We start from the raw sequence: 230,686 nt of genomic DNA on the forward strand, positions 1-230,686 counted from the left end.
ACAGGATGCAGTCTTGCGAGAGACCTGAGGGTCACTGCGACAACCCTTCTTCGGTGGCCTGGCCATGTTGTGTTTTGTCCCAATAGAACGGGTCGAGAGCCAGCTCCCACAGGGCTTTGTAGGCGGCCAGAACACCCAGCGGAAAATACAGTGGCATCATCAGTATCCACGGCAAGAGAAACCGTCTTTCACGCGCGAAAACTGCGATAGCACCGACCGTGGCGTTGGTAAGTTCAGCGAACAGGAATAAGCTGAAAAGCGCTGCCATGCCGCGGCTTGACAGGACATGATCCAGTGGGCTGGATGCGCCAAAAGCAGACAACCAGAACAGCCACAGGATCGGAGCCAACAGAAATTGCCCGATGGTTCCCAGAAAGAATGCCTGAACGCCAAGAAATTTGAGCAGGCCGAGCTCTTGGAACAGCCGTTTTGGCGCGCGCATATGCACGAGGTAAGTTACCATGAACCCCTTGAGCCAGCGCGACCGCTGCCGTACCCAGGGCCATGCCCGGAAATTGGCTTCTTCAAAGGTCGCGGTTTCGACCATTTCAGTGCGATACCCGGCCCGGCTGAGGCGCACCCCCAAATCGGCATCCTCGGTGACGTTATGAGCATCCCAGCCGCCCAGCTCCAGCAGCTTGTCGCGGCGAAAAAAGAAGGTTGTTCCACCCAGAGGAACGACCAGCCTCATGCGCGCGATGCCCTGAAGGATGATGCGAAACCAGCTATTGTATTCAATCGAAAAACATCGTGATCGCCAATTGCTGCGGGGGTTGTAGTAGTCCAGTACGCCTTGCAGGCAGACTACGTCTTCGGCGGCCCGATCAAAGTGTTGGACAACTCGTTCGATCTGATCGGGTTGGGGTGCGTCTTCGGCGTCCCAAACACCCAGAATCTCACCTCGGCAGAAATCAAGCGCATAGTTCATAGCGCGGGGTTTTGTGGTCAGGCCGTTGAGGGCAGGTACTTCAACGGTTCTGATCCAGCTTGGCAAATCCACCTGTGCAAGTGTCGACCGTGTCACATCGTCGGATTCTTCAAGCACCAGAATGATATCCAGTAACGCCTTTGGGTAGGTTAGCCGTTGTAACCGCTGAATCAGAGCGCCCGCGATTTCCCGCTCCTTGTAGAGAGGCACCATAACAGACACACGAGGCAAGGCGAACGGTTTGCCGGAGGTTTCTACCTCGGGCCGGGGCTTTGCGGAATGCCAGACATAGGCAAACAAACCAGCCAGACGCAGCGACAGGAACAATGCCAGGCTGACGACTGCCGCCGCAACCAGAACACTAAACCCGAGTAAAGGAAAAGTGGCGAACAGAGCCATCAGACCGACAAGACCAACCATTGATCTGGCTCGGGATAGCGGTGTCCACGAGCGGCAGCTCTGATCAGCCGTGACTCGAGTTTCAGCCGCTTCGGCAAGATGCTCGGAAAAAACACTGGTGATCGCCGTATCGATCTGATCTGCGGCGGCCAAGACAGGCACGATCGTGTATTCGACGTCTGCCAGAGCGTTGCGCACTTCGGGAAACTGGTCAGGCCGCGCAGTTGCCACGAGCAATATTGGACCCACGCGGCTCCAGGGGATCACGTTATGGGCAAGCCAGAAATCGACGGGTTTGATCTGGCATAAATCGTGGGATGGTGGGGTTTCTCCAAGGTCGGCAATTTGCAGGCCGGTTTGTTCTGACAGGGCGTTCAGAACGTCCTGTCTGTCGACACGGCCCTGGGCCACCAGAATTTCGCCCAACGGAGCCTGCTGCCAGGTTTGAAGGAACAATGCCTCATCTAACTGTGACTTGGTGATCAGGCCGCGGTCAACCAGGCAAGTGCCCAACGGCTTGCGCCCCCGTGCAGGTATCGGCGCGGCGCGCACGAAATGCTGCAGGTTCAGTTCGACCATAAAGAAACAACCCTGATGCGAAATTCCGACGTCAGGGTTGCAATAGTAAGGTTAACAGCGGGTTAACTTTGATCTAACGGCTGTTTAGGCCTGCACTTTCCGGTTTTTCATAGCATCGGCAAAGCGTTCGAACAGATAGAAACTGTCCTGCGGACCTGGTGACGCCTCGGGGTGGTGCTGTACGGAATAAACCGGACGGCCAGTCATGCGGATACCGCAGTTTGACCCGTCGAACAACGAACGATGCGTTTCCACAACGCCTTCGGGCAAGGATTGCGCATCCACCGCAAAGCCGTGGTTCATAGAAGTGATTTCGACCTTGCCGGTTTCCATATCCTTGACCGGGTGGTTGGCGCCGTGGTGTCCGTGGTTCATTTTGACGGTCTGACCTCCAAGGGCCAGCGCTAGCATCTGATGTCCAAGGCAGATACCAAAGACGGGCAAGTCTGTGGTGTCCAGAACCTCTTTGATCATGGGAACGGCATATTCACCTGTGGCTGCCGGGTCACCGGGGCCGTTGGACAGGAAAACACCGTCTGGATTGTGGGCTAAAACTTCGGCCGCTGTGGCCGTCGCAGGCAGAACCGTCACATCACAACCGGCCGAAGCCAGGCAGCGTAGGATATTGCGCTTGGCGCCAAAATCGACGGCGACGACCTTATGCGCCGGAGCTTCCTGACGGGTGTATCCGTCAGGCCAGGCCCACCGCATCTCGTCCCAGCGATAGCTTTGAGCGCATGTAACTTCTTTCGCCAAATCCATGCCTTCAAGACCCGCAAAGGCCCTTGCCTCGGCAACCAGTGCTTCAATGTCGAAGTTGCCATCTGGATCGTGCGCAAGGGCCACATGCGGCGCGCCCTGTTGGCGAATAGCACGGGTCAGGCGGCGGGTATCCACTCCGCCAATCGCGATACGTCCGCGACGGGCAAGCCATGTCTTCAACTCTTCAGTGGAACGCCAGTTGGATGGCTCGGTCGGGTCCCATTTGACGACCATTCCCGCGGCCACCGGTTCACCGGTTTCATCATCTTCGGGGTTCACGCCAACGTTGCCAATATGCGGGAAGGTGAAGGTGACGATCTGCCCGGCATAAGAGGGATCGGTCATGATCTCTTGATATCCGGTCATGGCGGTGTTGAAACACAGCTCGGCCACGGTTTGGCCGGTCGCTCCGAAGCCGACCCCGTAGAACAATGTTCCGTCGGCCAATGCCAGACATGCGGTGGGCTTGGACGGGGCGTTCTGGGCCATGGCGCGACTCTCTTGCTGGGTAAATCGGCGCATAACTAAGGGGGTTGGCGCGCCGGGTCAAGTCTGTTCAATTTTTTGGCTCTTCAATAAAATCAATAGCTTAGATGAATATACCCCCTGTTGTATCACGCTTTTTGTTTCGATATGGTCAGGGTTCCTTTTCCATGGGGATGGACAGATCATATGGATATGCGATCAAGGGTGAACTCAGCCCTGAAGCAAGCAATGAAAGACAAGGATGCCGAGCGTCTGTCGACGCTGAGGTTGATCAACGCGGCCATCAAGGACCGCGATATCGCCACACGGGCGTCCGGCAACGAAGAGGTCAAGGGCTGCGGCGACGCCGAGGTTCTTGAAATCCTTGGTAAAATGACCAAGCAACGCAAGGAAAGCGCACGCGCCTATGAAGAGGGCGGGCGACTGGACTTGGCAGAACGGGAACTGCGGGAAGTCGATGTCATCGAGGAATTCCTGCCCAAGCAGCTAGATGATGACGAGGTCGCACAGGCGATTCAGACGGCGATCACGGCCACTGGCGCCGGTTCGATCCGCGATATGGGTAAGGTCATGGGCGAGCTGAAAACCCGCTATACCGGCCAAATGGATTTTGGCAAGGTCGGCCCGATGGTCAAAGACCACCTATGCGCCAGTACGAACGGCTGCTGACGTTACCACTTTGAAAAGTGAGTTACTGCGCGACTGGGTCGCGCAGTTTTTGTATCAGCTCACCATAGAGCGCGATGCGTTCGTCTTCGGACAGAAAAGCCCCAATCTCCACTTCGCGCCCGTCGCCGCACAGCGTGACATAGTTGGGAACCGGGCCACCGTGTTTGTGTATCTCTGGCCGCGTCCAATAGCGATTGCAACTCCATTCCTGTTGGCCTTTGTGCGGATGGTGGTGGACCAATCGCGCCCGTGTTCCTGACAGAGTCAGAACCTCGAACATGCTGCGGGCGCGATAGTTGGTCTGTATGGCCAACCACAACCCCAAAACTGTCAAAAGAAGGAAGGGTAGCAAGCCCCAGAGGATAACGGATCCCAACATCGCAAACAGAGGGATCAGGCCAAACAGGAACACCGATAGGATCACAATCATCGCCCCCCGCCGCGGCAGCGAGTTATGCGGCCAAAGGCGCAATTCTTGTTCCGATTCAGATTTTTGGGTCCATCTGTAGGGCATACCCTGAAATTAGCGTAAAGCCCCAGACTGTCGATGGGGAAATATTACGAGACGTGGCCAACGCGTGCCCATGACAGCGCATCGTCCAGCCGGTCATCGCCCCAGAAAACCTCGCCACGCACAACAAGGCTCGGGGCACCGAATACACCCAGTTTTATGGCCCGTTCGGTTTCCGCCTCAAGAGCCGCGATTGTGTCGGGGCTGCGCGCGCGGGCCAGAACCAGGCGCGGGTCCTGCTGGCACCTGTGCAGCGCTTCGCTGATCGCGGTTTCGCTGCCAGCCTCGATATGATCTTCGAACCAGATGCGGTACAGGGCCGTAGTGAAATCCTTGCCCCAGCCGTCTCCCATGCCAAGTAGGGCAACCTGGTTAGCCAGCGCCAGATCCGAAATAGGATAGGGGACGGGCAGGCGGGCGTGTATGTGATACTTGGCGGCGCGGCGCTCGATATCGCGCCACATATAGGCGAACTTCACAGGTTTTCCCGCGAACGGAATGTTGTTCTGTTCCGACATAACGCTGCGCACATTGAACGGTCGCCACGTCACTGTGGCGTCATTTTCGTCGCACCATTCCTCCAACCTCATGATCGTGAGAAAGCTGTAGGTGCTGCCAATTGAATACCAAAAATCAATTTCGGGCATGTGATTACTCCGATTTCAGAGTTTCAACATCCATCATACCTGAAAATCGTCGATTTTTCGATCCTGGCCTGAATCTCATGGCTTGCCGGGGTGTTCGCGCGCGATTCAAAACAGAGCTTTTTCGAGCGGTTGCGCTGGCTGGGGCGCGACTCCGCAACCAGTCATCTGACGCATGTCGATTTCTATCGTCCGGCACAGCGCCGAGATCGGGACGTCGGTGACGTCGCCCTCGAAAGGGTCCTCCATCGAGGCGCTGACGCGTTCGGTTACGAAAAAGATCCAGCAGACTAAAGCGCCGACCGGTGCGAAAGTGAGCCAATCAACAAGGACCGTTTCTACCAATGATGCGTCGGTGTTTGTCATGACCGAACGTTCATCGTTGAATGCTAGGGGCAAAAGGAAAATGAATATCCAGCTGAACATCCGGCCAACTTCGGCAACCTGACGCGGGAAAGGGGTGTTTTTCAGGCGCTCGCACTGACCTTGTGCTGCTGTGAAACGGGCCAACCGGTCCATCAGTGCCACGTGCCAGAAAGGATCAATTTTTCCCTGCTGTGCCATTTTTGATAATTGCCGGGCTTGCAGATTAAGAAGGTATGCCGCGCGATTTGCCTTGCCTTCCAGATGAGGCAAATCCACCTCCAATTGCCTATTGCGCCAGCTTTCGGGCTTTTGGTGCAGGTCTTCTCGGTCGGATACCGGCGTGTGACCGAACATCCATGGTCTGCGATTACGACCGTTGGCAGAGGGCTGGCGCAGTTGGTACGCAAGCATGTTCAGCCATGCGATGTGCCGTTCAATCAATTCACTCCGCAGTTCGGCATCGATCAAAGATCCATCCGGTTGAACCAGAGTGCTGATTGTATTGCCCCAGTCCCGGCTTGTGTTGGCGATTTCGCCCCAAACCCTGCGCGCTTCGGTCCAACGACCATAGGTTGAAGTGTTTTTGAAACCTAAGAAAAACGCGACCGCTAAACCAAGCATTGCAACTGGCGGGCTGGGATTTGAAATCAGGTCTATGGGGGTGAGTTCGTCTACCACCTGAACCAGCAGTATCCAGGCCAAAACGATACAGATAAAACCAACCGATCCCTTGAGCAGTTTACGAACCGAAATGCCGTCGTGAAGTATCATGGCTTGCGATTTTTCCGTCGGTGCACCGTGAATTCCAAGTTTTACATAGTATTCGAATGTAGTCGGATGAGTCTACGCAAGCCCGGAACACGAAGAAATTGGCCTGCACAAAAAAGCCCCGCACTGGGCGGGGCATTCAAGGATCAATAGGGATCGGGGATCAGTGCGCGTGGCCTTTGTCCCAGTCTTCCTGCTTTGGCAGCTGCTCGAACGTGTGCTCGGGCGGCGGCGAGGGAAGGGTCCATTCCAGCGTGTCCGCGTATTCGTTCCACGGGTTCGGACGCGTCTCTTTGGCGCCACGCAGCAGGGCGTAGATCACGATTCCGAAGAACAGCAGGAACGAAGCAAAGGAAATGAACGCGCCGATCGACGAAACAAAGTTCCACTGGGCGAACGCCTCAGGATAGTCGATGTAACGGCGGGGCATGCCCTGACGACCCAGGAAGTGCTGTGGGAAGAAGGTCAGGTTCGCGCCGATGAAGAACATCCAGAAGTGAACCTTGCCCCAGAATTCCGAGTACTGACGGCCCGTCATCTTCGAGAAGTAGAAGTACACTCCCGCAAAGATCGCGAAGACGGCACCCAGGCTCATCACGTAGTGGAAGTGCGCAACCACGTAGTAAGTGTCGTGATAGGCACGGTCGATGCCCGCCTGCGACAGCACAACGCCAGTCACACCGCCAACGGTGAACAGGAACAGAAAGCCAAAGGCGAACAGCATCGGCGTCTTGAATTCAATAGAGCCGCCCCACATGGTCGCGATCCACGAAAAGACCTTAACACCTGTGGGAACCGCGATGACCATCGTGGCCAGCATGAAGTAGGCCTGCTGACGCAGCGACATGCCAACTGTGTACATGTGGTGCGCCCACACGACAAAGCCCAGAACACCAATTGCAATGATCGCCCAGACCATCGGCAAGTAACCGAAGATCGGCTTGCGCGAGAAGGTGGCGATCACATGGCTGATGATACCAAAACCAGGCAGGATCACGATGTACACTTCCGGGTGGCCGAAGAACCACAGGATGTGCTGATACAGGATCGGGTCACCGCCACCGGCCGGATCGAAGAAGGTGAACCCAAAGTTGCGGTCCATCAGCAGCATAGTGATTGCGCCCGCCAGAACCGGCAGCGACAGCAGAATCAGCCAAGAGGTGACAAAGATAGACCAGCTGAACAGCGGCACCTTGAACAGGGTCATGCCCGGGGCACGCATGTTCAGGAAGGTGGTGATCATGTTGATCGCGCCGAGGATCGAGGAGGCGCCCGATACGTGCACGGCAAAGATTGCAAGGTCCATGGACATGCCGCCCTCGGTCGTGGACAGCGGCGGGTACAATACCCAGCCCACACCAGAACCAAGCTGGTCGTTACCGCCGGGGCTCAGCAGCGAAGCCACGCCCAGAGAGGTGCCAGCGACGTACAGCCAGAACGACAAGTTGTTCATCCGCGGGAACGCCATGTCCGGCGCGCCGATCTGCAACGGCATGAAATAGTTGCCAAATCCGCCGAACAGGGCGGGGATGACCACGAAGAACATCATCAGAACACCATGGTAGGTGATCATCACGTTCCACAGGTGTCCGTTCGGGGTACATGGGTCGGCCATAAAGCCTTCCAGGCACATATACTGAACACCTGGGTGCATCAGCTCGAGCCGCATGTAAACGGTCATCAGAACCGAGATCAGACCGGCGATTGCCGAGAAGATCAGGTATAGAATCCCGATGTCCTTGTGGTTGGTCGACATGAACCAGCGGGTAAAGAAACCGCGATTGTCTTCATGCTCGTGACCATGAATGGCTGCGTCTGCCATTTAGGTGCCTCCTGTTGCAACTGCACCGCGCAGCCGGACCTCTCCAGCGCGCGGGATTCCTGCTGGTTTTAGAATGCACAGAGGGTACCTTCAATGGTCGAGTTTGATCTGGATCAAGAATAATTGTCGCGGGCAGGAGGGCAGCACGCGTTTTTTCGACCTTGAACCGGACATATCTGGAGATTGCGACCCGGATTTCAAGAGCCCGCCCGCGCTACTTGACGCAACGCAGCAGAGTTCCGCCTTGACCCACAGTGACGAGGGCCGCAGAACTGGCGCCACGACCCGAGATCGGAGAAACATCATGGCCGCCTACGACCCCGAAAACATCTTTGCAAAGATTCTGCGCGGGGAAATCCCCGCGACCCGCGTGCACGAGGATGAAGAGACGCTGGCCTTCATGGACATCATGCCGCGCTCGGACGGGCACTTGTTGGTGATCCCTAAAACGCCATGCCGGAACTTGCTGGATGCTTCGCCGGAACAGTTGGCTGCGGTAATGGCTACGGTTCAGAAGCTAGCCAAAGCAGTTACCCAAGCGTTCGACGCTGATGGTGTCACGATTCAACAATTCAACGAAGCGGCTGGCGGGCAGGAGGTTTTTCACCTGCATTTCCATATCTTGCCCCGTCAGGAAGGCGTCGCGCTGCGTCCCCCCGGCAAGATGGGCGATTTCGACCTGATCGCCGAACACGCCGAAAAGATCAAAGCAGCCTTGGGCTGATCAATCACTGTCGGCGAAATGTGCGCCCTGACATGCGCTGTGATCACCAAACGCGTGGAGCACGGCGCAAACATGATCGTGCCCGCCGTCACAGGCTGTGGCGATGCGGGACAATTCGGCCTCGAGCCTGCGTAAACTGGTGATGCGGTTTCGCAAATCGGCAAGTTGCCGTTCGGCGATCTCGTGCGCCCGGTCCAGATCAGCCCCGCTTGCGCCTTCCAGTGATAACAAGGCCTGAACATCGGCCAATGGCAGGCCGAGGTCCCGGCCATGACGAATGAACTGGAGCCGGGTCAAAGAGGCTTCGTCATACCGGCGCTGATTTCCTGCAGTACGCTCTGGCCGAGGCAACAGCCCCTTTTCTTCGTAGAAGCGGATTGTGGGGACTTTGACGCCGGTCTGGCGGGATAACTCTCCGATTGAGTACATATTATTCATCTCGCCCCTTGAACCTCTAGTGACTAGAGGAATTACATAGGGTGTGCGGCCAAAACAAGGAACAAGGCATCATGGCACATCATCACGGTCACGAGGGGCACAACCATCATCACATCGACCCTGATGCGGGCGATTTGCGGGTTGCGGGGGCGATAGGGGTGAACCTGTTGCTGACACTGGCGCAGGTCGTTGGCGGCATTCTTTCGGGGTCACTCGCGCTGATCGCGGATGCGCTACACAATTTCTCGGACGCCATCGCGCTGATCATCGCGTTCTTCGCCCGCAAGATTGCAAGGCGACCCGCCGATCCACGCATGAGCTTTGGCTTTGGAAGGGCCGAGGTGGTCGCCGCGCTCGTCAACTATACCACATTGATCGTGTTGTCGGTTTATCTGCTGTACGAGGGCGTGATGCGATTTTTCGAACCGGAACCGGTGAACGGATGGATGGTTGTCTGGATTGCTGTCTTGGCGTTGATTGTCGATCTCATAACGGCTGCGCTGACTTATACGATGTCAAAGGACAGCATGAACATTCGCGCGGCCTTCATTCACAATGTGGCCGACGCGCTGGGTTCAGTTGCAGTCATTGTCGCCGGGACGGCAGTTATCCTGTTCGGCTGGACCTGGGTGGACCCCGCCGTCACGATCCTGATTTCTGTTTACATCCTGTGGCACGTCAAATCCGAAATCGGTGAAACGATCCGCGTTTTGATGCTTGGCGCTCCGCCTGATCTAAATCCTGAAGAGGTTGCGACGGCCATCGAAGAAACACTTGGTGTCACCGGGGTCCATCACATTCACCTCTGGAGCATGCAGGAGCGCGAACCGGCACTGACTGCACATCTTCTCATTGATGCTGCAAACTGGGGAAAGGCTGAGACAATACGTGAAAACGTGAGGGAGACTCTGAATACCACTTTCGGAATTGGGCATGTAACATTGGAACTGGAGCAAGCGGACCGTCCGAGAGAAGTGTTGCCTCGGTTTGGGCATGTCGGGTGTCAAAAAGGCTGAAAAGTAATTGCCGCTCCGATTTGGGGTCGGAACGGCAGACTCGTAAACAAAAACTTGTCCGAATTCCCAAGGCAGCTCGGGATCACCGGTTTAACACACCACTCACTCTAGAACGGTAAGGATAAGGTACCCTTTCGAGTCTGGTTTGTATTCATCAGAATGTGTTTTCTGCTAATTAAACCCAATATTAACGGGCTTAAAGCCAATTTGCGCTCGTGCTTGGAAACAAAGGGATTTCTGCTGAGGGATTGTTAATCTAATTTGAGGTGGAAAGCGATTCGCCGGGGCTCAGGCGTCGACCGGCCGGAAACACTCAGAGAAGGTTTTCTGCAAAGCCACATCGACATCCGCCATTGTCACCGGCAATCCCAGATCGACCAAAGATGTCACACCATGGTCCGTGATGCCGCAGGGAACAATGCCTGAAAAATGCTCAAGATCCGGTTCGACGTTGATCGAGATGCCATGAAAGCTCACCCATTTTCGTAAGCGTAACCCGATTGCAGCGATCTTATCCTCTGCGGGTTGGCCCGTGGCCGTCAGCGGCTTGTCGTCTCTGCGCACCCAGACACCAACGCGCCCATCCCGGATTTCGCCGTGTACGTTGAATTCTGCGAGCGCAGCGATCACCCACTCTTCCAGCTGTTTGACAAAACCACGAACGTCTTTGCCGCGCTTGTTCAAGTCCAGCATCACATAAGCGACGCGTTGGCCAGGGCCGTGATAGGTGTATTCGCCGCCGCGCTTGGCCTCAAAAACCGGAAACCGGTCGGGATCCTTCAGATCTTCGATACGAGCCGAAGTGCCAGCCGTGTAAAGCGGTGGATGTTCCAGCAGCCAGACGCACTCATCAGCCTCACCCGCTGCAATTGCGGCTACGCGCGCCTCCATAAAGGCGACGGCATCGGCATAGTCGGTCAATCCGTCTGTAGACTTCCATTCCATAGCGGCTCCATAACGCCCCGGCGCGGCAAGGGAAAGAGGTTAGGCGGCCTCGGTCAAACAGCGTTGAATGATCTGGGAGTAGGTTTCGGTTCCCTGCGCTCCGGTCACCAGATACTTGCCGACAAACACCATCGAGGGAACGCCAGATACACCCAATTGGGTCCAGTATTCCTGTTTCTTCCGCACCGAACTTGCGTGCGCGCCGGTCTCAAGGGCCTCGCGCGCCACATCACGATCCAGCCCGGCAGCCTCGACTGCATCAATCAAAACAACGGTATCGGAAACGTCTTTCTGATCGGTGAAGTACGTTTTGAACAATTGCAGTTTCAACGGATGCTGGCGGCCATGCGAATCTGCCCAGTCCAGCAATTGATGCGCCTTGAATGTGTTCACCATTCTGCTGTCTTCAGAGAAGTTGAAGGTAAAGCCCAGCTCGGCCCCGATATTCGTCAGTTGCACTCGCGCTTGTTGGCTTTGTTCCCGGGTCGAACCGTATTTCTCCATGATATGCTCGCGAAGGTTCTGGCCTTCGGGTGGCATGGATGGGTTCAATTCGAACGGATGCCACCTGAGGCGGGCCAGCACGTTTTCCCTTTGCAGCGCCAGATCCAACTGACGAAAGCCAACGATGCACCAGGGGCAGACAACGTCCGAAACAATGTCGACCTGGATAACGGAGCGAGGATCGGCGGTTGCCATGTGCTATGCCCTGAAGTGGTTTGATCTGATTAGGAGGCTTTAGATATGAGTGATCCGAGCGAATTCAAACCGTCGCGTTTTTTTGCCTCTTCACATCCTGATCTTCAACGTCTATACGCCGCCTACCAAGTCATTGGCAGTGCGGTCGTGGCGGAATTGGTAGACGCGCAGCGTTGAGGTCGCTGTGGGGTAACACCCGTGGAAGTTCGAGTCTTCTCGACCGCACCAACAAAATAAAAATTACCATTAAAAAACAGTCACATAAATACTACGTCGGCAATTCAACCCACCTTTTCATCCACCCTAACGATTACATGGTTAGTCTTGGGTTCTCATTCGTAACAGTTTGCGAAGCATCATCGAAGTCTGCCGAGTCAATAAGTGCTTCTGACCAGTTTCATAAGCTAAGCCGCGAGATAACGGGTGCGTCCTCGGTGTGGTGACACCGCACATATCTACGATGTTGAGGGTGGATCAGGGGCTTAGCGCAGCCCCTTGAAATTCGCTGTTGTCGGCGCTTAAACGTGCTTGAGCATGTCTTCAACCGAAGTTGATTTGACGTATCGAGCAGGGGCGTCGCCTTCGGCCAGCACGGCAAAATGCCTTTCGCCGCACTTGATCTTCGCCCCTTCTTTGTGGCGAAGATCATCCCACCATCCGCTGCCCTTTGTTTCTACAACAAAGTACAGCTTTTCTTGCCCATCATCTTCAATTAACACCGCCCAGTCCGGGTTATAAGTCCCGAGCGGCGTAGGAATTTTGAACCAGGGCGGGAGCTTCGCATAAACCTTTACTGCTTCGTTGGCTTCAAGGTCTTCCGCAAACCTCTTTTCGACACCCGCCGAGTCATAGACGACATGCTGATAGACCGATTTCTGCGTCTCCAGCGTGTTTTTTAGATAGCCTGTCAGCTCCTCTTGTTTGAACAGCTTTTGAGCATAGAAATGATCAGCGCCGATACGCTGATAACGAATGCCGTCCACTAGTGCGAGGCGCTTCGCGCGGTTGATTGCTTCTTCGGCAATGTCGATGAACTCCTGCGGGTTCTTTTTGAAGTCGTGCAAGCGCCGACTATTCGTCAGGATTTCGACCAAACTTTTGCGCGTGAGGTGCGTCTTGTCCTGAAGGTCCGTAAGCAGATCGGGCAGCTCGATATCGCTCTCATTGATCGTCGTAAATATCGATGTGTCGCCCTCGTTTGCCTGCACCCCACCTTTTCCGATGGCAATGTCCGCCTTTCGGAAGCGAGCCCGTGTCTTCGTGATGGGTGGAGCGTCCCGAATTGCCGTCGCGCAATCCTCGATAAGTTTTGGATTGTCAAAGTCCACACGGTACGTGGTCTTGTGCTTTATCCGATCCCAAAGCTGCTTGAATTCGTCACTCTCCAAAACCGCCTCGCGGGTACGGATGGTCACGCGCTCATCGGCGTTCTTGATATCCAGCTTGCCCGCGAGTTTACGCAGAATGTCCTTGATATCCGCCTCTTGTTCTTCGAATTCATCGGGAAGCGCTAGCGCGTCCTCCTTTAACGCCGTTCGCAGGGTGTCCAGCACCTTGCCACGACTATCCAAGTATCCTTCGCCCTCCAGGAAGTCCCATATCGCCTCCGACTTTTCCACGCCGAGCGGCGCAGTCGTTCCATCATCGGAAGTCACGGCGATGTTGGCGAACTGGTGTTTTTCCACCACGCCAAAGCGGATGCCCGTGTCAGCTTCGATCTCCTTCTGAAGGTTTTCTGCGAACTGCTCATAGCTTTCCGTTGCGATGACGGTCAGAGTGTTCACATCGAAGCCGCGCAGGCGGTTGCCTTCCTGGTTAACGCAGAGACGCAACCCTCGGCCGAGCGTTTGCCGCCGCTCGCGCTCCGAACCCATGTCGCGCAGGGCGCAAATCTGAAAAACGTTCGGGTTGTCCCAACCTTCCTTCAAAGCGGAGTGGGAGAAGATAAACTTGAGCTTCGAGTCAAAGCTCAGCAGCTTCTCCTTATCCTTCATAATCAGGTTATAAGCACGTTCGGCGTTGTCACGGTTCGTCTGGTTGTTCTCAGCCGTTTCCGTCCAGCCGCCCTTCTTGTCGATGGAGAAGTAGCCGTCGTGGACTTCATCCGCCTCGATATCGAGATCGACCTTCTCGAAGAGCGTCTGGTACGTTTCGCTCTTGGCGAGTTTGCAGTACTCCTCCTCGAATATCAGAGCGTACTTGCCCTTCACTATGTTCCCGTCGTCATCGTACTGGCGGTAGAATTCCACGCTGTCGATGAAGAACAAGCTCAGCACCTTAACATCGCGCTTTTGCGCGGCGAAGCGCATCTCCTTGTCCAGATGCTCTTTGATGGTGCGGCGTATCATCAGTCGCTTGAGGTCATCAGGATTCACGCCGCCGACTTCTTCGCCTCGATGAAGGGTGACTTCACCGCCTGGCATGTTCAGCTCCATCGACTCGTTGCCCTTACCGCAATTGATCGTGCCAATCCGGAAGTTGTCGTAGATCGCGCGACCTGTCTCTTGCTCCAGATCATCGCCATCTTCGACAGTCAGGACGTCCCGCCGCACGTTGCCGCCGCGCATGAAGTCCGCTTCGATCTTTGCGCTGATTGAGCCGCCTCGGTTGTGGGTCGAGAGTAGCTTCACGAAGGGCTTGTTGTGCCCTCCCTCAACTTCGAGCGAAGCAACTTCAATCTGCTTGACCAGTTCCCGCTCATATGCATCCACAGCGTCCAGGCGGTATACCATGTGGTGCTTGTCCACATGGGTTGCAGAGTATCGCAACGTACAGAGCGGGTTCATGTCATTCAGGGCTTCTTTGCCTTTGCCCTTTAAGCCGCCGTCCACACTTTGCGGCTCATCCACGATGATGATCGGATGAGTTGCGCGAACAAGGTCGATGGGTTTTTCGCCCCCCGTCTTCTCGCTGTCCTTGTAGAGGTTGTTCACATCCTTTTTGTTTATCGCTCCGACCGTGGCGACCATGATCTGGATGTTAGGACTCGTCGCAAAGTTGCGGACCTGGCCGAGCTTGGTCGAGTCATAAAGAAAGTACTCGTACCCTTTGGCGATGGGGTACAAGTTCTCGAAGTGGTCACGGGTGATCTGGAGCGTTTTGTAAACGCCTTCTTTGATTGCGACGGACGGCACGACAATCACAAATTTCGTGAAGCCATAGGACTTGTTCAGTTCGAAGATAGTGCGGAGATAGACATAGGTTTTCCCCGTGCCTGTCTCCATTTCAACCGTGAAGTCGCCGCTCGTCAGAGACTCTGACGGGCGCAGACCATTGCGAAGCTGAATGGTGCGCAGGTTCTCAAGGATTTCGTCATCTAGCAGCTGAAGCCGGTTGCCGATGCCGAGTTCGCTTTCTGTGATACCGAACGAGCCTTGCGCAGTGTCATCGGGGCGATAGGTGACGGTAAATTCCGTGCGATTGATGTCCTGTCCTTGGAACAAGTCCACGACCGAGCCAATCGCCGCGTGCTGATAGTCCAGATTGTCTTCAAAACGTAGTTTCATGTGCCGCTTCCGATCTTACAGGCTGCGCACATGAGCGATGCCGTTCTGTTCCAGAATGGCCGTCATGTTGGTCTTGGCAATGTCATCGGCAAAAGCACTGTCGCGGAAGACAACCTGTGTGTCTGAGGCAGGCTCAAGTTCCTTGTGCCAAGCACAGATGCCCTGTGCCAAAGATTCAATTTCGTCCTTGCCGATACCGGTATCTAGGCAAGCGAAGAGGACACCGAAGCCGATGCTATAGACTGTCTTTCCCGCGATCTCTTTCTCTTCAATCGGAACTGTAAGATCGACACCGCGCTTGAGCAGAAGTTCGTACAGCACGTCTTGCTCGCTTCGGCCTTCGACAAGGTGCTCGGCATGATCTAGGAGACTTTTTTCAAGATCAGAGGCGTCGGGGTTCCAGGCACGAATGTTGCTACTATCAAGCTTGAAAACTTTGAAGCCAAGGTCTCCTGTATACTCAGGGAAATTGTCTTTTATCCTCTTGGCAGCTCGACGTATGCGCTCCTTCCCAACATCTGCAATATTCTCAAAACCAAGTTTAGCTGCATCATGTTTCTCATCAATTTCTTCTGGAAGTTGAACCATAATGTAGCGAATTGGGATTGCACTTTCTTGGCTTCTTTCCATCACAGCCTGCGCCATTGATGCCGAACCAGCAAAAAAATCCAATACAATCTCGTTTGGATTGGACACGGCTAGTTCAACTATTCGTTTCAAAAGTTGGGGAGGCTTGGGTGTGTCAAATACTTTCTTCCCATCGAAAAGCTGCGCAAGGTCCGTTGCTGCCATTTGAGTGTTGCCTGTGTCGCTACCACTCCAAAGAGACCGAGGAACAACGCCCTCCATCTCCGACAGAAACAACTTTACCCTAGGAAATTTTGCGTTTCCGTCCGCACCCCAGTAAAGCCTTCTATCTTTTTCAAGATCGCTCGTTACGTCCGGCCCGTATTTCCAAACCGCTGTCTCTTTCGGCCATATCTCTTCGCCCGTATTTGGGTTCACGATAGGATAGTAAAGGTTAGGCCTCTCCTGCCGCGATTTATTGCAAGTGTATGTCGCCGAATTCCAGTTTCCGCGTTCATCATCATCCGGATTTTTATAGTACTTTAGTTGTGATCCTGTTCGCGCCAATTTGTTCGGGCGCCAAAGCTCTTTATTTTTGGCATAGACCACAATTGAATCGCAGTCAGTGCTAAAGTACTTGGCGTCATTAGCTGGTGATACACGCTTATGCCAAGATATCGTTGAGACAAAATTCTCCTCTCCGAAAATTTCATTCATTATCGTGACTACATTTGAAAGCTCAGAGTCATCGATTGTGATAAAGATGGAACCTAGCTCTGAGAGGAGATTTCGCGCCACTTTAAGCCTCGGGTACATCATATTTAACCAGTTTGTGTGGTAGCGCCCGGAGCTTTCGGTATTGGAACTGATCTTTAACCCCTCTTTGTCACGTTGACCCGTCAACCTGAGGTACGTGTCGAGTGTGTCCTGGTATTTATCTGGATAAATGAATTCGTTACCCGTGTTGTAAGGTGGGTCAATACAAATAGCGCGGATCTTCCCTGCGTAGCTTTTTTGCAAGAGCTTTAGAACTTCCAGGTTGTCGCCTTCAATGAAAAGGTTCTGTGTACTGCCCCAGTTTACACTTTCTTTTGGAGAAGGACGCAGCGTGCCTGTTGATGGGGCGAGGGCGATCTGTCGCGCTTTCCTCTTGCCGTGCCAATTAAGGCCGAATTTTTCTTCCTGTTCCGCGATCTGATCACCCAGTAGCTGGCGGAGTGTTTCGAAATTGATTCCGTCCTCCGTAAACGCATCTGGGAAAATGGCCCTAAGAGACTCGATGTTTTCTGCGACAATATTCAGACTCTCGCCATCTTCTCGCTTCAGTGCGTCCATTGCTCCGTTCCTCACAATTCGTTTCTTGCCGCTTCAATGCGGTCACTCAGTTGCTTGATCCTCGTGTTCAGACTTACCTGATTGCCAAGGTTTTTCTCTTTCTTAAGCTTGTTCCGAAGTTCGCTCTGCTCCTGATGAAACTTCTCGATCTGGCGCAGCGCCTCCGTGCGTTCTGTTTTGCTCCTCGGCGTCTTGCCCGCTTCGGCTTGAAGCGCGTAGCGTCCAGTATGTACAGCACAGTTCAGAGCAATCACCCGCGCGACGGCATCTTGATAAAAGTCATATAAGTTGCGGTAGCTGAAATTCGTGACACGGAAATCAGATAGGAACGCATCTTGCGCCGCGTTGGGTGCGGTAAGATCTATCCAGCCCGTGTCATAGCTGGCTTCCGTCACGATCTTGTTCGCATCGGCTCGGTTGATCCGTTTATCGGCGGCAGTGATCGCCAGCCGCGAACCGCAGGCGAAAACGATCAGCAGTGGATAGGGGATGGCCTTTTGGATCACCGAGGCAATCCGAGTGTGGCGATCTGCGGCAGTGAGCATCACCTGCAAGATCGCGACCTCAAGATACTCATGAGCGTTGTCTTCAAGCTTTGGGATGTTGATTGTTGAAGGCTTGATCGTGTAGCTCCATTCGATGCTGTCGATGTCTTCGACAAAAGCCTTCTTGTCGGTCGCTCCAAGCTGTCCGTGCTCATAAAACTGCTTCTTGAACAGGCGCTTGCCGAGGTGGCAAGCCTCTGGCACAGCCAGGTTTTCGTGGAACTGATCGATGGAGTGAATTTCCGTCATGGTGTGTTCACTACCATGTAGCTGACCACCTCGAAGTCCTCCATGCCCTGGAAGCTATCTTTGGTGAGGTTCGTACCGCCACGCGAGAACAGACTTTCGACGCCTTTTTCTTCAGCCTTGCCGATCACGCTCGCGACAGCGGCCTCAAGCAAGGCGCGGTAGTGGCTCATGTCGCGCCCGTTCTTCGTCGAGGCGTTCATGCGGGCGACGGCATCTGGATCCACAAAGCGCTTACCGAGGCCGTGCTTCTTCAAGACATCGAGCACCTTCTTCGATTGCGTAAAGGTGAGGCTCACCTTCCCGTCATCGCTCACATAGGTGAGGTAGTAGGGTGCAAGTGCGTAGCCATCATCGTTGCTGACAGGCTTGCCCACATTCTTCAGGCAGAAGATCACGCCCGCAGGCAGGCCTTCCAGCCTGAGCGCATGGTCAAGTGTCGCGGCCGCGTAGAGACCTGTCGGGGCGCTTTCCAGCAAGTCCAGGTTCTCTTTCATGAAGGCCGACAAATCCATGCGGAAGTCGTTGAGCGTCAGATCGGCAATCGATACGCCGCCCGACATATCTTCAAGGTCAACTACCGTCTTTTGGAGTTGTTCGAGTTGCTTGCGCCGATACTCCAAGTCTTTCATCTGGCCTGCGCTATCCTGCTCGATGACGTTCTCTTCACCCGTGGCTGAGATATCGAGCAGCACCATACGACCGCTCACTCGCGCTTCCAGGTTGATGTACTCATCCAGCTCCATATTCGGCCAGAAGTTGGCGAGCTGAATGACATCGTTCTTCGAGCCTAGACGGTCGATACGACCGAAGCGCTGGATAATCCGCACGGGGTTCCAGTGGATGTCATAGTTGATGAGATAGTCGCAGTCCTGAAGGTTCTGGCCTTCAGAGATACAGTCCGTAGCGATAAGTAAGTCGATCTCTTCCCTCGCTCCTTTATCAATCTTCGAACGCTCTTTCGAGACGGGCGAGAAGGACGCAAGCAGACTGTCGAAGTTATTGCTTTGCCCTGGCATGTTCGTCTTGTTCGTGCCGCTGCCCGTGATCTGCGCGGCGTTGATGCCGAGCGTATCCCTCGCCCATCCCGCGATGTTTTCGTAAAGGTAGTTTGCCGTATCGCTGAAGGCTGTGAAAACAATGATTTTGCGGTTGCCTGCGTTGATCGGGTTCTTGCACTTTTCGGCGATCAAGTCGCGCAATCCGTGGAGTTTTGCGTCACGGTTCGCGTCGATCTTGCGGGCTTCGTCCAGCAACTCGGTGAGCTTGGCGCGGTCTTCCTGCAAATCCTGACGCCAGCGATGCTCGTCCATATCTTTGATGAGCACCTTCACCTTGCGCCCGATCAGGTAGGCATCGAAATCTGGATCATCGGTTTCTACATCCTCGATTCCAAGTTCTTCGATGTCCTCAGAACTGTGGCGCTCCAGCTTGTCGAGCAGGCTTTCGACCTCGCCGAGCAGTTTCTCCAACGTCAGGCCGAAGGAGTTTATCGAACTTTCCATGCGCTTGAGTAAGTTTACGCGCATCAGGTGGATAAGGCTCTGTTCACGGTCGATCTGGCGGAACACCGACTGACCGCCTTTGACCCTCACATCGTATTTGCGGCTGTACTCTGCCCGCTTGTCTGCCCGCACATATTTTAGCGGCGAGTAGGCGCTTAGGTTTAGCCTTCGGATAGTGCGGTTAATCTCACGCAGCGGCGGGAACTGCCCCTGAGTATCGATGTCAGCCTTAATGTTGATCGGCTGGAGCCGTTCAGGAAACGAGCCGATTTCCGTTACATCGTAGTACTTCTCGATATGCTTTCGCGACCGAGCAATGGTCAGCAGGTCGAGCAGCTTGAAATAGTCAAAGTTCATACCGTCGAGCAGGGCTTCGACCGTTCTTTCATTCTCCTCCTGGCGCAGCCAGTTGTTGAAGCGCGTCTGCGCCTTTCGCAGTGTTTCCTCAATGCTGCCGATGCCTTGCTCACTATAGGCGCTATCGATGCCTTCTGTGATGAAGGCAACCTGATTCTTCAGGTCATTCATGCGGTTGTTCACGGGCGTTGCCGAGAGCATCAGCACTTTCGTCTTGACGCCTGAGCGGATGATCTCATCCATCAGTCGCGAATAGCGGGTAAGGCCTTCCTTAGCCGAGCTGGAGTTCCGGAAGTTGTGGGATTCATCGATCACCACCAGGTCATAGTTTCCCCAATTTAGCGTTTCGAGATTGATCTCTCCTGACCGGCCTTGCAGGCGGGTCAGATCGGTATGGTTCAAAACATCATAGCTGAAGCGATCTGCCGCGAGCAGGTTGCGCGTGTCGTTGACTGTGTAGACCGTCCAGTTGTCCCGCAGCTTCTTCGGACACAGGACAAGAACGCGGTCATTGCGCAACTCGTAATATTTGATGACCGCAAGCGCTTCGAACGTCTTACCAAGGCCGACGCTGTCCGCGATTATGCAGCCGTTGTATTTTTCGAGCTTGTCGATTGCGCCAAGAACACCATCGCGCTGGAATTTGTAGAGCTTGTTCCAAACGATGGTATCCTTGAAACCAGTCTTCGACTTGATGATGTTCTCTTCATCGATATCTTCGAGGAAGTCCTTGAAGATATTGTAGAGGGTCAGGAAGTAGATGAACTCTGGCGTCTGATCTGTGACGAGCCGTTCCAGCCGCTCCAGTAGCAGGGACTTGGCGTCTTCGACGGCATCAGGGTCATTCCAGATCGCCTCGAACCACTCCAGCATTGCTTGAGTGCTTGGTGCGTCTTTCGCGCACATGTTCATGTGGAAACGATTGGATTCCGAGTAACCGAAACCTGTTGAGGTAAACCCCGAACTTCCTTGAATGCCGATGGCATCGCCATCTTTGCTTTGTGCAAGCAAGAGGTTCTGCCCGAATGCGCGAGGGTTCTTCGCAACCTTGATGTCCGCTTTCTCGGAGAGCCATTTGGCGCACTCTTTGGCTATGCGGTTCTGGTCAAGGCGGTTCCGAAACCGTAGTTCGAATTCATCGCCCGCCAGCGTAGCGGTCTTTCCGTCAGCCATATCGTTTGACGGCTCTTGAGCCAGGATAAGGCGAAACACGTCGAGCCCCTTCAACTCACTTCTTAGGGATTCAAAGCCGTAGATCGAGAATAGGCCCGAGATCACTGAAAGTCGCGAGCCCGCGTTCAAGTGCTCGCGCAGGGCATCTCCGACCTTGCCGTTCTTTTTGTTGTCCAGAATCATTAATTGTTCGCCCCGCCGTCCTTCATTCGTTCGACAATCCAAGCATCAATCTCTTGCTTTCTAAATCGCCACGCACCCCCAACCTTGAAGCCTGGGATCTTCCCTTCCGCTGTGAGCCGATAGGCGGTCTTTTCCGTTATCTTCAGATAGGCCGAGACTTCCTTGATCGTCATTATGTCGGTCTGCATGCCTCGCCTCTGAAAATTGGTCGCATTATGAGAAAATACGGAAAGAAACGGTAAGCACAACACTCAGATGAATCCCTTGCTCACCCTTTTGCGGAGGACGCCCGCGCGGAAGCGCCTACTGTGCGACCGCTTCCGTGACAACTAACGCCTTTGCTCCATCATCGTTGGCTGCGACGGGAAGCGCGACATAATCATCACCCATCATCATCCTGAAGTGCCCGCCGTGGTCGGAATCTTCGAAAATTCTTTGGAAAACGTTGAGATAGCGATCAACCTGGCCGGGATCACAAGCCATATAGAGGTCATCAGTGGCGAAGTGCGATCCGTCATTCACCCACGAGAGCAAAGTGCTACAGATCATTTTGTCCTTGCCGTTGAATTTTTCGATAATGTCTTCAGGTGTTATGCCGCCATAAAATTTGAAGTAGTGTTCAAGGATTCTGCGCATGACGTTCTGTATGGCCGTATCCGAAGGTGGCTTCTGCCTGACTTCTCGCCAGAGCAGTTCGTAGCTCGACTTGATCGGGTTCTCGTCAAATGGCATGAGTTCTGAACGCTGCGATGTTTTGCGCACAACCCAGAATGTCTCATCACTTTTGGCTTTAGCGGCGCTACGTTTCTTGTCGAACGTAACTTCCTTGTGGAAATAGATATTGTGCGTGAGCACAAACACCTGTTTGATTGAACTTGTGCCCGTGCGCATTTCGGCAACGATGCTCTTTATCAGATTGCAGACAATGAAAAGTATGTCTGCATCGAGGCTCGAAACTGGATCATCGAACACAACGACCTTGTCATTTGTGCCACCGCTCGAACTAAACGATCCTCCAGCCAGATAATAGAAATACAGAAAGGTGATAAAAGATTTCTCGCCTTCACTCAATGTTCGCTTTGCATCGCTACCGTCCACCCGCTTGACTTCATAGAAGCCGCTATCCGAGCTTTCGGCTAGATGGAAGTTGGTGAAGCCAAATGATTTCAGGAGTTTGTTGATTGCGTCAATCGTTGGCTTGATGCTGGTGATCTTTCGCTCATTCTCCTCTATCTCTTCTTGCTTGGCTTCAAGGTATTTTGTCTCAGTGTTTATCTGGCTCTCCAGCGAGGTGATCGCTTTGTCGAGCCCACCAGTTTCCGCCTTGAACTTATCGTAGATTGCCTTTGTGTCTTCGAGCAGCCTTTTCCAAACCTGTGACGTCAGTTCTTTCTTTCGCGCAGCGAGATTATCGATTGTATCGTTGTTTGCTATTACCTTCTTGTTGGCCGCGTTGATAAGGGCATCCACCGCTGAGATTAACGGGGCTGTGCTAGTAAGCGTGGCGACGGCACTTGGTTCTTTTCGCTTAGCCGTGATGTGCTCAATATTGCTATCCAGAGCGAGGCCAAGGGCTGCAACGTCCTTTTCGAAGGTCTCGCGGTCAAGGTAGGGCGACTCAACAATATCGGTGGCTCTGTATGCGTTCAGTAAGTCTTTTGCTGCATCAGCATAGCCGGCGAGCAGTTTGTCGATTGATACGAGGTCGGAGATGTAACTCTCGTCAAAATACGCTTCCAGGCTCTGCTTGAAGGCTGCATCCGTCTTTTGTTGGCAGAATGGGCACTGGTCCTCTAGTTGATCAAAGTATTGCCGTCCCTGCTGCACCCAATCGCTGTTGCCGAGCTTTTCGATTAGCGCCGCGATGTCCACGTCTTCTTTTCCGATGATCTTCTTCTTCAGGATCGCTGAGCCTTCCAGTATCGATATCTTCGAGCTATCCTGATTGGGCAAGACTGTTGCCTTGGTTAACGACCCCGAAAAGACCGTTGCCGCGTCTTCACGTAGTTCTGAAATATCCCTCACTGTAGCGATGTTGCTCGACGCTTCTTTGAGATAGCGGTCGCAGAAGCTTTTCTTGTTGTTGTTCAGTCCTGTGAAGGCTGCTTCCAGTTTATCAAACTTCTTTTTGGCGCTCCATACATCCTCCACGATCTGCGCGGTGAGCGCTTCACGTTCTTTCTTCTTTCCGCTTGCTCCATCTTCGCCGAAGAGATTCTTTCGGAGCCCACCAAGCTTTGTTTTGATTACATCAGCCTCGCCCTTGAGAGTCTTGATCTTCTCGGCGATCTCGACGTTCTCTCCGAATGTGTAGATACCCTTGATGCTACTTTCTGCATCGAAGTGCTTTTCGACAAAATCCTTATTGTAGACGCGGGTTTCCAGCGGACTGCCGCCCGCCCAGGTTATTTGGCAGTCAGGGAAAGTTCCCGAGCCTTCGATAACACGGGAAATCGTTGTCTTGCCTGATCCATTCGAGCCGAAGATAAAATTGAGCTTCTTCAATCCTTCGAGCTTGGTGCCCGTTGCATCGTACGCGCCTTGGTTTGCTAAATGGATAGCTTCAATCATTCGTGACTCGCTTGAAAATCTTAAAGTTGTGACAGCAACCTGCCACTCAACCCGATTTTCCTGCAAGGATTTTCTAGACTAACGTCATGCCGTCAGATCTATGGGTGGCCCGTTTGAGCGCGGCATTTGCTTTCTCTATTTGTTTTCGAAGTATTGCGGCCAGCTTGCGAAGCAAGTTCGGATCGCCGGGGTCTGGGATCGGTTCAATGCCAGTCGAAGTTACATCGTCTGAGCGGTTATCTGCAAACTGTGCCGCCAGTGGCCGCAAACTTATCGCTGCCAGTGTCAGTTCCTCACTCTCTTTCAGCTCCTGCTGATTGCCTGAAAGATTTTCAGAAGAGCGTTCATGCGAGCTATTATGGCCTGGTTGCTCTGGTGAATCTGCTCCTGCCCTTGGATGATCTGCGATAGCAGGTCCCGCAAAGTTTGGTCGGGAGCGGGCTTTGTTGGCTCTGAGTTCATGTAATATCTCCTGTGTTTTTGAAATGAATTTGGCTACGTCTTGGGCTTTGATTTTCAAAGTTCTGTTTGCGTTGTGATCGCGGATGCCTTCCGGGGTTTCGATCATAATCCGGCTTCGACCGCGTCCTTCGGGAATGGCGTCGGCCAGCTCTAGCCCTTCGCGCTCGATCAGCTCGGCCAGCTTGGCGGGCTGCTGGTCACGGGGCAGGGCGGCAATGGTTGTGAGCTGGTGGCGTAAAGCTGGCAGGTCAAAACCTGATCGCTTGGCCTGCTGGTGCTGATCGTTGGAAAAGGCAGCTCTGGGGCGCTCGTCGTCGCCCAGCTCAGCGGCCAGGCGGTCGGCCAGCTCGTCTTTGCCTTGTTCTCGCAATCTCATTTCAGCAAAAGCATTGTTCGCGCCGTTGGTGAGCTGGTGGCCGAATTGCAGTTCGCAAAGGCGGCTAACAGCTTCGTCTTTCGCCTTGCTCCTGAATAGCTTGTATGTGCGCCCGGTCTCGCTGTTCTGAGCTGGTCGGATCAGGTGATAATGCTTTTGGGTCGAACCATTTGCGCGCTTGCTTTCGTGCATCGCCAGCGTCTCAGGATCATCAGGATTGAACCCGAACTCGGTGCGGATCGCGGCGACGGTCGCGGCCAGCTCGTCGGGTGTCAGTTCTTCGCTCGGTGAAATGATGATGTGTAGAAGGCCGTTCTTTCGGCCTTTCAGCTCGGCAAACTGGTCGGCAATTAGGAGCTGGTCGTTATCATCTTTGATGATCTCGACTCGCTCGTTGTCGCCATCACTAACTGCATAGTTAGTGATGCGGGGGCCATCGCCCGAAGCTATGCCACCCGTCTTGATTATCATCCGGCGTCCAGCTCGTCGGATGTGTCAGCGGTGGGCTTCAGCTTCTTCAACTCGGTGCGTAACTCGGCCAGCGGTTCACCAAAGGCTCGGCGTCCTTGGTCCAGAACGCGGCCCATCGCCTCGAACTGGGCAGGGGACAAGGTGCCGTTTTGGTGGGCCTCGTTGATGCTCTTTTGCGCCTGATTGATGTTGGTCGCGATCCCGGTCAACTGGCGGGCCACAGCCTCCAACTTCGAGCTGTTGGGGGGCGCAAATGTGGTCCTGCCGAACGTCATAAAACGAACGTAGTCAGCTTGTGATAGCTCGTTTTGATGCGCCCATGTTTTCAATCGGGCGGCATCATCTTCGGTCAGCCGCATTTTGAACATGCGGTCCCGGCGGGGTCTGTGTCCCGGTAGGCCCTCCGGGGTCTGCGGGGTCGTGTGGGTCATAAAAAAATCCTCGTTTTTGTTGTGGCCCGCAGGGAGGGGTCAAGGGGAGGCGTAGCCTCCCTTTGCAAGTGTCTGGTGGCCCGCAGGGGTCATCCAGTCCCACTTGCTCTTTCCTAAACCCCCAAATGTTCAGGCGCTGATTTGTAAATTGCAGTGAAACATTAAAATGCAAATTCAGAGGGATAGCGGGCCACACGGGCCACATGAAAGGGTCACAAAGAGAACTGTGGACCGGCGGGAACGGAGGGTCACAAATTGGAAAAAGAAGAGATTCCCCAGCGTGAATCTGGCGAGATTATCACAGCAAAAGAAGCGTTTCGCCTGTGGCTGCTATGGGCAGTTTGTTCCCCGCATTTGCGGGGGGTTCAAAAGCCATGTTTTCGGACGTGGTTGCAGGGTGGGCCTCATGGCTCACCCTGAAATGTTTATAGAACATTAAAGCCAGCTTGCGTTCCGCCTGGATCTGCACACCTGCAAGGCAGGAGGATCAGGCAATGAAATTTGAAGAATTTGAGCTAAAAAGAGCAATGGATACGGCGTTGCGCGAACATTTTGAGCTGCAAAGAACGATCATTGACCATCTGGAAAGGAGCGAAAAGCGGGAACGTGCGCTGTTGGCTATTTTTGGTGAAGCGCTGCTACAAGAGACGGGTGGCAGGAAATGAATATTATCACGGTGATGTTCAACATGTTCTCCATCAATTCGAAGGAGCTGCGGCGGGCATTTGCTCGGGCGGTTGGCCGCCCTTCAGGAGTTGGGTTTCGGAAGAATAAGAAAACGGTGGCAACTGCGCGGATGTTGTTGCTGGCATATGCGGCAGCTCATCGAGCGCGCCGGGACATTGCCTTTTTCAGCGGTCTAAGGATGTGATCAGCGCGGGCCTAGTTCGCGGTTGATGATCCCGGCAATATCGACCGCGCCGGGGTCGTCTGGATGGTCGACCTCGTCGCCAATTTCTTCCAAAATCTCAGAAACTCTCAGCTTGGTTTTAGCCTGAATAGACTGCCACCATTCGCGGTTACGCTCGGGCAGATGCGCAAGCTGTTTCACGGCTTCTGCGACCGTCACAGCCTCTGTTTCGATCAGGGCGGGGCGTAGTCGTTCGATCTGGTCAGGTGTCATGAACTGGGGCCGGATACGGCCAGCCATTGCTGCGGCGTCCACCGCCGTGGAGTCGTCAAAGTTGCAGGGGTGTGTTTCAAGTTTTTTGGTCATTAGATGCATATGTGCCAGGCAATGAAAGAGACGTTTAGAAGTCCTCAATTTGCCGCCCCCGAGCGGCAAGGGCAGGTCTTGTATTTTGTGCTGTGACTGCAATTTGAGATTCAGCAACTGTAAGCATGGCGGGGGCAGGTCTCTGGGTCAGGGTAGAAGTGCCTCGGCCCTTTTTATTCGTCGTTGTCCTCAATCTCGATCTGGCCACAGCTCTGACACTCCCATTCGCGGCTTGTTTCCGTGAATGTGACGGTGTGTTCGGTCTGCTCGTCGCATACGTGGCACTTAAGGTTTGCTATTGAGAAATTTACACCGTGTTTTAAGCCGAAGAGGGCAACGATTGCTTGGTCGAACTCGTTGCCGACCCCGCCTTTTGAGCTTGCAAATCCGAAAACGTGGTTCATCGCGGGGCCATTCCCGTTAGAGGGGTGATCGTTTCTTCCAGCTCAGTTTGTGTTGCGCGAAGCCGCTTAATTACGCCAAGGATTCTATTGCGGACCTCTGGCGCAAGATCGCTAGTTAGCTCGCTTACCAGAGCCACGATGAAGCCGCTAATCACTCCGATCATTGCAACCGCCAAATCGCTGAACTCAGCGCCTTTTTCGTTGACTTTTGCGAGAACAAAGTGAGCTGACTTTAGCGTAGCTTCTGCTGCTTCGATTAATTCTGACATTCGATTACCTTCGGCAACTTGGTTATTTGTTTCTTGTTTTTTTCAAAGTTTTTGTCACTGACGGTTTCAATAAAACTTTGCAGGTGTGTGAGCGCTTCACGGTTTGATGTGTTGTCGCCGCCATAATTCAGGATGTGTTCTAGAACCGTAAGCCAAGCGCCAGATTTGATCCTCGTCCGAATATGTTCTCCGGGCTGCCGCTGAACGATTACATGCCAGATCGAGCCTCCTAGGTAGTGTACCTGTCCCCTCTTGCCCTCAATGTTCTCCGCAATAGGTCCAATAGCACTAATAGGTATATTCACTTCGCCTACCTCATCGTACCGCTGGTAATATTCCGCTACTAACACTTCGCTGAACTTCTTGAGATTCTGTGACGTTTCACGTGCGCAGTTACTTTCGGCTGCGGATATCATGTCTGTGTTTGGGCCTTTGGTAGTCATGCTCTGCCTCTTTCTTTATTGCGCTAAACTGCGGTAGCGCAGATGTAGCGACTGGTAGATGTCGCACAACTCGCGATGCAGCCTGTTGTAGCGCATGTCGATTTTTGTCAGGTTTAGGCAGTCCGGCGGCGAGATGTGATCGCACAGGATGTTCAGCGCTTCCTCAATCTCGAGGGCACGGACTTCCAACTCGGCGGTTTTTATTGCATCGCGGATGCAGTCAAGGGCTGTGATTTTGGTCATTCGGTTTTCCTCTTTGGAGAGTTCGTTCAGAATGTCTAGGGGAACGAATTGGACCGCTGTTTAGCAGCGCTCCCATGGCCGTATGTGAACGTTGCTTTCTTCGGTGAAGCGAGTGAAGAGATTTTCCTTGAACGGAAGAAACTCCAACAAAGCACTTAATAACATGTGCTTAGCCGTTGTGTTGGGTTTTGGCTTTCTCTGCTTCACCATCTTCACCATCTTCACCATCTTCACTCCGCCTTCATGGATTTGGCGTCGGGAACAAACCTCACAGCTCCCTTTCCTTCACCTGAAGTGATACGTCCGGCTCTTTTCCATCCCTGTGCCACCAATTCTTGTGCGACCCGCTTGGCTAAGAGCGGTGTCATGTCGGCGCGCTTAACACCCATCTTGCTCAACACCTGCTTGGCTGTCACTTCCGTGTAGCCGTGTACCGCCTTACAGATATCTTCACTCCAAGGATCGACGGGGCGGCGATTTGAAACTTCTTTGCGAGCAATTTTCTCCGCTTCACCTTCGAGCCACCAACGCTCACCTTGACGATACAACTCGACGGCCTCGGCCCAAATCTGGTCTCGGTCGCGAGCAATTGCATTGATGTCAATTTCCCCAACACGGACAGGCCAAAATCGGCGTCCACCGGTTTCGTCACGTTGCCAGTCTTCTTTGTTGGTTGTGCCAGCGAATACGCATCGACGGGGTTCGCTAACCTCCTCACGACCATAAGCCGGACGGAATGTTTCCACCTGCCTCGAAATGAATGCTTTAACGGCATCCACTTCTCTCCGCATCGCCTCTAGTTCGCCGACTTCGATTACCCACTTTCCACGCAAAAAACTTGAAGCATCCTTGGTCCCCATCGCTGGAAGAGCATCGCTGAACCAGGCTACGCCGGTCAGAGTTGCCAAGGCGGTAGATTTTTTTTGTCCTTGGGAGCCCTCTAAAACCAGCATATGATCAGCTTTGCACCCCGGTGAAAGACCGCGAGCAACTGCTGAAATGCACCAACGCTTGCCCGCCTCGGAAGAAAAAACACTTGGTTCTGCTCCGCAATAAGCGCTTAACCAAGTGTTTAAACGCTCCTCTCCGTCCCAAATTAGGTTGTTTAGATAATCTTGGAGGGGATCAAAGTGATTGTCGCGGCAGGTCTTTCGTACAGCTCCTTGAACAATATCCATGCTGGTTCGTGGAAAGCCATTTCGATTGAACCAGCATTGAACAGCTACGTAGTCATCATCTTCGAGAGGACGAGGAGAAATACCTGCTTTTTGTCCAGGAATTGGCCTCAACAAGTACTTTTGCGCGGTGAACCCATTATAAGCTAAAACACCTGACCATTCTGGGTGTTGGGAAAGCAGAGTAAGTGCATTTGCTGGGTTAAAGAACGGACGACCCTTGTCGTCCCGAACTAGGCTCAGTTCGCTATGGCGGAACTTTGGTTCCGTGTTTTCTTTTCTTTGTTTGGGGCCTCTGGGTTTCTCGATACCGGCCTTAAAACCACTATCGATGGTGCGCCAAGTTTCCAAAGAGTCGAGGCCAATGGCAGAAGCTGCTGCCTCCAGTCGCTCACGAACCAATGCTTCACCTAAGTGACCGCCAGAGACGACCTCAAACAGTGCGGACGCAGATTTGAACAACTGATGATTGCGACCGCCTACTGGTGTGGCGAGTAGCGCAGCTAGTTCAGATTGCAACGCCGCTTGCGCCCAACGGTTGTCGATGTCGGCATTCAAGCTTTGCCTGGGTTCAGCTTTTTCCTTTTCTGGCTTCAACACTAACTTCAGCAGCCAGTCTGGGCATTCGGCTAATTCGAATAATCCAGGTGGGTTCTTCCAGCGATATCGTTGGTCAAACCCAGGCCGGACGGAAGGCACTCCTAATACCATCCCTCCATCAGCGCGTACGTCCACACCTGGTGCTACTTGGCCTGCCGAGTTGCGAATATTAATGCCTTCCGGCCACTTGAAGTATAAATGCCAAGAGCCGGTGGGACTGAGGGCTTCCACCGTTTCAGGCAGAGTTCCGTTGGCATCGATGAGGGAGAACAAGTTGGAAACCCCATCTGTCTTGTGCCCTTGCGGTGTATCCGCCTCGATCACAAAAAATCCGGATTTTGGTCCCGTGACGATTCCAACATTAGCGGATGGCCATTTCTGCCAGTCCCTCGCAATTACACCTTGGTCCGTAGTAGCGCCCCATTTTTGACCGCCACAGTGTTTCTCGGATTTGTAAGACTTTTTCTCTCCGGGCGGCACGGGAAAAACATGCCACCCTCGAGCAGCGTACTCAGTCGCCGATTTAGCGATGCTGGTGTAATCAGTGCGCATGTTCATTGAAACTTTCCGGTCACTGGCGAGAAAACGGAGGCTGGCTCAGTTTTCTGAGGTGCAAGAAGTACTTTCTTCGCGGCTTCAGGCTCAAAGCGCCTGGATTTGGCGTCTTCGATGACCTCCACAATCTCCGAGCGAGGCCAGCGTGATAGGCATCCGATTTTGACAGCCGGTGGTACTGTGCCATCGGCAACCCTGCGCCAAAATGTTGGCACTGAGATTTGAAGATACTGTGCGCTCTCAGAGGCGGTAAGAAGTGGATCGATGTTGTCCATTGATCAGCCCTTTCATTTTGTGACTTGGGCTGATCCTGAACGATGAATTCGTTGCAACGAACTATTTAGCGTTGCGAATTATTTGAATGAATTATGAGCGGACTGTTTTTAATTTAGTTTTCAGTACGTTGAAGCTCAGCTTAGGTCCACCTTTCGGTCCAGGTTTGCCCAATTTGACATTTTCCCTAGTAGCATCAGCCCAAATTACATTCCACGAAGCGTCTTTCAAATTGGGAGCCAATTTTTGTTTGATTTCTTGCTTGTTCCACCTTCCCTCGATGCTCAAAGTAAGGATGTCGTGGACCAAGAGCGCATCGTAATCCATCGGAATATCTAGTTTTGCTTTCTTGAGATCTTCAAAAAACCTGCCGAAGTCCGACCCTGCGAATGTGATCGGTTGATAAAGCTGCGCTCCGTACAAGATCCGCAGATTAGAGTTCGCTCCATGCGATTCTTTGCCTAGAGAAGGCAGGTACTTCAAATGCCCTGATCCAACTGTTCCAATACGGACATCGATATGAGTGTTCGCAGGCCCAGTTTCGTTGTCTGGACGTCGGAATAGTTCGGCACTGACAGCTGCCGAACCGCCAGTAGGCATCAAAACTTCTGCCTTATGTTTATTCGAGCTTACGAAATCCCAAGTGAAATCTTGAGCAAGCGTCAAAAAATGGTTGTAGAAGTAGTCCCAAGCTTCATCGTCCTTGTGGAAACCACTTACGGCAGGAGCGTCAAGAAAAGTCGGCGCTGGGAAGCCACTCTGTTTTTCTCTAGGTTTCTCTTTCAATTCATAAACAGTTCTTTTTCGCCCACCAGGTAGCATCAATATCGCAGGATCATAGTCTTCTTCTTGCCCTACAATTTCTGAGGCGGTGTAGTAGTTAGGCTCGTCGTCCCGCACATCACCATCGGGATCCCACCTGAAGGTTGGCATTTTACTTTCGATCAAGGACAGCACTTTTGAGTGAATGTCGTAGAGCGACGTTCTGGTTCGGTCGTTTACAAACAATTGTTGGCCTTCATGTCTCGGTTGCGATGCTGGTTACGTGTTTCGCCCACTTCTCCATTAGAGGGCGACGTTTATCGAGAAACTGGGTTCGACGGTAAGCATCCATAACTTTGTTCCCGCTTGAGTGAGCCAAGGCAGCTTCTGAGATGTGCTCAGGAGTATTCGTGGCTTCTTCGCACCAATCGCGAAAGCTTGACCGAAAACCGTGAGGTCGGGCATCTAAACCCCTTCGTTCCATCAACCTTGCCATTGTGGCGTCGCTTAAAACGCCTTTTCGTTTGGCTGGAAACAAATAACCCTTTCGCGCAAATGGCTTCGCCAATTTGATTACGTGTTGGGCTTCTTTCGAAAGTGGGACACGGAAATCATCATCTTCGCCAACCTTGGATTTCATTTTCTCATGGGGAATGGTCCATAAATCTGATGAAAGTTCTTCCGTTCGCAAGAAGCGGATGGGCCCTGATCGCATTGCGGTAAGTATTAGCAGGCGTAAGGCAAGGTGTGTCGGTGTCGGCTCGACGAGACTAGCGTAGAAGTCAGGCACATCTTTCCAGTGCATCGCAGGGATGTGTTTTACTTTGTGGCGCTGTTTCCCAAGCAGGATTTTTGCCTTCGCAACCGCCTGAAGGTTAACGTCGATATCGTGTGCGGACGCATGGCGAATACAAATTCCCAATCGCTCAATTGCCTTTTGGGCTGTGGATGCTTTTTCGTGCCAAATAGGCTGGAGGGTGTTACGAATATCGTTTTGGTCGATTAGAGAGACTGGCATCGAACCCAACTTAGGAAGAACATGAAGCTCTAACGGACTAAACCAGCGCCCCGCTTCACCGTCGTTTTTTAGCTCGGCCTTTCGAGCTTCGAAGGCGTCTTGAGCTATATCGCGAAGCAGGTACAAATCTCGCGCAGCTTCCTTTTTTTGTTTCTCCCTCTCTTTGATCGGGTCCTTGCCTTCTCGTAGAACTTTTCTCCACTTTTCTGCTTCATTCCGTGCCTCCTTCAGCGAGACTTCTCGGGCAGAACCTAAGCCCATTTCTCGTCTGCGGCGGTACAATACGTACCGGAGAAACCATTGAGCCCCGCCGTCAGCGCGTTTGTACAACCAGAGGCCGCCGCCGTCGGAGTACTTTCCAGGTGGTGAATTCTTTACTTTAAGTGCGGTAAGTCTATGAAGCGCTCTCGTCATTTGTCCACCTTTGTGTCCACCTTTCGCCGCGAGGTTTGATGATGGCTATTGATAGACCTTGAGATTAAGGGAGGCAATTAACTACATAAAAATAAATAATAAAAATGGATTAATTCTGCTCATTGAGATCGACTGATTTCAGTTGATAAGTGATTTCGAGGCGTCTCGACCGCACCATAACTATCTTGATCGGTTGGTTACTATACTTATCCTGCCCATAACTTTGGGGTGGGACAGTAGGATTGAGCTGAGCTTTTTGCGTGGGCACGCACTTACAAGTCTTTCTAAAACGCAGTAACTGGTGAAGTACCAGTAGGTTTTGAGGTGATTGGAGATAGTTTAATGTCGGCAGGTACATTTTTGCTTGGGCTCGGTGGCCAAAAATGTGGAACAACCTGGTTGCATCGTTATCTGAGCACTAGTGTTCAAAGCGATTTTGGTATCGTCAAAGAATACCATGTGCTGGATAGCCATTTCTCGCAATCTGAACGCAATTTCTACTATGACCGCCTCGCCGAATTATCCGGAATTGTTGGCCAGGGAGAAATAAATAAGAAGAAGCGATTAGAAGCGCTCACTAAGTTGTCGGCTTTCACACAAGACCTGCGACTTTACTTTGATTACTTCGGGCATCTTCTGGACAGCGCTGAGGAGACATGTTTGACAGGCGATCTGACCCCCAGCAATAGCGTGCTGGCAAAAAATCAAATGGAAATCGTGCGCGACAACTTCGCTAAAATGGGGGTGGACGTTAAAGCCATTCAGCTTGTGCGGGATCCTGTCGAGCGGATAATTTCTTCGACCCGTCACAGGTTTAGGGATCAGAATGTGAATCCGACTCAATCGGAAGAAATCTACGGGATTCTTAATGACTTAGACAGCGTGTTTAACGAAGTTCGATCAAGATATGACCGTGTTGACAGTTCGGCCCGTGAGGTGTTTGGGGACAACTACAAGCTGGTCTTTTTTGAAGACTTGTTTCAGGAGTCGACGCTTCGAGATATCTGCGATTTTCTATCGATTGATTTTGTAGAGTTTGATGCAGGTAAAAAAGAAAATGTCTCCAGAACCGACAATACCATTCCTGATGAAGCCAGGAGGGCGGTCGCGTTAAAGTTTAAAGAAGTATATACCTACATTTCGGGTTTAATAGGGTCGGAACGCGCAACCGAACTTTGGAACAGCTATCGATTTTTTGACCACCCAACTGCCGAGAGGGATTTGCAAGACGAACGATTGTTGGTTGTTGGCGGTGTGCAGAAAATGGTCGCTATCAGAGATGCAGCTTTGGCAGAGCGCGATGCGGTAATTGCTGATCGCGATGCGGTAATTACCGAGCGTGATCAAGTTATTGCCGAACGAGACGAGGCTATTGCTGAGCGCAACAAGGCAGTTGACGAAATAGATCGGCTTCAAAGCGAACTACAGCACATCAAGAAATACCCGTGGAAACACGCAAAATCTTTCTTTGAGAGAAAGTGACCGCAACCTAGCTTACTGCCCGGCTTTAGGTATTCAGGATATCTGTCGTCCGATATAAATGAGCGTGACTGTAGGGAAGTGTGTACTGCTACACCAGTTTGCCGAGGATTACTGATATTGCCATTTCCTGTCTCGCCCGCGCAGGCGGGGTTGTGTATGACGATGGGCAACTTAGGTCAGGATGGTGTAGATGTCGCAAGCCATTACCGTATTCACCACGATGAAGAACGAAGGCCCTTATATGCTAGAGTGGGTCGCGTTCCATAAAACGTTGGGGGTCGATCACTTTGTGATTTTCACCAATGATTGTGACGACGGAACAGATGAAATTGCTGTCAGACTTCAGGAGCTTGGACTGGCGACCCACGTCTCGAACGAGGTGAAGGAAGGCGGCAATCCACAGCATCAGATGCTGAGGAGGGCACGACGTCAACCCAAGGTCAAAGAGGCCGACTGGTTACTTTGCCTGGATGTGGATGAATTCTGGAATATCCGACACGGAGACAATAGTTTTGGTGCCTTGATTGCCGAGGTTGAAAAGCGCGCGGGCCAGCCAGTTGATGCGATCTCATTTGCGTGGAAACTGTTCGGAAGTTCCGGAAACATCAGTTTCGAAGATCGTCCTGTGACTGAAGTTTTCTCGATGGGAGATCAGGAGTTTCCGTATCATTCGGGCCGGGCCTATGGTCTGAAAACTCTGTTTCGCAACAATGGCAAGTTCACGCGGTTTGGTCCTCATCGCCCGAAGGGCGTTGAAGAGGGCAGAGAGGGCGATATTGCCTGGTCTGATGCAGGGGGAAACTTGTTTCCGTCGGAAAAGGTGGGATGGCGGGCCTGGCGTGGGTTTGACCACTCGCTCGGGCGGCTGCATCATTATTCGGTGCGGTCTCTGGATGGTTTTCTGATCAAGCGGGACAGGGGACGGACCAACCACATCAAAGTGGATCAGGGACAATCTTACTGGCAGGACATGAATGCCAACAAGGAATCTGACCAGTCCATTCTTCCCATCGCGCGGCGTGCGGCGCCGCTGTTAGCGGACTTGAAGGCGGACACGAAGCTGGGGGCGCTGCACGTGCAGGCCTGCGATTGGCACCGCAGCAGGATTGCCGAGATCAAGATGCGCCCGGACTGGGTGGACTTTCGGGTGTGGCTGGCGGACAATCTTGTTTGAGGACCATGGCAGAAGACCTTTCGAAAGAGCAGCTAAAACCCGAGCACCCCGACCGTAAGACGGGGTATGAACGCATTCTGACCGATCCGGCGCCGCCTTGGTTTGTCGAGCTTTACCCAGGTGGCGATGGCACCGGCTTTTTTCAGAAACTGGAACGCCATTCGGTATTGTTTCATCAGCGTTCTGCATCGCAACTTGTGGTTAGCTTCGACAATATCGCAAACGCCAATGACCTGTCCTTTTCGCGCGAACCTTGGGGGTGGAAGTTTTTTCGCGATGAGGGATGGTCGCATATGGGGGTCTTTGCGCGCACGAAGGCGTGGTATCGCGACCCCGAGATCATCTCGTATTTCCAGAACCGTGCAGCCGAAGGGTTCTTCGACCAATATGAACAGGTCGTCTTTGCAGGTGCTTCGATGGGCGGGTTCGGGGCGCTGACTTTTTCTGAGCTGGTTCCGGGAGCTGTCGTGATTGCATTCAATCCGCAGACCTCGCTGGATGAACGCCTTGTGCCGTGGGAAACCAGATACCGTTTTGGGCAGGTGCAGGATTGGGATCTGCCGATGGGGGATGCAGCGCAAACCGTGGGTCAGGCTGGAAAGGCCTATGTATTCTATGATCCGTTTTTCGATCTCGACCGGAAGCAGGTAACGCGCTTACAGGGCGACAATGTGGTGTTGCTGAAAACGTGGTTTTCCAATCACTTTGCGGCACCGATGTTGCGCAAGCTCGATATTCTCAAACCGATCATGCAGCAGGCGATGAACGGGTCACTTGAGCCAGCGGAGTACTACAAGCTGATGCGAGCTCGTCGCAATTTGCCAATGGTCATGCGTGGGATCGAAGCGTTCGCTGGCGATCGCCACCCCGAGCTTGTGCAGCAGGCCCGCCGTCGGTTCCGGGTATTGCGCCGTGCCGCGCTGGAAAAGGCAAAGGAAGTCTCATGACGCCTGCGAAAGGGGTGTTCATCGGTCAGCGCAAAGACCGTATGGGTGCGCGCCTTCTGATGATGCTGACCTGCATTCGTCTGGCCGAGGATTTTGGCACAGACTACAAAGTAAATTGGTTCCCGCAGGGGGCTGACGCGCCTGAACTGGACCACCCGCAGGAGCTGTTCGCGCAAGATTGGATGGATGCGCATTTTCTTGCTTCCGAGGCGTTCGATGCGCTCAATAACAATGCTCTGCCGATCTGGGCCTTTCAGAGTGACAAAACGCCTGAACGACTGATTGCCCATCTTGAATCGGGACGCTCAGTTCTGGTCGAGGAGGGGTTCGAAGTACTGGCCTTCCCGTGGGAGGATATCGAGGCGATACGTCCAAGGTATCGCGAATTCGTCCGTCGGATCGGTTTTACGGATGAAATACGCGCTATCATGGACCGCGCTGATGAAAAGCTTTCGGGGCAGGGTGTGTCAGCCTATCACATCCGCCGCGGCGATATTCTGAACGGATTGCCTTGGAAGCACACCACATGGCCGGCCAAGATCGAACCTGAAGAATTTTATGAGGCGCATCTGGAGAAAAACGCCGACACCACGGCCATCATGTTTTCGGACCAACCGGAACTGATTGCCCGATTCCAGAAGCGGTTTCCGAAGCTGCTTAAAATGTCGGATATCGCAGACGTGTCGGGCATGACCCGTGCAAAGCGTGATTTTCTTGAGCTTTATACAATGTCCCGGGCCGATCAGGTGATTGCGCCTGTCATTTCGGCTTTTTCGATGGCCGCCGCGCGGATATCCGGTCAACAACGCAGGGTGTTTCGGGATGTATTGAGCGAGGCCGAGGTTGAAGTGGCCAACGAGGCCGCCTTAAACAGGCTCCATGAGCGGTTTAATGAGTTTCTGAGCGCGTCCGAGGCTGCGCATATCTACGCGAAGGTTCTTTTTCATTTAAACCGGTTGAATGCAGAGGATAGGTCGCAAGAGTCCTTTGAACTTGCCGAAAAGATACTGGACGCAGGCGCCGACAATGCGTTCTTGCCGTTACTTCAGTCCCTTAACCTTTTCTATTTGGACAGATGGGATGACGCCAGAGACATGGCTGAGACTGCTTTGCAGAGTCCCCATGTCTGGCCCGAAGATTACGCTGTGTTGTGCGCATTGAAATCTGCTGCATTGGGGGAACTTCGCAAACGCTGGCAGGCGGGTCTGGCGTTTAGCCAGGCCTTTTGGGCCAAGCCGATTAGGCCGGACGTATTGGTTTTTGGCTCGCGCGTTGTGTATCGTGATCAGATATCACTTCGGTTGTTTCCGCCAACCGATTGGTCTTTGCAGAAAGTTATCCGCAGGCCTTGGTTTAATTTCAATTCCCATGTTGCACAACGTAACGTGTTGGTACGCCTGCCGTGCAACTTCGATTTTCTATTATTGGACTGGTCTGATTTGGCATTGGATCAAAAGGCACGCAGACTTTTTGACAGCCAACCCCGCCTGAAGCAACTGCACGACGGGCTGGTGCGCATGACCGATATTCCCGACGCTGACCCCCGAGTCCAGAGTTTTTCTACGGTACTGAATGTTCACTTGGGGGAAATTCCGGCGACACGGGCCGTTGACATCATGCGCAGGGTTATTGCGAGCGTCCCGGAAAACCCCCTCTACCATAAACGCTTGGCTGAGCTTTATGAAAGCGAAGGAGATCAAGCCTCAGCTCGTTTGACGATGGCGAATGCGTTGGCCTGTGATCCGGATAATCCATTCTTGATATTTGCCATGGGCCGTTTCCTGGAGCGGAATGGTGCCGAAGAGCAAGGGCAGAACCAGATTCTGCAGGCCGCCGATCTGGATGAGGCGACTGCTTCAATTCAGGGTATGGCCGGGCAGATTCACCTACGACGGGGAAACAAAGGTAAGGCTAGGCCCTACCTTCAAAAAGCACATGATTTGTTTCCCCCTTATAAACGTTTTGCAAACCAATTGGCGCGTACGCGATCGTGATGGAGCAAGCTTTTTGTAACGCCAGAGGAATACCCTTGGTCGCGGCAGACAATAGGCTTAAGCTGTGTTCGGAGTGAAAGCCGCAGGATTTGAATTACAGTAATAAAAAGCGGCAGAACATGAGGCGAATAAGTGTCTGATCAGGCCCCCCGATATTTAAGCGTGACCCCCATGAAGAACGAAGGTCCCTTTGTTCTGGAATGGGTGGCGCATAACCGTGCGATCGGTGTTGACCAGATTGTCGTGATGACAAATGACTGCACCGACGGCACCGATGCGCTGCTGACACGTTTGCATGACCGGGGCATCGTGACTCATGTCGACAACAACTCTCGCCGCCAGACCAGCCCGCAAAAACGCGCCTATAAAAAATTCTTGAAAATGGAGGTCGCACGGCCGCAGGACTGGGTCGTTGTGATTGATGCGGATGAGCTCATCAATGTCAAAACCGGCGACAACACCCTGCGCGCCCTGACTGAGGCGATCCCAGACGCGAAAACGATCTCGATGACATGGCGGCTGTTCGGAAACTCTGGCGTCGTCAGATACGAGGACCGGTTCCTGTCGGATCAATTCCGTTGCGCCGCTGCCGAGCAGAAGCCTCGCCCTCCTCAGGCGTGGGGTTTCAAGACGATGTTCCAACGTGGGCTTTGGGATGCGCTGGGCGTTCACCGACCCAAACGCCCCACAGTCGAGACGATGGAGGAATGCCATTGGTACAACGGATCGGGGCAGTTAATGCCGGATCGCTATTACACAAACAGCTGGCGATCGGCGCGCGATTCCGTCGGGTATGATCTGGTGCAGGTCAATCACTATGCGTTGAAGTCGTGCGAAAGTTATCTGGTCAAGAAAATGCGCGGTCGTGCTCATCACCTGGGGGAAAGTCTCGGGATGGAATATTGGAACTTGATGAACCAGAACGCGGAAGAGGACGGTTCTATCGACGTTGTTCTGGACCGCAAGCGGGACATTTTCTACGATTTGATGTCTGACCCGGAAACGGCTCGGCTGCACCATATGTCCTGTGATTTGCACAGACAGCAGATTTCCCAGCTGCGCGAACAACCCGAGATGCAGGCGCTTATGCAGCAGATGACGGCGGACTTTGCCGACCATCACGCGGAATGAACGGGAACATCTCGGACACAGGAGGCAACTGATGCTGTGGCTGCATTTGGGCATGCCCAAGACCGGCACGACTGCGCTACAGGGGTTTGTGCGCAACAATGCGGCTATGCTGGCAGATGCGGGTTTGAGGTATATTGAGACCGGGCGGCGCAGGCTGGACGGTGGCAAACGCCTTGCGATCAGCCACAATATCATCGCCTTCCATATCAATCAAAGCAGCCATCCGGTCGACCCCTTTCGCGAGATGATGGCCGCTGAATACGATGCGCATCGGGATCAGACCTGCCTGGTTTCTTCGGAAATGCTATATTCATGTGACATGACGAAGCTGGCGCAGATTTTCGCTGAAATCCCATCGCGTGAGCTGAGGATTACGTTCTATTGCCGCCGGTATTCGGACTTTTTCGAAGCCGACTATAAACAGCGCGCCAAGAATGGGCGGTTGAGCAGCGGCGTGTCTGAATTTGTGCGGGACCGTCTGGAAAAGATCAGGGCCAACCCCGAGCTTTTCACATTCTCTGCAAAGGTTGATCAGATCCAGCAGGCCTTTCCGGGGGTGACGATTGTTCCATCACTCTATGAGCGCTCGGAAATGGTAAGGGGCCATGTGGTCGATGACTTTATGACGCGGATTGGTGTGCCCTTGCCCGATGGGGGCGCGGTTGGTCAGCCCTCGAACCCGTCGCAGTCACGTGCGGCGAGCGAAGCCTTTGGCATCATAACCCGGGCCATGGGGCGGCAAAAAAGCCGACGGTTGCGTCGGCGTGTCGTCGAGGATCCCGTTATGGTCCGCCGCAACGACGTGCTGGAGCCGGACGAGCGGATCTGGCTGGATGAATGCCTCGCCGAGCACGACGTCGCGTTTCAGCAGGAGTTTTTTCCCGACCGTCCGCAATTGTTCAGCCCAACTATTTTGAGCGACGAGGATCAAAGGTTTCGTCGGGACACACCCGAGGAGTATGATGCGCTCCGTCATGCGTCAGAGATCGTGTTCCGCATGGCGCTGGAAGATTGAGTGTCAGGGTTCGATCTTGATTTCCTGACGCTGGCGACCGGTTGTCTTGTCAAAGATCAAAATGCGGTTGTCGTCTGTCACCACCGCGTACCAGTTGTTGCCGATGGTCACGGCCTGCGCTTTTGCGCCATCGGGCAGTTCGACCTGATCGGGCAGGGTGGGGGTGCGGTCCGATAGCCGGATGACAATCAACGCGAATGTCACTAGAACCCCGCCAATCATCACCGCGGTCAGCAGCATGACCATTCTCCGCAGCAGGCGAAGCTGTGGCGTTTCCTGCGGTTCTTGGGGTTCGGAAGGGACAGTCATGAGCACCCGTCAGATTGAGTTTCAGATCGCGGCCGATCCGCCGCCACGCCTTGATAAGGCGCTTTCGCGGGATGTGCCAGTCGAGGAAAACCTGTCGCGCACACGGTTGGCTAAACTGATAGACGAAGGTGCCGTTCTAGTGAACGGCGCCGAAGTTCGCGATCCCAAGGCCAAAGTGGCCGAAGGGGCTTTGGTAGAGATTTCAGTGGCCGAGGCCGAAGACAGCCATATCGGCCCTGAAGATATCCCGTTGGAGGTGGTTTTCGAGGATACCGATCTGATCGTTATCAACAAACCGTCGGGTATGGTCGTGCACCCTGCGCCGGGTTCTCCGAACGGGACGCTGGTCAATGCGTTGTTGCATCATTGTGGTGAAGACCTGTCCGGCGTTGGCGGGGTAAAACGTCCTGGTATCGTGCACCGGATCGATAAAGAGACCAGCGGCCTGCTGGTGGTTGCGAAATCTGATGCGGCGCATCACGGGTTGGCAGCTCAGTTCGAAGCGCACAGTGTCGAGCGTTATTATCGCGCCGTGTGTTACGGTGTGCCCGACGCTAACGATCCACGTCTGCGCGGGGTGAAAGGGGTCAGTTTCGAGCCTGGAAACATCATGCGGCTGACCACGCAGTTGGCCCGCCATAAAACCGATCGGCAGAGACAGACGGTTCTGTTCCACGGCGGTCGTCATGCAGTGACGCGGGCGCGTGTGGTCGAGACATTTGGCAACCCGGTAGGGTTGGCTCTGGTAGAATGCTGGCTGGAAACCGGTCGCACGCATCAGATACGCGTGCATATGGCCCATGCAGGCCATGGGTTGGTGGGTGATCCGGTCTATGGCGGCAAGCGCAAACTGGCAGCAAAAGCGTTCAGCGCCATCACGTCTGAGGCGGTGCGCACGTTTCCCCGGCAGGCGTTACATGCGGCAGTTTTGGGGTTCGAACACCCTGTTACAAGTGAGAACCTGAGGTTTGAGGCCGCGCTGCCTGACGACATGCAGAAACTTATTGATCAGCTCCGCTCGCCACTGACATAATACGCAAAGTTGCGTGAATAAGAATTTCTTAGGTTTCCTTTATCCATCGTTAATTCCAAACTGTTAACGGTACCTCTTGAACGCGTGGGTATGGATTCCCATATCCCATGTTAACGACTTAAACATTTGTCGGAGGGACATGAAAAATGGCAAATTACGCAAATCTCCCCGCGCCGACGCCGGAAGGCGGACTGAACCGCTATATGCAGGAAATTCGCAAATTTCCGCTGCTTGAGCCGGAAGAAGAGTACATGCTCGCCAAGCGCTGGGTGGAAGAGCAAGACACTGAAGCTGCGCATAAAATGGTCACGTCGCACCTGCGACTGGCCGCCAAAATTGCTATGGGCTATCGCGGCTATGGCCTGCCACAGGCCGAGGTGATTTCCGAGGCCAATGTAGGCCTGATGCAGGCGGTCAAAAAGTTCGACCCCGAAAAGGGATTCCGTCTGGCGACCTACGCGATGTGGTGGATTCGTGCATCAATTCAGGAATACGTCCTGAGATCGTGGTCAATGGTCAAACTGGGTACTACTTCGGCCCAGAAAAAGCTGTTCTTTAATCTGCGCAAAGCCAAGGCGCGTATTGGTGCGCTGGAAGAAGGCGACCTGCGACCTGAAAACGTCAAGCAGATTGCTGAAGATCTGGGCGTGACCGAAGAAGAGGTCATCAGCATGAACCGCCGGATGTCGGGTGGCGACGCCTCGTTGAACGCGACTGTTGGGAGCGAAGGCGAAGGCTCCATGCAGTGGCAGGACTGGCTTGAGGACGAAGATGCCGATCAGGCCGGTGATTATGAGGCGCGCGACGAATTGGACGCACGGCGCGAGTTGCTGGCGGCCGCTTTGGATGTGCTGAACGACCGGGAAAAAGACATTCTGACGCAACGCCGTCTGATGGATCAGCCGGTCACGCTGGAAGAGCTGAGCACGCAGTACAACGTCAGCCGCGAGCGTATTCGCCAGATCGAAGTGCGTGCCTTTGAGAAGCTGCAGAAAAAGATGCGTGAACTGGCGCGTGAAAAAGGCATGCTTGGTACCGTCTGAAGTATTTAGATACGGAAAGGAAAACCCGCCGAAACCGGCGGGTTTTCTGGTTTAAGCGAAGATAAAATCTTCTTCCGACAAATTGCGGCCTCCGGGCCCTACCAGTTCAATGCTGTCGCCATCGCCGAGGTCGATTGTCGTTCGCAGGAAGCCACTCGAAATATCGTCTTCGATATCCTCGAAATTCTCGATCCCTTCATAACCGCTCAAGTCGATTTTGTCCCGACCAGCCTTGAAGCCCAGGATCGTGTCGTCACCGTCGCCATTCTCAAAGACAAAAGTGTCTTTGCCGCGTCCGCCGAACAGAAAATCATCCCCGGCGCCACCATCGATCAGGTCGGCTCCGCGTCCACCAAAGATCTGATCGTTGCCTTCGTCACCACGCAGGATATCTTTGCCCCGACCTCCGAATATGATGTCATTGCCGGTGCCACCAAGGGCCACATCGTTGCCGCGCCCGGCCTTGATCACATCATTACCACCACCGCCATGCACAAAGTCTTGACCGCGACCGGTAAAGTGGAATTCGTCCGAGTCATCCCCAATGATGAAATCGGTGTTCTTTTGCCCCAGAATGCTGGATACAGAAACCGGCAGCAAAACACCATCAAGCACATGGATAATCCCGTTCGAAGCCTCAACATCAAAGGCAACAAGCCCGGGGTCGGGGATTCCGGGGTCTGCATCTTCGAGGCTGGGGGGAGAACTTAGAAGGTTCAGCTCAAGGTTTGTACCCAACAGCGTTTCGATTTCGGCGCCATCGCCCAGGCTGACAACAGCGTCTTTTGTGAATGAGCCATCCACAACGTGATATTTAAGAATGTTGGTCAGCAAAGGCAGCGGATCACCTCCGCCCAGAAGCGTCAGCGCTTTTACTATGTGATTGAGCGATCCGGCCTCATCCGAACCTTCGTAACCCAACGCCTGCGCCAGGGATATGAACGCCGCGTCTGATGGTGCGAAAACGGTCAGGTCCACTTCGTCGCTGTCCAAAGTTCCGGCAAGTCCGGCCGCGATGACTGCTTCGCGCAGAATGTCGAAGTCACCTGAGTTGTCGTCGAAGGTCCCTGGATCACCGCTGATTTCGATGACTTTTCCAGTGATCGTTGGTACGTCTGGCATGTCTGGCATGTCGTGTCTCTCCCACCCTGGTTTTACGGCCAAAGGAAAGGCACCCGGCGGGGTAAATCTTTCCCTTGGCAATACTGCTGTTACGGCGGGAAGCAGAAACCGGATCACAAAATTTGGGTGTGGCAATCCGGTTCATGTCTGCGCTTTGGGCAAGGCGGTAGAGTTTTCAGGCGCAATTACATGATCTTATGGGTGTGCGAACTTCAGTTGAGTTGCTGCCGAAAAATCCGAACCATGTTTTCACCCATCACCTTGCGGATTTGCGTTTCGCTCAGCCCCTGATCCAACAGGGCAGAGGTCAGTGCGGCCAGCTCCGATGTGTCAAAGGCGGTTTCAACCGACCCGTCATAGTCCGATCCCAGCGACACGTGATCCTCTCCGACGGTTTCAATGGCTGATTTAATCATCTTGGCGATGCCGGTCGGAGTTATGTCCCCGCAGGTGACGTCAGCCCAGTAGCCCATGCCAATCACACCTCCGGTCGCGGCAATGTTCTGCATCAGATCGTCCGGGTAGTTCCGTTTGACCGGGCAAAAGCCATGTAAGCCGCTGTGGCTGACGATCAGGGGAACATCAGTCATCGCGATCACTTCGCGCGCGACTTGCGGGCTAGAATGGGCCAGATCAATAACGACAGGCCGCTGTGCCAATTCGGACACAACCTGACGACCGAAACTGGTCAGGCCCGGACTTCCCTGTCCATGCAGCGACCCACCCAATTCATTGTCGAAAAAGTGGTGCAGTCCAAAGACCCGATGTCCGGCTTCGTACAGAACGTCAAGATTGCTCAGATCTCCTTCCAGCGCGTGCGCACCCTCGATGCCAAGGATGCCGCCCACCATCGGTTCGCCTGCGGCGCGGGCATCCAAAACTGAATCCAGATCAGCGCGGGATTTGACGACTTTCAACTGGCCGTCCGAGGCCGCCTCGAATTGGTGCAGTTTTTCGGCTTGATATACCGCGCGCTCTTTCAGGCTGGTCCAAGTGCGCAGTGGCCACAACTGTCCGATGGCCAGAAGGGTAATATTGTCAAAGGCTTCGGATGAGTTTGCCTCATAGTTCTGGCCGGCAGGGGATTTGGTGACGGCGGTGAAAACCTGCAAGGCCACGTTGCCTTCAATCAGGCGAGGAATATCAACCTGACCACGTGTGCCGCGTTCAGTCAGATCACGGCTCCAAAGCAGAGGATCCGCGTGAAGATCGCCGACTATCAAGGTTTCGTGCAGAGCCCTCGCGTTATCTGACACATCAAAAGGGGCGTGGTCGATCACGTTGTTGCGCTGAGCCTCGATGTAAGGTGGCAGAAAGCCGAAAAACACCGCGGCACCAACGAGGATCGCCAACGTCAGCAAACCGCCCACCCATTTGAAAAATCCCCGCATATACGCCTCCTGCCAAAAACAGGTTCAGATTACGGAGGTCGGAGGCTGAGAAAAGCCTGACTTTACGTCGCTAGCTTGCTACAGAGGTCTCAAAATTGGTCCGTTAGCGATAACTGTCGGATTCAGTCGCGATTTACGTACGTCGGAGGAGAAGATGCACAAACCAGTTCAATGGGGGATATTGGGGGCGGCCAAGTTTGCCCGTCAGCACATGGCACCTGCGATTCATGCGGCCAATGGGGCGCAGCTCGCTGGGCTGGCCACATCGAGTGCGGCTAAGGCACAACCTTTTCAGTTCTATTGCCCCGATCTTACCGTCTACGACAGTTATGATGCACTGTTGGAGGACCCTCGGATTGAAGCTGTCTATATCCCTTTGCCCAACCACCTGCATGTGGAATGGAGCCTAAAGGCGCTGGATGCAGGCAAACATGTTCTGTGCGAAAAGCCGATGGCCATGACGGCTGAGGAGTTCACTCCGCTCATCCAAAAAAGGGATGAGACAGGGTTGCTTGCGGCCGAAGCCTACATGATTGTCCATCACCCACAGTGGCAATTGGTGCGAAAGCTCATCGCGGATGGGGCCATCGGCAAGCTGGCACATGTAACGGGCGCGTTCAGCTTCGACAATCGAGTGGACATCGGGAACATTCGTAACCGCGCGGAAACTGGCGGCGGTGGTCTGCGGGATATCGGAGTCTATGTGATCGGTGGCGCGCGTTTTGCGACAGGGCAGGAACCGGTGACAGTGCAGTCCGCGATCCGTTGGGAGGACGGGATAGATATCTTCACCGAGATTCGCGCACAATTCCCGGACTTTACCTATTCCAGCTATGTCTCGATCCGTATGCATCCGCATCAGGAGATGGTGTTTCATGGTGAGGGCGGCGTTATCCGCCTGACAGCGCCTTTCAACGCGCGGCTCTTTGGTGAGGCGCGGGTGGAACTGCATCGTCCCGGTCTTGAAATGCAGGTCACGCGCTTTCCTGGTGACGATCATTATAAGTTGCAGGTCGAGGCGTTTTGCAGATCGGTTCGGGATGGCGAGGAATACCCATGCCCGCTGGAATTTTCACGCGGTACGCAAGAGATGATTGATCGCGTTTTTGAGGGGGCTGTTTCGCTCTGACTTGCCACGTGGCTTGTGGCTCGGCTAATCTGGCGGGCACCTGATCGGGAGGGAGACCATGGCAGGCGGCTGGGCGCGCGACGGTGCGGTAAGCGAACAGATTGAGGCGTCCATTTCGGACGAATTGGCCCGGATGCAGGCGCAGAAGCGACCTGTGGGGGAAAGCCTGACCCATTGCGCGGAATGCGAAGAACCGATCCCGGAAAAGCGCCGTATTGCTCTGCCCGGTGTCAAGCTTTGCCTCGATTGTCAGCAGGAACGCGACGGGACCTTCAAGGCGCGTGCCGGGATCAACCGGCGCGGCTCCAAAGACAGTCAGCTGAAGTAAACGGGGCGGAAGAATGCCCGGCACCAAGCTACTGCAAAACGGGTTGGTTCTTGGCTTTCTGGCGGCATTTCTCTGGGGTACACACAGCGTCATTGTCCGGTATCTGACCAGCGATCTGGGAGGCCTGCAGATCGCGGTTACACGCCTGTTTATCGCAGCACTTGCCATCTATGTCATGCTGCGCATGATGCGGGTTTCGGTGTCAATCCGGCTAAGTGATTGGAACTTTCGGTTGGCTGTTCTGTCCACAGTGGTCAACTACATCCTATTCCACACCGGGCTAGAGCATACAGGCGCAGCCAACGCTATGGTTCTAGAGAACACCGCCCCGTTTTTTGTGTTGGTCTTCCTGTATTTCTTCGCTGACACGCCGGTTACACGGACGGATGTATTGGCCACGGCACTGGCAATTTTCGGTGTTTTTCTAACTGTTTACCGTGATTTTCAGGGGGGCGGAGAGCCCTTGTACGGCGACCTGTTAGAAATCGGAGCCGGTCTCAGCTGGGCGGTATTCCTGATCTCAAGCAGCAGGGCGATGCGGAGTTCGGAAACAACAGCGGAACGACTGAATTTCCTCTTCGGCATCTTCGTATGCGCAGGGGTGTTGCTGGTGCCCATAGCTGCATTTTCACTGCAAATCCCCACGGCCAACGATGTGGTATTTCTGATCTTGCTGGGGGTGTTGCCGACTGCCTTAGCCTACTACCTGTGGTATGAGGCTGCCGCCCGCGTCTCGACGCTGACGGCAACCCTGATGTTTGCCGCATCCGTGGTGTTCACGTTCATCAACTCAGCTTTGTTTCTGGGGGCCGCAATAACGCCGATTGCAGCCCTGGGTGCCGTATTGATTGTGGCAGCCGTGTTCCTGACGACCAAAAGCCAGAAGTAATCAGTCTTCCATCGCTTCCAGTTCGTCAATGAAACCAGAGATCATCGACAAGCCCTTATCCCAAAACTTCGGATCGCTGGCGTCCAGCCCAAACGGGGCCAGTAGTTCCTTGTGGTGTTTCGAGCCCCCGGCGCGAAGCATCTCGAAATACTTGTCCTCGAAACCCTCGGACCCGCTTTCGTAAACCGAATAGAGCGCGTTTACCAAACCGTCGCCAAACGCATAGGCGTAGACGTAGAAGGGCGAGTGGACGAAGTGCGGAATGTAAGCCCAGAAGGTCTCGTACCCTTCCATGAATTCGAAGGCTGGGCCAAGGCTTTCAGCCTGAACGCTCATCCACAGGGCGTTGATATCATCGGGGGTCAGCTCGCCTTCGCGGCGCGCAGCGTGCAGCTTGCATTCAAAGTCGTAGAACGCGATCTGGCGGACGACCGTGTTGATCATGTCTTCGACCTTGCCCGCCAGCAGCACTTTGCGCTGTTCGGGGGGTTCGGCCTGATCCAGCATCTTGCGGAAGGTCAGCATCTCACCAAAGACAGAGGCCGTTTCGGCCAGGGTTAGAGGGGTCGAGGACAGCATCTCACCCTGATCGGCAGCCAGTACCTGGTGCACGCCGTGGCCCAGCTCGTGCGCCAGGGTCATCACGTCGCGCGGTTTGCCCAGATAGTTGAGCATCACGTAGGGGTGAACCTCGGTCACAGTTGGATGCGCAAATGCGCCCGGCGCCTTGCCGGGTTTCACTGCCGCGTCGATCCAGCCCTTCGAGAAGAATGGAGCCGCGATTTCACCCATGCGAGGATCAAAGGCATTGTATGCCTCCATGACTGTTTTCTCGGCTTCGTCCCACCCAACGATACGGGTGTCTTCCATCGGCAGGGGCGCGTTGCGGTCCCAGACCTGCATGACGTCCAGCCCCAGCCACTTCCGCTTGAGCTCATAATAGCGGTGGCTCAGCTTGGGGTAGGCGGCAACCACCGCTTCGCGCAGGGCCTCGACCACCTCGGGTTCGACGTCGTTCGACAGGTGGCGACCGGTCTGTGCTGTTGGCATGTTGCGCCAGCGATCGACGATTTCCTTTTCCTTGGCTTGCGTATTGTGCACGCGGGCGAAGGTTTTGATGTTGTCTTGAAACACGCTTGCCAGCTCACGTGCGGCAGCTTCGCGTTTGCTGCGGTCCTGCTCCGTCAGCAGGTTCAGGGCGCCTTCGATGTTCAGCTCGTCGCCGTTCACGGTAAAGGTCAGACCGGCGATGGTTTCATCGAACAAACGCTCCCACGCGTCACCTACTACACCCAGATCGTGCAGGAACTTCTCAAGCTCGTCAGACAGCTGGTAAGGCTTCATCGCGCGGATGCGGCGGAACACGGGCTCGTACCGGGCCAGATCGGTATTCGCGTCGAAATTAGCTTTCAGAACGTCATCATCAATGCGGTTGATTTCCAGTGTGAAGAATACCAGAGGTGTAGTGAAGATGGTGATCTTTTCCTGCATGTCCGACAAGAACTTGGCGCGCTCGGCATCGGTAGTCAGCTGGTAATAGCGTAGACCAGCAAAGGACATGATGCGACCGGCGATGGCATTGATTTTCTCGTTCCGCTGCACACAGGTCAGTAGGCCCTGGGCATCCAGATCGGCCAACTTGCCTTCGTAGTCCGCCGCGAAAGAGGCGCATTCACCCTCCAGCCACTCAAGATCCCGGTCCAGCTCTGGCGCGTCTTCCGAACTGTACAGATCGGTCAGATCCCATTCCGGCAGATTGCCAAGATCGCCGGTACCTCCGGCTGCGTTTGCGTCACGGACGGGAAAGGGAAGGTCGCGCATGGATCACCTCGGAAAATCTGCTTTGGCAAACATCTAGGCGCGGTAGGTCAGGATCACAAGCCGCCTTTACGTTAGGGTTTCTTTAGCTCGACAGTGCAGGTTTCGGAGACGTGGCCTGCTGAGTGGCCAGAAAATGGGACGCCAGTTGTTCAAAAACCGGGCCGCGCACTTCGGGGGCCTCCATCAGAACTTCGTGTTCCCCGTCAGGAATTTCGACCAGAGTGCCGTTAGGCCAGTTTGCCATGCGTGTGCGGATGGCCTTGCGGTCCACGATTTGCTCGTGGCTGCCCAAAAATGTCAGGCAGGGCGTTGCAGGTGCCGGCTGATCCATCAGCCATTCGCATTCTTCCAGCGCTTCACGCAGCCAGATCGTGGAAGGCGCTCCAAGTGCCATTGCGGGATAGGCCGTCAGTTGATCCTGCATCATCTTGTACATCGCCGGATCACGGGTCAGCATATTACCCTCAAAAGGCTGCGAAGCCACATAGCTTGCAAGCGACGTGGTCGGAGGGATTTTCTCACCCAGCCCGATTCGCGGCCCCCAATAGGCGGTCAACCGGCTGAGCGGTTTCATGATCGGCGTGAAAAAGATGCCCCACATTGGCCCGGTAAAAGCGCAGGCGGTGAAACAATCGCGCTCCAGTATTGCGCGCAAGCCGATCGCTCCGCCCATCGAATGGCCAATCACGTACCACGGTTTTGGCAGTTCAAGCTCGTCGGCAAGGTCCAGGGTGGCCTGCACGTCTTTCTGATAATCGGTGAACCGGTCGACATGTCCGATACGGTGATCATCCAGCAGTCGATCCGCCAGGCCCTGGCCACGCCAGTCTACCGCAAGGGCGGCAAAGCCACGATCGATAAATTCACCAGCTGCGTTTCCGTATTTTTCGATATATTCCGTGCGGCCGGGGAATATCATGACCGTGCCGAGCGCATCCGTCTTTGGCCGCCAGTGGCCGACACGGATACGTTCATTGTCCGCGGTCGTCAGCCAATGGGCTGAACCTCCCGGTGGTCCGCCGGCCACGTCTTCATAAAGAGGGGCCGGCGAGAACAGCATCAGGCCAGTACCGACGACAGTTTCATTGCGACGCCCATGTCGCCGTCGACTGTCAGCTTACCGGACATGAATGCGCCGGTCGGATTCAGTTCACCGCTGAGGATCTGTTCAAAGGTATCTGCGTCCGCGCTTAGGGTGACGTCTGCGTCGTCGTCGCTGACGCGCGCGCCGTCCGAATCCAGAACGATGGCACCCAGATCGGCGATGGCAAATTTTGCCGACGAGTCAAAATCGCCACCCGCAAGTTTTTCGTTCAGTGCGGCAGCAGCCTTTTCAAGAATGTCGCTCATGATCTTCCTCATTTAGTTAGTGCGCCGTGAATGGACATCCCCGGTCGCAACGCTACACTGAACATTGTTATGGGCGTTGCAATAAACAAACTCAAAGATACCGTTGCGGCACTTTTTGTCACGGTCATGTTTTCCACCAGTTCACTGGCTCAACAGGCGGACTCGCGGGACGAGGCCGTGTTGCTGCTGCAATTGTCGCAGGCCACGCCGGAACAGGCAATTGGTTTGGACCGGCAGCTCAAGGCGTTATGGGCGCAATCTGGATCGGCTTCGGCGGATCTACTGCTGGAACGGGGGCGGGAAGCGTTGGATGACGGGGATATCCTGGCTGCCATCGAACATCTGACAGCCCTGACCGACCATGCACCGGGTTTCGCCGAAGGCTGGAGCCTGCGCGCCTCTGCGTTTTTTGGCATGGAGCGATACGGCATGGCAGCAGCCGATCTTGAGCATGCGCTGACACTAAACCCGAATAATTACGAGGCGATATTTGGGCTTGGTCTGATATTCGAGATCATCGGACAACCCGACAAGGCCCTGGTCGCTTATGAGCGCGCGTTGGCTATACATCCCCACCACGAAGAAGTAACCAATGCGGTGAATCGATTGAAGCCTCAGGTCGAGGGCTCGGCCCTCTAAGGAAACGGGGCAGGGGGCAAAGGTGAGCGGATCATCCCGAATCGTGGCCGTTCTGGGCCCGACAAACACAGGTAAAACCCACTACGCCATTGAACGCATGCTGGGGTACCGCACTGGCGTGATCGGTCTGCCGCTGCGTCTGCTGGCGCGCGAGGTCTATGACAAGATCGTCGCGATTCGCGGACCGTCTGTGGTGGCGCTGGTAACCGGTGAAGAGCGGATCGTGCCCCCGCGCACCCAATACTGGGTCTGCACGGTGGAAGCGATGCCCGAGAGCATGGGCGCTGATTTCGTGGCGATCGACGAAATCCAGCTGTGTGCCGATCCAGAGCGGGGCCATGTGTTTACCGACCGCCTGCTGCGTGCGCGGGGCACGAACGAGACGCTGTTTCTCGGGTCTGACACCATGCGCGGGTCCATTGCCGCGCTGGTCCCCGAGGCGCAATTCGTACGGCGCGAGCGGATGTCGCAACTGGTCTATTCCGGCTCAAAAAAAATCAGCCGCATGCCGCCACGCAGCGCCATTGTTGGGTTCTCGGTCGAAAACGTTTATGCCATCGCGGAACTGCTGCGCCGTCAAAAGGGCGGCGCTGCCGTGGTGATGGGGGCGCTCAGCCCGCGCACGCGAAACGCGCAGGTCGATTTGTATCAGAATGGCGAGGTCGACTATCTGGTCGCTACTGATGCTATCGGCATGGGGCTGAACCTGGACGTGAATCATGTGGCCTTCTCGTCCCTGACCAAATTCGACGGTCGGCGGATGCGCCCTCTGGCCCCCAATGAACTGGCTCAGATCGCGGGCCGAGCCGGGCGTGGCATGTCAGATGGCACTTTTGGCGTAACCGGAGAAGCCCCACCGCTGGACGAAGGCGTCGCGCAGGCCATCATGGACAGCCGCTTCACGCCGATGAAAAAACTGAACTGGCGGAATGCCGCCCTTCGGTTCGGCTCAATTGAAGCATTGATCGACACGCTCGAGGTCAGTCCGAATGACGAACATCTGATCAAAGCCCGCCCGGCTGACGACTTGAATGTGCTGAAATCGCTTTCGCAGCTGGCCGAGGTCGCGGCGCGGGCCAGTGACGGTCCGTCGATCCGTTTGCTGTGGGATGTATGCCGAATCCCAGATTTTCGGGGTATCAGCCACGCTGAACACGCCAGCCTGCTCGAAGTGATCTATGGCCACTTGCACGAACGTGGTTCGATCCCAGATGATTTCATGTCGCGGCAAATCCGCCGGATCGACAGAACGGACGGGGATATTGATGCGCTGTCCAAAAGGTTGGCATATATTCGCACCTGGACATATGTTGCGCAACGAAACGGTTGGGTGCGTGACGAATCACATTGGCGTGACGAAACGCGCACTGTAGAAGACAGGCTGTCGGACGCTCTGCATGATCGTCTGACTCAGAGATTTGTGGACCGGCGTACATCCGTATTGCTGCGCCGGCTCAAACAGAAGGAGGCCCTTTTGGCCGAAGTAAATGACAAGGGTGAAGTGACCGTCGAAGGCGAATTCGTCGGTCGTCTGGAAGGGTTCCGGTTTATCCCGGACAAAAGCGCGCAAGGAACCGAGGCGAAAGCTTTGAAAACGGCCTCCTTGCAAGCACTCGCGCCGCAATTCCATCTGCGTGCCGACCGCTTCTACAATGCGCCCGATACCGAAATTGATTTCACTGATCAGGGCGGCCTGATGTGGGGCGAATACGCCGTTGGCAAACTAGTTGCAGGTGCCGAACCCCTGAAACCCGTGGTCGAGGTGTTCGTAGACGAAGCCGCAGGCCCGGACGTCGAACAGAAAGTGCAGCGCCGGCTGCAGCATTTCATCGACCGCAAGGTGGCCGCGCTGTTTGAACCGCTGCTCAACCTGTCGCGCGATGAAGAACTATCGGGGCTGGCCAAGGGCTTTGCCTTCCGTATGGTCGAGGCGCTGGGCGTGCTGCCGCGCGCTGGTGTGGCGCAAGAGGTTAAGGATTTGGATCAGGACGCTCGTGGTGCGCTGCGCAAGCACGGCATCCGGTTCGGCCAGTTCACCATCTTCATGCCGCTTTTGCTGAAACCCGCGCCGACGCGCCTGCGTCTGGTGCTTTGGGCGCTGGCCGGTGGTTTGCAGGAATTCCCCGAAGCACCGCCTCCGGGTCTGGTCACCGTACCAGTCGCCAAGGACGCGCCCGAAGGGTACGACACCATGTGCGGCTACCGCGACGCGGGCGATCGTTCGATCCGCATCGATATGCTGGAACGTCTGGCCGATATGCTGCGCGCCGAAGACAGCCGGGGCGGGTTCGAAGCCAAGCCCGATATGCTGTCGATCACTGGCATGACGCTGGAGCAGTTCGCAGACCTGATGCAGGGTCTGGGCTACAAGGCTGAACGCGGTGAGCGTGAAAAAGTTAAACCTGCACCGGTCGAATCCGAACAGCCTGTGGCTGAAGCGGCTGAACAACTCGCTTCCGAAGAAATTCGGGCGGATGCAACAACTCCGGAAGAGGTTGCCACACCCGCCGAGGCGCTAGCCGAGGTCACCGAAAGCACCGAGGCGGCAGCCGAGGCCCCCGCAGCTGATGAAACACCGGACGAACCCGAGGTCGAGGTTTTCTACACGTTCACCTGGGGGCGCCAGCGTCAGACCAATCGTGGCCCGCGCCGGGAACAGCGTCAGGGGCAAGGCAAAGGCAAACCGCGCGGCAAGCCTCAGGACGGGCGCAAACCGCAAGGCAAGAAAGGTGGCAAACCGCAAGGGGCCAAGAGCTTCTCGTCGCGTCCACCCAAGAAAGAAAAGGCTATCGACCCGGATAACCCGTTTGCAGCAGCGCTTATGGGTTTGAAAGACGGTAACTAAACGCCGATGGCCGAGGCCAAGCTGCGGATTGACAAATGGTTGTGGCAGGCGCGGTTCTTCAAGACCCGTAGCCTGGCCGCCAAACAGGTCAGCGGCGGTCACGTTCGGGTGAATGGAAACCGTGTTCTAAAACCGGCGCAGCCTGTGGGGCCGGGGGACGTTCTGACCTTTCCGCAAGGCCGGGTGGTTCGGGTTATTCGCGTTGAAATGCTCGGCGAAAGACGCGGTCCAGCGCCTGAGGCGCAAAAGTTGTACTTCGATATGACGGTAAAGCAGGAAGCATCTCCGAAAAACCCGCGTTTCGAGGGAAAAGGTCGTCCGACCAAGAAAGATCGGCGCGCTATTGATCTTTCTCGCATGCCGGATGACTGATCTTGTCTTGAAGAGAAGCTCAGTCTGAATTAGCTAGACGCCCAAACCGCAAACGGGAATTCCAACCATGACCTACGTTGTCACCGAAAACTGCATCGCCTGCAAATACACGGATTGTGTCGAAGTATGCCCGGTGGACTGCTTCTATGAAGGTGAGAACACGCTGGTCATCCACCCTGACGAGTGCATCGACTGCGGCGTTTGCGAACCTGAATGTCCCGCCGACGCCATCCGCCCGGATACCGAGCCGGGAATGGATCAATGGGTCGAGTTCAACCGCAAATTTTCGGAACAGTGGCCCGTCATCGTGACCAAGAAAGACCCTCTGCCCGATGCCGAAGAACGTGATGGCGAAGAGGGTAAGATGGAGAAGTATTTCTCGGAAGCCCCGGGTGAAGGCGGTTAAGCGATTCGCCCTCTGAACTTGTTGGTTCAGGTGTAGAAGCGCCACGCAAGGCGCTGAGAAATATACTGTTTAGCGCCTGAAGGTGAGCGCAACCTTTCGGGTGTCGTAATTTTGTGATATAATCCTAAGCTGAAGGATGAATGAGTTGGGGATGTGCTCCGTAAGTATGATTGCTTTGGAGTTGTGATTTATTGACAAAAAAGCCGCCTGACGGGGCCAAAAATGGCTCCGCCTTGGTTGTTTTGTCGTCTCCGTCTCGCACCGTAACCAAGGATGAACCTGTATGTCTAAGTCGAAAAAGCTTGAGTTCCGCCCGAATGACTATGTTGTCTACCCTGCCCATGGCGTGGGTCAGATCATCTCGATCGAAGAACAAGAAGTCGCGGGATTTTCGCTCGAGCTGTTTGTCATCTCTTTTGAAAAAGACAAGATGACCTTGCGGGTTCCGACCAACAAGGTCACCGAATCCGGCCTGCGGTCGCTGAGTTCGCCGGATGTGATCAGTCAGGCAATGAAGACGCTTAAGGGCAAGGCCAAAGTGAAACGCGCCATGTGGTCCCGTCGGGCGCAGGAATATGAACAAAAAATCAACTCGGGCGATCTGATCTCGATCGCAGAGGTTGTTCGTGACCTGCACCGTACCGATGATCAGCGCGAGCAAAGTTATTCCGAGCGTCAGTTGTACGAAGCCGCTCTCGAGCGTCTGACCCGCGAAGTGGCGGCAGTATCCGGCGCAGGCGAAGTATCTGCTGCCAAGCAGGTGGATGAGGTTCTGATGTCTCGCGCTGCCTGATACCAGCCATTCGAATAATAGGGCCGCTCCTGAAAAGGGGCGGCCTTTTTTGTGTCTGGACTTGGTGAAATCCGTGTTTGCCGCTAATTTTCCTGTAGCTAGAGGCGGATACATGGCTGGCATAAAGCAAACCATAAAGTTTCTGTACATCGCACATGACCCGGTTTCGGTCTGGTTCCGCTATGGCCTGATCGTGTTCGATGCAGTGTCGATCGTGTTTTTCGTCGCCACCGCGAACGTGGCGCACGGGCCGGGTATCACGATTGCCAGCCTCGTCATCGGGTTTTTGATCCTGCTGGATTTCCTGGCCAGAATGTGGATTTCAAAAGACCGATGGAAACTGTTGCGCAAGATTTACACGTTGGCAGACATCGTGGTGATTGTCTCATTGCTGCTGGATCCATTCTTGCCCGGAAATCTGGCCTTTGTTCGGATTTTGCGGGCGCTGCGCCTGATCCATTCCTATCACTTGTTAAGGGACCTGCGGCGCGACAGTCAGTTTTTCCGCACGCATGAGGACGCGGTGATCGCTGCGATCAATCTGTTGGTATTTGTTTTTGCAACCTCAACGGCCGTTCTGGTGTTCTTCATCCCCGACGACACCCAGAATGCCTATATTGATGCGCTTTATTTTACCCTCGCGACGCTGACGACGACAGGTTTCGGTGACATCACTCTGTCAACACCGGCGGGAAAGCTGTTTTCGGTGTTTATCATGATCGTAGGCGTGGCGCTGTTCGTGCGCTTGGCCCAGGCGATCTTCATGCCGCAGAAAGTGCGCCACAAATGTCCCAGCTGCGGTCTTTACCGTCATGATCCTGATGCGGTGCATTGCAAACACTGCGGCGAGGTGCTGCGGATTGAAACCGGAGGCACGGCCTAAATCATCGCAGCGACCGATGCCAGAAATGCCAGTTCCGCCAATTGCTGCGTTGCCCCAAGAATGTCTCCGGTCTGGCCGTTGATCTTGGTTTTTGCCACCAACGCAAACGCAAAGACGACCAACGCGGCAACGACAGCTGGGATAAATGCGCCGAACCCAATTAAGAGTATTGCGCCGACAACGGCCACGACGCACCCCAGAGCAACCGTTCCGACGCGGACCTCGCCAACCGAATGACTCAGGCCACAGTTGCGGGCGTTGGGCAGAGCCTTCATGAGGATAGGCATAAAGGCACGGGACATGATGCTGGCGGCTAAAATCGCGGCAAAGGCACCGGCTGTCAGCAATGCTGCAATCAACGCGACGCGCAAGAACTGTGAAAAGATCAGCACCAGAACCCCGTAGGCCCCAATATGGCTGTCTTTCATGATCTCCAGCCGTCGTTCCGGGGTAAAGCCGCCCCACAGCCCGTCAACTGTATCGGCCAGCCCATCCTCGTGCATGGCACCTGTAACCATGACGAGGGTAGCGACTAATAGAACAGCGCTCGCCACGACTGGCAAACCTGCGGTCATGGTGATCCAGCCGACGAAACAAGCCAACAATCCAACGACCAGACCAACCACGGGGAAAGCCCAAGCGGCAGCAGCCTGCCGTGCAAACACGTTTTCCGGAAGGCGCGGTACCGGCAGCCGTGTCAACAAAACCAGCGCCAAGGGAATATCCCACGCAGAAACCAGGTTGGTGTCGTTTTTATGCACTCCCGCGCCTTTCGTGGTCTTGTTGGTTTCGACGCTTCGGTTAAACACACAGGACCACTCTGATGCAACGAGGCTTTGGATGCTGCCCGAACTTAATGACCTGAATACGTTTCGCAATGCCCTGACACAGGAATTGAGGCCGGATGATGCGGCCCTGCAAGGGGCGGCTGACCGCAATGGACAACTGACCAAACCACCCGGAGCCCTTGGGCGGCTGGAAGATCTGGCGATTTGGTATGCGGGTTGGAGAGGGGATGCCCGCCCGCAGATTACGGCTCCGCAGGTTATCGTTTTTGCAGGTAACCACGGTGTCACTGCCCAGGGCGTTTCGGCGTTTCCGCCCGAGGTGACTGTTCAGATGGTTATGAACTTTCAACACGGCGGCGCGGCGATCAACCAACTGGCCAAAGCAGCGGGCGCGACAATGGATGTGCATGCGTTGGATTTAGACCGGCCCACGGCAGATTTCACCACCGGTCCGGCCATGTCCGAGGATGAATTTTTGCAGGCTCTGCGTGTGGGTTGGGCCGCTGTGGATCAGAAGGCCGACCTGTTGGTGGTTGGAGAGATGGGCATCGGTAACACCACCCCGGCGGCGGCAATCGCCTTTGCCCTGTACGGCGGTGAAGCCGCTGACTGGGCCGGGCGTGGAACCGGGGTAGATGACGCCGGGCTGGTCAACAAAACCCGGGTAGTTGCCGAAGGTGTGGCCCTGCACGCGGGGTCGGGTGATGGATTGGACATTCTGCGGTGCCTCGGCGGGCGTGAGATCGCAGCCATGGCCGGCGCCATCACAGCCGCCCGTGTGCTACGCATTCCGGTTATCCTGGATGGATTTATCTGTTCAGCTGCAGCAGCCTGTCTTGCGGATGTCTCAGCACAGGCGTTGGATCACACCGTTGCGGGTCATCAAAGTGCCGAGGGCGCCCACGGTGCAGTGCTGGCTAAACTTGGTAAGGAGCCTCTGTTGAACCTCGGTCTGCGTCTGGGCGAAGGATCTGGAGGGGCGCTGGCGATCAACATCCTCAAAAGCGCGGTTGCGTGCCATTCCGGCATGGCGACCTTTGCCGAGGCCGGAGTTTCGGACGGCTGACCAAAACTGTCTGATCCGCAAGCGCAGGTCAGGCTGATTTCTGGGCGTGTTTTTCAGCGAGCTCCAGCAGCTCGGTTTCCAAGTCTTTCTCAAGCTTCTGCGCGCGCTCGATGTATTTCTTGTTTTCCGCTGTCGGCAATCCAGGCACCCAAAGCTCGGCAAGTTCGCGAACGGACGATCGGTCGTGATGATAAAAAGTCTGTTCCGCCTGCGCGGCCTCGTATTCGCTAAGACCGATATTCTCGAGCACATATCGACCAGCGCGTAGTGAACCATCGAACATCTCACGCACGATGTCATTCGCACCGGCCTGATACAGTTCATACACATGTGTCCGGTCATGGGCGCGGGCGATGATGTGCAGATCGGGGCGTTGACGCCGCGCATAGCTGACCAGACGCGTCACCTGTTTGGGGTCATCCATGGCCGCGACCAGGACAGCGGCTTTTTCAAATCCGGCAGCCCGCAGCAATTCCGGCCGGGTCGGGTCGCCCAGAAAACCTTTTACCCCAAAGCGGCGCATCAGTTGCACAGTTTCGATGTCATGGTCCAGAACGATGGTCTTGAACCCGCTTGCGCGGACCAACCGGTTCACGATCTGACCAAAGCGCCCGATGCCTGCGATGATCACAGGACCTTTTTCGTCGATCTCGTCCGGCTCTGGTTGCGGTGTTCTGTCGCCGATACGTCGAGATAGCACGTCGTAGAAGATGAACAGCAAAGGGGTGATCAGCATGGTCAGAGCAATGATCATCAACAGTTTCTGTGACAAATCCGGCGGAATGACATTTTGCTGGGTTGAAAAAGCCAGCAAGACAAAACCGAACTCACCTGCCTGCGCCAGCCCGAGGGTGAACAACCAATGATCCCGCCCTCGCAGTTTGAAGGCGCGTCCGACCAGATACAGGATGATCCCCTTGGTCAGGATGACAAGCAGGGCCAGCCCTATCAGTTCTAATGGGTCGTTGAAGAAATAGGCAACGTCGATCCCCGCGCCGACCGTGATGAAGAACAGGCCCAGAAACAGGCCTTTGAAGGGCTCAAGGTCGCTTTCCATCTCGTGCCGAAATTCCGAGCTGGCCAGAACAACACCCGCCAGAAACGCGCCCAGAGCGGGAGAGAGGCCAACCAGAGTCATCAGGAAAGAAATCCCAACGACGATCATTAATGCCAGTGCCGTATACATCTCGCGCAGACGGGTTGCATGGATGAAGCGGAACAAGGGGCGGGTCAGGTAAACTCCTGCAAGGATGACAAACGCGATGGCACCGATGGTGACCAGCGTGACGGCCCAGCCGGGCAACCCCTCGACCAGAGATAAGCTGTGGTGGGCCGCGCCGTGCAGGTCTTTAGCGCCGCGGTCTATCGACCCGTCGCTTTCGATATGCGGAATGGCGGGTAACGCCAACAGTGGCAGCAGCGCCAAAATTGGAATGACCGCGATGTCCTGTGTCAGCAGGACCGAAAACGTAGCTCGGCCGCCATTGGTTTGCATCAGCCCTTTTTCCGACAGCGTTTGCAATACGATAGCCGTTGAGGACAGGGATAGGGTCAACCCGACCGCCAAGGCCACGGACCACGGATGACCCGCATAGAAGGCAACCCAAGCTATCGCGGCAGTTGACAGGCCGACCTGAAGACCACCCAAGCCCAGCAATCGGTCTCGCATATCCCACAAAGCGCGTGGTTCAAGCTCAAGGCCGATCAGAAACAGCATCATGACCACACCGAACTCGGCCACGTGCTGCAGGCTTTCGGTCTCGGCCCCGACCAGGCCAAAAACAGGGCCAATGATGATGCCCGCAGCCAAATACCCCAACACAGATCCCAAGCCCAGTCGCGCCGACAAGGGCACAGCGATCACGGCGGCTGCCAGATAGATCGAAGCCTGGTATAGGAACTCGTCCATGTTTGTCCTTTCGTTTGGGTTAGGTGGGCAGAGGCGCGTCGCGCTTGAGTTGATCCATCACGATCTGACTTTGAACCCGCGCCACAGCAGGATGCGGTAGGATCACCTGATGAAGCAAGCGGTTGAGTGCGGATAGATCGTCGCAATAGACGTGCAATAGGTAATCTGCCTCTCCGGTCATCGTCCAGGCGCTGGTGATTTCCGGTCGGCTGTCCACCATTCGGGCAAAACTTTTGGATTGCTCGGGTCCGTGCGTACCCAGGTGGACCTGAATAAAACCCTGCACGTGCAGCCCAAGCTTCAACGGATCCAGCCGTGCAGCGTACCCCGTAATGTAGCCTTCGGCCTCAAGCCTCTGCCGTCGTCGCCCGGCTTGACTGGGTGAAAGGTTAAGCATTTCCCCCAATTGGTGCGCAGTCAGATGGGCATCTTTCTGTAACGCGGACAGCAAGCGCGTGTCGGTGGAGTCCAGCATATGCGGATTTTCTCCAGATTTATGTCGATTGGTGCGGAATTTACGCGCACATTATTAGTTTACACGAAAACTATGCGCAGAAACAGCGCTTGATAAGGCGTATTTTGGAATCAGCATAGAAATTCCTGTTTTCAAGGAGACGCGTCATGGGTCCTTTCCCGCACAACGCCCCGAAATCTGTCATCAGCAAAGAAAACCCGGCGGGAACCGACGGCTTTGAGTTTGTCGAGTTCGCGCATCCCGAACCACAGGAACTCCGTGACCTGTTCGGCAAGATGGGGTTTGAGCTGGTGGGGCATCACAAAGACAAGCCCGCTGTCGAGCTTTGGCAGCAAGGTGATGTAACTTATATCCTCAACGCTGACCCTGAAAGTTTTGCAGCCCGATTTGCCGAAGACCATGGCCCTTGTGCTCCTTCGATGGGTTGGCGGGTTGTCGATGCCCAGAAAGCCTATGAGCACGCAGTGGCCAAGGGGGCTGAACCCTACGATGCGGCGGACAAAACAATGGATGTTCCGGCGATCAAAGGTATCGGTGGATCGTTGATTTATTTCATCGACCAGTATTATGACACCTCTCCCTATAACCAGGAATTCAACTGGACCCAGCGTTCAAAGCCGCGAGGGGACGGGTTCTATTACCTCGATCATCTGACCCACAACGTCTTCAAGGGTAATATGGACAAGTGGTTTAAGTTCTACGAAGACCTGTTCAACTTTCGCGAAATCCGGTTTTTTGACATTCAGGGCAAATTTACCGGCCTTTACAGCCGCGCTCTGACGTCACCCTGCGGGCGTATTCGTATTCCGATCAACGAAGATCGCGGGGAAACTGGGCAGATCGTTTCATACCTTAAAAAATATAAAGGTGAAGGTATCCAGCATATCGCCGTTGGTAGCGAGGATATCTATGGTTCGACTGATGCGATTGCTGAAAAAGGTCTGAAATTCATGCCGGGTCCGAACCGGGCATATTATGAGATGTCCAAGGATCGCGTCGCAGATCACGACGAACCGCTGGACCGGATGATGAAACACGGCATCCTGATCGACGGAGAAGGCGTTCTGGACGGCGGCGAGACCCGGATTTTGCTGCAAATTTTCTCGAAAACCGTGATCGGTCCGATCTTTTTTGAGTTCATCCAGCGTAAGGGAGATGATGGGTTCGGCGAAGGAAACTTCCAGGCTCTGTTTGAATCTATCGAGCGCGAGCAAATCGAAAGCGGTGAAATTTCAGCTGCTTGATGGCGAAAGTTAGTGCGGGTGGGGTGTCTCTGCCCGCAAAATCTCTTAGCTGCGTGGCATCTTCAGTGTCAGGTTCCGGCCTTTTTTCTGATAGCGTAACTCGCTGTCACCAATTGCGATGACCCTGCCGCCATCCAGCCTGTCCCCAACTTTAAGTTTTTTGTAACGACCGCTGGGCAAGCGCACCAATGCGCGCCGGTTGGCAGGCGTGCCGTACACTCCGATCAGGTTGAGCTTGCGCAGATTCAACGCGTTGTCGATCGTCGCTTGTCGCGCGACTGACGCCGAAGAAGGTATCTTTGGTGCAACGGCCTTGGGTTGGAACGAACCGGCCTCGGGCTGATCCACTGCGGCGGTCGAACCCAGATTGGCGGTTTGGGTTCCAGAAGACGGTGCAAGACCTGCCGGGCGTAATTTCGGGCGCGGAACGCGGACAACGGCCAAGGCAGTCGGAGTGTCATCTACCTGTCGTTGTTGAATGGATTCGGGGCGTAATTTAGGACGAAGACCCGCCAGTTCCTCACGCGTGCGACCGCCCAGTTGCCTGCGTTCAAACCGTTCTATCAGGTCACCGGGGCGCGGTTTTGGTCGTATCTGGGCCAGCCTGTCTGGTTCTTCTTCTAAGGTAGGTTCCTGTTCGAAGCGAACCGGTGGTTCGGGCGGCACCTTTGACGGTTGCCCGAGATATACCGTGATCCCGTCGGGGTTTAATGTCCCTTCGGGCGTCGGTGTGACCAATCCACGTTCATCAAGATCAAACTGGGCGGTATCAGAACTGGGCAACGCGATCTGAACGAATGGCTCATCCGTGGCAAAGCTTTCAACCGGCGGCAATGCAATCGCGTCAGTCGAAAGATTCGAATTGTCGATGGAGGTCAGATACAGGTCGTCCGGTGTTGCCAGATCAGGTGAGATCAATGGCTCTGGTGCAGTGATCTCAAGACCGGGTTGCGCAGGGATCTCCAGTGCTGGCGAGTCTCGCTGGACTTGTTCGACCACCGTGGGCGCAATATTCAGGGCCTCAAGTATCGCGGCGTCTGTCGATGTCAGGTCTTGTTGAGAGTTTTCGCTAGGAGCAACGGGTTCAGGCGTTGCGATCTGGGGTTTGACCCCAACGGTCTGAGGCGATTGCGATTGGGAAACTGTCGCAGGGTCGGTGCCGATCTGAGTTTCTGGCGTTAGCTGGGCGTTTTCAGGTTCGGGCGTTCCCAGGTCATTCGAGCCTGTCAGCGACCACGTTCCGAACGCAGCTATTAGGACCGTGGCAGCTATCGCTGCTGGAATGGCATAGCGTTTGGCAACAGGTGAAACAGAAGCGCTGGCAACAGCACGGGGCTTTGACGAGGGTACCGACTGGAACACGTCCGGGGCAGTTTCATCAGCGATGGGATGGACGTTCGGACCCGGACCGTCTGGCTTTTCCGGTGTATGTGCAGTTGCTGCACCGGTTATCGCGGTATGGGTTTCAGTCGCTGTAAAATTTGGTTCGGATGGAAAGCTCTGCGGATCGGGTTCAGCAGTAACCTGAACCGGAATAAACCCGTGCTGAGCTGCAAAATCCTTTGCTTCGTTCAGCGTTTGTTGGGTAACCGCCGCAACATATGTCGAGGTGCCAACTGTAACTGTGTCAAAAACCAGCTCCTCAACAGAATAGGGTGTGGCGTCGGCTAAAGTATCCTGTGCATGCAGGGCAGATTCTTCGGGCGATTGATCGCCAACCTCTGCGGTCAGAAACCGAACCTGATCTGTGGGAATGACGACCTTGCAACTTAGGTTGTTTTCCAGCGCAAAGGCGTTGTCACGCAGGGTGCGCAGCTGATCGCTTAGGTCAGGCGCGTCTAAGGCAACCTCACCAATGCAATACCAATCGTCATCCGATTGGTGGTGCACAGTTATTTCGGTTGCAGAGAAAGACAGCGCAAAGGCGGGTTTCATATTCCCGAGGAACCATAATTGTCAGCATCAATGCAAACGACTTTTCGTTCGCAGGCCGACATTAAAGCAGGATCCCGCCGAGGGAAAGAAAAAGCCGGTGTTTCCCCTTGTGGGTTTGGCCCCGAAATCCCCATGTTGGTAGTAGAGAAATTGGAGGGAAGATCTTGAAGAAATTCGCTTTTCTGGCTGCTATGCTGGCCGTGACAGCTGCGGGGATGGCCCATGCGGAAGAACGTCGCATCACAGTGGACGCAACCGGCACCGTCCAGGCCGCACCCGATATGGCAACCATCACACTGGGTGTGACCAACGAAGATCCGCAAGCGTCAAATGCGATGCAGGCCACATCTGAAGCTGTCGCGCAGATTCTAAAACGGTTAGAGGATATGGGCGTCGAATCCCGGGATGTCCAAACCCGCGATCTGTCGTTGTCGCCTGTTTGGACAGGGCGGAACAACTCGAACGGCGAACGGCCCGAGATTTCCGGTTTTGTCGCTTCCAACAACGTACAGGTCCGAATTCGCGACCTGACCCAGCTTGGCATGATCATGGATGCCGTCATTCAGGACGGTGCCAACGATTTCGGGGGGCTGAGTTTTGGTGTGCAGGACCCTTTGCCACTTGAAGCACAAGCGCGCGCAGACGCTGTGGCAGAGGCGACAGCAAAAGCCGAGCAACTGGCGCAGGCGGCCAACGTCTCACTTGGTCCGGTTCAGTCGATCACCGAGCAGGTCGGTGGTGTACGCCCGGTGGCACAGATGCGTGCGATGAACCTGTCAGAGGCAGGCGGCGTGCCAGTGGCAGGGGGTGAGATTTCGGTTTCGGTCACAGTGTCGATGGAGTTCAAAATCGCCGACTAAGCCTAAGCACGGGCCTTCAGCGATTGCCGCTGTTGGCCCGCCTGATCGAAGTTGTCTGGTGACAGCCAGGTGTCGAATGCGGATCGGATGCGGGGCCATTCATTATCCAGGATTGAATACCACGCCGTATCCCGATTGCGACCCTTGTAATGGGTCGCCTGACGGAAAATTCCTTCGAAGGTAAAGCCCAACCGCTCGGCCGAGCGGCGGGACGGTGCATTCAACGCGTCGCACTTCCATTCATAGCGGCGATACCCCAGCTCATCGAAAACGCGTCGCATCATCAGGTACATGGTTTCGGTTGATTGCGGTTTACGCTGCAATAAGGGCGAGAAATGTATGTGCCCCACCTCAATCACACCCGCTGCGGGTTCGATCCGCAGAAACGAAGCCATGCCGACCGGAATGTCATTGCTGTCCAGAACGGTGTGAAACATCGGGTCGGCGTCCATGCAGGACGCACGGGTCCATTCAACGAAGTCCTGCTCGTTTTCGAAGGGTCCGTAGGGCAGATAGGTCCAATTGTGACCATCCACATCGTTGGCAAACGCCCGGAATAATCCGGGCGCGTGCCGGTTTACGTCCAGCGGCACGACGGAACAATACCGGCCTTCCATCGGCGTGTAGGGCGGGGTAGGGCGTGGAAACTCGCCCAACACCGGCAATCCGATAGGTTGGCCTAGGTCGTTTGTGTCATGCCCGATCATTGCCTAAGCGCTCGCTTTGGACAGGGCCTGATCCAGATCGGCGATCAGGTCGTCGGCGTCTTCGATGCCGATGGAGACACGGACCACATTCGGGCTGGCGCCTGCGGCCTCTTGCTGTTCGGGCGTAAGCTGGCGGTGGGTGGTCGAGGCGGAGTGGATGATCAGCGACCGCGCGTCGCCGAGGTTTGCGACATGGCTGAAGATCTCAAGCGCGTTGACCAATTTGATACAGGCGTCATAGCCACCCTTGACTGCAAAGGTAAACAGCGCGCCAGCGCCCTTCTTGTACTGCGCCTTGACCCGGTCGTGATAGGGCGACGAGGGTAGACCGGCATAAGTGACGTAGTCCACGCGATCGTCGGCCTCAAGCCAAGCCGCGATCTTTTGGGCGTTTTCGACGTGACGCTCCATCCGCAGGGACAGGGTTTCGATGCCCATCAGGGTGTAATGCGCAGCTTGAGGGTTCATGGTCATGCCCAGATCGCGCAGCCCGATGGCGATGCCGTGGAAGGTAAAGGCCAGTGGGCCGAAGGTCTCATGGAATTTCAGACCGTGATAGGCTTGCTCCGGTTCGCTGAGCGATGGGAACTTGTCATTCGCCGACCAGTCGAACTTGCCTGAATCGACGATACAGCCGCCAGTGACCGTGCCGTTGCCCGTCAGGTATTTTGTGGTCGAATGCACCACCAGCGTCGCACCCTGTTCGATCGGGCGGCACAGATAAGGCGTGGCCGAAGTGTTATCGACGATCAGCGGAATGCCCGCCGCATCCGCCACATCCGCCAGCGCGCGGATATCGGTGACATAGCCGCCGGGGTTGGCAATGGATTCGCAGAACACTGCGCGGGTGTTTTCGTCGATGGCGTCCTTTACCGCGTCCAGATCGTCGGTATCTACAAATTTGGCCGACCAGCCAAAACGTTTGATCGTCTGGCTGAACTGCGTGACCGTACCGCCATAAAGGCGTGTCGAGGCCACAACGTTGCAGCCCGGCCCCATCAATGGGAACAAAGCCATGATCTGCGCCGCGTGGCCCGAGGAACAGCAAACCGCGCCAACGCCACCCTCGAGTGTGGCGATACGTTCCTGGAGAACTGCCACAGTGGGATTGGTCAGGCGGGAATAGATGAAGCCGACCTCTTGCAGATTGAACAGGGCCGCTGCGTGGTCAGCGTCGCGGAAGACGTAGGCGGTCGTTTGATAGATAGGTGTCTGACGCGCGCCGGTGGCTGGGTCGGGCCGTGCACCCGCGTGAATTTGCAGCGTGTCAAAACCGTAAGTAGGGCCGTCAGACATCTTCGAAATCTCCTGTTAGAATGTGTGTTGCAGAATCTCTAGGCGATTGAGCGCCATCACACAACAACCCTGTCAGCGCATCCACAGACCTTTGCTACGGATCGCATTGCGAATGACCTGCTCGCGTTGGGGCAGGTTTTCACGGTCGAACATGTCCCTGATTTTGTGGCCTTTGCCTTGTATCACCAGCTTTTTGATCGGCTCATACCCTTTAAGCACCTTCTTGATCCGGTTCGGGGTCGCGACGGTTTCAAGCACGTCGATCACATGGTCGCTTTCACGTGCGTACAGCAGTGGGAACAGGCGGTAGTGACAACTGACAGACCCGTCCAGCAGTCCAGGCGGCAGGGCGTCTCGGCCTCCTCCAAACGAATGGACTACAAGTGGCAACGCGGCCTGATCCAGCCATGGATCCAGATTTTGCCCAGCCAGTTCCGGGATTTCCTCATCCCGGATCGTGCGGGCGTACTCCAGAAACCGTTCCCCAAAGGCGCGCGGACAGGAATAAAAGAAATACCCGGCATTGAAATACAAGTAGCGCCGCCAATAGTCCTTGGGCTGCGAGGTATCCAGCGAGCTTTCGAAATCCAGGTCGAAGCGGCGGTACAGGGCGCTCCAGATACCGTCGAAACCCGGGCCGTAGAGTGTGGGTTTGGGCCAGGTCCCTTCGACTTTGAGCGAGGCACCGGGGCGGTCGAAATCAAAAGGCACGCTGTTGAGGTCACCGGTAATCAGCGTGTCGGTGTCGAAGAACACAAAAGGCTCACCTTCGGGCAGGGCCTGCAGCGCTTCGATCTTATTGCCGTATGGGTAGCTGTCGCCGAAAACGCGGCTCTCAAACGGCAGGACTTCGACGTTCAACTGGTGCAGGGCTTTCAGCACATCTTCGTTCTGGATGCTCGGGTCCTGACGCCAAAGCGGCCCGGACTGCGGCACCGCCACGAAAACACGCCCTGAGAAATTCGGGGAGCTATGGCGCAAAGTGGCCGCGAACAGCAGGGCTTCGTATTGCAGCCGGTTGTTTTGCCCGATGACGACAACATTGAATTTCGAAGGGCTGGCCTGCATCGAATGACTTTCGGATATTCGGCCGTTGTCCGGCGCTGCTCGGTTTCTATCGGGGCTACAGTACGCAGCAGGGCAGGGCAAAGCCAGATACCCCGGGCGATTACCTGCCGGATTCTGACCAATTTTTGGTCGTGAGTGGGTCACGCAAGGCTGCAGTGAAGTCTCTGGATAGTGAAAAAGGTGTGGTTTTCTTTGCAAAACGGCAATTTTCCACTCGTTTTTGCATTTTTTGACCATTTGGCAAATTTTACCAATTGATAAAAAATTAATTTGTGGCAAGCTGAGAGGATAACAAACATATCTACAGGGAGTAGAGCGATGGCACAGGGCCAGATGGTCCCCGGAATAGTGTCCGGGCGGCTTTCCAGCGATGAGCTGACCTCGAATTTCACGGATCTGCATCCACCGCTGGCCGCGCACGAGGCCGCCGTGGCCGCGGATCGGTGCTATTTTTGCTATGACGCGCCATGTGTGACGGCTTGTCCGACGGATATCGATATTCCGCTGTTTATGCGGCAAATTCAGGCTGGCCAGCCTGAGGCGGCAGGTGAGACCATTCTGACGCAAAACATTCTGGGTGGGATGTGCGCCCGCGTTTGCCCCACCGAGACCTTGTGCGAGGAGGCTTGCGTTCGCGAAACCGCCGAGGGCGCGCCGGTCGAGATTGGTCGGTTGCAGCGCTATGCGACAGACAGCGTGATGCTCGCAGGGGAGCATCCGTTCGAGAGGGCCGCACCGACCGGTAGGACGGTTGCTGTGATCGGGGCAGGACCTGCGGGTCTGGCCTGCGCGCATCGTCTTGCAATGCTTGGTCATGACGTGGTGATCCACGAAAGTCGTCCCAAGCCCGGTGGGCTGAATGAATATGGGATTGCCGCTTACAAATCGACCAACGATTTCGCGCAGGCCGAGGTGGATTGGTTGCTGAAAATCGGCGGTATTTCCATCGAAACGGGTTCAGTTTTGGGCCAAAGTATCTCGCTGGATGGCCTGGTTGAGACTTATGACGCGGTGTTCCTGTCTATCGGTCTGGCCGGGGTGAATGCCCTGCGCGCGCAAGGGGCTGATCTGGATGGGGTGCGCCACGCGGTCAACTTCATCTCGGATGTTCGTCAGGCCTCGGATCTGGCGGAATTGCCGGTCGGTCGGAATGTGGTCGTCATTGGAGGCGGCATGACAGCCGTGGACGCTGCGGTGAAGTCAAAACTGTTGGGTGCCGAGCATGTCACCATCGCCTATCGGCGCGGTCGTGACGCAATGGGTGCCAGCCGGTATGAGCAGGACCTCGCGTCGTCTCATGGGGTCAAGATCATGACCAACGTGCAGCCTGTGGCCGTGCATGGAAACGGGACAGCGGCAGAGATTGAATTGGAGTATACGTCCAGCCACAACGGTCAGCTTTCCGGCACAGGGGAAATGATCCGGGTTCCCGCTGATCAGGTGCTGAAAGCGATTGGGCAAACGCTGGAGGGCGCGCCGGAAGGGCTGCAGTTGGATGGCAACAAAATCGCTGTAACCGGTGCTGGGCGCACCTCGATGGCCGGTGTCTGGGCTGGTGGCGACTGTGCGGCAGGAGGTGAAGACCTGACTGTGACTGCCGTGGCCGAGGGCCGGGATGCGGCGATGGACATCCACGCGACACTGGTTTCGTGATAGGATGGGGTATTCACCCCATCCCATTCACTGCTGAGGTATTCTCATGTCCCAGATCGAACAAGCTGTTGCGCAACACTATACAACCGGTGCCCTCACGGATCGCGTTCGCGCGGCACTTGAAGCCAGCGGGATCGACCCGGACTCGGCCACTGTTGCCGACCTTAAGGCAGGGGACGAGTTCCATACCGGTGGCGTTCTGGCAACAGACAACCTGTTCGCCCAGCTTTCGCCGAACCATGCGACGCGGGTGCTGGATGTCGGGTGCGGGATCGGTGGGACAACGCGCTATATCGTGGACCGGTATGACTCGACGGTGACAGGTGTCGACCTGACGCCCGAATTCGTCGAAACCGCAACTGCGCTGAGCGACCTTGTCGGCCATGCTGACAAGTCCAGCTTTCACGTTGGCAGCGCTTTGGACATGCCGGTCCCGGATGCGGGCTTTGATCTTGCGGTCATGCTGCATGTTGGCATGAACATTCAGGACAAGGCCGGGTTGTTTGCCGAAGTGTCGCGGGCACTGGCCACAAACGGAACGTTTGCCCTGTTCGATGTGATGGGTGGAGAGGTTGAAGGGACTATGGATTTTCCGCTGCCTTGGTCGACAGTCGCCGAAACGTCCTTCGTCGACGCACCGCAGGTCTACAAGGACGCTGCAGTTGCAGCGGGTCTTGAACTGGTAACCGAGACCGATCGGAGCGATTTTGCGGTGGCGTTCTTCGAAGAGGTCTTCGCACGCCTTGCCGAAAGCGGGCCGCCTGCGTTGGGCATCCACCTGATGATGGGTGAGACCGCGCCCGAGAAGTTTCAGAACTACGTCAAAAACCTCAAGGCCGGGCGCATTCGTCCGACCGAAATGATATTCAAGAAAACCGGCTGAGCCGGGAAGGGAGAAGCCATGGCCGACCTGACAACAAACTTTCTGGGTATTTCCAGTCCGAACCCGTACTGGCTGGCCTCGGCGCCGCCGACCGACAAGGAATACAACGTCCGCCGCGCCTTTGAGGCCGGATGGGGTGGCGTAGTCTGGAAGACCCTTGGGGCCGAGGGCCCTCCGGTGGTGAATGTGAACGGGCCTCGGTACGGTGCGATCTATGGAGCGGATCGGCGGCTGCTTGGCCTCAACAACATCGAACTGATCACGGACCGCCCATTGGAGGTGAACCTTGAGGAGATGGCGCGTGTCAAGGCCGACTACCCCGACCGTGCGCTGATCGCCTCTCTCATGGTTCCGTGTGAGGAGGAGGCGTGGAAAGCCATCCTGCCGCGCGTGGCCGAAACTGGCGCGGATGGGATCGAACTGAATTTTGGCTGCCCGCACGGGATGAGCGAGCGGGGTATGGGATCTGCCGTAGGGCAGGTGCCGGAGTATATCGAAATGGTTACGCGGTGGTGCAAGCAATACTACGACCGCCCTGTTATCGTGAAACTGACGCCGAACATCACCGATATCCGTAAGCCTGCCGAAGCCGCTAGGAACGGCGGCGCAGACGCGGTTTCGCTGATCAACACGATTAACTCGATCACCAGCGTCAACCTGGACACGTTCAGCCCGGAGCCCTCGATTGATGGCAAGGGCAGCCATGGCGGCTATTGCGGCCCGGCGGTTAAGCCGATTGCCCTGTCGATGGTGTCCGAGATTTCGAGGGCGCAAGCCACGCGCGGCCTGCCGATCTCGGGCATTGGTGGTGTGACCACGTGGCGCGATGCGGCAGAGTTCATGGCACTAGGATGCGGTACGGTTCAGGTCTGCACAGCAGCGATGACCTATGGGTTCAAGATAATTGACGAACTGACTGCGGGTCTTTCCAAATGGATGGACGAGAAAGGCTATAAGGACGTCTCGGAAATCGTGGGTCTTGCCGTTCCCAACGTCACGGATTGGCAGTATTTGAACCTGAACTATGTAGCCAAGGCCAAGATTGATCAGGACCAGTGCATCAAATGCGGCCGCTGCTATGCCGCCTGCGAGGATACCAGCCATCAGGCGATTTCGATGTCCGAGGATCGTGTGTTCGAGGTTGTGGACGAGGAATGCGTCGCCTGTAACTTGTGTGTAGATGTCTGCCCCGTTGATGGGTGCATCTCGATGGTGCCGATGGAGGCAGGAGAGGTCGATCCACGCACTGGGCTGGAAGTGCAACCTGAATATGCCAACTGGACGACGCACCCGAACAACCCAATGGCAAAAGCCGCTGAGTGAATCGGTGGGTAGAAACACGAAGGGGCCGGTCGTCGGCCCCTTTTTTTATGGCGTTAGAAGTTTGCGATACAGCGTATCAATGAACGGCTCTGCCCCTTCAAACGGATCCTCGTCGCCGAGGATCGCGCGAACCTGAACGTCAAAATCTGCATAATGCTGCGTTAGTGCCCAGATCGAAAAAATCAGGTGGTACGGGTGCAGGCGCGCGATTTTGCCTTTGTCCATCCAGTTCGTCAGAACAGCGGTTTTTTCGTCAACCAGCGCCTTCAGGTCATTCGACAATGCATCATAAATGCGGGGCGCACCCTGAACCAGTTCGTTGGCGAACAGACGGCTTTCACGCGGCAACTCACGGCTCATTTGCAGCTTGCGGCGGATGTAGGCCAGAATCTCTTCCATCGGATCTCCGGCCTCGTCCAGATCGTGCAGGGGTGCTAGCCAGGTCTCTAGCAACCCTGATAGCAGCGCGTTGTGGATCGCCTCTTTCGAGGGGAAATAGTACAGCAGATTCGGCTTGCTCAACCCGGCTTCGGCTGCGATCTGGTCGACCGTTGCCCCGCGAAACCCATGGGCCGAAAACACGTTTAGCGCAGCCTCAAGTATCGCGGCACGGTTCTTTTTTTGAATTCTTGTTGGTGCGCGGTCTTTGGGCATGTGTTGTGTTGTCTCTTTATACGGCAAGCAGGTGCCGATATTGCCAAAAATCCCGACGGCGTCCTGCAATTTCTTGACTGATCTCGAACCCGTGATAGCGTGAGTTTGACCAGATGGTCAAATCAAGACACCAAAAGCGAGCCAAATCGCAAGCAACAGGGAAAAAGACAATGGCAGCTCCGGCGCAGAACCTCAGGATCAATGGCGACAGGTTGTGGGACAGCCTGATGGAGATGGCCAAGATCGGCCCCGGTGTCGCGGGCGGTAACAATCGCCAGACTCTGACGGATGAGGATGCCGAAGGGCGCGCCCTGTTCCAGAGGTGGTGTGAGGATGCTGGATGTACTATGGGGCTGGACCAGATGGGCAATATGTTTGCCCGCCGCGAAGGTACCGATCCAGATGCTCTGCCGGTTTATGTCGGCTCCCATCTGGATACGCAGCCTACAGGTGGCAAATATGACGGTGTTCTGGGTGTGCTCGGCGGGCTAGAGATCATCCGGACACTCAATGATCTGGGGATCAAGACCAAACATCCGATCATTGCGACCAACTGGACCAATGAAGAGGGTACGCGTTATGCCCCGGCGATGCTGGCCTCGGGCGTGTTTGCAGGCATGCACACGCAGGATTGGGCCTATGAACGCGAAGATGCCGAGGGTAAGAAATTCGGCGATGAACTGAATCGCATCGGATGGCGTGGTGATGAAGAGGTAGGCGCGCGTAAGATGCGCGCTTTCTTTGAATTGCATATCGAACAGGGACCGATCCTTGAAGCCGAAGCTAAAGATATCGGCGTGGTCACCCATGGGCAGGGGCTAAGCTGGACCCAGATCACCGTGACGGGCAAGGATGCCCATACCGGTTCGACCCCAATGCCGATGCGAAAGAATGCCGGTCTGGCGATGGCGCGTATTCTTGAAAAAGTAGACGAGATCGCGTGGTCTCATGCACCCCACGCGGTCGGAGCTGCGGGACACATCGAGGTGTTCCCGAATTCCCGAAACGTGATTCCCGGAAAAGCCGTTTTCACGGTCGATCTCCGTTCGCCTGAATTGGACGTGATCAAGGACATGGAGAACCGCCTGCGAGTGGCTGCTGAGGACATCGTCGACGATATGGGCCTGCAGATTGAATTCGAAAAAGTTGGTGGGTTTGATCCGGTCAAGTTTGATGAGGGCTGCGTGGCGGCTGTCCGTGATGCGGCTGAGCGGTTGGGGTATTCGCATACTGATATCATTTCAGGTGCAGGTCATGATGCGTGCTGGATCAACCGCGTGGCGCCGACTGCTATGGTGATGTGCCCCTGTGTGGATGGGTTGAGCCATAACGAGGCCGAGGAAATCAGCAAGGAATGGGCCGCAGCTGGGGCGGATGTCTTGTTGCACGCCGTCGTCGAAACTGCAGAAATCGTTGAATAAAAGGGAGGCGGCCCAGCCGCTGTCCTCTCAAGTCAAAACAACATGAGGCGCAAAGCGCCCACAGGGAGAAAAACATGTCTACTGTGATCAAGAACGGAACCGTCGTTACTGCTGACCTGTCGTACAAAGCCGACGTCAAAGTCGAAGATGGTGTCATCACCGAGATTGGAATGGGCCTGAAAGGCGACGAGGAACTAGATGCCACCGGTTGCTATGTCATGCCGGGCGGGATCGATCCGCATACACATCTTGAGATGCCATTTATGGGTACGTACTCCAGCGATGATTTCGAAAGCGGGACGCGGGCGGCCTTAGCGGGCGGTACGACGATGGTGGTCGATTTTGCCCTGCCCAATCCGGGGGAGAGTCTGTTGGACGCCTTGAAGCGGTGGGATAACAAATCGACTCGGGCGAATTGCGACTATTCCTTCCACATGGCCGTGACCTGGTGGGGCGAACAGGTGTTCGATGACATCAAGACGGTGATCGAAACGCGGGGTATCAACACGTTTAAACATTTCATGGCCTACAAAGGCGCATTGATGGTGAATGATGATGAGTTGTTCGCGTCATTCAAACGTCTGGCTGAATTGGGCGGCATCGCGATGGTCCACGCGGAGAATGGGGACGTTGTCGCCGAACTCAGCGCCAAGCTCTTGGCCGAAGGGAATACCGGCCCCGAGGCGCATGCCTACTCACGCCCCCCGCAGGTTGAGGGCGAGGCGACCAATCGGGCGATCATGATCGCCGATATGGCCGGTGTGCCGCTTTATGTGGTGCATACTTCCTGCGAAGAGGCGCATGAGGCCATTCGCCGGGCTAAGATGCAAGGTAAGCGCGTGTGGGGGGAACCTCTGATCCAACACCTGACGCTGGATGAAAGCGAGTATTTCCACCACGACTGGGACCACGCTGCGCGGCGGGTCATGAGCCCTCCGTTCCGAAACAAGCAACATCAGGACAGCCTGTGGAACGGGCTGCATTCCGGTACGCTGAGCGTGGTTGCAACAGACCATTGTGCGTTCACGACGGAACAAAAGCGTTTTGGCGTGGGTGATTTCACAAAGATTCCGAACGGCACCGGAGGCCTTGAAGACCGGATGCCGATGTTGTGGACGCATGGGGTAAACACAGGACGTCTGACGCCGAATGAGTTTGTGGCAGTTACTTCAACAAACATTGCCAAGATATTGAATTGCTATCCGAAAAAAGGTGCGGTTCTTGTCGGTGCGGATGCGGATATTGTCGTTTGGGATCCTGAGAAGTCCAAAACGATCACTGCGGGAACGCAACAATCTTCAATAGATTACAACGTGTTTGAAGGCAAAGAAGTTAAGGGCCTGCCGCGCTTTACTCTTTCCCGGGGACATGTGGCTGTGCACGATGGAGAGATCCGGACAAAAGAAGGACACGGCGAATTTGTTTCGCGCGAGCCGAATGGTCACGTGAACAAGGCGCTGAGCACCTGGAAAGAACTAACTGCACCGCGTCCGGTGGAGCGGACAGGCATCCCGGTGACGGGTGTTTGATGCACGCAAGTCGCCAGGTCGGCGACTTAATGCCAAACCTTTTCAAGGCTATGGAATGAATACTGAAAGCACCACGCAGTCCGTAATTGAGGCAAGGCAACTCGACCTTACTTTTCAAACCAACGATGGCCCGATCCATGCGCTCAAGGATGTAAATCTGGCCATCGACAAAGGCGATTTCGTCAGCTTCATTGGCCCTTCGGGCTGCGGTAAAACCACCTTTTTGCGGTGTATCGCAGCGCTGGAAACACCGACCGGGGGAACATTGACCGTAAACGGGATGACACCAGATGAGGCCCGGCGAAACCGGGCCTATGGGTATGTGTTTCAGGCGGCGGGTTTATATCCGTGGCGCACCATTGCCAAGAACATCAAGCTACCGCTTGAGATCATGGGGTACTCGTCCAGCGAGCAGGATGAGCGAGTGAGGAATGTCCTCGAGTTGGTTGATCTTGAAGGCTTTGGTGGCAAGTTTCCGTGGCAGTTGTCCGGTGGGATGCAGCAACGGGCCAGCATCGCGCGGGCGCTGGCTTTTGACGCTGACATCTTGCTTATGGACGAACCCTTTGGCGCGTTGGACGAGATTGTGCGGGACCACCTGAACGAACAGCTTCTGGCGCTCTGGGCGAGGACTGGTAAAACCATCGGGTTCGTGACGCACTCGATCCCAGAAGCAGTCTATCTGAGCACCAAGATCGTTGTGATGAGCCCACGGCCCGGACGGATTACGGATGTGATCGACAGTCCTCTGCCAAAAGAGCGGCCATTGGATATTCGGGATTCACCGGAGTTCATCGAAGTTGCCCATCGCGTTCGCGAAGGCTTGCGGGCGGGGCATTCGGACGATGAGTGATGGGTTCAAAGCTTTTTGGGCTGTTCTGACGGTTTTGGCGGTCATCACCGCCTTTTGGTATGCCGCCTGTGTGCCGATGAACATCAAAGGTGTGCTGACTGAACAGGAACGGGCAGGCGCAGAAGTGCAGCCCGCTTTGGCCAAGGATCGGCGGGACATGTCAGAGTTCGGTCTGGCGATCAAGAACAGCTTTGCCATTCCTGCAACGTGGGAGCAGAAGAAGCCGCGCCTTCCAGCCCCGCATCAGGTCGCCATTGAGATGTGGGAAACCACCGTCCAAAAGAAGATCACCTCGAAACGGTCACTGATCTATCACGGCTGGGTCACGCTGAGTGCGACGATACTGGGCTTTGTCATCGGCACTGGGCTGGGCATTCTGTTGGCGGTAGGTATCGTGCATAGCCGGGTTATGGACCTTTCGGTGATGCCCTGGGCAATTGTCAGCCAAACCATTCCCATTATTGCGCTGGCACCAATGATCATTGTGGTTCTTTATTCGGTGGGCGTACAGGGGATTATCCCCAAGGCTATCATTTCAGCATACCTGAGCTTTTTCCCTGTCGTGGTTGGCATGGTCAAAGGTCTGCGAAGCCCGGACGCGATGCAGTTGGACTTGCTTCGAACATACAATGCCAGCCGAGCGCAGGGCTTCTGGAAGCTGCGCTTGCCCGCGTCGATGCCGTATTTGTTCACCTCTTTGAAAATCGGTATCGCGGCGTCGCTGGTTGGGGCCATCGTGGGAGAGTTGCCAACCGGAGCGGTCGCTGGTCTAGGCGCGCGTCTGCTGGCTGGCAGCTATTACGGTCAGACTGTTCAGATCTGGTCGGCCTTGTTTGCCGCCGCCATTCTGGCCGCTTGTCTGGTCGGGTTGCTGGGACTGATTGAGCGGACGGTTCTCAAACGGATGGGGATGGCACAATGATACCTGTTCTTGGTGCAGTCGGTGTCTGGTTGTTGGGTTGGTGGCTGAACAGCCGTTTGGCCAGTGGGCCATATGCCGATACCCGGATGGTGCGATTGCTCGCGCCGCTGATCTTTGGCCTGACCGTCATTGGGATATGGGAGTTGGTGGTGCGGGGCCTTGAGGTGCCGTTGGTCATCCTGCCTGCGCCGTCTGTCATCGCGGTGCGTTTTGCTGGCAGCCTACCGACACTTTGGGCGGATTTCGTTCAGACGATCATCAAGGGTGCGCTCAGCGGGTATATCATTGGATGCGGCTCAGCTTTCCTAATGGCGATTGCCGTGGATCGGTGGGATTTCCTACGTCTCGGGCTATTGCCCGTCGGAAATTTTGTCGCCGCTTTGCCTATCGTCGGAACTGCACCCATTCTGGTGATGTGGTTCGGGTTCGACTGGCATTCGAAGGCGGCGGTAGTGGTTGTGATGGTGTTTTTTCCGATGCTGGTGAACACGGTTGCGGGCCTACGCGAGGCAACCGCAATGCAGCGAGACCTGATGGAGACCTATGCGGCGACCTATTGGCAGAGCTTCTTGAAGCTACGTCTACCGGCCGCGATGCCCTTTATTTTCAATGGACTAAAGATTTCTACCACACTTGCGTTGATCGGCGCTATCGTGGCCGAGTTCTTTGGCTCTCCGATCTTGGGCATGGGATTTCGCATTTCGACCAGCGTCGGGCAATTGTCGCTGGATATGGTTTGGGCCGAAATTGTCGTGGCGGGCCTATCGGGCACGCTGTTCTACGGCGCTATTGCTTTGATAGAAAAGGCGGTCACCTTCTGGCATCCGTCACAACGAGGATAAGGAAAAACTCAACAGACCCCGAAAACGGGGCACCAACAGCAACTAGGAGATATGTAGATGAACAAGCTATTCAGCGGGGCGGTCGCCGCCTTTAGTCTGGTCGCCAGTGCGGCCTGGTCGGCGGATGAGGTGACTTTGCAATTGAAATGGGTGGGGCAAGCGCAGTTTGCCGGCTATTTCGTGGCAGAAGCAAAAGGGTTCTACGACGAAGAAGGCCTGGACGTTACGATCAAGCCCGGTGGCCCCGACATTGCGCCCGAGCAGGTGATCGCGGGCGGTGGCGCGGACGTCATCACAACCTGGATGGCAGCCGGTTTGGCCGCCCGGGAACGTGGCGTGCCGCTGGTAAATATTGCGCAACCTTTCAAAACCGGCGGATTGCAGGTGAACTGCTTGAAATCGACGGGCGTAGAATCTCCTGAAGACTTCCCGGGACGAACCATGGGGGTCTGGTTTTTTGGCAATGAATACCCGTTCTACGCCTGGATGGCATCGCTTGGAGTTGAAACCGACGGGGCGGATGAAAATGGCGTAACTGTCCTTAAGCAAGCCTTCTCTGCTGATCCTCTGATCCAGGGACAAGCTGATTGTATCTCGACCATGACTTACAACGAATACCGCCAGATTTTGCAGGCAGGTATCACGCCCGAGGAACTGGTGACATTCAACTACCTGCAAATGGGCTTCGGCATGCTGGAGGACGGTCTGTACGTCATGGAAGACCAACTGAACGATCCGGCATTCGTCGATAAAATGGTGCGTTTTGTTCGCGCCTCGATGAAAGGCTGGCAATACGCCGCTGAACATCAGGAAGAAGCGGCTGAGATCGTTCTTGAATTTGACGCTACCGGCGCTCAGGAGCTGGATCACCAGGTCTATATGATGAGTGAGGTCGCCAAATTGATTGCAGGGTCGGACGGCTCGCTTGATCCGGCGGATTATGAGCAGACGGTAAAGACGCTCTTGTCAGCAGTTTCTGCTGAAAACCCGGCGATCACGAAAGAGCCCGAGGGGGCCTGGACACATCAGATCACGGATGCTGCCCTGAATTGATCCAATCGATTGGGCGAAACGTGCGCGGTCCCAAACGGGGCCGCGTTTTCTGTTGGAATTGTCGGAATCGCGCCTGTAATTGGTTGTGGGATAAGGTAGTATTATCACGATAAAACTCGCATTTAATGCGTGGTATCCGCTTGCGGGGAGAAAATGCAAGGATTTGCATCAGAATTCAGTGCTGCGTTTGCTCTGATCCTGGATGGGGATGCAGAGTTGTGGGCGATCGTGCTGCTGTCTTTGAAAGTTTCGATCTTTGCAGTCGCGATTTCCGCCCTGATAGGCATGCCATTGGGTGCTGCATTGGCAGTCGCGCGTTTTCCGGGGCGGCGAGTTGTGATTGTTCTGATAAACGCACTGATGGGGCTGCCTCCGGTTGTCGTGGGTTTGCTGGTCTACCTGATGTTGTCGCGGTCTGGACCGTTGGGTGTTCTCGAACTGCTCTATACGCCAACTGCGATGATTATAGCGCAGGTCGTTCTGGTTACGCCCATCATTGCAGCCCTAACGCGGCAGGTCGTTGAAATTCTGTCCGAGGAATACTCGGAACAACTCAGGTCACTGGGGGTGTCACGTCTGGCGTCGGTTCCGGTGTTGTTGTGGGATGCGCGGTTGGCATTGATCACGGCGTTACTGGCCGGGTTTGGTCGTGCCATTGCCGAAGTTGGCGCTGTCATCATCGTTGGGGGCAACATCAACCATGTGACGCGGGTGATGACGACCACGATTGCGCTTGAGACATCCAAGGGGAACCTTGCGCTTGCACTTGCGCTGGGTGCAATTCTGATCGGGATTGCGGTGGCTGTGAACGCCGCGGTCAGTACACTCAGCTTGCGGGCCGAGCGGGAAGGGTTGCGGCATGCGTGACCTGATCTCGGATATGACAAGTTGCCTGTCTGTTGATGGGGTGCATATCAGCCGCAGGGGCAAGGTTTTGTTGGACGTGCCACAGCTTTGGCTGGACGGGCCGGGGCCGACTTTGATCCTAGGGCCAAACGGATCTGGCAAAAGCCTGTTGTTGCGGTGTCTGCACGGCCTGATCGTGCCGGATTACGGATGGGTCAGGCAGGATGGAGAAGTGCTGAAGGCGGATCACAAAGCACGTCAGGCAATGGTGTTTCAACAGCCAGTGCTCTTGCGCCGGTCGGTTGCGTCCAACTTGGATTTTGTGCTGAAACGCAAGGGTTTACCTCGTAACGCCCGGAAACACCGTATCGAGGAATTGCTGACCGAAGGCGGGTTGGATGGCAAGGCCCGGCAGGCCGCCCGATCTCTGTCCGGTGGCGAAGCGCAAAGATTGGCCATTTTGCGCGCTCTTGCGTTGAACCCTGAAACTTTGTTTTTGGATGAACCCACCAGCGCGCTGGATCCCAGTGCGACGCAAATGATTGAACGTATGATCCTGCGGGCCTCGTCCAGTGGTGTACGCATCGTCATGGTGACACACGACATTGGTCAGGCTCGGCGGCTGGCCACCGATATCGTGATGATGCAGGGCGGGCATGTGGTTGAACACGGGGCGGCAAAGCAGGTATTGGATGCCCCCGAAAGTAATGCAGCACGCCGGTATCTGGCAGGCGGGTTAGTCACTTAATTTTTGCTGGAGAATTAAATGATCCGAAATTTCGTTCGGGCGATGATGATCGCACTTGGCCTGACGGCCCAAGCGGCGCGAGCCGAAGAGGCATTTATTGTGGTGCAATCGACGACGTCGACCCAAAATTCGGGTCTGCTGGATTATATCCTTCCGGGGTTCGAGGCCGAAACGGGGATCGACGTGCGGGTTGTTGCAGTCGGAACCGGTCAGGCGATCCGGAACGCAATCAACGGGGATGGGGATGTCCTGTTGGTGCACGCCAAACCCGCCGAGGAGCAATTCGTTGCCGATGGCTGGGGTGTCGAGCGGTTCGATGTGATGTACAACGATTTTGTGCTGGTCGGGCCGAAATCGGACCCCGCTAAGGTGAAGGGGAGCGAAGATATCGTCGCGGCATTGCTCGCCGTATCCAAGGCCGAAGCTCCGTTTGCCTCGCGCGGGGATGACAGTGGAACCCACAAGGCTGAGATGCGTCTGTGGGGCGAAACGAGTACCGATCCGACCAAAGAGTCCGGTACGTGGTACCGTGAAACCGGCTCGGGCATGGGGGCGACGCTGAATGTGGCAAGCGGGATGGGTGCCTATGCATTGACCGATCGCGCGACCTGGCAATCCTTTGGGAACAAAGGGAATCTCGAAGTGATGGTTGAAGGCGACCCGCGTCTGTTTAACCAATATGGGATTATGTTGGTAAACCCCGAAAAGCATCCGCGCGTGCGTCAATCGGCTGGCCAGAGGTTCATCGACTGGCTGACCGGTCCGGACGGGCAGGCGGCCATTGCGTCCTATCAGTTGGATGGTCAGCAACTGTTCTTTCCAAACGCAAATTGAATTGGCCTGCAGCCAGAGGTTTTGGCGAGATTACTTTGAAAAAGTGAAACGGGCGGTGTGGGTCTAGCCGCTGGCACCATTGTGATGGATTGTGCCTAACCCCGACAAGTCATAGCCGCCAAACTCTGCCGCGCGGGCGGTGAAACGCTCTGACTGAACAAAGCTGAGCAGTTTGAGCATTGGGTCATCAAAATAGGCCCGTCGCCAGATCGCCAGATCCAGACGCTCGGTATGGGTCGGTATGAATTCCAGATCATAGAGTCCGGCCAGCGCACCCAGCCCGAACCCGGCCTCGGCCTTATTGTCATGCAGGGCAATTGCCAATTCTTCTTCGGTCCGGGCGCATGTGGGCAGGGCGTCCAGATCGGCGCGTGTCAGGCCGTGGGTCTCTAGCTGCGTGTCGAACAACCGTTGGCTGGCCGCACTGTCCTGCCGCAGGATAACTCGCCGGCCGCTAAGGTCGGAAAACCCGGTGATCCCCGACACTCCGCTCGCCAGTAGCAGCCCGCGCTGGCGTTGTGCAATTTCGTACAAAATCACAGGGGCCTCGCCCAGATTGGCGCGCAGGGATTGGCTGTTGAACCCCTGATCTTCATGAATATGAAGCGCCGCGGCCTGCGCACTGCGATCCTTCAGACGGGTCAGCCCGTCGAAGGAACCGTCATAATAGGTCGCCAGGCCCGATCCGCTTTCGCGTAACGCCCAGTCCAACAACGGATCATGACTGCCCGCAACGATCGGGGGCAGGTTGGGTTCGGCGACTTGCGGGCCAGAACGCGACGCGTTCAGCCATGCGATGACTTCGGCCCGGGGAAATAGCAGTTTTCCCATGGCGCGCACGCAGGGTACCTCGTCCGAGGAGGCCAGATCATAGGCCTTACGTTCGCCTATGCGCAGCAATTCGGCCAGTTCTTTGGTGGTCAGGTATTCGGACATTCAGTTATTCAACCAATTCACAGAGGCGCGCCCGAACTGGCATCTGCCATGCTGAAACTTACCTGATACACTGTAAAAGGCGCGACGACAGTAACTGAGGCCATAGGGGCAACGATTGCAAGAAGGGCTTTCATCAGTCTCCTTCGGTTTCGTTTTCCAACGCTAATGCGCAGTGAGAACAGATCGTCCTTGTCTTGTGACTGCATAACCCGCTGCATCGGCATCTAAGTCCGGGAATGTAACGGTCGAGCCTCTGGTCGAAAAGGGCATTAATCCTCTTGTCATTCCTATCTGTGGAAGCAGGTGACTGGGTGCCCGGTTTTTCGCCATAAATCACCGCGTCACCTGCAAAAACGCGTATCCAAGTCTTGAGAGCGAAGCGAGGAGAGATATGTTGCAACAAACTCGACCTCAGTCGCGGCGTTTGGGTCAATTGCCTCCTGCGACTAAGAGGGACTGGCAGAGAGCGTCAAGCTCAGGCACAAAAGGATAACGCGTATGCTGCAGCCTCAAGGGCAGGCACCATATGCGCGAATTGATGGAAAGAGACGGAGACACATGCAATGAGCGGCGACCAACGCTTGTCGATACGCACAGCCCTGATGGCAGGGCGCATCAAGGAGAATAAGGCATGAGTGTTCGTGATGCGGTTCTGGCGAACCTGAAAAAGATCACCGACCCTGTTTCCGGTCAGGATATCGTTAGCGCCGGCGTAGTGAGGGCGTTGAATGTAGAAGGCGACACCGTTCGGTTCGTGCTGGAAGTCGATCCGAAACAGGCCGAACGCATGGAGCCGGTACGCGCCGCAGCCGAGCAGGCAGCCCAGCAAGTTGAGGGCGTTAGCAAGGTCTCGGCCATGATGACCGCGCATTCCGACAAGGCGCCGCCGGATCTGAAACCCAAACCGAAACCGTCCCAAACCGGCCCGCAAGCTGTTCCAGGTGTGGATCGGATCATCGCGGTCGCCTCGGGGAAGGGTGGTGTTGGTAAATCCACCGTCTCGGCTAACCTTGCCTGTGCGCTTGCTGCTGAAGGGCGGCGCGTTGGGCTGTTGGATGCGGATGTTTATGGCCCGTCGCAGCCTCGCATGCTGGGCGTCTCTGGCCGCCCGGCTAGCCCAGACGGAAAAACCATTTTACCATTGCGAAATCATGGCGTTACCATGATGTCGATGGGGTTGATGACCAAAGAAGGGCAAGCGGTCGTCTGGCGTGGCCCGATGCTTATGGGGGCGTTACAACAGATGATGTCTCAGGTGCAATGGGGGGAACTGGACGTTCTGATCGTAGATCTTCCGCCCGGAACCGGTGATGTTCAACTGACCCTGAGCCAGAAGTTCAAGGTGGACGGTGCCATTGTCGTTTCAACGCCGCAGGATGTGGCGCTGATTGACGCTCGCAAAGGGATCGACATGTTCAACCAGCTCAAGACGCCCATTGTCGGAATGATCGAGAACATGTCCACCCATATCTGTTCGAACTGTGGGCATGAAGAGCATGTTTTTGGTCACGGAGGCGTCGCATCCGAGGCCGAAGCTTTGGGCGTTCCGTTGCTGGGTGAAATCCCGCTGCACCTGGACATACGTGTAGCTGCTGATGGCGGCACGCCGATCGTGGTCAGCAAGCCTGACAGTGCGCAGGCGGAAGCATTCCGCAAAATCGCCCGTGACATGATCACCAAAGGCTACGCGTGACAAAGCCAACCTTCGCCCGTTGGTGTAATACCGACGGGTGAAGGTGCTGGAATCCACAATGATGTTTGGCGTAGGCCTTGCGGTCGCTGCAGGTCACAAGCTGGTGGCGACAAATACGGACTAAAGCTTAGAGCAGGTCCGCAAATCCGCCGAACTGACCGCGTTTGAAGATAAGGCCCTGACCGGTGCGGTACATAACCTGCTCGACTTCACCGACAATGATCAGGTGATCCCCAGCTTCGTGCTTGGCATGAAGCTTGCAGTCGAACCGGGCCAGACAGTTGGCCAAACGAGGGCGGCCCACATGGTCGGGTTCCCACTCGGCGTGCGAAAAATCCAACCCGTCGCGCGCGAAACGCAGCGCCTGATCTTGTTGCTCCTGCGCCATCACGTGAATTGAGTAGTGCTGACACGCGTTGAAAGAATTGAATCGGTACGAGTCTTTTGCCAGACACCAAAGCACCAGTGGCGGGTCAAGTGATACGGACGAAAACGAATTGACGGTAATCGCGCGCGGCCCTCTTTCGGTATTTGTGGTGATGACAGTTACACCGGTTCCGAAACATCCCAGGGCTTCGCGGAATGCAGTGCTTTTATCCGGCGTAGGGGTAAAGGTCTTTTCCGTCATCGTGCGCTCATGCTGTGGCCGCGCATCAGGTGCCACGGCCCGCCGGAATTGTCCATGAAAAGCTGAGTTCTGTCTGAATAATTTGATGTTCAGTTCAGATCTTCCAGCAGTCGCCCATGTTGCCGGGTCTGCTCGATGACGTCGCCAAATGTGTTCAGGCCGCGTGCTTTCAGCATCGGCAGCATTTTGACCAGCGTTTCGGCGGTGGCGATGGCATCCCCCAGCGCAGTGTGCCGCAGTTCGCGGGGTATCGTGACACCCAACCGATCACACAAGGCATCCAGTGTGTGTGTGTCGCTGGCTCCGAACAAGACGGCGGACAGCAGAACGGTGTCAAGAATGGGGTGATCCCATTCGACATTCATGCGCTTTGCATGACGTCGCAGGAATGCCATGTCGAACGGGGCGTTATGCGCCACGATCACCGCGCCCTGTGCGAAGTGGTGAAAAGTGCGACCGGCCTCGGCGATATCTGGTGCGCCCTGAACCATGTGATCACTGATCCTGTGGACTTTGGTCGACGCCAATGGGATCGGAATGCCCGGATCGACAAGCATGTCGAGCCTTTCGCCGTCGACTATCCGCCCGTTCACAACCCGGACCGCTCCGATCTGAACAATTTCATCCTTGTGCGGCAGCAAACCCGTCGTTTCAGTGTCAAAAACCACAAAGCACATCTGGTTCAGTGTGAGGGTTTCGAACCGCGTCTCGGTATCGCTGTTCAAAAGGTCAAAATCATAGACCAGAGGCCGCGCGGCCTCGGGCGATATATTGGCTGCACTATCATCAAAGATCAGCAGATATCCGGGCGCATCGCCTAACGGCTTCATCCGGGCTGTATAGGTCTGCGCGCCGTCGAAACTCATCAGAGAGCAGTCAACCTCCAGCCCGGTTTTGCACAATTTTTCATAAGCTTGCTCCAACGGCCGGGGTTGCAAGTATTCAAAAAGCGAAGCGTTCAAACGGGGATGCGCAATTTGGGCCAGAACGCCGGCGGCTTGACCATCGTAGAGAACAATTTTGTGGGTTGGGTTGGCCAGCACCATGGCTATTGGCACCTCGGTCAACAAGGCCGTCAGCCGCTGCTTTTCGGCGGCCAGATGCGCTGTTTCTGCGGCCACAGCTTCGGCGACATCCATCGTTTTGCCGGAAAGCTGATCCGCCAATCCGGCCGCCGCTGGGGCGAGATCGCCTAAATAGCGCGCGGCCTGCGCGTCGATATCCGTGTTGACACCCGCATGGGCGCGGGCGCGTAGCTGGGCCGAGAGACGTTCGATCGGTTTGGCGACATTGTCGTCAAACAGCAGCCAGACTGCGACAATCAGGCCGACAAAGCCGAACCCCATAACGATTTCGGCAAAGATGAAGGCATCCGCCAACTCTGCGTTTGCAACACGCCGATAGCTGACCCATAGCGCCACAGAGCTGACCGCTACTCCGCCAACGGCCAGCAGGCAGAAGAACAGAAAAATGCGCAGGCGCAGGCTTAGCCGGGTCAGCATGTTACACTCCGCAAGTGGCCGCGACGATCGGGTCCTCGGCGTTGACAGTCACCCATTCGGCGTTCAACAACTGACCTTCATCCCCGAACTCGGCGCCGTCGGCCAGACTGGCACGGGTATTGGCGGCGCAGTCCACGGCCACCGGCAGTTTCGATACCGGCGCCCAGCGGCCAAAGAAGTAAAGATCAACAAGCCGTTGTTCAGGCACCTGATCGTTTTTCCGTACCGACACAGTGTCAATTGCAGCGAACCGATCCACGAAGGGCACTGCATAGGTCCACGGACGATACAAGGCGCGGCTTTCAACTTCCTGAACCACAACCAGACTTTCGGGAAGGTTTTCAAGCTGACGGTCGTACCACGAATACTCGCTGGCGATGGTCATTCCGATCATACCCAGGCCTGCCGCGACCGGAGCCGCCCAACGGGGCAGGCGGCCACCCGTCAATTTGTTCACGACCATGACCAATCCCGCAAAGGCGATGCCTGCAAAGATGGTGCCAATCAGTTCCAGAAACATGTGTCTCTCCGAGTTTCGGGCGTCATAATTCGTTCTTAGCTGAGAAAGGGTTAGCTTAGCATTCCTTTTCCGTGGCCGACTGCCGATTGCATAGTTTTAACGACAACGAACGCGTCGCGTAGGTGACTCCGTTCAAAATCCGACAAGGTGGAGGGCGGAAGGTAGTTGTCCGGTTGCTTGTCCGATTTGACCAGCCTGACCTGATGTTCCAGTCGCGCTTCCGCAATCAGGTCGTAGGCGTCGAGCAGATCCCGTGCACCTGCCGGGCTGAGCACACCTGCTGCTTCGGCCGCTTTCAGGCGCGCGCGGGTGTTTGCTTGGGTCAACCGGCCCTGCAAGCTGTAGACACGGGCCAGATCAACCACCGGAACGACGCCGTTATGCTTCAGGTCCAACGTGTTACGATGATCACCCGAGCGTATGGTGGCAATTCCGCGCAACAGGCCAAGTGGTGGTGTATGTTTCAGCGAGTTTGAAATCATATGCGCCACAAAGATCGAGTTCGCATTGGCGGCGGCTAGAGTGTCGGCCTGTAGATCCGCGAACAGCTCGAACGCGCCACCGATGGGGCGCAAGTCAAACATGACGGAGGCCAGCATCTGCGCCTCGGGGTTCGGTTTGGCGATCCAACCCATGAAGTAGTCGCGCCAGACGCGCACGGGCTGACACCAGCGGGTATTGGTCGCCATCATGTCGCCGGGGCAATAGAAGTATCCGCAAGTGTCCAGCCCGTCCGAGACATATTTCGCCAGCTCTGCGAAATAGGCCATGTCGGATTCACTCACACTGTCATCCAGCATCAGGCAATTGTCCTGATCCGATACGCCAGTTTGTTCCTGCCGCCCCTGAGATCCGCAGGCCAGCCACAGATAAGGTACGGGCGGCGGGCCGAGTTTTTGCTCTGCCAGCGTCAGCAGACGGCGGGTGGCGGTGTCGGCAACATCGGTGATCAGGCGCGTCACGATCTCGTGCCGGTTGCCGCCTGCCACCAATTGTACCAAAAGCTGAGGGATTTCCGCAGTGACCTGAGCCATTTCGGACGCCGAACCAGCCCGGGCTATCCGGCGCACCAGTTCAGCGGAATTGACAGCCTGATAATGGGTTAGGTCGGTTTGCGTGACGATGCCGACCAGCTTGCCGCCATCGGAAATCGGAATGTGGCCGATACCACGCTCCATCATCACATGCAGCACGTCCGAACCTATATCGGCCGGAGACAGCGTAACCGGATCGGGTGTCATGATCGCTGATACCGGGGTCTCTTCGGGCATCCCGCCTGCCGCGTATTTCCCGGATACATCGCGCAACGTAACGATGCCCAACAACGTGTCGCCCTTAGTCACGCAAAGCGAAGAGATATGGCGGTCGCGCATGATCTGCGCCGCTTCGCGAACCGGTATTGAAGGCAGGCATGTGGCCGGGTTGTGGGCCATCAGGGTGTCAATGGAACTGGTCGCCAGACTCTGCGGGCCAGTACGCCCACCCCGTGTTCTGTTGAAGAAATTGGCGACGACCTCGTGGCCGTCGATCAATTCGCGCACCACATTGGGGGGCAGCACCATCAGTACCGATGGCGTATGGGCATGCGCATGAGTGGCCGCTTTGCCGTCTTTCAGCAGGCCACGTTCACCAAAGGAATTGCGCAAACCAAGATGTGAAACGACAGCTCCGTTTTCATCGGTGATCTCAACCTGGCCTTCATAAATCACAAAGACGCCGGGCAGGGTGTTGCCCAGCTCGTAAACAGGGAGCCCTTCATCGACTTCCCAGACTTCGATCTGGTTGGCCAGATCAGCCAATACGTCCGAAGGTAAGGCGTCATAAGGATGAACGGATTTCAGAAACCGGGTGATCTGGTCATGAGACAGGGGCATCAGAACTTCCTGGGTTTCTGTTGAAAAATCCCGCCCGGTAGAATGCCGGGCGGGAGTAGTCGGTCGAAAGACGCGGTACACGGATGTTATCCATATACCGCATCATGCTCAATGATCCTGAGCGACGCCTGCGCCACGGGGAATACGCACGCTTTCGACCAGTTCCTTGATCTCCTGCGGAGTCTCCTTGGTCATTCCGGCGACGACATAAGCCACACCAAAGTTGATCATTGCACCGATAGCACCGAACGACGTCGATTTGATCGGACCCAGCAGCGGATCGGCATCGGTGAACGAGTTGGTGCCCGGAATGAACAACCAGCCCTTGTGCAGAAAGATGTACACCAGGGTTACGGTCAGACCAGCCAACATACCCGCGACCGCACCGGTGTTGTTGATGCGGGTCGAGAAGATCCCCATCATCAGCGCCGGGAAGATCGAGGCAGCCGCCAGACCGAATGCCAGGGCAACCGTCTGCGCCGCAAAGCCCGGTGGGTTCAGACCCAGATAGGTCGCAACTACGATGGCCACGGCCATAGCGATCCGTGCTGCCAGCAGTTCGCCCTTTTCCGAAATCTGGGGGTTGATCGCACCCTTGATCAAGTCGTGGGACACCGCCGACGAGATCGCCAGCAACAGGCCCGCAGCGGTCGACAAGGCAGCAGCAAGACCACCGGCTGCGACCAGACCGATCACCCAACCCGGCAGGTTGGCAATCTCGGGGTTGGCCAGAACCAGGATGTCACGGTTGAACTTTGTCAGCTCGTTTCCAACCCAGCCCTTTTCTTCGGCCAGTGCCTGCATGTCGGCGTTCTGGTCGTTGTAGTACTGGATTTTACCGTCGCCGTTTTTGTCTTCCCAATCCAGCAGGCCGGTTTTCTGCCACGTTGCCATCCAGTCGTAACGCGCATCATTGTCGATCTCTTCGACCGATACTGCACCACCTTCGATGCCACCATTGGGCCACATCATGTCAGTGATGTTCAGACGGGCCATTGCGCCAACCGCAGGGGCGGTCAGGTACAGCAGCGCGATGAACACCAGCGCCCAGCCAGCGGACCAACGTGCGTCAGCAACTTTGGGCACGGTAAAGAAGCGCATGATCACGTGGGGCAGACCGGCAGTACCGATCATCAGCGATAGGGTGAACAGCACCATGTTCAGCGTGTTCGAGTGGTGGGCCGTGTAGTCGTTAAAGCCCAGCTCGGTCACGATGGCGTCCAGCTTGGTCAGCAGTGGCTCGCCACTTGCCGTATCACCGAACAGGCCAAGGGCCGGGATCGGGTTGCCGGTCAGTTGCAGCGAGATAAAGATCGCCGGGATGGTGTAGGCGGTGATCAGCACGCAGTACTGAGCGACCTGTGTATACGTCACGCCCTTCATCCCGCCGAACACCGCGTAGGCAAACACCACGGCGGCACCGATCAGCAGGCCGGAGGTGTTGGACACCTCAAGGAAACGACCGAAGGCGACGCCAACGCCGGTCATCTGACCGATCACGTAAGTTACCGAAGCCACGATCAGGCAGATCACCGCAACGATACGGGCTGTCTGGCTGTAGAAACGGTCGCCGATGAACTCTGACACAGTGAACTTGCCGAACTTGCGCAGGTAGGGCGCGAGCAGCAGCGCCAGCAGCACATAGCCGCCGGTCCAACCCATCAGGAACGAACTGTTGTCATAGCCGGTAAAGGCAATCAGGCCCGCCATCGAGATGAACGAGGCCGCAGACATCCAGTCTGCCGCTGTCGCCATACCGTTGGTGACCGGGTGAACGCCGCGACCGGCGGCGTAGAATTCTGACGTGGACCCCGCGCGAGCCCAGATCGCGATGCCGATGTAAAGCGCAAAGGACGCGCCCACAAACAGCAGGTTGATGGTAAACTGGTCCATGGGGGTTACTCCTCCTCAACGCCGTATTCGGCGTCCAGTTTGTTCATGCGCCAGGCGTAGTTGAAGATCAGCACCAGAAAGACCAGGATCGATCCCTGTTGGGCGAACCAAAAGCCCAGATCGGTGCCGCCAACGGAAATACCCGACAGCAGCGGACGCAGCAGAATGCCGAATCCAAACGACACCAGCGCCCAGATTGCGAGGCTGATGTAGATGAGACGCAGGTTGGCCTGCCAATAGCCCTTGTCGGCTTCGGCAGTCTGCGCGGAGTTTGTGGTTTGATCCGCCATTGCGGGTTCCTCCTTCGCTTCCTCCTTGGGCGGCCCGTTGAACAAATCCTCCAGCGCGCGGGACCGCTTTTCGATATGCCGGATGCCCGGGTGGCATCAGGCAAGACTTCTCCGGTCCGCCAGGGCGGGTCCTTTGAAGTTTTCTTTAAGGAACTCGGCCCTAATTCAGGGCGGGCCGTATTCCCTTAGTTCATTGCGTCGCTGACAATCCTTTCCAGATTGCCCGCGATGTCTTCGATATTGCCCATTGCGTTCAGACCTTTGAGAACACCATGGCCTTGGTAATAGGTGATCAGCGGCGCGGTTTGTGCGTGATATGCGGCCAGCCGCGAGGCTACGGTTTCCGCGTTGTCATCCGCGCGGCGGTTGAATTCGGTGTGGCCACACTTGTCGCATTTGCCGTCTTCTTCCGGCTGCTTGAACTGATCATGATACCCTTCACCGCAACCGGCGCAGGTGTAGCGGCCCGAGATGCGGATCACCATTTCGGCATCCTCGACCTCAAGGCTGATCGCTGCATTGATCTTTTGGCCCGTCGAACCAAGCAGCCCGTCCAGCGCCTGGGCCTGAACGGTGGTGCGGGGAAAACCGTCGAGGATGACACCTTTGGCGCAATCAGACTGGGCCATGCGATCGCGCAGGATGGCGATGACGATCTCATCGCTGACCAGATCACCAGCTTCCATTACGGCCTTGGCGGCATTACCGGCCTCGGTGCCAGCGGCCACAGCTTCGCGCAGCAGGTCGCCGGTGCTGAGTTGCACCAGACCGAACTTTTCCTCGAGCATACGCGCCTGCGTGCCCTTCCCGGCGCCCGGAGGGCCGAGAAGGATCAGAACTGTGGGGGATAGGGTTGTGGCAGCGTCCATCATATCCTCACTTGTTCGCACGATTTTCGATCAGGTCTTCAACGACCGACGGATCGGCCAACGTTGACGTATCACCAAGCGAACCAAAGTCGTTCTCGGCGATCTTGCGCAGGATGCGGCGCATGATCTTGCCAGAGCGTGTCTTTGGCAGGCCCGGGGCCCACTGGATTACATCTGGGCTGGCAATGGGGCCAATCTCGGTCCGGACCCATGTGCGCAGTTCTTTCAGTAGGTCATCCGAAGGCTCACGATCATTCATCAGCGTGACGTAGCAATAGATGCCTTGCCCTTTGATTTCATGGGGGTAACCGACCACGGCGGCCTCGGCCACGGCGGCGTGCGCAACCAGCGCGCTTTCCACTTCGGCGGTTCCCATGCGGTGGCCCGAGACGTTGATCACGTCGTCGACGCGACCGGTGATCCAGTAATCGCCATCCTCATCCCGGCGGCAACCGTCGCCGGTGAAATAGTAGCCTTTGTAGTCCGAGAAATAGGTCTTTTCGAACCGCTCATGGTCACCCCAAACGGTGCGCATCTGACCGGGCCAGCTGTCCTTGATGCACAGAACACCCTCGACACCGTTGCCGTCGATCTCAACCCCGGATTGCGGGTCCAGAACAACGGGTTGAATGCCAAAGAAGGGTTTCATGGCCGAGCCGGGCTTCATCGCATGCGCGCCGGGCAGTGGTGTCATCAGGTGACCGCCGGTTTCGGTCTGCCACCATGTGTCGACGATAGGACAATTTCCTTTGCCGACGACCTCGTTGTACCAGTTCCAGGCTTCCGGGTTGATTGGTTCGCCCACGGTACCCAGAGTGCGCAGGTCACTCAGATCACACTTCTCAACGAATTCATTCCCCTGACCCATGAGGGCGCGAATTGCGGTTGGCGCCGTGTAGAACTGATTCACCTTGTGCTTTTCACAGACCTGCCAGAACCGCGAGGCATCAGGGTAAGTCGGAACACCTTCGAACATCAGCGTGGTCGCCCCATTGGCCAGCGGGCCATAGACGATATAGCTGTGGCCAGTGACCCAGCCCACGTCAGCGGTACACCAGTACACGTCGCCTTCGTGGTAATCGAAGGTGATCTCATGCGTCATCGCAGCATAGACCAGATAGCCACCCGTGGTGTGCACAACGCCCTTGGGCTGGCCAGTCGAGCCGGAAGTATAGAGAATGAACAGCGGGTCTTCTGCGTTCATCTCTGCGGGCGCGCAATAGTCATCCGCCTCCAGCGCCATCTCGTTGTAGTCAAAATCCCGGCCATCAACCCATGTGGTTTGACCGCCTGTGCGCTTGACGACCAGACACTTAACTGTGTCCTTGCAATGCAGCAGTGCCGCGTCCGCGTTCGATTTGAGCGGCGTCTTGCGACCACCTCGGGGTGCCTCGTCGGCGGTGATGACAACCTTTGCATCGCACCCGTTGATCCGGGCCGCCAGCGCGTCAGGCGAGAAGCCTGCGAATACGATCGAGTGGATCGCGCCAATGCGCGCGCAGGCCAGCATGGCATAGGCGGCCTCGGGGATCATCGGCAGGTAGATGACAACGCGGTCACCTTTACGCACGCCCATGGACTCCAGAATATTGGCCATACGGCAGGTGCGGCGGTGCAGCTCAGCATAAGTGATGTGCTGGGCTTCATCGTTTGGATCATCTGGCTCCCAGATGATCGCGGTTTGATCGCCGCGTGTTTTCAGGTGGCGATCCAGACAGTTGGCGGACACATTCAACGTACCGTCAGCATACCAGTTTATGCCGACCGAACCGAAGTCGTAGCTGACATCTTTGACCTGAGTATAGGGCTTGATCCAGTCGACTCGCTTGCCTTGCTCATCCCAAAACGCCACAGGATCTTCGATCGAGGCCTTGTACATCTGGTTATACTTGTCGGCATCGACATGGGCGCGGGCAACAGTTTCGGCGGATGGCGGAAATACGTTGGCATCTGCCTGGGCAACGGTTGTCATTCTGAGGCTCCTCCCTCTGGACTTCATTTCACTGGGCCGAATCTTGCTCGCAGAACGGGCGATGTCGACCCGTTTCCTCCCTTGGGGAAATAATAGGCGGAATTGAAAACAATGGAATAAATTACCGAAATTCCAGCATTTGTTTGTAAATTAATTTTACTTTCACCTGTACATCAGTAAAGAAAATTTTTTTGGCTTGTAAAACAGTAAATAAAACAATGCAGTAAGTGTAATGAATTTTAACGCTGGCTAAGCGCGCGGTATCCGAAAATTTCAACCCTTCAATTACACCTTTTTGTTGTTAGCGCTGGCAGTCGCCGGTTCGTGGGTCAGTCTTGGGTTGGCACATTTGGATGTTGGCGCTAGCTTTGATCTCAAGCGCTTGCACAAGAAGCGCAACAAAGGGAGAAATCATGATGAAAAAAATGTTGAGCGGCGCAGCCGTCGCCGCCTTGGGTGTTGCATTCGCCTTCGAAGCAGCCGCAACCGAATGGAACGCGTCTGTCTGGGGTAAGCGCCGCGCGTTCACCGAACATGTTGAAAAGCTGGCTGAACTGGTAAATGAAAAAACCGGCGGCGACTTCACGATCAACGTCAGTTATGGCGGCCTTTCCAAACCCAGGGAAAATCTGGACGGCATTGAGATTGGCGCTTTTGAGATGGCGCAGTTCTGCGCTGGGTACCACCGCGACAAAAACCGCGCGATCACAGTGCTTGAACTGCCATTCCTTGGTGTAAACACGTTGGATGAAGAGGTGGCCGTCAGCCATGCGGTGTATGACCACCCGGCGGTCAAGGATGAGATGGCACAGTGGAACGCACGCATCATAATGACGTCGCCGATGCCGCAGTACAATTTGGTCGGAACTGGCGATCCACGCGACGAACTTGCGGATTTTGACGGCATGCGTGTTCGCGCCACCGGCGGTTTGGGTCAAGCATTCGAAGCAGTCGGAGGCGTTCCAACTTCGGTTCCCGCGACCGAAGCGTTCAACGCCATGGAGTCCGGTGTCGTCGATACGGTTGCGTTTGCCCAGCATGCCCACCTTTCATTTGGCACGATCAACGAGGCCGACTGGTGGACCGCCAACCTGAACCCCGGCACCGTCAACTGCCCCGTTGTGGTAAATATCGAAGCCTATGAAGCACTGTCCCCCGAGCATCGCGAGGCCCTGGACAGCTCGATCGGTGAGGCGATTGACCACTATCTCGCCAACTATGGTGGGCTTCTTGAAAAGTGGGATGGCGTTCTTGCCGAAAAAGGCGTTGAGAAAGTTCAAATTGACGATGCCGTGATTGAGGAATTCCGCACCAAGGCGGCTGACCCGATCCGCGAGCAGTGGATTGCAGACATGTCGGCACAGGGTCTGCCAGCGCAAGACCTCTATGATCTGGTTCAAACCACGCTCCAGCAACAGCGCGGCGGAAACTGATCGTCTGAGCCGGGTGCCCGACCGGGCACCCGGACGCCAAACTTAAGACAGGGGAACACCGGAATGGCAGGACAGGCCACGGTGCTTGAAGATGGCAGCCGGCTCAGTCGGTTGGATCATCACTTATTGGGGTTGGAACGTTTTCTGGCATTAATCAGCGGCCTTGCTGTTTTTGGTTTGATGGTTCTGGCCGTCGTCTCGGTCAGCGGTCGTAACGCGATCAATGCGCCGCTGCCGGGCTATGTGGACTGGATCGAACAGGCCATGCCGTTGATTGCCTTTCTGGGCATTTCATACGTTCAGCGCGATGGTGGGCATATCCGGATGGATATCGTGATCTCGCGCTTGCATGGCCGTGCGCTTTGGTTGTTCGAATTGATTTCGGTGATCCTGATCCTTGTTCTGATGCTGGCGTTGGTTTGGGGCAGTTGGTCCCATTTCGACCGGTCCTTCGACTTTAGTGCGCCTTTATGGAGTCGGGATAGTTCCATTGACATTGGTATCCCTCTCTGGCCCGCAAAACTGCTGGCCCCCATTGCGTTCTCGGTTTTGTGTGCCCGCCTGGTGTTGCAGATCTGGGGTTATGGCCGGGCTTTCATAATGGGGCTCGAAAGCCCGGTCGCTGTTCCTCTTATACAGGACACAGCCGCACAGGCCGCTGCCGAGGCTGAACAATTCGAAGGGCAGGACTAGCAGATGGACACGATCGAGATTGGCCTTTGGGTCACGGGTGGCCTTCTGGTTCTTGTCGTCACCGGCATGCGCGTGGCCTTTGCTGCCGGCCTGGCTGGGCTGGTGGGGCTGGTCTGGATTTTCTGGGCCAAGTTTGGCTACGATCCTGACCGGTTTGGCAAAGCGTTGACGGTTGCTGTCAAAACGGCAGGGCAGGTGCCGCACTCCAAAGTGGCTGCGCACACGCTCAGTCTGATCCCAACCTTCATCCTAATCGGGTATCTGGCCTATTACGCGGGGCTGACGCGGGCGCTGTTCGAGGCTGCAAAACGTTGGGTGGCATGGGTGCCGGGCGGACTGGCAGTCTCGACAGTGTTTGCCACTGCGGGCTTTGCTGCTGTGTCGGGCGCGTCTGTCGCGACTTCTGCCGTGTTTGCACGCATTGCCATCCCCGAGATGCTGAAGGTCGGATACAACAAGCAGTTCGCGGCCGGGGTTGTCGCGGCGGGCGGTACGCTGGCCTCACTGATCCCGCCTTCTGCGATCCTTGTGATCTATGCCATCATCGTCGAGCAAGACGTGGGCAAATTGCTATTGGCTGGCTTCATCCCCGGTGCATTTTCTGCGGTAATTTACGGATTGCTGATTGTGGGCATTGCGGTCGTCTTCAAGACCGTTGGGCCTCCGGTTCGTGGCTTCACTTGGAAAGAACGCTTTTCATCCTTGCCCGGCGCGTTACCAATAGTCGCTGTAATCCTGATCATAATCTGCTTTGTTTACAACCCGTTTGGTGAAAAGGCTTGGGGGACCCCGACTGAGGGTGGGGCGATCGGGGCATTCATCGTCTTCTGCTTCGCCCTGTTTCACGGCATGCGCTGGCAACAGCTGAAGTCGGCGCTTTTGGAAACTGCCAAGCTCACCGCGATGATATTTACGATCATCTGGGGTGTTCTGATCTATGTCCGGTTTTTGGGGTTTGCCGACCTACCGGGAGCTTTCTCAGACTGGATCACTTCGTTGGAGATGTCTCCGATGCTGATCCTGATATGCATCCTTTTGGCCTACGCCGTGCTGGGCATGTTCATGGATGCCATCGGAATGCTGCTGCTAACTTTACCGGTCGTCTATCCGGCAGTCATGGCGCTGAACGGAGGCGAAACTGTCAGTGCTGCCGAAAGCACCTTTGGCATGTCAGGACCGATGTGCGCGATCTGGTTCGGCATATTGGTGGTTAAGATGGCCGAGTTTTGTTTGATCACACCGCCAATCGGTTTGAACTGTTTCGTTGTTGCGGGCGTGCGCCCCGATCTGAGCGTTCAGGATGTGTTCAAAGGCGTGACGCCCTTCTTCATCGCCGATGGCGTCACCATCGCATTGCTGGTCGCGTTCCCCGGCATCGTGCTCTACCTGCCGTCGCTAGCCGGGTGAGCATAGAAAGTAAGCGAGGCTCTGCCTCGCGCTTTGGGATAATTGAGGCCAGATGAAGAACCGGATCCATACTTGGTCTGGCTGAAAAACTCCCTGGGGATTTGTCCGAAGGGCGGCGGGGGCAGAGCCCCCAGTTGGACAGGTTACTCAGCCCGCATCAACATCCCGTACAGATCACGCGGGTCGTCTGGATCAGCCAGCATGTCCAAAGGCTCAAAGAAACCAGTGCCTTCGATGGCAGTCTTGATATAACGAAGGGCCGAAAAGTCCTCGATCGCAAAACCGACACTGTCGAACAGAGTGATCTGGCGGTCGTCACGACGCCCTTCGGCTTGTCCGGTCATGACCTGCCACATCTCAGTCACCGGGTGATCATCGTCTAATGCCTGAATCTCACCCTCGATCCGCGTTTGCTCGGGGTACTCAACAAAGATTTCCGAACGCAGCAGAATATCGCGGTGCAGTTCCGTTTTGCCGGGGCAGTCACCGCCGATGGCGTTGATATGCACGCCGGGGCCAACCATGTTGTCGGTCAGGATCGTGGCGTATTTCTTATCAGCCGTACAGGTCGTGATGATCTGCGCCCCCTCAATCGCCTCTTCGGGGGTTTTGCAAGGCACAACGGTCAGACCTTTGCCTTGCAGGTTGGCGGCGCATTTCGCTGTGGCATTCTGGTCTGTGTCGTACAGCCGAACGGTGTCGATACCGCACATGGCTTTGAAGGCCAGACATTGAAACTCGGATTGGGCTCCGTTGCCGATCATCGCCATCACGGATGACGACTTTGGTGCTAGATAACTGCCCACCAGTGCCGAGGTCGCTGCAGTGCGCAGGGCGGTCAGCATCGTCATTTCGGTTAGCAGAGTGGGGTAGCCAGTATAGACATCGGCCAGAAGACCAAAGGCGGTTACGGTCTGCAATCCTTCGGATGTGTTTTTTGGGTGGCCGTTGACGTATTTGAACCCATAGGCCTCACCATCCGAGGTCGGCATCAACTCGATCACGCCATGGGGTGAGTGGGCCGGAATACGGGGCGTTTTGTCAAAGCTTTCCCAGCGTTTGAAATCGGCCTCAATCTGGGCTGCGATCTGGGTGATCATCTTCTCGAGGCCAATGTGATGCACCAGACGCATCATGTTGTCGACGGATACAAAGGGCACTAACGCCTTGTCAGAAGGTTGCATCAGGGTCTCCTATCGGCGGGAAAGATGGATGCCGGCGATCATACAGCGCACGGACCCACCGGCCGTTTCAATTGTTGGCACCGAAAGCGGCAGCAGTGTAGCGTTGGCTTCGATTATTGCGATTTGTTCGGCGGTCAGTGCGGCACGCGCCCGGCTGGACAGAGCCAGCATCAGACCGTTCCGGCCAGTGAGCTCAATGGCATTGCCTGCAAACTCGGCGATCTGCTCGTGGCTGAGATCAATGACCGTGCGGCCGGATTCCTCAAGCCGCATTTTGACAGTCGCGCGCCGCTCGGCGTCGGTGATCATATCCAGGCAGATCAGGGCGAATCCGGTACCTATGCCCATCAGGACATTGGTGTGATAGACGTCGCGCCCTTCCGCATCCTGTGCTTCAAATACAATGGGTTCATAGTTGAAATGCGTGCAGAAACGTTCAAGCAGAACGGGATCGGCGCGATTGGATTTGACCGTGTAGGCAACGCGGCCGATGTGGTCCAACACCATGGCACCAGTACCTTCCAGCGCAAGCTTGTCCTGTTCCAGACCAGAGTAGTCGATCACATCCTGAACGCGATATTCCTGCTTTAGCATTTCAATAACGTCTGCGCGGCGTTCGCGTCTGCGCGATGGAACAAACATCGGGTAGATCGCCACATGTCCGCCCGGATGGGTGGAAATCCAGTTATTCGGGAACACACTGTCGGGAGTGTCGAACTGACCATGGTCGTCAAAGACGTGGACACGCACGCCAGCACCGCGCAGTTGCGCGACAGCCTTGTCGTGCTCATCACGGGCCTGGGCGGATGTGGCTGCAGCCGAACGATCTGCCAGGGTCTGGAACGCATTGTCATCGCGTGTCTCGGGGTTTGAGGCAAACGCGTGCGGCCTGACCATGACAACGGCAGAGGGAGCCTGTAGGGACTGCATCAGAAGCTCCGGGTTGGGCGGTCAAAGATGCGGCGCCCCATCAGCGAGGCGGCCAGATCGACCATCAGTTTTGCGGTACGGCCACGTTCGTCGAGGAAGGGGTTCAACTCAACCAGATCCAGCGAGCAGACCAAGCCACTTTCGTGAAGCAGTTCCATGACCAAATGCGCTTCACGCTCGGTCGCGCCGCCGGGGACGGTGGTGCCCACGGCTGGGGCGATAGAAGGATCCATGAAATCGACGTCCAGCGAGACGTGTAGAATTCCGTTTGCCTCCCGTACACGGTCGAGAAACGCGATTAAAGGCGCTTTGATCCCATGTTCATCGATGCTGCGCATGTCTGCCAGCATCGCGCGGTCCTGTTCCAGTCTGGCGCGTTCGGCAGGGTCGACCGAGCGCAGGCCAATCATGCCCACTCGATCCGTCGGAACTGGCGCGGACACTGTCGGGAAGGCGTCGAACCCGGATTGTCCGGTGAAATAGGCAACCGGCGTTCCGTGCAGGTTGCCGCTGTCGGTGCTGTCAGGGGTGTGGAAGTCGCTATGGGCATCCAACCACAAAACGAACAAGGGTCGCCCGATCTGTTCGGCATGCGCAGCCATTCCAGCGACAGTTCCCATCGACAAAGCATGGTCACCGCCCATGAATATAGGCAGGCCATTGGGGGCAGTGTTCTGCGCAGTGCGGCTGAGAGCACTGGTCCAGCCGACACAGTCGGGCAGGGCGAACAGATGCATATCATCGGGTACATCGACCCGATCAGGGGCAACATCGCCAATATCTGAAACGTCGTGTCCCAGATTAGCCAAGGCCCGATCCAACCCGGCCACACGATAGGCGTCGGGGCCCATGCGGCAGCCTTGTCGGCGCTTACCCGAATCCATCGGTGCGCCAACCAATATCACGTGTTTTTTGTCCATATGAGACCTTAAACAGACAAGGCGGGTTGCGAAAAGAAGGCAAAATGTTCAAAATGAAACTTAGATGTACAATTTGAGAAGATGCTATGGACGAACTGGATAGTCGACTGCTGAACGCTCTGCATCGTGATGCGCGGGCGTCGCTGTCCGAGCTTGCCGAAACGCTGGGGGTCACTCGCACCACCGTTCGCGGCCGTCTGCAACGCCTGAAGCAATCAGGCGAGATCGTTGGTTTTACCGTGCTCACCCGGCAGGACGTGGCGCAAAGCCCTGTTCGGGGGTTGATGATGCTGGAAATCGAAGGCCGCGGGACCGAGCGAACTATGGCCAGAATCGCCGCAATGCGTCAGGTGCGTGCCATTCATTCAACCAACGGCAGCTGGGACTTGATTGCGGAAATCGGAACTGAGACTCTGGCTGAATTGGACGAGGTTCTGTTCCAGATTCGAAGGATGGAAGGGATCACCCGGTCCGAGACCAATCTGCTGTTGTCCACACGCAAAGGGCGTGTCTGAACCCTTGTAGTGCTTTGTGGTTTAAAGAAATTGTGCCAGAGTTGACCTGCGCCGCAGAGCCGTCAAAGCGCCTCAGAGCAGGGAACGATCATGACCACGCACGAGACAGACAAAGAACTCTGGGCCGTACGTCTTGCCGAGCGCGCGACGGGGTTTCTTGAAAAGCCTGTGGTCAGGATCGCGATCCCCATTCTCGTTACGTTAATCGCGCTTGTTGTGCTGCACGAATTGTCTCAGCACGTGAAATGGGCGGATGTGCAGACCGATGTGGCAAACACAACATGGAAACTGATGTTCTTCGCGCTGTGCTGGACCTGTTTCAGCTTTTTGTCGCTGTCCATGTATGACGTGTTAGCTGTGCAAAGCGTGGCGGATGGAGAGGTTCCGCTGCCCATCGCAGGCTTAGCCGGGGCTAGTGGTTATGCCGTATCAAATTGTCTTGGATTTTCCTACATCACAGGTACGGCGATCCGTTACCGTATTTACGCCTCGCTCGGATTGGACCTGAGCCGCGTTGCCGGAGTCATTGCGACCTCGTGGATTGCATTCTGGTCAGGGTTTGTGCTGCTGATGGGTGGTCTTCTGACATTGCACCCGGACGGGGTCTCCAAAGTTTTGCCGATTAGTGACACGACGGAAACCGTCATTGGTCTTTGTCTTCTGGCGGCGTTTGTGACGCTGTTCATTTGGCTGGCAAAAGGCGGGCGCAAGCTGGCGTACGGCGGTTTTGGCTTTAATCTTCCCGGAGGCAAGCTGACCGGTCTGCTGACATTGGCGGCGGTGGGCGACCTGTTCGGCGCATCCATGACCCTTTATGTATTGATGCCGGACGACCTGGGGGTGGGGTTTCCCTATTTCTTCACCATTTATATCGGCGCGATCGCCGTCGGTATCCTCAGCCATGCTCCAGGCGGGATCGGAGCGTTCGAGGCGACGCTAATTGCCGGGTTAGGGGCCTCGGGTCGTTCAGACGTGATCGCGGCCTTGCTGCTATATCGGTTGGTTTACACGTTTCTTCCCTTCGTCATCGCGAGCTTGTCGATCGCCATTGCATCAGCCTTGACGCACCGTCGCCATATCAGTGGCGCGGCGACATGGGTTTACCGCGCGATACGTCCTATCGTTCCGATGGTGGCCGCGGGTGTGGCAGCCGTTGCAGGGATCATCTTGCTGGTCTCAGGGGCTTTGCCATCCAGCAGCCAGAACCTTGGCATGTTGCGTGACTTCCTGCCGCTGTCTTTTGTCGAGGCGTCTCATTTGGCGGGCAGCGCTGTTGGCGTATTGCTGATACTTGTATCGCGTGGCCTGTACCGCAAACTTTACCGGGCATGGATCGTGGCCATGTTGCTCATGGTGGCGGGGTTCGTGGCCTCGCTGACCAAGGGATTGGATACGCATGAAGCGATCGGCATGTTGGCCTCTATCGCTGTGCTGGCCACGTTCCGGGGTGCATTTTATCGCGTTAGCGGTGCGTCTATTTTTCGGCTGAACATCCCTTGGCTTGTGAGTGTCGTGGCCCTGCTGGCTGTTATTTTCTGGGTTGGGTTATTCGCCTATTCTCATGTCGAATATCAGAATGCGCTTTGGTGGGACTTTGCCTGGAACGGCGACGCGTCGCGCTTCTTGCGGTCCAGTCTTGTGGTGGCGGTCATTCTTGGTGTAGTGGCTGTGAATTCTCTGTTCGGGCGGGAGATCCCCGTGCCGGTTCGCACCGAAATTCCGCCGGTCGTCGAACGTCTCGCACTGGAAAGCGAAGATACAGAGGCCCAGATATCGCTAACCGGCGACAAGCAGTTCCTGATCGCACCGGATGAGAATGCCTTTTTAGCCTACGCCGACACCGGCAACGCGTTGATCACCAAGGGTGAGCCTGTGGGCGATGAAAAGGCGGGTCAGCAACTGATCTGGCAGCTGCGTGAAATGGCCGACCGCGAGGGCAAGCTTTGCGCGTATTACAGTGTATCCACCAAATACCTACCGACTTTTTTGGATCTGGGCCTGTCTATCCTAAAAATCGGCGAGGTCGCTCGCGTGCCGCTGAAGGACTTCTCGCTGGATGGTAAATCGCGTAAACGGTTCCGGCAGGCCAAAAGCCGGGCCGAGCGTGAAGGCTATGTGTTCGAGATCATACCGAAAGAGAAACTGGCCCCAATGCTGCCGGAGCTTAGGAAAATCTCGGATGACTGGTTGACCCGCAAAGCGGGCGAGGAAAAGGGGTTTGCCCTTGGCGGGTTTGATGACGCTTACCTGTCCTATTTCGACCATGCGGTGCTCAAGAATGGCGATACCGGAGAGATCGTCGCGTTTGCCAATCTGTTCCAGGGCGGCCACAAATCTGAGCTGTCACTCGACCTGATGCGGTACGAACCCGACAGCCCCAGCTTTGTCATGGATGCCTTGTTCGCCGAGATGATGTCATGGGGGGCAGAGCAGGGGTTTAAGTGGTTCTCGCTGGGTGCTGCGCCGTTTTCAGGGATCGAGAACCGGCAGCTGGCCTCGTTCTGGAACCGCGTTGGCGGGTTTGTCTATGAGCACGGCGAGCAGTTCTATCACTTTGAAGGGCTTCGGTCTTTCAAGCAGAAATTTGATCCGGAATGGAGCCCGAACTATCTGGCCAGCCCCGGTGGGTTCGCGGCCCCGCGCATCCTCTACGAGGTGAATATCCTGATTTCTGGTGGGTTGCGTGGGCTGACGAAATAGGGGTCAATTCAGGCTTGCGCGCGTCGGGTCTTTCTCGAGCAGGTCACCCCAATCGGTGCGATAGGCCATTTCGGCCAGCACGGTTTCGGGCAGGAATTCCTGATTCTGGCGGATTTGCCAGCCGCCCCCGAGCCCTTTGTAGACCGCTACGAGATTGCTGGACACCTGCTGCTGCGCTTCGATCAGATTGGCCTGAGATCGCAGCAATGCTGTTTGCGTGTTCAGAATACGGGAATAACTGGCGATGCCGTCGCGATATTGATCGACGGCGATCTGGGCGGCCTTGCGCGACGCGTCAACGCTTTGCTGATAGTACCCAACCTGCTTGCGCGACTGGGAATAGGCGACCATTGCACTTTCAACTTCGGAATAGGCAGTCAGAACGGTGTTCTGATAATTGGCAATCAGCGCCTGATAAGCCGCATCCTGCGCCCGCACGTTGTTCTTGATCCGACCATAGTTCAAAACGTTCCAGACCACCCCGGCGCTGGCCAGCCCTGTATTGCTGCTGGAGCTGAACAAATCCCGCCCGCCGGACGCTTGCAAGCCAATGGCCCCCGATAGGATGAATTGCGGGTACAAGTCGGCCAATGCAATCCCGACCTGCGCCGATTGCGTGGCGGCTGCCAGTTCGGCGGCGCGAACATCCGGACGGCGGCGCAGCAATTCCGCTGGAACGCCGACAGCCACGTTAGTTCGTGCAGTTGGGATGCGCCCCGAGTTGCCCAGCAGGGCGGTCATGCGCGAAGGCGTTTGACCCAAAAGGACAGCCAACGCGTTCTTGGCCTGCTGAATGTCGCTTTCAAGTTCGGGAACCAGCGCCTTGGTATTGTTCAGCAGGGCGGTAGATTCCTGCACGTCCAGTTCGGTCGTTACCCCGTTGTTGAAACGCAGTTGGGTCAGGTCGGCGGATTCCTGTTGCAGCTGGATGTTCTCACGCGCAACGGCCAGAGATTCCTGCAGAGCACGGATGTTGACGTACAACGCCGCGACATCGCCAGTCAGGGTAACCAGCGCGTCATCGTAATTAGCCACTTGCAGCGCCAGATTCGAGCGGGCCGCCTGCACCCCGCGGCGTTGTTGACCCCAGACATCCAACTCCCATTGAGCATCAAACCCCACCTGCGAGGTCGAAAACTCGGTATCCAGAGGGATGATCCGGCGGATATCCGAGACTGGCCCAAGGTTTCCACTGATCTGACGCCGCTGGAGCGATCCTCCAATGGCCTGTGACTGAGGGTACAGTTCTCCGAATGCGATGCCCAGCTGCGCGCGGGCCTGCAGAACACGGGCACCGGCCACTTGCAGGTCAAGGTTTTGGGCATAGGCCTCGGCAATCAGCTTGTTCAGTGTCGGGTCGTTGAATGTCTCCCACCATTTCACCACCGGGGCGCTGCGCGAGGTAAGGCCGCTTTGGCCCGCGCTGGGGCTGTTCACCTCGATCCATTGCTTAACGACCGGAGAGTTCGGGCGCACGAAATCCGGCCCAACCGGTGCGCAGCCGACGAGCAGAGCCGCACATAGTGCTGTGCCGATCAGTCTGCGTTGGAGTCTGCCGCGGGTCATGTCATGTGTCCTTAAATATCCAATGGTCGTATGAAGTTGGCGAAGGAATAAAGGCGGATGTTGATGCGCCGCAGGAATTCAAAGCTTTTGCCTTGTCCGGTATAGATTGCCACCGCCGCGTGGCCACCTGCGGGAAAGGTGTGGCTGTCCGGGATATCGACGGAAATCTGTACTGCTATGCGACCGGGTAGTTTCGGTAACTCAAAGCCGGGCAGGCGACCCGAGGGCAGGTACTGGCCCTGTCTGGTGGCCCACCAGATCGCCTCGACCTTGCCCTTCAGAATTTCGCCGGGGTACAGATCAAGCGCCACCTCAACCTCTTGGCCCGGTTCGACGAACTTCAGGTTCTGCTGACGGTAAGTGGCCAGAATATAGGGGTTATCCTTGGTAACAAAGCTGGCGATCGCACCCAGACGGATATCGCCGACCACAAGGCCGGGGCGCGCCTGCTGCGACACGATCATGCCGTCTTCGGGCGCGTAGATCGTTGTATTATCAAGGAAATACTGCGCTTTGTCCAACTGCGCCTGTGCTTGAAGGATGCCGGTATTTACCCCGTCGATCTGCGAGTTCAGCGCCAGTTTAGCCTTTTCCAGGTTGGCTTCGGACTCTTTGATCTGAGCCTGATCTTCGGTTACCTGTTCATTCCAGCGGTCCAGTTCATCTTGACGTGCGCCGCCCGCCGGAACCAGGTTTTCATAGCGCGCCTGTTGGGCCAGCGCATAGGTCAACTGAGCATTTGCGCGCTCGACTTTTTCGGCGGCAACAATGACATCCTGTTCAAGAATTTTGGCATTTTGCTGGGCCGAAACCAGTTGCGCGGTAGCCTCCTCAACCTCCAGCGAGAATACAGTGTCGTCGAAACGATAGAGCGGGTCGCCCTTTTTCACCTCGGTATTCGGCTCGACCAACACTTCGGTCAGGATAGTGGGCTCGGTCAGGCGCGGCACGATCTGAATGGTCGAGCGGACCACATGGCTGTCAATCGAGAACGGCTGAAAAAACCGCAGCGCAACCAGAAAGATCAACAGTAGATGTGCGCCGACCCAGAAGGACACGACGCCCCACATGATGTTGAATTTTAGCCATTTTACCTTGAAGAAAATGAACCAGACGAAAATGATGTAGAACAGCGTAATGCCGAGGGCGACAAACATATTCTGTGACTTCCTTTGGCCTTAGCTCTTCTGCGACTCGTCGGGATCGAGCGGGTCGCGGTATTCTTCATTCAACGTGCCGCCCAGCCGTTTGATTTCCTTGCGGACGGCGTCACGTTCATCTTCTGGCATACGGCGGATATCAACGGTGGTGCCGTCGTGGAAGGCCCAGATGAAGGCATGAACCCACGGAACGATGGCCAGAAACCCCATCCAGCCCATGATCTTGACAGCTTCGGCATGAGGATGATTGCGTTTGATCGCGATGCGCCCCGGCAATCCCATAATGAACAGAAACAACGCCATCACCGCCGCAAGCAGCAATATCAGCGCCAGGAATGTCAGATAGTCATAGTAGCCCAGCGGCTGCCCCAATAACCCCATGCTCGTGCCTCCTTTTGGGAAGGTTGTCCCATCCTCAGCCGTTGTTGCCCATTTCGTCAATCAATTTGTAGCTGGTCGGAGGATCTGCGCAGATTCCGGGTCCGCATTCGAGCAAAGCCGATACAGCGTTCACGGCCGCCAGACCCATCATGATGAAAAAGGCCGTCTTAGCCAATGTGCTGCCACCAAAGCGGGGTTCTGCATCCTCTTCATCCGTATATTGGCGGTCAAATAGCAGCATGAATGCTGTGCCCAGCAGGATAAGAAAAAAGCAGATCGCAGCCCAGGTATAGTAGTGCAGACCCAGTACCGGCGACCCGTAGTGGCCGGTTCCGGGGACGATATGCAGCAATATCTGGCGGACCGCCACGCTGCCACCGAACAAAGCGGCAATCAACATGATGGCATAATGCTGTGGCCGTGCCCCATACAAAAGGTTCAGACCCAGCCCTACACCCACGGCCACAAATCCGACCCTTTGCAAAAGACACAAAGGGCAGGGTAGTTCGTAAAGCCTTAGTTGGTATACAAGCGCCAACGCCAACACGAGGCTGACAACAAGCAAGCCAAGGGCATTCAGGGTTCGTGACAGTTCTGGTGTCATTCCGGCCTCCTACAACTGGATTGTCAGTTGGCTGGTGGCGTGAAATTTAAACCAGTAGACGCTCAACGCCAGCGTGAAAAAGAACAGCACGTTGGCTGCGGTTGTTCTTTTGTAATAATTTAGCCCCATCGTGGCAGTAAGTAACGCAAACAAAAGCGCTATCATGGCCCGGCTCTCCCTTCGCGCGCAAAGATATCTGCTTGCGTGGATCGTGTCAGATGAATGACTTTCTGACAAGAAATTGATTTCTGAATTCCCGTTTAATGCGAAAAGCTTAGGGTTATTCACACACTGCTACCCGTGTTTCCCACTCCGCGCATTTTCGCGTCAGATCAATTGGCAAAACGTGATCGGTGTAGAACGTGTCCACCTCTGAAAGGGAAGCTATGCGCGCAGGTGCGGACCGCTGGAATTTGGAATGGTCAGCTACAAGGCTGGTCTGGCGGGCTTGCGCGATTATGGTCTGGCTGACCCGAACTTCCTGAAAATCGAAATCGAGCAGATCGCCGGATGTATCCAGCGCCGAGCACCCGATGATGGCGTGGTCGAATTTAAACTGCTCAATCGTCGAGATGGTCAGATTGCCGATTAAACCTCCGTCCGAGCGGCGCAGAACACCGCCTGCCACCACGATCTGACAATTTGTGTTGTCGACCAGAATATTAGCGACATTCATATTGTTGGTCACAACCATTATGTCCTTATGGTCTAGCAATTGCCGTGCGACAGCCTCGGTCGAAGTGCCGATATTCAGGAACACGGATGCTCCGTCGGGGATATCCTGGGCGCACCTGCGGGCGATGCATGCCTTGGCGTCCTGATTCAGGTCGCGGCGGTCCTCGTACCCGATATTAGACACGCCCGAGCGCAGCACAGCACCACCATGCACCCGGTCCAGTTTGCCCATGTCAGACAGCTCGGAAAGATCACGGCGGATGGTTTGGACGGTGACGTCAAACCGCGCGGCTAGGTCATCGACCATCACGCGGCCGTTCTGTCTGGCGATGTTCAAAATGTCTGACTGGCGAAAGGAAAGAGACACTGGATGCTCCAAACTGATTGCATTCGTTTTTGTTCTTTTAGGTTCATATTGCAAGGGTTGGGGGAAAACATTGAGTGAATTAGTTGAAAATTCGATAAAACGAAAAAAAACGAAAGGTAACATTGACGAAACGAGGAAGCATAGGGTTAATAGGCGCGCGTTTCCACAGCTAGGAATCATCCGTAAATGGAACAGACTGACGACCAGGTTTCTGATCTTTTTGTCATTGGCGGCGGCATCAACGGTTGCGGTATTGCGCGGGATGCAGCCGGGCGCGGGCTTTCTGTGACATTGGCCGAAATGAACGACCTGGCCTCGGCAACATCATCCGCGTCGACCAAACTGTTTCATGGCGGGTTGCGGTATCTTGAGTTTTTCGAAATTCGCCTTGTTCGCGAAGCCCTGATGGAACGCGAGACTTTATTGCAAGCTATGCCGCATATCAGTTGGCCGATGCGGTTTGTGCTGCCGTACCACGCTGACATGCGGTTTGATTCAGAAACACCTACCTCACGACTGCTGAGCACGGTCATGCCCTGGATGCGTGGGCGCAGACCGGCCTGGCTGATCCGGCTTGGGTTATTCATGTATGACCATCTGGGCGGGCGCAAAATCCTACCGGGGACAACGGCTGTGAACCTGAAGACTGCACCAGAGGGGCAGCCTTTGCAGGACAGGTTCGAAACCGCCTTTGAGTATTCGGATTGCTGGGTCGAGGATTCTCGGCTGGTTGTTCTAAATGCCCGCGATGCTGCAGCGCGTGGCGCAAAGATTTTGGTTCGGACCGAGGTTCAGTCAGCAAAGTGCACTGGCAATTTGTGGGAGATCACAATCCATGACCGGAACACCGACAAAACCCGTGTGGTCAAAGCCAGAATGCTGATCAACGCCGGTGGACCATGGGTTGGGGACATCATTCAGACAAAGATCCAAGTGAACTCGCGCGAAGGCGTCCGGTTGGTGCGCGGCAGTCATATAGTGACCCGCAAGCTGTTCGATCACGACAAGTGCTATTTCTTTCAAGGAGAAGACGGGCGCATAATCTTTGCCATACCGTATGAGCGTGATTTCACCCTCATCGGAACCACTGACCAGGATCACCCGGACCCCGCCGAACCTCCGGTCTGTACTGAGGCGGAACAGGACTATTTGTGTGCGTTTGCAACGAAGTACTTCAAAAAACCCGTCACGCGAGAGGACATTGTCTGGACCTATTCCGGCGTGCGTCCGTTGTACGACGACGGTGCCAGCAGTGCGACCGCTGCGACAAGGGATTACACTTTGAAGGTGGATGTACAGGGTGGGGCACCCGTGCTGAACGTCTTTGGGGGGAAGATCACAACATACCGGCGACTGGCAGAAAGCGCGATGGAAAAAGTGGCCGAGCATTTCCCCAACCTGTCGGGGCCATGGACCGCAGGAGTCGCCCTTCCCGGAGGAGATTTTCCCGTGGACGGTATGCAGGATCTGGTCGTTGGCTTGACGGCAGACTACGCCTTTTTGAACCATGCTTGGGCAGAACGTCTTGTTCGCGCATACGGCACCGAAGCACGTTCAATTCTAAAAGATGCGAAGTCTGCAGGTGATCTTGGAGAAGATTTTGGTGCCACGCTGACAGCGCGCGAGGTCGAGTGGCTGATGGATGAAGAATACGCGCGTAGTGCAGAAGATGTTGTATGGCGCCGGAACAAGTTGGGGCTTCGGCTAAGCGCCGATCAGGTGGCCCGCATTCAAAGTTGGATGGATCAGCGCGCGGCCCAAACTGTCGCGGCCTGAGCCCTTGAAAAAAGCCCCGCCAAGTTGGCGAGGCTTTCGATTTTGTTATGCGGTTTCCTCAGAAGGTCCGGGATCGTTCTTTGTCCCCTTGATCCACTCTCTCAGGCCTTGCATCACAGCATAGAGAACGGGCACCAGAATAACGCCGACCAGCGTTGCGGCAAGCATCCCGCCAAATACAGCGACACCGATAGCTTTCTGGCTGGCCGCACCCGCGCCATTGGCAGCCAGCAGCGGAACAACACCCAACAAGAAGGACAGCGCCGTCATCATCACCGCGCGGAAACGCTGGAATGCCGCTTCGGCTGCCGCATCTTTGATCGACAATCCGTTGGCCCGTTGCTCCATCGCGAATTCGACAATCAGAATTCCGTTCTTCGAAGCCAGCCCTACAAGCATGATCATCCCGATCTGCGTATAGAGGTTGATATCACTGCCTACGATCGCCACAGCGGCCACAGCCCCGAACAGGGCAACGATCACCGATAGAAGGATCGACACCGGCATCGTCCAGCTTTCGTATTGCCCCACAAGGAACAGATAGCCAAACAGGATCGCCAACCCGAGGATGACGATCACAAGGCTGCCTGACGCCAGCTGTTGCTGCGCCGTACCAGTCCATTCAAACGCATAGCCAGGGGGCAGGGCGGTTGCCGATTCCTCGGTCATGACATTGATCGCGTCGCCGCTGGACAGCCCCGGTGCCGGAACCGCCGTCACCGTCGCCGAGCGGAACAGGTTATGCCGTTTCAGCAGCACCGGCCCCAGTACGTTTTCCACGTCTATCAGCGTTCCCAGCGGAACCATCTCGCCCTTGGTCGAGCGCACGTAGAGGTTAGAGATATCATCGACGTTATCGCGATACGACCCATCGGCCTGTATCATCACGCGGTAAACCCGCCCGAACAGGTTGAAGTCGTTTACGTAATACGAACCAAGCTGCGCCTGCATGGTCTGGAATATCTCGGCCACGGATACTTGCAGCGTTTTGGCTTTCTCGCGATCCAGATCGACGAAAAGCTGCGGCACGTTCGCCCGGAATGTCGTGTATGCCTGACCGATTTCAGGTCTCTGGTTGGCCGCGTAAACAAAGGACCCAACAGCCGAGGCCAGATCCTGAGGCGAGCCTCCCCCGGTTTGCTGCACCTCCATCTCGACACCAGCCGACATACCCAGACCCTGAATGGGTGGCGGGTTAAAGGCCACGATCGAAGCGGCAGACTCCGCATTGGAAATGGCCAGAACCTTGGCCAGAATTGCATTGGCGCTTAGGTCTTCGTCCTGACGCTCATCCCAGTTCTCGAGGTTCACAAAGATCGCCGCGCCGTTGGTTGTCGTACCGTTGAGCAACGAGAAACCGTTAACCAGCACGGTGCTGGCAACGCCGGGAATCTCTCGTATCTGGGCGTCAACGCGGGCGGAAACCGTCTCGGTCCGTTCCAGCGTTGCAGCGTCAGGCAACTGGATATCCACGAACAGATAGCCGTTATCCTCAAGCGGGATAAATCCGCTGGAGGTGTTCGACATGATGGTTCCCGTTCCCATAGCAAGGGCGACGATGATGCCCAGTGAGATCACAGGAATGATCAGCATCTTTCGCACGATGGCGACATAGCCACTGCGCACCGATCCAATGAACCGTTCGAATACAGCCAGCAGTCCCTTGGGCGGGCCAGAGCGTGCCTGCAAAACAAGTCCGCACAGAGCTGGCGACAGGGTCAGCGCGTTGATCGAAGAAATCACAACAGCGGTTGAGATGGTCACGGCGAACTGAGAATACAGCCGCCCCGAGATGCCGGGCATGAAGGTCACCGGAACGAACACAGCCAGCAGAACCAGTGTCGTCGCGATGACTGGACCAGTGATCTGAGCCATGGCCTTGCGGGTCGCTTCGGCAGGGGGCAACCCTTCATCTGCGATGATCCGTTCGACGTTTTCGACTACGACGATGGCGTCATCAACTACGATCCCGATGGCCAGCACCAGCGCGAACAGCGAGATGGTGTTCAGCGACATACCGAACAAAAGCAGGAACGCAAACGTACCAATCAGTGAGACCGGGATGGCGACGGCCGGAATGATCGTCGCGCGCCAACTGCCCAAGAAGATGAATACGACTGTGATCACCAGCGTAAATGTCATGATCAGGGTCGTGACGACGTCACTGAGGGACTGTTCCACAAAATCGGTAGTGTTGAACGGAACCTGATATTCAACATCGGTCGGGAAGGATCGAGACAGGCGTTCAAGCTCTGCCTGAACCCGTTCTGACACGGCCAGAGCATTGGCCCCCGGGGCCTGATAAATGCCGATAACAGTCGCTGGGACGGCCTGAAAATAGCCCGAAGCGGAATAGAACTGCGCACCCAGCTCGACGCGCGCGATATCTTTTACCCGTACGATCGAGCCCGCATCCCCGGTTCGGATGACAATGTCACCGAACTCGGCGGCTGAGGTCAGGCGGCCTTTGGTCTTGATGGTGTATTGAAAGGTTTGGCCTTCCGGCACTGGAGGTGAACCGATTGAGCCAGCCGATACCTCGATATTCTGTTCACGGATGGCATTGATCACATCACCGGGTGTGATGGACAAGGCTGCCATCTGGTCGGGGTCCATCCAGATCCGCATCGCGTATTCCAGGTTGGTCAAGACATCGGCCTTGCCAACGCCCTGAACCCGCGCAAGCGCGTCTTTCAAATTGATTGAGGCATAGTTGGACAGAAACACGCTGTCATAAGTGCCGTTGGGCGAGGTCAGCGTCACGAGCAACAGCATGTTGGTCGACGCCTTCTGCGTGACCACGCCCGAGGACGTCACCTCGGTCGGCAGCGAAGACATGGCCTGCGCCACACGGTTTTGTACGTTGACCGACGCAATATCGGGGTCGGTACCGACCTCGAACGTAATATTCAGTGAGTAAGAACCATTATCAGACGAGGTGGACGTCATATAGATCATGTCGTCCACGCCATTCACCTGCGCCTCGATCGGTGCGGCGACGGTGTTTTCCACGGTCTCGGCGTTTGCACCGGTATAGGTGGTGGTCACACTGACCACCGGCGGCGTGATATCCGGGAACTGGGCCACTGGCAGAACCAGATAGCCGATGCCGCCCATGATGGTCAGGACAAGCGAAATAACGAGCGCCAGCTTGGGCCGGCTGATGAACAGGGCAGAGAACATCGGTTACTCTCCCGGCTGCTCAGACGCCACGACGGCATCGACAGCGACACCGGGGCGGACCCTTTGAAGGCCTTCGACGATAACGCTTTCACCTTCGCGCAACCCATCTGTAACTATGATGGCCGTTCCTACAGTGTCGCCGGTGGTGATATAGCGCTGTTCCACCATCTGCTGGTCATTGACGACCAATACAAACTCTCCACGTTGATCACGCTGAAGCGCAGCTTGTGGAACCAAAACCTGCAGTGTCGGTTCCAATGCTTCGATCTGTACGCTCAGGAACTGACCGTCGATGATCAGACGGTTGGCATTGGCGAACTCCGCTCGGACGGTGATCGCACCGGTCAAAGGATCAATGCGGTTGTCAACAAACACAATTTCACCGGTTTCATCCAATTGAGTGCCATTGGGCAGCGTCAAATGCACATTCGGGCTTTTGTCGCTTTCGGCAAGGGATGAAGGGTTCTCGCCAACTTGTTGAAGAACTGTGGTGAACTGCTTTTCGTTCAATGAGAAATTCACATAGATAGGCGCTTCACTCACCAAATTGACAAGCGGTGGGTTCGTCGGCCCCACCACGTCGCCGACACTTGTCGTGACGCGACCGATGCGCCCGTCAAAGGGCGCGTGGATTTTGGTATAACTCAGGTCCAGTTCAGCTTGTTGGATCGCTGCATTTGCTGCTTTTACCTCGGCCTCTGCGACCAATTCATTAGCGCGGGCAATGTCGCGTTCCGATTCCGGCGTGGCATCACGTTTGTAAAGCTCTTCCTTCCGGGCCAAGTCGACTTTGGCCAGTTCCAGATTTGCCTGGGCCCGGTCAAGGTCAGCTTTTCGGGCCTCTAGCGTTGCTTCATAAAGATCGGGCTCAATGGTAAACAGCAGGTCATCCTTGGCAACCAGCGCGCCATCCTCAACATCCTGGCTTTCCAGAAAACCGTTGACCCGGGCGACGATGTCGACCTTGTCAATCGCTTCAGCGCGGCCGATGAAAACGGCTTCATCCGTGATTTCCTCTGTGTAGGCCGCTGCAATCGAGACTTTCGGCGGTGGCGCGTCGCTTTGATCCTGAGCCAAAGCCATTTGTGCCATGCCCAGACAGACCAATGCGGCAAACGCCCGAGTTGGTCTATTGGGACGGAAATAGAAATTCTTCAATGCAGGGGACATGGCAGGCGCCTCGTTAATTCTACGGATTTTGTGCCAAGGCGGTTCGGCCGCCTGGACGAGTCGATTGAATTCCGGATCAGGATGGCCGTTTTGCGACTATATCTCAAGCTTGTTGAATACGATTTGCTGCTGCGGATGCGCAGAAATTTTCTCGGTGACAGGCCAACTTAGGCCGGTAAGTTGGATGATATAGCCTTAAAATCAGACTTCGGAAACGAAAACGGGGGCCGTGAAGGCCCCCGGCAGCTCATAATGCTTAGTTCAGGTTCAATCGCGGGTTCCGGCAAATCTGGTTTGCCAGTCTTCGCGCTGTTCATCGGTGATCTTAGCAAACAGCACGTCTGGAACCGTGAACGCGTGTCCGGCGGGCAGAGCGTTCAACGCAGCGGCCACATCATCGGGCCAGCCGGTGTCCAGCGTGTTCATTGCGCTCAGCATTCTGGCCGAGGTCTCGGGGATGAACGGTGCACTTAGCACGGCGTAAAGGCGGATCAGGTTCAGGCCAAGACGGACCTGCGCTGCGGCTTGTTCAGGATCTTCTTTGAAAGTTGACCAAGGCGCGGCGGCCTGCAGGTATTCGTTGCCCGCAACCCAGATTGCCCGCAATTCCTGGGCGGATTTACGAACTTCCATCGCCTCCATATGCGCCTCATAGGCACGGACGCGTTTGCTCAATTCTGCGATCAATTCCTGTTCGCGCGCGCCATATTCACCACCATCGGGCACGGCCTCACCGAATTTCGAACGGCAGAACTTGGTGATACGGCTGACAAAGTTGCCCAGAACGTCGGCGAGGTCTTTGTTGACCGATTGATGGAAGTTCTCCCACGTGAACTCGCTGTCGCTGCTTTCGGGCGCATGGCTCAGCAGCCACCAGCGCCAGTAATCAGCAGGCAGAATCTCTAGTGCCTGATCCATGAACACGCCGCGACCCTGAGAGGTCGAGAACTGGCCTCCGTCATAGTTCAGGTAGTTGAAGGACTTCAGGTGATCGACCATTTTCCACGGCTCGCCTGAACCCAGAATGGTGGCCGGGAAGCTGAGTGTATGGAAGGGCACGTTGTCCTTGCCCATAAACTGCACATAACGCACGTCATCCGCGCCCTTGTCGGTGCGCCACCAGCGTTCCCAGTCAGCGTCCGGCTTGCCGTTGGCGTCGGCCCATTCCTTGGCGCAGGCGATGTATTCGATAGGGGCGTCGAACCAGACGTAGAAGACCTTACCTTCCATGCCGGGCCAATCCTGATCGCCTTTCTTGACTGGGACACCCCAGTCCAGATCACGGGTAATACCCCGATCTTGCAGGCCGTCACCGTCATGCAGCCACTTCTTGGCAATCGAGGTGGTCAGGATCGGCCAATCGGTTTTGCTGTCGATCCATGCGTCCAGCTGATCCTTCATCGCCGACTGACGCAGATAAAGGTGCTTGGTCTCACGCACCTCAAGATCAGTCGAGCCGCTGATCGCGCTACGTGGCTCGATCAGATCGGTCGGGTCCAGCTGCTTGGTGCAGTTTTCGCACTGATCGCCGCGTGCGCGTTCATAGCCACAATTGGGACAGGTGCCTTCGATATAGCGATCCGGCAAGAACCGGCCGTCGGCATTGGAATAGACCTGTTTTTCGGTGACTTCGCGGATTAACCCTGCATCATCCAGCTTGCCCGCAAAATGTTGCGTCAACACCTTGTTCTGTTCGCTGGACGAGCGGCCAAAGTGATCGAAGCTGAGACCAAAGCGGTTGGCGATATCGGCCTGAATATCATACATCTCGGCGCAGTAATCGGCCACTGGCTTGCCAGCCTTGGCCGCCGCCAGTTCTGCAGGTGTGCCGTGTTCGTCAGTGGCGCAAAGAAACATGACCTCATTCCCCCGGCCACGCTGATAGCGCGCATAGAGATCGGCAGGCAATTGCGAGCCAATCAGATTGCCGAGGTGCTTGATCCCGTTGATATATGGGATCGCCGAGGTGATGAGAATTCGAGCCATGTTCCGTTTCCACGTATCTGTCTGCGCGCCCGTCTACCCTATGTATTCAAATTGCAAAAGCCCGGCTTTTAATTCGGCGTCACTTTCGACAACGTTGCCTGGGAAAAACCTGCCGCGTTGACCTTTCAGATTGCATTCTACCGAACGGTCACACTACCCATAGGTTGAAATTTGGAATCACAACCTCTTGAATTATGTAACATGACTTCCCATCTGAATTGCATACCAAAGTATACAATAACGGGGACAATCTGCTGATGTTCAGCTTTCTGCTCGAGGGTGCCTTTGTGCCCTTTACCATTTCGCTTGCGCTGTTGTTCGGCCTTTTGGGCTTGGAACTGGTCGCGCTGATTTTGGGCGGAAGCCTGATGGCGGGAGAGGGCGAGGTTGATCTGGACATGGTCGATGCCCCAGATCTGGATGTCGCAGATTTCGACCTGGATATCGACGCGGATGTCGATCTGGGCGAATTCGAACTGGCAGATGTTGAACCAGACGCACCTGGGGTCGCTCCGGCGGGGCCGTTGGCCTGGCTTGGGATTGGCAAGGTACCCTTTTTGATCTGGTTGGCCGTGCTGCTGGCCGGGTTCGGCCTCAGCGGTATTGGCCTGCAACTGGCGCTGCGCGACTTGCTGGGATTTGACCTGCCCAGTTGGATCGCGGCGATCCCCGCAGGCGCCTTTGGACTATGGTTTGCGCGTGGCTTTGGCGAGGTATTCGCCCGCCTGCTGCCCAAAACCGAAACCGAAGCGATGTCCGAACGGATGCTGGCCCGCCGTCGCGGTGTGGTCACTCAAGGCACCGCCTCGCGCGGGCGCCCGGCCGAAGTCAGAGTAACCGACAGATTTGGAAACTCTCACTACCTGCGCGCCGAGCCGCTGCAGGATAAGGACTCGCTGAAACAAGGCACCGAAGTTCTTGTGCTGCGCGACCGACGGCGTGACCGGTTCGTTCTGGTCGGCTTGTCCGAATAACAAAAATTTCTAACCCCATCACGGAGGATTTTGCATGGAACTTACATTCCTAGCTGTCACAGTTGTGACCATTCTAGCGGTACTTTTGTTTATAGGTCTTGTGCTTGGCCGACTCTACCGCCGCGCAACGCGAGAGATCAGCTTGGTTAAAACCGGTGCGGGCGGTAAGAAAGTCATCATGGATGGCGGTGTCATCATTGTGCCGCTGCTTCACGAAGTCAGCCCCGTCAACATGAAAACCCTGCGCCTTGAAGTGCAGCGCAGCGGCGAAGCTGCCTTGATCACCAAGGACCGGATGCGTGTCGACGTGGGCGTCGAGTTCTACGTCTCGGTCATGGCGACGGAAGAGGGCATCGCACGGGCGGCTCAAACGCTTGGTGATCGTACTTTTGACGTCGAACAGCTGCGCGAGATGATCGAAGGTAAGCTGATTGACGGTCTGCGAGCCGTGGCCGCGCAGATGACCATGGACGGGCTGCATGAAAACCGTGCGGACTTTGTGCAAGAAGTGCAGAATGCAGTGTCTGAAGATCTGCTGAAAAACGGCCTGTCGCTGGAATCCGTCTCGCTGACCGCGCTGGACCAGACACCGTTTGAGGCGCTGGACGAGAACAACGCCTTTAACGCCGTTGGTATGCGCAAGCTGGCTGAGGTGATTGCGACCTCGAAGAAAGAGCGCGCGCAGATTGACGCCGAGGCCGAGGTGGAAGTGCGCCGTGCGGCGATGGAAGCCCAGCGCCAGAAGCTGGCGATCGAAAAGGACGAAGAGCAGGCCCGCATCGAGCAAACGCAACAAGTTGAGACCCTGCGCGTTGCGCAAGAGGCCGAAATTGCTGCGCGGACCGAAGACTCGGTGCGAGAAACCGAGCGTGCCCGGATCGCCCGTGAGGAAGCTATCCGTGCCGCCGAAATTGAGCGTGAGCGTAAAATCCGCGAGGCCGAAATCTCGAAAGAGCGCGAGCTGGAAGTGGCCGAGCAGGAACGTCAAATCATCATCGCGCAAAAATCCGAAGAGGAAAGCCGCGCACGTGCATCTGCTGATCTGGCCCGTGCCGAAGCGACCAAGGCGACCGAAGCCGTGGCAACCGCCCGCCAGGTTGCGGAAGCCGAGCGTCAAAAGCAGATCGTTCTGATCGAGGCAACGCGTGAAGCCGAACGTCAGGCGACCGCAATCCGTCTGTCTGCGCAGGCCGAGAAAGAGGCTGCCGCCGACCGTGCCGAAGCCCGTCGCGAGGAAGCACAGGCCGAAGCGGACGCGTTGAACATTCGTGCCGAGGCCAAGAAGAACGACATGCTGGCGGAAGCCGAAGGTAAGCGTGCGATTGTCGAGGCGGACAACGCTCTGTCACCCGAGCAGATCCGTATGAAGGTCGACATGGCCCGGATCGAAACCATGCCGTCGATCATCTCGGAAATGGTCAAGCCGGCCGAGAAGATCGACTCGATCAAGATCCATCAGGTCGGAGGTATTGGTGGCGCACAGGGTGGTAGCGCTGCGAACAGCGACAAGCCGGTGGTCAATCAGGCGCTGGATTCGATTATGGGAATGGCGGTTCAAATGCCAGCGCTTAAGAAGCTGGGTGAAGAGCTTGGATTGTCGATGGAAAACGGTGTTGGAGGCGTCGTGAATGGCGCGCTGGAGCCGACAGTCGAGCCAGCGGACGAAATCGAAGCGGTTGAAAAGGAACCGCGGACAGAACACTAACAAATAATGGGCCGGGATTTACCCGGCCCATTTTCTATTGCTCCTCGCGCGACCGCTTCAACAACCGGCCAATAGTAAACGAGGTCCGAGGCGCGTAGACGTAGTTTGTTCGATCCTCGGGGGTGGGACGCGACCGCATCCGGGCCAGACCAAAACCAATCAGGAAAACATGACCAATCGCGACAAAGGCGAACAACGCCCCGGGGCCAAATTGCTGGATCAGTGTCGACGAGACGTAGGGCGAAGCAATCGCTCCCAGCGCATACCAGAACATCAGAGCGGCGGATAACTCGACCCTTTGTTCGGTGGTGGCAAAGTCATTGGCATGCGCAGACGAAACCGAGAAGATCGGGAATGTCGTGAACCCGAACAGCCCTGCGGCCAGCATGACGCCGAGGGTTCCCGTGCCACTGGCTGCCATGGTTACTCCGCAGCTCATGACGGCGGCGACAGACAACCAGATCAGCACCCATCGCCGGTCATATTTGTCGGCCAGCCAACCCATTGGATATTGCGCAAGTGCACCGCCCAATACGAACGAGGCCAGGAAGAAGGCGATCTGATCCACGCCTAGTCCGACCTCTTGCCCGTATACAGGTCCAACCATTCGGAAGGATGCCGAGCTTAACGCGGCCACGATCACACCGGCCACGGCCAGAGGTGAACTGCGCCAGGCCAGTTTTGGGCGCAGGCGAGGGGCGTCGGGTGTTTCTGGCTGGGTGGCCCGTGTCAAAGTCAGCGGTAACAGAGCGGCACAGCACAGGATCGCCAGCAGGTTATAGGACACATAGGATGCAGGGGGCAGCACTGCGATGATCAACTGCGCCGCCAGCGAGGCGCCCATATCGACAATGCGGTATGTACCCATCGCCCGGCCACGGGTTTCGTTGGTGACCTTTGCGTTCAACCATGCCTCGATCACCGTGTAACTACCCGCGACGCACGTGCCTGACGCGATCCGTAAAACGGCCCAGATATAGGGGTTGTCAGTCAGCGTGTGCCCGATCAGGCCCATAGCCCCCAAGGCCGTGCACACGGCAAATGCGCGGGAATGACCGACGCTGCCCATCAGTCGCGGCGCCCACCAGCATCCGACAAAGAACCCGATGAAATGAGCCGATCCCAACAGACCGATTTGTTCGGTTGTGAAGTCCAGTGTCAGCCCGGAAATTGCGTCCAATGGGCCAACACCGCCTGTCGAAAGCTGCAACAGAATGACCGAAAGAAAAAGGGCGGCAAAAGAAATGATCGTGCGCATGACAGGGCTTACCTTGGCTTAATGCAGCCGCATTGCGCGCGACTATTCGACTTTGTGGCGTCGTTTTTGGCCTATTCGACGCGTTTGATTTCCGCTCGGATGTCCAACCCGACGGTGTCTTGCACCAAATCAGCGTAGCCGGAGGCCCCGAAGTCATGCCGGTTCAGCGCTCCGGTCAGATGAATGGACAGCATGTCCAGATTGTCAACTGCGCTGCCGGGTGGGCGAAAGAGGTCGGCCTGCAAGGCGATAGGGCGGGTGATACCGCGCAAGGTCAGATCGCCGGTGATACTGGCCCCGCGAGAGATACGCCCACCGTCACCAAGTTGAACCCGTGTCGACACGAATTGAATGGTTGGATAGGCGGCCGCGTTCAGAACCTCTGCGCTGAGCATTGGCTTTCGTGCAAAGGGTAACTTGGTACGGGCGTTGGCAACATCCAACGCGACGCTCACGCGGCTGTTTGACAGGTTGGCGAGATCGATCCAAATATCCGCTGACAGGATCGGCATGGTGCCGGATTGCGCGATGCCCGACAGATCGAAGGTAAACGTGACCGAGGTGCCGTCGGGTACCAACTCATAGGGCCTCAGTGCGGCATGGGCCGTATGTGCCAGGGGCATGGTAGACAGACCGGCCAGCAGCGTGCGTCGCGTGAGGTTCTTCATACGAGTGCTTCCTGCCCGTGTGGTCGCGATCTGTGCAGCAACATGATCAGGATGGCGATGTTCAGCCCGTTCCAGAGAATGCCGTTGACGAAGGCCAACTGGTAGTTTCCGGTGATGTCGTAGATCCAGCCGGACATCCAACCGCCCAATGCCATCCCCATGATTGTCATCATCAGGACAAAGCCGACGCGGGCTCCGGCCTCTTTCGGGGGCATGTATTCCCGGACCACCAGTGCATAGCTGGGAACGATTCCGCCCTGCGACAGGCCGAACAGCATGCTGATGATGTAAAGCGAGACCATCCCGTTATAGGGCAGAAATAGGAACAGGGCGATGCATTGTAGGACCGATCCGATCAGCAACGTGCGGATGCCACCCAGCTTGTCAGCCACCAACCCCGAAACCACGCGGCTTACGACACCGCCCAATAGCATCAGCGACAACATCTCGGCCCCGACGGCGGGGCCATAACCCAGACCGACACAGTAGGATACAATATGGACCTGCGGCATAGACATGGCCACACAGCAGCCAATTCCGGCCAGCCCCAGTATATATTGCAGGGCACGCGGCGACAGGCCGACACTTCGGGCTCTGATCTGAGCGGCAGCCGCGGCCGAGCTGTGCGCCTCGGGCGGGACTTGACGGCGCAACAGCAGCGACATCGGTATGACAACGATCAATACTATGACGGCGAGGGTCAGATAGACCTGCTGCCATCCCTCGCGCGCCAATATCCCTGACAGCAGCGTTGGCCAGATTGCACCGGACAGATAGTTGCCGCTGGCCACCAGCGCCACGGCGATCCCGCGTCGGCGCATGAACCAGTGTGATATGTCGGCGATCAACGGACCAAAACCAACCGAAGTGCCCAGTCCCAGCAATATATGCGCAGCCGACAGCGTGGCGATGTTAGGTGCAATGGCAGCCAGCAGGTAGCTGATCGCGCTCAGTCCGGCGGCCCCCATTAGCGACCGGGTTGCCCCCAGCCGATCGACCAGTTTGCCCAGTGCCATATTACCCAGGGCGAACCCGATCATGGTGCAGGTGAAGGGGACCGAGGCCGCTGCGCGCCCGATTTGGAATTGCCTTTCGATATCGGGCATTACGACTATGATGGCCCAAATCCCCACGTTGATCACGGTGGCGATGGCCAGTGTGATCAGCAGGCGAAACCAGGAATAGCGACTGTCATGGATCGCATGGGGCATAGGGGAACGCTAGGGCTGTCCTGGAGGTTTGACCAGTCACTTCTTTCGTGAGCGGCGCTCGGCGTCACACCAATGCATCTTCGGCGTCGATCCGTGTCAGGTTAAGCCCGGCGCGCGGTTTGGTCTGGCTGGCCTGCCAGCTGACTGGGGGCAGGGCGCGGGCGCGGCGGCGGGTCAGGGTCCAGCGGCGAGCCTTGCCCTGATGGCTCGCTGCCATGTGCCAGCGCGTCTCGACCCCTTGTGCGCCACTGTCTCCGGGCGTCAACAGCACCCCCAGCGGAGCCCGCCCCATCGCGCCGCCCTGTTCGGCGGCCAGATGCATCCGCCGCACCTGTGTCAGCCCCGGGGCGCCGGGCAGGTCACCGATGATCAGCGGAATGGCCCCGCTGCGTAGTGCTTCTTCCATGCACCACAGAAGATCCTCGGCGCGGGTGGGGCGGACAAACAGGAACCGGGCGGGATCGGCAAAGGGCATCATGCCGTCGGGGTTCAGCTGGCCGGGCTCCCACGCAGGGGAAATCCACAGCACCGGACCCTGCGCCTGACCCGCCAGCCACATGGCAAAGCTGCGCCGGGCGGGGCCGCAGGCCTCGTGCACACGGCCCAGTTGCAGGGTGATCTGCGCATGTAGGGTCAGCCCCGGCGCTTCACGCGCGGGTTTGCGGCCAAGCAGGTTCGTAGACATGCTGTTAAACTAGCATGTTCTCACTTTGTTCTCAATGCTGAAATCCTGTCAGCGAGACAGGATCAGGCGGCCATCAGTGAATTGGATATTCGAGAACCGGTGAAGGTAATCCATGCCCAGCAGCGATTGGCGCAGTTCACCTTCATTGACCCAGGCCGACACGTTGCGATCCATGACAGGCCCCAACTCAAGACTATCCAGACGCACAGGGGCAGTTCGCACTTCGCCGTTCGCGGTGGCTGCGCGGCCGAGATAGTTCAACTGGTCGGGATCGATACCAATACGTTTGGCGTCCTGTTCGCTCAGCACGATCTGGCTGGCGCCGGTATCGACCAGAAAAGTGATCGGCTCTCCGTTCACCAGAACAGGCAAGTAGTAGTGACCGTCAAAGGCGCGCGGAACTTCAATAGTTTCGCCGGTCACGGTCATCTGAGGGGCGGGGCCAACGGTCGACCGGATGTCTTCCCACAGCCCGACCACAGCGATAGCGCCAACAAAAATGAATACCCAGGCCATTGCCTGTTGCATGGTTTTGTTCAGCGACTGGCGGTTCTGTGAGATGAACCACGCCACCACGGCCGTACCGAGTACGACCAGATATACCAAGCGTCCAATGCTATCGCCGTCCATGCCGATACCCTATCCGAATTCCCTGTAAGGTATATGGGAATTTAAGACGCAAAACCAAAGGCCTTGAGGCCGTCCAGAATGAACTGAACCGAAAGCGCCGCCAGCAGCATTCCCAGCAGACGGGTCAGTACGTTCAACCCGGTTTTGCCCAGAATGCGCGCGATCAAACCGCCCGACAGAAAGAAGATCAGAACCACCGCCATCACGGCCAGCATGACGATGCACGCCTCAGCGATGCCCAGAATCCCCGGATGCTGGCCGGCCAGCAGGATAATCGTCGCTATAGATCCAGGACCGGCAACCAGTGGAATGGCCAGTGGGAAAACGGACGGGTCTGGGTATTCCTCGACCTCGGCTCGATCCTCACGCCGTTTGGTGCGCCGTTCGAACAACATGTCTAGCGCGGTTAGAAACAGCAGCGCACCACCAGCGACCTTGAACGCCTCCATCGAGATACCAACAAAGCCCAGAACGGCTTCGCCGAACGCGGCAAATGCGACGAGAATACCGGTGGCAACGGCGCAGGTGCGATAGGCGGTTTTGCGGCGGGTGCGGGCATCCATGTCCTGCGTCATCGCCACAAAGATCGGAGTGGTGCCGAACGGGTCAATCACCACGAATAGCGTGGTGAAGGCGGTGATGAAAAAGGCGAAATCCATCATTTCTCAGCACTCTGTTGAAGATCAATCAAAAGGTCTACGGCCTGTTCGGCCAGATTGGTGGGCACATACACGTGGTCATGGTGATAGCCCGCGATCATATTTGCGGGAATGCCAGATTTTGCCAACGTGTCGGAAACTGCCGCGGTCAGGCCGACACCCTCTAACGACGAGTGGACCTGCAACGTGATGCAGCGCATGGAAACCGCATCCGGTGGGGCCGACTTGATTGGAACGATCAGGGAAAGTCCTTCGGCCTCGACGCAGCTGGCGCGGGTTCCTTCCGGCCAGGGCGTGCCTTGTTCCCAGACCACGAACGCGAATTCGCCGGGCTGAAGTTCCGGGTGCATTCCCGCAATCATCGCATTGGTTTCCACGATGGGATGGATCATGCAGATTCCGCCTGTTCAAGGCGTTCGGCGGCGGCGACCCATAGGGCCTCAGCCTTTTGCATAGCCTCAGTAACTTCGGAAAACTTGCGATTCCAGGTTTCCAGATCATTGATCCGGTCGTCTTCGTACAAGGCAGGGTCAGCCAGCTTGGCCGAAAGCTTGTCATGCATGTCCGTCAACTTTTCGATCCGGTCTTCGCATTTGCGCAGATCGGCGCGCAAGGCCAAAACAGTTTCACGCGATGCACGCTTGGGTTTGGCCATTTTCGGCTTCTCTCTGACCGGCTTGTCGCGGGCCAGCAGCATTGCGCGATACGCTTCAAGGTCACCGTCATAAGGTTTCACCGTTCCGTCCGAGACCAGCCACAAACGATCTGCAACAAGCGACAACAAATGCATGTCGTGACTGACCAGAACCACTGCGCCGGAATAGGCGGTTAGTGCCTCGACCAGCGCTTCGCGGCTTTCGATGTCCAGATGGTTGGTCGGTTCGTCGAGGATCAGCATGTGCGGCGCGTCGATGGTTGCGATCAGCAACGAAAGGCGCGCTTTTTGCCCGCCCGAGAGACGCCCGACCAGCGTTTCCGCCTGATCCGCGTTCAGCCCGAACCCGGCCAAACGCGACCGCCATTTGCCCGGAGCCTCATCCGGGCGCAACCGCCGTAGATGGTCCAGAGGCGTTTCGTCCACATGCAACTCATCTACCTGATGCTGTGCAAAATACCCGATACGCAGTCTATTGCTGCGGGTCATCTTGCCCGCCATGAGGGGCAGGCGATCGGACAACAGTTTGGACAGGGTCGACTTGCCCTGACCGTTCTTACCAAGCAACGCGATGCGGTCATCTTGATCGATACGCAGATTCAGGCGGCGCAGCACCTCGGTCTCGCCATATCCGGTCACGCCACCTTCGATCTGGATGATCGGCGGTGACAGCTCCTCAGGCTCAGGGAAAGAGAATGCGCGCAGCGCAGCCTCTTGCGGGGTCGAAACCAGTTGGATTCGTTCAATCATCTTCAGGCGAGACTGCGCCTGAACCGCTTTGGATGCCTTGTAGCGAAAGCGGTCAACAAAGCTTTGCAGATGCGCGATGCGGGCTTTGGCCTTCGCGTTTTCGGATTCTGCCTGCGCCAGTCGCTCGGCACGGCGTTCCGCGAATTTGTCATAAGGCACCGCGTAGTAGGTCAGCTTGCGGTCTTCCAGATGCAGGATTGAGCCCACCGCCCGGTTCAGCAGCCCGCGGTCGTGGCTGATGATGATCACCGTGTGCGGGTACTTGGCCAAATAGCTCTCTAGCCACAATGCGCCTTCGAGGTCCAGATAGTTGGTCGGTTCGTCCAAAAGCAGCAGATCGGGTTGCGAAAACAGCACCGCCGCCAACGCCACGCGCATCCGCCAGCCGCCCGAGAAATCCGAGCAGGGGCGCAACTGGTCTTCGTCATCGAATCCCAGACCTTTGAGGATCGAGGCCGCGCGCGCCTCGGCCGACCAGGCGTCGATATCGGCCAGGCGAGTCTGAATCTCGGCGATGCGGGCGGGGTCGCTGGCGCTGTCGGCCTCGGCCATCAACGTGCTACGCTCGGTATCGGCAGCCAGAACCGTATTGATAAGTGAAACCTCGGACGAGGGCACCTCTTGCGCCACGCCCCCGATCCGCGCACGTTTAGGCAGTACGATATTGCCAGATTCCAACGCCAGCTCTCCGCGGATAAGGCGGAACAAAGTGGTCTTTCCGGTGCCGTTCCGCCCCACAAGGCCAACCTTGTGGCCATCTGGAATGGTGGCGCTTGCCCCATCAAACAGGGGGCGACCTTCAACGGCATATGTGATGTTTTCAATCCGTAGCATAGGCCGCTCTTAGCAGAGCGTGAATTGCGCCGCCAGAGCCAGCCCGTGGCACGACGTAGACTTGGAGATGTCACTGGGTCGACCTGTACGACCGCCCACCGGGCGCGATCTGAACGGCAACGCATCATAGTGCTTTTCTTAAGGCAAATACCGTGCTAGGCGGCGCGCGATGGATTTCGGCGCGAACCTTGCGCCATACAATAAGGAGAGGCCGACATGGCACTGGAACGCACATTCTCGATCATCAAACCCGATGCAACTCGCCGCAATCTGACTGGCAAAATCAACGCCAAGTTCGAAGAAGCCGGCCTGCGCATCGTTGCGCAAAAGCGCATCCATATGACCAAAGCGCAAGCTGGCAAATTCTACGAAGTGCACGCCGAGCGCCCGTTCTATGACGAACTGTGCGAATTCATGTCGTCGGCTCCGGTCGTCGTTCAGGTTCTGGAAGGCGAAGGCGCCATTGCCAAAAACCGCGAAGTCATGGGCGCAACCAACCCTGCAGACGCGGCCCCCGGCACCATCCGCGCCGAATTCGCTGAATCGGTCGGCGAAAACTCGGTCCACGGTTCGGACGCACCGGAAACTGCTGCTGTTGAGATTGCTTACTTCTTCTCGGGCATCGAACTGGTCGGTTAATTTACCGTCAGGCGGAAAACATCAAACCGCATCCGGTGTCGGGTGCGGTTTTTTTATACCGGCTTCAGATCGGCGGCCGAGACTCGAACCCCAATTGCATCCAGATCCGAAACCATTTGCGTTTCAGGCATGACACTGACGCCCGCTTTGAGCGCATCAAACCTTTGGCGCAACGCCTTTTTCTCTTCACCCTTGCAGTCATTCCACGGGCGGCCCTGCAATCCCATCACCAACACGTAAAATCCTATGAAATGCGGCTTGGTGCCTGCCTGTAAAAGCCTGGCATAGGCGGCGTCCGGTCCGATCTCGCGCAACTGCTGTGCCGAGTGGATTCCGGCGCGCGCGCAGGCCTGTTCGAAAGCCGGGCCAAGATTGCGGATGGATGATACGGGGTCAGACATATAAATCTCTTACCTGCGTGGCACGATCCTGTCATCCGGTTGTTTTGAATGGAACAACCGCTTTGGGCCTGACGTCCAATTTGTTCTTGCCAGAACGACAGGCGTGGGATTTCGTGATGCTATGCTGTCATGTGGTCTTTGATTTTCATGAACGGGGAACGTGGCCAAGACGAAGAGAAATGAGTCGTTGTGGCTGTCAAACGTGCAGGGAAGCCAAGGTGGAAAACTGTTCTGACACTCTGAGAAAAAGCCGTCCGTGATGACGCAGAAGAACGGTTTCTTTGTTATTCCGGGTGCGTTTGATCCTGTTGGTGTGTCTGAGGCACTTGCCAGCCAGGCGCTTAAATTCAAAGAACTTTCCACTGCTGTGGCCTTCTATCTTCTGGACTGCCATGACCGGTCCTTGCATGCCAAAGGATGGTTGTTGATCCAAGCGGGCGACAAGTTGCTGTTGTTACAGGGGAATGGCGAAATCCATAGCCAAATTGGCGCCGGAACTGGAAAGTTTGTTGCGGATTTACCCAAGGGGTCTGTCCGCACGGCACTAAAGGGATTTCCCAAGTTACGGGCGCTGATCAGCGTAGGATGCGGAACTGTCAAAATCGGTACTTTTGAGGTTTTTGATCGCCAGCGAAAAACGAACACTCTGGGTCCTGTCCTATTTCTATCTACGGGTAGAGGAACAGCGACTGTTCTGAGCCTTTACCCAAAGCATCGTCATGATCGCGCATTTCAAGCCATCTGCAAGGCGCTGAGTGAGCCAAAGGAGGTCGAGACAGGCATTAAGGCACTGTATGGCACCCTGTTTCCCGATGAAGAGTTTTACGTCGCCAAACCAAAGATCAAAATCAGCAAGCGGGAACCTTCGATTGAAGTGGCAACAGATATCATTCGCACATACCTGACAGTCGCTCGTCAGAACGAAGCAGGCGTAATCGCTGACATCGATACCGAGTTCCTACACGACTATCGCATTGCACTGCGGCGTGTACGGTCGGTTCTGAGCCTGTTCAAAGGCGTGTTCTCACCCGAGCAGACCTCTGCGCTGAAACGCGAATTCTCAGAGTTGATGGAGGCAACCGGACGCTTGCGTGACCTTGACGTGTACTTGCTGGGGAAAGACCGGTTTTTCAAACTGATACCATCCGATCTTCATCTCGGAGCTGAGGTGATGTTTGCGCGGTTCGCAGAGGAAAGAACGCGAGCGTTGAGCGGTTTGACCCGACAGTTCCAAAGCGTGGCTTACGATCGCAAGATGAAAGACCTGATCGCGTTGTTTGCCCACAACAAGGCGTTGGACCCTGGACCAAACGCGGATCGCGGCGCTTATGACTATGCCCGTATGCTGATCTGGAAGAGGTATCGAAGACTGTGCAAGCGGGCGCGTGGCATCACACCGGAGACGCCGAATGACGCAATTCACGAACTGCGTATTGACTGCAAGAAGTTGCGCTACTTGATAGAGTTTTTTGCGCCTCTGTTCGATAAGAGGGACTTCAAAACGCTTATCAAGCCCTTGAAGAAATTGCAGGATACGCTTGGACGGTTCAATGACTGCTCGGTTCAGCAAGAGGCGCTGCTTGGGTTTGTGGCGGATCAAAGTAACTCGCAGGGCCGTGCCAACGCACAACTTGCTATGGCTGTCGGAGGATTGGTCACAGTCCTGAACCGACGGCAGAAAGATGAAAGGGCCCATGTCATTGCCAGTTTTCAGCATTTTGACAGCCCGGACACGCAGCGCCTGTTCAAAAGCCTGTTTCGCACAAAGGAGGGCTGAGGTTGGCCTCTTACAACAACAGTGGTGGTGCAGGGAAAACGGAGTGATTACAAGCAAATGAGCACCGAAATTGAACGTAAATTTCTTGTCGCCGAAATGCCTGATCTTGGCATAAGAGAAAGGGCCGTGGTGCGTCAGGGTTATTTGACAGCACCGGACGATTCCACCGAGCTGCGCTTGCGACAAAAGAACGACCGGTACTTTTTGACCCTCAAAGGCAGTGGCGCAATGGTAAGAGTTGAGCGCGAGGCTGAAATCACGGCCGTGCAATTCAACACCTTCTGGCCCGAGACCGAGGGGAGACGGGTTGAGAAGGAACGCCATACTGGGAAATTGCCGGACGGGCGCGTCTTTGAGCTGGACGTTTTTCAAGGCGATCTGGCGTCGCTATGTCTGGTTGAGGTCGAGTTTCAGACCGAAGCAGAAGCCGAGGGTTTTCTGCCGCCCGATTGGTTTGGGGCCGAAGTGACTGATGACAATCGTTTCAAAAACAAAACGATGGCAACCAAGGGGGTTCCAACCTAGGGTTTTCGGGCCAGCTTGATTGTAGCTTCCATCCCCGGATTGCAATTGCGGGCCTGAAACGAACCGCCGTGCATGTGCGAAATTGCGGCGACAAGCGCCAGTCCCAAGCCGGCATTGCGCTCGGTCCGGGCCGGGTCAAGCGTAACGAAAGGCATTTGCAAACGCGGCAAGTCCTCTTCCGGAACTCCGGGGCCACGATCCCGGACGCTAAGGCTGGTATAGGGGCCGTCTTCCGACAGGTTGATCGTCACCGTTGTCCCTTCAGGTGCGTAACGCATCGCGTTTTCGAGCAAGTTCGACAAAGCCTGAGAAAGCAGCGGACGATGTCCAAGAATCGAGGCTGCCGAGCCGGTAACAGCCAATTGAATGCCCTGATCGGCGCCCACGGGTTCGTAGAGTTCGACCACATCGTCTACTAATTGCCGCAGATCCACCGGTTCGAATTGTTCGCGCCCAACACCAGCCTCGGCGCGGGATATTTCGGTCAACTGGCTCAGAACACGCAGAACATGGTCGATTTCTGCAGTGGCGCGTGCGACGTCAATTTCACGCTCTTGGTTGGTTCTTTCTGGGTCGGACAATGCCTCTACCCGTTGTTTCAGGCGCGACAGCGGTGAACGCAGGTCATGGGCTATTGAATTCGATGTGGTGCGCAGATTGCTGACAAGTTCCTCGATCTTGTCCAACATTGTATTGAGCGTGCCGGCGACCTGATCAAACTCGTCATTTGTTCCACGCAAAGGCATTCTGCGAGAAAGATCACCGGATACAATATTCTCGGCCGTGCTGGCGATATCAGACAGGCGAGAGAATACCAGTCGGGTGAACAGCCAGCCTGTCAGAACGCTCAATGCAAGGGCTATGCCCAGTGCGATACCGACCGACCGTAGCAGAACACGGTCGAATTGCTGCCGCGCCAGCGCGTCGCGACCTACCAGCAGGCGCTCGCCACCGGGCAGACGGATCGAAGCAGCCGAGATGGGTACAAATTGATCACTGCCATCCCTGCGCAGTTCTAGGTCAACCCAGCCGCTGCCTGCGGTGATGTTTTCAGGCCATTGCCTCAGGTTCCCGGCCAGTTTGGCTCCGAAACGATCGGTCAGCAGATACAGGGCATCCCGATCAGAGGCCGTTGGAATGCGTCTTTCTATGGCCGTCATCAGTCCGATCAAACCACGCCGTTCATATTCGTCAGCCAATCCGGTCAATTCTGCCGATACGACGGACCGCGTCTCACCTTCGATGCTGCGATTGGCCGTCACGTAGACCAGCGCCAGCACGGTTGCCGTCAGCAGAGTGCTGAGGACCATGCTAGCCAGAACAAGACGTGTGCGGGAATTGTTGAACGAAAGTCGTATGTTATCCATCTGATATCATGTAACCGGCACCCCGGACGGTTTCAATCAACGGCGGCTCGCCGCCTTCGTCCAGTTGACGCCGAAGTTTCGAGATATGGACGTCGACCACATTGGTATTCGGGTCGAAATGATAATCCCAAACGCCTTCCAGCAGCATAGTGCGAGACACCACGCGGTTTTTCCGACGCAAAAAGAACTCGAGAATTTGAAACTCACGCGGGGTGAGGGTGATCTCGCGCCCGTCGCGGGTGACCTTGCGGGTCAGCAGGTCCATCTCAAGGTCTTTGCAGATCAGCATCGGGCTTTCTTCGGCTTCTTGCGGACGCCGCAGCAGGGCTTCGATTCTTGCGTGTAATTCCTGGAAAGAGAACGGTTTAACCAGATAGTCATCAGCCCCTGCGCGCAGTCCCTTGACGCGCTCGTCTACCGCGCTCATCGCGGTCAGCATCAGAACTGGCGTTTTCAGGCCCGCAGCCCGCATTGATTTGATCAATGAAAGGCCGTCCAGACCGGGCAGCATACGGTCCAGTACGACCGCGTCGAAACCACCATCGGTGGCGTGGTATAGGCCCTCGCGGCCGTCCTCGGCCATCTCGACCACATAGCCTTCTTCGCCGAAACCCTTGGCGATAAATTCGCGGGTGTCTTCGTCATCTTCAACGATCAACAGGCGACGGCTCATGATCCGAGTTCCTTTCTACCGGGATTTAAACACAAAATTTCGGGTGAAGCACTTGTTTTAGGGAATTTACGTGCCGGGTGCGTCGGTACGCACCCGGCAGTCTCGGCAGAATGCGGACAATTCAATCCGCCGAGGAGGCGCCCGCCAGATTTCCCCATCATGTGGCGCGCGCGGGTGTCAGATCAGGCGATTTCTACCGCGACAAAGATCTGATTGCCTCCGCGATTGATCAGGACAAGCGCGGGATCGGTTTTTTCGCTATCCAGTGCGGATTTAAGCGCGTCCGGGGTTGCGGTTTCCTGACCTCCCAGCTTCACAATCACATCTCCGCGCTGCAGGCCGGCCTTTGCGGCAGGGCTGTCGGGCTTCAGGTCTGTGACGATCACGCCATCGACGTTCTTTCCAACACCCATTTCAGCGCGGTTGGTGTCGGTCAGCGGAGCAACGGTGACCCCCAAAGCGGTGCCCGAAACGGTCTCGTCCATTGACTTGTCAATCTCGGCCGAGGCACTCTGGTGCTGGCCAATTGTCAGCTCAAGCTGTTGTTCCTTGCCATCGCGCAGAACGGTCAGAACGCTGTTGCTGCCCACCTTGGTGGTGCCCACAAGGATCGGCAGATCACTGCTGGAATCTACGGCTTCGTCGTTGAACGTCAGGATCACGTCGCCTTGTTTCAGCACGCCCTCAGCCGGGCTGCCTTCGACGACGTCCGAAACCAGTGCTCCGGTCGAGTCTTCAATTCCCATAGCCGCTGCGATTTCCGGGCTGACGTTCTGGATCGACACGCCCAACCAGCCGCGGCTGACCTGTCCATCGTCACGCAAATCGGCTGCGATATGTTCAACGATATTCGACGTCACGGCAAAGCCCAGGCCAACGGAGCCGCCGGTAGGGGAGTAGATGGCCGAGTTCACGCCAATCACTTCGCCTTCCATGTTGAACAGCGGGCCACCCGAGTTGCCCTTGTTTATGGCAGCATCGGTTTGGATGAATTCAGCATAGGGGCCTTGCGAGATGTTGCGGCCTTTGGCCGACACGATCCCTGTGGTCACGGTCGAATGCAGCCCGAACGGGTTACCGATTGCAACAACGTCCTCGCCAACGCGGATCACGTCGCTGTCGCCCATGCTTACGGCTTGCAGGCCTGCGTCAGCGTCGATCTTCAGAACGGCGATGTCGGTCAGCGGGTCGGTTCCGACAATTTCGGCGTCAAAGGTGCGGTCGTCCGACATGCGCACGGTTACGGTCGAGGCATTGTCGACGACATGGTGGTTGGTGATGATGTAGCCAGCCTCATCCAGAACAAATCCCGAGCCCAGCCCCTGAGCTGGTCCTTGCTGAGGTGCATTGAACCCTTCAGGCGCGCCAAAGCGTTTGAAAAACTCACCAAACGGACGCTCATCAAAATTGAAGTCCTGACCCTGGGCAGGTGTTGGTATAACGTTCTGCTCGGCGATGATGGTGACGACCGAGGGCGACACATTTTCGACTAGGTCGGCCAAGGCTTCGTCTGCCATCGCGGGCAGGGCGGTTGTTGCCAGTAACGCGGCGCTCAGCGCGCCAGCGCCTATCCAGCTGGTTGTCCCAGGTAAAAGAAGAGAGGACTTGCGGATGCTCATTTTGGTCTCCTGTTTATATCACGCGGTTGCGGCCGCGCGTTGGAACAGGAGATGCGCCCTCTGTCTGTTTGTTTCCTGAGCGAATAGTTAAGAAATCTTAATTTTGCCACAAAGAGGCAGTTCTATGTCGCCGGGTTTGAGGTTCGTGTGAGAGGTTTTGCGCGAATCACAGCCTGCGAATCGGTGGATTGTTGCCGATTCCGACTCCAGATTGGAAAAAGAGTTGAATTGAATCAGTTTCGTTAACAAATCAGCCGTCAACTTCGGATGCTCGTTCTGGATCGTCTTTTGGTTGTGGGCCTGTCCAGTGCATGGGGTAAATGCTGGAAACAACTCATAACATAAAAGCTAGATAGCTTATTAGGATTACGCATAACGGCGTCTGGTGCGGTTTGAGTGGAATTTAACAATCCACCATAGGTAGAGTTGGAGATTTTTGATGTTGCGTAAAAACCATTCTGATACCCGCAAAATTAACCGTCCTTTCCAATTTTACATTGTTTGAAACCATCGGATAGGTGACGATGTAAGGGCCCAAGCGAGGGGGAGCCGACGGCACTAGGGGGTGCCCAAGGCTTGTCACAGTCACTGGAAACGCTGAGCGGCATGTTAACGAGGGGGTCTTGTTTAGGTTCAGCAGCGGAACAGTCAGAATGTCTAAGGATGTTTTTGACCGCGTTTCCGGGATTGATGAAAAGTGGTAGTCCTGTTTTGGGTAACCGGCCCGGTCGTTATCGACCGGGCCGTGTTTCTTTCAAATGATCTGTTTTGCCCTCCACGCAGCCCAGTCCTCGGGCGTGTCCAGATCCAGAACAGCGTTTTGGCCGGGTAGCCTGCGCAGATGCACTTTATCCGAATACGAACGAACGACGGACTGCGCGCCTTGATCGCCAGTCAGGTGGCTGAGCTGATTGAACAGGCTACGATCGAAAACGACCGGATGACCGGGTTTCCCTTTTTCAGATGCTCCTCGCCAGATCAGGTGATCCGGGTGGTCTTCGACTGTAGACAGAACAGCCTTCAAATCGTCGGTGGTGATTTCGGGCAGGTCAGCCAGCAATACCATCACAGCCCGTGAATCGGGTGATACATGCGCCAAAGCTCCGCGGAGGCTGGCGTTCATCCCTTCGTGGGCGTCTTTAATCTCGACCCTTTTGACATCCAGGCCCTCCAGGACGTCATGTCGGGGATGCGGCGCGGGCGGCAGCGCAACAATAACCGGAGCCGCGCACAAGGCGATTTGGGCTGTTCGGCGCAGCAATTGTCGGCCGCCGACGAGTTGCATCAACTTGTCTTGACCCCCCATGCGGCTGGATTGTCCTGCGGCCAACAGGATAATTGGTATATGCGTCATGCGGTTATCATGCCGCTGCGATGGCGGGATGTCATCCCCGCATGCGTGATCCATCCGCATCAAACAGAGGTTTGGAAATCATCCGAGCTTTGCGCAAATCGCCAAGGATTTCTATTTCTACTTCCAGCCCGTCATGCGCACGCTCAGATGGCAGAAAACCCAACGCGACAGATTTTTCCGCGTAATGCGAATACCCGCCCGACGTGCAGAACCCGACAACGGTGCCATCCAGCCATATCGGCTCGTATGCGTTCACATCCGCATCGGCTGCGTCGACTTCAAACGCTACCAGCTTACGCGCAGGGTTTTGAGACCGGTCCATCTCGGCTGCGGCCCGACCTATGAAATCGGCGTTCTTCGAAAACGAGATAAAGCGATCCAGACCTGTTTCAGCGGCGGTGTAGTCCGGAGAGAATTCCCGCATCCATGAGCCAAAGTACTTGTCCAGACGCAGGCTCATCATAGCGCGCATTCCAAATGGAACCATGCCATGCGGCTGCCCGGCCTGCCACAAGGTCCACCAGAGTTGCCTTTGCGCCATCGGGTCGCAGTAAATTTCATACCCAAGATCACCGGTATAGCTGACGCGCTGCACGATGCAGTCAGTCATGCCGACCGTCACGGGCCTGACATCGAGGAAACGCATTTCTGAAATGTCCTCTCGGGTGCAGGCCGCCAGAACTTGCGCGGCCTTGGGACCAGCAATCTGAAATCCGTTCAACCGGTCGCTGATATTGTCGATGCGAACTCCATCTTCAAGATGCTGCAAGAACCACCGCATGTGAAACGCCTGACTTCCGTACGAAGCGGTAAGCTGGAATTCAGTCTCCGCGAGGCAGGAAACAGTGAAATCTCCGATCAGTTTTCCTTTGTACGACAGCATCGGGGTCAGGGACACCCGCCCCGGTTGTGGGATTCGCCCAGCCATGATCCGATCTAACCAGCCCCGCGCCTTGGGGCCAGTAATACGGTATTTACCGAAATTGTGGACTTCGTTAATGCCGACACCGTTTCGAACGGCGCGCACCTCGCGTCCGGTCGCGGCAAACGCATCCGAACGGCGGAACGAGGGGGTTTCGTACTCTGGCTCGCCGTCTTGCGCGAAGTAGTTGGGCACCTCAAGCCCGTATTGCTGCCCCCAAACTGCGCCTGAATCGCTGAAGATGTCGTACATCGGCGTTGTCCGGTTTGGGCGGGCGGCTGGCAATTCCTCGTTAGGGTAGGCGACACTAAAACGCTTTTGATAGTTCTCGATGACTTTAGGGCGGGTATAGCCGGGGCTGATCCAGTCCCCGAACCTGGCGATATCCATGGCAAAGACATCGCGTTCTGGTTCACCCTCGATCATCCATTGCGCCAGCGTCAGGCCAACTCCGCCGCCCTGACTGAACCCGGCCATCACGCCGCAGGCCGACCAATAGTTTCGAACCCCCGGCACCGGCCCGACCAGAGGGTTGCCATCCGGTGCAAACGTAAATGGCCCGTGGATAACCGATTTCACCCCGGCTTCGGCCAACACTGGGAAACGACGATAGGCGAATTCGATGCTGTCGGTGATCTTGTCATAGTCATCAGGCAGCAATTCATGGCCAAAATCCCAAGGCGTTCCACCCACCGCCCAGGGCTTGCAGGGTTGTTCATAAAATCCAATGCACAAGCCGCGCCCTTCTTGCCGCAGATAGCTCTCTCCGGCGGGGTCCATCACGTGCGGATGCTCACCGCCCGCGTCGATAATCGCTTCGATCTGAGGAATTGCGTCCGTGACCAGATACTGATGTTCCATCGGATGCAGAGGGAAATAGACGCCGGCCATCGCGCCGACTTCACGCGCCCACAGGCCACCTGCGTTGACCACATGTTCAGCATGAATAGTGCCTTTGTCCGTTACCACGTCCCATGTGCCGTCGGGGCGCTGGTTGGTTTCGCGCACCATACAGCGCGTTTCAATCGTAGCCCCGCCCATCCGGGCCGCTTTTGCATAGGCATGAGTTGTACCAGACGGGTCCAGGTGCCCGTCCAGCGGATCATAAAGCGCACCGATGATGCCGTCCGTGTTGGTGATTGGTGCGATCGTTTTGATCTCGTCCGGTCCGACGATTTCGGTCTCAAGCCCCATAAAACGATGCTTGGCCCGTTCGGCCAGAAGCATGTCAAACCGATCCTGATTGTCAGCCAGAGTTACACCGCCCACATGATGCAGACCACAGGACATGCCGGTGATCTCTTCCAGTTCCTTGTACAGCCGGATTGTGTACCCTTGCAGGGCCGCCATATTTGTGTCGCCGTTCAGGGTATGGAACCCTCCGGCCGCATGCCAGGTCGAGCCGCTGGTCAATTCTGACCGCTCCAACAACATAACGTCAGACCAGCCCAGTTTCGTCAGGTGGTACAGCACTGAACACCCGACAACACCACCGCCGATCACGGCTACCCGAGTTGTAGTCTTCACGTCTTGCCTCCGTTTGCTTTGGCCAAATCGTGCAAGCGTGACAGGGGGTTTACTGTCCCGTTCACGACAATTCTTGTCGCTGACTACAGGGGGCGGATTTTCAACCCCGTGATGCGGTTGCCTTCACGTTCGGTCACTTCAAAGCGAAAGCCGTGGAAGGAAAATACCTGCCCGACAGTCGGGATCATCTGAGCCTCGTGAATGACCAGACCAGCCAGAGTGTTGGCCTCCTCATCAGGTAGTGACCAGTCCATAGCGCGATTAGCGTCGCGGATCGTCATGGCACCTTCGACCAGATATTGCCCGTCGTCGGTGCGGGTTACGGGCACCTCTTCCTCGATATCGAACTCATCAGCGATTTCGCCGACGATCTCCTCGAGGATATCTTCCAGCGTGATCAACCCCCGCAACGATCCGTATTCATCCACCACCAGCGCAAAATGGCTGTGCATCCGCAGGAATTCCCGCATCTGGTCGTCTAACGTGGTGGTATCTGGCACAAAATAGGGGTCATTCGCTACCTTTAGGATGTCAAATTCCTTCAGCCGGTTTTCGTCACCTTCATTTGCTCCAGCATGGGCATACATGGCGCGGAACAGGTCTTTGGCATGAACGACACCAACAATGTTTTCCTGTTCTTCCCGAAACACGGGCAAACGGGTGTGGCTGCTTTTCAGGCACTGCTGCAAAATGGCTTCGGGTGCGTCATCGGCATCGATCATCTCGATGTTTGATCGGTGCAGCATGATTTCTTCGACTGTGCGATCACCCAGATCGAGTGCGCCCAGAATACGGTCGCGATCTTCCTTTTCCACCACGCCTTCGGAGTGGCCTAGTTGCAGGGCCCCGGCGATTTCTTCGCGCACAGCAAGGATGTTGCTGTCCGGGTCGATCTGCACGCCGAACAAGCGCAGGACGCCACGCACCAGCAATCGCACCGCCGCGACGATGGGAGAAAAGACCGTTACGACAATGCTGATGATCGGCGCGACCGCAGCAGCGGCTTTTTCGGCGTTTGTGATGGCGTATGTCTTGGGCAGAACCTCGGCAAAGATCAGGACCAGCAACGTCATCACCAGCGTTGCCAGCGCAACACCGCTTTCTCCGAACAGCCGCGTGAACAGCGCCGTCGCCAGAGAGGCAGCAAGAATGTTGACCAGATTGTTGCCCAGCAGAACCGACCCGATCAGGCGTTCGTTGTCGTCGGTGATATCCAGCGCTTTTTTAGCGCCGCGTGATCCCTTGTCGGCCTGCGCCCTCAACTTGCCGCGTGAGGAAGCGGTCAAAGCCGTTTCGGAACCCGAGAAGAAGCCCGACAAAACGAGCAACAGCAAAATGGCGCCTGTGGTAAACCAGAATGCGCCGTCGATCAAAGAAGAAGAGGGTTCCATTGGTCCTTGGTTGTTGGTGTTGATGCATTCGTTATGGGGGTGTGGCCTCGCCGGATCAAGGGGTTAGCCCTTGTCTTCAGTGTCTTTGGCCAGCGGGTGATGTTCCAAAACCAGTTCTGCCAGACGTTCGTCCAGCACGTGGGTGTATATTTCGGTGGTCGCCACATCGGCATGGCCCAACAAGGTCTGGATTGATCTCAGGTCGGCCCCATTGGCCAAAAGATGCGTCGCAAATGCGTGGCGTAAGGTATGCGGTGTGACCTTTTCAGGTGAAACCCCACCTTGAACGGCCAGTTCTTTGACCAGCAGAAAGAACATGTGGCGTGTCAGATGGCCCGACTTGCCGCGCGACGGAAACAGGAATTTCGACCGTTGGCCGCCGTCGGCGACCACCTGATCCTCGGCATCGTCGCGCACCATAAGCCAAGCGGCCAGTGCCTCTCGGGCAGGTGGGGACAATGGGACCATCCGTTCTTTACCGCCCTTGCCCAACACTAGCAGCATCCGGGGATCGCCCCGTGCGGAGGACACCGGCAGCGATACCAACTCGGTCACGCGCATGCCGGTGGCATACAGCACCTCCATCAGACAGGTGTTGCGCACCCGATCCGATTGCGCGCGCCCGGTCAGGCGGGCAGCCTGCAGCAACCGATCCACTTCGGGAACGTCCAGAGTTTTCGGGAGGCGCTTCTGCCGGCCAGGGCCTTTGATTTGAATGGCAGGGTTGGTCTCGCGCCAGCCTTCTTCAAAGGCAAAACGGTAGATTTGTTTGATGGCAGACAGCCGCCGCGCGCGGGTCGAACGGGCCAATCCCTGCGCGTCGCAATCGATCAGGTAGGCTTCAATCTGGTCCCGTTCCGCTTTAGCAAAACCAATTTTGCGACGCTCCAGCCAAGTGGCAAAATCCTTAAGGTCGCGGCCATAGGCCAGCAAAGTGTTATTGGCGGCCCCAAGCTCGGCTGCTTGCGCCTGCAAGAAGGTGGAAATCCACAATTCCGAACTGGCGGGGGATACCATGATTACGTGTCCTGAAGGATCAGAAGGTTCAGCGCGGCACGGCGGGCTGTGTCCTCAAGACCCACCCGGCGCAGCGTGGAGATGGCGGCCGTTAGATCGACAAGGTTTCCACGCGATCCGTGGGCGAACAACTCCATCGTCTCCAAAATGGCTTCGCCCAATTGATCATTGGCCAGCATGCTTTCAATATCCGATGGGACAGGCGCGGCCCATGCAAACCCCTCGGCAACCGCATCAGCCAAAGGAGAGGGGGTGCGTGCACGCCCCGGATCGCCCTGTGCCAGCGCGGCCAGAAACTGTGTTTCCTCTGACTGGTCCGGGGGAGAAAGTGCGGTACTTTCATAAAGTTCGGACAACAGCATGATGCGCCATCGCAAGTTTTCTGCGGTTGGGTCTGGCAGACTGAACTGCGACAGGCGATCGGCGAATAACTCGGCAAAAGGAACCTCAAGCCCGACGCTGCGCATTTGCATCCAGACGGTGGGCAGGGTCTTGGCAATCGCCTCTGCGTCGCCCGACTCCAGAGCACCTTCAAATTTCTGAACCGCAGCGACACGATCCCAGACCGCGCCAGAGGCCGCCGGATCACGCTCGGTGTATAGCCCCAGCAATTGGTTTGGCGTCAGCGCGCCGATCCGTGTCAGACGCTCGGCTGCCTCAATCTGGGCTTTCCAACCCGCCACATCCCGTAAGTCTGCATTGGCAAAAGCCCGCGGCAGCGAAGTTGAGGGCAACCGTTCGCCAATCGCCTCGAACAGACGAAAACTCAGCGGGTCGGGGTTATCAGGTTGCGGTAGATAGTCGGCATCTTCAAAAAGCTCGGGGCTGAGAAAACGATCCAGCACGTCCAGATCTTCGGGCGGGAGAACTTGCAGTGCATGCGCGGCCTCAAGCGTCAGGGCCGCCGAGCCCCAATCGCCCCGACGCGCCTTACAGAAAATCTGAGCGGCATAGTCCTGTGACAGGTGCGGCTGCGCGATCAGTGCGGTACAGCTGCGGTCCTCGTCCCCGGTCAGCAGGGTCGCGTCGAACCAGCGTTGAAACCGTTCGCGTGTGTCGGTGGGGCCTGCTAACTGGACCAGTGATTGCACTGGATCAGCGGCACCCAGTTGCAACAGCCTGTCGAGACGCGCCAACAGCAGGGTTTCTTGGGCGTTCGGTCCCGCAGGTGCACGGGCCTCGGTGAGTAGAAGCGTGAACAGTAGACGCTGCATGGCAGGGTTATATTTGACGGGTACGCGAGCAATCAGCTGGGCGAGACGGTCGGGATCGCTGTTTTGCCACATGCCAACGGGCAGCCCTGTCACGGACGACGACACCAACCCCAGTGGCTGTGACAGAGCCTCAAGCGGAGTGACTTCGACAACCGGTTGATTGCCCGACTGCGACACAGGCGGTTCAAGCAGAACCGTTCCCGGCAGATTTTCCGGTGGTTTACTCAACCATTCAATGACGGAGAGAGGTTCTTGCTGCGCCTGCGCCGATCCGGCCAGAAACAGCGCGAACACTGCGGCCTTATTCGACATTCAGGATTACCGGTTCTCGTATCTCGTCCTGCGGCGCCGAGAAATCCACACCGAAAAACGGCCCTAGATAGGCGTATGCCACCAACCCGATAAAACACAGGCAAATCAGATATAACAGGAACTTGATCAGACGGCCCATTGCTCAACGCTGCCTCAATTTTCTCTTTTGTCACAGTTATAGCTGGCATTTTTCTTAAGATCACGTCATTCACGGTGAAATGAGCGAAATTAAGCATAACTCCCACAACTTGGCATCGGATACCGGCTTTGCACTGCACAAAACGGTGGTTCTTGTCGGTATGATGGGGGCAGGCAAGACCGCTGTAGGTCGTGCTTTGGCAGCGCGGCTGGGCGTTCCCTTCCTCGATAGCGATGCCGAGATCGAATCGGCGGCCAATATGACAATCCCGGAAATCTTCGAACGTGATGGCGAGCCATTTTTTCGCGCCAAGGAAACGCAGGTTATCGGGCGCTTGCTGGACGAGGAAAAAGGCATCCTGTCGACCGGGGGCGGTGCTTTTCTGGCCGAACAAAATCGCACGATGATTACTGAGCGTGGAGTGTCGGTTTGGTTGCGTGCTGATTTGGACGTGTTGTGGAACCGCGTGAAGCATAAAGACACACGCCCCTTACTGCGAACTTCCGACCCTTATGTGACCTTGCGCGGTTTGTACGAGGATCGGGTGCCGGTATATGCACAAGCGGATCTGGTCGCTCAGTCCGACGGCGAGACCTCGATAGAAAACATGGTGAACCGGGTGCTGGACGCGTTGACGACTCGCCCCGATGTTTTGGAACTAAAATAGATGCATCAGACCGTACATGTAGAGCTGGGCGAACGCTCTTATAACGTGGAAATCGGCCCGGACTTGCTGCCGCAGGCCGGACCCCGGATTGCACCATTGTTGCAACGGCCCAAGGTTGCGGTTGTGACCGATGAGAACGTTGCGGCCCTGCATCTGGACGCTTTGCGTGACGGCCTGGCGTCTTCAGGGATCGAGATGTCGTCGCTGACCTTGCCCGCAGGTGAGGCCACGAAAAGCTGGCCGCATTTCGAACGCACGGTTGAATGGCTGCTGGCGGAAAAGATTGAACGGCGGGATGTAGTTATTGCGCTTGGTGGTGGCGTCATCGGAGATTTGGTTGGTTTCGCGGCTGCGGTGCTGCGTCGGGGTGTCCGGTTTGTTCAGATTCCGACCTCGTTGCTGGCGCAGGTCGACAGTTCTGTTGGGGGTAAAACCGGGATCAATGTGCCACAAGGTAAGAACCTGATAGGGGTGTTCCATCAGCCGTCGTTGGTGTTGGCGGACACCTCAGTGCTGGGCACGATGACTCAGCGCGATTTCCTGTCTGGCTATGGTGAGGTCGTTAAATACGGCCTGCTGGGGGATGCTGCTTTCTTTGAATGGCTCGAGGCCAATGGCCCTGATGTCTCAGGCGGCGACATGGCCGCACGCGTGCGGGCGGTGACCCGCTCGGTTCAGATGAAGGCCGATATCGTTGCTCGTGATGAAACTGAGCAAGGAGATCGCGCGCTGCTGAACCTTGGGCACACCTTCTGCCATGCGCTGGAGGCTGCGACGGGCTATTCTGATCGGTTGCTGCACGGCGAGGGCGTCGCCATCGGTTGCGCGCTGGCCTTTGAGCTGTCGTCGCGCCTGGGTTTGTGCGCGCAAGAAGACCCCAGCCGCGTACGGGCGCATTTGCGTGCGATGGGCATGAAAACCGATCTGGCCGACATCCCCGGAGAGTTACCGGGTGCCGAGGCTCTGGTCGATCTGATGGCACAGGACAAGAAAGTCATCGACGGGCAATTGCGGTTCATTCTGGCGCGCGGGATCGGGCAGGCGTTTGTAACGTCGGACGTACCGCGCGATGCCGTACTGTCCGTTCTTGAGGACGCGCTGGCAACGGTGTGATTACCGCCCGCGAATAACCATCAGCTCACCGATGTTTTCGCGGGTGATGTAGCCGACCATGTGCCCGGCCTGTGTGCAGACGGCAATAGCCGGCGCGCCTTTGTACAATGAATCCAGAACCGTCTCGAGCCCACTGGTCAGTTGAACCCGCGGAATGTCCGTCTCCATGATTGTCGTCGCCGAGGCCGAGCGCGGGTTGTCTCTGGCGAGTGCTGTAAACAAGCGGTTGCGGGTGACGAAGCCCAGCAGGGCGCCTTCGGCGTCCAAAACGGGGAATTCGTGTTGCGTGGTGTGGATGACAGCCTGTGCGGCTGTCGCCAGCGTATCGGCCGGGGAAAGCGCGTGGAATTCGGTGATCATGGCGTCACGCGCCTGAACCCGCCTTACGACCGAGCGCATGGCGACATCCTGACTTTCCGAATTGGCGGCGACAAAAACAAATACCGCGATCAGGACCAGTATCGCGTTTCCGGTGCTCAGCCCCCAGAACCCAAAGGCCACAGCGACGCCCTGACCGCTCATGGCGGCGACTTTGGTGGCCTTGACCCGATCCATTCTCAGGCACAGCAGGGCACGGAAAACCCGCCCGCCATCCATCGGAAAGGCCGGGATCATATTGAAGGCCGCCAGCAGCAGATTCACATAGGCCAGACGGTTTAGCAGCCCCGGTCCGGTGGTATCGATTTGCGCCATCGTTTCATACGGCATCCCGGCCCCAAAGGCGACCAGCACGACCCAGATGACGATGTTCACGGCAGGTCCGGCAAGGGCGACCAAGACCTCTTGCATCGGCTTTTCAGGCATCCGTTCCAACCGGGCCAGACCACCTATGGGCAACAACGTAATGTCGGGGGTTTTGATGCCGTAACGGCGCGCCATCAGAGCATGACCAAATTCATGCGCCACGACGCAGGCGAATAAGGCCAGCACGAAGATCAGGTTTTCGATGGCCGCGGATAGCCCACCGCTGGAATAGGCAGCAAACCCTACCCAAGCCAGCAGCAGGAAAAAGGTGACATGGACCCTCAGTTCCGACCCAAGTAACCGGCCGAGTGAGAAGGACCATGACATGATAGGTCTCCGTTTTGCTTAGAACGGAATCTCGTCGTCGTCGATTCCGCCGGATGCAGGGGCAGGGGCGCTGGACTGTCCGCCGTACGGGTCGCCATAGCCGCCACCAGCCTGACCACCACCGTAACCGCTTGACTGGCCGCCGCCAAATCCACCGCCGCCGCCTTCACCGCGGGCATCCAACATTACGAGGGTCGAGCCGAAGCCCTGCAATACCACCTCGGTCGAGTACCGATCCTGCCCGGACTGGTCCTGCCATTTGCGGGTTTGCAGTTGCCCTTCGACATAGATCTTCGAACCTTTGCGCAGATATTGTTCCGCTACGCGGACCAGCCCCTCGTTAAATATCGCGACCGAGTGCCACTCGGTCCGCTCACGGCGTTCGCCGGTGTTGCGGTCTTTCCAGGTTTCGGACGTTGCGATGCGCAGATTGCAGACTTTGCCACCGTTCTGGAAAGTCCTTACCTCGGGATCGCGGCCAAGATTTCCGACCAGAATGACCTTGTTGACTGAACCCGCCATGTATTTCCCCGTTCTGAATTGACTTGTGTGCGCCCGAATCTGGCGCGTGGTTTCCTTGCGACCCTATACGGCCTGCGCCGTGGTTGGAACACAGATGATGGCTGCAACACTGAGCAAGAATTTGTTCAGGTTTGGTTTACCAAGCTTTTAATATTTTCAGGGATATCTATACTCTACAGGGTTTTTGAACGAGCGGGACAGGCATTAATGCGTTTTCTGGTTGGTTGTTTTACGATTGCTTGCTTGACGCTGGTTTCTGCTCCTGTGTCCGCGCAAACGGTGTCATCGAAGAGCCGTAAGGACATTTTCCTCAAACAATCCAAGGTTTTGGACTCGCGAGCGGCGACACAGTACCGGGATTCAGAACGGCTAAAGCCCAAAACGGCGCAACCTAGTTTCAACAAGCGCTACACTGGTAAGTACCGGGGTGAGTATATGACGCTTGCCCGTCAAGCGGCGCGCAAGCACAACGTTCCAGAAGACCTTTTTCTGCGTCTCGTTCAGCAAGAAAGCGGCTGGAACCCGCATGCGAAATCCCACAAGGGTGCATTAGGGCTGGCTCAACTGATGCCAGGCACGGCGCAGCTGCTGGGAGTGAACCCGCATGATCCACAGCAAAACCTGGAAGGTGGCGCGCGGTATCTGTCGTGGCAGTACCGCAAGTTCAAATCATGGCGCCTGGCTTTGGCAGCCTATAACGCAGGGCCTGAGGCCGTTGAAAGACATGGCGGTGTTCCACCCTACAAAGAAACCCAGAATTACGTGAAGGTGATCTGGGGCGGTTAGGTCCATGACAAGCAGATTTGCGCGTTTGCTATAGCCTGACCACAGGTGTTTCCGAGCTGCACAAACATGAAAAAGGGCGCCGATCTTGAGACCGACGCCTATTATAATTGGTTCGTTGCTTATTCCGCTGCGATTTTGATGACCGGTTCCATGCGAGCAAGAATGTCCTCAGCCAAATGGCATTTGATCTGATGACCATCGCTAAGTGTTTTCACAGGTGGCACATCGCTTTCACATCGTCCATCTGGTACCTCAGATTTCCAACGGCACCGGGTCTGGAACGGACAGCCCGGAGGTGGGTTCATTGCTGACGGAATATCTCCTTCAAGCACGATATGCTGCTTTTCGACCGATGTATCCGCGATGGGCACGGCACTCAGCAAAGCTTCAGTATAGGGGTGATAGGGGGGCGCGAACACCTGATCCGTCGATCCCAGTTCCACCACGTGGCCCAGATACATAACCATCACACGGTCGCTGAGATAGCGCACGATAGACAGGTCATGGCTAATAAACAGAAGCGTGGTTTTGTGTTCACGCTGAATCTCCATCAACAGATCGGTCACGGCCGCCTGAACCGACACATCCAGGGCCGAGACCGGCTCGTCCGCAACCACGATCCTCGCGTCTCCGGCAAAGGCGCGGGCAATCCCGACACGCTGTTTCTGGCCACCCGAAAGCTGGCGCGGCATCCGGTCAGCAAATGCACGGGGCAATTTTACCAAGTCTAGCAGTTCCAACATCCGTTGCTTACGTTCGGCCTCTGAGTTGCCGACGCCGAAAATTTCCAACGCGCGGATGATCTGTCGACCAACGGTCATAGACGGGTTCAGCGTGTCAAACGGGTTCTGGAACACCATTTGAACTTCACCTACTGTCTTTGAATCACGTTCTTCGATCGGGACATCCTCGATATTGCGGTTGTCCAACAGAATTTGTCCGTCTGTGGCGGTCTCTAGCCCCATCAGAACCTTGGCGAAGGTGGATTTCCCGCAGCCGGACTCTCCGACGATGGCCAACGTCTCGGACTCATGCGCCTCAAAGCTGAGCGTTTCATTGGCCTTTACGACCTTAGTCTCACCGCCTCCAAACAGAGCGTTCGCGGCCACCTCATAGTATTTCTTGAGGTTGTCCATTTTCAGGACAGTGCGTCCGATCGGGGCCTTCTCTTTCTGCTCGCCAACTGTGATCGGCGCGTTCCAGTCGATTTCCTGGAATTTAAGGCACCGCGTATGGTGGCGGTCATTCCCTGGTACGGCCTCCATCAGAATGTTCTGCGCGTCGCAGCGGCCCTCCTCGAAATAATCGCAACGCGGCCCGAAATTGCATCCCGGGGGGCGCTCGTGGGGCAGTGGAAAGTTTCCGGGGATGGCGACCAGTGGCCGGGCATTCTTATCCGCACCCGGCAGAGGGATCGACCGGAACAACGCCTGTGTATAGGGATGCTGCATCTCATCGAAGACATCGTGGATCGAGCCACGTTCAACGGCCTCGCCGGAATACATGACGCAAAGCCGGTCACAGGTCTCCAGAACCAGACCCAGATTGTGCGAGATAAACAGCATTGACGTGCCGTACTTTTTACCCAGGTCCTTGACCAGTTCGACCACGGCGGCCTCGACCGTAACGTCAAGTGCGGTGGTTGGCTCGTCCAAGATCAACAGCGCCGGTTTCGACATCAGCGCCATGGCGATTACGATCCGTTGTTGTTGACCACCTGACAACTGGTGCGGGAAGGAATTCAGCATTCGCTCCGGGTCGGGCAGACGCACGTCCGTGACGACCTCCAGCGCGCGGGCATAAGCCTCCTCTTTACCGACCCCTTCGTGGATCATCGGCACTTCCATCAGTTGTTTGCCGATTTTCATCGCCGGATTTAGCGAGGCCATCGGCTCCTGGTAGATCATCGCGATTTCGTTGCCACGTATGTCGCGCAACTCTTCAGTGCTCATCTCGGAAAGATCGCGGCCCTTGAACTTGATTGTACCGCCGACGATCCGACCGTTCTTGCCCAAGTCCTGCATCACCCCCAGCGCAACTGTGGATTTCCCGCAGCCGGACTCTCCGACCAACCCCACCGCCTCGCCGGGCTGCACGCTGACTGAAAAATCCATTACTGCAGGGATTTCACGTAGACGGGTAAAGAATGAAATCGAAAGCTTGTCGATCTCAAGGATAGGCCCGTCATAGTCCGCCAGTTTGTTCATTTTGCTACTCCTCGCGAGAGTCCGGGGAATCCCCTTCATCTGGCTAAAATATCTCGGGGGCCGGGGGGCTGGCCCCCGGCCTTGATCACATCAGTCCTTCAGACTTTCCTCACGCAGACCATCAGCCAGCAGGTTCAACCCAAGAACCAGCGACAAAAGGGCAAACGCAGGCGGCAGGGCAGGGTGCAGATAGATCGACAGCAGCTTGCGCCCCTCATTGATCGTTGACCCCCAGTCCGGGCTCTCAGGTGGAAGGCCCAGCCCGAAGAAACCCAATGTCCCCAAAAGGATAGTGGTGTAACCGATACGCAGACAGAAATCGACGATCAGCGGCCCGCGCGCATTGGGCAATATCTCCCAAAGCATGATGTACCACGGACCCTCGCCACGGGTTTGGGCCGCCGCCACGTAGTCGCGGGTTTTAATGTCCAGCGCCAATCCGCGCACGATACGAAACACCGTGGGCGAGTTGACGAACACGACTGAAACGAACACTACCAGAATACCACCTGGAATATCGAACAGGTCCAGATAGGTCGGTAGACCCCAGATACGATAGCTATCGGTGTTGATGACGTACCCCCCGGTCGATATCAGCGAGAGATAAAACCAGATTGCTACCCCCAGAACACCAATCAGCAGCGGCGTCCGGAAGTTGGGGCGCGTATAGAAGCGCGAGTTCAACAAAACGCCGATGAAGATGATCGGGAAGATGAACAACGCAGCCGCCATATAATTCGGAACGCCTGTCGCCACGATTTCAGGCGTTACCAACAGGTAGAACAGCAGGATCACAGGGAAGGCTAGGATCAGGTTCGCGAGGAACGACAAAAGTGTATCAAGCCGCCCTCCATAATACCCCGCAGGCAGTCCCAGAGTGATACCGACCATAAAGGCGAACAACGTGGCAAGCGGGGCAATCTGCACCACAATCCAAGCACCCTTGACCATGCGGCTAAAGACATCGCGCGCAAGGTTGTCCCCCCCCAGCAGATACCAGGCATATTGTCCTTCTTCGAGGCTAGGCAAGGGTGTTCCTGGTACCTTGTTCTTCATGCCCGAGACCTGCGCGAGCGGATCTTGCGTCACGATCAGATCGAGGGCCCCAAATATACCGGTGAAGACCCAGAACATCACAAGGCCAAAACCGATCATCCCAATCGGGCTGTCGAACAGTTTGCCATAGAGGCCAAGCTTGCGTTTGAACGCGATCGACATCGCATAAAGGATGATCAGTGATAGCCAGACCGGCAGGAACTGCTGGGAAATCGCGCCGACGATGCCGGCGCTGGTGCCCAACACAATGCCAAGCACGATATAGGCGACAGTTATCGCCACGCTGGCCAGAAAGCTCAGGCGCAGCGCTGATTGTATGAATTTCCGCAAGCCCGAGCTTGAAGTCAGTGTGCCGTCCGGGTTCACCGTCATTTGGTCTTCGGAGAGCACAATGCTTGCTATCATCCAGACAACGATGGACAGGGTCAGCAACCCAAGCGCAAGCATCAATAGTGGGTTCAGAAAGGCAATAGAGCCGGTCCAGGTAAGTGGTTCCATGATCTATCCCTCCTTACGAAATGCGGATGCGCGGGTTGAGGTAGACATAGCCGATATCCGAGATCAGCTGCGTCACCAGCACCACAAAGACCGACACGACCGAAATCGCCAGCAACAGCTGAATGTCGTTGTTACCCGCTGCTTGGACGAGCGCCCAGCCAAAGCCCTTGTAGTTGAAAAGCGTTTCAACAATCACAACGCCATTCAGCAGCCAGGGGAACTGCAGCATGATGACGGTGAAGGGGGCGATCAGTGCATTGCGCAGTGCGTGTTTCATCACGACGTTCGGGAAAGATACCCCTTTGAGCCGCGCAGTTCGGATATATTGAGCCGTCATCACCTCGGTCATCGAGGCACGGGTCATTCGGGCGATATAGCCCATTCCATAGAGTGAAATGGTCAACACCGGCAGGAAAAAATTCTCGAATGTCGGGTTGTCCATTGCCTGCGTCGCAGTGCCCTTGAACCATTTCAAGCCAACGGTGGACGAGGTGAAAATAGCGATAAAAATCACACCCGACACATATTCCGGTGTCGCGGTCGTGATGATCGAGAATGTCGACAGGGATCGGTCAAGCGGAGACCCCTCGCGCATTCCGGCCAGCACTCCGATGATCAGAGCGGATGGGACCATCAAGATCAGAACCCACAGCATCAGGTAGCCGGTGTTACCCAGGCGTTTTCCGACGATAGTGCCTACATCTTCCTTGAAGACGGTAGAATGCCCCCAGTCGCCCTGAAGGATACCACAATACCTTGGCGTGTCTTCTTGCGTTGAACCGGGCCGCGCGCATGTTCCCAGAAAGGTGCCGTCTTCAAGCGTTTTCGTAAATCCGGGTGCAACTCCCAGCCACTGGCCGTATTTAATCACTGTGGGTTGCAGATAGCCCCGATTTGACAGCCATGCCTCGACCTGTTCGTCAGACATTCGCTGGTTGCCTTGCGTTTTGGCAAGCTTTTCGAGGTTAGGATAAAGATTGGTCAAAAAGAAGACCACATAAGTAAGGCATAACGCAGTCAGTAGCATCACGCCAAACCGTCGGAGGATGAAGAGTCCCATAATGGCCCCTATTGGTTGGGTGTTCCGCAGATCAGTGGACCATTTACTGGCCTCGGATAACTGACCCCGTGTCGGTTCGTCTGCGGCTGGAAAAGGGCGCCTAAACAGGCGCCCCTTGTCTTGAGCAGGCGGGTATTACGCGGCCCAGCCCCACTTGTAGTGGTGGTGTTCAAAGGTGACGTGCATGTCCGTGCCCACCAACCCGTCTTTCATATGGCGGTAGAGCGAGCGCCAGTAAGGTTGGATTGTAACGCCTTCCTCCTGTATCAATGCTTCGCCTTTGCCAACCACTTCGCGACGTTTATCCGCGTCGGCGATGGCCAGAGCCTCGGTCAACAAGGCATCAAATTCAGGGTTCGCCCACCCGAATTCATTCCATGCCTCACCAGAACGATAAGCAAGAGCCCAAATTTGTACGCCCAACGGACGCGGGTTCCAACTTGTTGAGCTGTAGGGATATTTAGCCCAGTCATTCCAGAATGTGTTGCCGGGCAAAACAGTCCGTTTGACCTTGATGCCAGCATCCCGCAATTGTGCGGCAACCGCGTCTGTGGTGTTCCGACGCCAGTCGTCATCGATAGAGATCAGCTCGTGCTCGTAATCAGCCATTCCTGCCTCTTCCATCAGCTTGCGAGCGCCCTCAGGATCCACTTTCTGAGGCGGTAGTTCGAAGTAATCCGGATGGATCGGACCAACATGATGGTTTTCGGCGGCTACACCCCGGTTGCCGTAGCCAAGCTCGAGAAGAACACTATTGTCGACGGCCATCTGAAGGGCTTGACGCACGCGTTTGTCTGCGTAGATCTTTTTGCCATCAACTTCCGTCAGCTGGTTCGGACGGATTACGATCGTTGCCGTGGTTACCACCTCGGATTTCACATATCCGAGACTGTCCATGACGTCGATGAACTCGCCCACGGATTCATAGAGCATATCGACTTCGTCGGATTCCAGCGCTGCAAGCCAAGCCGAAGGATCGGTGCCGTAGTCAATGTACTCAACACGATCCAGAGCCGGGCGGCCGAATACTTCTTCACCCCACCAGGTGTGGCCTTCGTTGCGAACGATGGCGGATTTAACCCCGACCTCAAGCTCTTCCATCAAGTACGGCCCTGTACCCACGTTGTTAAGCAGATCGGTCTCGCTGAAGGAACTGTGAACAATCGCTGCAGGATAGTCCGCCATGCCCGGGATCAACGTAATGTCTGGATTCGGAAGGTTCAGTTTGACGGTTTGCGGATCAACGACTTCGATGGCACCGTCGATGGCCTGGCCCGTGTCTGCATTGACGAGCGTTGCGAAACGGCCTGCCATTGAGTTTGTTTCCGAGCTCTTGTCACACCAACGCGCGATGTTGCGAGCCACGTCATCAGCCGTGAAGTCGTCGCCATTGTTCCATTTTACGCCAGGACGGACTTTTAGGGTATAGACAGTCGCATCCTCGTTGATTTCCCAACCCTCCAGCAACATGCCGCGGAATGTGCCGTCTGAATTATATTCGACCAGATATTCCAGCGTGCCGCGTGAAAGGTTCGCCATTTCTGGCCAATCGTACGTCCGCGGGTCTTTCAGAGCGCGCACATTCGTCTGAACGCGGATCGTACCACCTTCTTTTTTGGCATCCTCACCTTCGGCATGTGCAGGGGCGGCCAGACCAATCATGCCATAAGCCGCAGCCGCCGTCACACCAAGCCCAGTTGCGCGGGTCAGGAATTCACGCCGACTCAGCTTGCCGTCCCGATACTCTTGAGCGTGCATTTCCGCCGCCCAGTGCATCGGTGTGCCTGTCATCGTTTGATTTTCCATTAAAGTGTCTCCCTGTTTCTTTCTATTTTTTGCTGAAGTGTTGAACCGCTCAGACCCGGCAAGGCCGGGGCGCAGGTTCGTGGGTTTTCGTTTTTTGAATTTTGAACATCCCCATGACCCCATTCCGCACCAGATTCCGGAGCACGTCAATGATTGAAATCGTCATTAATGGACCAAAAACGACATCTTTGGGGGGCGTCGCATCGGGCGAAACAGCCCGGCGAATGTGAATTCGGCTTTGCATACTTTGGTAAACTGTAGGGTTGCCGAAAAAGTTCTAAAAACGTTAGAGGAAAAGCTCGACTATGCGACGTATCAATTTGATAAATCCAAATGTTCCCAACTCTTCATCCGGGCACGAAACCAGGTGCGCTGGCGCTTGGCGAACTGGCGGGTGGAAATCGTCGCGCGTTCTCTGGCGGCCTCAAGCGACAACTGACCGTCAAGATAGGCCATCAGTTCGGGTACGCCGATCGCCTTGAAGGCGGGAAGCGATGGATCGTAGAGGCCGCGCATTGCTTTGACCTCCTGCAACGCGCCGGTGTCCAGCATCTGATCGAACCGGCGGGTGATGCGGTCCTGAAGCCATTGCTTGTCCACGTCAAAAACAATCGGCACAGCATCTTTTAGGTGCAGAACCGGAGGAGGTGTCTCGGCCTGCCAGTCAGCCAGGCTGCGTCCAGTGGCCCGCTGCACCTCCCATGCGCGCTGAACACGGGCGCGGTTCTGGGTGTCTATCCGTTCCAGGGTCTGGGCGTCGACCCCGTTGATCAGCGTGGGCAGGTCAAGCTGGTCAGCCGCCGCCCGGATTTCTGGCGGAGTGGCTGGAATATCGGCCATCCCTTCGGTCAGGGCAGAAAAATATAAGCCGGTGCCTCCGACGATGATCGGACGTTGTTTGCCTGATAACAGGGGTTTGACGTCGCGCAGCCAGTGGCCCGTGGAATATTCCTGATCATAGGCGACATGCCCATACAGCAGATGTGGTGCGAGGGCCTCTTCTTCGACCGAAGGCCGGGCTGAGATCACACGCCAGCAGTCGTAGACTTGGCTGGCATCCGCGTTTATGATCACGCCGCCAAAGGTCACGGCGATCTGCAATGCCAGCGCTGATTTGCCCGACGCTGTTGGTCCTGCGATGAGGACCGGTTTATCATCGGGGATGGGCGGCAGACGGTCCAAGAATTGCGATGTTTTAACATTGGCCATCCGGGCGCGCCTCATTCCTCACCATCCGCATTGAACCTGCGGAGTTTTTGCTTCATTTTGCGCCGGAAAATAAACCCGTGCCAGCCCGGAGCGCAATATGAGCCTTTCTGCCGCAACCGACACCGTCGATTCCCCAAAAACAAAATACAACCGCGTGATGCTGAAGATCTCTGGCGAGGCATTGATGGGGGATCAGGGGTTCGGCCTGCATCCACCCACCGTTCAGCGCATCGCACAAGAGGTCAAGTCGGTGCACGATCTTGGGGTTGAAATCTGCATGGTAATCGGTGGCGGCAACATCTTCCGCGGCCTCAGTGGATCGGCGCAGGGGATGGAGCGTACCACGGCTGACTACATGGGCATGTTGGCGACCGTCATGAATGCGCTGGGGATGCAATCTGCACTGGAAGAGATCGGGGTGTTCACCCGTGTCATCTCGGCCATTCGGATGGATGAAGTGTGCGAGCCTTACATTCGCCGTCGTGCAGTACGCCACCTGGAAAAGAAACGGGTCTGCATCTTTGCCGCCGGAACCGGCAACCCGTATTTCACGACGGACACCGCCGCGACCTTGCGGGCCAATGAAATGGCATGTGAGGCCATTTTCATGGGTAAGAACGGTGTCGATGGTGTGTATGACAAAGACCCCGCAACCAATGCGGATGCGGTGCGGTACGATACGGTCAGCTACGATGACGTTCTGGCTAAGCGCCTTCGGGTCATGGATGCCTCGGCTATTGCTTTGGCGCGTGACAACAACCTGCCCTTGATCGTTTTTGGGCTGGACGAGCCCGGAGGCTTCCGTGGAATTCTTGCGGGCGAGGGAACCTACACCAAGGTTCAGGGGTAAGCGATCCCCACGTTTTTTAAAGCCGGGCCCCATCGCCCGGCTTTTTCATTTCAACGTGTTTGTTGGCTTGACGATCACCAAGGCTCTGGGCAATTTGTCGGCGTTCTCGTGCTGTCTCAGCATGAGGGCTGCGGATGCCGTTCGGTGTCGGCTGGGCTGGAAGACCTGCCATGGTTTCTGAGGGTTCCGAAATCATGCTCGGGCACCTCTTGAACAAATGAGCATGATCAAGGAGGCACGTGCCATGAGCACTCTGGATATCAATTTTGTTCGGTCGCAATTCCCGGCCTTTTCCGAACCCAGCCTGCAGGGCCAAGCTTTTTTTGAAAATGCCGGTGGTTCATATACTTGCAAGCCGGTCATCGACCGCTTTACGCGCTTCAACACTCAGCGCAAAGTGCAGCCCTATAGCCCGTTTGAGGCCAGCCGGTTGGCGGGTGAAGAGATGGACGAAGCCCGCGCACGCATGGCAGCGATATTAGGGGTGGATGCGGATGAGCTGAGTTTTGGGCCTTCGACCACGCAGAACACCTATGTGTTGGCGCAAGCGTTTCGGCAGTGGATGCAGCCGGGGGATGCAATTGTCGTCACCAATCAGGATCACGAGGCCAACTCTGGCCCGTGGCGTCGCCTGGCAGACGAGGGCATAGAAGTTCGTGAATGGCAAATCGATCCCGAAACAGGCTCGCTTAACCCGCAGGATCTGGAAAACATATTGGACGAAAAAGTGCGTCTGGTTTGCTTTCCTCACTGCTCTAACGTCGTTGGTGAGATTAATCCGGTTACTGAAATCACAGCGATTGCGCACGCGGCGGGGGCGTTTGTCTGCGTGGATGGCGTATCTTATGCGCCGCACGGATTCCCGAATGTTGGCCACATGGGGCCGGATATTTATCTGTTTTCGGCTTACAAAACCTATGGGCCCCATCAGGGATGTATGGTGATCCGGCGTTCTTTGGGTGAACTGCTGCCGAACCAGGCACATTTTTTCAACGGAGACGTTTTGTACAAGCGGTTCACCCCCGCTGGTCCTGATCACGCGCAAGTAGCCGCCAGTGCAGGCATGGCTGACTATGTTGACCTGCTGTGCTCTCACCACAACGGTCCCGACGGTGACGCGACGCAGCGCGGTGCTTTCGTTCACGATATGATGCGCGAGCAAGAGGTCGCGTTGCTGCAACCGGTGCTAGATGCGGTCAAAGATAGAAACGCCGTTCGTCTGATCGGTACGTCTGACGCGTCGAAGCGGGCGCCAACTGTGGCCATGTGTTTAAGACGGAACGCTGCAGATGTGGCGGCAGAACTAGCGGGCCATGGTGTGATGGCGGGTGGCAGCGATTTCTACGCCGTACGGCCGTTGCAGGCGATGGGAGTGGATCTGGAGCAGGGGGTTCTGCGGGTCAGCTTTACGCATTACACCACGCAACAGGAAATAGATCAGCTTTTGAATGCACTTGACGCTGTTTTGTGATCCGGTTTCCGTCCGTCTTCGTATCACGAAGAAAACAACCGGGCGGTCATGGAAAACGAAAACTCACCGATCATCATGTGGTTCCGACGAGATTTACGCCTGTCGGACCATCCAGCTCTGTGCGCGGCAGCCCAAACGGGCAGGCCGATCATTCCGGTGTTCATTCTGGACGACCTCGTCGATGCGCTGGGAGCGGCGCCCAAGTGGCGACTGGAGCAAGGGCTCAGGGTCTTTGCAAAATCGCTGGAGCGGGCAGGCAATCGGCTAATCCTGCGGCGTGGCAATGCGCTTGCCGTGTTGAAGGACCTGATCGCACAAAGCGGCGCAACCGCCGTTTACTGGTCGCGCAGCTACGATCCTGACGCAATTGCACGAGACACTCGTATCAAGTCTGATCTGGCCGAGTGCGGCGTTCAAGCCAAATCATTCGCAGGTCATTTGCTGTTCGAGCCTTGGACGGTGGCGACAAAAACTGGTCAGCCTTTCCGCGTTTTCACCCCGATGTGGCGCTCTGTGCAGGGGCGAGACGTGCCGCCTGCCGCGTCAGCGCCGTCAGATTTGACCGCACCCGCGCGATGGCCAGTTACCGAGGATCTGGACACCTGGAAACTGGGGGCGGCAATGAACAGAGGGGCCGCAGTTGTCGCCCCCTTCGTGCGACCGGGGGAAAGCGCGGCATTTGACGCCTTGCACGGGTTTCTGGATCGGCTCTCTGGCTATTCAGGTGATCGGGATCGTCTGGATCTGGACGGCACATCGAGCCTGTCCGAATATCTCTCGCTCGGCGAAATCGGACCCCGCAGTGTCTGGCACGCTGTTCAACTGGCCGCTATGAACGGTGCGCAGGGTACCGATGCCTTCTTGCGCCAACTGGTTTGGCGTGAGTTTGCCTATCACCTCATGTATCACACGCCACGGCTGTTGAACGAAAACTGGAAACCTGAGTGGGACACGTTTCCCTGGAACACGGACACAACCCGCCCCGAGGTTATAGCATGGCACCGCGCGTGTACCGGAGTACCCGTGGTCGATGCCGGACTACGTCAAATGTACGTGACAGGCCGGATGCACAACCGTGCCAGAATGATTGTCGCCAGTTACCTGACCAAGCATCTGATGACTCACTGGAAAATTGGAATGGATTGGTTTGCTGAGTGCCTGATCGACTGGGACCCGGCTGCCAATGCGATGGGCTGGCAATGGGGCGCGGGTTCGGGGCCGGATGCTTCTCCGTTCTTCCGCATCTTCAACCCACTGACACAGCGCGAGAAATTCGACCCCGATGCAAAATTTGTCAAGCGGTGGATCGCAGAAGGGCAAACGGAGCCGTCGGTATCAGCTAAGGCTTACTTTGCAGCTGTACCCCGATCATGGGGGTTGGACCCCGGCGCAGAATATCCCCGGCCAGTGGTCGATCTGGCAGTGGGAAGGGCGCGGGCTCTGGCGGCTTATGAAAGCCGAAAAACCGGGTAAGGAACTGAAAACTTGCCAGAAACACAAACTCGGCCTAGCTTTGAGCTGCGGCCGCACAGGGGAGAGCGGATGATCCTTACAACAACTGAAGGGCAAAAAGACCTGCCCAGATACTTTGCCCAAGTCTTCAAGATGTTGAACCGGATGGAGTCCGGGCGGATGGACATCGCTTTGCCGGACGGTCGTGTGTTCCGGTCTGAAGGGGTCAAACCGGGTCCTGTAGCGCGGGTCGACATCCATGACCCGGACGTATTTGCACGCCTGATACGTGAGGGTGAGTTGGGCTTTTCCGATGCGTACCTGGAAGGGGACTGGAGCACCCCCGATCTGCGTTCCTTCATGGATCTGGTGCATCTGGGGACCGAGACTGTCTACGATGATTTTACCGGCAAGCTTCTGGTGCAGGCTTATGAACGCCTGCGCTTTTGGCTGCACCGAAATAATCGCCGACAGGCCAAAAAGAACATCTCGTACCACTACGATTTAGGCAATGATTTCTATAGCCTGTGGCTGGATGATACGATGACCTATTCCAGCGCGCTGTTTGAAACAGGCCAGGAAAGTCTGGAAAAAGCACAAACAGCGAAATACGCCAGCCTTGTGGATGAGATGGGCGCAAAGCCCGGTGATCATATCCTTGAGATCGGTTGCGGCTGGGGTGGGTTCGCGGAATATGCCGCAAAAGAGCGTGGCCTACGGGTCACAGGTCTAACCATTAGTCAAGAACAGTTGAAGTTCGCTGAGCAGCGTATTGAAAAAGCAGGGCTTTCTGATCTTGTTGAGTTCAAGCTACAGGATTATCGGGATGAGCGGGGCCAGTATGACGGTATAGCCTCGATCGAGATGTTTGAGGCAGTAGGACAGAAATACTGGCCGGTGTATTTCGAAACCGTCCGCGATCGCCTGAAGCCCGGCGCGCAGGCTACCTTGCAAATCATTACCGTGGCAGATCATCGCTGGGACATTTACAAGAATGGTGTTGATTTTATTCAGAAATATATCTTTCCCGGAGGAATGCTTCCTGCACCGTCGGTTTTGAAACAGCAGGTTGCAGAGGCCGGTTTGAACGTGGTGAAATCACGCGAGTTCGGTAAAAGTTACGATCTGACCCTGCGTCGGTGGTACGACACGTTCAACGATAAATGGGACGAAATTGCCGAAATGGGCTTTGACGAGCGTTTCCGCCGCATGTGGAATTATTATTTAACCGCTTGCGGCGCAGCCTTTGACACTGGCAACTGCGATGTGACACAGATCACTATAGCAAAACCCAGTTAACAAACGGAAATTCCGAATGCCCAGTGCTCCGCGTCTCGTTGCTGCTCTTTGTTTGATGGTGGTGGCGTTTTTGGTGTCGACTATGATCATCAACAACGGGGAAGAGGGTAAGGACTATGGCTGGTTTACTTATGTCAACATGTTGATCGGCATTATTTGCGGCTGGAAGATCATGGGAAAAAGGGCCGGAAGGGGTTGGACCGCGGCGGTTAACAATGGTTTGACAGGCATCGCTTCGTTGGTGTTTTGGGGGCTGTTCGTTCAAGGCTGTTACGAGATGTTCCGCCAGGCCATGCGTCATCGGTATGATGGCCCGTTCGAAGCGCTCATCGCGATTTTCAAGATTGGCGTGGAATATGGTCAACTACTGATAACTCCTGAAATTCTGTGGACTCTGGCAATTGGTGCTCTTGTCGCTGGGCTTGCCACTGAAGAAGCCAGCCGCCGCTGGCGCTAACCTTCTAATTTAGCCGCGAGTGTTCAACTTTGTCTGACCTGTTTTTCTATGGAACATTGCGCCATGTTCCCCTGCTTGAACGTGTTTTGGGGCGTGGTGCTGACACCCTCAGGATGTCCAATGCTATGCTGGCTGACCATTCGGTTCGCGCAGTGCAGGACGAAATATTCCCGATGATCCTGCCCGAGGCCGGCAGTACGGCTGAGGGTATTCTTGTGCAGGGCCTTTCAGAGGAGGATCTGGATCGGCTGAATTACTATGAAGGCGGGTTCGACTACGGGTTGGAATACCAGATGGTTAGGCTGGCGGACGACTCAGAGGTGCAAGCGCGAGTGTTTTTTCCTGACGCTGGGAAGTGGCATCCCACCACCCTGTGGTCTCTAAACGATTGGGTTCAGAAATGGTCAGAGATCGTTGTTTTGGCTGCAGAAGAAGAGATGGCATATTACGGGCGTGTCGATCCTCGGGTCGTGATGCGCAGTAAGCGTGCTATCCAGATTCGAGCCTGGTCAAAACTGATGGCGCGTCAGCGTCTTACCGAAAACTCCCGGGATATCAGCAAGGACGTGATCGTACATCAGCACACGCGCGCTTATGTTGATTATTTTGGGATGGAGGAAATCGATCTTCAGCACCGGCAGCATGACGGAACCATGGGTCCGGTCCTGCATCGAGGCAGCTTGCTACAGGGAAGTGCGGTTGCCGTGCTGCCGTACGACCCTGTTCGGGACACCGTCCTGCTTGTTGAGCAATTTCGGCCTCCGGTCTTTCTGATTGATGACCCCGAGCCTTGGTTGTGGGAAGCTATCGCCGGGATGATCGACCCCGGAGAAGACCCAGAAAACACAGCGCGTCGCGAGGTTATGGAAGAATCTGGCGTCAGCCTGAGTACGCTTGAATATGTTGGTGGTGCCTACAATTCCAGTGGGTCGTCGACCGGATATCTCTACCTTTACGTCGGGCTGGGTGATCTGACCGTAACCACAATCAACGGTGGGTTAGCTTCCGAGGGCGAGGATATTCGGTCGCAGATTTTCCCTTTTGAGACCTTCATAGAGAGGGTAGATAATAACGAATTCAAGGATTTGCCTCTATTGATGTTGGCCAACTGGCTGGCCCGCCATCGCGACCGATTGCGCAGTTAAGGATCGCCGCTTGTGGTTGTCGTACGGCATCTGTAAATCTTCGGTGATACGTAATGAAATGAGGGTGCCATGCGCATTGCACGAGACCTAGCCGACGCAGTCGGAAAAACACCGCTGATCCGGTTGAAGCGCATTAGTGAAGAGACTGGGTGCGAAATTCTCGGCAAGGCCGAATTTATGAACCCGGGCCAATCGGTCAAAGATCGCGCGGCACTGTACATTATTCGCGACGCGATTGCGCGCGGCGACCTTAAGCCGGGTGGCACCATTGTCGAAGGCACGGCGGGCAACACCGGTATCGGTCTGGCGCTGGTTGGCGCGTCAATGGGGTTTGAAACAGTGATCGTGATCCCGGAAACCCAGTCTGAAGAAAAGAAAGACATGCTGCGACTGGCGGGTGCACAACTGGTTCAGGTTCCGGCGGCTCCGTACCGCAACCCGAACAACTTTGTGCATTATTCGCGTCGTTTGGCCGAGGAGCTGGCGCAAACCGAGCCCAATGGGGCCATCTGGGCCAACCAGTTCGACAATGTCGCTAACCGTCAGGCGCACGTGGAAACCACGGGCCCGGAAATCTGGGAACAGACAGGCGGCAAGGTTGATGGCTTTGTCAGCGCGGTCGGCTCGGGCGGTACGCTTGCGGGTGTGGCTGACGCTCTTCAGCCCAAAGGGGTAAAGATTGCTCTGGTCGATCCGATGGGGGCGGGGCTGTATTCCTACTACACCACCGGCGAAATCGCGATGGAGGGCAGCTCGATCGCCGAAGGGATCGGTCAGGTGCGCATAACCAAGAACCTTGAAGGGTTCACGCCGGACTTCTCTTACCAGATGACCGATAACGAGGCGCTTCCGTATATCTTTGACCTTCTGCGCGAAGAAGGTTTGGTCATGGGCGGGTCGACCGCGATCAACATGGCCGGCGCAGTACGTCTGGCCAAGGATCTGGGGCCGGGCCACACAATAGTGACGATCCTGTGTGACTATGGCACGCGCTATCAGTCCAAACTGTTCAACCCCGAGTTCCTGCGCGAAAAGGAACTGCCAGTACCCGACTGGATGACTGAGGCCCCACGCAGCATCCCCGGCGTTTTCGAGGACGTATGATGCTTCGGCAGGTTCGCCTGTTTCTAGTACTTCTTCTGGTCTGTTTCACCATGCTGGGCGGCGCAGCCGTTGCCCAGCTGACGGATCAGCAAAACGAATACTATCAGAAATGGATCGCAACGGCGGACCGTGCCGAGAAAGAGATCGAAGCCGATCGAACGTCTAATGCAGCGCTTGAAAACCTTCGGTCTGAAATTCACAACTACCGTGAGGATTTCAACAGGGCGCGAACGGCCAACACTGACCGCATTCAGACCCTGGACGCCCAAATCAAAGCATTGGGTCCTGCACCTGAAGGGGACGCGAAAGAACCTGAAGAAATCGCAAACCTTCGGACGCATCTGGAAGACCAGCTCAACAGTCTGCAGGTGCCCCAGATCATCTCGGAAGAAGCATTCAGTCGTGCAAATGGGTTGATCAGCGAGATTGACCGGCTACTGCGTGATCGCCAGACAAAAGAGTTGCTTGAACGCGGACCTTCCCCCTTGAACCCGGTCTATTGGGGGCCAGCCTGGGTTGATCTGGTTGAAGCCGTGAAGGGCCTGTACAACGAAGTCGCGCAGAATTTAAAGGCCAACATTGTTCAGGACCGCCTGCGTGATCGTAGCTTGGCAATACTGTTCCTGACCGCCGTGGCTGGTGTTATGCTGATTTACGGGCGCTACTGGTCCGAAGCTGCGGGTGAATACATGAGGCAGCTTGGCGGCCGAGGCAGTGGTGTCTGGACCTTCCTTGTTTCGCTTCTGCGTATCCTGCTGCCTTGGCTTGGTGTTTGGGCATTGGTTCAGGCGATAGTCCAAACCGGTCTGTTGGGGCTGCGTGGAACCCTGTTAATTCAGAACGTGCCGTTTTGGGCCGCTATGGTCTTTTACTACGACTGGATCGGGCGACAAATTCATGTGGCCCAGGCAGCGCAGGGTTATAACCGTATCTCGCGCAAGAACATCACCAGACTGCGGGTTTACCTGGATATTCTGGCGGTGTTTCTGATTGTTTATGAGTTTGGGCTCGTCTTCGATCAGATCGAAAACATCTCGGACGCCACTCGCGCTGTTATCAGCTTTCCGGTGGTGGTCGGGACTGCGATTATCTTGCTCCGCATCCGCAGGATACGCGCAAGTGACCCGGCTTCGGAAAACCCAGAATCGAATGGAACGACCCGCGTTTCGGGATTGGCGCAGATCATAGAATTCCTGCGCAAAGCATTGTTCCTGCTGGGGATGATCAGCCCTGTTTTGGCTGCAGTAGGATACACCAACGCCGCTGAGGCGATTGTTTTCCCCGCCGTGAAAACTCTGGTTCTGTTTGCCGCGTTGGCGATTTTCCATCGTTTCATTACCTCGGTTTACGGATGGATCACCAAGCAAGGCGAAGCCGCAAGAGACTCGCTGTTTTCTGTACTGGCCGGGTTCGTCATCGCCATTCTGACCCTTCCAGTTCTGGCGTTGTATTGGGGAGCGCGTGAAACCGACCTGCTAGAGGCTTGGTCTCGGTTGTTGCTGGGCTTCGATATTGGCGGGGTCACGATCTCGCCCAGCAACTTTTTCACTTTCCTGATCGTGTTCGTGATTGGCTATGGTCTGACACGATTGCTGCAAAGCGGGCTGCGGAATTCGCTGTTGCCCAAGACAAGTATTGATCCGGGCGGGCAGAATGCGATTGCTGCTGGCACGGGTTACGTCGGCATATTCCTGGCGGCTTTGGTGGCCATCATGGTGGCAGGGTTCGACTTGTCCTCGCTGGCGATTGTGGCCGGAGCACTGTCGGTGGGCATTGGCTTTGGCCTGCAGACCATCGTGTCGAATTTCGTCTCGGGGATTATTCTTCTGGTTGAACGTCCAATCTCAAAAGGCGATTGGATCGACGTGAACGGGATGATGGGGTATGTCCGCGACATATCCGTCCGTTCCACAAGGATTGAGACCTTTGACCGGACCGACGTGATCGTCCCGAACTCGGACCTGATCAGCGGGGTGGTCACAAACTATACCCGTGGCAATACGATAGGGCGCGTTATTGTGCCGGTCGGTGTGGCCTATGGAACAGATACCCGCGTGGTCGAGAAAATTCTGGGCGAGATTGCCAACGCGCACCCGATGGTTCTGGCCAATCCTGCGCCCAGCGTGGTGTTTCAAGGGTTCGGTGCGGATTCACTGGATTTCGAAATCCGGGCCATTTTGCGCGACGTGAACTGGGTATTGTCCGTGAAATCGGACATGAACCACGAGATCAACCGCCGCTTTGTCGAAGAGGGAATCGAAATTCCGTTCGCGCAAAGGGATGTTTGGTTGCGTAATCCTGAGACACTGCAAGGACAGCCGACAGCACCCCCGAAAAAGCCGGGCGCGGAGGAAGGGAAAGAGCAGTCGAAACAGCCTTCTCCTAAACCGATTGAGATGACGGAGGGTGATCTGGGGGACGGTGACGGTGATGAGATTTGACCATGTGCTTGAGGTAACCGCGAAAGGTTGAATTTTCGCTTTATTCGCCTCTTGCAAATCCTTTGGGGATGGTCCAAATATCGCGCCCACGGAGAGGTGGCCGAGTGGTCGAAGGCGCACGCCTGGAAAGTGTGTAGGCGGGAAACCGTCTCCAGGGTTCGAATCCCTGTCTCTCCGCCACACACCCGAATTATTATGCGACGTTGATGCAGACCTTACAGCTTGTGCCGTTGTTTCGGGGACGGGCGCCGTAGCCTTTCTCTCAGAGATGCCGCTCGGACACAGTATTTGTTCGTATCCCCGCTGCGTACCTGTACGGCTAAATCCGTTGGAATACCGCTTCTGACAGTACACTCAACGTCAACTGATAGCTTAGTCGCTTGTGGCCAGCATTTTTTGACAGGCGAAGTAAGAAGCTTTTGGCGTTCGCTTCATAGACTCGAAATCTACGTCAACTAGGCCGAAGCGTTTTTCATACCCTAGTGCCCATTCGTAATTGTCCAGCAGGGACCAAACAAAGTACCCCTTGACCGGAACACCTTGCTTCAAGGCTACCTGAACCGCCGACAAGTGCTGATCCAAATAGTCGATGCGGTCATCATCTTGTTGACGCTCTGGGCTAGCCATGCCGTTTTCAGTTACATGTATCGGCAGTTCGCCGGTGTATTCGCGCGCTGTTCGGATCAAAAATCGGCTCAAAGCGGCAGGATCGATTTCCCACCCCATTTGGGTCTTGGGCAAGGGGCCCGGAACTTCGATAAGGCTGGGCCAGGCAGTTTTCGAAGGGGCGATCAGTTTACGGGTATAAAAATTCAGTCCACACCAGTCGACTGGAGTGCCTATGACATCGAAATCCTCGTGCCAACCGGGCGGGAGGTGCTGTTCGAGCCCTTCGAGTACGTTCTGAGGATAGGCTTTCTTGAACACACCACCCAGAAAGAACCGATTGTAAATGCCGTCATACAGAGCGGCCGCATTCTGCGCTTTCGGAGTGTTGTCGGCGGGTTCGGCCCATTCTAAATTAAAGACGCCGCCAAGATTGGACATGCCCAACCCTCGCATCGCCTGAATCGCTTGGCCGTGGGCCAGCAGAACATGATGCATGGCGCGAGCTGTGGCTCGTATATCCCGAAGCCCAGGGGCGTGGTGCCCTTCGAAATGGCTCAGCCAGCTGACACACCACGGCTCATTGATCGGAGCAACGCTAAACATCCGGTCGCCAATCCGTCCCATGATGATCTCGGTGAAATCGGCAAACCAACCAGCGATATCCCGATTGCGCCATCCACCCAGGTCGGCCAAGGTTGATGGCAGTTCCCAGTGATAAAGCGTGGCGCACGGGCGGATGCCCCGCGCCAATAGTGCATCAGTCAAGCGATCGTAGTAGTCCAGACCAGCCTGATTGACCGGTCCACGCCCCTCGGGCATCACACGCGCCCAGCTGGTTGAGAAGCGATAACAATCAAACCCTGCGTCGTGTACAAGATCGAGATCCTGTTCAAAACGATTTAAATGATCACAGGCCAGATCTCCGTTTTCATTCCGCACCACATTTCCTGGGGTCGCTGCAAATGTATCCCAATGTGTCGATCCGGCACCGCCTTGGGCGTGCCCTTCGATCTGATAAGCCGAGGTAGCAACTCCAAACAGGAAATCATTGGGAAAATCGCTGCGTGTATGCTTCATTTTCAGAACCTGTTTGGCGCGGGGCCTGTTGAATTGCCTACAACCAGTTCCGCCTCAAGCAATCTGGTTTTGACCGGGTCGTCAGGTGATTTGATCCGCTCGATCAACATCTCGGCGGCCAGCTCTCCTGCATGCCGTACAGAGGATCGCGTAGCAGTGAAAATGGGGACATCCTGTCCATTTCTCAGATAGGAGAGGTCATCATCGTGTGCGATAACTGAGACATCCCGGCCTATCCGCAGTCCCGCTTCGTCCAACGCCCGACGGACACCAATCGCTGAAATCATCGACGACGCCAGAATGGCCGTCGGAGGATTGTCCATTTGCAGCATGTCACGGGTTTCATGGTGGCCGTAAACTTCGGTCATCTCTGCACTACGCATCAACTGTGAATCCGGGGTCAAGCCCGCCTGTTCCAGCGCTTGCAGGTATCCGTCGCGACGTCGTTGCGCGAAATCCATATCCTCAAGCCCATTGATCAGGGCAATTTGGCGATGACCCAGGTCGATCAGGAACTGCGTGGCGCGTCGAAAGGAGCTTTTGTTGTTCACATCGATCCAATCATAATCCGCATCTACGCCGGTCGAACGACCGTGCACGATAAAGGGCACCGCCATACGGTTCAGAAGACTGATACGATGCTCGTTGACCTTGGGGCCCTGCAATACGACGCCGTCCACTGCTCCGCGTTGAAACAGGCTGCGATAGGCGCCTTCAATCGAGGTGTCATCAGCGGTTGTGAACATCATGTCATAGCCATGCGCAGAATATGTGCGCGCAGCACCGGCAACAAAGTCACCAAAGATCGGATTTACCATCTCGTGCTGGGACGAGCTGGGAATCACGTGCCCGATCACCATAGATTTACCCGTCGCAAGACCTTTGGCCCGGCTGTTAGGTCGATAGCCGTGTTTGGCGGCTGCAGCCTGAATGCGAACCCGAGTCTCTTCTCTTACTTCGGGATATCCGTTCAGCGCGCGGCTGACCGTTGTCTGTGAAAGGCCGAGTATTTTCGATAGCTGTTTCAGATTCATGGTCTTTCCAAAGCGCCTACAAATTTTGGCTGTATCCAGTTGTGTGGGCAAATTAGATGGTGGTCAACCAAATTTTATTGGCTGCTTAATATTTGAGAATTGGTGATGTTGTCATTGACAGATGACGAATGTTAGCGGATAAACTCAAAATTCAAAGCGCTTTGAAAACTAGGCTCTCAAGGCGCGAGGGAACATTGGGAGGAAAATCCATGAAAAACGCGCTCTATGTAGGTGCGGCGACGTTTGCGTTGATGGCGGGTGCGGCTCATGCGCAGGGTGAGCTGATCCACGCGACCGGTGAGGGCAGCTTTGATTGGGACGGCTTTCAGGCTTTCGCAGATGCCCATGACCTAAGTGGTCAGGACCTTACGATTTTTGGCCCTTGGCTGGCGGGCGAGGGAAAGTCATTCGAAAATCTAGTGGCCTATTTCGATCAGGCGACCGGGGTAAATTCCAGCTATGTAGGCTCGGATTCCCTTGAACAGCAAATTCTGATCGATGCCGCGGCGGGCTCGGCACCGAACCTGACGGTCTTTCCTCAGCCAGGTCTTGCCGCGAACATGGCCAGGAACGGATATTTGACGCCGCTGGCGGATGGTTCGGCAGATTGGATCAAGGATAATTTCGCTGCCGGTCAATCCTGGGTTGATCTAGGCACGTTTCAGAACGTCGAGGGTGCGGCCGATTTCTACGGTTTTTTCTTCAATGTGAATGTGAAGTCTCTGGTCTGGTATATCCCCGAGAATTTCGAGGACTTTGGTTATGAAGTCCCGCAAACCATGGAAGAGTTCAAGGCTCTGATGGACCAGATGGTCGAGGATGGTGAGACGCCGCTTTGTGTTGGTCTCGCTTCTGGTGGTGCAACTGGCTGGCCCGCGACCGACTGGGTCGAAGACTTGATGCTGCGCACTCAGCCGCCTGAAGTCTATGACCAATGGGTGTCGAATGAGATGAAATTCGATGACCCACGTGTAATCGCGGCGATTGAGGAATATGGCAGCTTTACCCGCAATGACGACTACGTCGTGGGCGATGCCGATGACACCGCCGCGATCGACTTCCGCGACAGCCCAAAGGGTCTGTTCGACAGCCCGCCTGCCTGCATGATGCACCGTCAGGCGTCATTTATTCCCGCTTATTTCCCGGAAGGTACCGAACTGGGGGTAGATGCCGATTTCTTCTACTTTCCCGCCTATGCCGAGAAGGACCTTGGAACCCCGGTTCTGGGTGCGGGCACATTGTTCACGATCACGAACCCAAGCCCCGCGGCTGAAGTGTTCATGGAGTTTCTCAAGACGCCTTTCGCGCATGAAATCATGATGTCTCAGGATGGGTTCCTGACACCGCATCTGGGGGCAAATCCCGAGAATTACGCCAACGACACCCAGCGAGGGCAGGGCGAAATTCTAACCAACGCTACTACGTTCCGCTTTGACGGGTCCGACCTGATGCCAGGCGCGGTGGGTGCCGGGACGTTCTGGACCGGTATGGTCGATTATTCCTCGGGTGCGAAGGATGCGGCAACTGTTGCAGGCGAAATCCAGTCTTCGTGGGATGCTGCAAAGTGATTGATGGTAGGGGCGGCCCTGTCGTCGCCCCATTTTCCAAACCGACGAGGGCATCATGACACCGGCACTTCAGGGCCTGCTGACCATCATAATCGGTGTGTCGGGTTGCGTGGGCTACTTCTTCCTCTCGAACCAGTTTCTCGACAAAGTCCTGTTCCCGCCACGCGGGCCGAACGCAGGGCGCAACATCAATCGCGCAAACATGATCCGGCCCTGGCTGTTTCTGTTTCCCGCATTGGCGGCGCTTGGCCTGTATCTGGCCTATCCGGTGGTTGAAACCCTGCGCCTATCACTCACGGAGCGCGTTCCCGGCGGCGGGTACAGATGGGTTGGCTTGGACAATTACACCCAGATGGCGGCAGAACCAAAGTTCTGGGAGGCCATGCGCAACAACATGTTTTGGCTGATAATTGTGCCCGCGATGTCCACTGCTTTCGGTCTGTTGGTTGCGCAACTGACCGACCGTATCCGTTGGGGTAATTTTGCCAAATCGCTGATTTTCATGCCGATGGCGATTTCGTTCGTGGGTGCTTCGGTCATCTGGAAGCTGGTCTATGACGCAAGACCAGCAGAACAAGACCAGATCGGCATTCTGAACGCGCTTTATATCTTCTTTGGCGGGACCGAGCCGCAGACTTGGCTGACCGTTCCGTTCTGGAACAGCTTCTTCCTGATGATCGTTCTGATCTGGATCCAAACTGGGTTTGCGATGGTGATCCTGTCGGCCGCCCTGCGTGGCATTCCTGAGGAAACTATTGAGGCCGCCATTTTGGACGGCGCAAACCCTTTTCAGATATTCTTCAAGATAAAAGTGCCTCAGATCAAGACAACCATTCTGGTCGTTTGGACCACAATCACTATAACCGTTCTGAAGGTCTTCGACATCGTTTTCGCCATGACCAATGGCCAATGGGAGACCCAGGTTCTGGCCAACTACATGTATGACAAGCTGTTTCGCGCCAACGACTGGGGGGTGGGTTCGGCCTCGGCCATGGTGATCATGCTGCTGGTGACACCGATCCTGATCTGGAACGTGCGCAATGCGCGAAAGGAGATGGAGTAAGCCATGAGCGATATTGCAGGAACCAAACCGGCGCTGCGCTGGGTCGTACACGCCTCTGTCATCCTCTTGGTGTTGCTGTGGATCATTCCAACGCTTGGCTTGTTGATTTCGTCTTTCCGAACGGCAGATCAGATTTCTGGCAGCGGTTGGTGGCGATCTCTTTTCCCGTCCGAGCAGAACCTCACACTGAGAAGCGCGGCACCCGAAACTCAGGTTCTGGAAAACGACGTGTACGTGATCGAAGGGAAGCTTTTCGGGGATGACGAGCAGGTGAAGATCTCAAACTGGGGCATCAGTGCGCGCGATGTTGACGCCTATGCACCCGGAGACACCGCCGAACTGCGCAAAGGTGGCACGATCACCGTGGATGCAGATGGCAATTACAGGATGGAGAACACCGAAGAGTTCACCGGTAACCGCGGTGTGCGCGTGTTTGTCACCGCCAAGTTGCCTGCGGAATTCACGCTCGAAAACTACAACACGGTTTTGTTTAGCGACAGTGGCGACGACAATATGGCCAAGGCGTTCTTCAACACGCTGACAGTCACTATCCCCGCGACCATCATACCGATCCTTGTCGCAGCCTTTGCAGCTTACGCTTTGGCATGGATGGAATTTCCGGGTCGGGCCTTGCTGATCGCAGCGGTGGTTGGCCTGTTGGTTGTCCCGCTGCAATTGGCGCTAATTCCGCTGCTGAAATTCCACCTGAATATTGGGATTGGGAAAGGATATCTTGGCGTCTGGCTGGCCCATACGGGCTTTGGCATGCCTCTCGCAATTTATCTGTTGCGCAACTACATGGCCGGGCTGCCCCGAGATCTAATCGAGAATGCCCGCGTGGATGGCGCGACTGAGTTTCAAATATTCACCAAACTGATCTTGCCACTCAGCTTTCCGGCGCTCGCGTCTTTCGCGATCTTCCAGTTCCTTTGGACGTGGAACGATCTTCTGGTGGCCAAGGTTTTCCTGATTGATGCCACCGGCCAAACCACCGTGATGACCAACCGCATCGTCGAATTGTTGGGCACACGCGGCGGCAACTGGGAGATTCTGGCGACCGCGGCCTTTGTGTCGATCTTCGTACCGTTGGTCGTCTTCTTCGCAATGCAAAAATATCTGGTTCGTGGCCTGCTGGCCGGATCCGTCAAATAGAGGCGTCTGATGAACGTGCAGAACACAGTAGAACTATCTAAGTCAACTAAAGCGAAGCCGGAGTGGTGGCGCGGTGGTGTGATCTATCAGATTTATCCGCGTAGCTTTCAAGACAGCAATGGTGACGGGATCGGGGATCTGAAAGGGATCACCCAACGTCTGGGCTATATCGCTGATCTGGGGGTCGATGCGATCTGGATTTCGCCGTTCTTCAGATCTCCGATGAAAGACTTCGGCTATGATGTGAGCGACTACCGCGACGTTGATCCAATGTTCGGGTCGTTAGAGGACTTTCGCGAGTTACTTGAAGAGGCCCATAACAAGGGTCTCAAGGTGATGATCGATCTTGTGTTGTCGCACACATCGGACCAGCACCCTTGGTTTGGTGAAAGCCGCGCCAGCCGGGACAACTCAAAATCCGACTGGTATATTTGGGCTGATCCGAAACCGGACGGCACACCGCCCAACAACTGGTTGTCGATCTTTGGTGGTTCCGCCTGGCAGTGGGAACCCCGACGCTTGCAGTATTACATGCACAACTTTCTGACCTCACAGCCAGATCTAAATTTTCACAGTGTCGAAGTGCAAGACGCACTGCTGGACGTGGCTAGGTTCTGGTTGGAAATGGGCGTTGACGGCTTCCGTCTGGACACGATCAACTTCTATTTCCACGACAAACAACTGCGGGACAATCCGGCTCTTCCAATCGAGGAGCGCAACGCGTCAATTGCACCTGCAGTAAACCCGTATAACCATCAGGACCATCACTATTCCAAAAGCCAGCCCGAGAATATCGCTTTCCTTGAAAGGCTGCGGGCGCTGACCGACGCATTTGAAGACCGTGCCTGTCTGGGTGAAGTCGGCGATGCGCAGCGCGGGCTAGAGATCATGGGCGAGTACACTTCCGGCGATAAGCGGATGCATATGTGCTATGCTTTCGAGTTCCTGGAAAAACGCGCGTTGACGGCACCTTATGCAAAGCACGTTTTTGATCAGCTTGAGGAAAAGGCAGGCGATGCCTGGCCGTGCTGGGCCTTCTCGAACCATGATGTTGAGCGTCATGCCTCGCGCTGGGATTTGGACGACGCGGCAGTTCGTCAGTATGTGGTTCTGATGATGTGCTTGCGCGGTTCGGCCTGTCTTTACCAAGGAGAGGAACTGGGCCTGCATGAGGCGGAAGTTCCATTTGAGAAACTGCAAGACCCCTACGGCGTTGAGTTTTGGCCCGAGTTCAAGGGGCGCGACGGATGTCGAACGCCGATGGTCTGGACGACCCAGGACGAGCATTCGGGCTTCAGTACCGGTGAACCATGGCTGCCGGTCAGCTCGGCTCAAACGGAAAGAGCCGTCGATAGGCTAGAGGGGGACGGCCAATCGATGCTGCACCATTATCGCCGCGCGATTGAACTGCGGCATACCCACCCGGCACTAACCGTTGGTACGCAGTCGGAGATGACCCAAGTCGGCCCCGTCTTGACCTTCCAACGCGAAAACACGGCTGAAAGGGTGTTTTGCGCTTTTAACTTAGGAACGGAAATTAAGCAGGTCGGTCTGCCCAATGGCGATTGGCGGGTCATTGGACAGGAACTCGGCGGCATCGATGGTGCGGGAAGCGTAACGTTGCACCCGGCACAGTTTTGTCTGATGGCAATGGACAAGGGGTAAACCATGTCGGAACTCAAACTCACGGATGTGGCGAAATCCTATGGTCCGGTCGATGTTCTGAAACATATCGATCTGGACATCGAAAAGGGTGAATTGATCGTCTTTGTCGGCCCATCAGGTTGCGGTAAATCTACCTTGTTGCGGATGATTGCCGGGCTGGAAAGCATCACTGGCGGCACGTTAGAGATCGAGGGGCAGGTCATGAATGATGTGCCGCCCGCCCAGCGGGGCATTGCCATGGTGTTTCAGTCTTACGCGCTCTACCCGCATTTGACCGTGCGCGAGAACATGGCATTCGCGCTTAAGATCGCCAAGTTGCCTGCGGCCGAGATCGATGCAGCCGTCGAGCGTGCTGCGCAGACCCTTCAACTGGATCCGCTTCTGGACCGTCTGCCCAAAGCCCTATCTGGCGGGCAGCGCCAGCGAGTCGCCATTGGGCGCGCTATCGTTCGGGACCCGAAAGTCTACCTGTTCGATGAGCCGCTCTCGAACCTCGATGCTGCGCTGCGCGTTGCGACCCGGATTGAGATTGCGCGCCTGAAAGAGGCGATGCCCGAAAGCACCATGATCTACGTGACTCACGATCAGGTCGAAGCGATGACATTGGCCAGTAGGATCGTTGTTCTGGCCAATAAGGGTATCGCACAAATCGGTACGCCTCTGGAACTTTATGAGACGCCGGACAACGAATTTGTGGCACAGTTCATCGGCTCGCCAGCAATGAACTTGCTGCCTGGTAAAATTACAGAAACCGGGGAACAAACCTCTGTCCAACTTGATGCGGGCGGAACGGCCATTTCATCCATTGCGACCGATCCGGAACATCTGGGTTTGCAGGTCAACATTGGTGTTCGACCTGAGGATTTTTTTGCCGACGAGGACTCCGGGTTCCTGAACGGCCAGGTCGATTTTATCGAGGCCTTAGGTGAAGTCACTTTGCTGTATATTGCAAACACGCCTGGCGCTGAGAATATTGTAGCCAAGTTTCCCGGTGTCGAACGGAACCTGCGTGGTCAGTCCGTCAAACTGAATGCGGATTCGAGCAAAATACATCTGTTTCACAACGGCCTGTCGATGCGGAAAGGGTGATTGAGCCATTCCGCTTGGTGCGAAAAGAAGCAATAGGCGGCTTAGTGGTTAAACAGCCGTATTGAGAAGTCTCAACTAACGTACCTACTCAAAGGGCTCGCGATACAACGTTTCAAGCGCGGGTGAATTTTACAGAAACTCGCCTCCGTCCGGTCCTCCGTCTACAACCACTCCACCCAGAAAAGGTCACTAGCCAGCAGAGACACCTTCAAGCTGACACGCACCGCCGCTTTCGCCGAGTGGCGTGAGCATCAAGGACGGCAATACAGGCCTAGTTGAAACTGCTTCGAATTTGTCTGACAGCACGGCCGCCACACTTGCATGTCGATGAAAATAGATTTGATGCCCGGATTATCTGGATGTTTTTAGGAATTTGAACCGTTACGGCGCACCGCGACGCAATCTAACAACGGTCTTTTGCTGCAATCTCGCTCTGCGCTGTATAGTACTGAAAAGCCTGACCAAAAGCGAAGAAACGCTTGGGTAGGGTGTTGAGCCAAGAGCTTCCAGCGGGTCCAATGCAACCTCCGGCAGCTGTTCTCAGACCGGAATTGATCAACCAAAGCTCATTTTGGGTTTAATTTGGGGTTTCACCAAAGTGACCCCCAAAGAATGCCATCATTGCCAACAATACCCCAATCAATATTGCGATCACAAAAAGCGCTCCGCTGCCTTTTGCGTAGTATCCCAGTGAGAGGAGGCCAACCACGAAGATACCGACCAGAAAAAACAGTACTGTGTTGTCCAATTTTTTTCCCTCTCTAAATAAAGGCTGGTTCAAACGGCCTTTGACGACGGGTGAATTCTGTTCAATGTGGCGAACAAAACTGGGACTAATATCATAGTGAGCATTGTGCCCACGGTCAGCCCGCCCATAATTGTGACGGCTAGTCCCACCCAAAATACGTCCGGCAGCAGCGGGATAACGCCCAGAACGGTTGTCGCCGCAGCCAGTACGACGGGGCGAAGCCTTGACGCACCGGCGTTCAATACCGCGTCGTAACTCGGCTGACCTTCAGCCAAATTGTCGTTGATCTGATCAATCAAGACGATTGCGTTTTTAATCATCATGCCAGCTAGGCTCATACCTCCGAGCAATGCAACAAACCCGAACGGTGTGTTCGTTAGGAGCAAACTTGGCACAATGCCAATGAGAACAAAGGGAACAGTCAGGAAAATGACCAGCGGTCTGCGGTATGAGTTGAACAGGCCGACCACGATAAGTGCCATGATCGAAAACGCGGGGATCATTCCCGGGATCAACGAGGCCTGCGCCGAAACGGTATCCTCGTACTCCCCGCCCCATTCCATGCTATATCCCGTTGGTAGATCCGCTTCCAAAGCTTCAAAATCCTCCAGTACCGCCGCGCGGTAGCTTGGTAATGTGACGCTGTCGATTGGATTGGCCTGGACAGTCAGAACACGGCGTCGGTCGCGCCGATTGATTGTTGGATCTTCCGGTTGAACATTCACGCTGCGAACGACCTGCGCCAATGGGACCGGCTCTACCGAAAACGGTGACTGCAGTTGCAGCAGTTCAAAGTTGTCGACGGCGGCTACGTCTTCCGCGCCGGGTCGGACGATAATCGGCAGCAATTCGTCACCTTCGCGGTAGAGGCCGACCGAACGCCCGTCAAACGCACGCTTTGTTGTGTTGCCGAGGTCTTCGTAGGTAATGCCCGTCCATCGCGCACGATCCTGATCGTAGTCAGGTACGGTTTTCAGAACGCGATTGCGCCAGTCTGTTCGCGCTACTTTGGTCCACTGTTGCTGATCCAGAATCGCGACGGCCCTGTCTCCGATTTCGCGTAAAGTCTCTGGATCGGCATTTGCCGGGCCAATGATACGGTTCTCAAACGCCCATGTGTTGCTGGGGCCGACCCCAAACTGACGCGTGAACGAGGTTGCCTCTGGCATATTGGCTGATATCCAAAGTGAGATTTCCTTGGTCATTTCAGGAATGTCCCGGTAGTCCTCGACGTTGACAATTACTTGCGCGTAAGACGGGTTGGTGCCTTCCGGGTCAACCGGCAGGTAGAAACGCGGTGGCCCGGCGCCGATGAAGCTGGCAATGCCTGTAACACGGTCATCCATTCCCACCCGTTCTTCAATGCGTGTGATGGCTTCGGCGACAGTTTCGATCCGTGTCCCCTCTGGTGCGTAATAGTCGATCATGTATTTGGTCATGGACGAGGTTGGGAAAAACAGCTGCGTGACAGAGCCAAAGCCGACTCCTGCAATGACCAAGGCGCCCACGGCCACCCCGATCGTCAGGTACCGAGCTCTTATCGCGGCGGCTAAGAAGCGGCGGTAAATGGCATAAAATCCTGTGTCGAAATTTTCGCTGGTTTCACCCTTTGGTTCAGGCAACATAGCGACGCATTGCAAGGGCGTGACCGTCATCGACAAGAGCCAGCTCACCAGAAGTGCAAGGCCAACGACCGAGAAAAGGGTACGGCAATATTCTCCCGCGCTCTCCACCGACGCAAATATCGGGTAGAAAGCCATCACCGCTACGAAGGTGGCCCCGAGCAATGACATCGCCGGGCGGGTGGCCGCGTCGATCGCAGCTTTTGCACGGTCCATTCCCTGAGACATCCGAACCATTGCGCCGTCTGCAACGACAATCGAGTTGTCGACCATCATGCCAAGCGCAATGATCAATGCACCCAGAGACATGCGTTGAAGATCAATCCCCAGCATCGCCAGGGGAATAAAGGTAGCAAGGATCGTTAAGATCAATCCGCTGCCGATGATGATCCCCATTCGAACGCCCATCGCCAAAGTTAAAACGACTAAAACGATGGCAACGGCCTGACCAAGGCTGATCAAAAAACTGCTGACCGCTAGGTTCACGTCGTCTGATTGCCAATGAACCCGCTCAACCTCGATGCCGATGGGCAGGCCAGCGATCAGTTCCGAAACTTTCGCGTCCACAGCCTCCCCAACGCTGACGACGTTGACGCCAGATTGAAACGATATTGCCAATCCAATGGACGGCAGACCGTTATGGCGCATCATGGTCGTCGGAGGATCGGCGTAGCCTTCCTTTACTTCCACGATTTCGCCAAGGCGAAGCAATTCTGGACCTCGGCCTTGACCGGATTGGACCTGATCCAGACTGCTTGGCCGTACAACCAAGTTCGCGATGTCGTTGGGACTGGTAAAGGTTCCGCTTGGCGCAATACGCATGCGATAGTCGCCAATATTGACCCGTCCAGCATCAACAATGGCGTTCTGCGTTTGCAAGGTGTTCAGAATGGTCTGAGCTGAAACCCCCAACGCGGCGAGCGCTTCTTCGCGTGTTTCAAGGTAGATGACCCGGTCACGCTCTCCCCAAAGATCGACGCGCCCGACACCGTCGATCAATGACAGCTCTCGTTTGAAGTCCTCTGCGAACTCATCAAGTTCCTGCGCCGAGAAACCGTCAGACGTCATTGCCAGCAAAAGGCCAAAAACATCGCCGAAATCATCATTGATCGCCGGGCGGCCTGCGCCCGGTGGTAACTGGGTTTCCACGTCTCTGACTTTTCGGCGTAGCGTATCCCAGATTTGGGGCAATTCATCCGACCAATAGTTCGGACGGATTTCGACCTTGATGGTCGATACACCGGCCCTGCTTTCGCTTGAGATGTAGTCGATCTCCTTGATCTCTTGCAGCTTCAGCTCAATCCGCTCCGTGACTTCCTGTTCAACCTCTTCCGGGCTGGCACCGGGGTAGGGGGTGGTCACGACAGCAGTTTTGATGGTGAATTCAGGGTCTTCCAACTGACCAAGGCTGAAGAACGCGGAAATGCCGCCCAAAGTGAGCATGACAACAGTGAACCAAACGAATTTGGCGTTGCGGATCGAAAACGCAGCGAGGCCCATTACTCCGCATCCTCAGAAAGCAACGAAACTTTCTGACCCTCTCGGAGTGAATTTGCTCCGGCGGTGACGACTACGTCGCCGAATTCCAAACCTTCGCTAACGGCAACCCCTTGGGAACGCGGTGTTCCAAGCGCAACTTTTCGTGCGCTTACGGTTTGTGTCCCGGCATCAAACACCCAGACATGCGGGTCAGTTGCCCCTTCGGGCACAAAAACTGCACTGGCCGGAACCATTATTGCGTCAAACGGCTCGTACCCTTCTTTTGGTTTGCCGCGGACTCGACCGGCCATGCCGGGTAGAACAAGCGCATCTTCAGGCTGCTGCATGATCAACGTGACTGGGAAGGTTCTGGTCGTCGCTGAAGCCTCTGACCCGATCTCACTGATGTCCGCTGGTAAAACCACGTCTCCCAACGCATCGAAGGTGACAGTTATGTCCTCGACATGTGGGATCAGAGAGATGTAGCGCTCGGGGATATCAATAACCACTTCAATATGCTCAGCATCCAGAATTCACAAAACAGGGCTTTGTGCGGCGACCTCCTCAAAGTCTTCGATATATTTGGCAACCACGCGACCATCAAAAGGTACTGCGAGGCTTGTGTAAGTCAGGTCCAGCGTCGCCCTGTCCAGCGCGCCCTGCACGGAATTTATTGCCGCCTGTGCCGACGTCTCGCCAGCCACAAACCGATCAAGCGTGGCCTGTGCGGCAACATCTTTCTCAACCAGAGAACGTTGCCGGTCCGTTTGCAGTTTCGCATTTTCGAACGTTGCCTGAGCGCTTTCAAGCTCGGCGGTAAGACGGTCAACCTCGGCTTGGTACGGGGCAGGGTCCAGGGCCGCGACAACATCGCCTTTGACTACTAGATCGCCGACCTGCACATCTACGCCGACTACGTTGCCCGGCACACGAAAGGCCAAAGACACTTCTCGGGCGGCTCTGGCTGTGCCAACGAAGTATCGATCATGCAAGCTTGAGAGGTCGGAAATCTCGGTTGCCCTTACTGGACGGACCACGGGATCGGCGGCTTGTTCTTCTTTTTCCCAGCATCCCGCAAGCGACATGAAGGCAAACAATCCAACGGTTATTCTTTTCATTTCCCCCTCCTGCGCTGGCCTTTGTGCTCTCCGTATATTTGTGTGAAGGCGGCCTATTTCGTGAATTTGGCCTAATAAGCTGTTCAAATTGTACGCACTTACAGGACAAAGTCAAAAATTTGAATTCGTTTGGAGCATCAGAAGGAAACTTGATTGAATATTGCGGGCTATGCCGTGTTTCGGAGCGGAACAGCCCCTTCAACTTCTTTGCGTATTTCCTCGATCAATGCCATCGCCGCTGGATTTCTGCGTTTCAGATGAGTGCGGACGATGTAGGCAATGCCGGGTGGATCGGGAAACAGATTATCGATCACGTCCATGTCCGGGGTGATGTGCATGCCGTTTAGCAACGCAACCCCAAGACCTGAGCGTACAGCGGATTGAATGCCTGCGGCGCTGGGGCATTCGAGCACGGTGTCGAACCGGTGCAGCCCTTGACCCATTCCCCAGTGTCGGAAGAAACATTGGCTGTCGAAGGAAAGAAACGGAACAGGTTCCGAAAGATCCACGCGAAACTCAGGTGATTTGACCCAATGCAATTCGTCCTCGAACAGAGCTAGATCGCCAGGCAGGATATCCTGGCGAAAGATCTGCATCACCGCTACGTCAAGGTCTCCGGCCTTCAACCAGGCTTGGACATTCAGGCTTTGGCTCGTGCGCGTCCGGACGTGAACGTCCGGATACAACCGTGTAAAACGCCCCAGAATTCGTGCGATTCCGCTGATGGTAGTGTCTTCGGTCATTCCCAGGCGAATGGTGCCGGACAGGGGTTTCTTTCCCAAGGAGGCCAACGCTTCGTCATGTAACTCGGTAATGCGGCGGGCATATTCACATAACCGCTGCCCTGCTTCGGTAAACAATGGGCCTCCGGCACGACGGGCGAGCAACTCGCAATCCAACGCAAGTTCAAGCCGCCTGATTTTGTGGCTTACTGCGGATTGCGACACTGCAAGATGCTCAGACGCGCGCGTCACCCCACCATGGGCTGCGATGGCCAATAGGACACGCAAGGCATCGATTTCCAGACGTTCGCTCATTCTTAATCACATGACAAAACAAGATTGCACAATGACAATCATTCATTTGTGTCACATGTTACCTTTGGTCTAGGCACAGGGAAAGCAAAATCAGGGAACCCGCATATGCCACGTCTTGCCGCCGACTTATGTCTTGACCAAAAACACATTCCAATAAACCCGCGACACTTGCGGGATGCCGTCGACCCGATCGATTTTCCGGTCCGAAAGGGCTGAGATATGGCTAATATTGAACCACATAACCGTCGAAGCCTGACGGTCATATTCGAGATCACCGGGTCCGTGCTGGCGATGGTCTATGCGTTGTTAATCGCTTCAAATACGGGAACGGAGTTACTGGGTTTTGCCTTGTTGTTTGTGTCCGCAGGCTTGTTCGCCGCGTGGGCTGTGATTGACCGCCGGTGGACTTTCCTGCTGCTTCAGGGGTTCTACGCAACCTCTGCTGTCATCGGGTTGATCCGCTGGGCGTAAACTTCGCGTAGGGTCGCTGCACATTTCCTGCTACGACGGCACCATGCGAACAGAAAATAGAATCGAGATCGGCTTTCTGCTGTTTGACGGGTTTCCGATGGCGTGTCTGACATCGGTGATCGAACCGTTGCGGGCTGCCAACGAAATCGCGGGGCAGGAAGCGTTCTGCTGGTCTTTGGTGTCCGAGCATGGCCAAAAGGTGCAATCCAGCGCCGGTGTAGGTTTCGAGGCCGAGCGCTCTCTGGTTGATTGCAAGGACGTGAGTATTCTGTTTCTTCTCAGCAGTCCAACCTCGGTTTTCGATAACTCAAACGCAGGAAATGGCGCCCTGCGCAGTCTTGGGCGGCATGGCACGGTTTTAGGTGGCATCAGTGCCGGCGTCTTTCCCTTGGTGCGGTCCGGGGTGATGCAGGGACATCCTGTATCGGTTCATTGGTGCTATGAAGCCGCTTTCGAGGCTGAATTCCCCAATATGGATGTCCGCAGTGAAGTGATCGTCAGGAATGACAGCCGTTATACTGTTTCCGGTGCGGCAGCTGGTTTTGATTTGGCGTTGCACCTGATTCAGGATCGGCTAGGCGGTGACGTTGCCCATGAAGTTGCGTGTTGGTTCCAGCATCCGATGATGCGCGGGGCAGGGGTGCGGCAGCAGGTGCCCAGCACCAATGCTCCGGGCACAGGGGACAGCCTGCCACCGCTGGTGTCGCGTTGTGTCTCGCTGTTTGCGGTGCATATGAACCAGCCGATTTCCGTCGCGGACGTGGCCCGGCAAACGGGTGTGACACCGCGCCAAGTTGAGCGGGCCTTCAAGCAGGCCACCGGCCAAAGCCCAAGCCACTATTACAGGACCATGCGTATGAAAGCCGCGCGGCAGATGGTGGTGTACACGAAAGACCCGATACCTGAGATCGCCGCTGCCGTCGGCTATGGTTCAGTCGCCCCGCTGGTGACACATTATCGCGCAGCATTTGGGTTAAGCCCAAGCGAAGATCGCCGTAGAATCAACCGCTTTCGGGTTGAAGATAACGCGCCTTTGCCATCGGTTTGATCTCTGCCCTACAGTGCAGACCGCATTGCCGTAACTATCGCATGATGCAGCGCCCCGGCAGACGAACGGGGGCCGTAAATACTGAACACCTCGGGCGACCGAAACAGTACAAAGCAGCCAATATGATGGATTGAACACCGCGCGGCGCTGCCTTCGTCGATCTTGCGCAGATCGAGCTGGCACAATAATTCCAGCACCGCCGGTAGGGCGTCGCCGCTCAGGTCAAACCGTGTCCAGGCGTCCGTTTGTTCGGTCACCGATGCAGCATCACCCACAGCCGTTTTGACCTGTTTAGCGATGTCTTCGTGCGTGTCGAAGGGAGCCTCGACCATCCACTGATCGGGCCCTGCCCAGAACGCGGTGAGCGTAGAACCTGCAAAGCGGCCAGTCTCAGGGGTAGGGGCATCAATAAGGCCGGATAAGGCGTTGTTAGCCTCGCCCTCTTTTCCCATCCGTGATGCGACTGATGCCAAAGCCACACCGGGAACTTCGGTGCATGTGACCCCGCCCACGGTGTCAATACGCGGTTCTGATCCGCCCAGAGCAGTTATCGCTACAAGATCATGCACGAAGACGTTCTCCTTCAGGGTCAATGAAATGGGCTGAGACAATCTCGACCTCGACAGTCAGGTTGGTCAGGGGAGAGACCAGTCGCATTTTCTCACCCATCCTTTCAGCACCGTTTTTCACGAGCCCCAGGCCGATATTGCTGTTGAGGATGGGCGAGTAGACGGCGGATGTGACGTAACCCTGATCATGGGTCGCATCTACAGGGCCGTCGGCATTCATCAGATGTCCGCCCGCAGTTATCTTGTCCTCTGGTGTCAGCGGTTTAATCCCGACAAGCCTCAGTACATCCGGTTCAATCAGGGCCTCACGTTCCGACAGGGTGGACCCAATGCTATCTTTCTTCTTCGATACCATTTTGCCTAGGCCGAGGTTCAGTGCGGTCGTCGTGCCGTTTAATTCACTGCCCGCCGCATGCCCCTTTTCGATCCGCATCACACCCAGCGCTTCGGTGCCGTAAGGGATCACGTCGAACTCTTCTCCTTCGGTCATCAGTCGCCGCATCAGCGCATCGCCATAGCGAGACGGAACCGCGATTTCAAAGGCCAGTTCGCCCGAGAATGAAATTCGGAACAATCGGGCCCGTAGCCCACCACAAACAGTGATGTTGCCGCAGGCCATAAACGGGAAAGCTTCGTTCGAGATGTCGAACGCAGGATCCACGATCTTTTGCAGCAGCTTGCGGGAGTTGGGACCAGCCACAGCGTATTGCGCCCATGCCTCGGTGGTCGAGATCAGTTGCACATCCATATCTGGGAACAGGCACTGGCGCGCAAATTCCATGTGTCGATAGACGCTGACTGCGTTTGCCGTGGTTGTAGTGACCACGAAATGATCCTCGGCCAACCGCGCAGCGGTGCCGTCGTCCATGACCATGCCATCCTCGCGCAGCATCAGGCCGTACCGCGTTTTCCCGACAGCCAGTTTTGCAAATCCGTTGGCGTAGATACGGTTCAGAAACTCTGCCGCATCGGTACCCTGAACGTCGATTTTTCCCAGCGTGGTGCAGTCACATACCCCGACCGAGTCACGGGTCTGGCGCACTTCGCGATCTACGGACTCGCGCCAATGTGTCTCGCCGGGCAGGGGGAACCACTGCGCGCGCAACCAATTGCCGACTTCGACAAACACAGCGCCGCGTTCCTTGGCCCAATAGTGCGAAGGCGTCAGGCGCGTTGGGTGAAAATCCTGCCCTTTCATGCGACCAGCGAAAGTTGCAATCGGTACCGGAGTGTAGGGCGGGCGGAATATAGTTGTCCCGGTTTCAGGGATCGACTTGCCCGCGACCTCGGCCATGATTGCCAGCCCGGTGATGTTCGAGGTCTTGCCCTGATCGGTTGCCATGCCCAACGTAGTGTAACGTTTCAGATGCTCAACCGATCGGAACCCTTCCTGATAGCTTAGCTTCACGTCTTTGACGGTTACGTCGTTTTGCTGATCCACCCAGGCACGTTTGCAGCCCTGAACATACCAGAAAGGTTTTTGCGCGACCGGGGCGTCTTCGGCTTCGGGCAGGTCGGGAAAGGCACTGGCCAATTCAAGTGCTTTGACGGCACCTTCAGCGCCGGTCTGCAGGGCCCCATGCGTGGACATCACGCCATTCGCCGCGCCCGCGACTGTCAGACCAACGGGCAGGTTCCCTCCGGGGACAAAGGCCGCCAGCGTTTCGTTCCAAACCGGGCGCACGCGTTGGTGACAAGTCAGATGCACATTTGGGTTCCAACCGCCCGACACGCCCAGCGCGCCGCAATCAAGCGTGCGCGTCGACCCGTCGGCTAGGGCAACTTCGACAAAACTCAGACCGTGGCGACCCTTGGTGTCAGTCACTTGCGCGCCACCCAGAACCTCATAGTCATAGCTGGTCGGAGCATCCTCGCGTACATCTATGACAGCAGCGATCTTGACGCCCTTGGCGTGCAGGTCAGCGGCGGTGCGGTGACCGTCGTCGTTGTTGGTAAAGATTGCCACGCGCTGAGATGCTGTAACAGCGAACCGGTTGGCATAGGTCCGCAAAGCGCTTGCCATCATAATGCCAGGGCGGTCGTTATTCTCGAAAGCAATCGGGCGCTCGGTGGCACCGGCGCAGAGCAATGCCTTTTTCGTATAAATGCGCCAAAGGATCTGACGGGGTTTGCCTACGGGTAGAGAGGGCAGGTGATCCCCGGTCCGTTCAACCGCGCCGTAAATACCGTGATCGAACGCGCCGATGACAGTCGTGCGCGGCATTAGTCGGACGTTGGGCAGGGATGACAGCTCTGCCACGGCCTGCTGCGCCCAATCGGAGGCGTTTTGATCGCTCAGCGTAAATTTCTCGCTGTTCAGACGGCCGCCGAGGGTGAAATCCTCGTCAGCCAGAATAACATCAGCACCGGCGCGACCGGCGGTCAGGGTGGCCATCAGCCCGGCAGGTCCGGCACCGATGATCAGCAGATCACAGTGACGAAAACCCTTGTCGTATTCGTCCGGGTCATCCTCCATCGACAACGAACCCAACCCCGCGGCGCGGCGGATCACGGGCTCATACAGCTTTTCCCAGAACGCGGCGGGCCACATGAACGTCTTGTAGTAGAACCCGGCAGACAAAAAGTTCGAGAAAAGGTCGTTCACCGCCAGCGCGTCGAATTTCAGACTGGGCCAGCGGTTCTGAGACTGCGCCTCAAGGCCGTCGAACATCTCAATCGTGGTGGCGCGGGTATTGGGTTCCTTGCGGTTGCCAGTGCGCAGTTCAACTATACCATTGGGCTCCTCGGACCCGGCGGTCAGCAGGCCGCGCGGTCGGTGATACTTGAAAGACCGCCCGACTAGACGCACACCGTTCGCTAAAAGAGCTGAGGCCAGTGTGTCACCCGGATGGGCGGTGTAACTGCGGTTATCAAAGCGAAATTTCAGTGTTGTGCTTCGGTCGATCTGCCCGCCACTTAGCCGGTTTTCTTGCGTCATTTGGATCGCCCTCTCGCGCGGGCCACGTCGCGGGCCAGTTCCACCTTTGAAATCTCATGCGTCAGTGTGTTTCGCGTCACGACCAGCCAGGATCGATCACCGGCCTCGTGAAACCAAAGCTCGCGGTGTTCTCCTGCCGGGTTGTCGCGCAGGTAGCCATATTCATAGAACGCTTCAGCCGCGTTCTCGGTCTGCCAGTCTGGGCGGTCGATTAGCGAGGCATCGCCCAGATAAACGAACTCGGATGCGTCGCGCGGGCCCAGCAGGGGATGGTTGATGATCAAGTCCGTGGTCCCCTCAGTGCAGGTTGGGCTGATTGCCCACGCCTTTTTCGTCAATCATCCGACCAGTGCGGAACCGGTCAAGGCGATAGGCAGTTGCGACGGGGTGCGGTTCATCCTTTGCCAGCAAATGCGCAAAGCAATGTCCCGAGGCCGGGGTCGCCTTGAAGCCGCCATAGCACCAGCCGCCGTTGAAATAGAGCCCCTCGACCGGAGTGCGGTCGATGATGGGCGAGCCGTCCATCGACATGTCCATGACACCGCCCCACATCCGCAACAAACGGGCGCGGCCTATCATCGGCATCAGGGCCATTCCGCCCTCGCAGACATCCTCGACCACAGGAAGGTTGCCACGTTGCGCGTAGGTATTGTAGCCGTCGATATCGCCACCAAAGACCAGACCACCCTTGTCGGACTGGCTGACATAGAAATGTCCCGCACCAAATGTGATGACGCTGGGCAGGACAGGTTTCAGCCCTTCGGAAACAAAGGCCTGCAATACGTGGCTTTCAATAGGCAGCCGCATGCCAGCCATCCCCATCACGCGCCCCGAGCTGCCTGCAACGGCGCAACCAACCTTGTTTGCGCCGATAAAGCCTTTCGTGGTTTCAACGCCCAGACATTTTCCGCTTTCGATCCGCAGACCCGTGACCTCGCAGTTCTGGATAATATCGACGCCGTGCATGTCTGCAGAGCGGGCAAAACCCCAAGCCACCGCATCGTGGCGGGCAGTACCTGCGCGACGCTGAACCAAGCCTCCTTTGATCGGAAATCGGGCATCGTCAAAATTCAGGTAAGGGTGTTCCTTGCGAACCTGATCGGCGTCCAGCAATTCTGCATCCGCGCCGTGCAGGATCATCGCATTGCCGCGCCGTGTATAGGCGTCCCGTTGGCCGTCCGTGTGAAACAGGTTGAGAATTCCGCGCTGGCTCATCATGGCGTTGTAGTTCAGGTCCTGCTCAAGCCCTTCCCACAACTTCATTGAGAATTCATAGAACGGCTCATTTCCGTCCAGCATATAGTTCGAGCGGACAATCGTCGTGTTCCGCCCCACATTGCCGCCGCCGATCCATCCCTTTTCGACTACGGCAACGTTGCGCTGACCATATACCTTGGACAGGTAGTGCGCCGTGGCCAGCCCATGACCGCCCCCGCCGATCACGATTATGTCGTAATGCGCCTTTGGTTCGGGGTCACGCCAGACCGGTTTCCACCCTTTGTGGCCGGTAAGCGCCTCTTTGATGACTCGAAAGCCTGAATATCGCATGAATCGGACCTTTTTGGGCAGAATTCACGAATTTCAGACGTTTGGATACGCTCAGATGCGACATCGACATGTCTGAATCAGACGCGGACAAGGTGTCACTGACATATTGTTCGGGAAAACCAGTCGACGAATGAGTTCACCTCTGGCGACGTTCGCTGGACCGCCAGAAAATATCCCTGCGCCGCCGGGGCTGTTTCTTCTGCGGCAAGGGTAACCTGACCGCTGCGTAGCGCGTGTGCCGCGACCAAAGTGTTCACCAGCGCCACGCCGTTTCCAGTTGTGGCAAGTTGCAGGGCCAGTCCGTAAGAGTCGACAAAATATGTTGGATTGTGAACCGGATGGCCAGTGGACTCGGCCCAAGAAGACCAGTTGTCCGAAGTTCCGACCGGTTCGATCAAAGGCAAGTCCTGGAAGGGAGACGTAAGGTCTGGCGATTTCACGGCGACCAGATGATTGGGCGTTAACGGGGTTGCGTCCTGTCCAACCTGTTTCCCAGATCCATACCGGATTTCTACATCGGCCCGTGAGGCGGCATATTCGTCCGGCCAGATCGTACTAACAAAACCCAAAGATGCGTCGGGATGCTCTGATTGAAACCGAGAAAGAGCCGGGGATATCACCCACTCGATAATACTGATCGAGGCCGCGATGGTAACGTGCTTTGCGCGTTCTTCCGTCAGGTAGGGCGAGGCGGCAGTCTGCAGTATTTCCAGTGCAGCTTCGACCTGTGGCAACAACTTGCGCCCCTCATCGGTCAGTGACAGCCCCCTTGCGTGCCGATGAAACAGGACAACGCCAAGCCGTGTTTCCAACGATCTGATCTGTTGGCTTACCGCAGATTGCGTCAGCCCGATTTCATCCGCCGCAGCGGTCGAGCTTAGGCGCCGGGCAGCGGCTTCGAAGGATCTGAACCATGTGAGTGGGGGCAGGGATTTTGACATTGGTAACCTACATATTAGACTCATTAATACCTAAGGCCAAAGTTCTTTCGTTTGTCAAAGCCGCCGGTCGTCAGAGATAGTTCCCAAGTCTAAAAAGAGGGAACACCGTGCAGCCGAATATTCGAAAATTCGTAACCTACGACGAAGAGGTTCTGATTGAGGGTTTTCGCCAGGCAGAACGCCCTTGGCGCATGTTTGCAGTGGCTGCCGTAGTGACCAATCCTTGGGCCGGGCGCTATGTCGATGACCTGAGGTCGGAAATTCTGGCCTATGGCCCGGTGCTGGGTCAGGAACTGACCAGCCGTATGATCGCATTGGCGGGCAGCGGTGAAGCGATCGAAGCCTATGGCAAGGCTGCCGTGGTGGGGCTGGATGGTGAAGTCGAACACGCCTCTGGCCTGATCCACACGCTGCATTTCGGCAATATCTTCCGGCAAGCCGTTGGGGCAAAATCATATTTGTCTTTCACAAACACGCGCGGAGCGGCTAACGCTCCGATCATGGTGCCGTTGATGGACAAGAACGATGCAGGGCGCAGGTCACATTATCTGACGTTGCAATTTGCCATTCCCGACGCGCCACGTGCGGACGAGATCGTTGTGGTTCTGGGAGGCGCAACCACCGGTCGACCACACCATCGTATCGGAGACCGCTATCAGGATTTGAAGGATCTGGGCCATGACGTGGACAACCCGGCCTCGGTCTGAATTCGGCGGGTTGTCTGCGGTCAACGCGGGTTCGGGACCCCTTGTAATTCTGTTGCACGGCGTCGGTTTGAGGGCCGAGGCGTGGGGAGGGCAGATCGAACCGCTGGCTGCTGCCGGATACCGCGTTTTGTGCCCGGATATGTCCGGGCACGGCAACACCGCGTTTACTGATCCCGGTGGTTTGGATGGCTATGCCGCGTCAGTCGCGGCGTTGGTAAACGAACCCGCCGTACTAGTCGGCCATTCGATGGGAGCGCTTATTGCGATGCAGATCGCGGCCAGTGGCAATCCCAATGTCAGGGGGGTTGCAGCCCTGAACGCCATTTTTCGACGACCTGCCTCTGCTCGGCAGGCTGTCATCGAACGGGCGCGGGCTTTGGACGAGCGCCACAAGAATGATCCTTCTGTCACGTTACAGCGATGGTTTGCTGATGATGCATCGGAAGAACGCGACGCCTGCACACGTTGGCTGCATGAGGTCAACCCGGTGGCCTATAAAGCTGCCTACACTGTATTCGCCGAAAGCGACGGCCCGACCGACGCAGAACTGTCCCGAATTCAATGCCCGGCCCTGTTCCTGACGGGCGCGGGTGAACCGAACTCAACCCCGGAAATGTCCCGGAAATTGGCAGGTATGACACAGCAGGGGCGCGCCGAGATAGTCGCCGATGCGGCTCATATGATGCCGATGACCCACGCATCCGAGGTTAACACACTCCTGCTGCGTTTTCTGTCGGAGGTACTGCCATGTCCACGCTAGACCCGCGCGCCTTGCGCGATGCTTTCGGCAGTTTCATGACTGGCGTTACCGTGGTGACTACGCGAGATCAGGCGGGGTCTCCGATTGGGTTTACGGCCAACTCGTTTTCGTCTGTGTCACTTGATCCGCCGCTGTTGTTGGTCTGTCCTGGCAAATTTCTTTCCAGTTATAAGGTGTTCTCGGGCTGCAGTCACTTTGCGGTCAACATACTGGCTGAGGGTCAGCAAGAGGTTTCGAACACCTTCGCGGGATTCAAGGGGGATCGGTTTGCGAAGGTGGCCCACAGTAAAGGGTTTCAGGACTTGCCTTTGATTGATGGAGCATTGGCCCAGTTTTGTTGTGAAACGCACCAGATTGTCCCCGCCGGTGATCACACCGTTCTGATCGGTCGCGTGGTCGAATTCTCACACGCTGCGGGCGATGGTCTGGGATATGTGGGCGGATCGTATTTCAGCCTTGGCCTTGAACGCGAGATGGACGCCACGGTTCCAACGCTTTGTGGGGCGATCATCGTTCATGATGGCAAGGTTCTTTTAGAGCGTAAGAAAGGCCTGTTCTGCCCGTTTCAGGTCAGCGGAGCCGAGCCCGGCGGTCAACGCAATCGTCTTGCGCAGGAACTTTCCCAAAGCGGCATCCCCGCACGGATCGAACAGGTTTATTCCGCGTTCAACGATGCCGAGACAAAGCTGCACTATACGTTCTTTCTGGCGACTGCCGAACAGGGCTTTCTTCCTGATAATGCTGTATGGGTGGCCGCCGCCGATCTGCCGGGGCTGACCTACGTCAACTCGGGCATTCACCACATGATGACACGCTATGCGCGCGAGGCTCAGACAGGGGATTTTGCCCTCTATTTGGGTGATGCGGAGCGCGGCGAAGTTCACAGTTTTCGTTAAAGGAGCTCATCGATGGAGTTTTCGCTGTTTGCCCACATGGAGCGTCTGACACCCGATCAGCCCCATGATGTTTTGTACGATGAATTCGTCGGTCTTGCGAAAATGGCCGACCAAGGTGGCATGCGCGCAGTTTGGACGGGGGAACATCACGGGATGGAGTTCACAATTGCCCCCAACCCGTTCCTGTCTTTAGTCGATCTGGCACATCACACCAGCAATGTGCAGCTGGGAACCGGAACGGTGATCGCGCCGTTTTGGCATCCGATCAAACTGGCGGGTGAGGCAGCAGCAGCAGATCAGATCACCAAAGGCCGGATTGAATTGGGCATCGCGCGTGGCGCCTATTCCTTTGAATACGAACGCCTGATGCCGGGGATGGATGCCTGGGAAGCCGGGCAGAGGATGCGAGAAACCACTCCGCTCTTGCCGCAGATATGGCGGGGGGATTGTTCCCATGAAGGAGAGTTTTATTCCTTTCCGGCCACGACCTCGGCCCCGAAACCGTTTCAGGACGGCGGCCCGCCTATTTGGATTGCCGCACGCGATCCCAATAGCCATGAGTTCGGCGTCCACAATGGATTCAACATCCAGGTCACGCCGTTGTGGCAGGGCATGGAAGAGATCGAGACCCTGATGGGGCGCTTCAACGATGCCTGCACCTCCTACGCCGGACCACGCCCCAAGATCATGCTATTGCATCACACATATGTTGGCGCAGACGACGATGATGTGGCGCGGGGTGTGCAGGATTTGCGGCGCTATTACAATTATTTCGGTGCGTGGTTCCTGAACAAGCGCCCAATACAGCAAGGCCTGATTGAGCCGATATCCGAGGCTGAAATGGACGCTAACCCGATGTATACCTACGAAAAACTGGGCCGAGATTTAACCGTCGGTACAGCGCAACAGGTGATCGACCGGATCAAACGTTACGAGGATCTGGGTTATGATGAGTTTTCGTTCTGGGTCGACAGCGGCATGACCAACGACCGCAAACGCGCCTCGCTGGCGCGGTTCATCGACAATGTTATGCCTGCCTTTCAGTGAGGACCACCATGGGAAATCTACCACATTTTCAATTGTTCATTGATGGGGAATGGACCGAGGGTGCAGACGCACAAGTCATGACCTCGGAAAATCCCGCAACCGGGCAAGGCTGGGCCACATTTTCTTGTGCCTCGGCCAGTGACGTTGACCGTGCCGTATCGGCGGCCAAACGGGTTCTGGACGATCCGGCGTGGCGCGACATGACGCAAACCGCACGCGGTAAACTGCTATACCGGCTGGCCGATCTGGTGGCCGAACATGCCCCCCGACTTGGTGAGTTGGAAACGACAGATAGCGGCAAACTGCTGGCAGAAACGTCCGCTCAGACTGGGTATGTGGCGGATTACTACCGCTATTTCGCAGGGCTGGCGGATAAGGTCGAAGGCACCGTGCTGCCCATCGATAAGCCCGATATGCACGTGTTCACGACCCGTGAACCTATCGGAGTCGTCGCGGCCATCGTGCCTTGGAACGCGCAGATGTTTCTGACGGCTACCAAGCTGGGCCCTGCATTGGCCGCAGGATGTTCGATTGTATTGAAAGCCTCCGAAATTGCGCCCGCGCCGATGTTGGAGTTCGCGCGACTGATCGAACAGGCGGGTTTTCCGCCCGGTGTCGTATCGGTCATCACCGGAGACGCTGAAAACTGCGCCATTCCGCTGACGCGCCACTCGGACGTGGACAGGATCGCCTTTACTGGTGGTCCCGAGACAGCGCGGCATGTGGTAAGGAACTCGGCCGAGAATTTCGCTGTGACCTCACTGGAGCTGGGCGGAAAGTCTCCGATCCTCGTGTTTGAGGACGCCGATCTGGACGGAGCGGCCAACGGTTTAATCGCCGGGAATTTTGGGGCCTCTGGTCAGAGCTGCGTGGCAGGAACGCGCGGTCTGGTGCATAGGTCCATTCTGGAGTCGTTGATTGAGAAGGTCGAGCAAAAGGCCAGCGCGATCCGATTGGGGGATCCACTGCATTCGGACACGCATGTGGGTCCGCTGTGTACGGATGCGCAGCTTCGCCGGATCGAAGACACTCTGATCAAGGCTCAGGGGCAGGGCGCTGTGATCCGTTTTGGGGGTGAGGTTGCAGATCGACCTGGGAATTACATGACGCCCACGCTGGTTCAGTGCGCCTCACCCGAAACCGAAACTCTGAAGGTTGAGATGTTTGGGCCGGTGATGTCCTTGCTGCCTTTCGACACAGAGGAGGAGGCAATCGCACTGGCGAACAGCACGCCCTATGGGCTGGGCTCGGGCGTGTTTACGCAGAATCTGGCGAGGGCGCACCGGGTGTCAAAACGGGTAAGGGCGGGGATTTGCTGGGTAAATACCTATCGCGCGATTTCTCCGATTGCACCGTTTGGCGGGTTCAATCAATCAGGCTATGGGCGCGAGGCGGGGGTCGAGGCGATCCTTGACTATACCCGCACCAAAACCACCTGGATCAGCACTGCGCAAGAGCCGATGGCGAACCCGTTCGTAATACGCTAAGCCTGTGTGAAAGCAGGGGGAGTGCGTTGATGAAACTGGAAATACCGAACTTCGAAGCACCAACGGATGCGGACAAACGCAAGGCTATCCCTCCTGTTATCTGCTATCCGCCGGAAACGCTCGAGCAACCTGACCTGACCGCGCTAGGCAAACTGCGTCAGGGGGCCAGCAAGACCGCCGAGGCCACAGCAGCCCCGCGTGATGCCGCCTGTATCGAAGTGCCCGCCGGTGCATTTGTGCGGGTGGTTTCGGTTGATGGCCCGCAGGTCGGTGATCTGAACATGTGGAACAAGCACGACCTGACCGAGCGGTTTTATTCGGGTAAAACCCGAGCGCTGCATGGCACGCACCTGACGACCGGGGATCGCATGTGGTCGAGCTTTCCAAATATGCGTCCTATGGCGACGATCGTGAACGATACATTGGATTGGTACGGTTTCGACGCCTATGGCGGTTCGGTTCATGATGTGATCGGGACGCGCTGTGATCCCTACACGGGCCGGTTGCTATCGGGTGGCGACTATCACTATTGCTGCCACTCCAATCTGACCCGCGCGCTTGCCAGTCATTGCGACCTGCCGTTACACAAGGCCGAGATGCATGTGCATGACGTTTTGAACGTGTTTATGTGCACCGGTTTCACCCGTGATACCGGTCAATATTTCATGAAAGCCAGCCCGGTACGCCCCGGCGATTATCTGGAGTTCTACGCCGAGATTGACCTAATTGTGGGCCTATCTGCCTGTCCGGGAGGCGACTGTTCATCCGAGCATTCGTCGGATACTGCCGCCTGTTATCCACTGGTCATGGAGGTCTATGATCCGGGTGAGCACGCCCGCGCCGCCCATGTACAGCCACTGCCTTCAGCCTATAACCGGACGCATGGTGCGGGCTAAGCGATCAGGCGACGGCCCAGCCGGTTCAGCATTCGGCAACACAGGTCGAGCTGTTCAATCTCGACATACTCATCTGCTTTGTGCGCTTGGGTGATTGAGCCGGGTCCACACACAATCGCGTGCGTGCCCAGCTTCTGAAACAACCCGGCCTCGGTGGCGAAAGCTACGACACCGGTGCCGTTGGCACCTGTCAGTTCGGCCACAAGTTCACGGGCGGCGTTTTCCTCCATAGGCTCAAGCCCTTCGACTTCGGCGACCGCTACCTGCGAGATGCTGGCCTCGGGGTGAACCGCTTGCATTTCCGGCAACAAAGTGTGTTTCACATATTCCGACATGGTCTGCCTCACCAGATCGGCATCGCTGGACTGAACGGGGCGCATTTCCCAGGCGATCTCAGCCTTGCCGGCGATGACGTTATGCGCAACGCCGCCGGCAATGCGCCCGATATTGACCGTGGTCCAGGGTGGCTCAAATGGGCTGCCCTGGGGCGCGCGCGATTTCAGGATATGACGCAATTCCAGAAGCTTACCAATATATCGCGCAGCATATTCAGCGGCGTTGACGCCGTCATCAGGGGCCGAGCTGTGACCTTCTAGACCAACAAAACTGGTGGTGTACTCGAAGCAACCCTTATGTCCTTCGATCACCCGCATCTCGGTTGGTTCGCCGATGATGGCGATGTCCGGAACGATGCCCCGTTCGGACAGATCATGAACGAGGTTCTGCGCACCCAAACAACCGGTTTCTTCGTCATAGGTGAACGCAAAGTGCAGCGGCTGTGTCAACTTGCTTGTGTCTATTGTCTCGGCAAATGCCAATGCCGCAGCGATGAACCCTTTCATGTCGCAAGTGCCTCGACCATAAAGCTTGCCTTCCCGTTCGGTCATCTGAAATGGATCTGAGGTCCAGTCCTGATCGGCCACGGGAACCACATCCGTGTGGCCCGACAGAAGGATACCGCCGGGCATGTGCGGCCCCAGCGTGGCGAATACGTTGGCCTTCGCTCCGGTCGCGTCTCGCGTTTCTATGCAGCGGGCCCCCAGCGCTTCGAGGAGTTCTGTCAAATAGCGAATGATCTCAAGATTGCTATCGGCGGACACCGTTTGAAAGGCAATCAGATCTGCGAGGATGTTTTGGGTTCTTTGCAGGGTCATGGCTTTACGAACAGTTTGCGGGGCCGGTTGCAAAAGCACTCGGCGGGTCCGGTTTCGGTAATCAGGATCGACTCGGTAATCTCAAGGCCCCAGTCGTCCATCCAAAGGCCGGGCATGAAATGAAAAGTCATGCCGGGTTCCAATATGGATTCGTCCTCGGGGCGCAGTGAAATCGTGCGCTCGCCCCAATCCGGCGGATAGCTGAGGCCAATCGGATAGCCGCACCGCGCACCGCGTTCTATCCCGGCGCGTTCCAGAGGAGCGGCCAGCGCCAGCGCAATGTCTCGTGCCTGATTACCCGCACGGGCAGCGTGCAGCCCGGCTTCGAGCCCTTCGACAAGGGCAGCCTCGGCTCGCAGCAGGTAATCGGGAGGCTGACCCAGAAAGACCGACCGGCAAAACGGTGCGTGATAGCGGCGGACACACCCTGAAAGTTCGAAAAACGTGCACTCACCCGATTTGAACGGGGCACCATCCCATGTCAGATGCGGTGCGGCGGCATCCGGTCCCGAGGGCAGCAAGGGTACGATAGCAGCATAATCCCCCCAGTCTTCGCCAATGCCCGAAATCGCATCGTGATAGATCTGTGCGACCAGTTCATTCTTGCGTAGGCCAGGTTCTATTCGGTCAATCACTCGGTCGATGACATGTTCCGAGATGCGCGCAGCCTTGCGTATGAGCGCGATTTCTTCATCGGATTTCACCGCGCGTTGCCAATTGACCAGTGCATTCGCATCGACCAGTTCAGCGTGTGGTAACTCGGCCTCCAAGGTCAGATGCGCTTTGGCCGAATAATAATAATTGTCCAGCTCAACACCGATCCGTCCCGAAGCGAGGCCGCAGTCGCGGATTAAGTCGGCGAGGTCTTGCATCGGGTGGCGGACAGTGGATTGCACATAGTGGTCCGCATAGCCACGAATCCGGTTGTCCGGCATCCAAACCGTGCGCCGCGCACCGTTGGCATCCTGATTGCGGCCCCACCAGATCGGATCGTGGTCATGCAAAACCAAAACGCCCTGATGTACGTAAAACGACCAACCCTCGTAACCGGTAAGCCAGGCCATGTTGGACGGATCCTCGACAAATAGGGCGTCCAACCCTGCGGCAGACATGGCGGCACGTGTCTTTGCCAGGCGGCGGTCGTATTCGGCCATGGTGAAGGCCGGGTGGGCATGGGCCATAGACTGCTCCTGAGGTGACCGAGTTTTGTTGACAGAACTGGACGAATCCGATCACGTCAATGGGCAACTCAGGAAAGACGCTCACGTGAAAATCACATCCAACCCCCATCGCGGAGGCAAAAAGCTGATTGAGGCCGCTCCGTTTCCATCCACCGATGCAGCCCGCGTCGCTGATCTGTTACAGCAATGCCCGGCTGCGGCCGAGACACCGCTGGTTCTGGTCGACGACTTGTTCGATGGCATCGAAATGTGGGTAAAGGATGAACGCGCCCGTATGAATCTGGGATCATTCAAGGCGCTGGGGGCGGCCTACGTGATTGCGCGCCACGCGGCGGATATGGCTGCCAGCCCTAGTGAGGCAACGCTTTCGGGGCGAACCTATGTCACGGCCAGTGCGGGCAATCACGGGATGAGTGTCGCCGCAGGCGCGCGTATCTTTGGGGCAAAAGCCGTCGTGTACATTGCCGAAACCGTGCCCGAAAGCTTTGCTGACCGCTTGCGCGGGCAAGGAGCGCAGGTTGTTCGGTACGGTTCCGACTACGCCGCCAGCATGGAAGGAGCCAGCAAAGCGGCCGAGGACAACGGTTGGACTTTGCTCTCGGACAGTTCGTGGGATGGATATTACGAACTGCCGTATACTCTGATGGAGGGGTACTTGCAGATGGCCGCCGAGGCGGTACGTCAATGTCCAGAGATGCCGACGCATATCCTGCTTCAGGCTGGTGTGGGCGGGCTGGCAGGGTCCGTCGCAGCCTATGCGCGGACCGTCTGGGGGGATGCTCCGCAGATTATCGTAGTTGAGCCCGACGCCGCCCCGGCATTGCAGGCGAGCATCGAGGCAGGAGCCTGTGTATTCGCCGACGGCCCCGACAGTATTATGGGACGGCTTGATTGTAAGGAACCGTCGCAGATTGCCCTGAACGGGTTGGCGCGGGACGCAGATAGCTTTCTAACTGTGACCGATCAACAAGTGACCGAGCATCTCCCGGCCATGGCTGCAGTTGACCTTGCCACAACCGCCTCGGGTGGGGCAGGGGTCGCCGCTGTCATGAATGCTGAGATTCGTAAGGCTCTGGGAATTGGTCCGGGTTCCCGCGTCTTGTGTTTTCTGTCCGAGATCGCCGAATGAGGGGATTTGACGTATCGGAATTCAGGGCGCGGACCGACCGTGCGCAACACCTGATGGATCAGGCAGGGCTCTCGGCTTTGCTGCTGACTACCGAGCCCGAGATTCGCTATTTTACCGGTTACCTGACCCGGTTCTGGGAAAGCCCGACACGTCCGTGGTTTCTGATCATACCAGCGTCCGGGAAACCGATTGCAGTCATACCCTCAATTGGGGTCGCGCTGATGGGGCAAACATGGGTGGACGATATTCGCACCTGGAGTGCCCCGGACCTGACTGATGACGGGATCACTCTGTTGGCTGAAACTCTGCAGGAGGTCTGTCCGACCGACGCGGATATTGGTCTGCCGGATGGTCATGAGACGCATATCCGCATGCCGTGGGCGGACCTGAAGCGTTTACAGCAGGCGCTTGAAAATCGCTCGCTTGGCAGTGATGGCGGAATTCTCCGCGCCCTTCGGATGGTCAAATCCCCCGCCGAAATATCCAAGATCGAAACTGCCTGCGGTATTGCCGGACGGGCGTTTCAGCGCGTCCCTGAAATCGCAGGTGAAGGCGTTGCGTTGGATGAGGTGTTTCGCCGTTTTCAGATGTTATGCCTTGAAGAAGGCGCAGATTGGGTACCCTATCTTGCCGGAGGCGCCGAGCAGGGCGGTTACACCGACGTTATTTCTCCGGCCCAGTCATCAGCACTAGCTTCTGGTGATGTATTGATGCTGGACACCGGATTGGTTTGGGATGGATACTTCTGCGACTATGACCGCAACTGGTCAATCGGACCCGTCACAGCATCCGTACGAGATGCGTATGCGACACTCATAGAAGCATCCGATGCGGCTTTTGAAGCCGCACGACCGGGAACAACAGCGGCTGAGCTGTTCCACATTATGAACAGGGTATTGTCCAAAAACAGTGGCGATACCGGCGCAGGGCGTCTTGGGCATGGGTTGGGTATGTCGCTAACGGAGTGGCCGTCGCTTATCCCCGGCGATCATACGCAACTGGAGCCTGGAATGGTTCTGACACTGGAGCCAGGCATAGCGGTGGGTGACAAGATTCTGGTTCACGAAGAAAACATCGTCATCACTGACGGGGCTGCACGCTTCATCAGCCCACGTGTCGGACCGGAGTTGATGCAGATATGAGCTATCTCTCTTACACACTGGACGAGGACGATCCTGCGGCGTCTCCGATGGGGTTGATCGTTTTGCAGACTGACGAAACGATAGAGCCAGAGTTCAGCGCCTATTTCTCGGATCAACTCTATCCTCTTTATGTTTCGCGAATCCCAAGCGGCGAAAAGGTGACGACGGACACTCTTTCCCAAATGGAGGAAGACTTGCCTGCGGCGGCGGATCTTCTTCCGAAAATCCGTCCGTATCGTGTGGTTGGATATGGCTGCACCTCGGCCAGTTCTGTCATTGGGTCAGAGCAGGTTGAGCGCATGGTTCAAAAAACCTGCGATGTCGCAGTGGTTACGAACCCATTACGCGCGGCGTCAGCCTGTGCGGCGCATTTGGGTGTGTCGAAATTTGCCTTGCTATCCCCCTACATAGAAGAAGTGAACGAACCCCTGCGCCGGGCTTTCGCGCAGAATGGTGTTTCGATGGATGTATTCGGCTCGTTCGGAGAATCCGAAGAATCCAAAGTCGTTCGTATTTCCAGGCAATCGGTGGTTGAGGCTGCGTTGAAACTTGGTGCTGATTCGATGGTTGAGGCAATCTTTCTAAGCTGCACTAATTTAAGAACTTTTGACGCTATACCCGAGATCCAAGAACGCCTGAAGAAACCGGTCTTGTCCAGCAATCAAAGCCTAGCCTGGCACATGCGGAAACTGAATTCCGCTCGCTGAGAGAGCAATTGTATCCAAAATTGTAAAACGTTGGACATATTTTTGTTGCACGGCGCGCCCGGCATGTCTTTAAATGATCTCGGGAGGTCGTTGAGATCCGGATAGACCGGGCAACCAACAGGCCGCACAGGGAGACAATTCGGTATATGTCCAATGACGCAGCGTTCGTCGAGTTTCAGCGTGTCCAAAAGTCATATGATGGCGAAATACTCGTTGTAAAAGATCTAAACCTTTCCATGCCAAAGGGTGAGTTTCTGACAATGCTGGGACCGTCGGGTTCTGGCAAGACAACCTGCCTGATGATGCTGGCGGGCTTTGAAACCGCTACGCATGGGGAAATCATGTTGGATGGGCGTCCTATCAACAATATCCCACCGCATAAACGCGGCATCGGAATGGTTTTCCAGAACTATGCTCTATTTCCGCATATGACTGTGGCAGAGAACTTGGCCTTTCCGCTGGAAGTGCGGAAAATGGGCAAGGATCAGCGCGAGGAAAAGGTCAAACGCGCGCTGGACATGGTGCAGATGGGAGCTTTTGGTAGTCGACGCCCGGCGCAACTGTCGGGTGGTCAGCAACAACGGATCGCGCTAGCGCGGGCGCTTGTGTTCGAACCCGAACTGGTTCTTATGGATGAACCACTAGGGGCCCTGGATAAGCAGCTGCGTGAGCATATGCAGTTCGAAATCACACGCTTGGCGCATGAGTTGGGGATCACAACCGTTTACGTCACCCATGATCAGACCGAGGCGCTTACGATGTCAGATCGGGTTGCCGTATTCGACGATGGCCGTATTCAGCAGCTGGCACCACCGGATTTGCTGTACGAAGAGCCGGAAAACAGTTTCGTGGCGCAATTCATAGGTGAAAACAATACATTGGAGGGCGTTGTTAAATCGATTGATGGCGACTCATGTGTTGTGGTTCTGGACGACGGGTCCGAGATTGATGCCGAGCCGGTGAATGTTCACAAGGCGGGTGAGCGCACCAAAGTGTCGATCCGCCCCGAACGGGTTGAGTTTAATAAAAATCGTCTACATGCCGACGCGCATACTCTGAAGGCGACGGTGAAAGAGTTCATCTACATGGGTGATGTCTACCGTTTCCGCCTGTCTGTGGCTGGGAACGACGACTTCATCATCAAAACCCGAAATGCGCCGGATGCCGTCAAACTGACCCCAGGTGAAGAAGTCGAAATCGGCTGGCTGGCACACGACTGTAAGGCGCTGGACGCCTGATACAGAAATCCCCCGCGCGCTTCGCCCGATTGCGCGGGAAACCAGATGGTCGGGTTGCCCCGCAATCCGGTCCTCATAGCAAAAACTAAAGGGTTAAATAGGGAGTTAACTATGAAAATAACCAAAACCACTCTGATGGCGAGCGCGATTGCCGCTCTCGCCGGTGGCGCGATGGCCGAAGAGATGACGATCGTCTCGTGGGGCGGTGCCTATTCCAAGTCGCAGCTCAAGGCTTATCACGAGCCCTATTCGGAAAAGACAGGCGTAACCATCCTGAATGACGATTCCTCGCCTGAAGGCGTCGCCAAGCTGCGCGCCATGAACGAGGCTGGCAACGTCACATGGGACGTTGTTGATCTTGAAGCGGCTGACAATATTCGCGCCTGTGACGAAGGCTTGATCATCGAGATTAATCCTGATGAGCATCTGGCAGCAGCGCCCGACGGCACACCAGCTACCGAAGATTTCGGGGACCAATTGGTTTCGCCGTGCTACATTCCGCTGATCGTCTTTTCGACAACCTTCGGTTATCGTACGGACATGGTTCCGGAAGGTGTAGAGCCGCCGACCGGCGCGTGCGATGTGTTTGATCTTGAAAAGTACCCTGGCAAGCGCGCGCTGAACAAACGCCCGGTCGCCAACATGGAGTGGGCACTTCTCTGCGATGGCGTGGCCTACGAAGACGTTTATGACACGCTGGAAACCGACGAGGGGGTCGAGCGTGCTCTGGCGAAACTGGATACCATTAAGGACCAGACGATCTGGTGGTCTGCAGCTGCTGAGCCTGTCCAATTGCTTGCTGACGGCGAAATCTTCATGGGTTCTACCTACAACGGCCGTCTGTTCTCGATGATTGCCGAGCAGAATCAACCCGTGGGCATGGCGTGGGATTGGCAGATGTTCGATCTTGACGGTTTCGCAATTCCAGCCGGTTTGAGCCCAGAGCGTGAAGCGCGGGCATTGGACTACATCAAGTTTGCATCGGACACCCAGCGATTGGCCGATCAGGCTGCGTATATTTCGTATGGCCCGGCCCGTGCATCTTCGGCACCGCTGGTTGGACAACATGCCGAGTTGGGTATCGACATGGCGCCTCATATGCCGACCGATCCCAACAATGCTCAGAACACCTTTGTGAACAACTACGAATGGTGGGCTGACTATCGCGATGATCTGGACGCGCGCTTCCAGGCGTGGCTGTCGCAATAAGCGGTTTGAACTGAAAAACACGCCCGGGGGCAGCCTGTTGCCCCCGGACCTTGCAAAATTCAAGAGGCATCAATGACTGACGCAGGCCAAAACGCGGGTCCCATGCTGGCAGCGGACGGCACTCCGCTTAAGCAATCGCTCGCCCGCTCCCTACGGCGGCAAAAGCTACGGGCATTGATGTTGGTTGCCCCCCTTCTTCTGTTTGTCCTGTTTTCGTTCATCATACCGATTGCTTCGATGCTGTTTCGGTCAGTGGAAAATGGTATTGTCGAGAGGACGTTACCTCTGACAGTTGAAGCACTGAGCAACTGGGATGAATCCAGTGGCGAACTGCCGGATGAGCAAGTCTACGACGCATTCGTGCGCGATATGATTGTCGCGGTTGAGCAAAAACAACACACGCGGTTGGGGTCTCGTCTTAACTACGAGGAATCCGGTATTTCGTCGTTGTTCCGCAAAACCGGCCGGAAGATCAGAAAGTGGGACCCCGAAGCGGATGCCCCGTTCAAAGATAAACTGATCGATGCGGACAAGGGTTGGGGTAACGTTGATAATTGGCGCGTTATCAAAACTCATTCCCGAAATGTGACACCAGGCTATTTCCTTGCTGCGGTTGACATGAGGCTGACACCCGATGGGGTGGCGGCGCAGCCCGAAGAAAAGCAGATCCTCGTCAAGCTATTCGGACGAACGCTGTTCATGTCACTGATCATTACCGCGTCCTGTATTCTGTTGGCCTATCCGGTGTCGTATCTGCTGGCGAACCTGCCGATGCGTATATCAAACCTGTTGATGATTCTTGTGCTGTTACCGTTCTGGACCTCACTGCTGGTGCGGACATCAGCGTGGAAAGTGATGCTGCAACAGCAAGGTGTGATCAACGAAACGCTTGTCTGGCTGGGACTTGTTGCCGATGACGCACGCCTTGTAATCATTAACAACCAGATCGGCACGATTGTTGCGATGACGCATATCTTGCTGCCGTTCATGATCTTGCCGATGTATTCGGTCATGCAGACGATCCCGCAATCTTACACCCGTGCGGCCAAGTCGATGGGCGCAACCAACTGGACGACCTTCTGGCGCATCTACTTCCCGCAATCCATTCCCGGTATCGGGGCGGGGTCGATCCTCGTGTTCATTCTGGCCATCGGTTACTACATCACGCCCGAAATCGTGGGTGGCACCAAAGGCGTCTTCATCTCGAACCGGATTGCCTATCACATCTCGTCCTCACTGAACTGGGGGCTGGCGGCTGCCTTGGGGACAATCCTGCTGGGGGCGGTCCTGCTTCTGTACTGGGTCTACGACAAGATCGTGGGCATCGATAACGTCAAGCTGGGATAAAGAGAATGGCAGCACTTACACCGATATCCCGCAAACCGTTGTCGATGGTCCTGCCATCGGTCGCCATCGCCGGAGGCTTTGTCGGCATGTTCGTCGGAGCCGGGCAGGGCAGTGTCCTGCTGGGCATCCTGATCGGAGCGGCCCTGATGGCTGGCCTTGCATGGGTCTATATCACCGTTCTGGACAATGAGCGCGTGGCCCGATGGATCACCATTTTGGGCCTGGGGGCGTTGGGGCTGTTCTTTGCGGGATTCTCTGGTCTGATTGTCGGCCTTTTGGCTGGTTGGTTCTTCGCCTTCTTCATCTTCTGGCTGTACGAGGGGCGTTACCGGCAAAAGCTGCTTCCTTACCTGACAGGGCAGCAAGTATTCTGGCATTTTGCGTTCCGGGTGACGTGTGGGGCGATCTTCGTATTTCTGATCACTCCGATCCTTGTGGTACTGCCGCTGTCCTTCAACGCGCAGGACTTTTTTACCTTTACGCCCGAGATGCTGCGATTGGACCCCGAGGGGTATTCGCTGAAGCACTACCGCGATTTCTTCACCAACAATGAATGGCAGCGCAGCTTCAAGAACTCGCTGATTATCGCTCCGATTGCGACGTTTATTTCGGTGACGTTGGGAACACTGGCAGCCATCGGGCTGAGTCAGTCGCACGTGCCCGGTCGCCGCGCGATCATGGGCATTCTGATTTCACCCATGATCGTACCTTTGATCATCTCGGCGACGGGTATGTTCTTTTTCTACAGTGATATCGGTCGGTTCCTCGAGGGGACGTTAGGTATGGACAAGAACTTTGTTGGTTACATCAAAGTTATTCTGGCCCATGCGGTTCTGGGGATTCCATTCGTGATTATCACCGTTACGGCGACTTTGGTCGGGTTTGATCAGTCGCTGACGCGGGCAGCTGCGAATATGGGGGCGGGGCCAGTACGGACCTTCTTCAAAATACAGATGCCCCTGATCCTGCCGGGTGTGATCTCGGGCGGATTGTTTGCCTTTATTACCTCGTTTGACGAAGTGGTTGTGGTTCTGTTCGTCGGCTCGGCAAGTCAGAAGACGCTGCCGTGGCAGATGTTCACAGGCCTGCGCGAACAAATCAGCCCGACCATTCTGGCGGTTGCGACCATCCTCGTGGTGATCTCGATTGCGCTGCTGACTACGGTCGAACTACTGCGGCGGCGGTCTGAACGCCTGCGGGGGCTTAGCCCGGCTTGACGCGACTCGAAAGCTGATTTAGCGAATTCATCATGCATCCCGGTCACGATGGCGTCGTGACGATACACGGGGTGCATGGCTCTCGGTTCCCGAGGCCGCTCGTCCTGAACGCCGGGGCTTGTGGCCGGGCGGTGCCTGTCCGGCATTGAGGAGAGACCATATGACTGATCTGAACAATCGCCCCGAGTTCTTCACTTGCCATAACGGCGAGAAAGCCCCGTTGCCTTTCAGCAAGGCCGAGTACGACCGTCGCCTAACCAGTCTTCGCGCCATGATGGCGGCGCGTGACATTCCGGCTGTACTGCTGACGTCGATGCACAACATCGCGTATTACTCGGGCTTTCTGTACTGTGCGTTTGGGCGCCCTTATGCCTGTGTTGTCACGCAGGATGCGTGCACTACTGTTTCAGCGAATATCGACGCCGGGCAGCCCTGGCGGCGGTCGGTGGATGAAAACGTGATCTACACCGACTGGAAGCGGAACAACTACTGGCGAGCTGTAGCGAGCTTGATCGGTTCTGCCCGGCGGATTGGCGTCGAAGGCGATCACCTGACGTTGGCCATGCGCGACACTGCTTTGGATATGCTGGGCGGGCCGGAACTGGTGGACATTGCTTCTGACACGATGGCGGCCCGAATGGTCAAGTCCGCTGAAGAGATCGAGTTGATCAAAGGTGGCGCACGCACTGCGGACGTGGGCGGTGGGGCCATCCACGCTGCTATTCGCGAAGGCGCGACTGAGATCGAGATCGCCATGGCTGGACGTGACGCGATGGAGGCCGAAATCGCGCGGGCCTACCCGGATGCAGAATACCGTGACACTTGGGTTTGGTTTCAATCCGGTCTGAATACTGATGGGGCTCACAATCCGGTCACCAAACGGGCGCTGGAAAAAGGCGATATCCTTTCGCTGAACACGTTCCCTATGATCTCAGGATACTACACCGCGTTGGAGCGTACCCTGTTTCTGGGAGAGCCCGACGCCGAAAGCCTGCGCATCTGGAAGGCAAATGTAGCCGCACATGAACTGGGGTTGAGTCTGATTAAACCGGGCGCGACATGCTCAGGCATCTGCGAAGAGATCAATCGCTTTTTCGCAGAGGAAGGTCTGTTGCAATATCGCTCATTTGGTTACGGCCATTCTTTCGGTGTGCTTAGCCACTACTATGGCCGCGAAGCGGGGCTGGAACTGCGCGAGGATATCGACACGGTGCTAGAGGCTGGCATGGTGGTGTCCATCGAGCCGATGCTGTGGATACCCGAGGGGCAAAAGGGCGCGGGTGGTTACCGTGAGCATGACATTCTGGTCGTTGAGGACACTGGGGCCGAAAACATCACAGGATTCCCCTACGGACCTGAGCACAACACGATAAGTGCGTGAATCAAGAGGCGGGAAGGGCGATCAGCCCTTCTTGCCGCGCTCGTGAAAGATGAAGCCAATAAAATTCAGCAGCACCTGCGCCGCCAAAATCTGAGTGCTTTCAGTGGGATCGTAATTCGGGGCGACTTCAACGAGGTCAATGCCGACAACGTCGCCTTGTTTCGACAACCCGTGTAAAATCTCCAGCACGTCGTAGTAAAGAAATCCTCCGTGGCTGGGTGTGCCGGTGCCGGATGCGATGGAAGGGCAAAAGGCATCAATATCGATCGTCACGTAATAACGCGCGCCATCCGGGACACGTGCCAAGACACCCTCAGTTCCCAGCTTGCGTACCTGGCGTACAGACAGAATGTCAGACCCGCGTGCGCGTGCGTCATCATAGCCTTCCTTGGCGGTTGAGGACACGTTGCGAATGCCCAGTTGCGTCATGCCAGAGACGTAAGGCTTTTCTATCGCCCGTCGCATCGGGTTGCCGTGCCCCGCAGTCACACCGTGCCGCTCGTCTACGAAATCCAGATGGGCATCAATCTGGACAACGTGGATCGGTCCGTTTTCCGCGCAATCCCCTTGGAAGGCATTGATGCAGGGAATGTTAATGGAATGATCCCCTCCGATAGTGACGGGTAGAGCCCCCGCTTTCAAAATCTTTTCCACGCCAAACTGGATATTCGCATGACTTTCGTCGGTTTTGGTGTGGATGATATCGGCGTCCCCAATATCGACCATCCGAACCGAGGCATCCAGATAGGTGGCGTCGTCTTCGTGATCATACGCGCCGGCATGGCCAAAACTGAACAGGGTCGAGGCCTCACGCACAGCACGCGGACCAAACCGAGCACCAGATCGCCATTGCGTACCGAAATCAAAGGGTGCGCCCATGATGGCGACATCTGCCTGAATTTGGTTCCAATCTTCGACATATGGTGATTTCCCAAAAGTCGAAATTCCTACAAAAGGCAAGTTCAGTCTGCCGCTTGAATACCCATGAGAGGACATAGTGCGTTTCCTGTTTCCAGCTGTCTCGGTAGAGCGTAGGTGGGATCCTTATGCCTGTATAGATCGAGCGGATTTGAATGGAGGTTTTCAGGCCGGATTCTGAGATTGGGTTGAAACTTTAGGAGTGTTTTTGGAACCGCACACGCATCGGGTGTGGGATTGAACGAAATGGCTAAAACTCCTCAGTGTAATCCAAAATTACGCCAGCCCGCGCATTAGCGTTAACAAAACTGTCAATTTGATATAATCTTGCAGTGTTGTGTGTGGTTAACGCTTGGGTGCTTGGTGTGGGTCAGACAATTTACGAAAAATACGGCGGCTTCAAAACAATCAGCCGGATCGTGATGACGTTCTACGAGATGGCGTTGGACTCCGAACAGATCGGGGGGCACTTCGAAGATATTGATATGCCGCGTCTGATCGACCATCAGACTAAATTCGTGTCCTCTTTGGTGGGTGGTCCGGCGTCTTTCAGCGACGAACGGATCGAAGCGGTGCACCGTCATCTTAATATCTCGCACGCTGATTTTGATGAAATGGCCGAACTGTTTAGCGAAGCTCTTGCCATGCATGGAATGGAAGACGCACATATCAAAATCGCGTTGCAAGCCATTGAATCGAAACGCGCCATCATTGTGGCGCGAGACGCAGCATGAGCATTCTGGCCATAAACGAACAGCTTCTACGTGCGATAGGCGTCGGAGTAGCCGTAGTGCGGGCCTCGGATTTAACCTTTGTGTTTCACAACGGGCCGTTTACCGAATGGTTTGGCACTCCGGAAGAGGGTCAAACGCTGCTGGATTTATTTCCGGAAATGGACCGACGCGAACTGGAAGACGTTAAGCAATCGGGGCTGCGCTATTCTGTTGAAATGCAGATCAAGCCTAAGCGCAGGACGCTGATTTTCGCGACCGCCGTGTCCCTGGCGAACGGCTTGTCCGAACAGGTTCTGGTGATCGAGTTCCAGAACATTACCCGCATTCGCGAACTTGAAAGCATGATCGACAGCTATTCGACCATGGTCGAGCGTAACACCCGTGAATTGGAACGTGAAAAAGAGCGGGTTGAAAGACTGTTGCTGAACCTGATGCCACGGGCTGTTTATGAAGAGTTCAAGACGTTCGGGGTGGTTACGCCTCAGCTTTATGATCAGGTTTCGGTGGTGATGTTGGATTTCGTGGGTTTCACAGACTTCGCAGCAAAAACAGACCCAACCGTTACGCTGAGTGAGTTGAACGACATCTTTACTGCCTTCGACCGTATCGTCGAGCAGTTCGGCTGTGAAAGGATCAAAACCATCGGGGATGCTTATCTAGCGGTGTCTGGGATGCCGGACGCAACGCCGGATCATGCAACCGCTGTGGCCCACTGCGCGGTCAGATTCCTGCGTTATCTGGAACGGCGCAATGAAAGTCACCCGCATAAATGGCAGGCCAGAATTGGCTTGGGGATGGGGCCGGCTGTCGGGTCTGTCGTAGGAATTCAGAAATACGTTTATGACGTTTTTGGGCCCGCAGTGAACATCGCGTCACGGCTGCAAGTCTTTGCAAATCCAATGAATATCGTTGCGCCGGAAGACATGAAATACGCCCTGATCGACGAGTTTCAGGTGTCGGATATCGGGTCGGTTGACGTCAAAGGGATTGGCGAAATGGAACTGATCAACGTGACCTCGGGCCTGAGTATGCCGCAGCCCAGAACGGTTTTCTGAAGCCTCAATCGTCCTGCGGCACCAAGCCCAGCCCCCTCAGATAGATGCCGATCCCGGATTCCAAAAGATCCTCGGGCGGAAATGGAGAGGTTGCGCCGGTGTTGCGGGCGAAAAGCTCGACAACGCCGTGGCTCATGGCCCAAATGTGGGCGCTGAACATGGATGCAGGTGGGCGTTTGTCAGGTGGAATATGCTGAGACAGATCAGAGGCGGCTTTTTCCAGAACGTTCTTGGCCCGGTTCGCTGCAAGGGATAGCTCGGGCGTTCGATTGACGGAAATTCCGCTTTCAAACATGGCGATGTAATGGCCTGGATGCTTTCGAGCAAACGCCAGATAGGCGCGGCCAGTGGCCTCGAAGGCCGCCAGAGCCGATGGTTGGCCTTTGTCATAGGCGTACTGCATCAGGTCCGCGAACATTTCGAACCCCTGACGGGCGGCTTCAGCGATCAGGTCTTCGCGCCCATGAAAATGTCGATACACTGCAGCCGGAGTTACTCCGGCTGTTTTTGCAGCCTCGGACAAAGTAAAGCCAGTCGGGCCTTTCTCTTCGATCAGCGACAGGGCTGCCTCGATCAAGGCCTGTTTCAGGTTGCCGTGGTGATACCCGCGTTTTGTCATGCCTGATTCAGGTGTCCTGGTTGTTTACGCCGTCGGAATACATGACATAATCCGTGTCGAGCAGTCGTCCAAGTCCATTCACGCATCCCAAATTTCCGGCCCGCCGCAAATCTGAGGGTCGTTCGCGCCGATGGCATCCTCGTCCTTCTCGTCATAATCAAGTGCATTCAAAACCGTGCGAATGGCCGCTAGCCGCGCCCGCTTTTTGTCGTCTGAACGAACAATCGTCCATGGGCAGTGTTCCGAATGGCTGCGGGTCAGAGTTTCCGAGATCGACTGGCTGTATTCATCCCATTTGGTCAAGCCCGCGATGTCGATCGGGCTCAGTTTCCACTGTTTCAGCGGGTCGGTTTCGCGAGCCAAAAAGCGGCTCAACTGTTCTGCCCGACCGACATTCAGCCAGAACTTAAACAACTGGATTCCGTCATTCACCAGACCTGTTTCCAAGGGCAAAACCTGCCGAAAGAACTGTTCGCGTTCCTCCGGGGTGCAAAAACCAAAAACGTTCTCGACGACACCCCGGTTATACCAACTGCGGTCGAAGAACACGATTTCACCTGCCGCTGGCAAATGCGTGACATATCGCTGAAAGTACCACTGGCTGCGTTCTGTGTCTGACGGTTTGCTCAGCGCTACGTTGCGTGCGCCGCGTGGGTTAAGGTTTTCCCGAAATCGTTTGATCGTGCCACCTTTCCCGGCGGCATCCCGGCCTTCGAAAATCATCGCGATACGTTGGTCGGTTTCTTTAACCCAAGACTGCATTTTGACCAGTTCGATCTGCAGACCTTCCATTTCCCTGTCGTAATCCTTGCGTTTCATGCGCTCGGAATACGGGTAGGTTGGGTTCAGAATATCACCCTTTGCAGAATTTTCGATAGCGGCACGCACCTCATTTGGGGCGTCCTTCTTAAAGTACTTTTCGATGGAACCTTTTTCGGAACGGGCCATGGGCAACCTCGGCATAAAATCCATATCCTACTATGGATTAGCTGAGGGCCTAACGCAAACCCGCGCGTTGCGCGGCGCGGTCGATTGCCGCCGCAACTTCGGGGGCGGCCACGACCTGTGGCATGTGCCCAATTCCCGGAAGATCAATCAGTTCCGCGCCGGGAATCTGCTCGATCAGACGTTCTGAATGCCACTTCAGACCCACAGTGTCATCAGCTGTACCGTGGATGATTTCGGTGGGAACGTCTATCTCTCGGTACCGCGGTTGCAGCTCGCGAACCTCTTCCAAAAGATTGGTGCGTTGTTTGGCGTTGGCATGCATCGAGGAGCGCCGCATGGTCAGACCGGGACCGAAATGGTCAGCGTAACCTTCGGGGGCGGTTTGCGGCGCAAACACCTGATCAAGCGTTTTCTCCACGAACCAATCCGGCACAAAAGCGGTGATCAAAGGCAGCGCTAAAGTGTTACCGGTCGTCGTTGCCGCCATTTGATTGAAGCCGTCCAGAGGTGTCTCCCACGGGATCGCGGCTGGGGCGATCAGGACTAAGGCTGAAATGTTGTCGGGCCGCGTCACGGCCCAGGCAAGCGATACAGAGCCGCCATAGCTCTGCCCGGCAACGATGGGTTTGTCGGCCCCAAGTCGAGCGGCGGCCTTTTGCAGAATATCCGCTTGTTGCTCAATGGTTTCACCGTCGGGGTTAAAGCTGCTGCTGTAACCTAGTCCCGGGCGATCAAATACAATCACGCGGTAGTTTTCGGCAAGGATCGGAGCCAGCGCAAAGGTCATGTCGCGAGTGTTACCGCTGGAGCCATGGATCAGAACGACGTCAGGTCCTTCGCCCATAACAACCACATGAATAGGAGTGCCATCGACTTCGACAATCTGACCTTCGGGGGGGAACTCAGATTCTGCCCGCGCTTCGTTACGGGCAGCCCGCCAGAGCGCGACGACCCACAGTATGGCCAGAATGGTCAGTACTATGGCGCCGACGCGTATCACGGAGTTAAGCCCTCAGATCGGTCGTATCAACGCCGATACGCTCGATATCATAGGGTGTAGTGCCGTATATTTCACTGATCCAGTTCCCATAGAGCAGATGTGCATGGCTGCGCCATCTGTTCTGGGGCGTCTGGCTGGGGTCGTCATCCGGGTAGTAGTTGATCGGCACGTTGATCGGCGTGCCGTTGGCAACGTCACGGTCATATTCCTGTTTCAGCGTATCGCTGTCATATTCGAAATGGTTGAAAATATACAGCGCGCGATGCGCCTGATCTTCAACCAGACAAGGCCCGACATCGTCGCTTCCCAACAGCGTAACAAGACCATCCGCAGCGTCGATTTCGGCTTGTTTCATTTCGGTCCAGCGGCTGACTGGGATGACACAATCATCGGAAAACCCACGCAAAAACGGTGATGCGGAATCGAGGTTCATGTGGCGGAAACAGCCAAAAGCCTTGGCGTCCAGCATATGCTTTCGAACGCCGTGGAAATGGTTGATCATCGCCATTCCACCCCAGCACACGCCAAAGGTCGAATGGACGTTGGTCTGGGTCCATTCAAACACCTCACGAAGTTCGTCCCAATAAGTGACGTCATCAAATTCGAGATGTTCGATCGGAGCGCCGGTGATGATCAGCCCATCGAATTTCTCGTCTTTAACCTCCTGAAAGGGGCGATAAAACTCGGCCATATGTTCGGCGGCTGTGGTCTTGGTCCGATGCTCGGTCATGCGGATCAGTGACAAGTCGATCTGAAGCGGAGTTGCTCCGATCAGTCGTGCGAACTGGTTTTCGGTTTGAATCTTCTTGGGCATCAGGTTCAGCAACCCGATCCGCAGGGGGCGGATGTCCTGACGCATCGCCTGATCCTCAGCCATGACCGAGACGCCTTCTTTGGATAGGACGTCAAATGCAGGAAGGTCGGATGGAATCTTGATCGGCATCGGGTACAAGCCTTTGGTGTTACAGGTGTAGAGGCGGTAATTAAGCGTGCTTGGCACGGGTCTCAAGGGCGCGTTCGATCAACTCATCGAAATCACCCGCGTCGCGCACCCGGTGCATGTCGTCTGCTGTGACTGTCACACCCCAGTTTTCCGCCATCGCCCTATAGCGCGGCTGTCGGTGCGCCAACGCCTGAGCATAGGTCCAGCGAATGAACGTGTCAGGGTCTACCTCCTCGGCGCGGCAATCATGCTGCTTTAGGTAATCGTCCCAAACGCGGGTCAGAAACTCGGGCTGGTAGGACATCGGCTTTGGTGCTTTGTCAAAGCGGCGGATCAATTCGGCGGTGTGGTCCTCGTCGCCTTGAATCCAGATCATCAGGGATTGGCGCGACAATTCGGTCAGAATATGGTCGGCCGGGTCAGTGGGTTCGACCCATTCGCAGATCGACCCGCCGGTGTCGCAGATGAAGTTTGGATACTGGTACAAGCGTTGGGCACGGTCGATAAAATACTCGGTGTCCAGCAACGCATGTATTTCAGCAAGGCGGAATTGTTCCTGCCTGCGGCGGTATTCGGGTAAGTCCAGCCCACCTTTCGCAGGATCGCCCGGTTTGCCCAGATAAGAAGCAACAGGTGTTAGGTTTTCGAACGAGATATTCGAGCCGATGTAAATCGAATCCGATAGCAGAAGATCGCGCAGAAAGGGAACTTTCATCGCTTCGGCCTTGGCATTATCGGCGATGTATTCGCCCATGTAACGCGTTCCGATGCGGTAATCGATTGAGTAGTGGAACCAGTCGCCGGAATCGCGCAGCACATTTGATACATAGGTCTTACCCAACCCAGACATGCCAAAAAACAGCACCTTCTTTCGTGCTGCATCGCGCCAGTCTTTTGCCGAGCTGTAGATCATCGTCCGCTATCCCTTTTTCCGACCTTGCTAAAACGGGTGGCGGACGGCGTCAATCTTGTGTGCCCGAACGGTTGAGGACGAGCAACCCGGCGGCTAGGATCGCAAAGCCAAGGAAGGCTTGCGGCGGCAGGGCCTCGTCGCGCAGGAGAGAACCCAGAACGATGGCAATGGGCGGAATGACCAGCGTTACCAGCATAAGGTTTCCCGCACCTGCCATAGCCAAAACCCGGTAGTACAATAGATAGGCCCCGGCAGTGGCAATCAGCGCATAATACGCAATGGCGGTCCAGGTGATCAGGGGCAGGGTAAAGGAAGGCATTCCATCGACCAGCAAGGTTATGGGTAAAATCAGGACAGTCGATCCGGTGAGCATGCCTGCGGCAGCGACAACGGGTGGAAGATCGGACAGAGTGACTCGCGCCCAGGCCCCGGCTAGGGCGTAAGAGATAGTTCCTGCAATAATAGCTAGTTGAGCCATGCTTTGTAGGTTGAAGTTGGTTAGGTTGTTTATCCCGATTGCAATTGTGACGCCAAGAAATCCAAGCCCGACGCCCAGTATCCGCGCACGTGTCAGGCGCTCATCCCGGAAAAACATCGCTGCAGTGATAACTCCGAAGATGGCCGTCATTGCATTCAGGATCGAAGTTAGTCCGGTCTCGATGTAAAGCTGGCCCCAAGCCATCAGGGAAAACGGGATTACGTTGTTCAACAATCCCATGACCAGAAACGATAGCCATATGCGCGGGTTGCGGGGAACGGAAAGTCGTCGAGCCCAGACTACCAGCCAAAGCGCAAGCATTGCCCAGAAAACTCGGTGAAATACCGAGGTCATAACCGGGATAGTGTCCAAAGCGATCCGGATCGCGACAAATGAGGCGCCCCAAATCAAACCTAACAGTAAAAGTTCGGTCCATGCCTTCGGTGAGAGGTGTTTTTGATTTGTCATTCCGCCTTGTTGCATTCCAAGTCATTCCGTTCGACCCGGTTCTTGCGAAAAGAAAAACCCCGCCGGTTTGGCGGGGTTTGGTGTCGGTTGATCGGGTGGGATCAATCCAGTGCGTAGGTGACCTGGACGCCAACGCTCCATGCGCTGTTGCCAGTGAATGTGCCCCGTGCACCTGGTCCTGCACCATCTGCTGTTGCGTCGCCAATGTCCGTATAACGAACACCGCCGGAAATTTTCGCTTTTTCCAGTGAGTAAGTTCCGCCAACGCCGATGCTCCAGAAGCCGTCAGTCGGCCCAAGGTTCGATACCGGCTCGCCTTCATCTGTTTCATATCCCAACGTCACGGCGCCTGAAAACTGTTCGTTGAACTGATAGCCGAGTCCAAGGGAGTACGTATACGTCGCGTTGTCGTAATCGACGAGATTCGAGGTTGGTGGATAGTTAGGCGGATTGTAGACAAGCTGAGGCCAGTCAACCCAGCGGATTGAGCCGAAAAGAAGCGTCTTAGGAGCTACACCTGTCTGAAAGTCCAGGTTGATCGACTGCGGCGTTTCGATCTCGCTTTGAGTCTGAAAGGTTGCACCGCCTACAGATTCGGTTTGCGACAGGTCATGGCTGATTTTCGAGTTGTAGGTCAACGCCACTCGCGCGGCAATTTCCGGCTTCTCCCATGCCACACCAACGACGTAACCAAAGTCGATTTCTGCGTCAGTACTCACCGAATAGTCGCCGACAACCGGAACTCCAACAGAGGCTTTCACTCGCTGAGCGCGCAGGCCGCCGATGGCACTGAACCCGTTGTCGAACTTGTAGCGCAGCAATGCTGTAATCGCATCTGTGTCGGCTTTGGCGCGAAGCGCATTGGGTTGGCCTGGGTTAAGTGTATCGAACGACAAGGGATATTGAGATGAATATCTGATATCCGCCCCGAACGGCTGATCATACATAATCGCAAAGTCGAGCTGTTCTGTCAGAGCAGTTTTGTAACCCAAATGTGGCGTGAAGAAATCGTTGGCCACGTTGCCTGAGTCGACTGGTTCACCTGCTCCAAAAATATTTGGCATGGTGCCGCTGACTTCGGGGTTGGTGTACCCAAGCCGGAATTGTACGACTGATCCTTCTTCGAAGATCAGGTTAATGCCCTGACCACTGCGATCAAGGCCGCCTGCGTAGGCTCCAGTCGCTCCAACGCACACCGCGCACGCCTGTAGAAGCGCTTTCTTCATTGTGTCCTCCCTTAAGATGTCCTGCAGGCCGAATCCGGGTTTTGTGGTGCAGACCGACCGATCTTTGTGGTGCTCGATACTTCCTGTTAGTTTACTTTATCGTCAACTAGTGACGGTGCGTTATTTCTGTCGAGTGTCTCTGGAAACTGTTGCCAAACTGTTACGACTTTCGGCGTGAACGTTCAGGAAAATGCCTGCGAAGATCACGACGGCACCCAGAAGGGTCCAATGGTCCAACGGTTCATGATACAGGAGCATCCCGACGACAGCGATTGTCGGCAGGCGGGCAAAGTCAAATGGTACGACTACGGTTGCCGGGGCAATGGCCAAAGCGTTGGTGATACAGTAGTGGGCCAGCAGACCTGCAAGGCCGATTAGCAACAAGAACGGCGCGCTGCCGGTGGTTGGCAAGGCGATCTGTCCGTCTATTCCGGCTGCGATCAGACCCAGAATGGCCTGCATGACGGTTAGCCAGAACATGATACAGCCGATGCTGGCAATTCTAGTCAATGACTTGGTTGAAATCGTCGTCAGGGCAAAGAAAACCGCCGAGAGCGCAGCGGCCAGGACCCCCGCGCTAATTGGAACTGCGCCGGGTCGTGCCACGATCAGGATTCCCACGAATCCGATCAAGGCGGAAGAAACCCGAACAGAGGTCAACCGTTCCTTCAGCAGGAGTGGAGATAGCAGGATCACCCAGATCGGTTGAGTGAATTCCAGCGCAAAAACCTGCGCCAGTGGGATGACCGTAACAGCGTAGAACCACAGATTCTGCCCGGTGAAATGCATGACGTTCCTGATGCCGTGCAGGCCTAATCTGTACGTGGATACCTGATGCCACTTGCGCGTCACGGTCAGGATAAGCGAAACGATGCAAATCCCGACGAGACTGCGGTAAAACATGATTTCAAACGTGTCATGCGTCACGCTTAGCTCGCGCCCCGCGATGGCCATGGACGAGAAGGACGCAATCGCCCCCGTCATCCAAAGCGCGGCCTTGCCGATTTGCGGTTTGCTGGTTTCCATGTGCCTGCCAGAAAGAATCCTCTGCATCATGCCGAAAGTTATGACTTTTTGGGTCCGCTAAAAAAGAAAAAAGCCGGGGCAATGCCCGGCTTTCTGGTCATTCCCACTCGATTGTTCCCGGTGGTTTCGAGGTAATGTCGTAGGTGCATCTGTTGATGCCTTTGACCTCGTTAATGATCCGTGTAGCTGTTTCGCCCAGGAATTCGTGGCTGAACGGGTAGTAGTCCGCCGTCATTCCATCGACCGACGTGACTGCGCGCAGGGCACAGGCGTAGTCGTAGGTGCGCCCGTCTCCCATCACTCCAACGGTCCGCACCGGGAGTATTGCAACAAAGGCCTGCCAGATTTCATCGTACAGTCCATGTTTGCGAATCTGGTCGATATAAACGGCATCGGCTTCGCGCAGAATTTCCAGCTTTTCGCGGGTGATCTCGCCGGGGCAGCGAATTGCTAGACCAGGGCCGGGGAAGGGGTGGCGGCCGATAAAACTCTGCGGCAGGCCAAGCTCGCGGCCCAGCGCGCGAACTTCGTCTTTGAAGAGCTCACGCAAGGGTTCAACCAGCTTCAGACCCATCTTTTCGGGCAAGCCACCAACATTGTGGTGTGATTTGATCGTGACCGACGGCCCGCCCGAGAACGAGACTGATTCGATTACATCGGGATATAGCGTGCCCTGCGCCAGAAATTCGGCGCCTTCGATGGTATCGGCGTGTTTCTGGAATACGTCGATGAACAGCTTGCCGATGATCTTGCGCTTGGTTTCCGGGTCGGATTGACCTTCCAGCTCGCCAAGGAACAATTCACTTTCATCTGCGTGAATCAGCCGGATATTATAGTTGTCGCGGAACATGCCGACGACTTCCTGGGCTTCGTTCTTGCGCAACAGTCCGTGGTCGACGAACACACAGGTCAGTTGATCCCCGATCGCCTCGTGAATCAGGATCGCCGCGACCGAGCTGTCGACACCGCCGGACAGACCGCAGATGACCTTTTTATCGCCAACTTGTTCGCGAATCTTTTCGATCATCTGTTCACGATAAGCACCCATCGTCCAGTCGCCGCTGAACCCGGCCAGCTTGACGAAGTTCTCATAAAGCTTTGCACCTTTAGGGGTGTGGTGCACCTCGGGGTGGAACTGCACCGCATAGAAATGGCGGTTGGTGTCGGCGGTAATCGCATAAGGCGCATTGGGGGAGGTTCCGTAAACCTCGAACCCTGGTGCAATCTGGCTGACGTGGTCACCGTGGCTCATCCAGACTTGCTCATCTCCATCGGCGAACCAGCCAGACAGAATGTCAAGCTGCTCTTTGGGGGTAACGAACGCCCGACCGAATTCGGCGGTTCCATGGCCGCTTTCGACCTTACCGCCAAGCTGGTGCATCATCACCTGCTGACCGTAGCAAATACCCAGGATCGGCACGCCGTAGTCAAAAATCTCTTGCGGCGCGCGCGGAGATCCGTCGCGGGTCACGCTGTCAGGCCCGCCCGAAAAGATCACGGCCTTGGGCGCCATCTCGCGCACAAAGTCCATCGTCACTTTCTGGTAAGGGTGGATTTCACAGTAGACGTTCAACTCGCGCAGGCGGCGTGCAATCAGCTGCGTAACCTGGCTGCCGAAGTCGATGATCAGAAGGCGGTCATGGGATGTCTGGCTCATGACTGGCTCTTAGGTCGCGCGGCGGTTATGTGCAAGCGTTATGAAGCTGTTTTCGCTCAGATACAGAAGGAGATGGGACCAATGACCACTATTCGCATTGCCAGCGCGACGCCAACCGATGTCGAGGCCGTCACAGAATGTATCGTTGCGGCGTATGCCAAGGCCCGCGAAACTATTTCCGACCTTCCAGATGTGGCTGGGGGCGTTTCACAGGAAATCGACGACCAACAAGTGACTCTGGCGTGGACCGGAACCCAATTGGCCGGAGTGATTATCTTTGATCGGCAAGGTTCCGATATGAAGGTTTTTAACCTTGCTGTCTCGCCGCAGGCGCAAGGGCAGGGCATCGCCGGCCGGTTGCTGTCGCATGCAGAGGCTGAGGCCCGTAGGAACAACTGTACCCATCTTACTCTACGCACCCATAGATTGATGCAGGACGCACGCGCGATTTACGCGCATCTTGGATGGGTCGAGACAGACGTCATTGGCAACACAGTCATGATGGAGAAAAAGCTATGACCAAATTTTTAACCCATTGAGTCTGATTTTTTGCTTCCGCGGCGGGACCCGCGCTTCATATCGGATTGGTAACTCCAGATCGCAATGACCGACCAGCACAGAATGTAAAAGACGCCACCGACGATGAGGGCCTCACCGGGAATGGGGCCAATATTGGCCCGGTCGATGGCCTGCGGAAAGCTTTCCACCGGTGTAGGGTGGACCGAGAGTTTCACGCCAAAAGCGAGGCTTTGGATCAGCAGAATCCAAAGGTAATTCCGGCGAATTCTGCGACCCATCGCGACCATCAGGCTTACGTGGTAACTCGGGTGCATGTAGTCTTCGGCCAGAACTTTTTGCCAATTCTCTTCCATATGCAGGTCGCCGTCATACAAAAGAGGTGCATAGAAGTGCGTCTCTAACCATCTGGCCCGGGCGCGCCAGACGTTGAAATACCTGTATCGCCGCGCTTCGAGCATTAGAAACAAGATGATCAGAACGCCAACCAGCACCAGCGGCAAGGGTGAGGCTTCGGGCGAGGAAAAGGAAATCGACAGAGCGACCCCTAGCGTGACAACCGCCCAGTTTGTCGTTGTATCCAGACGCGTGCGCCAGATGGTGCTGCGATAAACTTCACCTCGATAAAGATGGGCGACAGCGCCAATTTCGGCCGCATCAAGCGTTTTACGCTCAAGCAAGGGTGAAGGTGCTTTTTGCGATTCCGGTTCCATTCTCTTATCATGAACATCAGGAATTGCGGGTCAAAACAAAATCGAAATGGCGATCATGTCGCTTTTCCCCCTATTGCGCCGTAATCCACGTCTGGCGCGATCTGCGGTTCCGGTAACACGATTTGCAACGTGAACATGATCAACGGGATTATCTCATGGCAGAGGCAAACACCCGACGCAGAGCCAGAGGTGGTGGCGGTGCCGCCCGCCGGGCCGAGCGCACCGCAGTCCGCATTGAAACTGCGAAATACATCGAACGGAATATTCCGAATTTCGAGGTTCTCAACGAAGAGGCGTTGGAGATCATCGAAACGAACGCGGAAACCATCCTGGCTGAGGTTGGCGTCAACTTCGTCGACAATCCGGGCGCGCTGCTGCGCTGGAAAGACGCAGGAGCCGACGTTGATGGTGAGCGTGTGCGCCTTCCGCGCGGTCTGGCGCGTGAGCTGATCAAGACGGCGCCCAGTGAATTCACTCAACACGCCCGCAACCCCGAGAAATCGGTGGTTATCGGTGGCCGCAATCTGGTTCTGGCGCCGGTTTATGGACCGCCCTTCGTGCGCGATGCCCAGGGTGGTCGTCGCTATGCAACCATGGATGATTTTAATAAGTTCGTGAAGCTGGCCTACATGTCCAAGTGGCTACACCACTCGGGCGGTACTGTCTGCGAACCGACTGATGTTCCGGTGAACAAGCGTCACCTGGATATGCTGATGGCGCACATGTCCCTGTCTGACAAACCGTTCATGGGTTCTGTCACCGATCCCAGCCGCGCGCAGGACTCGGTCGAGATGTGTGAGATCCTGTTCGGCAAAGAGTTCGTGCAGGAAAACACTGTCATGACCTCGCTGACCAATATCAACTCGCCGATGACCTTCGACGACGTGATGATGGGCTCACTTGAGGTTTACGCGAAGAACAATCAGGCCTGTATCATCTCGCCCTTTATCGTAGGTGGTGCGATGGCTCCGGTTTCGGTGGCGGGCACGCTGACGCAGGTACTAGCCGAAGTTTTGGCGGGTGTAGCCTATAGCCAGATCATTCGTCCGGGCGCCCCTGCAATCTTTGGTGCATTCGTATCGTCGATCGACATGAACTCGGGTGCTCCAACTTTCGGTACGCCTGAAGCATCGAATGTAACATATGGTGCAGGCCAACTGGCGCGTCGTTTGGGTCTGCCATTCCGTTCAGCTGGGTCGTTCTGCGGCTCAAAGCTGCCGGACGCTCAGGCGGCCTATGAGACTGCAAACTCACTGAATATGGGGCTGTTGGCAGGTGTGAACTTTATGTTGCACTCCTGTGGCTGGCTTGAAGGTGGTCTAGTGGCGGATTTCGAGAAATTCGTCATGGATGCCGACCAGTTGGGTGTCTTGCACGGTCTGGCCAAAGGTGTGGCCTATGACGAGAACGCGCAGGCGATGGATGCGATCCGTGAAGTTGGACCCGGTGGCCACTACTTGGGTTGCGCTCATACGCAGGCCAACTTCAAGGACGCGTTCTGGAAATCCGAACTGTTGGATTATAAGCCGTTCGAAACTTGGGAAGACGAAGGCAGTCGTGACACGCGGCAGCTGGCCTCGGCACGGGTCGAGCATCTGTTGGCCAACTATCAGCAACCGCAACTCGACCCAGGTATCCATGCCGCCTTGAACGAGTACATCGAAAAGAAAAAGGCATCCATGCCGGACGCCTTTACCTGATTATTGATATTGCGAGGCGCGGCTGGCCTGAAACAGCTGCGCCTCGCCCAGTATCGCGATCAGAAGGTCCAGATGACGGACCAGCGAATAGGCAGCGTCTTCGTCGAGCCTTTGCGCATTCACCTCTCTCTCCATATCCATAAGACGAACCAGAGCTGCACCTGTGCTGGGCAATGAGCCGTACCCTAGAATGCGTTGCAGATGACGGTCGCGATCATATTCCTTCGCGCCGGACTTTGCGGCCCGAGCCAACAGGCGTGGGCGGCGGAGAGTGGTAATCATCGTCATCAGGTCCTGCATTCCGGGGTTCCCTTGTTTGAATAGAAGTTGACCCATTTCTCACACAACCTAAGCGGGCGTTGCCTTGATTGGGTTCGCGCCGAACTCTGACTTCATGAGTGTTTATGTTTTTGAATCAAATCTGGTCCTTGTCCCCGCGGGTTAACGAACAAGTAACGAAAGCGATTCTAGTTAGAATTGGTTAACCAATTCAGCGGGGGCGATTGGGAACAGATTGATTTGTCGATGAGGGCAAGAAACTATGGAAAACAACATGGCATTCACCATTCCGGCCTGGGTACCTGAGGGGGCGCAACGATACCTTGCCCACACAGAAACCGGGCAGTCGATCCGCGACATTGCGCGATCAGCGGGATGCCATGCGTCGACCATACTCAGGCAGATCAGGCGAATTGAAACGCGCCGTGATGATCCTTTGGTGGATGCTGCACTGCAATCTCTGGCCGACACGCATTTTAGCGACCCGGTTGCCACAGCGGACAACACTTTGGGTGCAGCGCAGGAAGACAATTCTGCTGCCAAGGACGAAGAGTTCAATAATGAGGCGCTTCGAATTCTGCGCCGCTTGTGTGAAACTGGTTCTGTTCTGGCCGTGGCAGAAGAAATGGACAAGGCCGTTGTGGTCCGCGACACCGGTGACGCGGCAGCCACTCGAACAGCGGTAGTAGATTGCAAGATCGCGCAGGCGCTGGCCTTGAAAGACTGGATTTCGTGCGACAATCCGGGTCGCATTTCGCGCTATCGGATTTCGTCCGCAGGCCGGGCAGCATTAAGCCGTCTGATTGCCGAGGCAGAAAACAAGGCGCGAGAGCAGAACGAATTCGGTATGGCCGAGGCGCAGACTCCTTTTCTGGCAGCAAATACTAACCACGGAAGCAGAGTTCATTCCGACCGCCCAAGACGTGTTCGATACAGTGCTGCCGAAAGCCCTCTGATCGCACTGGCCCGCAGGCGAGATCGGGATGGCAAACCCTTCTTGGACGAAAAACTCGTGGCTGCGGGTGAACGCCTGCGCGAGGATTTCGAATTGGCGCAAATAGGTCCTCAGGTTGCGCAGAATTGGGACCGTTTTCTAACGGCAGGGGGGCGTGGCAGTTTTGACAGCGAGTCTCACGGCGGGCGCGGCTCATCAGACGCACGTGATCGGGTGGCACACGCCTTGTCGGATCTGGGGCCGGGGTTAAGCGACGTTGCCTTGCGTTGTTGCTGTTACCTAGAGGGGTTGGAACTTGCTGAAAAACGTATGGGGTGGTCGGCGCGTTCGGGCAAGATCGTCCTGCGGATCGCATTGCAGCGGCTCAGACGCCATTATGAATCACAGTCTGAACGGAATCGCATGATTGGGTAAATGTTTTGATATGTTTTGGTTGCGCTTTGAGTGTGAATTGATAGTCAAGGATTATGAATTTCACACTCAGACAACTGCAATACTTTAGCGCTGTCGCCGAACAACGTAACTTCGGTCGGGCAGCGCAGGTTTGCCATGTTTCACAACCCGCATTGTCGGTTCAAATCAAAGTACTGGAGGGGACGCTGGGCGGTGCTTTGTTCGAGCGTCAGGCGCGCGACATCCTTCTGACACCTTTGGGACGGGATGTGCTGGATTATGCGCGGCAGGTGCTTGGGGCCGCCGACAGGTTGGATCAATTTGCCAGGGATCGCTCGGGCGGGCACAGATCGCTGTCGATTGGAATTATTCCCACGATAGCCCCTTATTTGCTGCCCGGCGTGCTGGCCGGCCTGCGCTCGGCCGACGTATCATTGCGGGTTCAGGTCCGCGAGGCCAGAACGGAACGTCTGTTGGCGATGCTTCGGGGCGGAGAGATCGATGCCGGGATCATGGCTTTGCCTGCAGGTGGGAGCGAACTGTTTGAAGTGCCCTTGTTTGAGGATCGGTTTTTGCTGGCGGGTACGACCGCGCGTCTTGAGGGCATGGCACCTGATCCCGAAGTGTTACGACCGCTAGATCTTAAGACCGCACAACTCATGTTATTGGATGATGGCCACTGCCTAACGGATCAGGCGTTAGAGGTCTGTGGTCAGGATCGGAGCAGCGGATTGATCAATATGGGGGCGTCCTCGCTGGCAACCCTTTCGCGATTGGTTGCCGAAGGGTTCGGATTAACGCTGATGCCAGAACTCGCCGCCCGCGCGGAAACGCATGCCGTGCCAGGGCTGAAACTTCTCCGCTTTACGACACCGCAACCTGCTCGCACGGTGGGGTTGGTCCGCCGTTCCTCGACCGGGGGAGAGGATTGGTTCGACGGTCTGGCCGCCGTTATCCAGCAGGTCGGTGAAGACATAGTGGCTGCAACCCGCGTCTGAACCAAAAAAAGGCCCGCCTGAAGCGAGCCTTTCGTTTTGCTGGCTGAAACCCTTAGGCCAGTGCCGGTTCCCGAGCTTCATCCAGGTGCTTATTCAGGTTTTCAGGGGACGAAACGCCATAGGGGTCTTCGGGGCAGTTGTCCATCAGGCCGGGCTCTTCGAACCAGGCTTCGACTACGCCGTCGTTTACGATGGCAGCATAGCGCCATGAACGCATGCCAAAGCCCAGATTGTCCTTGTCGACCAACATGCCCATCTTACGGGTGAACTCGCCCGAGCCATCGGGAATGACCTTGACGTTTTCCAAACCTTGGTCTTGCGCCCACTTGTTCATGACAAAGCTGTCGTTCACGGACATGCAGTAGATGTCGTCGATGCCTTTTTCTTTGAACTCAGCGAATCCGTTTTCAAAACCGGGCAGCTGGTAGGTCGAGCAGGTCGGGGTGAACGCACCGGGCAGCGAAAACAGGATGACCCGCTTACCGGCAAAGTAATCTGCAGTGGTTTTGTCTTCCCAACGGAACGGGTTTGGGCCTTCGACGGCCTCGTCACGAACACGCGTGTGGAAGGTTACGTCAGGCAGTTTGGTCCCGGATTTCATTTTCAAATTCCTGTGATTCATGTGTGAATTGGCCATGAGTTAAAACAGTTCTAAATTCGCTTCAATCGAATTGTTTTGGCATCTGCAAATTTGAGTGATGGTGGAAAAGTGGAATGTTTTATAATGTATTTAGCAGGTAATCTTGACTTTTTTCTGCGATTGCATGGTGCGCTGTTATAGCTGATATGCATGGGTGGCGTAGCTAAGCCTCGCAGATTATATTATGTCGAAGCAAAGTGACCCAAATTCAGGAAAGCCAACCGTGCGTGATCTGAAGATCCCCGAACAACGTCATCCCGAAAAGGCGCATCGTCAGGACAATGCGCAGCCGAAGAAACCGAAGTGGATTCGGGTCAAGGCGCCCGGCGGGAAAGGCTATGCCGAGACGCACAAGATCATGCGCGAAAACAATCTGGTCACTGTTTGCGAAGAAGCCGGATGCCCAAACGTTGGCGAATGCTGGAGCCAGGGTCACGCCACGATGATGATAATGGGCGATATCTGCACCCGAGGTTGCACTTTCTGCAACATCGCAACGGGCCGCCCGGACGATCTGGACGCGTTCGAACCCGGACGCGTGGCGCACGCGGTGCAAAAACTGGGCCTGAACCACGTTGTGATCACGTCGGTTGACCGGGATGACCTGACAGATGGCGGGGCCGAGCATTTCGCGCAGACCATTCGCGCGGTGCGCCATCGCTCGCCCAAGACGACAATCGAAATTCTGACGCCGGATTTCCTGAAATGTGACCCGTCGGTTCTTGAAGCTGTAGTCGAGGCCAAACCCGACGTGTTCAACCACAACCTAGAAACCGTTCCGGGCTTGTATCCCGAAGTACGTCCCGGTGCGCGCTATTTCCACTCTCTGCGATTGTTGCAGCGGGTTAAGGAACTGGATCCGTCAATCTTCACTAAGTCGGGCATCATGGTTGGTCTGGGCGAGGACGAGCAGCAGGTTCGTCAGGTCATGGACGATATGCGCGCCGCTGACATCGACTTTCTAACCATTGGCCAATACCTCCAGCCCACGCCCAAGCACCACGGTGTCGACCGGTTTGTGACGCCGGAGGAGTTCGCCTCATATGAAAAGGCGGCTTATGGTAAGGGCTTCCTGATGGTGTCGGCTACGCCTCTGACACGCTCATCCTATCACGCCGGAGATGACTTTGCCCGGCTGCGGGATGCCCGCCAGAAGAAGTTGGAACAAGGGTGACACCCGAAGCGATTGCGCGGCTGACCTGCCTGCGTCACGAATTGCATCAATACCCTGAACTTTCCGGTCAGGAGAAAAAAACGGCTGCCCGTATCGCTGACGAACTGCGGGCCAGCGGCGCGGATCAAGTGCTGACCGATATTGGCGGACATGGTGTGGCGGCGGTGGTCGACAGCGGGCAGGCCGGACCGACCATTGCCATTCGATGTGAGTTGGACGGGTTGCCGATACAGGAATTGTCAGCTGCGGCTTACAGGTCGCGTATTCCCGGCAAGGGACATCTGTGCGGTCATGACGGCCATATGGCGATGGTTCTGGGCGTGGCTGATCACATAGGGCAATACCGGCCTCAAAAGGGGCGCGTGGTCTTGATATTCCAGCCCGCTGAGGAAACGGGACAGGGCGCCATTGCGTTTCGGGCAGACCCGAAATTTGCGAATGTCTCTCCGGACTATGTGTTTTCCCTGCATAACCTGCCGGGGTTGGCGTTGGGTGAGGTTGCGCTTTGCGAAGGCCCGGCCAATTGCGCCTCGCGCGGGATGAAGATTGTCCTGACTGGAAAGACCTCTCATGCCGCAGAGCCCCAGGACGGCGTGTCGCCCGCGGAAGCTCTATCATTACTGATGCCGCAACTAGCAAAATTGGGCAAAGGTGGTCCCTTGGATGCCGGATTTGCGCTGACGACTGTCACGCATGCCACTTTGGGTGAGCAGACCTTCGGGGTGTCGCCGGGCCGGGCCGAATTGTGGGTGACCTTGCGCACCGTCTCTGACACCCGCATGCAGAGCCTGATGGAAGATGCCGAGGCGCTGGTCGCGCAGGCAGCATCGGAACAGGGGTTGGGGTACGAGGTCTACTATGGCGACATCTTTCTTGCTTGCGAGAACGCGCCGGAGGCCGTCGATATCCTGAGCCAGTCCTGCGCCGATCTAGGTGTGAGTTGCGAATTGACCGACAGCCCACAGAAATTCTCTGAAGATTTCGGACAATTCAGCAAATCGGCGAAAACAGCCATGTTCTGGTTAGGGTCAGGCACCGACCACCCGCAGTTGCACAACCCGGACTACGATTTTCCAGACGCATTGATTCCGATTGGAACCGAGATCTTTCTGACGGCGATACAGCAGGTGCTCGGCCCGTTCAGTCCTCGGTAAAGCGTACCTTGCCGATGAAAGGCAGGTTGCGATTGCGTTGGGCGTAGTCGATCCCGTAACCCACGACAAATTCGTCCGGAATCTCAAAGCCGATCCAATCTGACCGAAAATCAACCTCGCGCCGGCTGGGTTTGTCCAAAAGGGCGATGGAACGCAGGCGAGCAGGGCTCCGGCTGCGCAGCAGGTTGGTTACGTGGTTCAATGTGTGGCCAGTATCGACGATATCTTCAACAACAAGAACATCCCGGCCTTCGATGGCGCCGCGTAAATCCTTGAGAATGCGCACTTCGCGGCTGCTTTCCATTGAATCGCCATAAGACGAAGCTTCAAGGAAATCCACCTCGATCGGCAGATCCAGTTCGCGCACCAGATCAGCGATAAAGACAAAGCTGCCGCGCAACAGGCCAACAACAACCAGCTTGTCGGTATCAACGAACTCTTTGGTGATATCGCGGCACAGTTCTTCGATCCGGGCGGCAATGGCCTTGGCCGAGATCATCTCATCTATCACATATGCGCGGTCGCTCATCGCTGCCCCCTTGATCTTTGGCGCGCAACATACGACATGACGCGCCATTGTCACCTGTAAATACCGGACGCCATGCCTACTCATTCGGAAACCCGACACCTGCCTTACACGGCTCAGCAGATGTATGATCTGGTGGCGGATGTAGCCAAGTACCCCGAGTTTCTACCCTGGTGCGCCGCAGCCCGTATCCGAAGAACCTATGCTGCGGGTGAAGCGCAGGTGATGGAGGCGGACCTGATCATCTCGTTCAAAGTATTTCGCGAACGGTTCGGCAGCCGGGTGACGCTGTTTCCCGATCAGATGAAAATCGACACCGAATATCTGGATGGCCCGTTTAAATATATGAAATCCGACTGGCTGTTCGAAGACGCGCCCGAGGGCGGTTGCAATATTTCCTTTCATGTAGATTTCGAGTTCAAGAATGCCATCCTGCAAGGCATCATCGGGGTTGTTTTCAACGAAGCGATGCACCGGATTGTGCAGGCTTTTGAGGCCCGTGCAGCGGATTTGTACAGCTAGACCTTTACCCAAAACCGGCGCACGCTAGACTGCGCCCATGAGTGATTTTTCTACATCTTTGGCCGCGTTCGCCGCAGGGCCTGTCGAGACAACGCTGCAAACGCGGGTCGTGACCTCGCTGTCCGTTTTGGATTGGGTCTCGGTCGGGCGTGCTGGTTTTGACGAGCCGGTTTCAGAAACCGTACGCGACCTTGTGCTTAGTGAAGGTGGCACCGGTCAGGCCCATCTGTTCGGCGGCGATATGGCCCCGCTGCGGGGGGCGGCATTGGTCAACGGCACTGTGTCCCATGCGTTGGATTACGACGACACGCATTTCGCACACATTGGTCACCCTTCGGTGGCCGTCTTGCCATCTGCCCTAGCGCTGAGCGAGTGGGATGATCGCATTCTTGTGGATTTCCTTGAAGCCGCATTGGTGGGAATGGAAGCGTCGATCCGTGTTGGGCTGTGGCTGGGTCGCGACCACTATCAGGCGGGCTTTCATCAGACCGCAACAGCAGGTGCCTTTGGCGCGGCTGTAGCTGCGGGGCGTATTCTGAAGTTCGATGCCGTCAGGATGCGCAAAGTGCTGGGGCTGGCAGCGACCCGCGCTGCCGGGCTTAAGGCGCAGTTTGGGACGATGGGTAAACCCTATAACGCGGGGCTTGCGGCCTCGGCCGGGGTCGAGGCGGCCTTGTTGGTCGCCAAGGGGTTCGAGCCAAACATGGATGCGTTGGACGGAAAATACGGGTTTGGTGAGACCCACAAAGGCGAAGGGGACAGTCAGACAGCGTTGATCGGTTTAGGAGATGAATGGTTGTTCGAAAATGTCAGCCACAAATTCCACGCCTGCTGTCACGGCCTGCATGCTGCGCTAGAGGCTGCGCGTGATCTGGATATTGCCGAACCCGAAGTGGCCGAGATCCGGATCAAGACGCATCCGCGCTGGATGAGTGTATGCAACCAGATGTCGCCGGAAACCAGTTTGGGCGCGAAGTTTTCATATCGGACAGTCATTGCGATGCAGGCGCTTGGCTATGACACAGCATTGCCGGGCAGCTTTACCGACAAGGTTTGCGCGGACCCAAGGCTAAAATCCCTGCGTGACCGTGTTTCGGTTGAAGCGGATGAGGCCCTGTCGGAAACTCAGTCGCAGCTGACTCTATTACGCCGTGACGGCGCGAGGCTGAGGGCAACCCACGATCTGGTGACGCCCATGACACTGTCGGATCGCGAGGATCGGGTACGCGGAAAGGCGGCCAAGTTGATCGGAGGCGAAGATGCGGACGCGATCTGGTCGATGCTGCGCACCGGAGGCCGCGCCCGCGAATTGGCAAAAATGCTGGCGGGTTAGACCACGCGCCAGTGCAGCGGGAAGCCCGGCTCAAACACCGTCACCGGGCCATCGCCGGTTTCGATCTTGCTGGGGTACTCCACCGGGTCGCCTTTTGTCAGGGTGATAGTGTCCTGGTTCACCGGCAGCCGATAGAAGGCCGGGCCATTGATCGACGTGAACCCCTCCAACTTGTCTAGCGCGTCTGCGAGGTCGAACATTTCGGCCAGCAGTGACATGGTGTTCGTTGCTGTAAAGCATCCAGCGCAACCACACGCCATTTCTTTGTTTGCATCGGTATGCGGCGCACTGTCCGTGCCCAGGAAGAAACGCTTATCGCCCGAAGTTGCAGCAGCCAGCAGTTCCACGCGATGTTCTTCCCGCTTGGCGACCGGCAGGCAGTAATAGTGCGGCTTGATGCCACCAACCAGAATGTGATTGCGGTTGATGATCAGGTGGTGCGTCGTGATGGTTGCACCCAGATCGGTTTCATTGGCTTTCACGTAATCCACGCCGTTTGCGGTCGTGATGTGTTCCATGACCACGCGCAGTCCCGGAGTTGCTCTGCGGATTGGGTCCAGAACGCGGTCGATAAAGACGGCCTCGCGGTCGAAGATGTCGATCTCAGCGTCGGTGACTTCACCGTGTACGCACATAGGCAGACCGATCTCCGCCATTTTCTCAAGCACCGGACGCACCTTGTCGAAATTCCGTACGCCCGAGGCCGAATTGGTCGTTGCACCTGCCGGGTACAGCTTGACCGCCTTGATTAGCCCGCTGGCATGCGCGGCGGCCATGTCCTCGGCATCGGTGTCCTCGGTCAGATACAGGGTCATCAGCGGCTCGAAAGTCATGCCATCGGGCAGGGCGGCCATGATGCGGTCGCGATAGGCAGCTGCCTGATCACTGCGCACGACGGGGGGGACAAGGTTCGGCATGATGATTGCACGGGCAAAATGGCGTGCGGTTTCGGGCAGGACGGCCTGCATCATGGCGCCATCGCGCAGGTGCAGATGCCAGTCGTCGGGGCGGCGGATCGTTATGCTATCGGTCATGGCGCCTCCGCTAGCACAGCAGTCGCTTTCGCGAAAGACCTTGTCAACTGCTCCAACCGCCGTAAATCCCGGAAAGACCATGCCTTGACGTGCGCGTGCTCCCGTGACCTCTTGTGCGGAAGGAGAGATTTAAACATGACACAGCCAGATTCCATCGACTCTGTTCAGAATATGCTAGGTGAACAGGGTTATGTTTGCGGGCGGGCTTTGGCCACTGTCGTGTTCCTGTCGCTTAAACTAGGGCGCCCCCTGTTCCTGGAAGGTGAGGCAGGGGTCGGCAAGACCGAGATCGCCAAGGCATTGGCCACCGGGTTGAACCGTCGCCTGATCCGGTTGCAATGTTACGAGGGGCTCGATGCATCCTCGGCGGTATATGAATGGAACTTTCCGGCGCAGATGGTGGCCATTCGGACAGCCGAAGCCTCGGGCGGAGCGGATCGAGGGGTATTGCAAGATGAACTGTTCTCGGACACCTATCTGATCGAACGCCCGTTATTGCAGGCTATGCGACCGGATGAGCACGGCGCACCTGTCCTGCTGATCGACGAACTTGACCGGACCGATGAACCCTTTGAAGCCTTCCTGCTTGAGGCGCTCAGCGATTTTCAGGTCACCATCCCCGAGCTGGGTACGGTGAAAGCCCCCGAACCGCCCATCGTGATCGTGACCTCGAACCGCACGCGTGAGGTTCACGACGCGCTGAAACGCCGATGCCTGTATCACTGGGTTGATTATCCCGATTTCAATCGCGAGATCGAAATTCTCCGCGCCCGTGCGCCCGAAGCCGCCGAGGCGCTCAGCCGTGAAGTTGTCGCTTTTGTCCAGCACCTGCGCACCGAGGACCTGTTCAAGAAACCGGGTGTGGCCGAAACCATCGACTGGGCCAAGTGTTTGCTGGCGCTGGACGTAATCAACCTCAGCCCTGAGGTGATCGGCGACACGTTGGGCGCGATTCTGAAGTATCAGGACGATATTCAGAAACTTCAGGGGTCTGAGGCGAAACGGATTCTGGATCAGGCCAAAGCCTCGCTTGAACCGGTCTGATGGCTGAACAACTCCCGCTGAATATTCCCGATGATCCGAAGCTAGCGCAGAATATCACCCATTTTGCGCGGGCCTTGCGCAAGGCTGGGCTGCCGATTGGAACTGGGCGGGTTGTGGATGCGATCCGGGCTGTGCAGGTGGCAGGCTTTACTCAAAAACAGGATTTCTACTGGACCCTTCACGCCTGCTTTGTGAACCGGCCCGAGCATCGCACAGTGTTTGCTCAGGTTTTTCGCCTTTATTGGCGCGACCCGCGATATCTTGAGCACATGATGTCCATGATGCTGCCTGCCATTCGGGGGGTGCAGGAAGAACGCAAGGCCGACGCTGCAGAAAAACGCGCGGCTGAGGCTTTGCTGGACGGGGTTGAACGCGATTTGCCCGAGGAATCCGCCCAAGGGGAAGAGACCGAGCTAGAGATCGACGCCTCGCAAACCGCGTCATCCGAAGAGCGTTTGCGAAATCTGGATTTTGAACAGATGAGTACCGGCGAAATTGCACGGGCCAAGCGCATGCTGGCTGAATTGACACTGCCGGTCAAACCCATCGAGTCGCGACGCGGGCAGGCCAGCCATCAGGGCCACCGCGTCGACCGCGCCCGTACATTGCGCGCCGCGATGCGGCAAGGGGGCGAACTAAGAGATATAGCGCGCCTCAAGCCAAAACCGCGCTGGCCCAATCTGGTTGTGCTTTGTGACATCTCTGGATCAATGAGCCAGTACAGCCGGATTATCCTGCATTTTTTGCATACTGTTTCGAACGCAAAAGGGGCAGGTTGGGCCAAGGTTCATGCTTTTACGTTCGGAACTCGCCTGACTAACATCACCCGCCACTTGCAACAGCGCGACGTGGATGCCGCTCTGGCTGCCGCCGGGGCTGAGGCGCAGGACTGGGAGGGTGGTACACGGATTGGGTCATGCCTGCACGCCTTCAACCGCGACTGGTCGCGCCGCGTCATGGGGCAGGGCGCCGTGGTCCTTTTGATCTCAGACGGGTTGGATCGCGGTGAACCGGTAGCTTTGAGCAAAGAAATGGAGCGCCTCCACCTGTCCGCGCGAAGGTTGATCTGGTTGAACCCGCTATTGCGTTGGGACGGGTTTGCACCCAAGGCGCAGGGCGTTCGGGCGATGCTGCCGCATGTGGACAGCTTCCGCGCGGGGCATTCGATTGCGTCGCTAGAGGATCTGGCCGCCGTTATCTCTCAACCCGACGACATGGGCGAGAAAGCGCGGTTGATGACCGCGCTTTCAGGCTAAGGGTTAGCTCAGCTGTTCTTCGTTGCACTTGCGCGCCATTTCCATGGCCTTGTAGGTGCCGGTCAGGTCGACGGTGAAGGCGAATTCCTTTTCTGGAAAGACCAACATGACCTTCTGCTTGGCAATATCCTCGGCAAATTGGGGATCGTCTGACAGGACATATCCGCCCGAGTATCCCTTGGTGATGTTGCCCTTCATGCCGGTCGCTTCGCCGATATAGACGTTATCTCCCAACAGAATCGCGACAGCCTCGGTGTCACCTCTTTTGATGTCGGTCTTGGCTTTGGTAAAGACACCGACATAGCCAACGCCACGATCGCTTGTCAGGCCCATCTGAACCACGTTTTCCGCGTCATCCACGGCCTCGATCAGGCAGGATTTC

The 230,686-nt window shown here is 56.0% G+C and carries 206 protein-coding genes, 2 tRNA genes and 2 pseudogenes (2 of these 210 cut by a window edge); 96 read left to right on the plus strand and 114 right to left on the minus strand.

What is annotated here, in order from left to right; translation table 11 throughout:
• Window positions 1–28, plus strand: the 3' end of a protein-coding gene (locus ACR0IY_RS00595; protein ID WP_480669802.1) for a GntR family transcriptional regulator. 620 nt of this gene lie to the left of the window's left edge; 28 of the gene's 648 nt are visible here — the last part of the coding sequence; the start codon falls outside the window, past its left edge; its stop codon occupies window positions 26–28.
• A gap of 3 nt (window positions 29–31) precedes the next feature.
• Here ACR0IY_RS00595 and ACR0IY_RS00600 read toward each other — a convergent pair whose 3' ends face one another.
• Together ACR0IY_RS00600 and carA are read right to left on the minus strand one after the other, a co-directional pair.
• Window positions 32–1,906 carry a glycosyltransferase gene (locus tag ACR0IY_RS00600; protein ID WP_480669803.1) on the minus strand — a complete coding sequence of 625 codons (1,875 nt, stop codon included), beginning with the start codon at window positions 1,904–1,906 and terminating at the stop codon, window positions 32–34.
• A gap of 84 nt (window positions 1,907–1,990) precedes the next feature.
• Window positions 1,991–3,157: a glutamine-hydrolyzing carbamoyl-phosphate synthase small subunit gene (gene carA, locus ACR0IY_RS00605; RefSeq protein ID WP_480669804.1), complete on the minus strand. Its 1,167-nt coding sequence runs from the start codon at window positions 3,155–3,157 to the stop codon at window positions 1,991–1,993.
• Between the two features lie 183 nt (window positions 3,158–3,340).
• Between carA and ACR0IY_RS00610 the strand changes: the two genes are divergently transcribed.
• Complete coding sequence (locus ACR0IY_RS00610; protein ID WP_480669805.1) at window positions 3,341–3,823, plus strand: GatB/YqeY domain-containing protein; 483 nt, start codon at window positions 3,341–3,343, stop codon at window positions 3,821–3,823.
• 22 nt (window positions 3,824–3,845) lie between these two features.
• Here the strand turns inward: ACR0IY_RS00610 and ACR0IY_RS00615 are convergent, their stop codons facing one another.
• The 4 genes from ACR0IY_RS00615 to ctaD form a co-directional block, all read right to left on the minus strand.
• Complete coding sequence (locus tag ACR0IY_RS00615) at window positions 3,846–4,337, minus strand: DUF2244 domain-containing protein (RefSeq protein WP_480669806.1); 492 nt, start codon at window positions 4,335–4,337, stop codon at window positions 3,846–3,848.
• A gap of 44 nt (window positions 4,338–4,381) precedes the next feature.
• The gene (locus ACR0IY_RS00620) at window positions 4,382–4,981 is read right to left on the minus strand and encodes a DsbA family protein (RefSeq protein WP_480669808.1); all 600 of its coding nucleotides are present in this window, start codon (window positions 4,979–4,981) and stop codon (window positions 4,382–4,384) included.
• Window positions 4,982–5,086: 105 nt separating this feature from the next.
• Window positions 5,087–6,115, minus strand: coding sequence for a bestrophin family protein (locus ACR0IY_RS00625; protein ID WP_480669809.1), 1,029 nt, complete (start codon window positions 6,113–6,115; stop codon window positions 5,087–5,089).
• Window positions 6,116–6,275: 160 nt separating this feature from the next.
• On the minus strand, window positions 6,276–7,934 hold the full coding sequence (gene ctaD, locus ACR0IY_RS00630; protein ID WP_480669810.1) for a cytochrome c oxidase subunit I: 1,659 nt from the start codon (window positions 7,932–7,934) through the stop codon (window positions 6,276–6,278).
• Between the two features lie 304 nt (window positions 7,935–8,238).
• On the opposite strand from ctaD, the gene ACR0IY_RS00635 reads away from it, so the two are divergent.
• A complete protein-coding gene (locus ACR0IY_RS00635; protein WP_480669811.1) occupies window positions 8,239–8,658 on the plus strand; it encodes an HIT family protein in 420 nt (139 codons plus the stop codon).
• On the opposite strand, the gene ACR0IY_RS00640 is transcribed toward ACR0IY_RS00635, so the two are convergent.
• Window positions 8,659–9,087 carry a MerR family transcriptional regulator gene (locus ACR0IY_RS00640; RefSeq protein WP_480671089.1) on the minus strand — a complete coding sequence of 143 codons (429 nt, stop codon included), beginning with the start codon at window positions 9,085–9,087 and terminating at the stop codon, window positions 8,659–8,661.
• Window positions 9,088–9,167: 80 nt separating this feature from the next.
• Between ACR0IY_RS00640 and ACR0IY_RS00645 the strand changes: the two genes are divergently transcribed.
• The gene (locus ACR0IY_RS00645) at window positions 9,168–10,112 is read left to right on the plus strand and encodes a cation diffusion facilitator family transporter (RefSeq protein WP_480669812.1); all 945 of its coding nucleotides are present in this window, start codon (window positions 9,168–9,170) and stop codon (window positions 10,110–10,112) included.
• A 288-nt stretch (window positions 10,113–10,400) separates the two neighbouring features.
• On the opposite strand, the gene lipB is transcribed toward ACR0IY_RS00645, so the two are convergent.
• Window positions 10,401–11,057 (minus strand): lipoyl(octanoyl) transferase LipB, encoded by a 657-nt coding sequence (lipB, locus tag ACR0IY_RS00650; RefSeq protein ID WP_480669813.1) that lies wholly within the window; start codon window positions 11,055–11,057, stop codon window positions 10,401–10,403.
• A gap of 39 nt (window positions 11,058–11,096) precedes the next feature.
• Complete coding sequence (locus ACR0IY_RS00655; RefSeq protein WP_480669814.1) at window positions 11,097–11,756, minus strand: DsbA family oxidoreductase; 660 nt, start codon at window positions 11,754–11,756, stop codon at window positions 11,097–11,099.
• A gap of 141 nt (window positions 11,757–11,897) precedes the next feature.
• Here ACR0IY_RS00655 and ACR0IY_RS00660 point away from each other — a divergent pair.
• Window positions 11,898–11,984, plus strand: a tRNA-Leu gene (locus ACR0IY_RS00660).
• Window positions 11,985–12,274: 290 nt separating this feature from the next.
• Here the strand turns inward: ACR0IY_RS00660 and ACR0IY_RS00665 are convergent.
• From ACR0IY_RS00665 to ACR0IY_RS00700, 8 genes are all read right to left on the minus strand, one after another.
• A complete protein-coding gene (locus tag ACR0IY_RS00665; RefSeq protein ID WP_480669816.1) occupies window positions 12,275–15,262 on the minus strand; it encodes a type III restriction-modification system endonuclease in 2,988 nt (995 codons plus the stop codon).
• A gap of 15 nt (window positions 15,263–15,277) precedes the next feature.
• Window positions 15,278–17,164 carry a site-specific DNA-methyltransferase gene (locus ACR0IY_RS00670; protein WP_480669817.1) on the minus strand — a complete coding sequence of 629 codons (1,887 nt, stop codon included), beginning with the start codon at window positions 17,162–17,164 and terminating at the stop codon, window positions 15,278–15,280.
• 11 nt (window positions 17,165–17,175) lie between these two features.
• The gene (locus tag ACR0IY_RS00675) at window positions 17,176–17,958 is read right to left on the minus strand and encodes a DUF4391 domain-containing protein (protein WP_480669818.1); all 783 of its coding nucleotides are present in this window, start codon (window positions 17,956–17,958) and stop codon (window positions 17,176–17,178) included.
• Window positions 17,955–21,173: a helicase-related protein gene (locus tag ACR0IY_RS00680; RefSeq protein ID WP_480669820.1), complete on the minus strand. Its 3,219-nt coding sequence runs from the start codon at window positions 21,171–21,173 to the stop codon at window positions 17,955–17,957. Before ACR0IY_RS00680 ends, ACR0IY_RS00675 begins: the two co-directional genes overlap by 4 nt.
• The gene (mads1, locus tag ACR0IY_RS00685; protein ID WP_480449972.1) at window positions 21,173–21,361 is read right to left on the minus strand and encodes a methylation-associated defense system helix-turn-helix domain-containing protein MAD1; all 189 of its coding nucleotides are present in this window, start codon (window positions 21,359–21,361) and stop codon (window positions 21,173–21,175) included. The genes ACR0IY_RS00680 and mads1 overlap by 1 nt, the downstream gene beginning before the upstream one ends.
• Before the next feature lie 115 nt (window positions 21,362–21,476).
• Complete coding sequence (locus ACR0IY_RS00690; RefSeq protein ID WP_480669822.1) at window positions 21,477–23,744, minus strand: AAA family ATPase; 2,268 nt, start codon at window positions 23,742–23,744, stop codon at window positions 21,477–21,479.
• Window positions 23,745–23,817: 73 nt separating this feature from the next.
• Window positions 23,818–25,053 carry a hypothetical protein gene (locus tag ACR0IY_RS00695; RefSeq protein ID WP_480669823.1) on the minus strand — a complete coding sequence of 412 codons (1,236 nt, stop codon included), beginning with the start codon at window positions 25,051–25,053 and terminating at the stop codon, window positions 23,818–23,820.
• The gene (locus ACR0IY_RS00700) at window positions 25,050–25,484 is read right to left on the minus strand and encodes a plasmid mobilization protein (protein ID WP_480669825.1); all 435 of its coding nucleotides are present in this window, start codon (window positions 25,482–25,484) and stop codon (window positions 25,050–25,052) included. The genes ACR0IY_RS00695 and ACR0IY_RS00700 overlap by 4 nt, the downstream gene beginning before the upstream one ends.
• 494 nt (window positions 25,485–25,978) lie before the next feature.
• On the opposite strand from ACR0IY_RS00700, the gene ACR0IY_RS00705 reads away from it, so the two are divergent.
• Complete coding sequence (locus ACR0IY_RS00705) at window positions 25,979–26,149, plus strand: hypothetical protein (protein ID WP_480449969.1); 171 nt, start codon at window positions 25,979–25,981, stop codon at window positions 26,147–26,149.
• Between the two features lie 206 nt (window positions 26,150–26,355).
• Here ACR0IY_RS00705 and ACR0IY_RS00710 read toward each other — a convergent pair whose 3' ends face one another.
• From ACR0IY_RS00710 to ACR0IY_RS00745, 8 genes are all read right to left on the minus strand, one after another.
• On the minus strand, window positions 26,356–26,700 hold the full coding sequence (locus ACR0IY_RS00710; protein ID WP_170716971.1) for a hypothetical protein: 345 nt from the start codon (window positions 26,698–26,700) through the stop codon (window positions 26,356–26,358).
• Between the two features lie 400 nt (window positions 26,701–27,100).
• Window positions 27,101–27,373 (minus strand): hypothetical protein, encoded by a 273-nt coding sequence (locus ACR0IY_RS00715; protein WP_170716969.1) that lies wholly within the window; start codon window positions 27,371–27,373, stop codon window positions 27,101–27,103.
• On the minus strand, window positions 27,361–27,816 hold the full coding sequence (locus ACR0IY_RS00720; RefSeq protein WP_480669827.1) for a hypothetical protein: 456 nt from the start codon (window positions 27,814–27,816) through the stop codon (window positions 27,361–27,363). Before ACR0IY_RS00720 ends, ACR0IY_RS00715 begins: the two co-directional genes overlap by 13 nt.
• Window positions 27,817–27,831: 15 nt before the next feature.
• Window positions 27,832–28,059, minus strand: coding sequence for a hypothetical protein (locus tag ACR0IY_RS00725; RefSeq protein WP_170716965.1), 228 nt, complete (start codon window positions 28,057–28,059; stop codon window positions 27,832–27,834).
• 230 nt (window positions 28,060–28,289) lie between these two features.
• A complete protein-coding gene (locus ACR0IY_RS00730) occupies window positions 28,290–30,392 on the minus strand; it encodes a VapE domain-containing protein (RefSeq protein ID WP_480669828.1) in 2,103 nt (700 codons plus the stop codon).
• Window positions 30,389–30,664, minus strand: coding sequence for a helix-turn-helix transcriptional regulator (locus ACR0IY_RS00735; RefSeq protein ID WP_480669829.1), 276 nt, complete (start codon window positions 30,662–30,664; stop codon window positions 30,389–30,391). Before ACR0IY_RS00735 ends, ACR0IY_RS00730 begins: the two co-directional genes overlap by 4 nt.
• 91 nt (window positions 30,665–30,755) lie before the next feature.
• Window positions 30,756–31,610: a hypothetical protein gene (locus ACR0IY_RS00740; protein WP_170716961.1), complete on the minus strand. Its 855-nt coding sequence runs from the start codon at window positions 31,608–31,610 to the stop codon at window positions 30,756–30,758.
• Between the two features lie 70 nt (window positions 31,611–31,680).
• Complete coding sequence (locus ACR0IY_RS00745; RefSeq protein ID WP_170716958.1) at window positions 31,681–32,856, minus strand: site-specific integrase; 1,176 nt, start codon at window positions 32,854–32,856, stop codon at window positions 31,681–31,683.
• Window positions 32,857–33,198: 342 nt separating this feature from the next.
• On the opposite strand from ACR0IY_RS00745, the gene ACR0IY_RS00750 reads away from it, so the two are divergent.
• From ACR0IY_RS00750 to ACR0IY_RS00775, 6 genes are all read left to right on the plus strand, one after another.
• Window positions 33,199–34,338, plus strand: a complete 1,140-nt coding sequence (locus ACR0IY_RS00750) for a sulfotransferase (protein ID WP_480669831.1) — start codon at window positions 33,199–33,201, stop codon at window positions 34,336–34,338.
• A 190-nt stretch (window positions 34,339–34,528) separates the two neighbouring features.
• Window positions 34,529–35,512 (plus strand): glycosyltransferase family 2 protein, encoded by a 984-nt coding sequence (locus ACR0IY_RS00755; protein ID WP_480669832.1) that lies wholly within the window; start codon window positions 34,529–34,531, stop codon window positions 35,510–35,512.
• Window positions 35,513–35,517: 5 nt separating this feature from the next.
• Window positions 35,518–36,459 (plus strand): hypothetical protein, encoded by a 942-nt coding sequence (locus ACR0IY_RS00760; RefSeq protein WP_480669834.1) that lies wholly within the window; start codon window positions 35,518–35,520, stop codon window positions 36,457–36,459.
• Window positions 36,456–38,453 carry a hypothetical protein gene (locus ACR0IY_RS00765; protein WP_480669835.1) on the plus strand — a complete coding sequence of 666 codons (1,998 nt, stop codon included), beginning with the start codon at window positions 36,456–36,458 and terminating at the stop codon, window positions 38,451–38,453. Before ACR0IY_RS00760 ends, ACR0IY_RS00765 begins: the two co-directional genes overlap by 4 nt.
• A 171-nt stretch (window positions 38,454–38,624) precedes the next feature.
• A complete protein-coding gene (locus ACR0IY_RS00770) occupies window positions 38,625–39,584 on the plus strand; it encodes a glycosyltransferase family 2 protein (protein ID WP_480669836.1) in 960 nt (319 codons plus the stop codon).
• Window positions 39,585–39,615: 31 nt separating this feature from the next.
• On the plus strand, window positions 39,616–40,599 hold the full coding sequence (locus ACR0IY_RS00775) for a hypothetical protein (protein ID WP_480669837.1): 984 nt from the start codon (window positions 39,616–39,618) through the stop codon (window positions 40,597–40,599).
• Between the two features lie 3 nt (window positions 40,600–40,602).
• On the opposite strand, the gene ACR0IY_RS00780 is transcribed toward ACR0IY_RS00775, so the two are convergent.
• A complete protein-coding gene (locus tag ACR0IY_RS00780) occupies window positions 40,603–40,908 on the minus strand; it encodes a DUF6476 family protein (RefSeq protein ID WP_480669838.1) in 306 nt (101 codons plus the stop codon).
• Between ACR0IY_RS00780 and ACR0IY_RS00785 the strand changes: the two genes are divergently transcribed.
• The gene (locus tag ACR0IY_RS00785; RefSeq protein ID WP_480669839.1) at window positions 40,907–41,941 is read left to right on the plus strand and encodes an RluA family pseudouridine synthase; all 1,035 of its coding nucleotides are present in this window, start codon (window positions 40,907–40,909) and stop codon (window positions 41,939–41,941) included. The two genes, ACR0IY_RS00780 and ACR0IY_RS00785, sit on opposite strands and share 2 nt — an antisense overlap.
• 146 nt (window positions 41,942–42,087) lie before the next feature.
• Window positions 42,088–42,984: an RNA polymerase sigma factor RpoH gene (rpoH, locus tag ACR0IY_RS00790; RefSeq protein ID WP_480669841.1), complete on the plus strand. Its 897-nt coding sequence runs from the start codon at window positions 42,088–42,090 to the stop codon at window positions 42,982–42,984.
• 51 nt (window positions 42,985–43,035) lie between these two features.
• Here rpoH and ACR0IY_RS00795 read toward each other — a convergent pair whose 3' ends face one another.
• Window positions 43,036–44,115: a fasciclin domain-containing protein gene (locus tag ACR0IY_RS00795; protein WP_480669842.1), complete on the minus strand. Its 1,080-nt coding sequence runs from the start codon at window positions 44,113–44,115 to the stop codon at window positions 43,036–43,038.
• Window positions 44,116–44,318: 203 nt separating this feature from the next.
• The gene (locus tag ACR0IY_RS00800) at window positions 44,319–45,497 is read right to left on the minus strand and encodes a dipeptidase (protein WP_480669844.1); all 1,179 of its coding nucleotides are present in this window, start codon (window positions 45,495–45,497) and stop codon (window positions 44,319–44,321) included.
• Between the two features lie 154 nt (window positions 45,498–45,651).
• On the opposite strand from ACR0IY_RS00800, the gene ACR0IY_RS00805 reads away from it, so the two are divergent.
• The 3 genes from ACR0IY_RS00805 to ACR0IY_RS00815 are packed head-to-tail and all read left to right on the plus strand — an operon-like array spanning window position 45,652 to window position 47,843.
• Entirely contained in the window at window positions 45,652–46,626 is a 975-nt protein-coding gene (locus tag ACR0IY_RS00805; RefSeq protein ID WP_480669846.1) for a Gfo/Idh/MocA family protein, read from the plus strand.
• A 58-nt stretch (window positions 46,627–46,684) separates the two neighbouring features.
• Window positions 46,685–46,954 carry a DksA/TraR family C4-type zinc finger protein gene (locus ACR0IY_RS00810; RefSeq protein WP_480669847.1) on the plus strand — a complete coding sequence of 90 codons (270 nt, stop codon included), beginning with the start codon at window positions 46,685–46,687 and terminating at the stop codon, window positions 46,952–46,954.
• 13 nt (window positions 46,955–46,967) lie between these two features.
• Complete coding sequence (locus ACR0IY_RS00815) at window positions 46,968–47,843, plus strand: DMT family transporter (RefSeq protein WP_480669849.1); 876 nt, start codon at window positions 46,968–46,970, stop codon at window positions 47,841–47,843.
• Here ACR0IY_RS00815 and ACR0IY_RS00820 read toward each other — a convergent pair whose 3' ends face one another.
• The 3 genes from ACR0IY_RS00820 to ACR0IY_RS00830 form a co-directional block, all read right to left on the minus strand.
• Entirely contained in the window at window positions 47,844–49,664 is a 1,821-nt protein-coding gene (locus ACR0IY_RS00820) for a M3 family oligoendopeptidase (RefSeq protein ID WP_480669850.1), read from the minus strand.
• Window positions 49,665–49,746: 82 nt separating this feature from the next.
• A complete protein-coding gene (locus ACR0IY_RS00825) occupies window positions 49,747–50,724 on the minus strand; it encodes an alpha/beta fold hydrolase (RefSeq protein ID WP_480669851.1) in 978 nt (325 codons plus the stop codon).
• On the minus strand, window positions 50,724–51,014 hold the full coding sequence (locus ACR0IY_RS00830) for an SCP2 sterol-binding domain-containing protein (protein WP_480669852.1): 291 nt from the start codon (window positions 51,012–51,014) through the stop codon (window positions 50,724–50,726). Before ACR0IY_RS00830 ends, ACR0IY_RS00825 begins: the two co-directional genes overlap by 1 nt.
• Window positions 51,015–51,044: 30 nt before the next feature.
• Between ACR0IY_RS00830 and ACR0IY_RS00835 the strand changes: the two genes are divergently transcribed.
• From ACR0IY_RS00835 to ACR0IY_RS00860, 6 genes are all read left to right on the plus strand, one after another.
• Window positions 51,045–51,653, plus strand: a complete 609-nt coding sequence (locus ACR0IY_RS00835) for a tetratricopeptide repeat protein (RefSeq protein WP_480669853.1) — start codon at window positions 51,045–51,047, stop codon at window positions 51,651–51,653.
• Between the two features lie 22 nt (window positions 51,654–51,675).
• Window positions 51,676–54,498 carry a helicase-related protein gene (locus tag ACR0IY_RS00840; protein ID WP_480669854.1) on the plus strand — a complete coding sequence of 941 codons (2,823 nt, stop codon included), beginning with the start codon at window positions 51,676–51,678 and terminating at the stop codon, window positions 54,496–54,498.
• Between the two features lie 6 nt (window positions 54,499–54,504).
• Entirely contained in the window at window positions 54,505–54,870 is a 366-nt protein-coding gene (locus ACR0IY_RS00845; RefSeq protein ID WP_480669855.1) for an RNA-binding S4 domain-containing protein, read from the plus strand.
• 67 nt (window positions 54,871–54,937) lie between these two features.
• A complete protein-coding gene (gene fdxA / locus ACR0IY_RS00850; protein WP_085821728.1) occupies window positions 54,938–55,276 on the plus strand; it encodes a ferredoxin FdxA in 339 nt (112 codons plus the stop codon).
• 283 nt (window positions 55,277–55,559) lie between these two features.
• On the plus strand, window positions 55,560–56,069 hold the full coding sequence (locus tag ACR0IY_RS00855; protein ID WP_480669856.1) for a CarD family transcriptional regulator: 510 nt from the start codon (window positions 55,560–55,562) through the stop codon (window positions 56,067–56,069).
• Between the two features lie 112 nt (window positions 56,070–56,181).
• Entirely contained in the window at window positions 56,182–56,952 is a 771-nt protein-coding gene (locus ACR0IY_RS00860) for an ion channel (protein ID WP_480669857.1), read from the plus strand.
• On the opposite strand, the gene cobS is transcribed toward ACR0IY_RS00860, so the two are convergent.
• Window positions 56,949–57,713, minus strand: a complete 765-nt coding sequence (gene cobS / locus ACR0IY_RS00865; RefSeq protein WP_480669858.1) for an adenosylcobinamide-GDP ribazoletransferase — start codon at window positions 57,711–57,713, stop codon at window positions 56,949–56,951. The two genes, ACR0IY_RS00860 and cobS, sit on opposite strands and share 4 nt — an antisense overlap.
• A 79-nt stretch (window positions 57,714–57,792) precedes the next feature.
• Between cobS and cobT the strand changes: the two genes are divergently transcribed.
• Entirely contained in the window at window positions 57,793–58,806 is a 1,014-nt protein-coding gene (cobT, locus tag ACR0IY_RS00870; RefSeq protein ID WP_480669859.1) for a nicotinate-nucleotide--dimethylbenzimidazole phosphoribosyltransferase, read from the plus strand.
• Between the two features lie 28 nt (window positions 58,807–58,834).
• Here cobT and ACR0IY_RS00875 read toward each other — a convergent pair whose 3' ends face one another.
• Window positions 58,835–60,715, minus strand: a complete 1,881-nt coding sequence (locus ACR0IY_RS00875) for a monovalent cation:proton antiporter-2 (CPA2) family protein (protein WP_480669860.1) — start codon at window positions 60,713–60,715, stop codon at window positions 58,835–58,837.
• 19 nt (window positions 60,716–60,734) lie between these two features.
• Window positions 60,735–61,190: an Lrp/AsnC family transcriptional regulator gene (locus ACR0IY_RS00880; RefSeq protein WP_480669862.1), complete on the minus strand. Its 456-nt coding sequence runs from the start codon at window positions 61,188–61,190 to the stop codon at window positions 60,735–60,737.
• 146 nt (window positions 61,191–61,336) lie between these two features.
• Between ACR0IY_RS00880 and hppD the strand changes: the two genes are divergently transcribed.
• Window positions 61,337–62,434, plus strand: a complete 1,098-nt coding sequence (hppD, locus tag ACR0IY_RS00885; RefSeq protein WP_480669863.1) for a 4-hydroxyphenylpyruvate dioxygenase — start codon at window positions 61,337–61,339, stop codon at window positions 62,432–62,434.
• A gap of 45 nt (window positions 62,435–62,479) precedes the next feature.
• Here the strand turns inward: hppD and ACR0IY_RS00890 are convergent, their stop codons facing one another.
• Entirely contained in the window at window positions 62,480–64,369 is a 1,890-nt protein-coding gene (locus ACR0IY_RS00890) for a hypothetical protein (protein WP_480669865.1), read from the minus strand.
• A 164-nt stretch (window positions 64,370–64,533) separates the two neighbouring features.
• On the opposite strand from ACR0IY_RS00890, the gene ACR0IY_RS00895 reads away from it, so the two are divergent.
• Entirely contained in the window at window positions 64,534–65,229 is a 696-nt protein-coding gene (locus tag ACR0IY_RS00895; protein ID WP_480669866.1) for an SIMPL domain-containing protein, read from the plus strand.
• Between the two features lie 2 nt (window positions 65,230–65,231).
• Here ACR0IY_RS00895 and ACR0IY_RS00900 read toward each other — a convergent pair whose 3' ends face one another.
• The 3 genes from ACR0IY_RS00900 to ACR0IY_RS00910 all read right to left on the minus strand — a co-directional run bounded on the left by ACR0IY_RS00900 (window position 65,232) and on the right by ACR0IY_RS00910 (window position 68,300).
• Window positions 65,232–65,936, minus strand: a complete 705-nt coding sequence (locus ACR0IY_RS00900; RefSeq protein ID WP_480669868.1) for a GNAT family N-acetyltransferase — start codon at window positions 65,934–65,936, stop codon at window positions 65,232–65,234.
• A 3-nt stretch (window positions 65,937–65,939) separates the two neighbouring features.
• Window positions 65,940–67,232, minus strand: coding sequence for an O-acetylhomoserine aminocarboxypropyltransferase/cysteine synthase family protein (locus ACR0IY_RS00905; RefSeq protein ID WP_480669869.1), 1,293 nt, complete (start codon window positions 67,230–67,232; stop codon window positions 65,940–65,942).
• A 72-nt stretch (window positions 67,233–67,304) separates the two neighbouring features.
• Window positions 67,305–68,300: a hypothetical protein gene (locus ACR0IY_RS00910; RefSeq protein WP_480669870.1), complete on the minus strand. Its 996-nt coding sequence runs from the start codon at window positions 68,298–68,300 to the stop codon at window positions 67,305–67,307.
• A gap of 318 nt (window positions 68,301–68,618) precedes the next feature.
• Between ACR0IY_RS00910 and ACR0IY_RS00915 the strand changes: the two genes are divergently transcribed.
• Genes ACR0IY_RS00915 through preA form a run of 3 tightly spaced genes read left to right on the plus strand, consistent with a single transcriptional unit; the run spans window position 68,619 to window position 72,159 of the window.
• Complete coding sequence (locus ACR0IY_RS00915; protein ID WP_480669871.1) at window positions 68,619–69,953, plus strand: NAD(P)-dependent oxidoreductase; 1,335 nt, start codon at window positions 68,619–68,621, stop codon at window positions 69,951–69,953.
• 46 nt (window positions 69,954–69,999) lie between these two features.
• The gene (locus ACR0IY_RS00920) at window positions 70,000–70,836 is read left to right on the plus strand and encodes a methyltransferase domain-containing protein (protein ID WP_480669872.1); all 837 of its coding nucleotides are present in this window, start codon (window positions 70,000–70,002) and stop codon (window positions 70,834–70,836) included.
• 18 nt (window positions 70,837–70,854) lie between these two features.
• Window positions 70,855–72,159, plus strand: coding sequence for an NAD-dependent dihydropyrimidine dehydrogenase subunit PreA (preA, locus tag ACR0IY_RS00925; RefSeq protein WP_480669874.1), 1,305 nt, complete (start codon window positions 70,855–70,857; stop codon window positions 72,157–72,159).
• Between the two features lie 45 nt (window positions 72,160–72,204).
• Here the strand turns inward: preA and ACR0IY_RS00930 are convergent, their stop codons facing one another.
• Window positions 72,205–72,813, minus strand: coding sequence for a TetR family transcriptional regulator C-terminal domain-containing protein (locus ACR0IY_RS00930; protein ID WP_480669875.1), 609 nt, complete (start codon window positions 72,811–72,813; stop codon window positions 72,205–72,207).
• Between the two features lie 170 nt (window positions 72,814–72,983).
• Between ACR0IY_RS00930 and ACR0IY_RS00935 the strand changes: the two genes are divergently transcribed.
• The 9 genes from ACR0IY_RS00935 (at window position 72,984) to ACR0IY_RS00975 (ending at window position 81,861) form a co-directional block, all read left to right on the plus strand.
• The gene (locus tag ACR0IY_RS00935; RefSeq protein WP_480669877.1) at window positions 72,984–74,234 is read left to right on the plus strand and encodes a Zn-dependent hydrolase; all 1,251 of its coding nucleotides are present in this window, start codon (window positions 72,984–72,986) and stop codon (window positions 74,232–74,234) included.
• A 74-nt stretch (window positions 74,235–74,308) separates the two neighbouring features.
• Window positions 74,309–75,763 carry a dihydropyrimidinase gene (hydA, locus tag ACR0IY_RS00940; protein WP_480669878.1) on the plus strand — a complete coding sequence of 485 codons (1,455 nt, stop codon included), beginning with the start codon at window positions 74,309–74,311 and terminating at the stop codon, window positions 75,761–75,763.
• 55 nt (window positions 75,764–75,818) lie between these two features.
• Window positions 75,819–76,616, plus strand: coding sequence for an ABC transporter ATP-binding protein (locus tag ACR0IY_RS00945; protein WP_480669879.1), 798 nt, complete (start codon window positions 75,819–75,821; stop codon window positions 76,614–76,616).
• Window positions 76,609–77,538 carry an ABC transporter permease gene (locus ACR0IY_RS00950; protein ID WP_480669880.1) on the plus strand — a complete coding sequence of 310 codons (930 nt, stop codon included), beginning with the start codon at window positions 76,609–76,611 and terminating at the stop codon, window positions 77,536–77,538. Before ACR0IY_RS00945 ends, ACR0IY_RS00950 begins: the two co-directional genes overlap by 8 nt.
• Entirely contained in the window at window positions 77,535–78,380 is an 846-nt protein-coding gene (locus ACR0IY_RS00955; protein ID WP_480669882.1) for an ABC transporter permease, read from the plus strand. The genes ACR0IY_RS00950 and ACR0IY_RS00955 overlap by 4 nt, the downstream gene beginning before the upstream one ends.
• A 57-nt stretch (window positions 78,381–78,437) precedes the next feature.
• On the plus strand, window positions 78,438–79,433 hold the full coding sequence (locus tag ACR0IY_RS00960; protein WP_480669884.1) for an ABC transporter substrate-binding protein: 996 nt from the start codon (window positions 78,438–78,440) through the stop codon (window positions 79,431–79,433).
• A 153-nt stretch (window positions 79,434–79,586) separates the two neighbouring features.
• Entirely contained in the window at window positions 79,587–80,300 is a 714-nt protein-coding gene (locus ACR0IY_RS00965) for an ABC transporter permease (RefSeq protein WP_480669885.1), read from the plus strand.
• Entirely contained in the window at window positions 80,293–81,027 is a 735-nt protein-coding gene (locus tag ACR0IY_RS00970) for an ATP-binding cassette domain-containing protein (protein ID WP_480669887.1), read from the plus strand. Before ACR0IY_RS00965 ends, ACR0IY_RS00970 begins: the two co-directional genes overlap by 8 nt.
• 18 nt (window positions 81,028–81,045) lie before the next feature.
• Window positions 81,046–81,861, plus strand: coding sequence for an ABC transporter substrate-binding protein (locus ACR0IY_RS00975; RefSeq protein WP_480669888.1), 816 nt, complete (start codon window positions 81,046–81,048; stop codon window positions 81,859–81,861).
• 63 nt (window positions 81,862–81,924) lie between these two features.
• Here ACR0IY_RS00975 and ACR0IY_RS00980 read toward each other — a convergent pair whose 3' ends face one another.
• Complete coding sequence (locus ACR0IY_RS00980) at window positions 81,925–82,797, minus strand: substrate-binding domain-containing protein (RefSeq protein WP_480669890.1); 873 nt, start codon at window positions 82,795–82,797, stop codon at window positions 81,925–81,927.
• Window positions 82,798–83,428: 631 nt separating this feature from the next.
• Between ACR0IY_RS00980 and ACR0IY_RS00985 the strand changes: the two genes are divergently transcribed.
• A complete protein-coding gene (locus ACR0IY_RS00985; RefSeq protein ID WP_480669891.1) occupies window positions 83,429–84,490 on the plus strand; it encodes an Mrp/NBP35 family ATP-binding protein in 1,062 nt (353 codons plus the stop codon).
• A 127-nt stretch (window positions 84,491–84,617) separates the two neighbouring features.
• Here the strand turns inward: ACR0IY_RS00985 and ACR0IY_RS00990 are convergent, their stop codons facing one another.
• The 8 genes from ACR0IY_RS00990 to acs form a co-directional block, all read right to left on the minus strand.
• On the minus strand, window positions 84,618–85,118 hold the full coding sequence (locus ACR0IY_RS00990) for a flavin reductase family protein (protein ID WP_480669892.1): 501 nt from the start codon (window positions 85,116–85,118) through the stop codon (window positions 84,618–84,620).
• Window positions 85,119–85,207: 89 nt separating this feature from the next.
• Window positions 85,208–86,620, minus strand: a complete 1,413-nt coding sequence (locus tag ACR0IY_RS00995; RefSeq protein WP_480669893.1) for a 3'-5' exonuclease — start codon at window positions 86,618–86,620, stop codon at window positions 85,208–85,210.
• Window position 86,621: 1 nt separating this feature from the next.
• Window positions 86,622–87,140 carry a hypothetical protein gene (locus ACR0IY_RS01000; RefSeq protein ID WP_480669894.1) on the minus strand — a complete coding sequence of 173 codons (519 nt, stop codon included), beginning with the start codon at window positions 87,138–87,140 and terminating at the stop codon, window positions 86,622–86,624.
• Window positions 87,141–87,190: 50 nt separating this feature from the next.
• Window positions 87,191–89,014, minus strand: coding sequence for a DUF294 nucleotidyltransferase-like domain-containing protein (locus tag ACR0IY_RS01005; RefSeq protein ID WP_480669895.1), 1,824 nt, complete (start codon window positions 89,012–89,014; stop codon window positions 87,191–87,193).
• A gap of 108 nt (window positions 89,015–89,122) precedes the next feature.
• On the minus strand, window positions 89,123–90,907 hold the full coding sequence (locus ACR0IY_RS01010; RefSeq protein WP_480669896.1) for a sodium:solute symporter family protein: 1,785 nt from the start codon (window positions 90,905–90,907) through the stop codon (window positions 89,123–89,125).
• Between the two features lie 5 nt (window positions 90,908–90,912).
• Complete coding sequence (locus tag ACR0IY_RS01015) at window positions 90,913–91,197, minus strand: DUF4212 domain-containing protein (RefSeq protein WP_480669898.1); 285 nt, start codon at window positions 91,195–91,197, stop codon at window positions 90,913–90,915.
• Window positions 91,198–91,382: 185 nt separating this feature from the next.
• Window positions 91,383–92,066, minus strand: a complete 684-nt coding sequence (locus tag ACR0IY_RS01020) for an adenylate kinase (RefSeq protein ID WP_480671091.1) — start codon at window positions 92,064–92,066, stop codon at window positions 91,383–91,385.
• Between the two features lie 7 nt (window positions 92,067–92,073).
• Entirely contained in the window at window positions 92,074–94,038 is a 1,965-nt protein-coding gene (acs, locus tag ACR0IY_RS01025) for an acetate--CoA ligase (protein ID WP_480669900.1), read from the minus strand.
• A gap of 416 nt (window positions 94,039–94,454) precedes the next feature.
• Between acs and ACR0IY_RS01030 the strand changes: the two genes are divergently transcribed.
• The 3 genes from ACR0IY_RS01030 to ACR0IY_RS01040 all read left to right on the plus strand — a co-directional run bounded on the left by ACR0IY_RS01030 (window position 94,455) and on the right by ACR0IY_RS01040 (window position 97,571).
• The gene (locus ACR0IY_RS01030; protein ID WP_480671093.1) at window positions 94,455–95,471 is read left to right on the plus strand and encodes a C4-dicarboxylate TRAP transporter substrate-binding protein; all 1,017 of its coding nucleotides are present in this window, start codon (window positions 94,455–94,457) and stop codon (window positions 95,469–95,471) included.
• Window positions 95,472–95,534: 63 nt separating this feature from the next.
• Window positions 95,535–96,164, plus strand: coding sequence for a TRAP transporter small permease subunit (locus tag ACR0IY_RS01035; RefSeq protein ID WP_480669901.1), 630 nt, complete (start codon window positions 95,535–95,537; stop codon window positions 96,162–96,164).
• A gap of 3 nt (window positions 96,165–96,167) precedes the next feature.
• Window positions 96,168–97,571: a TRAP transporter large permease gene (locus ACR0IY_RS01040; RefSeq protein WP_480669903.1), complete on the plus strand. Its 1,404-nt coding sequence runs from the start codon at window positions 96,168–96,170 to the stop codon at window positions 97,569–97,571.
• A gap of 143 nt (window positions 97,572–97,714) precedes the next feature.
• On the opposite strand, the gene ACR0IY_RS01045 is transcribed toward ACR0IY_RS01040, so the two are convergent.
• From ACR0IY_RS01045 to rocF, 3 genes are read right to left on the minus strand one after another with little or no spacing between them, the layout of a single operon-like run.
• A complete protein-coding gene (locus ACR0IY_RS01045) occupies window positions 97,715–98,758 on the minus strand; it encodes an ornithine cyclodeaminase (RefSeq protein WP_480671095.1) in 1,044 nt (347 codons plus the stop codon).
• 6 nt (window positions 98,759–98,764) lie between these two features.
• Window positions 98,765–99,685, minus strand: coding sequence for a citrulline utilization hydrolase CtlX (gene ctlX / locus ACR0IY_RS01050; protein WP_480669904.1), 921 nt, complete (start codon window positions 99,683–99,685; stop codon window positions 98,765–98,767).
• Window positions 99,685–100,605 (minus strand): arginase, encoded by a 921-nt coding sequence (rocF, locus tag ACR0IY_RS01055; RefSeq protein WP_480669905.1) that lies wholly within the window; start codon window positions 100,603–100,605, stop codon window positions 99,685–99,687. The genes ctlX and rocF overlap by 1 nt, the downstream gene beginning before the upstream one ends.
• A gap of 86 nt (window positions 100,606–100,691) precedes the next feature.
• Here rocF and ACR0IY_RS01060 point away from each other — a divergent pair, with 86 nt between their 5' ends.
• Window positions 100,692–101,120, plus strand: coding sequence for an Lrp/AsnC family transcriptional regulator (locus ACR0IY_RS01060; protein ID WP_480669906.1), 429 nt, complete (start codon window positions 100,692–100,694; stop codon window positions 101,118–101,120).
• Between the two features lie 90 nt (window positions 101,121–101,210).
• A complete protein-coding gene (gene mprF / locus ACR0IY_RS01065) occupies window positions 101,211–103,820 on the plus strand; it encodes a bifunctional lysylphosphatidylglycerol flippase/synthetase MprF (protein ID WP_480669908.1) in 2,610 nt (869 codons plus the stop codon).
• Between the two features lie 3 nt (window positions 103,821–103,823).
• On the opposite strand, the gene ACR0IY_RS01070 is transcribed toward mprF, so the two are convergent.
• From ACR0IY_RS01070 to ACR0IY_RS01095, 6 genes are all read right to left on the minus strand, one after another.
• Window positions 103,824–105,386, minus strand: a complete 1,563-nt coding sequence (locus ACR0IY_RS01070) for an efflux transporter outer membrane subunit (protein ID WP_480669909.1) — start codon at window positions 105,384–105,386, stop codon at window positions 103,824–103,826.
• An 11-nt stretch (window positions 105,387–105,397) separates the two neighbouring features.
• Complete coding sequence (locus tag ACR0IY_RS01075) at window positions 105,398–106,543, minus strand: HlyD family secretion protein (protein ID WP_480669910.1); 1,146 nt, start codon at window positions 106,541–106,543, stop codon at window positions 105,398–105,400.
• 21 nt (window positions 106,544–106,564) lie between these two features.
• Window positions 106,565–106,927, minus strand: coding sequence for a DUF3302 domain-containing protein (locus ACR0IY_RS01080; RefSeq protein ID WP_480669911.1), 363 nt, complete (start codon window positions 106,925–106,927; stop codon window positions 106,565–106,567).
• Window positions 106,928–106,961: 34 nt separating this feature from the next.
• A complete protein-coding gene (locus tag ACR0IY_RS01085) occupies window positions 106,962–107,531 on the minus strand; it encodes a disulfide bond formation protein B (RefSeq protein ID WP_480669913.1) in 570 nt (189 codons plus the stop codon).
• A gap of 9 nt (window positions 107,532–107,540) precedes the next feature.
• Entirely contained in the window at window positions 107,541–107,696 is a 156-nt protein-coding gene (locus tag ACR0IY_RS01090) for a DUF5993 family protein (protein ID WP_480669914.1), read from the minus strand.
• Window positions 107,697–107,811: 115 nt separating this feature from the next.
• Window positions 107,812–108,573 carry a DeoR/GlpR family DNA-binding transcription regulator gene (locus ACR0IY_RS01095; RefSeq protein ID WP_480669916.1) on the minus strand — a complete coding sequence of 254 codons (762 nt, stop codon included), beginning with the start codon at window positions 108,571–108,573 and terminating at the stop codon, window positions 107,812–107,814.
• A gap of 186 nt (window positions 108,574–108,759) precedes the next feature.
• Here ACR0IY_RS01095 and glpD point away from each other — a divergent pair, with 186 nt between their 5' ends.
• A complete protein-coding gene (glpD, locus tag ACR0IY_RS01100; RefSeq protein ID WP_480669917.1) occupies window positions 108,760–110,349 on the plus strand; it encodes a glycerol-3-phosphate dehydrogenase in 1,590 nt (529 codons plus the stop codon).
• Window positions 110,350–110,394: 45 nt separating this feature from the next.
• Here the strand turns inward: glpD and ACR0IY_RS01105 are convergent, their stop codons facing one another.
• From ACR0IY_RS01105 to metG, 3 genes are all read right to left on the minus strand, one after another.
• Window positions 110,395–113,532, minus strand: coding sequence for an efflux RND transporter permease subunit (locus ACR0IY_RS01105; RefSeq protein ID WP_480669918.1), 3,138 nt, complete (start codon window positions 113,530–113,532; stop codon window positions 110,395–110,397).
• A 3-nt stretch (window positions 113,533–113,535) separates the two neighbouring features.
• The gene (locus ACR0IY_RS01110; RefSeq protein WP_480669920.1) at window positions 113,536–114,702 is read right to left on the minus strand and encodes an efflux RND transporter periplasmic adaptor subunit; all 1,167 of its coding nucleotides are present in this window, start codon (window positions 114,700–114,702) and stop codon (window positions 113,536–113,538) included.
• Between the two features lie 267 nt (window positions 114,703–114,969).
• Window positions 114,970–116,688, minus strand: a complete 1,719-nt coding sequence (gene metG / locus ACR0IY_RS01115) for a methionine--tRNA ligase (RefSeq protein ID WP_480669921.1) — start codon at window positions 116,686–116,688, stop codon at window positions 114,970–114,972.
• 257 nt (window positions 116,689–116,945) lie between these two features.
• Between metG and ACR0IY_RS01120 the strand changes: the two genes are divergently transcribed.
• Together ACR0IY_RS01120 and ACR0IY_RS01125 are read left to right on the plus strand one after the other, a co-directional pair.
• Window positions 116,946–117,662 carry an OB-fold-containig protein gene (locus tag ACR0IY_RS01120; RefSeq protein ID WP_480669923.1) on the plus strand — a complete coding sequence of 239 codons (717 nt, stop codon included), beginning with the start codon at window positions 116,946–116,948 and terminating at the stop codon, window positions 117,660–117,662.
• Between the two features lie 34 nt (window positions 117,663–117,696).
• Window positions 117,697–119,367 (plus strand): flotillin family protein, encoded by a 1,671-nt coding sequence (locus ACR0IY_RS01125; RefSeq protein ID WP_480669924.1) that lies wholly within the window; start codon window positions 117,697–117,699, stop codon window positions 119,365–119,367.
• 34 nt (window positions 119,368–119,401) lie between these two features.
• On the opposite strand, the gene ACR0IY_RS01130 is transcribed toward ACR0IY_RS01125, so the two are convergent.
• The 8 genes from ACR0IY_RS01130 to ACR0IY_RS01165 all read right to left on the minus strand — a co-directional run bounded on the left by ACR0IY_RS01130 (window position 119,402) and on the right by ACR0IY_RS01165 (window position 126,717).
• Entirely contained in the window at window positions 119,402–120,625 is a 1,224-nt protein-coding gene (locus ACR0IY_RS01130) for an MFS transporter (protein WP_480669925.1), read from the minus strand.
• A gap of 71 nt (window positions 120,626–120,696) precedes the next feature.
• Entirely contained in the window at window positions 120,697–121,293 is a 597-nt protein-coding gene (locus ACR0IY_RS01135; RefSeq protein WP_480669926.1) for a YceI family protein, read from the minus strand.
• Complete coding sequence (locus ACR0IY_RS01140; protein ID WP_480669928.1) at window positions 121,290–122,504, minus strand: MFS transporter; 1,215 nt, start codon at window positions 122,502–122,504, stop codon at window positions 121,290–121,292. Before ACR0IY_RS01140 ends, ACR0IY_RS01135 begins: the two co-directional genes overlap by 4 nt.
• Window positions 122,505–122,568: 64 nt before the next feature.
• A complete protein-coding gene (locus ACR0IY_RS01145; protein WP_480669929.1) occupies window positions 122,569–123,189 on the minus strand; it encodes an ImuA family protein in 621 nt (206 codons plus the stop codon).
• Between the two features lie 48 nt (window positions 123,190–123,237).
• Window positions 123,238–123,819, minus strand: a complete 582-nt coding sequence (locus ACR0IY_RS01150) for a retropepsin-like aspartic protease family protein (RefSeq protein ID WP_480669931.1) — start codon at window positions 123,817–123,819, stop codon at window positions 123,238–123,240.
• 41 nt (window positions 123,820–123,860) lie between these two features.
• Window positions 123,861–124,481 (minus strand): MarC family protein, encoded by a 621-nt coding sequence (locus tag ACR0IY_RS01155; RefSeq protein WP_480669932.1) that lies wholly within the window; start codon window positions 124,479–124,481, stop codon window positions 123,861–123,863.
• Window positions 124,478–124,870 carry an ACT domain-containing protein gene (locus ACR0IY_RS01160; RefSeq protein ID WP_480669934.1) on the minus strand — a complete coding sequence of 131 codons (393 nt, stop codon included), beginning with the start codon at window positions 124,868–124,870 and terminating at the stop codon, window positions 124,478–124,480. Before ACR0IY_RS01160 ends, ACR0IY_RS01155 begins: the two co-directional genes overlap by 4 nt.
• Entirely contained in the window at window positions 124,867–126,717 is a 1,851-nt protein-coding gene (locus tag ACR0IY_RS01165; RefSeq protein WP_480669935.1) for an ABC-F family ATP-binding cassette domain-containing protein, read from the minus strand. Before ACR0IY_RS01165 ends, ACR0IY_RS01160 begins: the two co-directional genes overlap by 4 nt.
• A gap of 216 nt (window positions 126,718–126,933) precedes the next feature.
• Here ACR0IY_RS01165 and ndk point away from each other — a divergent pair, with 216 nt between their 5' ends.
• Window positions 126,934–127,356 (plus strand): nucleoside-diphosphate kinase, encoded by a 423-nt coding sequence (gene ndk / locus ACR0IY_RS01170; RefSeq protein ID WP_170442135.1) that lies wholly within the window; start codon window positions 126,934–126,936, stop codon window positions 127,354–127,356.
• A 53-nt stretch (window positions 127,357–127,409) separates the two neighbouring features.
• Here the strand turns inward: ndk and ACR0IY_RS01175 are convergent, their stop codons facing one another.
• A complete protein-coding gene (locus ACR0IY_RS01175; protein WP_480669937.1) occupies window positions 127,410–127,757 on the minus strand; it encodes a TfoX/Sxy family protein in 348 nt (115 codons plus the stop codon).
• A gap of 259 nt (window positions 127,758–128,016) precedes the next feature.
• On the opposite strand from ACR0IY_RS01175, the gene ACR0IY_RS01180 reads away from it, so the two are divergent.
• Window positions 128,017–129,534, plus strand: a complete 1,518-nt coding sequence (locus ACR0IY_RS01180; protein WP_480669938.1) for a CHAD domain-containing protein — start codon at window positions 128,017–128,019, stop codon at window positions 129,532–129,534.
• 57 nt (window positions 129,535–129,591) lie between these two features.
• Window positions 129,592–130,059, plus strand: a complete 468-nt coding sequence (locus ACR0IY_RS01185; RefSeq protein WP_480669939.1) for a CYTH domain-containing protein — start codon at window positions 129,592–129,594, stop codon at window positions 130,057–130,059.
• Here ACR0IY_RS01185 and ACR0IY_RS01190 read toward each other — a convergent pair.
• The 9 genes from ACR0IY_RS01190 to ACR0IY_RS01230 form a co-directional block, all read right to left on the minus strand.
• Window positions 130,056–131,426: a sensor histidine kinase gene (locus ACR0IY_RS01190; RefSeq protein WP_480669940.1), complete on the minus strand. Its 1,371-nt coding sequence runs from the start codon at window positions 131,424–131,426 to the stop codon at window positions 130,056–130,058. The genes ACR0IY_RS01185 and ACR0IY_RS01190 overlap by 4 nt on opposite strands.
• Window positions 131,419–132,099: a response regulator transcription factor gene (locus ACR0IY_RS01195; protein WP_480669942.1), complete on the minus strand. Its 681-nt coding sequence runs from the start codon at window positions 132,097–132,099 to the stop codon at window positions 131,419–131,421. Before ACR0IY_RS01195 ends, ACR0IY_RS01190 begins: the two co-directional genes overlap by 8 nt.
• Before the next feature lie 182 nt (window positions 132,100–132,281).
• Window positions 132,282–133,718 carry a Do family serine endopeptidase gene (locus ACR0IY_RS01200; RefSeq protein ID WP_480669943.1) on the minus strand — a complete coding sequence of 479 codons (1,437 nt, stop codon included), beginning with the start codon at window positions 133,716–133,718 and terminating at the stop codon, window positions 132,282–132,284.
• Between the two features lie 754 nt (window positions 133,719–134,472).
• Window positions 134,473–135,072: a nucleotidyltransferase family protein gene (locus ACR0IY_RS01205; protein ID WP_480669944.1), complete on the minus strand. Its 600-nt coding sequence runs from the start codon at window positions 135,070–135,072 to the stop codon at window positions 134,473–134,475.
• A gap of 31 nt (window positions 135,073–135,103) precedes the next feature.
• Complete coding sequence (locus tag ACR0IY_RS01210) at window positions 135,104–137,521, minus strand: GcvT family protein (protein WP_480669945.1); 2,418 nt, start codon at window positions 137,519–137,521, stop codon at window positions 135,104–135,106.
• Window positions 137,522–137,604: 83 nt separating this feature from the next.
• On the minus strand, window positions 137,605–138,912 hold the full coding sequence (locus ACR0IY_RS01215) for an HlyC/CorC family transporter (RefSeq protein ID WP_480669946.1): 1,308 nt from the start codon (window positions 138,910–138,912) through the stop codon (window positions 137,605–137,607).
• A gap of 63 nt (window positions 138,913–138,975) precedes the next feature.
• Complete coding sequence (locus tag ACR0IY_RS01220; protein ID WP_480669948.1) at window positions 138,976–139,929, minus strand: tyrosine recombinase; 954 nt, start codon at window positions 139,927–139,929, stop codon at window positions 138,976–138,978.
• Window positions 139,930–139,931: 2 nt separating this feature from the next.
• A complete protein-coding gene (locus tag ACR0IY_RS01225; RefSeq protein WP_480669949.1) occupies window positions 139,932–141,455 on the minus strand; it encodes a hypothetical protein in 1,524 nt (507 codons plus the stop codon).
• Window positions 141,445–141,594: a hypothetical protein gene (locus tag ACR0IY_RS01230; protein ID WP_352991446.1), complete on the minus strand. Its 150-nt coding sequence runs from the start codon at window positions 141,592–141,594 to the stop codon at window positions 141,445–141,447. The genes ACR0IY_RS01225 and ACR0IY_RS01230 overlap by 11 nt, the downstream gene beginning before the upstream one ends.
• Before the next feature lie 79 nt (window positions 141,595–141,673).
• Between ACR0IY_RS01230 and ACR0IY_RS01235 the strand changes: the two genes are divergently transcribed.
• Window positions 141,674–142,261 (plus strand): shikimate kinase, encoded by a 588-nt coding sequence (locus ACR0IY_RS01235; RefSeq protein ID WP_480669951.1) that lies wholly within the window; start codon window positions 141,674–141,676, stop codon window positions 142,259–142,261.
• Complete coding sequence (gene aroB / locus ACR0IY_RS01240) at window positions 142,262–143,374, plus strand: 3-dehydroquinate synthase (RefSeq protein WP_480669953.1); 1,113 nt, start codon at window positions 142,262–142,264, stop codon at window positions 143,372–143,374.
• Here aroB and ACR0IY_RS01245 read toward each other — a convergent pair whose 3' ends face one another.
• Both ACR0IY_RS01245 and ssb read right to left on the minus strand, forming a co-directional pair.
• Window positions 143,375–144,445, minus strand: coding sequence for a site-2 protease family protein (locus tag ACR0IY_RS01245; RefSeq protein ID WP_480669955.1), 1,071 nt, complete (start codon window positions 144,443–144,445; stop codon window positions 143,375–143,377).
• A gap of 18 nt (window positions 144,446–144,463) precedes the next feature.
• On the minus strand, window positions 144,464–144,967 hold the full coding sequence (ssb, locus tag ACR0IY_RS01250) for a single-stranded DNA-binding protein (RefSeq protein WP_480669957.1): 504 nt from the start codon (window positions 144,965–144,967) through the stop codon (window positions 144,464–144,466).
• A gap of 207 nt (window positions 144,968–145,174) precedes the next feature.
• On the opposite strand from ssb, the gene ACR0IY_RS01255 reads away from it, so the two are divergent.
• Window positions 145,175–145,753: a lytic transglycosylase domain-containing protein gene (locus ACR0IY_RS01255; protein ID WP_480671097.1), complete on the plus strand. Its 579-nt coding sequence runs from the start codon at window positions 145,175–145,177 to the stop codon at window positions 145,751–145,753.
• Window positions 145,754–145,872: 119 nt separating this feature from the next.
• On the opposite strand, the gene ACR0IY_RS01260 is transcribed toward ACR0IY_RS01255, so the two are convergent.
• The 5 genes from ACR0IY_RS01260 to miaA form a co-directional block, all read right to left on the minus strand.
• On the minus strand, window positions 145,873–147,960 hold the full coding sequence (locus ACR0IY_RS01260) for a dipeptide ABC transporter ATP-binding protein (protein ID WP_480669959.1): 2,088 nt from the start codon (window positions 147,958–147,960) through the stop codon (window positions 145,873–145,875).
• Between the two features lie 90 nt (window positions 147,961–148,050).
• Window positions 148,051–149,514, minus strand: coding sequence for an ABC transporter permease (locus ACR0IY_RS01265; protein ID WP_480669961.1), 1,464 nt, complete (start codon window positions 149,512–149,514; stop codon window positions 148,051–148,053).
• Between the two features lie 13 nt (window positions 149,515–149,527).
• On the minus strand, window positions 149,528–150,574 hold the full coding sequence (locus ACR0IY_RS01270) for an ABC transporter permease (RefSeq protein ID WP_480669963.1): 1,047 nt from the start codon (window positions 150,572–150,574) through the stop codon (window positions 149,528–149,530).
• 135 nt (window positions 150,575–150,709) lie between these two features.
• The gene (locus ACR0IY_RS01275; protein WP_480669965.1) at window positions 150,710–152,380 is read right to left on the minus strand and encodes an ABC transporter substrate-binding protein; all 1,671 of its coding nucleotides are present in this window, start codon (window positions 152,378–152,380) and stop codon (window positions 150,710–150,712) included.
• A 315-nt stretch (window positions 152,381–152,695) separates the two neighbouring features.
• A complete protein-coding gene (miaA, locus tag ACR0IY_RS01280) occupies window positions 152,696–153,589 on the minus strand; it encodes a tRNA (adenosine(37)-N6)-dimethylallyltransferase MiaA (protein WP_480669967.1) in 894 nt (297 codons plus the stop codon).
• Between the two features lie 97 nt (window positions 153,590–153,686).
• Between miaA and pyrH the strand changes: the two genes are divergently transcribed.
• The 9 genes from pyrH (at window position 153,687) to ACR0IY_RS01325 (ending at window position 163,988) form a co-directional block, all read left to right on the plus strand.
• Window positions 153,687–154,439: a UMP kinase gene (gene pyrH, locus ACR0IY_RS01285; RefSeq protein WP_480669969.1), complete on the plus strand. Its 753-nt coding sequence runs from the start codon at window positions 153,687–153,689 to the stop codon at window positions 154,437–154,439.
• 244 nt (window positions 154,440–154,683) lie between these two features.
• Complete coding sequence (locus ACR0IY_RS01290; RefSeq protein WP_480669971.1) at window positions 154,684–155,910, plus strand: aminotransferase class V-fold PLP-dependent enzyme; 1,227 nt, start codon at window positions 154,684–154,686, stop codon at window positions 155,908–155,910.
• A 48-nt stretch (window positions 155,911–155,958) separates the two neighbouring features.
• Window positions 155,959–157,383, plus strand: a complete 1,425-nt coding sequence (locus tag ACR0IY_RS01295; protein WP_480669973.1) for a cryptochrome/photolyase family protein — start codon at window positions 155,959–155,961, stop codon at window positions 157,381–157,383.
• Between the two features lie 69 nt (window positions 157,384–157,452).
• Entirely contained in the window at window positions 157,453–158,661 is a 1,209-nt protein-coding gene (locus ACR0IY_RS01300) for a class I SAM-dependent methyltransferase (protein ID WP_480669975.1), read from the plus strand.
• Between the two features lie 16 nt (window positions 158,662–158,677).
• Window positions 158,678–159,118 carry a TrgA family protein gene (locus tag ACR0IY_RS01305; protein ID WP_480669977.1) on the plus strand — a complete coding sequence of 147 codons (441 nt, stop codon included), beginning with the start codon at window positions 158,678–158,680 and terminating at the stop codon, window positions 159,116–159,118.
• A gap of 29 nt (window positions 159,119–159,147) precedes the next feature.
• Window positions 159,148–160,263 (plus strand): NUDIX domain-containing protein, encoded by a 1,116-nt coding sequence (locus ACR0IY_RS01310; RefSeq protein ID WP_480669979.1) that lies wholly within the window; start codon window positions 159,148–159,150, stop codon window positions 160,261–160,263.
• 69 nt (window positions 160,264–160,332) lie between these two features.
• Window positions 160,333–161,367, plus strand: coding sequence for a cysteine synthase A (locus ACR0IY_RS01315; protein WP_480669981.1), 1,035 nt, complete (start codon window positions 160,333–160,335; stop codon window positions 161,365–161,367).
• Window positions 161,367–163,808, plus strand: coding sequence for a DUF3772 domain-containing protein (locus ACR0IY_RS01320; protein WP_480669983.1), 2,442 nt, complete (start codon window positions 161,367–161,369; stop codon window positions 163,806–163,808). The genes ACR0IY_RS01315 and ACR0IY_RS01320 overlap by 1 nt, the downstream gene beginning before the upstream one ends.
• Window positions 163,809–163,898: 90 nt before the next feature.
• Window positions 163,899–163,988, plus strand: a tRNA-Ser gene (locus ACR0IY_RS01325).
• Window positions 163,989–164,180: 192 nt separating this feature from the next.
• Here ACR0IY_RS01325 and ACR0IY_RS01330 read toward each other — a convergent pair.
• Entirely contained in the window at window positions 164,181–165,494 is a 1,314-nt protein-coding gene (locus ACR0IY_RS01330) for a GH1 family beta-glucosidase (protein WP_480669985.1), read from the minus strand.
• A gap of 2 nt (window positions 165,495–165,496) precedes the next feature.
• Window positions 165,497–166,528: a LacI family DNA-binding transcriptional regulator gene (locus tag ACR0IY_RS01335; RefSeq protein WP_480669986.1), complete on the minus strand. Its 1,032-nt coding sequence runs from the start codon at window positions 166,526–166,528 to the stop codon at window positions 165,497–165,499.
• Window positions 166,529–166,737: 209 nt separating this feature from the next.
• Here ACR0IY_RS01335 and ACR0IY_RS01340 point away from each other — a divergent pair, with 209 nt between their 5' ends.
• The 6 genes and pseudogenes from ACR0IY_RS01340 to ACR0IY_RS01365 form a co-directional block, all read left to right on the plus strand.
• Entirely contained in the window at window positions 166,738–168,096 is a 1,359-nt protein-coding gene (locus ACR0IY_RS01340; RefSeq protein WP_480669988.1) for an ABC transporter substrate-binding protein, read from the plus strand.
• A 55-nt stretch (window positions 168,097–168,151) separates the two neighbouring features.
• The gene (locus ACR0IY_RS01345) at window positions 168,152–169,159 is read left to right on the plus strand and encodes a carbohydrate ABC transporter permease (protein WP_480669990.1); all 1,008 of its coding nucleotides are present in this window, start codon (window positions 168,152–168,154) and stop codon (window positions 169,157–169,159) included.
• Between the two features lie 3 nt (window positions 169,160–169,162).
• A complete protein-coding gene (locus tag ACR0IY_RS01350; protein ID WP_480669992.1) occupies window positions 169,163–170,311 on the plus strand; it encodes a carbohydrate ABC transporter permease in 1,149 nt (382 codons plus the stop codon).
• A gap of 9 nt (window positions 170,312–170,320) precedes the next feature.
• Window positions 170,321–171,976, plus strand: coding sequence for an alpha-amylase family glycosyl hydrolase (locus ACR0IY_RS01355; protein WP_480669994.1), 1,656 nt, complete (start codon window positions 170,321–170,323; stop codon window positions 171,974–171,976).
• 3 nt (window positions 171,977–171,979) lie between these two features.
• Window positions 171,980–173,065 carry an ABC transporter ATP-binding protein gene (locus tag ACR0IY_RS01360; RefSeq protein WP_480669996.1) on the plus strand — a complete coding sequence of 362 codons (1,086 nt, stop codon included), beginning with the start codon at window positions 171,980–171,982 and terminating at the stop codon, window positions 173,063–173,065.
• Between the two features lie 45 nt (window positions 173,066–173,110).
• A pseudogene (locus ACR0IY_RS01365) lies at window positions 173,111–173,344 on the plus strand (hypothetical protein); the annotation flags it as partial.
• Window positions 173,345–173,642: 298 nt separating this feature from the next.
• On the opposite strand, the gene ACR0IY_RS01370 reads toward ACR0IY_RS01365, so the two are convergent.
• From ACR0IY_RS01370 to ACR0IY_RS01385, 4 genes and pseudogenes are all read right to left on the minus strand, one after another.
• The gene (locus ACR0IY_RS01370) at window positions 173,643–173,813 is read right to left on the minus strand and encodes a hypothetical protein (protein WP_480669998.1); all 171 of its coding nucleotides are present in this window, start codon (window positions 173,811–173,813) and stop codon (window positions 173,643–173,645) included.
• A 29-nt stretch (window positions 173,814–173,842) separates the two neighbouring features.
• Window positions 173,843–176,935: an efflux RND transporter permease subunit gene (locus ACR0IY_RS01375; protein WP_480670000.1), complete on the minus strand. Its 3,093-nt coding sequence runs from the start codon at window positions 176,933–176,935 to the stop codon at window positions 173,843–173,845.
• Window positions 176,935–178,032, minus strand: a pseudogene (locus tag ACR0IY_RS01380) (efflux RND transporter periplasmic adaptor subunit). The gene ACR0IY_RS01375 and the pseudogene ACR0IY_RS01380 overlap by 1 nt, the downstream one beginning before the upstream one ends.
• 167 nt (window positions 178,033–178,199) lie before the next feature.
• Window positions 178,200–179,069 (minus strand): LysR family transcriptional regulator, encoded by an 870-nt coding sequence (locus ACR0IY_RS01385; protein WP_480670003.1) that lies wholly within the window; start codon window positions 179,067–179,069, stop codon window positions 178,200–178,202.
• A 219-nt stretch (window positions 179,070–179,288) separates the two neighbouring features.
• Between ACR0IY_RS01385 and ACR0IY_RS01390 the strand changes: the two genes are divergently transcribed.
• Together ACR0IY_RS01390 and ACR0IY_RS01395 are read left to right on the plus strand one after the other, a co-directional pair.
• The gene (locus ACR0IY_RS01390) at window positions 179,289–179,540 is read left to right on the plus strand and encodes a hypothetical protein (protein ID WP_480670004.1); all 252 of its coding nucleotides are present in this window, start codon (window positions 179,289–179,291) and stop codon (window positions 179,538–179,540) included.
• A 43-nt stretch (window positions 179,541–179,583) separates the two neighbouring features.
• Window positions 179,584–180,588 carry a GlxA family transcriptional regulator gene (locus ACR0IY_RS01395; protein WP_480670006.1) on the plus strand — a complete coding sequence of 335 codons (1,005 nt, stop codon included), beginning with the start codon at window positions 179,584–179,586 and terminating at the stop codon, window positions 180,586–180,588.
• Window positions 180,589–180,596: 8 nt separating this feature from the next.
• Here ACR0IY_RS01395 and ACR0IY_RS01400 read toward each other — a convergent pair whose 3' ends face one another.
• From ACR0IY_RS01400 to ACR0IY_RS01420, 5 genes are all read right to left on the minus strand, one after another.
• Window positions 180,597–181,157 carry a sarcosine oxidase subunit gamma gene (locus ACR0IY_RS01400; protein WP_480670008.1) on the minus strand — a complete coding sequence of 187 codons (561 nt, stop codon included), beginning with the start codon at window positions 181,155–181,157 and terminating at the stop codon, window positions 180,597–180,599.
• Window positions 181,150–184,095, minus strand: coding sequence for a sarcosine oxidase subunit alpha family protein (locus tag ACR0IY_RS01405; RefSeq protein ID WP_480670010.1), 2,946 nt, complete (start codon window positions 184,093–184,095; stop codon window positions 181,150–181,152). The genes ACR0IY_RS01400 and ACR0IY_RS01405 overlap by 8 nt, the downstream gene beginning before the upstream one ends.
• On the minus strand, window positions 184,092–184,379 hold the full coding sequence (locus tag ACR0IY_RS01410) for a sarcosine oxidase subunit delta (protein WP_480670012.1): 288 nt from the start codon (window positions 184,377–184,379) through the stop codon (window positions 184,092–184,094). Before ACR0IY_RS01410 ends, ACR0IY_RS01405 begins: the two co-directional genes overlap by 4 nt.
• Before the next feature lie 13 nt (window positions 184,380–184,392).
• Window positions 184,393–185,643, minus strand: coding sequence for a sarcosine oxidase subunit beta family protein (locus tag ACR0IY_RS01415; RefSeq protein WP_480670014.1), 1,251 nt, complete (start codon window positions 185,641–185,643; stop codon window positions 184,393–184,395).
• A 95-nt stretch (window positions 185,644–185,738) separates the two neighbouring features.
• The gene (locus ACR0IY_RS01420) at window positions 185,739–186,584 is read right to left on the minus strand and encodes a LysR family transcriptional regulator (RefSeq protein ID WP_480670015.1); all 846 of its coding nucleotides are present in this window, start codon (window positions 186,582–186,584) and stop codon (window positions 185,739–185,741) included.
• A 107-nt stretch (window positions 186,585–186,691) separates the two neighbouring features.
• Here ACR0IY_RS01420 and ACR0IY_RS01425 point away from each other — a divergent pair, with 107 nt between their 5' ends.
• The 6 genes from ACR0IY_RS01425 to ACR0IY_RS01450 are packed head-to-tail and all read left to right on the plus strand — an operon-like array spanning window position 186,692 to window position 192,377.
• Window positions 186,692–187,291 carry an amino acid synthesis family protein gene (locus ACR0IY_RS01425; protein WP_480670016.1) on the plus strand — a complete coding sequence of 200 codons (600 nt, stop codon included), beginning with the start codon at window positions 186,692–186,694 and terminating at the stop codon, window positions 187,289–187,291.
• On the plus strand, window positions 187,263–188,051 hold the full coding sequence (locus ACR0IY_RS01430; RefSeq protein WP_480670018.1) for an alpha/beta fold hydrolase: 789 nt from the start codon (window positions 187,263–187,265) through the stop codon (window positions 188,049–188,051). Before ACR0IY_RS01425 ends, ACR0IY_RS01430 begins: the two co-directional genes overlap by 29 nt.
• The gene (locus tag ACR0IY_RS01435; RefSeq protein ID WP_480670020.1) at window positions 188,039–188,947 is read left to right on the plus strand and encodes a flavin reductase; all 909 of its coding nucleotides are present in this window, start codon (window positions 188,039–188,041) and stop codon (window positions 188,945–188,947) included. Before ACR0IY_RS01430 ends, ACR0IY_RS01435 begins: the two co-directional genes overlap by 13 nt.
• A gap of 12 nt (window positions 188,948–188,959) precedes the next feature.
• Window positions 188,960–189,994 (plus strand): LLM class flavin-dependent oxidoreductase, encoded by a 1,035-nt coding sequence (locus tag ACR0IY_RS01440; RefSeq protein WP_480670021.1) that lies wholly within the window; start codon window positions 188,960–188,962, stop codon window positions 189,992–189,994.
• 8 nt (window positions 189,995–190,002) lie between these two features.
• Window positions 190,003–191,481: an aldehyde dehydrogenase gene (locus tag ACR0IY_RS01445; RefSeq protein WP_480670023.1), complete on the plus strand. Its 1,479-nt coding sequence runs from the start codon at window positions 190,003–190,005 to the stop codon at window positions 191,479–191,481.
• A 29-nt stretch (window positions 191,482–191,510) separates the two neighbouring features.
• Window positions 191,511–192,377 (plus strand): urea carboxylase-associated family protein, encoded by an 867-nt coding sequence (locus ACR0IY_RS01450; RefSeq protein WP_480670024.1) that lies wholly within the window; start codon window positions 191,511–191,513, stop codon window positions 192,375–192,377.
• On the opposite strand, the gene argE is transcribed toward ACR0IY_RS01450, so the two are convergent.
• Window positions 192,374–193,531: an acetylornithine deacetylase gene (argE, locus tag ACR0IY_RS01455; protein ID WP_480670026.1), complete on the minus strand. Its 1,158-nt coding sequence runs from the start codon at window positions 193,529–193,531 to the stop codon at window positions 192,374–192,376. The two genes, ACR0IY_RS01450 and argE, sit on opposite strands and share 4 nt — an antisense overlap.
• Window positions 193,528–194,712, minus strand: a complete 1,185-nt coding sequence (locus ACR0IY_RS01460; protein ID WP_480670027.1) for a M24 family metallopeptidase — start codon at window positions 194,710–194,712, stop codon at window positions 193,528–193,530. The genes argE and ACR0IY_RS01460 overlap by 4 nt, the downstream gene beginning before the upstream one ends.
• An 85-nt stretch (window positions 194,713–194,797) precedes the next feature.
• Between ACR0IY_RS01460 and ACR0IY_RS01465 the strand changes: the two genes are divergently transcribed.
• The 8 genes from ACR0IY_RS01465 to ACR0IY_RS01500 all read left to right on the plus strand — a co-directional run bounded on the left by ACR0IY_RS01465 (window position 194,798) and on the right by ACR0IY_RS01500 (window position 204,082).
• The gene (locus tag ACR0IY_RS01465) at window positions 194,798–195,841 is read left to right on the plus strand and encodes a pyridoxal-phosphate dependent enzyme (protein WP_480670029.1); all 1,044 of its coding nucleotides are present in this window, start codon (window positions 194,798–194,800) and stop codon (window positions 195,839–195,841) included.
• A complete protein-coding gene (locus ACR0IY_RS01470; protein ID WP_480670030.1) occupies window positions 195,838–196,983 on the plus strand; it encodes a M24 family metallopeptidase in 1,146 nt (381 codons plus the stop codon). Before ACR0IY_RS01465 ends, ACR0IY_RS01470 begins: the two co-directional genes overlap by 4 nt.
• Window positions 196,980–197,690 (plus strand): maleate cis-trans isomerase family protein, encoded by a 711-nt coding sequence (locus ACR0IY_RS01475; protein WP_480670031.1) that lies wholly within the window; start codon window positions 196,980–196,982, stop codon window positions 197,688–197,690. Before ACR0IY_RS01470 ends, ACR0IY_RS01475 begins: the two co-directional genes overlap by 4 nt.
• Window positions 197,691–197,836: 146 nt before the next feature.
• A complete protein-coding gene (locus tag ACR0IY_RS01480; RefSeq protein WP_480670032.1) occupies window positions 197,837–198,928 on the plus strand; it encodes an ABC transporter ATP-binding protein in 1,092 nt (363 codons plus the stop codon).
• A gap of 111 nt (window positions 198,929–199,039) precedes the next feature.
• Window positions 199,040–200,137 (plus strand): extracellular solute-binding protein, encoded by a 1,098-nt coding sequence (locus ACR0IY_RS01485; RefSeq protein ID WP_480670034.1) that lies wholly within the window; start codon window positions 199,040–199,042, stop codon window positions 200,135–200,137.
• A gap of 72 nt (window positions 200,138–200,209) precedes the next feature.
• On the plus strand, window positions 200,210–201,484 hold the full coding sequence (locus tag ACR0IY_RS01490; RefSeq protein ID WP_480670035.1) for an ABC transporter permease: 1,275 nt from the start codon (window positions 200,210–200,212) through the stop codon (window positions 201,482–201,484).
• Window positions 201,485–201,489: 5 nt separating this feature from the next.
• Window positions 201,490–202,701 (plus strand): ABC transporter permease, encoded by a 1,212-nt coding sequence (locus tag ACR0IY_RS01495; RefSeq protein ID WP_480670036.1) that lies wholly within the window; start codon window positions 201,490–201,492, stop codon window positions 202,699–202,701.
• A gap of 160 nt (window positions 202,702–202,861) precedes the next feature.
• On the plus strand, window positions 202,862–204,082 hold the full coding sequence (locus ACR0IY_RS01500) for an aminopeptidase P family protein (RefSeq protein ID WP_480670037.1): 1,221 nt from the start codon (window positions 202,862–202,864) through the stop codon (window positions 204,080–204,082).
• A 21-nt stretch (window positions 204,083–204,103) separates the two neighbouring features.
• Here the strand turns inward: ACR0IY_RS01500 and speB are convergent, their stop codons facing one another.
• Window positions 204,104–205,078 carry an agmatinase gene (gene speB, locus ACR0IY_RS01505; RefSeq protein ID WP_480670039.1) on the minus strand — a complete coding sequence of 325 codons (975 nt, stop codon included), beginning with the start codon at window positions 205,076–205,078 and terminating at the stop codon, window positions 204,104–204,106.
• 287 nt (window positions 205,079–205,365) lie between these two features.
• Here speB and ACR0IY_RS01510 point away from each other — a divergent pair, with 287 nt between their 5' ends.
• Together ACR0IY_RS01510 and ACR0IY_RS01515 are read left to right on the plus strand one after the other, a co-directional pair.
• A complete protein-coding gene (locus tag ACR0IY_RS01510) occupies window positions 205,366–205,734 on the plus strand; it encodes a group I truncated hemoglobin (protein WP_480670040.1) in 369 nt (122 codons plus the stop codon).
• Window positions 205,731–206,789: an adenylate/guanylate cyclase domain-containing protein gene (locus ACR0IY_RS01515; protein ID WP_480670042.1), complete on the plus strand. Its 1,059-nt coding sequence runs from the start codon at window positions 205,731–205,733 to the stop codon at window positions 206,787–206,789. Before ACR0IY_RS01510 ends, ACR0IY_RS01515 begins: the two co-directional genes overlap by 4 nt.
• Window positions 206,790–206,793: 4 nt before the next feature.
• Here ACR0IY_RS01515 and ACR0IY_RS01520 read toward each other — a convergent pair whose 3' ends face one another.
• From ACR0IY_RS01520 to guaA, 9 genes are all read right to left on the minus strand, one after another.
• The gene (locus ACR0IY_RS01520; protein ID WP_480670043.1) at window positions 206,794–207,408 is read right to left on the minus strand and encodes a TetR/AcrR family transcriptional regulator; all 615 of its coding nucleotides are present in this window, start codon (window positions 207,406–207,408) and stop codon (window positions 206,794–206,796) included.
• Between the two features lie 78 nt (window positions 207,409–207,486).
• Window positions 207,487–208,356: a polyphosphate kinase 2 gene (gene ppk2 / locus ACR0IY_RS01525; RefSeq protein ID WP_480670044.1), complete on the minus strand. Its 870-nt coding sequence runs from the start codon at window positions 208,354–208,356 to the stop codon at window positions 207,487–207,489.
• A gap of 49 nt (window positions 208,357–208,405) precedes the next feature.
• Window positions 208,406–209,353, minus strand: coding sequence for an alpha/beta fold hydrolase (locus ACR0IY_RS01530; RefSeq protein ID WP_480671099.1), 948 nt, complete (start codon window positions 209,351–209,353; stop codon window positions 208,406–208,408).
• A gap of 7 nt (window positions 209,354–209,360) precedes the next feature.
• Complete coding sequence (metA, locus tag ACR0IY_RS01535; RefSeq protein ID WP_480670045.1) at window positions 209,361–210,299, minus strand: homoserine O-acetyltransferase MetA; 939 nt, start codon at window positions 210,297–210,299, stop codon at window positions 209,361–209,363.
• Between the two features lie 40 nt (window positions 210,300–210,339).
• Window positions 210,340–211,212, minus strand: a complete 873-nt coding sequence (locus tag ACR0IY_RS01540; protein ID WP_480670046.1) for an ATPase — start codon at window positions 211,210–211,212, stop codon at window positions 210,340–210,342.
• A gap of 49 nt (window positions 211,213–211,261) precedes the next feature.
• Window positions 211,262–212,158 carry a DMT family transporter gene (locus tag ACR0IY_RS01545; protein ID WP_480670048.1) on the minus strand — a complete coding sequence of 299 codons (897 nt, stop codon included), beginning with the start codon at window positions 212,156–212,158 and terminating at the stop codon, window positions 211,262–211,264.
• 101 nt (window positions 212,159–212,259) lie between these two features.
• Window positions 212,260–213,384 (minus strand): OmpP1/FadL family transporter, encoded by a 1,125-nt coding sequence (locus ACR0IY_RS01550; protein WP_480670049.1) that lies wholly within the window; start codon window positions 213,382–213,384, stop codon window positions 212,260–212,262.
• Window positions 213,385–213,504: 120 nt separating this feature from the next.
• Entirely contained in the window at window positions 213,505–214,410 is a 906-nt protein-coding gene (locus ACR0IY_RS01555) for a DMT family transporter (protein ID WP_480670051.1), read from the minus strand.
• Window positions 214,411–214,507: 97 nt separating this feature from the next.
• Complete coding sequence (gene guaA / locus ACR0IY_RS01560) at window positions 214,508–216,067, minus strand: glutamine-hydrolyzing GMP synthase (protein ID WP_480670053.1); 1,560 nt, start codon at window positions 216,065–216,067, stop codon at window positions 214,508–214,510.
• A gap of 81 nt (window positions 216,068–216,148) precedes the next feature.
• Here guaA and ACR0IY_RS01565 point away from each other — a divergent pair, with 81 nt between their 5' ends.
• Window positions 216,149–216,586, plus strand: a complete 438-nt coding sequence (locus tag ACR0IY_RS01565) for a GNAT family N-acetyltransferase (RefSeq protein WP_480670055.1) — start codon at window positions 216,149–216,151, stop codon at window positions 216,584–216,586.
• Window positions 216,587–216,594: 8 nt separating this feature from the next.
• Here the strand turns inward: ACR0IY_RS01565 and ACR0IY_RS01570 are convergent, their stop codons facing one another.
• Window positions 216,595–217,296, minus strand: coding sequence for a DUF2270 domain-containing protein (locus ACR0IY_RS01570; RefSeq protein WP_480670056.1), 702 nt, complete (start codon window positions 217,294–217,296; stop codon window positions 216,595–216,597).
• Window positions 217,297–217,451: 155 nt separating this feature from the next.
• Between ACR0IY_RS01570 and ACR0IY_RS01575 the strand changes: the two genes are divergently transcribed.
• Entirely contained in the window at window positions 217,452–218,996 is a 1,545-nt protein-coding gene (locus ACR0IY_RS01575) for a trimethylamine methyltransferase family protein (protein WP_480670057.1), read from the plus strand.
• Here the strand turns inward: ACR0IY_RS01575 and ACR0IY_RS01580 are convergent, their stop codons facing one another.
• Complete coding sequence (locus tag ACR0IY_RS01580; RefSeq protein ID WP_480670058.1) at window positions 218,997–219,296, minus strand: DUF6477 family protein; 300 nt, start codon at window positions 219,294–219,296, stop codon at window positions 218,997–218,999.
• A gap of 241 nt (window positions 219,297–219,537) precedes the next feature.
• Here ACR0IY_RS01580 and ACR0IY_RS01585 point away from each other — a divergent pair, with 241 nt between their 5' ends.
• Window positions 219,538–220,644, plus strand: a complete 1,107-nt coding sequence (locus ACR0IY_RS01585) for a DUF6456 domain-containing protein (RefSeq protein WP_480670059.1) — start codon at window positions 219,538–219,540, stop codon at window positions 220,642–220,644.
• Between the two features lie 53 nt (window positions 220,645–220,697).
• The gene (locus ACR0IY_RS01590) at window positions 220,698–221,621 is read left to right on the plus strand and encodes a hydrogen peroxide-inducible genes activator (protein ID WP_480670060.1); all 924 of its coding nucleotides are present in this window, start codon (window positions 220,698–220,700) and stop codon (window positions 221,619–221,621) included.
• A 52-nt stretch (window positions 221,622–221,673) separates the two neighbouring features.
• Here ACR0IY_RS01590 and ACR0IY_RS01595 read toward each other — a convergent pair whose 3' ends face one another.
• Window positions 221,674–222,222 carry a redoxin family protein gene (locus ACR0IY_RS01595; RefSeq protein WP_480670061.1) on the minus strand — a complete coding sequence of 183 codons (549 nt, stop codon included), beginning with the start codon at window positions 222,220–222,222 and terminating at the stop codon, window positions 221,674–221,676.
• A 262-nt stretch (window positions 222,223–222,484) separates the two neighbouring features.
• Between ACR0IY_RS01595 and lipA the strand changes: the two genes are divergently transcribed.
• Window positions 222,485–223,435, plus strand: coding sequence for a lipoyl synthase (gene lipA, locus ACR0IY_RS01600; RefSeq protein WP_480670062.1), 951 nt, complete (start codon window positions 222,485–222,487; stop codon window positions 223,433–223,435).
• The gene (locus ACR0IY_RS01605) at window positions 223,432–224,589 is read left to right on the plus strand and encodes an amidohydrolase (protein ID WP_480670063.1); all 1,158 of its coding nucleotides are present in this window, start codon (window positions 223,432–223,434) and stop codon (window positions 224,587–224,589) included. The genes lipA and ACR0IY_RS01605 overlap by 4 nt, the downstream gene beginning before the upstream one ends.
• On the opposite strand, the gene hpt is transcribed toward ACR0IY_RS01605, so the two are convergent.
• Window positions 224,576–225,118, minus strand: coding sequence for a hypoxanthine phosphoribosyltransferase (gene hpt / locus ACR0IY_RS01610; protein WP_480670065.1), 543 nt, complete (start codon window positions 225,116–225,118; stop codon window positions 224,576–224,578). The genes ACR0IY_RS01605 and hpt overlap by 14 nt on opposite strands.
• 72 nt (window positions 225,119–225,190) lie before the next feature.
• Here hpt and ACR0IY_RS01615 point away from each other — a divergent pair, with 72 nt between their 5' ends.
• Both ACR0IY_RS01615 and ACR0IY_RS01620 read left to right on the plus strand, forming a co-directional pair.
• Window positions 225,191–225,637 carry a type II toxin-antitoxin system RatA family toxin gene (locus ACR0IY_RS01615; RefSeq protein ID WP_480670067.1) on the plus strand — a complete coding sequence of 149 codons (447 nt, stop codon included), beginning with the start codon at window positions 225,191–225,193 and terminating at the stop codon, window positions 225,635–225,637.
• A 37-nt stretch (window positions 225,638–225,674) separates the two neighbouring features.
• On the plus strand, window positions 225,675–226,970 hold the full coding sequence (locus tag ACR0IY_RS01620) for an MmgE/PrpD family protein (protein WP_480670069.1): 1,296 nt from the start codon (window positions 225,675–225,677) through the stop codon (window positions 226,968–226,970).
• Here ACR0IY_RS01620 and pyrC read toward each other — a convergent pair.
• The gene (gene pyrC / locus ACR0IY_RS01625) at window positions 226,967–228,004 is read right to left on the minus strand and encodes a dihydroorotase (RefSeq protein ID WP_480670070.1); all 1,038 of its coding nucleotides are present in this window, start codon (window positions 228,002–228,004) and stop codon (window positions 226,967–226,969) included. The genes ACR0IY_RS01620 and pyrC overlap by 4 nt on opposite strands.
• A 135-nt stretch (window positions 228,005–228,139) precedes the next feature.
• Here pyrC and ACR0IY_RS01630 point away from each other — a divergent pair, with 135 nt between their 5' ends.
• Together ACR0IY_RS01630 and ACR0IY_RS01635 are read left to right on the plus strand one after the other, a co-directional pair.
• Window positions 228,140–229,048 carry an AAA family ATPase gene (locus ACR0IY_RS01630; RefSeq protein WP_480670072.1) on the plus strand — a complete coding sequence of 303 codons (909 nt, stop codon included), beginning with the start codon at window positions 228,140–228,142 and terminating at the stop codon, window positions 229,046–229,048.
• The gene (locus ACR0IY_RS01635) at window positions 229,048–230,304 is read left to right on the plus strand and encodes a vWA domain-containing protein (protein WP_480670073.1); all 1,257 of its coding nucleotides are present in this window, start codon (window positions 229,048–229,050) and stop codon (window positions 230,302–230,304) included. The genes ACR0IY_RS01630 and ACR0IY_RS01635 overlap by 1 nt, the downstream gene beginning before the upstream one ends.
• Before the next feature lie 3 nt (window positions 230,305–230,307).
• Here ACR0IY_RS01635 and ACR0IY_RS01640 read toward each other — a convergent pair whose 3' ends face one another.
• A protein-coding gene (locus ACR0IY_RS01640; protein WP_480670074.1) for a hypothetical protein crosses the window boundary here: on the minus strand, window positions 230,308–230,686 show its 3' portion. The gene runs 122 nt beyond the window's last position; the window shows 379 of its 501 coding nt (coding positions 123–501); its start codon lies beyond the right edge, outside the window — the gene reads right to left on this strand; its stop codon occupies window positions 230,308–230,310.

Source organism: Ruegeria sp. BC1 (genome assembly GCF_056539305.1).

Coding starts and splice junctions, on each gene's coding strand:
- ACR0IY_RS00600 (WP_480669803.1), bottom strand. CDS start 1,906: ATGGTCGAACTGAACCTGCAGCATTTCGTGCGCGCCGCGCCGATACCT.
- carA (WP_480669804.1), bottom strand. CDS start 3,157: ATGGCCCAGAACGCCCCGTCCAAGCCCACCGCATGTCTGGCATTGGCC.
- ACR0IY_RS00610 (WP_480669805.1), top strand. CDS start 3,341: ATGGATATGCGATCAAGGGTGAACTCAGCCCTGAAGCAAGCAATGAAA.
- ACR0IY_RS00615 (WP_480669806.1), bottom strand. CDS start 4,337: ATGCCCTACAGATGGACCCAAAAATCTGAATCGGAACAAGAATTGCGC.
- ACR0IY_RS00620 (WP_480669808.1), bottom strand. CDS start 4,981: ATGCCCGAAATTGATTTTTGGTATTCAATTGGCAGCACCTACAGCTTT.
- ACR0IY_RS00625 (WP_480669809.1), bottom strand. CDS start 6,115: ATGATACTTCACGACGGCATTTCGGTTCGTAAACTGCTCAAGGGATCG.
- ctaD (WP_480669810.1), bottom strand. CDS start 7,934: ATGGCAGACGCAGCCATTCATGGTCACGAGCATGAAGACAATCGCGGT.
- ACR0IY_RS00635 (WP_480669811.1), top strand. CDS start 8,239: ATGGCCGCCTACGACCCCGAAAACATCTTTGCAAAGATTCTGCGCGGG.
- ACR0IY_RS00640 (WP_480671089.1), bottom strand. CDS start 9,087: ATGTACTCAATCGGAGAGTTATCCCGCCAGACCGGCGTCAAAGTCCCC.
- ACR0IY_RS00645 (WP_480669812.1), top strand. CDS start 9,168: ATGGCACATCATCACGGTCACGAGGGGCACAACCATCATCACATCGAC.
- lipB (WP_480669813.1), bottom strand. CDS start 11,057: ATGGAATGGAAGTCTACAGACGGATTGACCGACTATGCCGATGCCGTC.
- ACR0IY_RS00655 (WP_480669814.1), bottom strand. CDS start 11,756: ATGGCAACCGCCGATCCTCGCTCCGTTATCCAGGTCGACATTGTTTCG.
- ACR0IY_RS00665 (WP_480669816.1), bottom strand. CDS start 15,262: ATGAAACTACGTTTTGAAGACAATCTGGACTATCAGCACGCGGCGATT.
- ACR0IY_RS00670 (WP_480669817.1), bottom strand. CDS start 17,164: ATGGACGCACTGAAGCGAGAAGATGGCGAGAGTCTGAATATTGTCGCA.
- ACR0IY_RS00675 (WP_480669818.1), bottom strand. CDS start 17,958: ATGACGGAAATTCACTCCATCGATCAGTTCCACGAAAACCTGGCTGTG.
- ACR0IY_RS00680 (WP_480669820.1), bottom strand. CDS start 21,173: ATGATTCTGGACAACAAAAAGAACGGCAAGGTCGGAGATGCCCTGCGC.
- mads1 (WP_480449972.1), bottom strand. CDS start 21,361: ATGCAGACCGACATAATGACGATCAAGGAAGTCTCGGCCTATCTGAAG.
- ACR0IY_RS00690 (WP_480669822.1), bottom strand. CDS start 23,744: ATGATTGAAGCTATCCATTTAGCAAACCAAGGCGCGTACGATGCAACG.
- ACR0IY_RS00695 (WP_480669823.1), bottom strand. CDS start 25,053: ATGATAATCAAGACGGGTGGCATAGCTTCGGGCGATGGCCCCCGCATC.
- ACR0IY_RS00700 (WP_480669825.1), bottom strand. CDS start 25,484: ATGACCCACACGACCCCGCAGACCCCGGAGGGCCTACCGGGACACAGA.
- ACR0IY_RS00705 (WP_480449969.1), top strand. CDS start 25,979: ATGAAATTTGAAGAATTTGAGCTAAAAAGAGCAATGGATACGGCGTTG.
- ACR0IY_RS00710 (WP_170716971.1), bottom strand. CDS start 26,700: ATGACCAAAAAACTTGAAACACACCCCTGCAACTTTGACGACTCCACG.
- ACR0IY_RS00715 (WP_170716969.1), bottom strand. CDS start 27,373: ATGTCAGAATTAATCGAAGCAGCAGAAGCTACGCTAAAGTCAGCTCAC.
- ACR0IY_RS00720 (WP_480669827.1), bottom strand. CDS start 27,816: ATGACTACCAAAGGCCCAAACACAGACATGATATCCGCAGCCGAAAGT.
- ACR0IY_RS00725 (WP_170716965.1), bottom strand. CDS start 28,059: ATGACCAAAATCACAGCCCTTGACTGCATCCGCGATGCAATAAAAACC.
- ACR0IY_RS00730 (WP_480669828.1), bottom strand. CDS start 30,392: ATGAACATGCGCACTGATTACACCAGCATCGCTAAATCGGCGACTGAG.
- ACR0IY_RS00735 (WP_480669829.1), bottom strand. CDS start 30,664: ATGGACAACATCGATCCACTTCTTACCGCCTCTGAGAGCGCACAGTAT.
- ACR0IY_RS00745 (WP_170716958.1), bottom strand. CDS start 32,856: ATGACGAGAGCGCTTCATAGACTTACCGCACTTAAAGTAAAGAATTCA.
- ACR0IY_RS00750 (WP_480669831.1), top strand. CDS start 33,199: ATGTCGGCAGGTACATTTTTGCTTGGGCTCGGTGGCCAAAAATGTGGA.
- ACR0IY_RS00755 (WP_480669832.1), top strand. CDS start 34,529: ATGTCGCAAGCCATTACCGTATTCACCACGATGAAGAACGAAGGCCCT.
- ACR0IY_RS00760 (WP_480669834.1), top strand. CDS start 35,518: ATGGCAGAAGACCTTTCGAAAGAGCAGCTAAAACCCGAGCACCCCGAC.
- ACR0IY_RS00765 (WP_480669835.1), top strand. CDS start 36,456: ATGACGCCTGCGAAAGGGGTGTTCATCGGTCAGCGCAAAGACCGTATG.
- ACR0IY_RS00770 (WP_480669836.1), top strand. CDS start 38,625: ATGAAGAACGAAGGTCCCTTTGTTCTGGAATGGGTGGCGCATAACCGT.
- ACR0IY_RS00775 (WP_480669837.1), top strand. CDS start 39,616: ATGCTGTGGCTGCATTTGGGCATGCCCAAGACCGGCACGACTGCGCTA.
- ACR0IY_RS00785 (WP_480669839.1), top strand. CDS start 40,907: ATGAGCACCCGTCAGATTGAGTTTCAGATCGCGGCCGATCCGCCGCCA.
- ACR0IY_RS00780 (WP_480669838.1), bottom strand. CDS start 40,908: ATGACTGTCCCTTCCGAACCCCAAGAACCGCAGGAAACGCCACAGCTT.
- rpoH (WP_480669841.1), top strand. CDS start 42,088: ATGGCAAATTACGCAAATCTCCCCGCGCCGACGCCGGAAGGCGGACTG.
- ACR0IY_RS00795 (WP_480669842.1), bottom strand. CDS start 44,115: ATGCCAGACATGCCAGACGTACCAACGATCACTGGAAAAGTCATCGAA.
- ACR0IY_RS00800 (WP_480669844.1), bottom strand. CDS start 45,497: ATGCGGGGATTTTTCAAATGGGTGGGCGGTTTGCTGACGTTGGCGATC.
- ACR0IY_RS00805 (WP_480669846.1), top strand. CDS start 45,652: ATGCACAAACCAGTTCAATGGGGGATATTGGGGGCGGCCAAGTTTGCC.
- ACR0IY_RS00810 (WP_480669847.1), top strand. CDS start 46,685: ATGGCAGGCGGCTGGGCGCGCGACGGTGCGGTAAGCGAACAGATTGAG.
- ACR0IY_RS00815 (WP_480669849.1), top strand. CDS start 46,968: ATGCCCGGCACCAAGCTACTGCAAAACGGGTTGGTTCTTGGCTTTCTG.
- ACR0IY_RS00820 (WP_480669850.1), bottom strand. CDS start 49,664: ATGCGCGACCTTCCCTTTCCCGTCCGTGACGCAAACGCAGCCGGAGGT.
- ACR0IY_RS00825 (WP_480669851.1), bottom strand. CDS start 50,724: ATGCTGTTCTCGCCGGCCCCTCTTTATGAAGACGTGGCCGGCGGACCA.
- ACR0IY_RS00830 (WP_480669852.1), bottom strand. CDS start 51,014: ATGAGCGACATTCTTGAAAAGGCTGCTGCCGCACTGAACGAAAAACTT.
- ACR0IY_RS00835 (WP_480669853.1), top strand. CDS start 51,045: ATGGACATCCCCGGTCGCAACGCTACACTGAACATTGTTATGGGCGTT.
- ACR0IY_RS00845 (WP_480669855.1), top strand. CDS start 54,505: ATGGCCGAGGCCAAGCTGCGGATTGACAAATGGTTGTGGCAGGCGCGG.
- fdxA (WP_085821728.1), top strand. CDS start 54,938: ATGACCTACGTTGTCACCGAAAACTGCATCGCCTGCAAATACACGGAT.
- ACR0IY_RS00855 (WP_480669856.1), top strand. CDS start 55,560: ATGTCTAAGTCGAAAAAGCTTGAGTTCCGCCCGAATGACTATGTTGTC.
- ACR0IY_RS00860 (WP_480669857.1), top strand. CDS start 56,182: ATGGCTGGCATAAAGCAAACCATAAAGTTTCTGTACATCGCACATGAC.
- cobT (WP_480669859.1), top strand. CDS start 57,793: ATGCTGCCCGAACTTAATGACCTGAATACGTTTCGCAATGCCCTGACA.
- ACR0IY_RS00875 (WP_480669860.1), bottom strand. CDS start 60,715: ATGGACGAGTTCCTATACCAGGCTTCGATCTATCTGGCAGCCGCCGTG.
- ACR0IY_RS00880 (WP_480669862.1), bottom strand. CDS start 61,190: ATGCTGGACTCCACCGACACGCGCTTGCTGTCCGCGTTACAGAAAGAT.
- hppD (WP_480669863.1), top strand. CDS start 61,337: ATGGGTCCTTTCCCGCACAACGCCCCGAAATCTGTCATCAGCAAAGAA.
- ACR0IY_RS00890 (WP_480669865.1), bottom strand. CDS start 64,369: ATGAAACCCGCCTTTGCGCTGTCTTTCTCTGCAACCGAAATAACTGTG.
- ACR0IY_RS00900 (WP_480669868.1), bottom strand. CDS start 65,936: ATGATCGGGCATGACACAAACGACCTAGGCCAACCTATCGGATTGCCG.
- ACR0IY_RS00905 (WP_480669869.1), bottom strand. CDS start 67,232: ATGTCTGACGGCCCTACTTACGGTTTTGACACGCTGCAAATTCACGCG.
- ACR0IY_RS00910 (WP_480669870.1), bottom strand. CDS start 68,300: ATGCAGGCCAGCCCTTCGAAATTCAATGTTGTCGTCATCGGGCAAAAC.
- ACR0IY_RS00915 (WP_480669871.1), top strand. CDS start 68,619: ATGGCACAGGGCCAGATGGTCCCCGGAATAGTGTCCGGGCGGCTTTCC.
- ACR0IY_RS00920 (WP_480669872.1), top strand. CDS start 70,000: ATGTCCCAGATCGAACAAGCTGTTGCGCAACACTATACAACCGGTGCC.
- preA (WP_480669874.1), top strand. CDS start 70,855: ATGGCCGACCTGACAACAAACTTTCTGGGTATTTCCAGTCCGAACCCG.
- ACR0IY_RS00930 (WP_480669875.1), bottom strand. CDS start 72,813: ATGCCCAAAGACCGCGCACCAACAAGAATTCAAAAAAAGAACCGTGCC.
- ACR0IY_RS00935 (WP_480669877.1), top strand. CDS start 72,984: ATGGCAGCTCCGGCGCAGAACCTCAGGATCAATGGCGACAGGTTGTGG.
- hydA (WP_480669878.1), top strand. CDS start 74,309: ATGTCTACTGTGATCAAGAACGGAACCGTCGTTACTGCTGACCTGTCG.
- ACR0IY_RS00945 (WP_480669879.1), top strand. CDS start 75,819: ATGAATACTGAAAGCACCACGCAGTCCGTAATTGAGGCAAGGCAACTC.
- ACR0IY_RS00950 (WP_480669880.1), top strand. CDS start 76,609: ATGAGTGATGGGTTCAAAGCTTTTTGGGCTGTTCTGACGGTTTTGGCG.
- ACR0IY_RS00955 (WP_480669882.1), top strand. CDS start 77,535: ATGATACCTGTTCTTGGTGCAGTCGGTGTCTGGTTGTTGGGTTGGTGG.
- ACR0IY_RS00960 (WP_480669884.1), top strand. CDS start 78,438: ATGAACAAGCTATTCAGCGGGGCGGTCGCCGCCTTTAGTCTGGTCGCC.
- ACR0IY_RS00965 (WP_480669885.1), top strand. CDS start 79,587: ATGCAAGGATTTGCATCAGAATTCAGTGCTGCGTTTGCTCTGATCCTG.
- ACR0IY_RS00970 (WP_480669887.1), top strand. CDS start 80,293: ATGCGTGACCTGATCTCGGATATGACAAGTTGCCTGTCTGTTGATGGG.
- ACR0IY_RS00975 (WP_480669888.1), top strand. CDS start 81,046: ATGATCCGAAATTTCGTTCGGGCGATGATGATCGCACTTGGCCTGACG.
- ACR0IY_RS00980 (WP_480669890.1), bottom strand. CDS start 82,797: ATGTCCGAATACCTGACCACCAAAGAACTGGCCGAATTGCTGCGCATA.
- ACR0IY_RS00985 (WP_480669891.1), top strand. CDS start 83,429: ATGAGTGTTCGTGATGCGGTTCTGGCGAACCTGAAAAAGATCACCGAC.
- ACR0IY_RS00990 (WP_480669892.1), bottom strand. CDS start 85,118: ATGACGGAAAAGACCTTTACCCCTACGCCGGATAAAAGCACTGCATTC.
- ACR0IY_RS00995 (WP_480669893.1), bottom strand. CDS start 86,620: ATGCTGACCCGGCTAAGCCTGCGCCTGCGCATTTTTCTGTTCTTCTGC.
- ACR0IY_RS01000 (WP_480669894.1), bottom strand. CDS start 87,140: ATGTTTCTGGAACTGATTGGCACCATCTTTGCAGGCATCGCCTTTGCG.
- ACR0IY_RS01005 (WP_480669895.1), bottom strand. CDS start 89,014: ATGCCCCTGTCTCATGACCAGATCACCCGGTTTCTGAAATCCGTTCAT.
- ACR0IY_RS01010 (WP_480669896.1), bottom strand. CDS start 90,907: ATGGACCAGTTTACCATCAACCTGCTGTTTGTGGGCGCGTCCTTTGCG.
- ACR0IY_RS01015 (WP_480669898.1), bottom strand. CDS start 91,197: ATGGCGGATCAAACCACAAACTCCGCGCAGACTGCCGAAGCCGACAAG.
- ACR0IY_RS01020 (WP_480671091.1), bottom strand. CDS start 92,066: ATGGACGCTGCCACAACCCTATCCCCCACAGTTCTGATCCTTCTCGGC.
- acs (WP_480669900.1), bottom strand. CDS start 94,038: ATGACAACCGTTGCCCAGGCAGATGCCAACGTATTTCCGCCATCCGCC.
- ACR0IY_RS01030 (WP_480671093.1), top strand. CDS start 94,455: ATGAAAAAAATGTTGAGCGGCGCAGCCGTCGCCGCCTTGGGTGTTGCA.
- ACR0IY_RS01035 (WP_480669901.1), top strand. CDS start 95,535: ATGGCAGGACAGGCCACGGTGCTTGAAGATGGCAGCCGGCTCAGTCGG.
- ACR0IY_RS01040 (WP_480669903.1), top strand. CDS start 96,168: ATGGACACGATCGAGATTGGCCTTTGGGTCACGGGTGGCCTTCTGGTT.
- ctlX (WP_480669904.1), bottom strand. CDS start 99,685: ATGCAGTCCCTACAGGCTCCCTCTGCCGTTGTCATGGTCAGGCCGCAC.
- rocF (WP_480669905.1), bottom strand. CDS start 100,605: ATGGACAAAAAACACGTGATATTGGTTGGCGCACCGATGGATTCGGGT.
- ACR0IY_RS01060 (WP_480669906.1), top strand. CDS start 100,692: ATGGACGAACTGGATAGTCGACTGCTGAACGCTCTGCATCGTGATGCG.
- mprF (WP_480669908.1), top strand. CDS start 101,211: ATGACCACGCACGAGACAGACAAAGAACTCTGGGCCGTACGTCTTGCC.
- ACR0IY_RS01070 (WP_480669909.1), bottom strand. CDS start 105,386: ATGACCCGCGGCAGACTCCAACGCAGACTGATCGGCACAGCACTATGT.
- ACR0IY_RS01075 (WP_480669910.1), bottom strand. CDS start 106,543: ATGTTTGTCGCCCTCGGCATTACGCTGTTCTACATCATTTTCGTCTGG.
- ACR0IY_RS01080 (WP_480669911.1), bottom strand. CDS start 106,927: ATGGGGTTATTGGGGCAGCCGCTGGGCTACTATGACTATCTGACATTC.
- ACR0IY_RS01085 (WP_480669913.1), bottom strand. CDS start 107,531: ATGACACCAGAACTGTCACGAACCCTGAATGCCCTTGGCTTGCTTGTT.
- ACR0IY_RS01090 (WP_480669914.1), bottom strand. CDS start 107,696: ATGATAGCGCTTTTGTTTGCGTTACTTACTGCCACGATGGGGCTAAAT.
- glpD (WP_480669917.1), top strand. CDS start 108,760: ATGGAACAGACTGACGACCAGGTTTCTGATCTTTTTGTCATTGGCGGC.
- ACR0IY_RS01105 (WP_480669918.1), bottom strand. CDS start 113,532: ATGTTCTCTGCCCTGTTCATCAGCCGGCCCAAGCTGGCGCTCGTTATT.
- ACR0IY_RS01110 (WP_480669920.1), bottom strand. CDS start 114,702: ATGTCCCCTGCATTGAAGAATTTCTATTTCCGTCCCAATAGACCAACT.
- metG (WP_480669921.1), bottom strand. CDS start 116,688: ATGGCTCGAATTCTCATCACCTCGGCGATCCCATATATCAACGGGATC.
- ACR0IY_RS01120 (WP_480669923.1), top strand. CDS start 116,946: ATGTTCAGCTTTCTGCTCGAGGGTGCCTTTGTGCCCTTTACCATTTCG.
- ACR0IY_RS01125 (WP_480669924.1), top strand. CDS start 117,697: ATGGAACTTACATTCCTAGCTGTCACAGTTGTGACCATTCTAGCGGTA.
- ACR0IY_RS01130 (WP_480669925.1), bottom strand. CDS start 120,625: ATGCGCACGATCATTTCTTTTGCCGCCCTTTTTCTTTCGGTCATTCTG.
- ACR0IY_RS01135 (WP_480669926.1), bottom strand. CDS start 121,293: ATGAAGAACCTCACGCGACGCACGCTGCTGGCCGGTCTGTCTACCATG.
- ACR0IY_RS01140 (WP_480669928.1), bottom strand. CDS start 122,504: ATGCCCCATGCGATCCATGACAGTCGCTATTCCTGGTTTCGCCTGCTG.
- ACR0IY_RS01145 (WP_480669929.1), bottom strand. CDS start 123,189: ATGTCTACGAACCTGCTTGGCCGCAAACCCGCGCGTGAAGCGCCGGGG.
- ACR0IY_RS01150 (WP_480669931.1), bottom strand. CDS start 123,819: ATGGACGGCGATAGCATTGGACGCTTGGTATATCTGGTCGTACTCGGT.
- ACR0IY_RS01155 (WP_480669932.1), bottom strand. CDS start 124,481: ATGATGGATTTCGCCTTTTTCATCACCGCCTTCACCACGCTATTCGTG.
- ACR0IY_RS01160 (WP_480669934.1), bottom strand. CDS start 124,870: ATGATCCATCCCATCGTGGAAACCAATGCGATGATTGCGGGAATGCAC.
- ACR0IY_RS01165 (WP_480669935.1), bottom strand. CDS start 126,717: ATGCTACGGATTGAAAACATCACATATGCCGTTGAAGGTCGCCCCCTG.
- ndk (WP_170442135.1), top strand. CDS start 126,934: ATGGCACTGGAACGCACATTCTCGATCATCAAACCCGATGCAACTCGC.
- ACR0IY_RS01175 (WP_480669937.1), bottom strand. CDS start 127,757: ATGTCTGACCCCGTATCATCCATCCGCAATCTTGGCCCGGCTTTCGAA.
- ACR0IY_RS01180 (WP_480669938.1), top strand. CDS start 128,017: ATGACGCAGAAGAACGGTTTCTTTGTTATTCCGGGTGCGTTTGATCCT.
- ACR0IY_RS01185 (WP_480669939.1), top strand. CDS start 129,592: ATGAGCACCGAAATTGAACGTAAATTTCTTGTCGCCGAAATGCCTGAT.
- ACR0IY_RS01190 (WP_480669940.1), bottom strand. CDS start 131,426: ATGGATAACATACGACTTTCGTTCAACAATTCCCGCACACGTCTTGTT.
- ACR0IY_RS01195 (WP_480669942.1), bottom strand. CDS start 132,099: ATGAGCCGTCGCCTGTTGATCGTTGAAGATGACGAAGACACCCGCGAA.
- ACR0IY_RS01200 (WP_480669943.1), bottom strand. CDS start 133,718: ATGAGCATCCGCAAGTCCTCTCTTCTTTTACCTGGGACAACCAGCTGG.
- ACR0IY_RS01205 (WP_480669944.1), bottom strand. CDS start 135,072: ATGACGCATATACCAATTATCCTGTTGGCCGCAGGACAATCCAGCCGC.
- ACR0IY_RS01215 (WP_480669946.1), bottom strand. CDS start 138,912: ATGGAACCCTCTTCTTCTTTGATCGACGGCGCATTCTGGTTTACCACA.
- ACR0IY_RS01220 (WP_480669948.1), bottom strand. CDS start 139,929: ATGGTATCCCCCGCCAGTTCGGAATTGTGGATTTCCACCTTCTTGCAG.
- ACR0IY_RS01225 (WP_480669949.1), bottom strand. CDS start 141,455: ATGTCGAATAAGGCCGCAGTGTTCGCGCTGTTTCTGGCCGGATCGGCG.
- ACR0IY_RS01230 (WP_352991446.1), bottom strand. CDS start 141,594: ATGGGCCGTCTGATCAAGTTCCTGTTATATCTGATTTGCCTGTGTTTT.
- ACR0IY_RS01235 (WP_480669951.1), top strand. CDS start 141,674: ATGAGCGAAATTAAGCATAACTCCCACAACTTGGCATCGGATACCGGC.
- aroB (WP_480669953.1), top strand. CDS start 142,262: ATGCATCAGACCGTACATGTAGAGCTGGGCGAACGCTCTTATAACGTG.
- ACR0IY_RS01245 (WP_480669955.1), bottom strand. CDS start 144,445: ATGTCATGGTCCTTCTCACTCGGCCGGTTACTTGGGTCGGAACTGAGG.
- ssb (WP_480669957.1), bottom strand. CDS start 144,967: ATGGCGGGTTCAGTCAACAAGGTCATTCTGGTCGGAAATCTTGGCCGC.
- ACR0IY_RS01255 (WP_480671097.1), top strand. CDS start 145,175: ATGCGTTTTCTGGTTGGTTGTTTTACGATTGCTTGCTTGACGCTGGTT.
- ACR0IY_RS01260 (WP_480669959.1), bottom strand. CDS start 147,960: ATGAACAAACTGGCGGACTATGACGGGCCTATCCTTGAGATCGACAAG.
- ACR0IY_RS01265 (WP_480669961.1), bottom strand. CDS start 149,514: ATGGAACCACTTACCTGGACCGGCTCTATTGCCTTTCTGAACCCACTA.
- ACR0IY_RS01270 (WP_480669963.1), bottom strand. CDS start 150,574: ATGGGACTCTTCATCCTCCGACGGTTTGGCGTGATGCTACTGACTGCG.
- ACR0IY_RS01275 (WP_480669965.1), bottom strand. CDS start 152,380: ATGGAAAATCAAACGATGACAGGCACACCGATGCACTGGGCGGCGGAA.
- miaA (WP_480669967.1), bottom strand. CDS start 153,589: ATGGCCAATGTTAAAACATCGCAATTCTTGGACCGTCTGCCGCCCATC.
- pyrH (WP_480669969.1), top strand. CDS start 153,687: ATGAGCCTTTCTGCCGCAACCGACACCGTCGATTCCCCAAAAACAAAA.
- ACR0IY_RS01290 (WP_480669971.1), top strand. CDS start 154,684: ATGAGCACTCTGGATATCAATTTTGTTCGGTCGCAATTCCCGGCCTTT.
- ACR0IY_RS01295 (WP_480669973.1), top strand. CDS start 155,959: ATGGAAAACGAAAACTCACCGATCATCATGTGGTTCCGACGAGATTTA.
- ACR0IY_RS01300 (WP_480669975.1), top strand. CDS start 157,453: ATGATCCTTACAACAACTGAAGGGCAAAAAGACCTGCCCAGATACTTT.
- ACR0IY_RS01305 (WP_480669977.1), top strand. CDS start 158,678: ATGCCCAGTGCTCCGCGTCTCGTTGCTGCTCTTTGTTTGATGGTGGTG.
- ACR0IY_RS01315 (WP_480669981.1), top strand. CDS start 160,333: ATGCGCATTGCACGAGACCTAGCCGACGCAGTCGGAAAAACACCGCTG.
- ACR0IY_RS01320 (WP_480669983.1), top strand. CDS start 161,367: ATGCTTCGGCAGGTTCGCCTGTTTCTAGTACTTCTTCTGGTCTGTTTC.
- ACR0IY_RS01330 (WP_480669985.1), bottom strand. CDS start 165,494: ATGAAGCATACACGCAGCGATTTTCCCAATGATTTCCTGTTTGGAGTT.
- ACR0IY_RS01335 (WP_480669986.1), bottom strand. CDS start 166,528: ATGAATCTGAAACAGCTATCGAAAATACTCGGCCTTTCACAGACAACG.
- ACR0IY_RS01340 (WP_480669988.1), top strand. CDS start 166,738: ATGAAAAACGCGCTCTATGTAGGTGCGGCGACGTTTGCGTTGATGGCG.
- ACR0IY_RS01345 (WP_480669990.1), top strand. CDS start 168,152: ATGACACCGGCACTTCAGGGCCTGCTGACCATCATAATCGGTGTGTCG.
- ACR0IY_RS01350 (WP_480669992.1), top strand. CDS start 169,163: ATGAGCGATATTGCAGGAACCAAACCGGCGCTGCGCTGGGTCGTACAC.
- ACR0IY_RS01355 (WP_480669994.1), top strand. CDS start 170,321: ATGAACGTGCAGAACACAGTAGAACTATCTAAGTCAACTAAAGCGAAG.
- ACR0IY_RS01360 (WP_480669996.1), top strand. CDS start 171,980: ATGTCGGAACTCAAACTCACGGATGTGGCGAAATCCTATGGTCCGGTC.
- ACR0IY_RS01375 (WP_480670000.1), bottom strand. CDS start 176,935: ATGGGCCTCGCTGCGTTTTCGATCCGCAACGCCAAATTCGTTTGGTTC.
- ACR0IY_RS01385 (WP_480670003.1), bottom strand. CDS start 179,069: ATGAGCGAACGTCTGGAAATCGATGCCTTGCGTGTCCTATTGGCCATC.
- ACR0IY_RS01390 (WP_480670004.1), top strand. CDS start 179,289: ATGGCTAATATTGAACCACATAACCGTCGAAGCCTGACGGTCATATTC.
- ACR0IY_RS01395 (WP_480670006.1), top strand. CDS start 179,584: ATGCGAACAGAAAATAGAATCGAGATCGGCTTTCTGCTGTTTGACGGG.
- ACR0IY_RS01405 (WP_480670010.1), bottom strand. CDS start 184,095: ATGACGCAAGAAAACCGGCTAAGTGGCGGGCAGATCGACCGAAGCACA.
- ACR0IY_RS01415 (WP_480670014.1), bottom strand. CDS start 185,643: ATGCGATATTCAGGCTTTCGAGTCATCAAAGAGGCGCTTACCGGCCAC.
- ACR0IY_RS01420 (WP_480670015.1), bottom strand. CDS start 186,584: ATGTCAAAATCCCTGCCCCCACTCACATGGTTCAGATCCTTCGAAGCC.
- ACR0IY_RS01430 (WP_480670018.1), top strand. CDS start 187,263: ATGACGTGGACAACCCGGCCTCGGTCTGAATTCGGCGGGTTGTCTGCG.
- ACR0IY_RS01435 (WP_480670020.1), top strand. CDS start 188,039: ATGTCCACGCTAGACCCGCGCGCCTTGCGCGATGCTTTCGGCAGTTTC.
- ACR0IY_RS01440 (WP_480670021.1), top strand. CDS start 188,960: ATGGAGTTTTCGCTGTTTGCCCACATGGAGCGTCTGACACCCGATCAG.
- ACR0IY_RS01445 (WP_480670023.1), top strand. CDS start 190,003: ATGGGAAATCTACCACATTTTCAATTGTTCATTGATGGGGAATGGACC.
- ACR0IY_RS01450 (WP_480670024.1), top strand. CDS start 191,511: ATGAAACTGGAAATACCGAACTTCGAAGCACCAACGGATGCGGACAAA.
- argE (WP_480670026.1), bottom strand. CDS start 193,531: ATGACCCTGCAAAGAACCCAAAACATCCTCGCAGATCTGATTGCCTTT.
- ACR0IY_RS01460 (WP_480670027.1), bottom strand. CDS start 194,712: ATGGCCCATGCCCACCCGGCCTTCACCATGGCCGAATACGACCGCCGC.
- ACR0IY_RS01470 (WP_480670030.1), top strand. CDS start 195,838: ATGAGGGGATTTGACGTATCGGAATTCAGGGCGCGGACCGACCGTGCG.
- ACR0IY_RS01475 (WP_480670031.1), top strand. CDS start 196,980: ATGAGCTATCTCTCTTACACACTGGACGAGGACGATCCTGCGGCGTCT.
- ACR0IY_RS01480 (WP_480670032.1), top strand. CDS start 197,837: ATGTCCAATGACGCAGCGTTCGTCGAGTTTCAGCGTGTCCAAAAGTCA.
- ACR0IY_RS01485 (WP_480670034.1), top strand. CDS start 199,040: ATGAAAATAACCAAAACCACTCTGATGGCGAGCGCGATTGCCGCTCTC.
- ACR0IY_RS01490 (WP_480670035.1), top strand. CDS start 200,210: ATGACTGACGCAGGCCAAAACGCGGGTCCCATGCTGGCAGCGGACGGC.
- ACR0IY_RS01495 (WP_480670036.1), top strand. CDS start 201,490: ATGGCAGCACTTACACCGATATCCCGCAAACCGTTGTCGATGGTCCTG.
- ACR0IY_RS01500 (WP_480670037.1), top strand. CDS start 202,862: ATGACTGATCTGAACAATCGCCCCGAGTTCTTCACTTGCCATAACGGC.
- speB (WP_480670039.1), bottom strand. CDS start 205,078: ATGTCCTCTCATGGGTATTCAAGCGGCAGACTGAACTTGCCTTTTGTA.
- ACR0IY_RS01515 (WP_480670042.1), top strand. CDS start 205,731: ATGAGCATTCTGGCCATAAACGAACAGCTTCTACGTGCGATAGGCGTC.
- ACR0IY_RS01520 (WP_480670043.1), bottom strand. CDS start 207,408: ATGACAAAACGCGGGTATCACCACGGCAACCTGAAACAGGCCTTGATC.
- ppk2 (WP_480670044.1), bottom strand. CDS start 208,356: ATGGCCCGTTCCGAAAAAGGTTCCATCGAAAAGTACTTTAAGAAGGAC.
- metA (WP_480670045.1), bottom strand. CDS start 210,299: ATGCCGATCAAGATTCCATCCGACCTTCCTGCATTTGACGTCCTATCC.
- ACR0IY_RS01540 (WP_480670046.1), bottom strand. CDS start 211,212: ATGATCTACAGCTCGGCAAAAGACTGGCGCGATGCAGCACGAAAGAAG.
- ACR0IY_RS01545 (WP_480670048.1), bottom strand. CDS start 212,158: ATGACAAATCAAAAACACCTCTCACCGAAGGCATGGACCGAACTTTTA.
- ACR0IY_RS01550 (WP_480670049.1), bottom strand. CDS start 213,384: ATGAAGAAAGCGCTTCTACAGGCGTGCGCGGTGTGCGTTGGAGCGACT.
- ACR0IY_RS01555 (WP_480670051.1), bottom strand. CDS start 214,410: ATGGAAACCAGCAAACCGCAAATCGGCAAGGCCGCGCTTTGGATGACG.
- guaA (WP_480670053.1), bottom strand. CDS start 216,067: ATGAGCCAGACATCCCATGACCGCCTTCTGATCATCGACTTCGGCAGC.
- ACR0IY_RS01565 (WP_480670055.1), top strand. CDS start 216,149: ATGACCACTATTCGCATTGCCAGCGCGACGCCAACCGATGTCGAGGCC.
- ACR0IY_RS01570 (WP_480670056.1), bottom strand. CDS start 217,296: ATGGAACCGGAATCGCAAAAAGCACCTTCACCCTTGCTTGAGCGTAAA.
- ACR0IY_RS01575 (WP_480670057.1), top strand. CDS start 217,452: ATGGCAGAGGCAAACACCCGACGCAGAGCCAGAGGTGGTGGCGGTGCC.
- ACR0IY_RS01580 (WP_480670058.1), bottom strand. CDS start 219,296: ATGCAGGACCTGATGACGATGATTACCACTCTCCGCCGCCCACGCCTG.
- ACR0IY_RS01585 (WP_480670059.1), top strand. CDS start 219,538: ATGGAAAACAACATGGCATTCACCATTCCGGCCTGGGTACCTGAGGGG.
- ACR0IY_RS01590 (WP_480670060.1), top strand. CDS start 220,698: ATGAATTTCACACTCAGACAACTGCAATACTTTAGCGCTGTCGCCGAA.
- ACR0IY_RS01595 (WP_480670061.1), bottom strand. CDS start 222,222: ATGAAATCCGGGACCAAACTGCCTGACGTAACCTTCCACACGCGTGTT.
- hpt (WP_480670065.1), bottom strand. CDS start 225,118: ATGAGCGACCGCGCATATGTGATAGATGAGATGATCTCGGCCAAGGCC.
- ACR0IY_RS01615 (WP_480670067.1), top strand. CDS start 225,191: ATGCCTACTCATTCGGAAACCCGACACCTGCCTTACACGGCTCAGCAG.
- ACR0IY_RS01620 (WP_480670069.1), top strand. CDS start 225,675: ATGAGTGATTTTTCTACATCTTTGGCCGCGTTCGCCGCAGGGCCTGTC.
- pyrC (WP_480670070.1), bottom strand. CDS start 228,004: ATGACCGATAGCATAACGATCCGCCGCCCCGACGACTGGCATCTGCAC.
- ACR0IY_RS01630 (WP_480670072.1), top strand. CDS start 228,140: ATGACACAGCCAGATTCCATCGACTCTGTTCAGAATATGCTAGGTGAA.
- ACR0IY_RS01635 (WP_480670073.1), top strand. CDS start 229,048: ATGGCTGAACAACTCCCGCTGAATATTCCCGATGATCCGAAGCTAGCG.